The sequence below is a fragment of the Pseudomonas sp. M47T1 genome (genome assembly GCF_000263855.1).
GTDB lineage: Bacteria > Pseudomonadota > Gammaproteobacteria > Pseudomonadales > Pseudomonadaceae > Aquipseudomonas.
Window position 1 is genome coordinate 1 of the sequence record NZ_AJWX01000008.1, and the last position, 183,335, is coordinate 183,335.

A 183,335-nucleotide genomic window follows, 5' to 3' on the forward strand; every position below is an offset into this window, starting at 1 on the left:
AAAGCCCGCAGCGATGCGGGCTTTTTTGTGTGCGGTTACAGGCAATTCCCCCCCCGAGCTGCCGCAGGTTGCGACGGCCCGCAAAGCGGGCCCGCGATCAACATGACACCGCCGAAGGTCCTGCAGACCTTTTCGCAGCCTTGCGGCAGCTCCGGCAGTAACCGTCAGGGCCTTACACGCGGGTTTCGTGCATGCGCGCCAGCTGGCGCTCCAGCAGCGACGGGTAGGGCTCCAGCAGGCGCTCCACACAGCAGGCACCCTCGGGGCTGGCAATGGGGCGAATGCGGGCGCGCTGACGAATCAAGGCGTCGTCGCTGATACGGCGTTCCACCAGCAACAGGTTGCGGCTGTGCTGCGACAGGGCCAGGGCGTCCTGAGCCGGTTCGGTCAGCAACAGGTCGATCTGGCTCATGCCGGCCAAGTCATCGCCCAGCACCAAGCCCAGCTGCAATTGCAGGGTGATGCCGCTGTCGGCTACTTCGATCTGCAACTGATGCCCCAGGGCACGCAGCAGCTCGCCGCAGCAAATGGCGTTGGTCAGGTAGTCTTCGCCACTGCTGTCGCTGTTGAACAGCATGAGCGTGCTGCCGTCATTGAGCGTGTGCAGCTCGCTTTCGTACAGCGAAGCGGCCTGGTCCAGGCAGTCACGGTAGCGTTGCAGCAGCTCCATCAGGCGCGCACGGGGCAGGCGACGCAGTTGCTCCTGGCCGCCCATCTGCACCGCCAGCACGGCGCTGTGCTGTGGCTGGGCAGGGGCCATCGGGGCAGGGGCGGCAGGTTTCACCGCCACGGGCGCCGTGTCGCGCAGGTCGGCGAACGGGTCTTCGCCATCCTCCTCTTCGTCTTCTTCGGCGTGGATCACGCGCTTGGGCGCCGGCTTGGCTACCACCGGCGCGCTTTCGTCGAAGCGTGGGTCGCGCAGGTTGCGGACTTCGAAGGAGGGGCCTTCGTCGTCCTCTTCTTCGTCCTCGAACTCTGGCTCCTCGACCTCAGGCACCGGTGCCGGCTCGGGGGCGAAGCGCTGATGCAGGTCGCGAGCCAGGTCGCCAATCTCGTCCTGGCGCTGAGTGGCCGGGGTGTGTTCGTCGATTTCACGCAGCCACACCCGCAACTGCAGCAGCGGGGTGGAGATGTTGCGGCCCAGGCGCAGGCTCAGTGCCAGCGTCAGCAGTACCAGGATACCCGCCAGAATGCCCATGCTTTCCAGGCTGATGGTCAGGGGCTGCTGGAACTGGCTCATGTCCAGGCTGATGCGCAGGTGGCCGGCGGTCACGTCCTGGAAGGTGATCGTGGTCTCGTACAGGCCGCCGGCTTCACCCAGCAAGCCGGCCTTGGGCCGCGTGCCCGATTCGGCAAGGATGCGGTTGTCCACGCTGTAAATGGCGGCGTGGGCCACCAGCGGGTTCTTGGCCAGGTTGTTGAGCAGCACGTTGAGGCTGAGGATGTCGTTGGACACCAGCAGTTCAGTGGCCGACGTCGCCGTCTGGGTAGTGAGGCTCTGCCCGAGGGCATCGGCCTGCTCGTGCATGGCCTGCTTGAACTGCAAACCCATCACGCAGGCGTAGATCACCAGCGCCAGGGCGACCAGCAACACATTGAGGCTGGCGATGCGCAATGCAATCGGTGCACGGCGGTGGCGCAGTGCACGGAAGATCAGCAGGAAGAAGTTGTCGGTTTTTACTGGCGTGGGCCGGTTCACTGAGCGCGGCTCTTTATGTCCGTGAAGTTGCTGCGCAGTATAGCGACAGGCCCCAGAGCGGCAAAGCGCTGCCTGTGCCCGATGGTCACTGAAAGTAGGTAGAATGCGATTTTTTACACGAACGGGGTGCCCTTTGCGCGAAATCGTCCTGATCAACATCATCGGTTCCGACCGTCCTGGCCTGTTGGCGGCCATCACCGGTGCCCTGGCCGAGGATGGCGTGCGCATTCTGGACATTGCCCAGTCGCTGTTGCACGGCGCCCAGTCCCTGGCCGTGGTCGCCAGTGCCGACGACAGCGCCCGCCTGGCGGTGCTTCGCGAGCGCATCCAGGCAGTGGCCGGGCCACAGGCGCGCTTTACCGCGCTGTCGGAAAAGGACTACCTGGCCTGGGCTCAGGGCGGCATTGATGACCGCTATGTGCTGACGCTGATGAGCCGTGAAATTACCGCTGCGCAGGTGCAGTCGGTGACCGAAATTGCCGTCCGTCATGGCCTGGCGATTGAAGCCATGGACCGTCTGTCGGGTCGCCCGCGCCTTCACGCGGCCGCAGCCCAAGCGAAGGCGTGCGTGGAGTTCACCGCTCGCGGCGTGCCAGCGGATATCGCCGCCCTGCGCCGCGATTTCCTGGCTGCCGCCATGCTGCTGGACGCCGACATCGCCATTCAGCACGACGACCTTTACCGCCGTAACCGCCGCCTGGCGGTGTTCGACATGGACTCCACACTGATCCAGGCCGAAGTGATCGACGAACTGGCCAAGGCCCACGGCGTTGGTCACCTGGTGTCGGAGATCACCGAGCGTGCCATGCGCGGCGAATTGGATTTCCGCGCCAGCTTCAAGGAGCGCATGGCGCTGCTGCAGGGCCTGGATGTCAGCGTGCTGGACGCCATCGGTGCTTCGTTGCGCCTGACCGAGGGTGCCGAGGTGCTGTTTGCCGAGCTCAAGCGGCTAGGCTACAAGACCGCAATCCTCTCGGGCGGCTTCACCTACTTTGCCAAGCAGGTACAGGCCAAGCTGGGCATCGACTATGTGTTCGCCAACGAACTGCAGGTGGTAGACGGCAAGTGTACCGGCGTTGCCGTGGAGCCGATCGTCGACGCCCAGCGCAAGGCCGACCTGCTGGTTGAACTGGCCGAGAAGGAAGGCCTGACCCTGGAGCAGACCATTGCCGTGGGCGACGGTGCCAACGACCTGCCGATGCTGGCGAAGGCCGGCCTGGGCGTGGCCTTCCGCGCCAAGCCGCTGGTCAAGCAGTCGGCGCGCCACAACATCACCACCCTGGGCCTGGATGGGGTGCTGTACCTGCTCGGCGTGCGCGACGGCCAGGCTTGATGGTTTTGCGTTGAGCTGACGCAGCCTTCGGCACCTACATCGGCGTTGGTTGGACAGAGTGTGGGACCTGGCAAGCCAGCTCCCACAAAAGCCCGTTGCGGCTACACGGGTTGGGCGGCAAGCATCATCAAAGATCCTTCCACAACGAATCGAACTCGCTGCCCGGCTGCGTCGCGGCATGGGCGGCTTCCAGTACACGGTATTCAAACTGGTTGAAGCTGCCGGTGGAGCTGACCTTGCGGCCCAGGTGGGCGCGGTTTTCTTCGCCGTGGGTGTTGATCATCACCTTTTGGCCTTCCTGGAAGGGCAGGCGTGGGGCAATCAGCGAGGCCTGGATGTCGATGGCGCGGATTTCCGGCAGTTGCAGGCCGCGTACGTACTGGCTGCTCTGTTCATTGCTGCGCAGCAATTGCAGGCCGCAGGGGTGGGCGTGGGGAGCGATCAGTTCGATGCCCATCTGCGTGCCACCGCCGCGCACTTGGCGAATCCAGCGCACCACGGCCACGCTCCAGCCCTGTTGAGGGGCGTCCTGAATACCCACCAGCTCGCCCGCCTGCAACTGCGCAGGTACTTCTTTGAGCCACGCCAGGCAGTAACCGCCAGGGCTGTGGTTGACGATCTGCAGTTCGTGCACCGGGTACTCGCGCGTTTGCGCAGCCCCGCCATCAAGGTCCATGGCCGGGTACTCGATTTCCTCGTAAGGCAGCAGGTCATGATTGTCGCCGGTCTTGGCCGCGTCGAAGGCCAGGGTCCAGCTGTCGCTCGCGGTATCGCGCTTGCCGGCGCTGAAGCTTGCGCTGGCACCGACTTCCGGGCGCTTGAGCAGCTCGCTGAAGCTGCGCTCGCCGCCCAGGTAGTAATGCAGCGTGCTCATGCCGATGCACAGGCTCATGCTGCCTTGGCCCGGCGTGCGCTGGAAGGTTCGCTCCGCCACGTCGCCCCAGGCGGCGGCCAGGTGCTGGAGCATGTCGATGGTCATTCCTGGCGGTACTGCCAGGCCGGAGCGTTGGCGCTGTTCGGGCGGTAGCTGCAGCCATTCGGTAATGGCCTTCACCAGCGGGCGGGGGTCGAGCCCCACCATTTGTGGCAGCTGGGCGGCCGGGAACAGGCTTTTGTAGCGGGGAGCGGCATCGGCATCGGGCGCTACGGCAAATTGTGCCCCGGCCTGGCTGGCGGGCACCACGCTGGTCAGCGCGCTCCAGGGCTCCAGCACGTTGGACAGTTGCAGAATGGCTTGCTGGCGCATCTGGTTGCAACGCGAACTGCCCATCAGCAGGGCGGTGGCGTACGTCTGCTCGATGCTTTGGTGGTGGGCCTGGCTCACCAGGTCGTCGGTGACGAAGGTGCGATGCAGCTGATGCTTGAGCGCAACCTGATACAGCTGGTGCACTTCCAGCCACAGGCCTTCGGGCACCGGGCAATAGAGCAGGCTGGCGCGCACCAGGGGGCCCTTGAGTGCATGCATCGCCCGCTGTATGGCCGTGGCCAACAACAGGTTGCGGTCTTTCAGGCGTGCTGACACCCGTAGCACCACCTGCTTGTAGCCCACGGCCAGCAGGTTCTGCAGGGCCTGGCACAGGTTGGCGATCTTGCGGGCGCGGTCGTCCAGCACCACAGACTGGTTGAGGAAGTGCCGTTCCAGGTGGTTGCAAACGAAATACACTTCCGGGCGCAGCAGTTCCAGCAGTTGCAGGCGGTTTTCGCTGGCAGTGACCAACTGGTTCAGTTCTATCAGGCCCTGATAGAGCTGGCGAGCGGTTTCCCCCAGGTTGGCCTTGGGCAGCGTGGCAATCCAGCGCTTGAGATCGCGAGGCGTGGCATCGCAGAACGACAGGCTGGCTTGCGTTGGCGTTGGGGCGCGCAAAAGAGGTGGCGGGGTGGCGGCGGACATCTGGCGGTTCCCGTTGAGTCAGTCGAGCTTGGGCGGCCTATTGTCACCCTTTGCGGCAAAGACTGCACGGCCTTGGCGTCGCAGGCAACCAGTAACCTGTCGCCGCTGTCGCCCATCTGTGGGAGCCGGCAAGCCAACTCCCACAAAAACAGGACACTAGAGGGGTCAGGCGTCGGCGCCTTGGCCGATACGCTGGCCCATGCTGACCGGGGAGCCTGCGCCCAGTTCGTGGGCCCATTTCACTTGTCCAGGGCCAAACAGTACGACTGCAGTGGAACCCAGCTTGAAGCGGCCCAGTTCGGCGCCTTTTTCCAAGTGAATGGGCGCGCGCGCGGCTTCATCATAGCGAACGGTCTTGAGTTCACGCTTGGGTGGTGTGACCAGCCCGGCCCATACGGTTTCCACCGAGGCCACGATCATCGCGCCCACCAGTACCACGGCCATCGGGCCGCGTTCGGTGTCGAACAGGCATACCACACGCTCGTTGCGGGCAAACAGCTCCGGCACGTTTTCGGCGGTGGTCTGGTTGACTGAGAACAGGCGGCCAGGCACATAGACCATTTCGCGCAGGGTGCCGGCCAGCGGCATGTGCACGCGGTGGTAGTCCTTGGGCGACAGGTAAATGGTGGCGAATTCGCCGCCCATGAACGGCGCCGCGTTGGCCGGGTCACCACCCAGCAGTTCAAGGGCGCTGAAGCTGTGGCCCTTGGCCTGGAATATACGGCCGTGCTCAATGGCGCCCAACTGGCTGACGGCGCCGTCGGCCGGGCTCAGGATTGCGCCGGGCGTTGTGTCCAGGGGACGGGCGCCGGGCTTCAGTGCGCGGGTGAAGAAGTCGTTGAAATGCTCGTAGGCGGTCAGGTCTTCGACCAGGGCCTGGGACATGTCCACCTGGTAGCGCTTGGCGAACCAGGCGGTGAAGGCATTCTTGAACCAGCGCACGCGGCATTCGGCCACGCAGCCCGCCAGGCGGGACAGCAGGTGGTGTGGCAGCAGATACTGGCTGAGGATAAACAAACGGGATTTCATCGAGTGTCCTTAAACTTCAACGGGCGTGTCGGGGTGATTGCCCCATTCGCCCCATGAACCGGCGTAGCCTTTGACGCGTGGATAACCGAGCGCCTTGGCCACCAGATAGGTAAAGCCGGAACGGTGGTGGGTCTGGCAGTGGGTAATGATTTCCTTGTCGCGGGTGATGCCCAGGTCGTCAAGGATGAGTTGCATGTCGGTGCGGATGCGCAGGTCGCGCGCCTTGTCCATGCCGGCGGTCCATTCGAAATTGATGGCGCCGGGCACGTGCCCGCCCTTGGCCGCCAGCACCTTCTCGCCGCTGAACTCCAGCGGGCCGCGTGCGTCCCACACCGCCAGGTCGGCAGCGCCCAGGCGGCTTTGCAGGTATTCGCGGGTGGCGGTGGGTTCGTCGTGCAGGGTCAGGGCCAGCGAGCCTTGATGGGGCGCCGGTACGTCGCTGTCCAGCGGCAGCTGCGCCGCTTCCCAGGCCAGTGCGCCGCCGTCCAGGTAATGGTATTTATCGTGGCCGATGACATCCAGCAGCCAGATGAAGCGGCCAGCCCAGCCACCACCTTCGTCGTCGTAGACCACGTACACCGCGTCGCGGTGGTGCCCCAGTTCGGCGAACAGTGTTTCCAGTGCTGCCTGGGTTGGCAGCAGGCCGGGCGCCGGCGGCTGGCCCAGTTGCGTGCGCTTGGGGTCCACGAAGCGGGCGCCGGGAATGTGCCCGGTGGCGTAGCGCGCTGCGCTGGTCAGGTCGACAAGAATCAGCTCTGGAGCGTCGAGGCGTTGTTGCAGCTGGACGGCTTCGATCACCAGCGGCAGACCCGAGAAATCAGCCATGTGAGGTCTCCAGATTGAAAATAGGGGACAGATTGTAGCGCATGCTTCAGGCGCCGCGCTTACTGAAGGTGGTGAGGGCGCGCTCAATGCATTGCGCGGTTTTACCGAACGCCTGCACCGAGATTTCCGAGAACGGACCACCGCCCTGGTCAGCGGCCACCAGCATCACCACCCGGTCGTTGCTGGCCAGCGAGCGCAACAGCAGGTTATCGCCCTTGAACAGCCCGCGCAGACTGGAGGGGATCAGGGCCGAGAACTGGGCGTTGTTCTGGGGGGTCAGGCGAATGTGCGCGGCCTTGCCCAGCAGGCGCTGCAGGACCGTGCTCTGGCTGATCAGCAGGTTCAGGTTGGCGGCATCGGCGGGCAGGCCGGCGACCTGATGAACGCGCAGGCTGGTCTGCTCCTTGTCGATCATCAACAGCATCACCCGCTTCATGCCGCATGCCACCAGCGCGTCGCGGGCGTAGGTGGTGAGGTGCATGGCGTTGGTGAACCGGCTGGGTTCTATCAGCAATTCGGCGCAGTACTTGCGCCACGTGGCCAGGTCGTCGGCGGTGGGCGGCGGCGCAGGCAGCATGCCGCGGTGCACGCGGCGGATGTTCCAGGGCCATACCAGCGCTTCGGCTGGGTGCCACAGGCCGGGCGCTGCATAGTGGCGAGCGTTCTGCACGGCCTGCTGGTGTACCTGTTGCTGCAGTTCGTCCAGGGGCATTTGCAGGTACAGGCAAGTCAGGTATTGCCAGCGTAGGGCATGGGGGGTGTCCCAGGCTTCGTGGGACGCCAGGGCCAGGCCGTTGGCCAGCACCACGGTATTGGCGGGCTGGTTGAGCCAGCGGCGCAGGCCAGGGTCATCGTCCAGGCGCTGTTGCTGGCGCAGCCGGTGTTCGTCGTCACGGGCGATGTGCAGCACCTTGACGAATTCGCGCTGCTCATCGAGCAGCAGGTTGTAGCCGTGGTGAATCCAGGCGGGCAGGCGCCATAGCTGGGCCAGGCTCTGGCACAGGTTGAGCAGGCGTACGCCAAACAATTCCAGTTCGACCTTGGCCGCGGCCTCGCCTTTGTGCACCACCCGCAGTTCCCATTCCTCCAGCAGGCCTGCGTGGGTCACCGCCAGTGGCCACAGCGGCGACAGGAACAGCAGGCTGCCCCAGTGGATTTCCTGCCACAGGCGCGCCAGGCGTGCCGCGAACAGGCCGTTGGCCTGCTGGGCCGCGTGCTGGCTGATTAGCAGCAGTTGGCGCAGGCCGCGGGGCATGTCCTCGGGCAGCGACGTGGGCAGTCGTTCCAGCAGTTCTTCGGTGCGTTTGAGGCCCAGGCGGTTCAGGGCTATTTCCAGGCTTTCCACCGGTTCGGCCAGGCTCTGGTGCACGTGATGGTTGGCTTCGCGGATAACGCTGAGCACCAATGCCGGGCTATCCTGCATCAGTTCGGCTATTTCGCGCAGTGAGCTGCGGCTGTCGCCCAGGGCTGCGAGCACGCGTTCATGGCTTGCCACCGGGACCGGCAAACGCACGCTGTCGAGCAGCTTGAGCCAGTCTGGGAGGGTACGAGGAGTCTTGGTCGTCACGTTGGGCTCAATGGGCATGCTGGGAGGACCGAACTGGCTTTTCACCTTTTCAGGCTATAGTCTGGCGCAGAACTGCCGATAAGTAGAACAAGAGATTTAGAATCTTGCGCCCACACCCCTGACCACGACATGTAAGTGCTTCCAATCTATGGCTAAAATTATCGGCATCATCGTCGTATTCGCGAGTGTGCTCGGCGGATATGTTCTGTCCCACGGTAAGATCGCAGCGTTGATTCAGCCTTTCGAAGTGCTGATCATCGGTGGCGCCGCCTTTGGTGCTTTCCTGCAGGCCAACCCGGGATACATGACCATGAAGGTCATCAAGAAGTCCCTGGGCATGTTCAAGTCTCGGTTCTCGCACAGCTTCTATATGGAAGTGCTGGGCCTGGTCTACGAGATCCTCAACAAGAGCCGGCGCGAAGGCATGATGGCAATCGAGAGCGATATCGAAGACGCTTCCGCCAGCCCCATTTTCGCCAAATACCCCACCGTGCTCAAAGACGAGCGCATGACCGCCTACATCTGCGATTACCTGCGCATCATGTCCTCCGGCAACATGGCCCCCCATGAGCTGGAAGGCCTGTTCGACATGGAACTGCAGAGCATGAAGGAAGAGCTCGAGCACACCTCGCACGCCGTGACCGGCATCGCCGACGGCATGCCTGGCTTCGGCATCGTCGCGGCGGTACTGGGTATTGTGGTGACCATGGCCTCGCTGGGTGACGGCGACAAGGCGGTGATCGGTGCCCACGTGGGTGGCGCACTGGTAGGTACCTTCTTCGGTATTCTTGCCGCATATGGTTTCATGGGCCCGCTGGCTACTTCCCTGGGCCACGATGCCAAGGAAGAGGTCAACCTGTACGAGGCCATCAAGGCGTCGCTGGTGGCTTCCGCTTCGGGCATGCCGCCGTCGCTGGCCGTGGAGTTCGGCCGCAAGGTGCTGTTCCCCGCCCACCGCCCAAGCTTTGCCGAGCTGGAACAAGCGGTTCGCGGTCGCTGAGTCATGGAAAATAACCAGCCGATAATCATCAAGCGCGTCAAGCGCTTCGCCGGCGGCCACCACGGCGGTGCCTGGAAAATCGCCTTCGCCGACTTTGCCACGGCCATGATGGCGTTCTTCCTGGTGCTGTGGTTGCTGTCCACGGCCACCCCGGAGCAGAAACTGGCCATCGCCGGCTATTTCCAAGACCCGGTGGGCTTCTCTGAAAGTGGCTCGCCCTACATCATCGACATGGGCGGCACGCCCAAGCTGGCCCCCGACAAAACCCTGAATCCGGACATCGAGACCTCGCCGCCGACGCCACAGACGCCGGACAAGATCAACGAGAACGACGCCGAGGCCGCTGCCGAGAAGATCGACCAGGAACGCCTGAACCTGCTGTTGCAGGAACTGCAGAACAAGGTTGACCAGAACCCGCAGTTGCAGAAGTTCAAGGACCAGATCCTCTTCGAGATCACCCAGGAAGGCCTGCGTATCCAGATCATGGACGCCGAGAACCGGCCGATGTTCGATAGCGGCAGTGCGCGCCTCAAGCCGTATTTCGAGGACATCCTGCTGGCCATGGCCGACACCATCAAGGCGGTGCCGAACAAGATCAGCGTCAGTGGCCACACCGATGCCCAGCCGTATGCCGGCCAGGGTGACTTCGGCAACTGGGAGCTGTCGGCCAACCGTGCCAACGCCGCACGCCGTGCGCTGGAGGGGGGTGGTTATCCGGATGACCAGGTGGCGCGCGTGGTGGGTTACGCCTCGTCGTCGCTGTTCGACCGCAAGAACCCGCTGAACCCGGTCAACCGCCGCATCGATATCGTGGTCCTGACCAAAAAGGCCCAGCGCGAGATCGAGGGTGAGGGTGCGGACAAGCCAGCGCCGGGTGCTCCGGCCGCCACGCCAGGTGCTCCCGGCGTCCCGGCCACACCTGGCGCGCCAGGTGCAGCGCCGGGTGCGGCCGGCAAGCCGAGCCCATCGGCGGTCGACCCGACGGCGCCCATGCAACCCCATGAGCTGCGGCAGAAGCTGAACCTGTTCGAAGATGGCACTTTGAAGCTCGACGAGCCCGGCAAGTAATCAGCCGGACTTCACCCACAACGCCCGCCCCGACCCTGTCGCGGCGGGCGTTGTGCATTCAGGCGTGCAGGGTGATGGCGCCGATGATGTGGCGGGTGCTCCAGGCACATTCGGCATTGGCGGCGTTGCGCACCGTGGGCGAAATGCGCTCGGCGCCAAAGGGTTTGATGGCGATGATCGCCTTGCCCAGCCGCCGCGCAACCTCGATTTCCTTATCTATCCACCTTCCATAAGTGGGGTACACGCCCGCCATGATCACCAGCGCCGAGCAGGGTTGCAGGTGCTCTACAATCGCTTGTTCCAGTTCCAGGGCGCTGGCCTCGACAATCGGATGTGGCGCGGGCAGGGCATGGCTCTTGAAGTTGAACGTGGTATCACGCCCAAGCAGGTCGAGCAGGCGTTCATAGGCATCCGAATAGTCCCAGGAATGGCTGATGAACAGGTGGTAGGTCGACATGGCAGTCCCTTTCAGTCGGTAATCGATGACAGGGCTGAAGATCGTTCAGAAGTGTTTTAACAGGCAAGGGATGACGTGTGAAAGAGACCGTTCCTACGGCAGAAGGTAAAATTTCCTACAAATTTTTCCCTAAGAATACCCCTGTGGCCGCTGCCGTCAGGCTGCGTTGGCCTGGTGGACGCTGAAGATCTGCGGCGTACTCGCGGCCCAGCGCAGCTTGGCGGCAGCGGCTGCAAGGCCGCTGGCAAGCGCAAATATGTAGCCGCTGCCGAAGGCTGCAGCTGCAAGTGGTCAGTAGGAATCTTCTGGCAGGCTGGCGATGATCGAGCGGTAGCTGTTCATTCGCTGCTGCTGCACGCGGCCGTCTTCCAGTGCCTTGAGCAGTGCGCAGCCCGGTTCGCGGTCATGCTTGCAATCGCGGAAACGGCAACGGCCGATCAGGTCGTCGAACTCGATGAAGCCCGCTTCCACGTCTGCGCGGCTGACGTGGCCCAGGCCGAATTCACGGATACCTGGGGAGTCAATCAGCTCACCGCCACCGGGGAAGTGGAACAGGCGAGCCGTGGTGGTGGTGTGGGTGCCCTGCCCGGACAGCTCAGACAGCGGGCCGACTCGGGTCTGCACTTCCGGCAGCAGGCTGTTGACCAGCGATGACTTGCCCACGCCCGACTGGCCTACGAACACGCTGATATGGCCATCCAGGCGCGCCTGGAGCTGTTGCATGCCGTCGCCATGGTGGGCCGACACTTCCAGCAGCGGGTAGCCCAACTGCCGGTACACGGCCAGCAACGCGTTGAGCGCGGGGGCGTTTTGCTCGTCGATCAGGTCGGCCTTGTTCAGCAGCAATAACGGGTGGATGCCCGCGTGCTCGGCGGCCACCAGGTAGCGGTCGATCAGGTTGGCGTGAGGTTCGGGCATGGGCGCGAACACAATCACGATAAGGTCGACGTTGGCGGCTACCGGCTTGAGCTGGCCACGGCTGTCGGGGCGGCACAGCTCGGTGCTGCGCGGCAGTTGCGCGACGATGACGCCAATGCCCTGGTTGCCGGCACGCCACACCACGGTGTCGCCGGTGACCAGCGCTGGCAGGTTGGCGCGCAAGTGGCAGCGGAACACCTGGCCGGCCAGTTCGCCTTCCTGGGCCTCCACTTCAACCTGAACGCCGAAGTGCGCGATGACCAGGCCCGTCTGCTCGGGCCCCAGGTCGCCGCCTTCCAGCGTTTCCAGGGTATGGGACTCGCGTTTGGCGGCGCGAGCGGCGCGCTCACCCTGGATTTTTTCGATGCGCCAGTTCTGGCGACGGTTGAGCTGGCGTTTGGCCATGAGTGTTCCGTGCGGGGGTAATTGAAACGGCGACGAGTTTAGCATGCCCGGCTGAGCTAAACTGCCCAGTCAAGCCGAGGAGCCCCTACATGCAAAACGCCAACAACCTGATCTGGATCGACCTGGAAATGACCGGCCTGGATCCCGACAGCGATGTGATCATCGAAATGGCCACCATCGTCACCGACAGCGACCTTAACACCCTGGCCGAAGGCCCGGTAATCGCCATCCATCACAGTGACGAAGTCCTTGCCCGCATGGACGAGTGGAACACCCGCACCCACGGCAACTCGGGCCTGACCCAGCGCGTGCGCGACAGCAAAGTCAGCATGGCCGAGGCCGAGGCCCAGACCATCGCCTTCCTGGAACAGTGGGTACCCAAGGGCAAGTCGCCTATCTGCGGCAACAGCATCTGCCAGGACCGCCGCTTCCTGTACCGACACATGCGCGGCCTGGAAACCTACTTCCACTACCGCAACCTCGACGTCTCCACCCTCAAGGAGCTGGCTGCGCGCTGGGCGCCAGAGGTCAAGGACGGCTTCAAGAAGGGCAGCACCCACCTGGCGCTGGACGACATTCGCGAGTCGATTGCCGAGCTGCAGCATTACCGCAAGCATTTCATCAAGTTTTGATTGCCCCGCGCAGCTGCCGTCTGTGGGAGCGGGGGGGGGGGGGCGGGCCATCCGGTTCTACCCGCGAAAAGGGCGCCGCGCAATCTCTGATACCCCGCAGTGCCTGCTTCGCGGGCAGAGCCCGCTCCCACAAGGGTAATATTCAGCAGGCTTCAGCCCGCTGCGCATGTTGACGCAACGCCCACTCCACATGCTCGCGCACCAGTTCGGAGGGGTGTTGGCGCCGCGCCTCCAGCGCTTCCAGTACCACAATGGTCGACGGCGCATTGCCCAGCCCCACCGCCAGGTTGCGCAGCCAGCGTTCATAGCCGGCGCGGCGCAGCGGTGAGCCCTCGGTGCTGCTGAGAAATTTGTCCTCATCCCACATGAACAGCTCTGCCAGCCCCGCGTTGTCAAGGTTGTGCCGCGGCTTGAAATCGCCTTCGCCACTGGGCCGGGCAAAGCGGTTCCAGGGGCAGACTATCTGGCAATCGTCGCAGCCGAACACGCGGTTGCCGATCAGCGGGCGCAGGTCCTCGGGAATGGCGGTCTTGAGTTCGATGGTCAGGTAAGAGATGCAGCGGCGCGCGTCCAGTACATAGGGGCCGACAAAGGCGTTGGTCGGGCAGATGTCCAGGCAGGCGCTGCAGCGGCCGCAGTGCTCGGTGGCGTGCGGCTCGTCCACCGGCAGCGGCAGGTCGACGAACAGCTCGCTGAGGAAGAAATAGCTGCCGGCCTTGCGGTTCAGCACCAGGGTGTTCTTGCCTATCCAGCCCAGGCCGGCCTGTTCGGCGATGGCTTTTTCCAGCACCGGCGCGCTGTCGACGAAGGCGCGGAAGCCGAAAGGGCCGATTTCCTGCTGGATACGGTCGGCCAGTTGCTGCACGCGCTTGCGGATCAGCTTGTGGTAGTCGCGGCCCAGGGCGTAGCGCGAGATGTAGGCCTTTTCCGGCTGGGCCAGCCGTTGCGCCATGCCGGTGTCGCCAGGCAGGTAGTCCATGCGCAGCGACACCACGCGCAAGGTGCCCGGTACCAATTGCTCGGGGTGCGAGCGTTTGCTGCCATGGGCGCCCATGTAGTCCATGTCGCCGTGGTAGCCAGCTGCCAGCCAGCGCTCCAGGTGCTGTTCGTGCTCGCCAAGGTCCAGGCCGGCGATGCCGACTTGCTGGAAGCCCAGTTCTCGGCCCCATTCTTTGATGGAGTGGGCCAGGGCGGGTAAATCGGCGATGACGGCAGACATGCGAAGAGGGAAACCGGAGCTGAGGTAGGTATAATTCTGCCAGACATTGCGAGTGAACGTTCAATCATGCCACTGCCAGACGACGACTTACCCGACCTGCTGTACACCGCAGCCCAGGTGCGGGCGCTGGACGCTGCCCTGATTGCGGCCGGCACCGATGGTTTCGAATTGATGCAACGCGCCGCCCGGGCGGCCTGGCGCGCCCTGCGCCGGCAGTGGCCGGAGGCTGACCAGATGACGGTACTTGCCGGCCATGGCAACAACGCCGGCGATGGCTATCTGATCGCCGCGCTGGCGCAGCGAGCGGGTTGGGCCGTCAGCGTGCTGGCGGTGGGCGACGTTGACCGGTTGAACGGTGATGCCGCCACGGCACTGGCGCAGGCGCGTGCCGGCCAGGTCGATATCCAGCCGTGGGCGGCAGATGCATTCTTGCAGGGCGTGGTGGTGGATGCGTTGCTGGGCACGGGCCTCAAGGGGCCGGTGAAAGCGCCTTACGCCCAGGCTATCGAGGTGATCAACGGCAGCGGCCTGCCGGTGCTGGCGGTGGATATCCCGTCGGGCTTGTGCGCCGACACCGGCCAGGTGCTGGGCTGTGCCGTGCAGGCAGAGCTGACCGTGACGTTCATTGGCCTCAAGTTGGGCCTGTTCTGCGGCCAGGCGCCGGATCATGTGGGCCGGTTGGTGTTCGATGATCTGCTGGCCGATGGCGCCATCGTTGCTGCACAACCGCTCACCGCCCGGCGGCTGCACGCGGCGTCCCTGCCAAGGCCGGCCGCGCGGCCGATGACTGCCCACAAGGGCCAGTTTGGCCGCGTGCTGGTGATCGGCGGCGACCATGGCACCGGCGGCGCCACGCTGATGAGCGCCGAGTCGGCACTGCGCAGTGGTGCCGGCATGGTGACCCTGGCCACCCGCCAGGAGCACGTCGCTGCGGCCCTGACGCGCCTGCCCGAGGTGATGGCCCTGGGCGTGCAGTCGTCCAACCAATTGCTCGACCCGCTGGGCAAGGCCGATATCGTCGTCATCGGTCCCGGCCTTGGCCAGGGCAGTTGGGGCCGCAGCCTGCTATCAATGGCCGCCACCGGCACTCAAGCGCAGGTGTGGGATGCCGATGCCCTGAATCAGTTGGCCGAGGGCCGCGCCACGCTGCCCGCTGGTTCCATCATTACTCCGCATCCGGGGGAGGCTGCGCGCCTGCTGGGGGTGACCACCGTGCAAATCCAGGCCGACCGCGGCCATGCAGCGCTTGCCCTGGCGAAAAAGTTTTCGACAATTTGTGTACTGAAAGGCAGCGGCAGCCTGATCGCCGCTGCCGATGGTCGCCTGGCCCTGTGTGATCGCGGCCACCCGGCCATGGCCACGGCAGGGCTGGGGGACGTGTTGGCCGGTTTGCTGGGGGCACTTCTGGCCCAGCACATGGCGCCGTATGATGCCGCCTGTCTGGGCGTGTGGCTGCATGCGCGGGCCGGTGAGCAACAAGGTAGCAAGGGCCGCGGGCTGGCGGCCACCGATTTGATTCCAGCCATACGTCAGGTGTTCGAGGAGCTGTGCCCTTGTCTGAAATAACGCTGTTTCTGGCCGATGAAAACGCCATGGTCGAGTTTGGCGGCCGTCTGGCACGGGTCACCCAGGCCGTCGGGGTGATTTTCCTCGAAGGTGACTTGGGGGCTGGTAAAACCACGCTCTCCCGGGGGCTGATCCGCGGCCTGGGGCATGAGGGTGCGGTGAAAAGCCCGACCTTTACACTGGTGGAACCTTACGAGTCTGCGAGCTTTCGCGCCTATCATTTTGATCTGTATCGCCTTGTCGATCCTGAAGAACTGGAATTTCTTGGCATTCGGGATTACTTTGAAGGTGACGCTCTCTGTCTGATTGAGTGGCCTCAGCGTGGCGCGGGCTTTTTGCCAAAGCCTGACCTGACCATTACCATACGCCCCCACGCGGGCGGCCGTTCGCTGACTCTGACGCCACAAGGCGCGCGTGGCGAGTCGTGGTGTGCCGTCCTGGCACAGGAAATCAAATAATTTTGGGTGGGTGTTTGTATGCGCATTCGCGCGCTGGTCGCGTTCGTGGGGTTGCTGTTGGTGGCGTTTGTCACCGACGCGTTTGCGGCTTCGCAGGTCAAGAGTGTTCGCCTGTGGCGAGCGCCGGATAACACGCGGCTGGTATTCGACCTGTCGGGCCCGGTCGAACACAGCCTGTTTACCCTGCAATCGCCAGATCGCCTGGTCATCGACATCAACGGTGCGACCCTGGCCGCGCCGTTGAACCTGCCCATTGCCAACACGCCGATTACCTCGGTGCGTTCGGCGCAGCGCACGCCCACCGACTTGCGCGTGGTGATAGACCTGAAGAAGGCCGTCACCCCGAAAAGCTTCGCGCTGGCGCCTAACCAGCAGTACGGCAACCGCCTGGTAGTGGACCTGTACGACAACGCCGCCGATGCCGCGCCGCAACCGCCCGAGCCTGCCGTGGCCACCACACCGGCCGTGCCGGTGACCCCGGTGCAGCCGGCCATCAAGCTGGCGCCGGTGCCTAACGGCAAGCGTGACATTATCGTCGCCATCGACGCCGGCCACGGCGGCGAAGACCCGGGCGCCTCGGGTTCGCGCGGTCAGCATGAAAAAGACATCACCCTGTCCATCGCCCGTGAACTGCAGCGTCAGATCAATGGTGAAAAAGGCTTCCGCGCCGAGCTGACGCGTACCGGCGACTACTTCATCCCACTGCGCCAGCGCACCGAGATCGCCCGCAAGAAAGGCGCCGACCTGTTCGTGTCCATCCACGCCGACGCCGCACCGTCCTCGGCCGCCGTGGGCGCCTCGGTATTCGCTTTGTCCGAGCGTGGCGCCACCTCGGAAACCGCCCGTTGGCTGGCCGACAGCGAAAACCGCTCCGACCTGATCGGCGGCGCCGGGGCAGTGAGCCTGGACGACAAGGACAAGATGCTGGCCGGCGTGTTGCTGGACCTGTCCATGACCGCCTCGCTCAGTTCCAGCCTCAACGTGGGCCAGAAAGTGCTGAGCAACATCGGCCGGGTAACCCCCTTGCACAAGGCGCGCGTCGAGCAGGCGGGCTTCATGGTGCTGAAGTCTCCGGATATCCCGTCGATCCTGGTGGAAACCGGCTTCATTTCCAACGCCGGCGAGGCCGCGAAGCTGCAAAGCTCCAGCCATCAGCAGGCACTGGCCCGCTCCATTACCAGTGGCGTGCGCCAGTTCTTCCAGCAGAATCCGCCGCCGGGCACCTACATTGCCTGGCTGCGTGACAGCGGCAAGCTGGCCCAGGGGCCTACTGAGCACGTGGTGCGGCCGGGCGAAACCCTGCCTATGCTGGCCGTACGCTACAACCAGTCGGTGGCAACATTGCGCAGCACCAACAACCTGACCACCGATGAGCTGAAGATCGGCCAGACCCTGGAAATTCCTGCCACCGTGCTGGCGGCGCAGCAATGACCTCGTCCGCTCGCATCGAGCTGCTCAGCCCGCGCCTTGCCAACCAGATTGCCGCCGGTGAGGTGGTTGAGCGCCCGGCGTCGGTGACTAAGGAACTGCTGGAAAACAGCCTGGACTCCGGCGCCCGTCGTATCGACGTGGAAGTGGAACAGGGCGGCGTCAAGCTGCTACGGGTGCGTGATGACGGCAGCGGCATTGCCTCCGATGACCTGCCGCTGGCCCTGGCGCGTCACGCCACCAGCAAGATTCGCGACCTGGAAGACCTGGAGCGGGTGATGAGCCTGGGTTTCCGTGGTGAGGCACTGGCGTCGATCAGCTCCGTGGCGCGCCTGACCCTGACCTCCCGTACCCGCGATGCCGACCAGGCCTGGCAGGTGGAAACCGAAGGGCGTGACATGGCCCCGCGGGTGCAGCCAGCGGCGCACCCGGTGGGCACCTCGGTGGAGGTGCGCGACCTGTTTTTCAACACGCCCGCGCGGCGCAAGTTCCTCAAAACCGAAAAAACCGAATTCGACCACCTTCAAGAGGTGATCAAGCGCCTGGCCCTGGCCCGCTTCGACGTGGCGTTCCACCTGCGGCACAACGGCAAGACCATCCTCAGCCTGCACGAGGCCAACGACGAAATTGCGCGCGCCCGCCGCGTGGCGGCCATTTGCGGTCCAGGCTTCCTGGAACAGGCGATGCCCATCGAGATCGAGCGCAACGGCCTGCACCTGTGGGGCTGGGTGGGCTTGCCGACGTTCTCGCGCAGCCAGGCCGACCTGCAGTATTTCTTCGTCAATGGCCGCGCGGTGCGCGACAAGCTGGTGGCCCACGCGGTACGCCAGGCCTACCGCGACGTGCTGTTCAATGGTCGCCACCCCACCTTCGTGCTGTTTTTCGAGGTCGACCCGACTGTGGTCGACGTCAACGTGCACCCCACCAAGCACGAAGTGCGTTTCCGTGACGGGCGCATGGTGCACGACTTCCTGTACGGCACCCTGCACCGTGCACTGGCCGATGTGCGCCCCGAAGACCAGCTGCCTTCGGCGTCTACCGCCGAGACGTTGGCGCGCCCCACCGGGCTGGAAGCGGGCGAGTTCGGGCCCCAGGGCGAAATGCGCCTGGCCGCCAACCTGCTTGAACAACAGCAGCAGGAGCCCGCCAGCCGCGGCTACAGCAGCAGTTCGGGTGCCGGTTATCAGTACGTGCCACGCTCGGCGCAGCCTGCGCCCACCGCCGAAACCCAGGCGGCCTATCGCGAGTTCTACGCGCCGCTGCCACAGGCGGCCGGTGCGCCTGCGCCAGGCCTGCCGGAAGGCCAGGGCGATATTCCGCCGCTGGGCTATGCGCTGGCGCAGCTCAAGGGCATCTACATCCTGGCCGAGAACGCCCAGGGCCTGGTGCTGGTGGACATGCACGCCGCCCATGAGCGAATCATGTACGAGCGCCTCAAGATCGCCATGGCCAGCGAAGGCCTCAGTGGCCAGCCGCTGCTGGTGCCCGAGTCCATCGCGGTCAGCCAGCGCGAGGCCGATTGCGCCGAGGAGCACGCAGTGTGGTTCCAGCGCCTGGGCTTCGAGTTGCAGCGCCTGGGCCCGGAAAGCCTGGCCATCCGCCAGATTCCGGCCCTGCTCAAGCAGGCCGAGGCCAACCGCCTGGTGCACGACGTGTTGGCGGACCTGATGGAATACGGCACCAGTGACCGTATCCAGGCCCACCTCAACGAATTGCTGGGCACCATGGCCTGCCACGGCGCCATCCGCGCCAACCGGCGCCTGGCCATCCCGGAAATGAACGGCCTGCTGCGCGACATGGAAAACACCGAGCGCAGCGGTCAATGCAACCATGGCCGACCGACCTGGACCCAGATGGGCCTGGATGATCTGGACAAATTATTCCTGCGTGGCCGTTGATTGCGATGAGTGCGTTACCCCCCGCTATATTCCTGATGGGCCCCACGGCCGCCGGCAAGACGGACCTGGCCATCGAACTGAGCAAGGTGTTGCCCTGCGAGCTGATCAGCGTCGATTCGGCGCTGGTCTACCGGGGCATGGACATTGGCACTGCCAAGCCCTCCAAAGAGCTGCTGGCGGCCCATCCCCACGCCCTGATCGACATTCTCGACCCGGCCCAGGCCTATTCCGCTGCCGAGTTCCGCGCCGACGCCTTGCAGGCCATGGCTGAAATCACTGCTCGTGGAAACATTCCGTTGCTGGTTGGCGGAACCATGTTGTATTTCAAGGCGTTACTGGAAGGGCTGGCCGACATGCCGGCCGCCGACGCCGCCGTGCGCGAAGAGCTCGAAGCCATGGCCAAGGCCGGTGGGCTGCAGGCCCTGCATGACGAATTGGCACGTGTTGACCCGGTTTCGGCTGCCCGCATCCACCCCAATGACCCCCAGCGCCTGATCCGTGCACTGGAGGTTTACCGGGTAAGCGGTTCCAGCATGACCGAGCATCGCGCTCGACAATCTGCGCAAAGTACCTACGCAGGCGCTCCGGGCGGCGGTCAATTGCCCTATACTGTTGCCAGCCTGGCGATTGCGCCGACGGATCGCCAGGTGCTGCATGAACGTATCGCCCTGCGTTTTCGGCAAATGCTGGAACAGGGGTTCGTCGACGAGGTCAGAGCCTTGCGTGCCAGAAGTGACTTGCATGCCGGCCTGCCGTCTATACGTGCAGTGGGTTATCGCCAAGTCTGGGATCATCTGGATGGCAAGCTGAGCTCGGTGGAAATGCAGGAGCGGGGCATTATTGCGACACGTCAACTGGCCAAGCGACAGTTCACCTGGTTAAGAAGTTTCGGTGATCTTCACTGGTTGGACAGCCTGGCTTGTGACAATCTGCCACGTACCTTGAAATACCTTGGAACGGTCTCCATATTGAGCTGAGTCCTTGTAATTGCCGTCTATCCTTGGGGTGGGGCGGCTTAAGCCATCATTTTCTGTTTTTTCTTACTATTGATCCTTAAAGGAGTGCGGCACATGTCAAAAGGGCATTCGCTACAAGACCCTTACTTGAATACATTGCGTAAAGAGAAGGTCGGCGTTTCGATCTATCTCGTTAACGGTATCAAGTTGCAAGGTACAATCGAATCGTTCGACCAGTTCGTGATTTTGCTGAAGAACACTGTCAGCCAGATGGTCTACAAGCACGCTGTCTCCACCGTCGTACCGGTACGCCCGATCCGTCTGCCTAGCGCAACCGAATCCGAGCATGGCGACGTCGAACCAGGTAACGCCTGATAGGAGTCTGCTTTGTTCTTTGAGCGCCACGGTGGTGGTGAGCGGGCAATCCTCGTTCACTTGGATGGTCAGGACCCTGAGGCGCGCGAAGATCCGCAGGAGTTTCAGGAGCTGGCCGTTTCGGCTGGCGCCGAAACGGTCGCGTTCGTCAACGTGGCGCGTCACCAGCCCACGGCTAAATACCTGATTGGCAGCGGCAAGGTCGAGGAATTGCGCGACCGAGTCAAAGCCGAGCAGGTAGATCTGGTTATCTTCAACCACACCCTCACCCCCAGCCAGGAACGTAACCTCGAACGAGCCTTCGAGTGTCGCGTGCTGGACCGCACCGGTCTGATCCTGGATATCTTCGCCCAGCGGGCGCGTACCCATGAAGGCAAGCTGCAGGTGGAACTCGCCCAGCTTGAGCACATGAGCACGCGACTGGTTCGCGGCTGGACCCACCTTGAGCGCCAGAAAGGCGGTATCGGCCTGCGCGGCCCGGGTGAAACCCAGCTGGAAACCGACCGCCGCCTGCTGCGGGTACGCCTGCGTCAGATCAAGGCGCGCCTGGAAAAAGTTCGCAGCCAGCGTGAACAGGCCCGTCGTGGCCGCCGCCGCGCGGATATTCCGTCGGTGTCGCTGGTGGGCTACACCAACGCCGGCAAGTCCACGCTGTTCAACGCGGTGACCTCGTCCGAGGTGTACGCCGCCGACCAGTTGTTCGCCACCCTGGACCCTACCTTGCGCCGTCTGCAACTGGACGACCTGGGGCCGGTGATCCTCGCCGATACCGTGGGCTTCATTCGTCACCTGCCGCACAAGCTTGTGGAGGCTTTCCGGGCTACGCTCGAAGAGTCGAGCAACTCCGACCTGCTGCTGCACGTGATCGATGCTCATGAGCCGGAGCGCCTGCAGCAGATCGAGCAGGTCATGGCGGTGCTCACCGAGATCGGCGCCCATGGGTTGCCGATACTCGAGGTGTATAACAAAATCGATCTGCTTGAGGGGGTCGAACCACAGATCCAGCGCGATGCCGAGGGCAAGCCGCAACGGGTCTGGGTGTCGGCGCGCGATGGGCGCGGCCTGGAGCTGGTGAAGCAGGCCGTGGCCGAGTTGCTGGGCGAGGATCTGTTTGTCGGCACCTTGCGCCTGCCGCAGCAGTTGGGGCGCCTGCGAGCGCAGTTTTTCGAGATGGGGGTGGTGCAGAGCGAGGCACACGACGAGGATGGGTCCAGTCTGCTGGCCGTCCGCGTACCGCGTACCGAACTCAACCGTCTGGTCAGCCGGGCAGGGATGGAACCGCTGGAATTCATTGAGCAACACACTTTGCAATAAAAGCCCTGCAATGCGGCGATGCCGCGAGCTCGGGCATTCTGTAGCATTGGTTGGCGCGCCGTGGGTGCGTCTTTGCTTTATCAGATGGAGAGCGCTATGGCTTGGAATGAGCCGGGTGGCAACTCGAACAATCAGGATCCTTGGGGTGGTAAGCGCCGTGGGGGCGACCGCAAGGGGCCACCGGATCTCGACGAAGCCTTCCGAAAGCTGCAGGAAAGCCTGAACGGTTTGTTCGGTGGTGGAAAAAAACGCACGGGTGATGGCGGCGGTTCGTCCCGGGGTGGTGGCTTCGGCCTGCTCGGGATCGGGCTGGTCGTGCTGGCGGCCATCTGGCTGTACAGCGCCATCTACGTGGTCGATGAACAGGAACAGGCCGTGGTGCTGCGCTTCGGCAAGTACTATGAAACGGTCGGTTCGGGCCTGAATATCTATTTCCCGCCCATCGACAAGAAGTACCTGGAGAACGTGACGCGTGAGCGTACGTACACCAAGCAGGGCCAGATGCTCACCGAGGACGAAAACATCGTCGAAGTGCCGCTGACCGTGCAATACCGCATCAGCAACCTGCAGGACTTCGTGCTCAACGTCGACCAGCCGGAAGTCAGCCTGCAGCATGCCACCGACAGCGCCCTGCGCCACGTGGTGGGGTCCACCACCATGGACCAGGTGCTGACCGAAGGCCGCGAACTGATGGCCAGCGAAATCAAGAAGCGCCTGCAGGGCTTCATGGACACGTACAAGACCGGTATCACCATTACCCAGGTCAACGTGCAGAGCGCGGCCGCCCCGCGTGAGGTCCAGGAAGCCTTCGATGACGTGATCCGTGCCCGTGAAGACGAGCAGCGTTCGCGCAACCAGGCCGAGACCTACGCCAACGGCGTTATCCCGGAAGCCCGCGGCCAGGCCCAGCGCATCATCGAGGACGCCAATGGCTACCGCGATGAAGTGGTGTCCCGTGCCAAGGGTGAAGCCGATCGTTTCACCAAGCTGGTGACCGAGTACCGCAAGGCACCGGAAGTGACGCGTCAGCGCCTGTACCTGGAAACCATGCAGGACGTCTACAGCAACACCAGCAAGGTGCTGGTGAGCAGCGAGAAAGGGGGTAACAACCTGATCTACCTGCCGCTGGACAAGATGGTCAATGGCAACCACAACCCTGCTGCCGCGGCAGCAGGCAGCGTGACGCCGCAGGTCACCGATGCTGCCGGCGCCCGCGCTGCAGCCGATCTGCAACAGCAACAACGTGAACTGCGTTCCAGGGAGAGTCGCTGATGGGCAATAAATCACTGATCGCCCTGATCGTTGGCGTGGTATTGGCCATCGTGGCGTGGAACAGCTTCTACATCGTGTCCCAGACCGAGCGCGCCGTGCTGCTGCGCTTCGGCCGCGTGGTGCAGGCCGATGTGCAGCCAGGCTTGCACGTGAAAGTGCCGTACGTGAACCAGGTGCGCAAGTTCGACGCCCGCCTGATGACCCTCGACGCCCCTACCCAGCGGTTCCTGACCCTGGAGAAGAAGGCGGTGATGGTCGATGCGTACGCCAAGTGGCGGGTCAAGGACGCAGAGCGTTACTACACCGCTACCTCGGGCCTGAAGCAGATCGCCGACGACCGCCTTTCCCGGCGCCTGGAGTCGGGCCTGCGTGACCAGTTCGGCAAGCGCACCCTGCACGAAGTCGTGTCGGGCCAGCGAGACGAGTTGATGGCCGGCATTACCGAGTCGCTGAACAAGATGGCCAACGACGAGTTGGGCATTGAAGTCATCGACGTGCGGGTAAAAGCCATCGACCTGCCCAAGGAAGTCAACAAAAGCGTGTTCGACCGCATGAGCACCGAGCGTGAGCGTGAAGCCCGCGAGCATCGCGCCAAGGGTAACGAGCTGGCCGAGGGCATCCGTGCCGATGCCGATCGTCAGCGCCGGGTGTTGCTGGCCGAGGCCTATCGCGAGTCTGAAGAGGCCCGTGGTGATGGTGACGCCCAGGCAGCTGCCATCTACGCCAAGGCCTACGGCCAGGATCAGGAGTTCTACTCCTTCTACCGTAGCCTGCAGGCCTACCGCCAGAGTTTCTCCAACAAGAGCGACGTGCTGGTGCTGGACCCAAGCAGCGACTTCTTCCGCTACATGGAGAAGTACAAGCCGTGACACGGGTCTCCGCCGGGCGGTGAAATCGCCCGGCGGGGTGACCATTTCAGAAAACGTGTTATGATGCGGCAGCCGGGAAATTCCCGGCTTTTTTGCGTCTGCAAGATCGATTGGCCCATCGTGCCAGTCTTTTGCACAGGGTTTCGAAGTGTTTTCCATGTAATCGAGGGCAATGGCTCAAGCAGGCAGGGCGGTATAGAAACCGCTGCACGTTGCCTCGTCATTGCCTGCTTCACTCACGGCTCGCATCGAAGCGTGCCGCCCGGATCATAGGGGAAAGGCGTAATGGCAACGGTAGACCGCTGGCTGCTGCCAGATGGCATCGAAGAAGTACTGCCGCCGGAAGCGGCGCGCATTGAAGTAGCGCGTCGCCAGGTGTTGGATCTGTTCCAGAGCTGGGGCTACGAGTTCGTCGTCACCCCGCATATCGAGTACCTGGAGTCGCTGCTGACCGGCGCGGGCCAGGACCTGGATCTGCGCACCTTCAAGGTTGTCGACCCGCAATCCGGGCGCCAGATGGGCTTCCGTGCCGACATCACCCCGCAGGTGGCGCGCATCGATGCGCATACCTTGCGTCGTGAAGGCCCAAGCCGCCTGTGCTACGCCGGCAGCGTGCTGCACGCCCAGCCGCGGGCCCTGTCGTCGTCGCGCAGCCCGATCCAGCTGGGTGCCGAGTTGTACGGCGATGCCAGCCCGAGCAGCGATGTTGAAGTGATCAGCCTGATGCTGGCTATGCTTCAGTTGGCGGATGTGCCGGATGTGCACATGGACCTTGGCCATGTAGGTATCTATCGTGGCCTGGCGCGCGCGGCCGGTTTGTCCGGCAGCGTCGAGCAGCAATTGTTCGATGCCTTGCAGCGCAAGGCCATCGATGAAGTCATTGCCCTGACCGAAGGCCTGCCGGCCGACCTCGCCGCCATGCTGCGGGCGCTGGTTGAGCTGTGCGGTGGGTCGGAAGTGTTCGCCGAAGCGCGCGTGCGCCTGGCCAACGCCCCGGCGCCGGTCATCGCTGCCCTGGACGACCTGCAAGCCATCGCCGAGCGCCTGGCTGCACGTTTCCCCGAGCTGCCGCTGTATTTCGACCTGGGCGAGCTGCGCGGCTACCACTACCACACCGGTGTGGTGTTCGCCGTGTTCGTCCCGGGTGTCGGCCAGTCGATCGCCCAGGGCGGTCGCTACGACGACATCGGCGCCGATTTTGGTCGTGCGCGTCCGGCAACGGGCTTCTCCACCGACCTCAAGACCCTGGTTACCCTGGGTCGTGCGGAAGTGGAACTGCCCAGCGGTGGCATCTGGATGCCAGACAGCACCGATGCGGCATTGTGGCAGCAGGTCTGCCAACTGCGTCGTGAAGGCCAGCGTGTGGTTCAGGCCCTGCCTGGCCAGTCGCTGAACGCGGCCGTGGAGGCCGATTGCGACCGCCAATTGATTCAGCAGAACGGGCTGTGGCAAGTACTGCCGCTGGCTTCTTGAGTTTTCCCGCCGGCCCGATGCCGGCACCAAGTTTGCGCGAATGAGGACAAGTGTCATGGGTAAGAATGTCGTAGTCCTGGGCACCCAATGGGGTGATGAGGGCAAAGGCAAGATCGTTGATCTGCTGACCGAACATGCAGCCGCCGTAGTGCGCTACCAAGGTGGCCACAACGCTGGCCACACCCTGGTGATCGACGGTGAGAAAACCGTCCTGCACCTGATTCCGTCGGGCGTGCTGCGCGAAGGCGTACAGTGCCTGATCGGCAACGGCGTGGTGGTTGCACCCGACGCCCTGCTGCGTGAAATCATCAAGCTGGAAGAGAAGGGCGTACCGGTGCGCGAGCGCCTGCGCATCAGCCCTTCCTGCCCGCTGATCCTGTCGTATCACGTGGCCCTGGACCAGGCTCGCGAGAAGGCCCGTGGCGAGCACAAGATCGGCACCACCGGTCGTGGCATCGGCCCGGCCTACGAAGACAAGGTTGCACGTCGCGGCCTGCGCATCGGTGACCTGTTCCACCGCGAGCGTTTCGCCGCCAAGCTGGGCGAGTTGCTGGACTACCACAACTTCGTACTGGTCAATTACTACAAAGAGCCGGCCATCGACTTCCAGAAGACTCTGGACGAGTGCATGGAATACGCCGAGCTGCTGAAGCCGATGATGGTTGACGTCACTGCCGAGCTGCACGCCCTGCGTCGCGCTGGCAAGGACATCATGTTCGAAGGCGCCCAGGGTTCGCTGCTGGACATCGACCACGGTACCTACCCGTACGTCACCAGCTCCAACACCACCGCCGGCGGCATCGCCACCGGTTCGGGCGTGGGCCCTATGTACCTGGACTATATCCTGGGTATCACCAAGGCCTACACCACTCGCGTGGGTTCGGGCCCTTTCCCTACCGAGCTGTTCGACGACGTCGGCGCGTATCTGGCCAAAAAAGGTCACGAGTTCGGTGCCACCACCGGTCGTGCCCGTCGTTGCGGCTGGTTCGATGCCGTCATCCTGCGTCGCGCCATCGACGTCAACAGCATCTCGGGCCTGTGCCTGACCAAGCTGGACGTGCTGGACGGCCTGGAAACCATCAACATCTGCGTGGGCTACAAGAACGCCGACGGCGCTGTCATCGACGCACCGACTGACGCCGACAGCTACATCGGCCTGGAGCCGGTGTACGAGCAGATGCCAGGTTGGAGCGAGTCGACCGTGGGCGCCAAGTCCCTGGAAGAGCTGCCAGCTGCTGCCCGTGCCTACATCAAGCGCGTGGAAGAGCTGGTGGGCGCGCCGATCGACATCGTGTCGACCGGCCCGGACCGCAACGAGACCATCGTGCTGCGTCACCCGTTCGCGTAACAAGCGTTGATGTAAATCACAAAGGGCCCGAATAAGGGCCCTTTGTCGTTTTTGCCTGCTGTGCGGCATGGCGTTTGCTGTGATTATTTCTTGTCGGTGCCATCATTTTGATGGCCGTTAAAAAACAAGAGGAATCACCCGTGTCGGCCGTACTTTCTCTTTTGCGCAGTCGTTTGCTGCGGCCCGTGTTCATCGCCCTTGGCATGGCCCTTTTGGTGCAGGTGCTGGTTGCCCTTGCGCTGACCCGGAGCACCGTGGGCGCGTTGGAGGCTGACTTGGGGGTGCGCCTGCAGGCAGACACCAAAGCGCTCACTGGCCAGCTGGATCAGGCGGGGCGCGACGTCACGTCGGGGCTCGACGGCCTGTCGGCCAGCACCCGGCAGCGCCTCAGTGCAGGCTTGTCGTCGCGCTTGGAAGAAGAGCAGGGGCATATTCGTAACACGCTGGAGCAGGACCTCAAGGACTCGGCCAACGCCATGGCGCAACTCCTGGCCTCGGTAGCGCCGCGTGCCATCTGGGACAATGACGTGCCCACCCTGTCGGAGTTCGCCCGCCAGGCCCAGCGTAACCCCAATGTATTGTTCGTGATTTACGACGATGCCCAGGGTCAGCACCTGACGCGCTACCTCAACCGAGAAAACGCCATCAACCAGGCCCTTTTGGAAAAGGGCACCGGTGAGCGGCCGCTGGACAAGGTGCTGGATGCAGCGAAGAACGATCCATCGGTGTATTACGTCGAGGCCTCCATCAGCCCCAATGGTGTGGAGATCGGCAAGGTGCGCATGGGCGTGTCCACTGCTAACGTCGACACTGAGTTGAGTGCGCTGGATAAACGCTATGCCGCCTTGATTGCCAGCGGCGATCAATTGGTGGGCGACAGCCTGATGGGTGCGTCGGCAGACAGCTCCAAGGCGCTCAGGGCGCGTCTGGAGGTGGCGCAGGGCAGTGCCGCGGCCTTGCAGGGCAATGCCGTGCACAGCGTCCAGGAAGCGGCGGCGACGCTGCGCTGGCATATGGGTCTGGCCTTGGCGCTGGTGGGTTTTGGCGTGTTGCTGTTGGTGGGAGTGGTGTTGGGGCGTAGGGTGGTGAGCAAGTTGCGCCTGTTGAGCGCTGCGCTCAATGACCTGGCAGCGGGCGAGGGCGACCTGACCAAGCGCGTGCAGGTGAGCAGTGACGACGAAATCGGCGACATGGCGGCAGCGGTGAATCGCTTTGTCGACAAACTGCAGCCCATCGTGCGCGAGGCGGGCGATGTGGCTCACCGTACCGGTCAGGAAATCGGCGCCATGGCGCAGCGCAATGCCGGGGCCGACACGGCGGCGCAATTGCAGAGTGATGAGGTGGCGGCCAGCCTGGAAGTGCTGTCGACCATGGCCGATGAAGCGCAGGCGGAAAGCCGTGCCATGCAGTCGGCGTTGCAGCAGGTGGTGGAAATTCGCCAGGCCACCGATGCCAATACCCAGGCCTCTGCCCAGGTGGGCAGCCTGATCGAGGCGCTGGCTGGCCAGGTACACAATGGCGCCAAGGTCATCGAGCGGCTGGCCGAACAGAGCCAGCAGATCGAAGTGGTGCTCAGCGTGATTCAGAGCATTGCCGAACAAACCAACCTGTTGGCACTCAATGCCGCCATCGAGGCGGCGCGGGCAGGCGAAAGCGGGCGGGGATTCGCGGTGGTGGCTGACGAGGTACGGGCCCTGGCCAGCAAGACCCAAAGCTCTACCGGTGACATTCAAGCGCATATCGGTGCCTTGCAGGCCGGGGCGCGTGAAGCGGTGGCTGCCATTGGTCAGGCGGGGCGTCAGGCCAGCGAAGGGTTGCTGGTGTTACGTGACAGTGCCCGCTTGCAGCAAAGCGTGCAGGCGTCGGTTGAGCAGGTGCACACGGCTATTGGCCTGGCGACCCGCGCGGCAGAGCAGCAGGCCGATGGTGCGCAGGCGGTGAAGGGCAGGGTAGAGAATATTCACGCCCAGGCACGGCGGGCGGCCAAAGTAGTGGCCGATACCACGGCCAGCAGCAAGGTGCTCGATGACCTGGCCGCGCAGTTGCGCGACAGCATTGGGCAATTCCGCGCCTGATCCCCGAACCTGTAGCTGCCGCTGAGGCCCAAGGCCAGCGAACCCTGGCGGCAGCGGCTACAAGATAGGGGGGAGTTTTCGGCGGGCAGAAACGCAAAAACCCGCTTTCGCGGGTTTTTGAGATGATTTGCAGACCGTGATCTGTAAATCTGAATTGGTGCCCAGAAGAAGACTCGAACTTCCACGACCGTAAGGTCACCAGCACCTGAAGCTGGCGTGTCTACCAATTTCACCATCTGGGCAGCTACTTCGACGTTGTCCGTCGTTGTGGGGCGCACTATACGGAGCAAGTGTGGGGCTGTAAACCCCTGGAGCAACATTTTTTCAAAAAGTTTTTCCAGGCCCTTGAAACGCAAAAACCCGCTTTCGCGGGTTTTTGTGGGAGGCCTAAGATTGTTGTAATCTCAAGCCTGAAATTGGTGCCCAGAAGAAGACTCGAACTTCCACGACCGTAAGGTCACCAGCACCTGAAGCTGGCGTGTCTACCAATTTCACCATCTGGGCATCATCTTCAGCGCAGTTGCGTTGTCGATGGCGCGCACTATACGGGCAGTGTTTTCACCTGTAAACCCCTGTTGTGAAAAAAGTTTAGGTTTTTCCAGGTTTCTTCCGAGCGGTGCTTTTTTTGCGGGAAGATGCGGCAATGCGGGGCTGTCAAACCGTGAAATTTCCCGTTTCAATACGCGTATGCCAAACTAACCCTTATATAGACAAGGTGAAATTTCTCTAATGGCCGATTGGCAGTCCCTCGATCCCGAGGCCGCTCGTGAAGCGGAAAAATACGAAAACCCTATTCCCAGCCGTGAGCTGATCCTCCAGCACCTCGACGAGCGCGGCTCTCCCGCCAGCCGCGAGCAGCTGGTGGAGGAGTTCGGGCTTACCACCGAGGAGCAGTTGGAGGCCTTGCGCCGCCGCCTGCGTGCCATGGAGCGCGACGCCCAACTGATCTACACCCGCCGCGGCACCTATGCCCCTGTGGATAAACTGGACTTGATCGCCGGTCGCATCAGCGGCCACCGCGACGGTTTCGGTTTCCTGATCCCTGATGACGGCTCCGACGACCTGTTCATGAGCCCGGCGCAAATGCGCCTGGTGTTCGACGGTGACCGCGCGCTGGCTCGTGTTTCCGGCCTGGACCGTCGTGGTCGCCGTGAAGGCGTCATCGTCGAAGTGGTGTCCCGTGGTCACGAGACCATCGTGGGTCGCTATTTTGAAGAGGGCGGCATCGGCTTCGTCACCCCGGACAACCCCAAGGTCAATCAGGAAGTGTTGATTACCCCGGGCCGCAATGCAGGCGCCAAGGTCGGTCAGTTCGTGGAGGTGAAAATCACCCACTGGCCTACGCCGCGCTTCCAGCCTCAGGGTGACGTGGTCGAAGTGGTCGGCAATTACATGGCGCCGGGCATGGAAATCGACGTCGCGCTGCGCACCTACGACATTCCTCACGTATGGCCTCAGGCCGTGCTCAAGGAAGCCGCCAAGCTCAAGCCCGAGGTCGAAGAGAAGGACAAGCAGAACCGCGTTGACCTGCGCCACCTGCCGTTCGTCACCATCGACGGCGAAGACGCCCGCGACTTCGACGATGCCGTGTACTGCGAGGCCAAGAGCAAGCTGCGCCTGTTCAATGGCGGATGGAAGCTCTACGTGGCCATTGCCGACGTATCCAGCTATGTGAAGCTGGGTTCGGCCCTGGACGAAGAGGCCCAGGTGCGTGGCAACTCGGTGTACTTCCCCGAGCGCGTGATTCCGATGCTGCCCGAGGAGCTGTCCAACGGCCTGTGCTCGCTGAACCCGCACGTCGACCGCCTGGCCATGGTCTGCGAGATGACCATCTCCAAGACCGGCGAGATGACCGACTATCAGTTCTACGAAGCGGTCATCCACTCCCACGCGCGCCTGACCTACAACAAGGTCAGCACTATGCTTGAGCATTCGCGTACCGCCGAGGCCAAGACCCTGCGTGGCGAGTTTGGCAATGTGCTGCCGGACTTGAAGCAGCTGTATGCGCTGTACAAGGTGCTGTTGGGCGCCCGCCATGCCCGTGGTGCCATCGACTTCGAAACCCAGGAAACCCGGATCATCTTCGGCTCCGAGCGCAAGATCGCCGAAATCCGGCCGACCGTGCGCAACGACGCCCACAAGCTGATCGAAGAGTGCATGCTGGCCGCCAACGTAGCCACCGCCGCATTCCTGCAAAAGCATGAAATTCCGGCCCTGTACCGCGTGCACGATGGTCCGCCGCCAGAGCGCCTGGAAAAATTGCGTGCCTTCCTGGGTGAGCTTGGCCTGTCGATCAACAAGGGCAAGGATGGTCCGTCGCCCAAGGATTACCGCGCGTTGCTGGAGAAAATCCAGGACCGTCCGGACTTCCACGTGATCCAGACCGTGATGCTGCGCTCCCTGAGCCAGGCGGTGTACAGCGCCGAGAACAACGGCCACTTCGGCCTGAACTACGAAGCCTACACCCACTTCACTTCGCCGATCCGTCGCTACCCTGACCTGCTGACCCACCGCGCCATTCGCAGTGTGATCCGCTCGAAGATGGACACCCCGCACGTCAAGCGTGCCGGCGCCCTGACCATTCCGAAAGCGCGCATCTACCCGTACGACGAGCCGGCACTGGAGGAGTTGGGCGAGCAGTGCTCCATGAGCGAGCGTCGCGCCGACGAAGCCACCCGTGACGTGACCAACTGGCTCAAGTGCGAGTTCATGAAGGACCGCGTGGGTGAGACCTTCCCAGGCGTGATCACCGCCGTGACCGGTTTCGGCCTGTTCGTGGAACTCACCGATATCTTCGTCGAAGGCCTGGTGCACGTCACCGCGCTGCCGGGCGACTACTACCACTTCGACCCTGTGCATCACCGCCTGGCGGGCGAGCGCACTGGCCGCAGCTTCCGCCTGGGCGACACCGTGGAAGTGCAGGTCATGCGGGTTGACCTGGACGAGCGCAAGATCGATTTCGGCATGTCGGACAAGGCCGCCAGCGCACCGGTGGGCCGCAAGCATCGCCAGGCCGACAAGCCTGAGGCGAAGAAGGCGCCAGAGCGCAAGTCAGCTGACAAGAAGCCGGCGGCCAAGTCCTACGACAAGCCTGTGTACGAAAAACCTGCGCCGGCCGCGCCGCTGTCCAAGCCGTCCAAGCGCCCGGCCAAGTCTTCGGAGTCGGCCAGCGCCTACCGCGCGTCGGACGCGGTGGCCAACAACGCCGACGTGCGCAAGAGCCGGGAAGTGAAAAAAGCCCTGCTGGCTGAAGCCAAGGGCGGCGCCGGCAAGCCTGCGCGTTCGGACAAGTCCGGCGCGGCAAAGCCCACCACGCACCGCAAGGGCCCGTCCAAGACCGGGTCACGTAAACCGAAGGCGAAGTCATGAGTCAGTTGGAAAAGATCTACGGCGTTCACGCCGTGGAAGCCCTGTTGCGCCACCACCCCAAGCGGGTCAAGCAAATCTGGCTGGCGGAAAGCCGCAACGATCCGCGCGTGCAGCCTCTGCTCGCGCTGGCTGCCGAGAACCGCGTGTCGGTCGGCCAGGCCGAGCGCCGCGAGATGGATGCCTGGGTGGACGGCGTTCACCAGGGCGTGGTCGCCGAAGTCAGCCCTAGCCAGGTCTGGGGTGAGGCGATGCTCGACGAACTGCTCGATCGTACCGAAGGTGCACCGTTGCTGCTGGTGCTGGACGGCGTAACCGACCCGCACAACCTCGGCGCCTGCCTGCGCACCGCTGATGCGGCGGGCGTGCTGGCAGTGATCGTACCCAAGGACAAATCGGCAACCCTGACTCCTGCGGTACGAAAAGTCGCCTGCGGCGCTGCCGAGGTGATCCCGCTGGTGGCCGTGACCAACCTGGCGCGCACCCTGGAAAAACTACAGCAGCGCGGCCTGTGGGTGGTCGGCACGGCCGGGGAGGCCGAGCAGGAGTTGTACCAGCACGACATGACCGGTCCGACCATCCTGGTGATGGGCGCCGAAGGCAAGGGCATGCGCCGCCTGACCCGCGAGCATTGCGATTACCTGGTGAAACTGCCGATGCACGGCAGCGTCAGCAGCCTGAACGTATCGGTTGCCACGGGCGTGTGCCTGTTCGAAGTCGTTCGTCAGCGCGGCGCAAAGGCCTCGGCGAAAAAATGATGTAGCCTTTGTGGGTGCTGGCTTGCCAGCGAGCTTTTGACGCCCCCCGAAAAGCTCGCTGGCAAGCCAGCTCCCACGGCTGTTCAAATATTCACCAATTTCCTTGCTTGTCCCCCCTCCCTTCTCTACAATTGCGCCCCTTGCCTCGACGGCAGGTGGCTGGCAGTTCATCGCCACCCCCTTTTCCGCGAGCAAGACATACAGTGTCATTCACTCCTTGTCTGACCGCCCTGGCGGCAGGCTACAACCCGTAAGGAGCATTCATGCGTCATTACGAAATCATCTTTCTGGTCCACCCTGACCAGAGCGAGCAAGTCGGCGGCATGGTTGAGCGTTACACCAAGCTGATCGAAGAAGACGGCGGCAAAATCCACCGTCTGGAAGACTGGGGCCGTCGTCAACTGGCCTATGCAATCAACAATGTTCACAAGGCTCACTACGTGATGCTGAACGTTGAATGCACCGGCAAGGCCCTGGCCGAGCTGGAAGACAACTTCCGCTACAACGATGCCGTGATCCGTAACCTGGTCATCCGTCGCGACGAAGCCGTAATTGGTCAGTCCGAGATGCTCAAGGCCGAAGAAAACCGCAGCGAGCGCCGTGAGCGTCGTGACCGTCCTGAGCATGCTGACAGCGCCGATGGCGATGACAGCGACAACAGCGACGCCAGCGATAACGCTGACGAGTAATCCACGGACCTTTTGAGGAGCCAATTACATGGCACGTTTCTTCCGTCGTCGTAAATTCTGCCGCTTCACCGCTGAAGACGTGAAAGAGATCGATTACAAAGATCTCAACACCCTGAAAGCCTACGTATCCGAAACCGGCAAAATTGTTCCAAGCCGTATCACCGGTACCAAAGCTCGTTATCAGCGTCAGCTGGCCGTCGCTATCAAGCGCGCCCGCTTCCTGGCCCTGCTGGCCTACACCGACAGCCACGGCCGCTGAGACCGGGTCGTCGACAAGTAGCAAGGGATTTAACGCATGCGCCCCATAGCTGATTTCATCATGCGCGGACGCATGCAGGCCACCCTGGTGGTGGTGGGATGTGCGGCATTGCCGCTGTTGTTCTGGTTGAGTGCCGCCGCAGGTTGTCTTGTACTGCTGCGGCGCGGTTCGGACGCTTCAAGCGTCCTTGGTCTGGGGTTGTTGTCAGGGCTGGTTGGCTGGCACTTCTCTCAAGACCCGGCGGGCCTTCTGGTGCTGCTCGGGGCTTGGAGCCTGGCGCTGATTCTTCGCGCAGGCCATTCCTGGAATCGCGTGCTGCTAAGCAGCGTGGCCGTGGGGCTGTTGTGTGCCGTGTGCGTGGGGACTGTTTTCAGTTCCGTCATCGACCCGCTGGCCAAGGCGTTTGAGGACGTCTTGCCGCAGGCGATGGGTGAGGTCTACCAGAGTTTCTCTGCAGACCAGAAAGCGACACTTGGCGCATTGATGGCACCGCTGACAATCATTTCAATTGCGTTTTCGTCGCAGGTCCTTAGCGTGCTGTGCCTGATACTTGGGCGTTACTGGCAAGCGATGTTGTATAACCCCGGAGGGTTCGGGCGCGAGTTTCGCGCAATCCGCATCCCCAGGAACGTGGCACTGTTACTGCTGGCCATCATGTTTGCAGCACCTTTCTTCGGTATGCAGACACTGATTTTGTTGCCGTTGTGCAGTGTCCCGCTCTTCTTCGCCGGGCTGGCCCTGATTCACGGGCTGGTGAAGCGCAAGAAACTGGCAGGCTTCTGGCTTGTGGGGATTTATGTGACGTTGCTGCCGTTCATGCAGCTGCTCGGTCCTTTGCTCGTGGTGTTGGCCATTGTCGACAGCCTGATTGATTTTCGCGGACGTTTGGCACCGGAAGGTGCTGACAATGCGAACGGTGAAGGTTAAAAGTTAGAGGATTTCCACATGCAACTGATCCTTCTGGAAAAAGTCGCCAACCTGGGCAACCTGGGCGACAAAGTAAACGTTAAGGCCGGTTACGGTCGTAACTACCTGCTGCCTTACGGTAAAGCTACCGCTGCGACCGCTGCCAACCTGGCTGCGTTCGAAGAGCGTCGTGCTGAGCTGGAAAAACTGGCTGCAGACAAGAAAGCTTCGGCTGAAACTCGCGCTGCCCAACTGGCTGAGCTGGAAGTGACCATCACTGCCACCGCCGGTGACGAAGGCAAGCTGTTCGGTTCGATCGGCACCCACGACATCGCTGATGCACTGACCGCCTCGGGCGTTGAAGTTGCCAAGGCTGAAGTTCGTCTGCCGAACGGCACCATCCGTAACGTTGGCGAATACGACGTTGCCGTGCACCTGCACAGCGACGTAGAAGCTACCGTACGCGTTGTTGTTGTAGCTGCTTAAGTAGCACCGATCGGCTGGCACCCTCGGGTGGCAGCCGGTAACATCGGGCACGATCCTGTTTACAGGTCGTGCCCTTTGTCTTTCTGCATCCCCTGATTTCAAGTGGCCATGAACGAGATATCCGCACCCGAGCAATACGATCTGCAAACCGCTGCCCTCAAGGTGCCGCCGCATTCCATCGAGGCCGAACAGGCCGTGCTCGGTGGTCTGATGCTGGACAACGACGCCTGGGAGCGCGTGCTGGATCAAGTCTCGGACGGCGACTTCTACCGTCATGACCACCGCCTGATCTTCCGTGCCATTGCCAAGCTGGCTGACCAGAACACGCCGTTCGACGTGGTCACCCTGTATGAGCAACTGGATAAGGAAGGGCAGAGCTCCCAGGTTGGTGGCTTGGGTTACCTGGGTGAGCTGGCGAAGAACACGCCGTCGGTCGCCAACATCAAGGCTTACGCCCAGATCGTGCGCGAGCGAGCCACCCTGCGGCAGTTGATCAGCATCAGCAGCGAAATCGCCGACAGCGCGTTCAACCCCCAGGGCCGCAACGCCGCCGAGATCCTCGACGAAGCCGAACGGCAAATCTTCCAGATCGCCGAGGCGCGGCCGAAAACCGGCGGCCCGGTCAGCGTCAACGACCTGTTGACCAAGGCCATTGACCGCATCGACACGCTGTTCAATACCGATGAGGCCATCACCGGCCTGTCCACCGGCTACACCGACCTGGACGAAAAGACCAGCGGCCTGCAGCCGGCCGACTTGATCATCGTGGCCGGCCGTCCGTCCATGGGCAAGACCACCTTTGCCATGAACCTGGTGGAAAACGCCGTGCTACGCAGCGACAAGGCCGTATTGGTCTACTCGCTGGAGATGCCAGGTGACTCGCTGATCATGCGTATGCTGTCTTCCCTGGGCCGTATCGACCAGACCAAGGTGCGTTCCGGCCGCCTGGATGACGACGATTGGCCGCGCCTGACGTCGGCGGTCAACCTGCTCAACGACCGCAAGCTGTTCATCGATGACACCGCCGGCATCAGCCCGTCGGAAATGCGCGCGCGTACTCGCCGCCTGGTGCGTGAGCATGGCGATATCGGCCTGATCATGATCGACTACCTGCAACTGATGCAGATCCCGGGTTCCAGCGGTGACAACCGTACCAACGAAATTTCCGAAATCTCCCGCTCGTTGAAAGCCCTGGCCAAGGAATTCAACTGCCCGGTGGTGGCGCTGTCGCAGCTCAACCGTTCCCTGGAACAGCGCCCTAACAAGCGCCCGGTGAACTCCGACTTGCGTGAGTCGGGTGCAATCGAGCAGGACGCCGACGTGATCATGTTCGTGTACCGGGACGAGGTGTACCACCCCGAGACCGAGCACAAGGGCATTGCCGAGATCATCATCGGCAAGCAGCGTAACGGCCCCATCGGCTTCATTCGCCTGGCGTTCATCGGCAAATACACGCGGTTCGAAAACCTGGCCCCAGGTAGCTACAATTTCGACGACGACGAATAAAGAATATCGCGTCGAACCTTTCGCGGGCACGGCCCGCTCCTGCAGGTCTGCGTAATTCTGTAGGAGCGGGCCGTGCCCGCGAAGCATTCCCCACCGATTTCCGACAGTGGTCGTCGGAATTGGTCAAAATTTGTGCTATATTCCGCGCCCGCGTTTTTCCAACACGTAGCCACACGGTCATCGACATGCAAGCAGCCAAGCCGTTATTCGACTATCCAAAGTACTGGGCCGAGTGTTTCGGGCCAGCGCCATTCCTGCCCATGAGCAGGGAGGAGATGGATCAACTCGGCTGGGATTCCTGCGACATCATCATCGTCACCGGTGATGCCTACGTCGACCATCCGTCCTTCGGCATGGCCATCATCGGCCGCCTGCTGGAAGCCCAGGGTTTCCGCGTGGGCATCATTGCCCAGCCCGACTGGACGTCGAAAGACGACTTCATGAAGCTGGGCGAGCCGAACCTGTTCTTCGGCGTTGCGGCCGGCAACATGGACTCGATGATCAACCGCTACACCGCAGACAAGAAAATCCGTTCGGACGATGCCTACACCCCGGGTGGCATGGCGGGCAAACGCCCCGACCGCGCCAGCCTGGTGTATAGCCAGCGCTGCAAGGAAGCCTACAAGCACGTGCCTATCGTGCTAGGTGGCATCGAGGCCTCGCTGCGCCGCATCGCTCACTACGACTACTGGCAGGATCGCGTGCGCCACTCGATCCTGATCGACGCCTGCGCCGACATCCTGCTGTACGGCAACGCCGAACGCGCGATCGTCGAAGTGGCCCAGCGCCTGTCCTATGGCCAGAAGATCGAAGACATCACTGACATCCGCGGCACCGCATTCGTGCGCCGTGACACGCCGCAGGGCTGGTACGAGGTGGACTCCACCCGTATCGACCGTCCGGGCAAGATCGACAAGATCATCAACCCGTACGTGAACACCCAGGACACCCAGGCCTGCGCCATCGAGCAGGAAAAGGGCCCGGTCGACGACCCGGAAGAAGCCAAGGTCGTGCAGATCCTGGCCAGCCCGCGCATGACCCGTGACAAGACGGTCATCCGCCTGCCATCGTTCGAAAAAGTACGCGGCGACGCCGTGCTCTACGCCCACGCCAACCGCGTGTTGCACCTGGAAACCAACCCGGGCAACGCCCGCGCGCTGGTGCAGAAGCATGGCGAAGTGGACGTGTGGTTCAACCCGCCGCCCATTCCCATGACCACCGAAGAGATGGACTACGTGTTCGGCATGCCCTATGCGCGCATTCCGCACCCGGCGTATGGCAAGGAGAAAATCCCGGCCTACGACATGATCCGTTTCTCGGTGAACATCATGCGTGGCTGCTTCGGCGGCTGCACCTTCTGCTCGATCACCGAGCACGAAGGCCGCATCATCCAGAACCGCTCGGAAGAGTCGATCATTCGCGAAATCGAAGAGATCCGCGACAAGGTGCCAGGCTTTACCGGCGTCATCTCCGACTTGGGCGGCCCCACCGCGAACATGTACCGCATTGCCTGCAAGAGCCCGGAAATCGAATCCGCGTGCCGCAAGCCCTCGTGCGTGTTCCCGGGCATCTGCCCGAACCTGAATACCGATCACTCGTCGCTGATTCAGCTGTACCGCAGCGCTCGCGCCCTGCCAGGCGTGAAGAAGATCCTGATCGCCTCGGGCCTGCGCTACGACCTGGCGGTGGAATCGCCGGAGTACGTGAAGGAGCTGGTGACCCACCACGTGGGCGGCTACCTGAAGATTGCCCCGGAGCACACCGAAGAAGGCCCGCTGAACCAGATGATGAAGCCGGGTATCGGCTCGTACGACAAGTTCAAGCGCATGTTCGAGAAGTACTCGAAAGAGGCGGGCAAGGAACAGTACCTGATCCCGTACTTCATCGCCGCGCACCCGGGCACCACCGACGAAGACATGATGAACCTGGCCCTGTGGCTCAAGGGCAACGGTTTCCGTGCCGACCAGGTGCAGGCCTTCTACCCGTCGCCCATGGCGTCGGCCACGGCCATGTACCACTCGGGCAAGAACCCGCTGCGCAAGGTCACCTACAAGAGCGACCCGGTCACCATCGTCAAGAGCGAAGAGCAGCGCCGTCTGCACAAAGCCTTCCTGCGCTACCACGACCCGAAGGGCTGGCCAATGCTGCGTGAAGCGCTGGAACGCATGGGCCGTGCCGACCTGATCGGCCCGGGCAAGCACCAGTTGATTCCGCTGCACCAGCCGGCGACCGACACGTACCAGAGTGCCCGTCGCAAGAACTCGACGCCGGCCGGCAGCCACAAGGTGGCCAAGGAAACCCGCATCCTGACCCAGCACACCGGTCTGCCGCCGCGTGGCAGCGACGGCTCCAAGCCGTGGGACAAGCGCGAACAGGCCAAGGCTGCCGCCGAAGCCCGCGCCAAGGAAGCCGCCAAGGCCCGCCACGACGCGGCCAAGGGTGGCAAGGGCAAGAAGCCAACGCGCCAGCCGGTGTTGCCGCGCTGATGTGAACCCGGGTGTGACCCACGTTTCGGGCACACCCGGTTATCCTTGAAATTTGCGGCCCCGAGCCTCGCCGCTCATCACCCCTTCGAATTCGTGTAGCCGCTGCCGCCAGGCTGCGCTGGCCCGCATTCCAACGCTGGAATCCCCTGTGGGCCGCTCGACCAGCGCAGCCTGACGGCAGCGGCTATGTTGTATCGCGCAGCCTGCTGCACGCGGATAAGGGGAGGGTGACAGCGCTTATCAAGGCAGCGCACCTTCCACTACCTGAAACTTGCCAGGCGCCACCTTCCCGCGCAGGTCGCTCAGCCCCACGGTGCATGACTGGCAGGTGGGTTTCATGGAAAATACCAGGATGCTGTTCACGCTGCTGAAGTCCGTAATGTCCTTGTTCAGGCGGGCCAGGATCATGCGTTCGGAGTCGAACATGCGACGCTGCTCCGATAGCTCTTCGAGCCTGTTCATGTTGTTCAGGTCGGGCAGGAACAGCAGTTCCTGATCAGGAGGGTTGCGCTGGCCGGTGCGCTGCGGGCGGAATTGAGCATTGATGAAGCGCGTGCCATCAGGTGCGGTTGCGCTATCGGCAGTCAGGCGCCAGCCGGGCTCCAGCCCTTCACGGTCGGCCATGGCCATGCGGCGGCTGAGGGTCAGGTCGAACTCTGGTTTCTGGAAACCGGACAGACTGTAGTAGATAGCGTCGGGGCGGCCCGGATCTTTGTAGGCAAGGCGTACATAGGCCAGATTCTTGGGCGCGGTCGCCATTTGCCGGGTGGTACCGGCCAGCAGCAGATTTGCCGCCGTGAAGCGGTCGTGGCTGCCATGGATGGCGTTGAGGTCAGCGGCGATGCGCGCCCGCAAGGCCTCAGGGGTGTGCTCAGTGATGCTGTGCCACTGATCGCGGTCGCCCCTGGCCCTGAGCACGAGCTTTCGTTGGGTGTAGTGGCAATACAGGGCTGCTTGCTCAGGGGTTGTGTCCAGCACAAAAGGCCCACTGATATAGCGCTTCAGCCATTTGCGGTGATCGGCTGTCAGCCTGCTCGCCAACACGCTGATGTTCTGATCTATGACCGCGGGCACCACGCTTCTCAGCAGATGATTGGCGTCGTACGCACCGTTGTAGATGTAGTGCAGGGCATCGTCCTCGGTCAGTGGCCCTGGTCGAGCGGTGGCTTGGGGGGGCGAGGAAGCAATGCGTGTGAGGGTCAAGTCCTGCTGCCCAAGCCTGTAGTCGGCGCGATAGTAGGCGAGATCATCGGCACGGGTTATCAGCACCAGGGTTTCGTCTGACCTTCGCGGCACTACCACGGCGCTGATGCGCCGAGTGTCATCAATGGCCTGCACCAAACAGTCGATCTCGATCTGCTTGAAGCGATCGTTGCCACCCAGGATCCTGCACGTAACCTGGGGGCTGTACTCATTGGGGCTCAGGTGACGAACATGCTTGAGCGTGTTTTCCTCGATGCGCCAAACCTGCTGCCCGTGCACCAGTCGTTCGCGGCTGCCGGCGGTGATGCGTCGGTCAGTAAACCAGGGGGCGAAGTCGCTGCCCTCGGTTTGCCCGGGCGATGTATTGGTGTGGCTTGTGTTCCGGACGCTGCGGGCAGAGGGGCCGCATATCATCTGCATGGGGTCACCCCGCTTGACCCGGCAGGGCGTCACCTGAATGTCGTCGAGGGCGCGGCTCAGCGAACGTGAGTGCACGCGCCGTAGCACTGTCGTGCCGCTGGCAAGGGTTGTTTTGCGATAAATCACACTGCCTGCCGAAAGGTACAGGTCGTCGCCCCAGGCCATCCAGTGTTGAGTCAGCTGCGGGGTGGTGTCACGCAGAATCCAGCTTTGGCTTGCTTCATCGAACTCCAGCGGGATTTGCCCCGGTGGCCGCCGCAGCAGGCCGCCGTTGTCCGCGGTCCTGGTCAAGGCGCGCCCGCACGGTCCACCTGTATCCGGGGCGATCATGAACAGCCGTGCGCGCTCCCCTTTGCGTTGGCTGCGGTACAGAATCAGTGATTGCCCATCGTCCAGGCGGCGCAGGCGATAGTCCGAGGACTGTCGCCGATAGTCGACGCCGGGTGTCGGTCGCAGGGGGCGTGTGCTGGCCGGCCGCAGCACGGGCAGGCTACGCTTGCGCTTCAGCCAGCGCAGGGCACTGCGTCCGGTTTTCCCGATGCGTGACAACGCTTTGGGCAGCATCAATGCCAGGCCGGCGGGGTTGAACTGATCGGCGATGCTCAGGCTGGTCTGCGCCACCAGATTGCGCAGTGCCGGCAGGCTGGCTTGCAGCCCCAACCGGGCGCCAATCCTGGCAGTGCGAACGCTGAGGGCAGTGATCCTGGCGGCCGGCACTGCCAGCCCCGCGGTCTCCAGGCCCAGCCCTAGCGCGGCCCAGCGCAACTGGCCGCGGTCTCCGGTGGCCAACCCCTCGTTCCAATCCTCGGCGGCCCCCCAGAACGGGATAAATACCTGAGTAACTTTTTTCGCGGGATGAGCCTGGTCAAAGGCAGTTTGGCCGCGCAACTTCAGATGCAGTCGTTGCGCGTGCTTGAACATGAACTGTTCACCGACGCGCTCGGCCAGGGTGCTGGTCAGGTCGTCGAAATAGGTTTCGGCCTGCTTGGCGGTGAGGGTGTCGGTCGCAATCGCTTCAAGGGTAAGCAAGCGCTCAAGGGCGACGTCAACGCTGCTGGTGGTGCGTGGAGCGCTACCGGTCAGATAGGCGTTTGCATCAATGGGCAGTTCCCACTTGTCATTGCGGTCCACACGCAGGCTCGGGTCGTAAATGGGCAGGGGTTGCAGTTCTGGGCGCAAGCGGATCAACCCCGCGTAGGGGAGCACTTCGTAATAGTACAACCTGCCCTGGTGGCGCGCCTGAAGCATGAAACCGTATTGCCCGTGATCAGTGGACACTCGGTCCACCAGTTCTCGATAAAGCAGACCCACCAGCCCTGCCAGCAGCTCGAATGCTGAATACTCGAACTTGCGCACCACCAGTACCGTCACTTCCCCGAACAGCGGCGCACGCTGCTCTTTGGGCAAGTCGCTCAACAACAGGCGGATCATGGCGCCACAGGCCTTGCGGCTTTGTGCCAGCCAGGGGGCGAATTCACGTTCGAAGCGAGCAGCCACGTCGGGTAGCCCATGCATATTCATGAAGGCTGGATAGAACGTGCCATCGTGACCTTGGACATGGGCGGGTACGAAATCAGCGGGTGTGCCCAGCGCTTTGCTGGCGGCCACGACATCCAGGGCGTTGATGTGGCGAAAGCTGGGGTTGCGGTAGAAAGCCCGCCAAAGCTCGTCGCCCCATGGCTTTTCGGGGCGGCGCAGGAAGCGCGAGTCCGGATCGATGGCGCGTTGCTTGAGCACTTGGCGTGCCATGGCCAGGCGGTCGGGGGGTGGTTGTTGCAAGTGCTCCACTGTCAGCGCCAGTTCCTCCTCCCGTTGGCTGAACTCGCTCATCACTCGCTGCAGGGCCGCTGGCGAGTCTTTCTCCAATGGAGTGAGCAAACCGTTGGCAATGCCCCATTCGCGCAACGACCTTACCAGGGTGATCGCCAGCAACGGCTGTGCGGCTTCGTCATCTTGGCTCGCCAACTGCGAGGCGTAGCGGCACAGCCCCTGGAAGCCGATGCGCACCGCGCTGCCTGGTTCGATCAATTCGGCCAGCTGCGTCCCCTGATTCAGGTGTACCCACAGGTTGCTGCGCCGCCAGGCCAGGTGCGCGGGTACATCCGGCACTTGCAGTTCCACAGGCAGGTGCGCAGTGAGAAGCCAGGCGACGAGGGGGCGATAGTGCGCGGCCAGGCCCTTCATGTGATGGTCGGTGATGCGATCGCGCAGTCCGCTGACGGCCATGCCCTGCAAGGCGGGCTGCTCGAAGTCGAAGTCGCGCAGCGTGCCTTTCGGGTCCAGGTCCAGTGTCAGGGCCTTGAGCAGCAACTTGTAGGTCATCAGCGCCGAAGGTGTTTCGTCGCTGTATTGGCCGTACCAGTCCAGCGCCCCCAGCAATTGCGTGCCCAGTGCCTGCGCCGCTTCGCCTTCCAGCAGGTGCGCCAGCGTCAGCAAAGCAGGGCGGTCGGCCACGGGGTCGGGAGCCAAGGCTTCCAGCAGGCAGGTAGCAGGCGCCGCATACGCCGTGCGTGTCACCTCTCGTATCACCGGCGTGTCGCTGTCATCCAGCAACTCGTCCAGGGCCATCGTGTCGCGCAGCACTACGCCGGCCAGTACGTGCTGGGCTTGCTGCAATTGCGTCAGGCAGTTCTGCAGGCCCTTCTTGCTGGCATCAGGTACCAGGTTCAGGTCTTTCAGGGCTCTGGTCAGCACGGCGTCCAGGGTGTAGCGCTGATCCTGAAGATACTGGGTGACTCTGGTTTGCAGACCAGCCAGTTTCAGCAAGTCGTTATTGCCCCAATGGCGCCAGCGGGGGAGTCCGTTCATTGGTCATGCTCCTGTGATGTAATGAGCCATCAGTGGAACAAACCCCGATTGCCCCGGCGGGGTAGATAACTAGCTCAGCCCCACGCGCCGTTTCTGTGCGACGCTGCGCACACACATCAGGCATGGCACGATCTTGGTGCTGTGCTTGAATGAGCAAGCGCTCTAACGCTTGGCTTTGCCACGTGGCATAAGTCTTGCGCGGTTCGCTTACCGTCCAGGCTCGCAGGAGGCACGCCGTGTCGATCCATGTCGCATTGCACCATGTCACGCATTACCGCTACGACCGTGCGGTTGAACTTGGCCCGCAGATCGTCCGCCTTCGTCCCGCGCCCCACAGCCGCACGCGCGTGCTGTCCTATGCGCTGAAGGTTTTGCCTGAGCAGCATTTCATCAATTGGCAACAGGACCCCCAGGGCAATTACCTGGCGCGGCTGGTATTCCCCGAAAAAACCAAAGAGTTCCGCGTGGAGGTTGACCTGGTCGCCGAGATGGCGGTGTTCAACCCATTCGACTTCTTCCTGGAGCCCTACGCGGAAAAGATCCCTTTCGCCTACGCCAAGGACGAAAAGCACGAACTGGCGCCGTATCTGGAAAAGTTGCCGCTGTCGCCCAAGTTCGAGGCGTACCTGAAAGGCATCGACCGTACGCCGATCCCGGCGGTGGACTTCCTGGTAGGTCTCAATCAGCGCTTGAGCCAGGATATCGGCTACCTGATCCGCATGGAACCGGGTGTGCAAACCCCGGAACAAACCCTGGAAAATGCCTCCGGCTCGTGCCGCGACTCGGCGTGGCTGCTGGTGCAATTGATGCGCCACCTGGGCCTGGCCGCGCGATTTGTGTCCGGCTACCTGATTCAGCTGACCGCTGATGTGAAGGCGCTGGATGGCCCGTCCGGCACCGAGGTGGATTTCACTGACCTGCACGCCTGGTGCGAGGTGTACCTGCCCGGTGCCGGCTGGATCGGCCTTGATGCTACCTCCGGGCTGTTTGCCGGTGAAGGGCATATCCCATTGGCCTGTAGCCCGGATCCGTCGTCTGCGGCGCCGATCAGTGGCCTGGTAGAGCCCTGCGAGTGCGAGTTCAGCCACGAAATGTCGGTGGAGCGCCTGTGGGAAGCACCGCGGGTCACCCGGCCCTACAGCGAACAGCAATGGCAGGAAATTCAGGCGCTGGGACGGCACATCGATGCCGACCTGGTGGAAGGCGATGTACGCCTGACCATGGGCGGCGAGCCTACTTTCGTATCGATTGACGACCCGGACGGCGCCGAGTGGAACACCGCCGCCCTGGGCGAGGACAAGCGCACGCTGTCCGCCGAGCTCTACCAGCGCATGCGCGCCCGTTACGCCCCCAAGGGGCTGGTGCATTTCGGCCAGGGCAAGTGGTACCCGGGCGAGCAGTTGCCGCGCTGGTCACTCAACGCCTATTGGCGCGTGGATGGCCAGCCGATCTGGCACAACGACGCGTTGATTGCCGATGAAGGCAAGGACTACGGCGCCACTGGCGAACTGGCGGGGCGCTTCCTGGCCAGCGTAGCCGAGCGCCTGAAGTTGCCGCCGCGCTTTGTGTTTCCCGCCTACGAGGACAACTTCTACTACCTGTGGCGCGAAGGTGCGTTGCCGGTGAACGTCAGCGCCGAGGACTCGCGCCTGGACGAGGAAATGGAGCGCAAGCGCCTGCGCAAGGTGTTCAGCCAGGGCCTGGACAAGGTAATCGGGCAAGTACTGCCGTTGGCCCGTACTGCTGCCGGTGACCAATGGCAAAGCGGCCGCTGGTACCTGCGCGACAGTCATTGCCGGCTGGTGCCGGGCGATTCGCCGCTGGGCTACCGCCTGCCGCTGGCCTCGCAGCCCTGGGTGACGGCCGCCGAATACCCCTTCGTGCACCCTCGCGACCCCAACCAGGACTTCGCGGCCCTGCCCACGCCGGCGCAATTGCAGGTGGTGAGCACGGCCCAGGTCGAAGAGCAGGACCGCGCGCCCAAGCTCGACGAGTCGGCCAGTTGGCTGACCCGTACCGCCCTGTGCGCCGAAGCACGCGACGGACGCCTGTACCTGTTCATGCCACCTTTGGCTGAGGTGCAAGACTACCTGGAACTGGTGGCCGTGATCGAGGCCACTGCCGAGGAGTTGAAGTGCCCGGTATTGCTGGAAGGCTATGAGCCGCCCTACGACCCGCGGCTGGCCAATTTCCGCATTACCCCGGACCCGGGCGTCATCGAAGTCAACGTACAGCCTTCGGCCAGCTGGGACGAACTGGTGGAGCGCACCGAGTTTCTCTACGAACAGGCGCGCGAAACCCGCCTGAGCACAGAGAAATTCATGATCGATGGTCGCCACACCGGTACCGGTGGTGGCAACCATTTCGTGCTCGGTGGCGCCACGCCTGCAGATTCGCCCTTCCTGCGCCGCCCCGACCTGTTGCGCAGCCTGATCAGTTACTGGCACAACCATCCGTCGCTGTCGTACCTGTTCAGCGGGCTGTTTATCGGGCCCACGTCCCAGGCACCGCGGGTGGACGAGGCGCGCAACGATTCACTGTACGAGCTGGAGATAGCCTTCCAGCAGATGCCGGCACCCGGCGAGGCGTGCGCGCCGTGGCTGGTGGACCGCCTGTTGCGCAACCTGCTGATCGACGTCACGGGCAACACCCACCGCGCCGAGTTCTGCATCGACAAGCTTTACTCGCCCGACGGTGCCACGGGCCGCCTGGGCTTGCTGGAGCTGCGCGGTTTCGAGATGCCGCCCCATGCACGCATGAGCCTGGTGCAACAATTGCTGCTGCGGGCGCTGGTGGCGCGCTTCTGGCGCGAACCCTATGCCCCGCTCAAGCTGGCGCGTTGGGGCACCGAGTTGCACGACCGCTTCATGCTTGCGCACTTTATCGAGCAGGACTTCGCCGACGTCATCGCCGAGCTCAACGCCGCCGGCTACGGGCTGCGTGCCGAGTGGTTCGCCGCGCACCTGGAGTTTCGCTTCCCCAAAATCGGCGACTACGCCGTGGCGGGCATCGAGCTGGAATTGCGCCAGGCGCTGGAGCCGTGGCACGTGCTGGGCGAGGAGGGCGGGGCCGGCGGCACGGTCCGCTATGTGGACTCCTCGCTGGAGCGCCTGCAGGTCAAGCTCAATGGCCTGTCGCCGCAGCGCTACGTGCTGACCTGCAACGGCCGTACGGTGCCGTTGCACAGCACCGGCAAGGTGGGCGAGTACGTGGCCGGCGTGCGATTCCGCGCCTGGCAGCCGTTCAATTGTCTGCAACCGACCATCCCGGTGCACGCACCGCTGGTGTTCGACATCCATGACACCTGGATGCAGCGCTCGCTGGGCGGTTGCCAATACCACGTGGCCCACCCGGGCGGGCGCAACTACGAAACCCTGCCGGTGAATGCCAACGAGGCCGAAAGCCGGCGGCTGTCGCGTTTCTTCCGCCTGGGCCATAGCCCTGGTGCATTGCCTGCGCCTACACTCACGATCAATGACGAGCTGCCGATGACATTGGATATGCGTCGCACCTGAAAGGGCGGCCGGGACACCGGCCACCCGCATTATTCTGATGTTCTACTGCCTGCGCCGAGCGTTCCATGCCAGACCTGCTTGACCGATACCCGCTGACGGCGGGAAGTTTTGACGAGATGCTCGAGGCCGATGGTTCGGTGCGCCCGCACTGGCGCAAGCTGTTCGACCAGTTGCAGCGCAGCAGCCCGGTGCAACTGGCCCAGCGCCAGGCGCTGCTGACCCGGCAAATCCAGGAAAACGGCGTGACCTACAACGTCTACGCTGACCCCAAGGGGGCCGATCGGCCGTGGGAACTGGACCTGCTGCCCCACGTCATTCCTGACAACGAGTGGCAGCACCTGCGCGCCGGTATTGCCCAGCGCGGCAAGCTGCTCAACGCCGTGCTGGCCGATATCTATGGCCCGCAGGAGCTGATTCGCCAAGGCCTGCTGCCGGCCGAACTGGTGTATGGCCACAACAATTTCCTGTGGCCGTGCCAAGGCCTCAAGCCGCCGGGGGATATCTTCCTGCACCTGTACGCCGTTGACCTGGCGCGCACCCCGGACGGGCGCTGGTGGGTCACGGCCGACCGCACCCAGGCGCCTTCGGGCGCCGGCTATGCGCTGGAAAACCGCATGAGCGTGTCGCGGGCCTTCCCGGAGCTGTACCGCGACCTCAAGGTCGAACACCTGTCCGGTTATTTCCGCACGCTGCAGGACACCTTGCGGCGCCTGGCGGCCGATAAGCACGAAACACCGTTGATTGTGCTACTGACCCCGGGGCGCTTCAACGAAAGCTATTTCGAACATTTGTACCTGGCGCGGCAGTTGGGTTACCCGCTGGTGGAAGGCAGCGACTTGACCGTGCGCGACGCCACGGTGTACCTCAAGACCCTCAGCGGCCTGCGCCGCGTGCACGCGATCATGCGCCGCCTGGACGACGACTTCTGCGACCCGCTGGAACTGCGTACCGACTCGGCGCTGGGCGTGCCCGGTTTGCTGGAAGCGGTGCGCCAGGGCCGCGTGCTGGTGGCCAACGCCCTGGGCAGCGGTGTGCTGGAGTCACCTGGGCTGCTGGGTTTCCTGCCCACCATCAACGAGCACCTGTTCGGTGAAAAGCTGATCCTGCCGTCGGTGGCCACGTGGTGGTGCGGTGAGCCGCCGGTCATGGCGCAGGCCTTGGAGAAACTGCCACAACTGCTGATCAAGCCGGCGTTTCCCTCGCAAAGTTTTACCCCGGTGTTTGGTCGCGACCTGGATGCCAAGCAGCGCAAGGCCATGGCCGAGCGCATTCAGGCCAGGCCCTACGCCTACGTCGCCCAGGAACTGGCGCAACTGTCCCAGGCCCCGGTATGGCAGGACAGCGGCCAGTTGGCGCCTCGGGCCATTGGCATGCGCGTCTACGCGGTGGCCGGCTACGACGGTTACCGGGTGTTGCCTGGCGCGTTGACCCGGGTGGCCGCCGAAGCCGATGCCGAAGTGGTGTCGATGCAGCGTGGCGGGGCTAGCAAGGACACTTGGGTGCTGGGTGAACGCGCGCCCATCGGCGAGCAATGGAAGGCTCAGCGCAGCATTGGCGTGCACGATGTAGTGCGCGTCGACCCCTACCTGCCGTCGCGGGTGGTGGAAAACCTGTTCTGGTTCGGCCGCTATTGCGAGCGCTGCGACGACAGTGCGCGCTTGCTGCGCATTATCCTCGGGCGCTACATCGACGGTGACGACCCGCTGGCCCTGGACGCCGCCGTGGAACTGGCCGAGCGCCTGTCACTGCTGCCCGAAGAGGGCAACCTGGAAGAACGCCTGCTGGCGGCGCTGCTGGGCGATGAGTGGCCGTTCAGCCTGCGTGCCAACTTGCAACGGTTGCAGTGGGCCGCCTCGCAAGTGCGCGGCAAGCTTTCGCGGGAGAACTGGCAGGCACTGGTGGAGTTGCAGCGCGAAGCCCAGAGCCTGGACGTGGAAGAGCCCGATTTCGGCGAGCTACTGGACTTCCTCAACCGCCTGGTGATGTCCCTGGCCGCGCTGTCAGGCTTTGCCCTGGACGACATGACTCGCGACGAGGGCTGGCGCTTCCTGATGATTGGCCGGCGCCTCGAGCGCTTGCAGTTCCTCAGTACCAGCCTGGCCGCGTTCCTGCGTGGCGTGGCCGTGGCCGACCAGGCCGGGCTTGAATGGCTGCTGGAACTGGGCAACAGCAGCATTACCTACCGCTCCCGCTACCTGGCCGTGCCACAGTTGATCCCGGTGCTGGACCTGTTGTTGCTCGATGAGCAGAACCCCCATGCGGTGCTGTTCCAGCTCAAGCTGGTGAACCGCTCGCTGCGTCGCCTCAACGAAGAGTTTGGTGCGCCCCGTGAACGCGGGCTGGCTATGCTGATCGAGCGGCTGGCCGGGTTTGACCTGGGCAGCCTGGAAAATTCGCTGTTCGGCGCCCCCAGCGTACAAGCGGTGCTCGATGGCCTGGCCGACCTGCTGCAAACCATCTCGGAAGCCGGCGGCCAGGTCTCCGACCGCCTGGCCCTGCGCCATTTTGCCCACGTCGATGACGTCAGCCAACGGACGATATCGGTATGAGTGCCCACTACGAGATCATCCACGACACCCATTACCACTACGACAGCCCGGTGTCTCTGGCTCAGCAGTTGGCGCACCTGTGGCCGCGGCCCTGTGCCTGGCAGATCTGCCGCGAACAGCAGTTGCAGATCAGCCCCGAGCCGACCTGGCGGGTGGACGACTACGATGTGTTCGGCAACCCGCTGACGCGTTTGACCTTCGAGCGCCCCCACCACGAACTGAAAGTCAGCGCGCGGCTGAAAGTAGAGGTGCTGGCGCGCAAGACGCCGGACTTCGCGACGTCGCAAAGCTGGGAAGCGGTGCGCAGCGCGCTGTGCTACAGCAGTGCGCCGATTGCCGAAGACCTGATGAAGGCCTGCCGTTACCGTTTCGAGTCGCCCTATGTGCGCTTGAAACAGAGCTTCGTGGCATTCTCCGCCGATTGCTTCCCGGCCGGCCGGCCCCTGCTGCAGGGCGCGCGGGCCTTGATGGAAAAGATCTTCGAGGAGTTCACCTTCGATGCCGAGGCCACCCAGGTGGCCACGCCGCTGGTCGAGGTGCTGGAGCGCCGCCGCGGCGTGTGCCAGGACTTTGCCCACTTGATGCTCGCCTGCCTGCGTTCGCGCGGCCTGGCGGCCCGCTATGTCAGCGGCTACCTGTTGACCCAACCACCGCCCGGGCAACCGCGGCTGATTGGCGCCGATGCGTCCCATGCCTGGGTATCGGTGTATTGCCCGCCGTTGGGCTGGATCGATTTCGACCCCACCAACAACGTGCAACCGGCCTTGGAACACGTCACCCTGGCCTGGGGCCGGGACTTCTCCGATGTGTCGCCGTTGCGCGGGGTGATCCTGGGCGGCGGCAGCCATGACCCGGAAGTGCAGGTCACGGTCATGCCGCAGGGCGAAATGCCGGGCTGATCAGTCCGGCTTCTTGTCCACCCACTTGGGCAGCACGGTGGGGCGCCAGGCATCCAGGGTGTCCAGCAGGTCGGTGGCCGACTCGTTCACCTGCAGCATCGAGCGGTGCTGCTCGCGCACGAAGTTCTCTTGCACCAGGTGGTCGAGGAAGCCGGTGAGCTTGCTGTAGAAGCCATTCACTTCCAGCAGCCCCAGGGGCTTGCCGTGGTAGCCCAGTTGGCCCCAGGTCCACACTTCGAACAGCTCTTCCAGGGTGCCCAGCCCGCCTGGCAAGGCAATGAACGCGTCGGCCAGTTCGGCCATGCGCGCCTTGCGAGCGTGCATGCCGTCCACCACTTCCAGGCGGGTGAGGCCCTTATGACCGATTTCCAGGTCGTTGAGGCTATGGGGAATGATGCCGACCACTTCGCCGCCGGCTGCCAGCACCGCATCGGCCACGATACCCATCAGGCCCACTGCGCCACCGCCATACACCAGTGTCAATTTGCGCTCGGCCAGCGCGCGGCCCAGGGTGATGGCCGCTTCGCGGTACACCGGGTTGCTACCGCTGCTGGCGCCGCAGAAAACACAGACTGAAGTCAGTGACATGGGGTTACTCCTGGCGTTTGTGGAGCCACAGGGTAAATCCGCGACGGCTCTGGCTCCAGTCTTTCGTTCAGTCATCCAGATAGTCGGTGCCAGTATTGCCGCAGGCGTAGGCGGCGAGAAGGCTGCGCAGGAAATTGTTCATGTAAACGCTCCGTGATTGATATTGTATACAATATTAGGTGCGTGTTAGGTTTGTCTCGTAGATTGCATTGATAGGGCTCATAGAAGAAGCCTTGCTCAAAAAACTGTCCTGGAGATTCACCATGTTCGCGAAAGTAGTCGCTGTATCCCTGCTCGCCCTGGCTGCCGGCCAGGTGTTCGCCGCTGATTGCAAGGTTGACGTCGATTCCACCGACAGCATGACCTTCGACAAGAAGGCCATCGAAATCAGCAAGACCTGCAAGACTTTCACCGTCAACCTGGGCCACTCCGGCTCGCTGGCCAAGAACGTGATGGGTCACAACTGGGTGCTGAGCAAGGCCGCCGACGCCCAAGGCGTGGCCAGCGACGGCATGGCCGCAGGCATCGACAAGAACTACCTGAAAGATGGCGACGAGCGCATCCTGGCCCACACCAAAATCATCGGTGCCGGCGAGAAGGATTCGGTGACTTTCGACGTGTCCAAACTGCAGGCCGGAACCGACTACGCCTTCTTCTGCTCGTTCCCGGGCCACATCTCGATGATGAAAGGCGCCGTTACCCTGGTTAACTGATCGTCATAGTCGCTCCTTGCCCCCGTGGGGGCGGGCTCTGCCCGCGAAGCAAGCACCGCGCAGTATCAGACATTGCGCGGCGTTCTTTTCGCGGGTAGAACCCGCTCCCACGGACGACAGGAGCTCCTACGTCATGGCTTCACTTTGAATACATGCCGCAGGTAGGCAACGAAATTCTCATCCCGGCACTGGGTCTTCGCCGCTTCGTCGGAGATCTTCGCCACCGGCTGACCGTTGCAGTCAGTCATCTTCAGCACGATGCTCATCGGCTCCACCCCCGGAATGTCGCAGGTGAGGTTGGTGCCAATGCCAAAGCTGACATTGATGCGCCCGCGCAGTGCGCGGAAGATTTCCAGCGACTTGGGCAGGTTCAGCCCGTCCGAGAACACCAGGGTCTTGCTCATGGGGTCGATGCCCAGTTTCTGGTAGTGGGCGATGGCCTTTTCGGCCCAGACCACAGGGTCGCCCGAATCGTGGCGCAACCCGTCGAACAGCTTGGCAAAGTACAGGTCGAAATCGCTCAGGAACGCATCCATGGTGATGCAGTCGGTCAGGGCAATGCCCAACAGGCCGCGGTATTCGCGCACCCAGCAGTCCAGCGCCGCGCTTTGGCTGTCGATCAGCCGCGGGCCCAGTTGCTGGTGGGCCATGATCCACTCATGGGCCATGGTGCCCAGGGGCTTGATGTCCAGCTCGCGCGCCAGGTGCACGTTGCTGGTGCCCACGAACCGCCCGGGGAAGTCGTGCTTGAGCACGCTCACCACTTCTTCCTGCACCTTATAGGAGAAGCGCCGGCGGGTGCCGAAGTCGGCTACCTGCAGTTCGGCCAATTCGTCGGCCGAGGCGTTGGCCGTCAGCCAGTCGAACTTGCGGTAGAGCTGCTCGCGGGCCTGGCCCAGGGTCACTTCGCGGTAGCGCACGCGGTTGCGTACCTCGCTGACGATGGCCAGCAACGGTACTTCGAACAGAATCACGTGCAGCCAGGGGCCGCGCAGGCGAATGCTCAACTGATCGTTTTCGATACTGGTCTGCAGGTAGCGCAGGTTGAAGCGGAACAGCCCCAGGAAGCGCAGGAAGTCTGGCGTCATGAAGTTGATGCGTTCCAGGAACCCCAGCTGGTCACTGCTCAGGCTCAGCTCGCACAGGCGCTCGATCTGGTAGCGAATTTCGGCCAAGTACGGGCGCAGGTCCTCCCCATTGCGGCAGCGGAATTCCCATTCCACTTCGACGTTGGGGTAGTTGTGCAGGACGGCCTGCATCATGGTCAGCTTGTACAAATCGGTGTCGAGCAGGTTCTGCACGATGCGATCAGCGAATACGCTCTCGCTCATTGAGGGCTCCAACTGGGCCTGGCGGCATGACGGTATGCATAGTGGCGCACAGTAAAGGCACATTCTGCCAGTCTTTTGTGCCGGCCGCCGAATGCTTGAGCCTGGCGCAAAAGCCTCTGGCACCGCTATTTCGCCCTGTTTATAAGTAGTTTCCTACCGAACTCGGTGTTTTTTCAGGCACCGACTAGCCTGTAATGGTGCGTGCCGTAGCAATTGCGCACCGCTGATGTGCACTTCGGTTACGCACTCTGTTACAGGTCGGTTGCACGCCTTGGCGCTGGAAGGTTGCAATGGTGGCACTTTAGGGTTGCTCCTTTTTCTCCGGTGGGTGCTACCACCTGCGATCTAGAGGGTTGCACGAGCTGCAAAGGGGCGGGCGCAGGGCCTTTGCAAGCAAAAGTGCCGACGCTTTTCAGCATTTGAAAAACGGCTGGCACGGCGCTTGCTCAGAGCAATTGCTGAAGTTGTGAAGTTGTAGTGCCAACCAAAAAAACTCAGGAGCACCACCTCATGTCGCAGACGTTTTACAGGAAAGGTTTTCTGGCTCTCGCAGTGGCTACTGCGTTGGGTGTTTCTTCGTTTGTACAGGCAGCCGACATCAAGATCGGCGTGGCAGGGCCAATGACCGGTGCCAACGCATCGTTCGGTCTGCAATACATGAAAGGTGCCCAGGCGGCCGCTGACGAAATCAACGCCCATGGCGGCGTGAACGGCGGCAAGATCATCCTGGTGCAGGGCGACGACGCCTGCGAGCCGAAACAGGCCGTGGCGGTGGCCAACAAGTTGTCTGACCAGGACAAGGTCGCCGGCGTGGTAGGCCACTTCTGCTCGTCGTCCACCATTCCAGCTTCTGAGGTATACGGGGACGCTGGTGTCATCGCCATCACCCCAGGCTCCACCAACCCGCAAGTGACCGAGCGCGGCCTGACCGCCATGTTCCGCATGTGCGGCCGTGACGACCAGCAAGGTATCGTCGCCGGTGACTACATCGTCGACGTGCTCAAGGGCAAGAAAGTCGCGGTCATCAACGACAAGGACACCTACGGCAAGGGCCTGGCCGACGCTACCGCCAAGCAGCTGACTGCCCGCGGCGTCAAGCCGGTGCTGGAAGAAGGCCTGACCCGTGGCGAGAAGGACTTCAGCGCCCTGGTCACCAAGATCCGCGCCTCGGGTGCCGACGTGGTGTACTTCGGCGGCCTGCACCCGGAAGCCGGCCCGCTGGTTCACCAAATGCGCGAACAGGGCCTGAAGGACGTGAAATTCATGTCCGACGACGGCATCGTCACCGACGAACTGGTGACCACCGCCGGTGGCGCGCAATACGTCGATGGCGTGTACATGACCTTCGGCGCCGACCCGCGCCTGCTGCCAGACAGCAAGGCCGTGGTGGACCAGTTCCGCAAGTCCGGCTACGAGCCTGAAGGCTACACCCTGTACGCCTACGCTTCGATCCAGGCCCTGGCCGCTGGGTTCAACGGCGCCAAGTCCGACAAGGGCGAAGACGCCGCCAAATGGCTGAAAGCCAACCCTGTCCACACCGTGATGGGCACCAAGACCTGGGACAGCAAGGGCGACCTGAAAGTCTCGGACTACGTGGTGTACCAGTGGGACAAGGACGGCAAATACCACCAGCTCGACAAGCAGAAATGACATGAGGTCAGACCGGCTGGCAGCGTAGGCCGCCAGCCAGGTCAAACAGGGCCCGGCCTGCTGTGGGTTGGGCCTGTCAGTTCTCTTATTTACCGCTCGTGTTCAGAGTGGGCAGGCCCGGCTTGCCCGCGCGAACACGTGCGGCCCAGAAGTTCGTGAGCGTGCATGATGGATGGTATTTTCCTGCAACAAATGGTCAACGGCCTTACCCTCGGTTCGGTCTATGGTTTGATCGCCATCGGTTACACCATGGTCTACGGCATCATCGGCATGATCAACTTCGCCCACGGCGATGTGTACATGATCTCCGCCTACCTGGCTGCCATCGGCCTGGCGGTATTATCGTTCTTCGGCGTTGAATCCTTCCCTTTCCTGATTCTCGGTACGCTGGCGTTCACCATCGTCGTCACCGGGGTCTACGGTTTTGTCATCGAGCGGGTGGCGTACAAACCCCTGCGCAACTCTACGCGCCTGGCGCCGCTGATCAGTGCCATCGGCATCTCGCTGATCCTGCAGAACTACGCGCAGATCGCCCAGGGGCCTAACCAGCAAGGCGTGCCCACGCTCCTCAGTGGCGGCTGGCGCTTCGACATCGGCACTGGCTTCGTGCAGATCACTTACACCAAGATGTTCATCCTGGTGGCCGCTTTCGCCGGCATGGCGGTACTGACCTACATCATCAAGTACACCAAGCTGGGCCGCATGTGCCGCGCCACCCAGCAGGATCGCAAGATGGCGTCCATCCTGGGCATCAATACCGATCGCGTGATCTCCTACGTGTTCATCATCGGCGCGGCCATGGCGGCCCTGGCCGGGGTGTTGATTACCGTGAACTACGGCACCTTCGACTTCTACGCCGGCTTCATCATCGGCATCAAGGCGTTCACCGCCGCGGTGCTGGGTGGCATCGGCTCGCTGCCGGGGGCCATGCTAGGCGGGTTGATCCTGGGGGTTGCCGAATCGCAGTTCTCCGGCCTGATCAACTCTGACTACAAAGACGTGTTCAGCTTCGCCCTGCTGGTGCTGATCCTGATCTTCCGACCCCAAGGCTTGCTGGGTCGCCCACTCGTGGCGAAGGTATAATTATGTCTGCTGCCCCTATCAAACCCATCGATATCAAGCAAAGCCTGATCGACGCGGTCATTGCCGGCCTGCTGGCGCTGATCGTCTTCGGCCCCATTGTCGGCGTCGTACTGCAAGGCTACAGCTTCAACCTGCAACCCACGCGCGTCGCCTGGCTGGTGCTGGCAGTGGTGATCGGTCGTTTCCTGATCAGCCTGTTCCTGCAAACGCCAAAAGGCGTTGCTATCTCCCAGGGCATGGAGCGCGGCGGCTCGGGCGTGCACGTGCTGGCGCCGGGGCATAAATCGGTGCTGCGCTGGGTGATTCCCCTGGTGATCGTGCTGGCTCTGGTGTTTCCGGTGTTCGCCAACAAATACGTGCTCACCATCGTCATTCTCGGCCTGATCTACGTGCTGCTGGGGCTGGGCCTGAACATCGTGGTGGGCCTTGCCGGCCTGCTCGACCTGGGGTACGTGGCCTTCTATGCCATCGGCGCCTATGGCCTGGCCCTGGGCTACCAGTACCTGGGCCTGGGCTTCTGGTCGGCGTTGCCACTGGCGGCCATTGCCGCGGCGTTTGCCGGGTGCATATTGGGCTTCCCGGTACTTCGAATGCACGGTGACTACCTGGCCATCGTGACTCTGGGCTTTGGCGAGATCATTCGCCTGATCCTCAACAACTGGTTGTCGTTCACCGGTGGCCCCAACGGCGTGCCGGTACCGTCGCCAACCTTTTTTGGCCTGGAGTTCGGGCGCAAGGCGAAGGAGGGTGGCATCCCGATTCATGAGTTCCTGCACATCGACTACAACCCCGACCTGAAATTCGTGTTCATCTACGCCGTGCTGTTCCTGGTGGTGATTGGCGTGCTGTACATCAAGCACCGCCTCACCCGCATGCCAATCGGCCGCGCCTGGGAAGCCCTGCGCGAAGACGAAATCGCCTGCCGGGCCATGGGCCTGAACCATGTGTTGGTCAAGCTTTCGGCGTTCACCCTGGGCGCATCTACGGCCGGCCTGGCGGGGGTGTTCTTTGCCAGCTACCAAGGCTTCGTCAACCCTACCTCGTTCACCTTCTTCGAGTCGGCGCTGATCCTGGCCATCGTGGTGCTGGGTGGCATGGGCTCCACGGTGGGCGTGGTCATTGCCGCCTTCGTGCTGACCGTAGCCCCCGAGTTGCTGCGCTCGTTCGCCGAATACCGCGTGCTGCTGTTCGGCGTGCTGATGGTGCTGATGATGATCTGGAAACCACGCGGCCTGATTCGCATCAGCCGTACCGGTGTGGTCCCGCGTAAAGGAGTGGCGCCATGAGTGAATACGTACTCACGGTCGAAAAACTGATGATGCACTTCGGTGGCATCAAGGCTCTCAGCGATGTCAGCCTGAAGGTCAAGCGCAATTCGATCTTCGCCCTGATCGGCCCCAACGGCGCCGGCAAGACCACGGTATTCAACTGCCTGACCGGCTTCTACAAGGCCACGGGTGGGCGCATCGAGTTGCAAACCCGCGGCATGAAAACCAACGTCATCAAGCTGCTGGGCGAACCCTTCCAGCCCACCGACTTCGTCTCGCCGCGCAGCTTCGCCAGCCGCCTGTATTACAAGATGTTCGGCGGCACCCACCTGGTCAACCGCGCAGGCCTGGCCCGTACCTTCCAGAACATTCGCCTGTTCAAGGAAATGTCGGTGGTGGAAAACCTGCTGGTGGCCCAGCACATGTGGGTGAACAGGAACATGGTCGCCGGCATTCTCAACACTCGCGGCTATCGCAAGGCTGAAGACGACGCCCTCAACACGGCGTTCTACTGGCTGGAGGTGGTGGACCTGGTGGACTGTGCCAACCGCCTGGCTGGTGAGCTGTCGTACGGCCAACAGCGCCGCCTGGAAATTGCCCGGGCCATGTGCACCCGCCCACAGGTGATCTGCCTGGACGAACCGGCGGCAGGCCTCAACCCACAGGAAACCGAAGCGCTGAGCGGCATGATCCGCCTGCTGCGCGACGAACACGACATGACCATCGTGCTGATCGAACACGACATGGGCATGGTCATGGGCATTTCCGACCATATCGTGGTGCTGGACCACGGCAACGTGATTGCCGAGGGCGGCCCGGAACAGATCCGCAACGACCCGAAAGTGATTGCCGCCTACCTGGGCGCGGATGAAGAGGAACTGGTATGAGTACCCCGATCCTCGAACTGAAAGAGCTCGACGTGTTTTACGGGCCCATCCAGGCCCTGAAAAAAGTGTCCATGCACATCAACGAAGGCGAGACGGTGAGCCTGATCGGCTCCAACGGCGCGGGCAAGTCGACGCTGCTGATGTCGATCTTCGGCCAGCCGCGCGCTGCGGGCGGGCAGATCATTTACCAGGGCACCGACATCACCAAGAAGTCTTCCCACTACATTGCCTCAAACGGCATAGCCCAGTCTCCGGAAGGGCGGCGGGTGTTCCCGGACATGTCGGTGGAAGAGAACCTGATGATGGGCACCATCCCCATCGGCGACAAGTTTGCCGGTGAGGACATGCAGCGCATGTTCGAACTGTTCCCACGCCTCAAGGAACGCCGCAATCAGCGCGCCATGACCATGTCGGGGGGCGAGCAGCAGATGCTGGCCATCGCCCGCGCCCTGATGAGCCGGCCCAAGCTGTTGCTGCTCGACGAGCCGTCGCTGGGCCTGGCGCCCATTGTGGTGAAGCAGATCTTCAGCACCTTGCGTGAGCTGGCCAAGTCTGGCATGACCATCTTTCTGGTGGAGCAGAACGCCAACCATGCGCTCAAGCTCTCGGACCGGGCCTATGTGATGGTCAACGGCGAGATCCGCCTGACCGGTACCGGGCAGGAGCTGTTGAGCAATGACGAGGTGCGCAACGCTTATTTGGGCGGCCACTGAGTGCAGCCGCTGCCGCAGGCTGCGCTGGCCCGTAACCACCCAGGAGATTCTCAGCAAGGCATAGGGCCAGCGTAGCCTGTCGGCAGCGGCCACAAAGCACCGAAAAAGGGTTTTCCACCGGATTGTGGAAAACCCTTTTCTGCATCTCGCGCACTGCGACATAAAACCACCCTAATTAATTGTTTTGTCATGCTTTGCAGTTGTCCCCGTTTATTGTGGGCCTGGCTGTGGGTAACTTGGGTGTAGGTCGCTGAAAGCCTTTATCCGCGTGCCTTTCAGCTTGCTGTTCAATTTTTGATCAGTGACGTGCAGGTCGCCGGCATGGCTGTTTGTCAAGTCCTTATCCACTGCTGAATACCGTTCATCATGGCTCGAAAAAGCTGTGGATAAGTCTGTGGGCAAGCATTGGAAAGAGTGCCATGGGCGGCGCAATTACTGGCCTGGCGCCATGCCTGCGGTTTCCCTGTCAACGCGCTGGCGCGTGGGCTGCATGTTTTTGACCTTTGGGTCAAGGCCAAAACGCTCTACAACTTGCTACACGCACCGTATCCTGCGGGTTTATGCACAGCACAGTTGCCCACGGATACTGTGCAAGGCCCTGTGGATAAGGTGCGTAAAAGTAGCGCCAGCCCCTCTACTGCAAGGGTTTGCGATGAGTGGTTGTTTTTTGATCAGTGCTGCCTTTTACTTGCCGTGCCGCCTTTGCGCGGGCATGCTTTGAAACAATCTTTTCCCACAGCTTTCCAGGAGCATGAAATGACTTCCACAGTGTTTATCACCGGCGCCACTTCCGGGTTTGGCGAAGCCTGCGCGCGCCGTTTTGCCGAGGCCGGCTGGTCGCTGGTATTGACCGGTCGTCGTGAGGAGCGTTTGAACGCCCTGTGCGAAGAGCTTTCCAAACAGACCAAGGTTCACGGCCTGGTGCTGGACGTGCGTGACCGCAAGGCCATGGAAGATGCCATTGGCAACCTGCCGCCCGAGTTCGCCAAACTGACCGGCCTGATCAACAACGCCGGCCTGGCATTAGGCGTGGACCCCGCACCCAAGTGCGACCTGGACGACTGGGACACCATGGTGGACACCAACGTCAAGGGCCTGATGTACAGCACCCGCCTGTTGCTGCCACGCCTGATTGCCCAAGGCCGCGGCGCCAGCATCGTCAACCTCGGTTCGGTGGCCGGCAACTACCCCTACCCAGGCAGCCACGTGTACGGTGCCACCAAGGCGTTCGTGAAGCAGTTTTCCCTGAACCTGCGCTGCGACCTGCAGGGCACGGGCGTGCGTGTTACCAACCTGGAGCCGGGCCTGTGTGAAAGCGAGTTCTCGCTGGTGCGCTTCAACGGTGACCAGGCGCGTTACGACGCCACCTACGCCGGCGCCGAGCCTATCCAGCCCCAGGACATCGCCGACACCATCTTCTGGATCATGAACACCCCGGCCCACGTCAACATCAACAGCCTGGAACTGATGCCCGTCACTCAGAGCTGGGCCGGTTTCGCCATCGAACGCCCGCACAAGGCCTGATATCGCACGCAAGGAAGGTGCACACATGAACAACCGGCATGAACAACTGCTGCTCAAGCAATCGACGTTGCTGATGCTGGTGGTGGCTATTGCCGGCATGGTGGTGGGCTTTGTTTCCGGGTCGCAGTCGATTCTGTTCGACGGCTTCTTTTCGTTGGTGGCAACGTTCATCAAGGTGTTGATGCTGATTACCGCCCGCCTGATTGCCCGGCGCCAGGGCAGCGAGCGCTTCCAGTTCGGTTTCTGGCACCTGGAGCCCATGGTGCTGTTGATCGAAGGCAGCTTCCTGCTGCTGATCGCTGTGTATGCGTTTCTCAACGGTCTGTTCGGCCTGCTCAAGGGCGGGCGGGACATTGAGTTGGGGTTGGTGATCGGTTATGCGGCGGTGTTTACCGTCGTGGACTTTGCTTATTACTTCTATGTAAAGCGGCGTAACCGCACGTTGAAGTCGTCGCTGATCGGCTTCGACAACGTCAGCTGGCTGGTGGACGCCATGCTTTCGGTGGGGCTGTTGATCAGCTTCCTGATTGCCTGGAGCCTGAAGCACAACGGTCATGATGACTGGGCGCTGTTCGTCGACCCGTTGATCCTTATCGCGCTGGCGCTGTGCATGCTGCCACCGGCCGCGCGGATCATCGGGCCGTCACTGCGCGACGTGTTGGGCATTGCTCCGGACACCCTGGATGACACAGTGCGCCTGGTGATGGAGGCGGCCCAGGAGCGCCATGGCTTCGAGAGCTTCGTCACCTATGTGCAGAAGCACGGGCGTGGGCGTTTCATCGAGATTCACGTGGTGCTGCCGGCGGGTTATCCACTGCAGGGCATCGGCACCCTGGATGAGCTGCGTGAAGAAATCTCCGCGCAGTTGGGCAAGCCAGAGCCGGACCGCTGGCTGACCGTCAGCTTCACCGGCGACCGCAAGTGGACTACCTGAGGGCGGCGGCCAGGCTTTCGTAACAGGTTGCCAGGTGGTAGGGGGTGGTGGAGGGCATGTCCTTGCGGCTAACCTCGCCACCGGCGTCCCGGCACTCGTACCAGCCATCGCCATGCAGGAAGCGCTCGCGCAGCACCTGCAACTGCTTGGCCACCGGGCCATCGCTGCGCAGGGTCAATGCACGGAGGTATTCAGCCTGCGCCCAGATGCGCTGGGTGGCGTCGCGTACACCGCCGTCAACGTCCAGCATCGACAGCACGCCGCCGTCCTTCACGCCCATGCGCTCGGAAGGGGCGAACGCCTGGTCCAGCGAGGCATGCAACGGGCTGCCCTGCAGCAGTGGCGAGGACTCCAGCAGATAGAACCATTCGAACTGGTGACCCGGCTCCCACCAGTTATCCACAGCACCGCAGGGTTTTTCCATCAGCAAACCCGATTCGGCATCCACAAAGCGCGCCTGCATGGCTGTGCATAAGTCCAGCAGCGCAGCCTTCACAACCTGATCGTCGCGCACCGCCAAGGTGGCCAGGAAGGCTTCGGCCAAATGCATCAGTGGGTTTTGCAGGGGGCCGGCGCCTTGCGGCGACCAGTCTTCGCCCAGCGCAGCCTCGTACAGCCCATCGTCTGTGGAAAACTGCGTAGCCACCACGCTCAGTGCGGCATTGAGCACCGACTCGGCCAGCGAGTCGTGCGAACGTTGCCAGTAATGGGCGCAGGCAAAGATGATGAAGGCGTGGGTGTACAGGTCTTTGGTGCGGTCCAGCGGCCGTGCCTGGGCATCGATGCTGTAGAACCAGCCGCCGTGCTCGGCGTCATGGAAATGCTTTTGCAGCGAGCGGAACAGCGCGGCGGCATGTTCACGAGCGCCTGGCTGCTCGATCAGGCCGGAAAACAGGTACAGCTGGCGGGCGCACGCCATGGCCCGGTAGCGCAGCACGGGCATGGGCCGGTGCTGTGGGTCCAAGGCTTCATAGGGCAGCGCCAGCTCGGCGTTCCAGCCGGGCCCTTGCCATAGCGGCACGATGGTCTTCAGGAAGTGCTCATGCACGGCGGTGAAGGCGGCTTTTGGGGAGTGATCGAGCATGAAAGGTGTCGTCAAAGGGGCGATTTGGGCGACATGGTAACAGGGATGAAGCCAGTGGGAGTGGGCTCTGCCCGCGAAAAGGGCACTGCAGACTATCTGCTGCTGCGCGGTGTTCTTTTCGCGGGTAGAACCCGCTCCCACAGGGGAGTTGAATCAGCCGGCGAGCAGCCAGGCGCCAGTCAGGGCAGACAGGGCGCCAGCGATGCGGACCAGCGGGCTGGCCGCTTGCGGCAGCAGGCGCACCGCGGCGTAGCCAACGGCATGCAGGGCGGCAGTGGCGGCAACGAAACCGGCGGCATAGGCCCATGGGCTCGACATCTCCGGCAGCTCAAGGCCGTGAGCCACGCCATGGAACAGGGCGAACACCGCAGTGGCGCATACGGCCAGCGCGACAGGCGGGCGAATGGCCAACGCCACGGCCAGGCCCAGGGCCAGCACCGAGGCGGCGATGCCGCTTTCCAGGCCCGGCAGTTCAAGGCCTTCAAAGCCCAGCAGGCCGCCGATCAGCATGGTGCCGACAAAGGTGCACGGCAACGCCCAGCGCGCCTTGCCGGTCTGCTGGGCGGCCCACAGGCCCACGGCCAGCATGGCCAGCAGGTGGTCGATACCGGTCAATGGGTGCAATACGCCGGCGACGATGCCGTGCTCGCCGTGGCCGGGGTGGGCGAAGGCCAGGGCGGGGGTGAGCAGCAGGGCGGCAGCGCCGAGGAGTTTTTTCAGGGTCATCTCTAAGCTTCCTTGTTGAACGTACGTGTAGGAGCGGACTGCGTCCGCGAACCAAGCGATGCGGTGCGTCAGCGAGTGCGCGGTGTAGCCTTCGCGGGCACGGCCCTACAGGGGATGGTGGTGGATGCACAGATCCGGGTCAGGCTGCGGTCAGCAGCCCCTGGCGTTCGATGAAGGCGATGATGGCCTCCAGGCCCTGGCCGGTTTTCTGGTTGCTGAACACGAAAGGCTTATCGCCGCGCATGCGCCGGGTGTCGCCATCCATCATTTCCAGCGAGGCGCCCACCAGCGGGGCCAGGTCGATCTTGTTGATCACCAGCAGGTCAGACTTGCAGATGCCCGGGCCGCCCTTGCGCGGCAGCTTGTCGCCGGCCGACACGTCGATCACGTAGATAGTCAGGTCCGACAGCTCGGGGCTGAAGGTGGCCGACAGGTTGTCGCCGCCCGATTCCACCAGGATCAGGTCCAGGCCGGGGAAGCGACGGTTGAGCTGATCCACCGCCTCCAGGTTGATGGAGGCGTCTTCACGAATGGCCGTGTGCGGGCAACCGCCGGTTTCCACGCCGATGATGCGCTCGGGCGCCAGGGCCTCGTTGCGCACCAGGAAGTCGGCGTCTTCGCGGGTGTAGATATCGTTGGTGACCACGGCCAGGTTGTAGCGCTCGCGCAGGGCCAGGCACAGGGCCAGGGTCAGGGCGGTCTTGCCGGAGCCGACCGGGCCGCCGATGCCGACGCGCAGGGGCTGGGTATTCATTGTTGTCATCTCCTAGGAACGGAACAGGCGGCTGTACTGGCGCTCGTGGGCCATGCTCGCCAAAGACAGGCCAAAAGCGGCGCTGCCGTAGTGGTGGGGGTCGAGTTCGGTGGCATTACGTTGTGCTTGCTGCAGCTGCGGCAGCAGTTCACTGGTCAGGCGCTGGGCTGCTTGCTGGCCCAGGGGCAGGGTTTTCATCAGTACCGCCAGCTGGTTTTCCAGCCAGCTCCAAAGCCAGGCGGCCAGCGCGTCGTCGGCGCTGATCTGCCAGGCGCGCGCGGCCAGCGCCCAGCCCAGGGCCAGGTGCGGCTCGGCGGTGGCGGCGAGGAAGTCACGCGCGAGCGGGTCCAGCTCCGGCAAACCGTTCAGCAGTTGCTTGAGGGAATAGCCCATTTGCCGGCTTTCCTGGGCCAGCTCGCGGGTTTCGCGGCTGGCGCGGTGTTCATCGCTCAGCGCTCGCAGCGCTTGCCAGTCATCGCGGCCGGCCGCCTTGCAGTGCGCCAGCAACAGTGGCGCTTCGAACCTGGCCAAATTGAGCAGTAGTTGGTCGCTGATCCAGCGCCGGGCGTCAACGGCCTGTTTTACCGTACCTTGCTCCACGGCCATTTCCAGGCCCTGGGAATAGCTGTAGCCGCCAATTGGCAGTTGTGGGCTGGCCAGGCGCAGCAGGGCCCACGCCGGATTCATGTGCGCACGCCGAACTGGTGGAGTTTGGGGGCGTAGTTGAAGTTTTCATCACCGTGGCGCGAATGGTGGTGCCCGCCGCCGTAAGCGCCGTGCTCGGGCTGGAAGGGCGCCTCGATGGCCTCGGTGGTGGCGCCCAGCTGTTCGAGCATGGCCTTGAGCACATAGTCGTCCAGCAGGCGCAACCAGCCGTCACCCACTTGCAGGGCCACGTGGCGGTTGCCCAGGTGATAGGCGGCGCGGGTCAGTTCGAAGGCATTGGCACAGGTGACGTGCAGCAAAGCCTCGGGGCGGGCGACGACTTTGACGATGCGTCCATCCTGGGCTTCCAGGCATTCGCCATCGTGCAGCGGAGGCTGGCCGCGTTCGAGAAACAGGCCGACGTCTTCGCCGTCGGCACTAAAACAGCGCAGGCGGCTTTTGCTGCGCGCTTCGAAATTGAGGTGTAATTCGGCCGACCAGTCAGGTTTTGGCTCGGTTCTGCGGTGGATCACCAGCATTTTCAGGCATCCGGCTGTGTGCGTTATTCACCTGACAGCAAGTGTCTTGCCAACATGCTAGCGCTGCGAATGCCGGCCTTGTGCCAGAAGATTGGGCAATAAAATGTTACATATTGGTGCGCTTCGGCCTGTATGGCACCAACCTGGGTCAGTCGTCAATACTGCTCAGGCCTTGCCAGTGTTTGGCGCCCATGAAAATGAAGCGCAACTGCTGGGTAATTTTCGCTTGGGGCGAGATGTGTCGGGGGGAGGTATCGGCAGGCGGGTCGATCAGCTCGGGCAGGGTGGCGAACACGGTCTTCACCACCAGGTCAGCCATCACCGCCAGCGCGGCGCTGTCCAGGTGCTGCCACTTGGGCATCAGCCCAAGATCGGCGGCAAGGTCGGAGCTGATGCCGTCGCGCAGGCAGGTCAATGCCTGGCGCACGGGGCGTGAGTCACCGTACTGCTCGCGTGCCAGAAACAGAAACTGCGAGCGGTTGGCCGCCACGCTGTCGAGGAAGATGCGCACCGAAGCGTCCGTGAGGCCACGAAATTCGAACTCGTTGCGGCGTACGCGGCGGATGGTGTCGCGGAAGGTTTCGCCCACTTCGTTGACCAGCGCCAGGCCCAGTTGGTCCATGTCATCGAAATGCCGATAGAAGCCGGTAGGGACTATGCCCGCGGCCTTGGCCACTTCACGCAGGCTAATGCTGCCGAAACCACGGCCGGCATCGATCAACTGCCTTGCGGCATCGAGAAGGGCGTGACGGGTCTGCTGTTTCTGTTCGGCGCGGGGCAACATGGTGCGGGATTCTGTGAAGGGCAGCGCAGCACTCTAGCAAATCAGGGGAAAAATCAAAGCCCGGTGCAGGGACCGGGCTTTGTTCAGGGCAACCAAGGCTCAGCTCGCACGGTTCAGGGTGCGATCGGAACCGTCCTGGGCAACCAGTACCGAGGTACGGTCCGAAGCATTCAGGCTGACGCGGTTCAGGGTGCGGTCGGAGCCGTCTTGAGCAACGCGGTTCAGGGTGCGGTCGGAGCCGTCTTGGGCAACGCGGTTCAGGGTGCGGTCGGAGCCGTCTTGGGCAACGCGGTTCAGGGTGCGGTCGGAGCCGTCTTGGGCAACGCGGTTCAGGGTGCGGTCGGAGCCGTCTTGAGCAACGCGGTTCAGGGTGCGGTCAGAACCGTCCTGGGCAACGATGACGCTGGCGCTGTGTTGGGCAACGGGTTGTTGAACGTTGCCGGCAGCGAAGACGTTGGCGGCCAGTACAGAGAGGGTCAGGGTCAGCAACAATTGGCGTTTCATGATTTGGCGCTCCTTTGGAGGGCTGAAAAGTGGGTACGGAGCCAATGCTACTCTTGAGAATTAGATATAAAAGTTCATATAGGTAATGGTAACAATCAACGGAATTGATTGTTTGTCCTGAGGCCGTCAAATCAACGCCTTACAGCGCTTTTCCGTGCACCGCCGCAGGGAGCCGCGGGAAAAAATGCGCCACCATGGAACGCTTGCCGAGCAAAGTGTTCGCCGATTTCATCAATCCGGTTAAACCCCAAGGCGGTTTGCCAGTCCTAACGTAAATGCTGCAACCGAGCGTGCCGCCCGTTTTACGGCCCGCTGTCACTTGGAGAATCGTGCATGACGCGCCCCCGCAAGATCCTGGCCTGGATAGTTGGCACCTTCGTGGTACTGATTGCTGTATTGGTGGTGGTTATCGCCACCTTTGACTGGAATCGCGTGAAGCCCACGCTCAATGCCAAGGTGTCCGAGGCTTTGCACCGGCCGTTCGCCATCAATGGCAACCTTGATGTGCAGTGGGCCCGCGAGCCCGCGCAGGGTGGCTGGCGCGCCTGGGTGCCGTGGCCGCGCTTCGTGGCCGAGGACCTGACGCTGGGTAACCCCGACTGGTCGAAACAGCCGCAAATGGTCAGCCTCAAACGGGTAGAGTTCCGCCTGTCGCCCCTGCCGTTGCTGGCCGAGCACATTGTGATCCCCCGCATCGACCTGACCGAACCGGATGCCAACCTGCAACGGCTGGCGGACGGCCGGGCCAACTGGACGTTCGATTTCGGCCCGAAAGACCCCAATGCCGAACCCTCGAAATGGGTCATGGACATCGGCTCCATTGGCTTCGACAAAGGTCATGTGGTGTACGACGACGTGACGCTCAAGGCTCACGCCGATGTACTGATCGATCTGCTGGGCAAGCCCATTCCCTTCAGCGATATCGTGGGCAGCGGTGCGGCCAAGAAGGTCAGTGACCAGGGCGCTACCGCCCAGGATTACGCATTCGGTTTCAAGGTGACGGGTCGTTACAAGGACCAACCGTTGAGCGGCAACGGCAAGATCGGCGGGCTACTGGCCCTGCAGGACGCCGCCAGCCCCTTCCCGGTGCAAGCGGATGTACGCATTGCCGATACCCATGTAGTGGTGGCCGGTACCCTCACTGACCCGCGCAACCTGGGGGCGTTGGACCTGCGCCTGAAGCTTGAAGGCGTCAGCCTGAGCAAGTTGTACCCGCTGACGGGGGTGACGCTGCCCGATTCACCGCCTTATTCCACCGACGGGCACCTGCAAGCGAAGTTACATGACGCCAACGGCGCCAGGTTCGACTATCAGGACTTCAACGGCAAGATCGGTGACAGCGATATTCATGGCGACCTGGGCTTCGTGGCCAGCCAGCCGCGGCCCAAGCTGACCGGCAAGCTGGTGTCCAACCAACTGCTGTTCACCGACCTGGCGCCGCTGATCGGGGCCGACTCCAATGCCAAGCAGGCCGCGCGCGGCAGCGAAAGCAAGCAACCGAGCGGCAAGGTGCTGCCTGTGGAAGAGTTTCGCACCGAGCGCTGGCGCACCATGGACGCCGACGTCGAGTTCACTGGCAAGAAGATCGTACAGAGCAAGGAATTGCCCTTCACCGACCTCTACACCCACGTGGTGCTGGACGACGGTCAGTTGAACCTGGAACCGCTGCGATTCGGTGTGGCAGGGGGTAACCTTGACGCACAGATCCGCCTGAACGGCCGCACCACGCCCTTGCAGGGCCATGCCAAGCTGACGGCGCGGGGTTTCAAGCTCAAGCAGCTGTTCCCTACGTTCGAACCGATGAAAACCAGCTTTGGCCAGCTTAACGGCGACGCCGATATCAGCGGCACGGGCAATTCGGTGGCGGCCTTGCTGGGCACCTCCAATGGTGACCTCAAGCTGTTGATCAACGATGGCGCCATCAGCCGCAGCCTGATGGAGATTGCCGGCCTGAACGTGGGCAACTATGTGGTGGGCAAGATCTTTGGCGACAACGAGGTGAAGATCAATTGCGCGGCGGCCGACCTGGGCATCAAGGATGGCCTGGCGGCGCCTCGGCTGTTCGTGTTCGATACCGAGAACGCCATCATCTACATCGACGGCACCGCCAACTTCAAGACCGAGCAGTTGGACCTGAAGATCAACCCCGAATCCAAGGGCTTCCGCCTGCTGTCGCTGCGCTCGCCGTTGTACGTGCGTGGCCCGTTCGCCAAGCCCAGCGCTGGCGTACAGGCGGTGCCGCTGTTGCTGCGCGGCGCCGGCATGATTGCCCTTGGCGTGGTGGCGGCACCGGCCGCAGGCTTGCTTGCCCTGGTGGCGCCCAGCGGTGGTGAACCCAACCAATGCACGCCGTTGCTGGAGCAGATGAAAGCCGGCAAGACCCCGAAAACCGTGCAAAGCAGCCACTGAGTTGCAGTAGGCAGGAGCGGGCTCTGCCCGCAAAAAAACACCGCGGAGTACCTGATACTCCGCGGTGCGGCTTTCGCGGGCAGAGCCCGCTCCCACATGGAAAGATCCAAAGCAACTTACAGGCCTTCGAGAATGTCCGCCATGTCGTCGGCGTGCTCTTCTTCCTGGGCCAGGATGTCTTCGAACACGCGGCGGCTGGTGGGGTCCTTGTCGCCGATGTATTGGATGATCTCGCGGTAGCTGTCGATGGCAATCCGCTCGGCCACCAGGTCTTCGTAGACCATTTCCTTAAGCGTGCTGCCGGGCTTGTACTCGGCGTGGGAGCGGCTGCTGAGGCTGTCGGGGTTGAAGTCCGGCTCACCACCCAGTTGCACGATGCGCTCGGCCAGTTTGTCGGCGTGTTCGGCTTCCTGGGTAGCGTGCTCCAGGAATTCGGCGGCGGCGACCTGGGCCTTGACGCCCTTGGCCATGTAGTAATGGCGCTTGTAGCGCAGCACGCACACCAGTTCGGTGGCCAGCGAGTCGTTGAGCAGGCGAATGACTTCCTCGCGGTCGCCTTCATAGCCTTCGGTCACCGCGCCCTGGTCGACGTTCTTGCGAGCGCGGTCACGCAGGGTGTTCTTGTCAATCAATGCAATAGTCATGGCAATCTCCAGGCGATACGGTTGGGGCCGTCACGCTCTATCGCGCCCGTGGTCCACGGGCGCCCGGCCTGATCGGTTACAGAGGTTGTGAGTACGGGACGCGGCGGAAAGTTTTATCGGTGTTGGCACGCGCCGACATCAGGGCATGGCCTTGACGTTGCCTTTGTGCTGCGCGCAGGTCATGAAGCCCTTGCTGTCCACATGGCCGCTGGCATCGAACGTCACGTAATAGGCCTGCTGCTTGCCGTCGGTGTTGAGCACGTAGTTGTTACAGGTGCCGGCGCTGGTCTTGCCGTTACCGTCGACCACCGAGGAAGGCGTGCCGCCGATGGCGATGACCTGTTGCATGGTCATGCCGTTATCCACTTGCTTGACCAGTGGTTCGTCGCGGAAGGTCACAAAGTCCACGGGGTTTTCGACCTTGGTGCCGGCGCAGCCCGCCAGCGAAGCCAGTACACACACTGTAGCCAGGGTTTGCTTGTACATGGTGTCGCTCCTTCGAATGAGCCAATGGTGGCCCCTTAATACTGGGGCAACGGCGATTCACAGGAGTTCGATGTCAGTACGCTAGTATTCAGGCTTGCCCTTCAAGGATGCTCTTGCCATGCCTCAGTCCGGCGCCACTCGCTACCCCATCATGCTGGTCCCCGGCATGCTCGGTTTTGTCCGCCTGCTGCTGTACCCCTACTGGTTCGGCATTGTGCGAGCCCTGCGCCGTGGCGGCGCCAAGGTGTTTGCGGTGCAGGTGTCACCCCTCAACGCCACCGAGGTACGCGGCGAGCAGTTGTTGCTGATCATTCAACGCATCCGCCACGAAACCGGTGCGCAAAAGGTCAACCTCATCGGCCACAGCCAAGGCGCGCTCACGGCCCGCTACGCCGCCGCCAAGCGTCCCGAATGGGTGGCGTCGGTCACGTCGGTGGCCGGGCCCAACCACGGCTCGGAGTTGGCAGACTATCTGCAGCGGCGCTACCCGCACAACTCGATGGGCGGGCGTGTGCTGCATGTGGTCCTGTACTTGCTGGGGGTGTTGATGGGCGCGCTGGAGACCGGTTGGCGCGGCCCGATCCTGCCCATCGACGTGCACGGCTCCCATGCTTCGCTGACCTGCGCTGGCGTTGCGCAATTCAATCAGCGTTACCCACAGGGCATTCCGCTGACCTGGGGCGGGCAGGGAGAGCCGGTGGTCAATGGGGTGCGTTACTACTCATGGTCGGGGGTGCTGCAAGACCCGCGCGCGAGCGGCGGAGGTAACCGCCTGGATGGCTCGCACCGCAGTTGCAAGCTGTTCGCCCGTACTTTCGTGCGCGAGGCGGGGCAGTGCGACGGCATGGTGGGGCGCTACAGCTCCCACCTGGGCCAGGTGATTGGTGATGACTACCCCATGGACCACTTGGATATCGTCAACCAGTCTCTGGGCCTGGTGGGCAAGGGTGTGGAACCAGTGCGCCTGTTCACCGAGCACGCTGCCCGGCTCACGGCGGCGGGGCTTTAGTCGCGGGCCACGGCGCGCCCCAGCGGCGTGGTCCAGCGTTCGGCCAGGATCACGCCGCCCAGCGTCAGCAGGCCGCCCAGCAGGTGATAGAGCGCCAATTGCTCATGCAGCACCAGCGCGGCAATCAGAGCGGTAACCAGCGGCAACAGGTTGAAGAACAGCGTGGTGCGGCTGGGCCCCAGGCGGCTGACGGCGTGCATCCACGCCAGTGGTGCGACCATTGAGGCCAGCAGGCAGGCATACAGCACCAGGCCGATATTGCCCGCGTCCAGGCCCATCTTCGGCGACAACACAAACAGCGGCGCCAGCACGATAATGGCTACCCCCACCTGCAGATAAAGCAATTGCAGCGCCGGGATGCGCAGCTGCCATTTTTTCAACAGGGTGCTGTACACCGCGTAGGCCAGGGTGGCCAGCAGCATCATGGCGTCGCCCCGGTTCAGCCCGTGGGCCAGCAGGTTGCCCAACTGCCCGGCCGAGACCACCACCAGCACGCCGGCCAGCGACAGGACAGCGCCGAACAGGGCGCCGACGGTGAGGCGCTGGCCCAGGCTGATGATGGCCAGGGTCAGCGACATCAACGGCATCAACGAGAGGATGATGCCCATGTTGGTGGCGCTGGTGAGCGCGGCGGCGAAATAGGCCAGGCTCTGGTACACGGCCATGCCCAGCAGCCCCAGCACGAATATCTTGCCCAGGTGGGGGCGGATCTGCGCGCGGTTGGCCCATACCTTGGGCAGCAGGAACGGGGTGAACAGCAGGCCGGCCAGCAGCCAGCGGTAAAAGCCGATCTCGGCGGGAAAAATGGCGCCTACCGCCATTTTGTTGATCACGGTGTTGCCGGCCCAGATCAGAATGGCCAGCAACGGAAACGCGTATTGCATGGGGAACGCCTGTCAGTCGATAAGGCGCGATTATCCCTGTTTGCGCTGGGCATCACCTACTGATAACCGGCCAAGGGATCGTTGAAAACCGACAACCCGTGTGGCGCAGGCGTGTGACAAAGTTTGTCTACACTTCAGGACGAGGCTGCGCGGCTCAGCGCGGCAACCAGGAGAAAACTCCATGAAGATGCTCCACGCGCCCCTGCTGGTGCTCGGCCTGCTGCTGTGCTCGCAAGGCTTCGCTGCCACCGCGCAACAGAACAAGATGACCACGTGCAATGCCGACGCCACCGCCAAGAGCCTCAAGGGCGACGAGCGCAAGACCTACATGAGCACCTGCCTCAAGGCCACGCCAGCGGCGACCACCAAGAGCCTGACGCCGCAGCAGCAGAAAATGACCACCTGCAATGCATCGGCCAAAACCCAGAACCTGGCTGGCGATGCGCGCAAGACCTTCATGAGCACCTGCCTGAAGAAATAACCCCGCTGATCGCGGTCTTGTAGCCGCCGCTGCCAGGCTGCGCGGGCCCTGTCATGCACTGAAGATCTTCAGTGTACCCACGGGCCAGCGCAGCCTGGTGGCAGCGGCTACAATCGGCGGCGAGTCGGCGGCGGATCAAACGGTCTGGCCCTGCCGGGCGAAGGCTGGCAGACTGCCCAGTCCTTCCATGTCGTACGTGTTCGAGGCTGTATGCCAACGTTTTCCCAGCGTCACGTGTTATGGGCCAGTCTGATCATCGTCTTCGGTGGCCTGCTTGCGGTAATGCCCCTGCGCCTGCTGCCCAGCCTGCTGGCGGGGCTTCTGGTGTATGAACTGGTCAACATGCTGACCCCCAAGCTTGAGCACCTGATTTCCGGCCCCCGGGCCCGCTGGGTGGCGGTTGCCCTGCTGGGTACCCTGATTGTCAGCCTGCTGGCGGTGATCTTCGCCCTGGCCATCAGTTTCCTCATGCATGAAGCCGAAAATCCCGGGGCCTTCCTGGACAAGTTCATGGGCGTGCTCAACCGCGCGCGTGGCCAGTTGCCGCCGTCCATCGATGCCTACCTGCCTGCCAATGTCGGCGAGTTCCGCTCGGCCATCAGTGACTGGGTCAGCAAGCATTTGGCTGAGTTGCAACTGGTGGGCAAGGACGCGGTACGAACCTTCGTGACCTTGCTGATCGGCATGGTGCTGGGTGCGATTGTTGCGCTTAACCGAGTGCCGGCGGATGCCCCGCACAAGCCGCTGGCCGGGGAGTTGCTGCAACGCTTGACCTTGCTGGTACAGGCCTTCCGCAACATTGTTTTTGCGCAGATCAAGATCGCGGCGCTTAACACCCTATTTACCTCGGTGTTTCTGCTGGTGATCTTGCCGTTATGCGGGATCAAGTTGCCGCTGCACAAGACCATGGTGGTGCTGACCTTCATCCTTGGCCTGCTGCCGGTGATCGGCAACCTGATCTCCAACGCGCTGATCACGGTGATCGCGCTATCGGTGTCCATCTGGGTGGCGGGGGCGGCGCTGGGCTGGCTGATACTTATCCACAAGCTGGAATACTTCCTCAATGCGCGCATCGTGGGCGGGCAGATCAGGGCCAAGTCGTGGGAATTACTGTTGGCGATGCTGATATTCGAGGCAGCCTTCGGCCTGCCCGGCGTGGTGGCCGGGCCGATCTACTATGCGTACTTGAAAAGCGAGCTGCGCCGCGCCGAACTGGTGTAACAACTCGGCGCCTGATGTTGATTGTGCAGCAGTTGCCGCGGGCTGCGAAAAGATCCGCACGGCCTTCGCAGCCTGCGGCAGCTCCGGGAGGGGCGTATGCAGGGTTAGCCGTAACGCTTGCGCGCTTCAATGGCCAGGCCGCTGCCGATGCTGCCGAAGATGTTGCCTTCCACGTGCCGCGCATTTGGCAGCATCGCCGCCACGCTGTTGCGCAGCGCCGGGATGCCGCTGGAACCGCCGGTGAAGAACACCGTGTCGACCTGCTCCACGCCCACACCGGCATCGCCCAGCAGTTGGGTGACGCTGCCACGCACGCGCTCAAGCAGGTTGTCGATGGCGCTTTCGAACAGCACACGCGTCATGTCCACGCTCAGGCCGGGCTCAATGCGGTCCAGTGGCACCAGGCGATTCTCGGCCTGGGTCAGCTGAATCTTGGTCTCTTCCACTTCCATGGCCAGCCAGTGGCCGGCGCGTTGGTCGATCAGCTTGAACAGGCGGTCGATGCCGCCGGTGTCTTCGATGTCGTAGCGCATGCTGCCCAAGGCCAGCTGGGATTTCTGCGAGTACACCGAATTGATGGTGTGCCAGGTGGCCAGGTTCATGTGGTGGCTGGTGGGCATGAACGCACCACTTTTCATGCGGCTGCCGTAGCCGAACAGCGGCATCACGCCTTGCAGGCTCAACTGCTTGTCGAAGTCGGTACCGCCAATGTGCACGCCGCCGGTCGCCAAGATGTCGCTGTGGCGGTCGTCGATGTTGTGGCGCTCGGGCGCCAGGCGAATCAGCGAGAAGTCGGAGGTACCACCGCCGATGTCGACAATCAGCACCAGCTCTTCGCGTTGGATGGTGGACTCATAGTCGAAGGCCGCGGCGATGGGCTCGAACTGGAACGACACGTCTTTGAAGCCGATTTTCCTCGCCACTTCTTCCAGGGTGTCCTGAGCTTCCTGGTCGGCGGCCTTGTCGTCGTCGACGAAATGCACCGGACGGCCCAGCACCACCTCGTCGAACGGGCGGCCGGCGTTGGTTTCAGCGCGCTTCTTCAGCTCGCCGATGAACATGCCCAGCAGGTCTTTGAACGGCAGGGCAGTGCCCAGCACACTGGTGTCGTGCTTGATCAGCTTGGAACCCAGCAGGCTCTTGAGCGAGCGCATCAGGCGGCCTTCGTAGCCTTCCAGGTACTCGTGCAGTGCCAGGCGGCCGTACACAGGGCGGCGTTCCTCGATGTTGAAGAACACCACCGACGGCAGGGTGATCTTGCCGTCTTCCAGCGCAATCAGGGTTTCGGCATCCGGTCGGTGCCAGCCAACGGTGGAGTTGGAGGTGCCGAAGTCGATGCCGCAGGCGCGGGCCGGGTTTTGGTTGTTCATGTCGTTGCCGGATTCTGTGCAAAAAACGGCCGCGCAGTGTATGCCAGTGGTGGCCAGAATCAAGGCCAAGCAGCGTTTAATTGCCGCACGGTCGTACCTTGAAACCTGCGCCTTGCCCCCCAATCTTGTAGCCATTGCCTACGACTGCGCCGCGGTACTTCAACAAAGCCTGCCGACAGTCGATAAACTTCCAGCGCATCGCCGAGTCTCTACACTGAGTGGGGCAGACCGCGCGATCCCGATAAACGGATGGTGATCCTTCGATGGACTTCAAAGACTACTACAAGATATTGGGCGTTGAGCCAACGGCGGATGAGAAGGCGATCAAGACTGCCTACCGCAAGCTGGCGCGCAAATATCACCCCGACGTGAGCAAGGAAAAGGACGCCGAGGACAAATTCAAAGAGGCCTCCGAGGCCTATGAAGCACTGAGCAACGCGGAAAAACGCGCCGAGTACGACGAGATTCGCAAATACGGCCAGCACGGTCGTCCGTTCCAAGGCCCGCCAGGCTGGCAGGGCCGCGGTGGTGGTGGTTTCGAGGAAAGTGGTGGCGATTTCTCCGATTTTTTCAGCTCCATCTTCGGCTCGGCCGGGCGTGGCGGCGACGGCAACCCTTTTGGCCGCGGCCAGCAACGCAGCGCCGGGAGGCGAGGACAAGACGTGGAAATGGAACTGGCAATTTTCCTTGAGGAAACCCTGGCTACCGAGTCGAAGCAGATCAGCTTTCAGGTACCGCAGTACAACGCTGCGGGCCAGCAGACCGGCACTACCACCAAGACCCTCAACGTCAAGATCCCGGCCGGCGTCACCGATGGCGAGCGCATTCGCCTCAAGGGCCAGGGTGCGCCGGGCGTGGGCGGCGGCGCGAATGGCGACCTGTACCTGATTGTGCGGTTCGCACCGCACCCGATGTTCGATGTAGAAGACCATGACCTGATCATCACCGTGCCGCTGGCCCCGTGGGAAGCGGCGCTGGGTACCAAGGTGGCGGTGCCGACCCTGACCGGGCGCATCAACCTCACCATTCGCCCCGACAGCCAAAGCGGCCAACGCCTGCGAGTCAAGGGTAACGGCCTTTCGGACAAGCAGGGCCAGCGTGGTGATCTCTACGCACAATTGAAAGTGGTGATGCCTGCGCACGCCGACGAAGCCACGCAAGCGCTGTGGAAAACCCTGTCGGAGAAGGCGGCATTCGACCCCCGAGCCAACTGGAGTCGCTGATCATGGAAACGTCCCGGTACGTTCAACTGGACATGCAAGCGTTCTGTCAGGCCACCGAGATGTCGGTGGCCTATGTGATTGAAATCGTCGAGCACGGCATAGTGGAACCCACGGGACGGTCCCCGGAGGAATGGTTGTTCGACGACTTTTCCCCGCTGATTGCACGCAGGGCGGCCAAGCTGCACCGCGACCTGGAACTGGAGTGGGAGGGCGTGGCCCTGGCGCTGGAGTTGCTGGAGGAGGTGCAGGACCTGCGCGCCGAAAACGCGCGCCTGCGCCAGCGCCTGGGGCGCTACGTGCAGGGCTGATGCTGTGGACAACTGTGGGAGCAGGCTTGCCAGCGCGCTCTGACGCCCTAAAGACTCGCTGTTAAGCCAGCTCCCACAGGGACGGTGCCTAGAACAGGAAATACCGCTGCGCCATCGGCAGCGTTTCCGCCGGTTCGCACCACAACAGCACGCCGTCGGCCTTGACCTGGTAGGTCTGCGGGTCGACGTCGATGTCGGGCAGGTAGCCGTTGTGGATCAGGTCGGTCTTCTGCACCGTGCGGCAGCCCTTGACCACGCCAATCTGCTTTTTCAACCCCAACTGCTCGGGCACGCCCGCGTCCAGCGCTGCCTGGCTGATGAAGGTGATGCTGGTGGCGTGGCGCGAGCCGCCGTAGCTGGCGAACATCGGGCGGTAGTGCACCGGCTGCGGGGTGGGAATCGAAGCGTTGGCGTCGCCCATCAAGCTGGCCGCGATGGCGCCGCCCTTGAGAATCAGCGTCGGCTTGACGCCGAAGAACGCCGGGCGCCACAGCACCAGGTCGGCCCACTTGCCAACCTCGATGGAGCCTACTTCATGGCTGATGCCATGGGTGATGGCCGGGTTGATGGTGTACTTGGCGATGTAGCGCTTGGCGCGAAAGTTGTCGTTGCCGGCAACGTCTTCTGTCAGCGGCCCACGCTGTTTCTTCATCTTGTCGGCGGTTTGCCAGGTGCGCGTGATCACTTCCCCCACGCGGCCCATGGCCTGGCTGTCGGAGCTGATCATCGAGAAGGCGCCCAAGTCATGCAGGATGTCTTCGGCGGCGATGGTCTCGCGGCGAATGCGGCTTTCGGCGAAAGCCACGTCCTCGGCGATGCTGGGGTCCAGGTGATGGCAGACCATCAGCATGTCCAGGTGTTCGTCGATGGTGTTGCGGGTGAACGGCCGGGTCGGGTTGGTGGAGCTGGGCAGTACGTTGGGGAAACCGCAGGCCTTGATGATGTCCGGGGCGTGGCCGCCGCCGGCGCCTTCGGTGTGGTAGGTGTGGATGGTGCGGCCCTTGAACGCCGCCAGGGTGGTTTCCACGAAGCCCGACTCGTTGAGGGTGTCGGAGTGGATGGCCACCTGCACGTCGTATTGGTCGGCCACGCTCAGGCAGTTGTCGATGGCGGCCGGGGTGGTGCCCCAGTCCTCGTGCAGCTTGAGCCCGATAGCACCGGCCTTGACCTGTTCGATCAGCGGCTCAGGCAGGCTGGCATTGCCCTTGCCGGTGAAGCCGATGTTCATCGGGAACGAGTCGGCCGCCTGCAGCATGCGCGCCATGTGCCACGGCCCGGAGGTACAGGTGGTGGCATTGGTACCGGTGGCCGGCCCCGTGCCGCCGCCGATCATGGTAGTGACGCCGCTCATCAATGCTTCTTCGATCTGCTGCGGGCAGATGAAGTGGATGTGGGTGTCGATACCGCCAGCGGTGAGGATCATGCCTTCACCGGCGATCACCTCGGTGCTGGCGCCGATGGCGATGGTCACGTCCGGCTGGATGTCCGGGTTGCCGGCTTTGCCGATAGCGGCGATACGGCCGTCCTTCAGGCCCACGTCGGCCTTGACGATGCCCCAGTGGTCGATGATGAGGGCGTTGGTGATCAGGGTGTCGACCACGTCGGCGGCCAGCAACTGGCCCTGGCCCATGCCGTCGCGGATCACTTTGCCGCCGCCGAATTTCACTTCTTCGCCGTAGGTGGTGAAGTCTTTTTCCACTTCGATCCACAGGTCGGTGTCGGCCAGGCGCACCTTGTCGCCCACGGTTGGGCCGAACATGTCCGCGTAAGCTTGACGACTGATTTTCATCCAGAATCCTCATGCGGAAGCTGCAAGCTTTAAGCTGCAAGCTTCAAGTAGCAGTGCTACATAATGGTTCGATACGCCGCAGTTTTTCTCTTGCGGCTTATAGCTAAAAGCTTGCAGCTGGGCCTCAAAGGTCGCCCATGATGCGGCCGGCGAAGCCGAACACGCGGCGCTTGCCGGCCAGGTCCACCAGCTCGACTTCGCGGCTCTGGCCCGGTTCGAAGCGCACCGCGGTGCCGGCCGGAATGTTCAGGCGCATGCCCCGGCTGGCGGCGCGGTCGAAGGTGAGCGCGTCATTGGTTTCGAAAAAGTGATAGTGCGAACCCACCTGGATGGGCCGGTCGCCGCTGTTGGCCACTGTCAGGCTGAGGGTGCGGCGGCCTACGTTGAGTTCGATGTCGCCGGGTTGGATCTGGTACTGGCCAGGAATCATTCAGGCCTCCTCAAAGAGTCTTGTAGAAAAACGCCGTGGCGGTGTATTCGCCGTCCGGACGGCAGGCAAAGCCGGGGATCTGCCCCGCGCGCTTGTACCCCTGGGACAGGTAGAACGCCTCGGCGGGCGAGCCGGCCTCGGTGTCCAGGTGCAGCAGGCCGCGGTGGTACTGGCGGGCCGCGATTTCCACGGCCTGCATCAGTTGCTGGCCCATGCCGCGGCGCTGGGCGTCAGAGCGCACCATCAGCTTTTGCACCTCGGCGCGGTTCAGGCCGTTGACGCGCTTGCAGAACACCAATTGCGCGCTGGCCATGACCTGTTCGTCACGTACCACCACCCAGAGCACCAGATCGTTGATGGCGATGCGGTTTTTCACTTCATCGAAATAGCTGTTGGCGTCATGGGCGTCCAGGTCGGCGAGAAAACCGATCGAGGCGCCCTGCTTGACCGAGTCCACTAGCAACTCGACCAGGCCCTGGCGGTAGTGAGCAAAGCTTTCAACGGTGACGCGACGCAACTGGGCGGCATTCATGGCGGCTTACTCCACGGGAGTCGGGGAAGGTTCGGCGCCCGGGTTCAGGATCAGTTGCATGAAGGTCAGGTCCAGCCAGCGACCGAACTTGCTGCCCACTTGCGGCATCTGCCCCGTGATCGTGAAACCGAGTCGCTCGTGCAGACGGATCGAGGCCGCGTTGCCACTCTCGATGGCGGCCACCATCACGTGTTTGTTGCAGCCGCGTGCGCGTTCGATCAAGGCGTTCATCAGTGCGGGCCCCAGGCCCTTGCCTTGTTGATCGTTGCGTACGTAGACCGAATGTTCGACGGTCTGGCGGAAGCCTTGGAAAGGACGCCAGTCACCAAATGAAGCGTAGCCCAGCACAGCCTCGTTGGCGTCCACGGCCACCAGAATCGGGTAGCGCTGGGACTGGCGCGCGCTGTACCAGGCCTGGCGGTTGCCCAGGTCTACCGGTTGCTCGTTCCAGATAGCCGTGGTGTTGAGCACGGCGTCGTTGTAGATATCGCGGATGGCCGGCAGGTCGGCATGCACGGCGTCGCGAACGCGAAAAGTCATGGCAGGCCTCAGGCGATGGGTTGATGGACAGTGACCAGTTTGGTCCCATCCGGGAAGGTGGCTTCCACTTGGATCTCGGGGATCATTTCCGGGATGCCTTCCATCACCTGTTCACGGTTGAGCAAGGTGGTGCCGTAGTGCATCAACTGGGCCACGGTCTGGCCGTCACGGGCACCTTCCAACAAGGCCGCCGAGATGTAGGCCATGGCTTCCGGGTAGTTCAGCTTCACGCCTCGCGCCAGGCGGCGCTCGGCCACGAGGCCTGCGGTGAAGATGAGCATTTTGTCTTTTTCGCGGGGTGTCAGGTCCATGGTGTGTCCATTCGTGGGCAGTAACAAAAAATCAGGCGTGTTCGATCTGTAGCCGTTGCCGAAGGCTGTGGCTACAAGGCACTCAGGTGCTCCAGATTCTAGGGGGCAGCGCTTCTTTGCCCAGCGCTTCGGGGCGCAATAGTTTCCACAGGCCGATCAGCCAGTCCCGGGCATGCAGGCCTTCATGGGCCAGGCAGCGGGCCACCAGCAGGCCTGGAAGTTGGCTCAGGTCGCCCCGTACCTTGCCTTTGAACCCTCGGCATTGCTCCAGCAGTTCGGGGCTGATATCCGCCGTCACCAGCAAAGTGGCAAACACCGTGTGGCCATCCAGGCCCATGGGCGAGTCCAGCAGTCCATCATCACCGACCACGCGCTGGCGCTCATGCCACAGCAGTTCGCCATCGCGGCGGATGTCCAGATGACTCTGGAAATATCCGCGGGCGAAGCGCTCGTCGGCAGCCGGGCGTCCCAGGGCTACCATGTCCCAGTACACCAGGCGGGCGTCGCCTTGCAGCTCGATATGGGTCTGTAATTCAGCCTGGGCCGCGCTGTAGACGATGGTTTCCTGCGGCATCCACTCCAAGGTCGCGCCCGGGGCCACACTCAAGTTCAAGGTCTGATAGGCGGGGCCGGCAGCGCGGTACCACTTAGCCGCGCCGGGGCTGGTCAGCTGCGCCCAGGCATCGGCGCCCACGTTCACATTGATGTCCAGGCGGTCGCCGCCGGCGATGCCGCCTGGCGGGTGCACGATGATGTGCTGGCACACTTCGGGGCCTTCGGCGTACAGGTGCTTCTGCACCCGCAGCGGCCCCAGGTGGCGGCGCAGGGTGGGGCGTGTGGTGTCGCCGAAACGGCCATACCCCAGCTCAAGCTCGGCGTGCCAGCTGGGCGCGTACAGCGCGTTGGAAACGGGCAGGTTCATAGGCGTGTTCGTTATTGGTTTGCGTGCAGATTAAATGGTTACCAGGCCGCGTACACCCTCGGCCTCCATATTTTCACCTCGGCCCTGCTGCACGATTTCACCGCGCGACATCACCAGGTACTGGTCGGCCAGCTCCGCGGCAAAGTCGTAGAACTGCTCCACCAGCAGGATCGCCATGTCGCCACGGGCCGCGAGCTTCTTGATCACCGCGCCGATTTCCTTGATCACCGACGGCTGGATGCCTTCGGTAGGTTCATCGAGAATCAGCAGGCGCGGGCGGCTGGCCAATGCCCGGCCGATGGCCAGCTGTTGTTGTTGACCGCCGGACAAGTCGCCGCCGCGCCGGTGTTTCATTTGCAGCAGCACCGGAAACAGCTCGTAGATGAATGCCGGTACTTCCTTTGCCTCGCTGGCGCCGAACCGTGACAGGCCCATCAGCAGGTTTTCTTCCACGCTCAGACGGCCAAATATCTCGCGGCCCTGGGGCACGTAGGCGATGCCGGCGTGCACGCGCTGGTGCGGCTTGAAGGTGGTGATGGGCTTGCCTTCCCATTGCACGTTGCCTTCCTTGGAGGGGATCAGGCCCATCAGGCATTTGAGCAAGGTGGTTTTGCCCACGCCATTGCGGCCTAGCAGGCAGGTGACTTCGCCCACTTTCACATCAAAGGACAGGCCGCGCAGGATGTGGCTGCCGCCGTAGTACTGGTGAAGCTTTTCGACCTGGAGCATGGTTTATTATTCCTGTCTGTGGCGGCCGCTTCGCGGGCAGAGCCCGCTCCCACAAAGGTTGGGCTGGCCATGAACCTTGTGGGAGCGGGCTCTGCCCGCGAAGCGGCCCTAGAGGCTAGCGCCCCAGATAAACCTCGATCACGCGCTCGTCCGCCTGCACCTGCTGCAGCGACCCTTCGGCCAGCACGCTGCCCTGGTGCAGCACGGTCACGTAGTCGGCGATGGTGTCGACAAAGCCCATGTCATGCTCCACCACCATCAGCGAGTGCTTGCCGGCCAGGCTCTTGAACAGCTCGGCAGTGAACTCGGTCTCGGCATCGGTCATGCCCGCCACCGGTTCGTCCAGCAGCAACAGCTGCGGGTCCTGCACCAGCAGCATGCCGATCTCCAGGAACTGCTTCTGGCCGTGGGACAGCAATCCCGCCGGGCGGTGCACCGAGGTGGTCAGGCGAATGGTGTTCAGTACCTCGTCGATACGGTCTTTCTGTTCACCGTTGAGCCGCGCGCGCAGGCTGGCCCACACCGACTTGTCGGTCTTTTGCGCCAGCTCCAGGTTCTCGAACACGCTCAGTGCCTCGAATACCGTGGGCTTCTGGAACTTGCGGCCGATGCCGGCCTGGGCGATATCCACCTCGCTCATGCGGGTCAGGTCCAGGGTTTCGCCGAACCAGGCCTTGCCGTGGCTGGGACGGGTCTTGCCGGTGATCACGTCCATCAGCGTGGTCTTGCCCGCGCCGTTGGGGCCGATGATGCAACGCAACTCGCCGACGCCGATGTACAAGTTGAGGTTGTTCAGCGCCTTGAAGCCATCGAAGCTGACGCTGATGTCTTCCAGGGTCAGGATGGTGCCGTGGCGCGCGCTCAGCGCACCGTCCACCCGTTGGCCCAGGCCGATGGCGTCACGGCTGGTGCCAGCGTCGCGGTTGGGTTCAAGGATGGGTTGGAGCATGAATTCGGGAGTAGGCGTGGTCTTCATTGTTCGCCCCTTTTTTTGATCAGGCCAATGACGCCCTTGGGCAGGTACAGGGTGACGATGATGAACAGCGCGCCCAGGAAGAACAGCCAGTATTCAGGGAAGGCCACGGTGAACCAGCTCTTCATGCCGTTGACCAGGCCTGCGCCCAGCAGCGGGCCGATCAGCGTGCCGCGGCCGCCCAAGGCCACCCACACGGCGGCTTCGATGGAGTTGGTAGGCGACATTTCGCTTGGGTTGATGATGCCTACCTGTGGCACGTACAGGGCTCCTGCCAGGCCGCACAGCACGGCGCTCAACACCCAGATGAACAGCTTGAAACCGCGAGGGTCGTAGCCACAGAACATCAGGCGGTTTTCCGCATCACGCAGCGCGGTCAGCACCCGGCCGAACTTGCTTTGCGCCAGGCGCCAGCCCAGCAGCAGGCTGCCCACCAGCAAGGCCACGGTCAGCAGGAACAACACTGCGCGGGTGCCCTGGGAAGTGATGTTGAAACCCAGGATGCTGCGGAAGTTGGTGAAGCCGTTGTTGCCGCCAAAGCCGGTCTCGTTGCGGAAGAACAGCAGCATGCCGGCGAAGGTCAGGGCCTGGGTCATGATCGAGAAGTACACGCCCTTGATCCGCGAGCGGAAGGCGAAGAAGCCGAATACCAGCGCCAGCAGCCCCGGCGCCAGCACCACCAGGCACATGGCCCACAGGAAGTGCTGGGTGCCGGCCCAGTACCACGGCAGCTCGGTCCACGACAGGAAGGTCATGAACGCCGGCAGGCCATCGCCGGCCGACTCACGCATCAGGTACATGCCCATGGCGTAGCCACCCAGGGCGAAGAACAGGCCGTGGCCCAGGGACAGCAGGCCGGCGTAGCCCCACACAAGGTCCAGGGCCAGGGCAACAATGGCGTAGCAAAGGATTTTGCCCACCAGCGTCAGGGTATAGGCCGACACTTGCAGGCTGTTGCTTTCGGGCAGCAGCGACATCAGCGCCAGGGCCACCAGTACCAGCACCACCAGCGCACCGATGGCGATGGTGGCCTTGGGGCCGGCTTTCTGCGCGGCGGTTACCATCAGGGGTTGGTTCATCAGTCGATCACCCGTCCTTTCAATGCAAAGAGGCCCTGCGGACGTTTCTGGATAAACAGAATGATCAGCGCCAGGATGAGGATCTTGCCCAGCACCGCGCCAATCTGTGGTTCAAGGATCTTGTTGGCGATGCCCAGCCCAAAGGCCGCCGAGACGCTGCCGGCCAGTTGGCCCACACCGCCCAGTACCACCACCAGGAACGAGTCGATGATGTAGCCCTGGCCCAGCTCGGGGCCCACGTTGCCGATCTGGCTCAGGGCCACGCCGCCCAGGCCGGCGATGCCCGAACCCAGGCCGAAGGCGAGCATGTCGATGCGCCCGGTGGGCACGCCGCAGCAGGCGGCCATGTTGCGGTTCTGGGTAACGGCGCGCACGTTCAGGCCCAGGCGGGTCTTGTTCAGCAGCAGCCAGGTCAGCACCACCACGAACAAGGCGAAGGCAATGATGACAATGCGGTTGTACGGCAGCACCAGGTTGGGCAGCACCTGAATGCCGCCGCTCAGCCATTCGGGGTTGGCCACCTCGACGTTCTGCGCGCCGAACATCAGGCGCACGGCCTGGATCAGCATCAGGCTGATGCCCCAGGTGGCCAGCAGGGTTTCCAGCGGGCGGCCATACAGGTGGCGGATGATCGTGCGCTCAAGCGCCATGCCGATGCAGGCGGTGACGAAGAACGCCACTGGCAGCGCCACCAGCGGGTAGAACTCAATGGCGCCGGGGGCCAGGCGCTGGAACAGGAGCTGCACCACATAGGTGGAGTAGGCGCCGATCATCAGCATCTCGCCGTGGGCCATGTTGATCACCCCGAGCAGGCCGAAGGTGATGGCCAGGCCCAGGGCCGCCAGCAGCAGGATCGAGCCCAGGGACATGCCGCTGAAGGCCTGGCCCAGCAGGTCGCCAATCATCAGCTTGCGTTTCACCTGCACCAGGCTGGTCTCGGCGGCGGTGCGCACGCCGGGGTCTTTTTCCACATCCGGTTGCAGCAGGTTTTCCAGGCGGGTGCGGGCTAGGGGCTCGCCGGTTTCACCCAGCAGGCGCACGGCAGCCAGGCGCACGGCCGGGTCGGGGTCCACCAGTTGCAGGTTGGCCAGGGCCAGGCCCAGGGCCGTCTTGACGGCGCTGTCCTGTTCGCCGGCCGCCACGTGGTCCAGCAGTTTCAGCTGGTTGGGCTGGGCGCTTTTCTGCAGTTGCTGGGCGGCGGCCAGGCGCAAGGCCTTATCGTTGTTCAGCAGTTGCTGGCTGGCCATGGCGTTGTCCACCAGGCCACGCAGGCGGTTGTTCAGGCGCACTTTGCGCAGGGTGGCGTCGCTGGGGGCGTTGGGCTTTTCGATGACGGCGTGCTTGTCGGCGTCCATGGATACCCGGCCGTCCTGCAGCGCCACCAGCAGCTCAAGGCGCTCGGGCACGGGCTCGGCAGCCCAGGTTTCCAGCAATTGGGCCTGCTGCGCGGAACTGGCGGCGACAAAGTCGTCGGCATCACTGGCGTGGGCGGCCAGGGGCAGCAGCAGGAAGAAGGCGAAGAGGTAGCGATAAAGGGACATGGCAACGTCCTGAGTTACGTCGAAAGCGTGAGCGATCACCCGGTAGCAGCGGACTGTGTCCGCGAAGCAGGCACCGCAGTGTGCCTGGCACTGCGCGGTGTTTGGTTCGCGGACACGGTTTGCTCCTACAAGGGCTTTGCGTAAAGGCGGTACTTAATTGCTCTTCACTGCGTAGTCAGGCTTCTTGTCGTTACCCGGGATGTACGGGCTCCAGGGTTGGGCGCGGATTGGTTCCTTGGTTTGCCACACTACGTTGAACTGACCGTCGTCCTGAATCTCGCCGATCATCACCGGCTTGTGCAGGTGGTGGTTGGTCTTGTCCATGGTCAGGGTGAAGCCCGACGGCGCGGCGAAGGTCTGGCCGGCCATGGCTTCGCGCACTTTATCCACATCGGTGGACTTGGCTTTCTCGGCGGCCTGGGCCCACATGTGGATGCCCACGTAGGTGGCTTCCATCGGGTCGTTGGTTACCGCCTTGTCGGCGTTCGGCAGGTTGTGGGCCTTGGCGTAGGCCTTCCAGTCGGCGACAAACTTGGTGTTGACCGGGTTATCCACAGACTGGAAGTAGTTCCAGGCGGCCAGGTTGCCTACCAGAGGCTTGGTGTCGATGCCCAGCAGTTCCTGCTCGCCTACCGAGAAGGCCACTACCGGTACGTCGGTGGCTTTCAGGCCCTGGTTGGCCAGTTCCTTGTAGAAGGGCACGTTGGAGTCGCCGTTGACGGTGGAGATCACCGCGGTCTTGCCGCCGGCCGAGAATTTCTTGATGTTGGCGACAATGGTCTGGTAATCGGCGTGGCCGAACGGGGTGTAGACCTCTTCGATGTCGCTGTCCTTCACGCCTTTGGAGTGCAGGAAGGAACGCAGAATCTTGTTGGTGGTGCGTGGGTACACGTAGTCGGTGCCCAGCAGGAAGAAGCGCTTGGCGCTGCCGCCGTCTTCGCTCATCAGGTATTCCACCGCCGGGATGGCCTGCTGGTTAGGCGCCGCACCCGTGTAGAACACGTTAGGCGACATTTCCTCGCCTTCATATTGCACAGGGTAGAACAGCAAGCCGTTGAGTTCTTCGAACACCGGCAGCACCGACTTGCGCGACACCGAGGTCCAGCAGCCGAACACCACGGCGACCTTGTCCTGGGTCAGCAACTGGCGGGCCTTTTCAGCGAACAGCGGCCAGTTGGACGCCGGGTCCACGACCACGGGCTCAAGTTTTTTGCCATTGACGCCGCCCTTGGCGTTGATCTCGTCGATGGTCATCAGTGCCACGTCTTTCAACGAGGTTTCGGAAATTGCCATGGTGCCCGACAGCGAATGCAGAATACCGACCTTGATGGTCTCGGCGGCCTGGATGGTCCAGCTCATGCCCATGGCGGCGATGGACGCCGTGAGGGTAAACGCCTTGATCAAGCTACGACGCTTCATGGTGCAATCTCCATTACTTGAGTTTTTTTAGTGGGGCAGATGGCGACGCCTGTGGGGATGGTTGCAAGGGGTGTGCCGAAGTGGTGCGGCGCCGTGGGATGGCGCTTTGAGGGCGGTGGAGGTCGCACGGCTGCACCGGGCTGGTGCGCGTTTGGCGGGGTGGTGCGAGTGGGTGGGCGTTGCTGGTGCATTGCTAGCGGTGTTGCTGGCAATCGCCTCCCGCTACGTTGAGCTGAGGCAAGCACTGTGGGAGATTTTATGGTGTTGAGCAACCTGTGGGAGCGGGTTCTACCCGCGAAAAGAACGCCGCGAAGTATCTGAAACACCACGGCGCTCTCTTCGCGGGCAGAGCCCGCTCCCACAGTGTTCGTCTTGCTGACAAAGTTGCTGCTACAAATCCCGCGGCAGCAACTGTCATTGTGGGAGCTGCCCTCAGGCCGGGGGGCAGGCGTCTACCAGCGCTTTGGCGCTTTCAATCAGCGGCATGATTGCGCGGGCCAGCAGCTTGTCGCCGGTGGCATCGCTGTCGGCCACCTCATAGGCGATGGCGCCGGCGTAACCGAGCAGCAGGGAGGCGTGGAGCAGGGCGTCGTCGGGGTGCAGGCCTTGGCGGACGGTGAAGAGGGGGAGGTTGTCGCGGTCGCGGGGGCCGAACGGTTGGGTGTGGGTGCTGGGGATATCAAAACTCATGGAAGCATTCTCAAATGATGTGGACATGGCCCACTCTCCGCTTGCACACGGTTGGGTGGCAGCTGTTCGCAGGTGTGCAAGACCGGACCACATCACCTCCGGCAGGGTTGACCCCTCCCGCGAACAGCCGCCATGAGCATCATCGTGGCGTACGCCAGCGACGATTCTAACAGTTGCTGTTGATGTGGTTCAGGCTTGCACGCCCGGCCGCTGATTTCAGCGACCCGGGGAGGCTATCCCTGGTACGGAGTGAGCTCAAGTCAGACATTTCTGAAAATGACGTTACCTTGTAGGACGTTTTCGCAGCAACGCATTCTGATGCCGTGCAAACAAGGCCGACAACGCGAATCCCATAGGCCATGGCCTGTGAGACCCGCGCTGCCAGCCTTGTTCGCAGGTCTCCAGATTGGGTTGCTACGAGTGCACCGCGCTCGAGCTTGGAATACGCGCCAACGCCCACTCGATTGCCCACACCACCGCCAACGACACGCCCACCAGCGGAAACATCACCCCCAGCGCAATCATGATGCCGATCGCCACTTTCCATTTCGGCAGATCATGCCGCAACGGCGGCACCCCCAGTTGCCCCACGGGCCGGCGTTTCCACCACATGATCAGGCCGCTCGCCGAGCCCAGCAGGATCATCAGGCACACCAGCAGAATCGCGATCTGGTTGAACGGCCCGAACATCTTCCCTTCGTGCAGCATCACCCCAGCTTCGGTGGCGCGCGCGACGGGGCCGTAGTCTTTCCAGCCGACGTTGGCGAGCACTTCGCCGGTGTATTGGTCGACATGCAGGGTCGCGTCGTTGCGCGGGTCGTCGGCGAACACCGAGACGGTGAACACGCCGGTGTCGGTGGTTGGCAGGGTGATGCTGTAGCCCGGCTCAATCCGCTGCGTTGTGGCCAGATCGACCACCTGCTGCAGGCTGATCAATGGATCGGCCGGCATCTGCATGTGGCCGCCGTGGGCCATGTGCTCGGCATGGGCGCCGCCCGACATGGGCATCGGCGTGTTTTCCAGCGCCCACGGCACGGTCTGGCGGTTGGCTTTGTTCAACTCGCCCGCCTGCACGTCGGACTTGGGTACGTTGTCCCACATGGCGGCGGGGAAGGTATTCCACACCTGGGCGAATTGCTTGCCCCACAGGCCGGTCCAGGTCATGCCGCTGAGCAGCATCAACAGCAGAAAGGCCGAGCCCCAGAAGCCCAGCACGCCGTGCAGGTCGCGCCAGAACAGCCGGCCCCGCGCATTCAGGCGCGGCCACAGCACGCCTGCGCCGGCCTTGCCCCGCGGCCACCACAGGTACAGGCCCGACACCACCAGCACGATGCCCCAGCCTGCGGCCAGTTCCACCAGGCGGTCGCCGACTGTGCCGATCATCAGCTCGCCGTGCAGCGCGCGGGCGATGGCCTGCAGGTTGAGTTTGGCGTCCTGGTCGCCCAGCACCTCGCCGGTGTAGGGGTTGATGAACACGTTGAGTTCACGCCCCTTGGCGCTCAGCACGAACTGCGCGCTGCGGTCGGCGGCGGTGGCGGGCAGGTATTGGGTGATGCCGTCGTGGGGATAACGGCTGTGCACGCGCTGCATCAGTTCGTCGGCACTGAGGGTGTGCTCGGCGGGGGTGACGACCATCAGCGAGCGATACATCAGCGGGTCAAGCTGCGGCTTGAACAGGTAGATGATCCCGGTGATCGCCAGCAGGATCATGAAAGGGGCGACGAACAGCCCGGCGTAGAAGTGCCAGCGCCAGGCCAGGTTGTAGAAATTTGTAGTTGGCTTGCTCATCAGGGAGCGCTCCACGGTAGCAAAAGGCGGCGCGATCCAGGCGCGCCGCCGAAAGGGTTCAGAAGCTCAAATCAACCTTGGTCCACAAGGTGCGACCGGTTTCGTTCACGGCCTGCGGGTCGCTGGCCGGGTAGCCGAAACCGGCGTTGCCCGCCAGGTTCAGGTGTTCCGCATAGTTCTTGTTCAACAGGTTGTCGACGCCGGCGCTGACCTTCAGGTGCTGGTTGATGCGGTAGGCGCCATTGAGCGAGAACACGCCGAAGCCGGGGCTTTTCTCGTAGTCCTTGCCGACGACGTTGCCAGCGCCGATGTCCACGCGCTTCTGCGCGGCCACCAGGCGCCACAGCGCCCCGGCGCTCCAGTTGTCCTGGGCGTAGGTCAGGCCCAGGCGTGATTCCAGCGGCGGCATTTGCGGCAGGGCGCGGCCGTCGCTGCTGTTCTTGCCCCAGGCGTAGGCCAGGGTGGCGTCGGCTTTCCAGCGCTCGCTCAGCGTGTAGGCGGCGCCCAGTTCGCCGCCCATGATGCGGGCGTCGATGTTGCGGGCCTGGGAGCTGCCGCCGCTGTAGTCGAACAGGATGAAGTCGCGCACCTGGCCGACGTAGCCGGAGGCCCAGGCTTCCAGTTGTTCGGTCTTGTACTGCAGTCCGAAGTCCAGTTGCGTGGTTTTCTCCGGTTTCAGGTCGTGGAAGGCGTTGACCGCGCCGGGCCCGGAGGTGGGCGAGAACAGCTCCCAGTAATCCGGGAAGCGCTGCACATGGCCCAGGCCGATGTAGGTGGTGGCGGGGACTGCGGCCAGATCGTGCTCGTAACGCAGGAAGCCGCTGGGCAGCGTTTGTTCGCGAGTCTCATCGGCGGTGGGGTTGGCCACGGCGCTCATCCCGGAGCCCGTGGTCTGCCGATAGTCGCGCGCCTGGGCGCGGTCCATACGGGCGCCGCCGATGACACGGTCATTGCCGCTGGCGTACCAGGTCAGCTCACTGAAAACGCCCACATCCTGCATGTTCGCGTCTTTGCTGCGCGGCACGTCCTTGTAGGCGTCCACACCCATGGCGCTGCGCTTGCGGTGCTCGCTGGTCTGCGCGTCGATGCCGCTGAGCAGTTGCCAGTCGGCCCACTTCCAAGTGGCCTTGATGCGCGCGCCCAGGGTGCGGCGGTCGGGGTTGCTGGCCATGGGGCTGGCCATCATGCCAGTGCCGGACGGGGTGCGCAGGGTGTAGTTGTCCATCACGTGGTCGGCGTAGTTGTAGTAGACCTGGGCCTCGACCTTGTCCAGCACCTCGCCGATGTTGCTCTTCTCGAAACGCAGGCCCAGGCTTTCGCGCTTGAACTGGGTGCCGTCCATGCCGCGCCCGGCGTAGCGTGATTCACCATCGCCCTTGCCAGCTGTCAGTTCCAGCAAGGTGTCGGCGTCGGGCGTCCAGCCCAGGGCGACGTCGCCGTTCCATTTGTCCCAGCGCGACGGCACGGTATTGCCGTTGCCGTCCTTGTAGTCGTCGGACTGCGAGGTATTGCCGACGAAGCGTGCGTAACCGTCGGCGTTGCCCACGGCGGTATCCACCACCTTGTCGAATCGGCCGTTGGAGCCCGCCAGCAGGCTGGCATTGAAACGGCTGCCCAGCTCGCCGAAGTGCTCCGGCTCGCGCTCGAACAGGATGGTGCCGGCCGAGGCGCCCGGGCCCCACTGCACGGTTTGCGGCCCCTTGATCACGGTCAGGCGGTCGAAGGTTTCCGGCGAGATATAGGACGTTGGGGCGTCCATGCGGTTGGGGCAGGCGCCCAGCACGTTGCCGCCGTTGGTGAGGATGTTCAGGCGCGAGCCGAACATGCCGCGCAGCACTGGGTCGCCGTTGGTGCCGCCGCTGCGGATGGCGGAAAAGCCGGGGATGGTTTTCAGGTAATCGGCGCCGTCGCTGGCCGGTACCGGCTGGCGCGGGTCCTTGGGGTTGGTGACGATGGTGAGCGGCGAACTGGGGGCCACGGCGGTGATCACCGTGGGGCTCAGTTCCGTCGCGTCGAGGGCAGTGGCGGCGAATGTGGCCGGTGACAAAAGGGTGCCGCACAGGGCAGCGGCGGTCCGCTTGGGGGACCGCAAAAAGGCAGGGGTAGACCTGGACATGAATATTCCAACTTCGATTAGTCACAAAGGCACGGGCAAGCGCCCACCGCTGTCTTGTGGCAGCGTGACGGGGCCTGGCGTGATGTTTGGGCTAGATGAAGCGGCTGGCGGGCGGGGCGCGCGTCAGGGCGCCAGGGAATATCGCCTGGCGGGCGTGGCCTTGCAGGGTAGGGGGCACCAGCCCGGCCACGGTGAGCGGTGTGCCCAGGGGCAGGTAGTCCGGCGTGCCGGGCAGCGCGGGGGTGTGGAAGAACAGGCTGCAATAGCCGCATTTTTCCCAGATAGGGTGCAGCGAGGGGTCGCCATGATGGCTGCCCATGTCCATGCCGGGCATGTCCATGGACATTTCCATGGGCATGGCGCGGTCGTGGTCCATCGGCATCGACTGAGAGATCAGCGGGCCGATGAACATCATCAGCATGGCGAACAGGCTCAGCCAGGTCGCCCGTTGGGCGGCCGGGGTGCGGGACCTGTGGCGCACATGCAGTTTCATGGTTTAGGGCGCGGCAACCGGGGCTTGCTTGAGCACGTCCACCTGTACGGTGATGTCCCCGGCCTTCTGGAAGTGCAGGGTTAGCGCAAAGTGGCCACCCTCGGTCAGCTGGCTGCGGTCGCTGGGGTTGATCAGCATCACGTGATAACCCATGGGCTGAAAGGTGGCCTGCTCGCCGGCGCCGATGTTCACGGCTTCCACGGGGGCCATCTTCATCATGCCGTCGCTGTCCATGTGTTGATGGATCTCGGCGGTATCGGCAATGGGGCTTTTGGCGCTCAACAGCCGGTCGGCAGCGTTGCCGTCGTTGCGAATGGTGAAGTAGGCGGCAACGGTGGGGGCATTGGGCGGCAGTTCCTGCGACCAGGCTTGCAGCACCTGAATGTCCCGGGCCTGGGCCATGAAGGCGGGCAGCAGCAGGGTCAACGCTAACAGCACTTTCTTGAGCATGGTGGATATCCATGAGCAGCGTGTGGGGTGACGGCGGAGGGATTATCCACGATAGTCCCGCCTCGCGCAGCCCCTGTAGCCGCTGCCGCCAGGCTTCGCTGGCCGGGGTGTGCGCTGGGGATTTTCAGTGAGCTAAAGGGCCAGCGCAGCCTTCGGCAGCGGCTACAGGTTTGTTCACAGGGATTGCAGCAACGTGGGGACACAATTGAATTCCCGATCGGCAAGCGGTAGAAGCGGGCGGGCCAGAATCAATACGGGGGTGCCCCTCTCGCGTGCCACCTCAAGCTTGGGCTCAGTGGCTGAACTGCCGCTGTTCTTGCTGATCAGCACGTCGATCTGCCGTCGCTGAAACAGTGCCCGCTCATCCTCGATGTGGAATGGCCCTCGGGCGCCGATCACCTCGCAGCGTTCATTGCCTGCGCAGCTGTCCAGGGCACGCAGTGTCCAGAACTGCTCGTCGGGAATCTCGTGCAAATGCTGCAATGGCTCGCGCCCCAGGGTGAACAACGGTCGCTTGAACGGCCGCAGCGCCTCGATCAACGCCGGCCAGCCATCGAATTCACGCCAGTCATCACCCGCCTGCGCTTGCCACGCCGGCCTGCGCAGGGCCCAGCAGGGAATGCCGGCCAGCGAAGCCGCCAGCACGGCATTGGCGCTGATTTGCGCAGCATAGGGATGAGTGGCGTCGATCAGCAGGGTAATGCCTTCGGCGCGCATGAACGCGGCCAGCAGCTCGGCACCGCCGTAGCCACCAACGCGCACCTGGCAGCGCAGGTCGGTCGGCACGCGACCCACACCGGCCAGGCTGTAGATGTGTTCGGGGCCCAGCGTGCGGGCAATCGCCAGCGCCTCGGTGACGCCGCCCAGCAACAAAATGCGTTTCATCGCGCTTCCCCGACAATACCGCCGACCCGGTCGATGGCGAACACTTCCACCTGCACCTGGGCAGGCACCACGCTGCGGGCAAAGACCAGGGCGTGACGGCATACCTCATCACCCAGCGCGATACCCACCGCACTGGCCATGGCCAGTGCCTGCTGGCTAGTGTTGGCGCAGCGAATGGCGGTTTGCAGGGACTCATCGGCGCCGATGTCAGCGGCCCACTGCGCCAGTTGTTCAAGGTTGATGCTGGAATGGCGGCTGTGCAGGTCCATGTGCCCGGCAGCCAGCTTGCTGATTTTGCCGAAGCCGCCGCACAGGCTGAGTTTATCCACAGGCACCTTGCGCAAATGCTTGAGCACGGCGCCGACGAAATCGCCCATCTCGATCAGGGCGATTTCCGGCAGGTCGTACACCCGGCGCATGGTGTCTTCGCTGGCGTTGCCGGTGCAGGCGGCGATGTGCATGAAGCCGTTGGTGGTGGCCACGTCGATGCCCTGGTGGATCGAGGCGATGTAGGCCGCGCAGGAAAACGGCCGCACGATGCCGCTGGTGCCCAGAATCGACAGCCCGCCGAGGATGCCCAGGCGTGGGTTCATGGTTTTCAGCGCGAGGGCGGCGCCGTCCTGCACGTTGACGGTTACTTCGAAACCGCCGACATAGGCGCACTCAACCGCCAGCGCCGTGAGGTGCTCGGTGATCATGCGCCGCGGCACCGGGTTGATGGCCGGCTCGCCCACGCCCAGTACCAGGCCGGGGCGCGTCACGGTGCCTACGCCGCTGCCGGCCACGAAGCGAATGCCCGCCTGGGGTAGCAGTCGTACGCGGGAGTAGAGTAGGGCGCCATGGGTCACGTCCGGGTCATCGCCGGCATCCTTCAGGGTGCCAGCCTCGGCGCCGTCTTCGTGCAGGCGGCAGAACTCCAGGCGCATCTCAACCTGCTTGCCCTTGGGCAGGGTGATTTGCGCGGCGTCCAGCACCTGGCCGGTCAGCAGCAGGCGCGCAGCTGCCAGGCTGGTGGCGGTGGCGCAACTGCCGGTAGTCAGGCCGCTGCGCAGGGGCGCGGGTTGTTCGGCGGTTTCGTCACGCATCAAGGGGTTTGACCAGTTCCAGCAGGGTGATGGGCAGCGCCTGGCGCCAGGTGTCGAACTCGCCCAGCGGCTGCGCCTGGGCCACGTGGATGCGGGTCAGGTCGCCGCCGTGCAGTTCGCGCCAGTGGGCCAGGGCCAGCTCGCTTTGCAGGGTGACGGCGTTGGCTACCAGGCGGCCGCCGGGCTTGAGCTGCTGCCAGCAGGCCTGGAACACGCCTTCGCGGGTCACGCCGCCGCCGATGAAGATCGCGTCCGGGCGCTCCAGGCCTTCCAGTGCCTGGGGCGCGCGGCCGCGTATCAGTTGCAGGCCGGGCACGCCCAGGGTGTCGCGGTTGTGTTCGATCAATTGCTGACGGCCGTCATCGCTTTCGATGGCCAGGGTGCGGCAACTGGGGTGTGTGCGCATCCATTCGATGCCGATCGAACCGCTGCCAGCGCCCACGTCCCACAGCAACTCGCCGGGCTGCGGGGCCAGGCGGGCGAGGGTGATGGCGCGCACGTCACGTTTGGTGATCTGGCCGTCGTGGCGGAAGGCACTGTCGGGCAAGCCGGCCAGGCGCGACAGGCGCGGGGTGTCGACCGCGGCGCGGCAGTCAATGGCCACTACGTTGAGGTCGGCTACTGGCGCTTCGGGGCAATCGGCGGCGGTAAAGCACAGGCGCCGCTCGGCAGGGCCGCCCAGATGCTCCAGCACGGTCATCGGGCTGTCACCATAGCCTTGCTCGCGCAGCAGTCGTGCGATGGCGGCGGGGCTGTGGCCGTCGTTGCTCAGCACCAGCAGGCGCACGCCGTTGGCCAGTTGCGCATTCAGCGCGGCCACCGGGCGCGCCACCACCGACAGGCTGGTTACGTCCTGCAGCGGCCAGCCCAGGCGGGCCGCTGCCAGCGACAGGGAAGACGGTGCCGGGTGAATCAGCAACTCTTCCTCGGGTACCTGGCGCGCCAGGCTGGCGCCCACGCCGAACAGCATCGGGTCGCCGCTGGCCAGCACGCACACCGCAGTGCCACGCAATGCCAGTACCGGTGCCAGGGAAAACGGGCTGGGCCATTGCAGCCGCTCGGCACCGATGCAGTGGGGCAACAGCTCGAGCTGGCGCGGGCTGCCGACAATACGTGCGGCGTTGAGCAGGGCGTGGCGCGCGGACTTGCCGAGGCCGGGGTAACCGTCCTCGCCAATCCCCACGATAGTCAGCCAGGGTGACATGAATCTTCCTCATAACCAGCTAATCCGACCGGCAGGCTTTTCATGCGCTCGGACAAAGCAGGCATAATACCGCGCCTTCTACACTCACAACGCCTTTTCACGATTGCCGGACGCCGCATTGACCGCACCTCAGCCCCCCCGCTCCATGAAGGAGCCGATCCGCCCCTCGGCCTGCCCGGGGTTGTTGCGCATCGTCCAGGCGCTGGACGGCGGCATTTGCCGCATCAAGCTGGCCGGTGGTGAGCTGAGCGCCGAGCAGGCGCGGGCCGTAGCCCATGCGGCCGAGCACTTTGCCGGCGGCGTGATCGAGGCCACCAACCGCGCCAACCTCCAGATCCGCGGCATCACCGGCTCGCACCCGGCCATGCTGGAAGGTCTGCTGGCCGCAGGGCTTGGCCCGCGCAGCAGCGGCGGCGACGATGTGCGCAACCTGATGCTCAGCCCCAGCGCCGGCATCGACCCGCACATGCAGTTCGACACCCGGCCCCTGGCCGAGCAGATTCTGCACAGTTTGCAACACCGTGAGCGCCTGCATGAGTTGTCGGCCAAGTTCGCGGTGTTGCTGGACGGCGGCGAAGCCCTGGCCATGCACGAACATGCTCACGACCTGTGGCTGGCGCCGCTACTGCTCGATGGCGAGACCTGGCTGGGCTTCGGCCTGGCCGGTTGCCCGGGCACGGCATTGGCGGCGGTACCGTTGCAGCAGGGGCATGCCTTGGCAATCGCGGTGCTGGAGCGCTTCCTCGACCTGGCCAGCCCGGAGCAGACGCGCATGCGCCATGTGCTGGGGACGGTCAGCGCCGAGGATTTCATTGCGCCGCTGGCGGTAACCCTGCGCTTGGGGCCGTTTGCAATCAACAAGGCGGGCACGGACCGCCTGGGTACTTATCCGCAGCGCCAGGCGGGCAAGGTGTTCGTCGGTGCCGCCCCGCCCTTGGGGCGCTTGGGTCCGCCGATGCTGCGTGACCTGGCCCGACTGGCCGAGCAGCACGGCGACGGCACGTTGAGGCTGACGCCCTGGCAAAGCGTGATAGTGCCCAACGTCGACACCCAGTGCGCCCCCCGGCTGACGGCCGCGCTTGATGCCTTGGGGCTGCTGTGCAGCGCCGCCGAACCCTTGGCGCACCTGGTTGCCTGCACCGGCAGCGACGGCTGCAAGAAAGGCCTGGCCGACACCAAGGCCGACGCGCGCCTGCTGGCCACCTTGTTGCCCCACCCGCAAGCCGTGCACCTGAGCGGCTGCCCCCGATCCTGCGCCGCCGCCCATGTGGCGCCGGCGACCCTGCTGGCCACCTCGGCCGGCCATTACGACCTGTATCTGCGTGACGCCGGGCAACCGGGCTTCGGTGCCCTGCGCGCGCGCAACCTAGACTTGCACGCCGCCAGTGACTTGCTGGCCCGCCTGCCCACGGAGCAACACCGATGATTGATTACATCCGCGACGGTCAGGAGATCTATCGCAACTCCTTCGCCATCATTCGCGCGGAGGCCGACCTGAGCGGCATTCCCGCCGACCTGGAAAAACTCGCGGTGCGAGTCATCCACGCCTGCGGCCTGGTGGACGTGGTGCAGTACCTGCGTTTCTCCCCCGGTGCCGGCAAGGCCGGCCGCGAGGCCCTGGCCAAGGGCGCGCCGATCCTGTGCGACGCGCGCATGGTGGCCGAGGGCATCACCCGCGCCCGCCTGCCGGCCAACAACGAAGTGATCTGCACCCTGCGCGATGAAAGCGTGCCGGCGCTGGCCCAGGAACTGGGCAATACCCGTTCGGCCGTGGCCCTGGAACTGTGGCGCCCGCACCTGGAAGGCGCGGTGGTGGTCATCGGCAACGCGCCGACGGCGCTGTTCTACCTGCTGGAAATGATCGACGCCGGCGCACCCAAGCCCGCGCTGATCCTGGGCTTCCCGGTAGGCTTCGTCGGTGCGGCGGAGTCCAAGGCCATGCTGGCCGCCGACAGCCGCGGCATCCCCTTCGTGATCGTCGAAGGTCGCCGCGGCGGCAGCGCCATGGCGTCGGCGGCGGTCAACGCGCTGGCCACGGAGGTCGAATGATGCAGGCTCGCGGACGTTTGCTGGGGCTGGGCGTAGGCCCGGGCGATCCGGAACTGATCACGGTCAAGGCCCTGCGCCTGCTGCGTGAGTCGCCCGTGGTGGCGTACTTCGTGGCCAAGGGCAAGAAGGGCAACGCTTTCGGCATCATCGAAGGCCACCTCCAACAGGCCCAGACCCTGTTGCCGCTGGTGTACCCGGTGACCACCGAGGCGCTGCCTGCGCCGTTGTCCTATGAACAGGTCATCAGCGACTTCTACGACACCGCCGCTGTCGATGTGGCTGCGCACCTGGACGCCGGCCGCGACGTGGCGGTGATCTGTGAAGGTGACCCGATGTTCTACGGCTCCTACATGTACCTGCACGACCGCCTGGCCGAGCGCTACGAGGCCCAGGTGATCCCGGGCGTGTGCTCAATGCTCGGTGGCGCCTCGGTGCTGGGCGCGCCACTGGTGTATCGCAACCAGAGCCTGTCGGTGCTGTCGGGCGTACTGCCTCATGAAGAACTCAAGCGCCGCCTGGCGGACGCCGACGCAGCAGTGATCATGAAGCTGGGCCGCAACTTTCCCAAGGTACGTGACGTGCTGGCCGAGCTGGGCCTGGCCGAGCGCGCGCTGTACGTGGAGCGCGCGACCATGGCTAACCAGAAGATCGTGCCCATCGACCAGGTGGACCCGACTTCGTCGCCGTACTTCTCGCTGATCATTGTGCCGGGCGAAAGGTGGCAGGGTTGATGAATTCCAACGCTTGCGCCATTGTCATCCTCGGCAATGGCAGCCTGGCCACGGCCAGACGCATTCAGCACATCTACCCCGATGCAGTGATCCACGGCCTGGCCGGACGGGTAGAAGGCGCCGATCGCGTTTATTCCGACTTCGGCGCCCTGATGCGCCAGCTGTATCAGCAGGACACACCTCTCATTGCCCTATGCGCCGCCGGCATCGTGATTCGTTGCCTGGCCAGCGTGCTGTTGGACAAGGGTGCCGAGCCGCCAGTGCTGGCCGTGGCCGAAGACGGTAGCGCGGTAGTGCCGTTGCTGGGCGGCCTGGGCGGGGTGAACGTCATGGCCCGGCAGTTGGGCGCCGGCCTGGGTGTGGCTGCGGCCATCACCACCAGCGGTGAACTGCGTTTCGGCACTTGCCTGCTCAACCCGCCCAGCGGCTATGCCCTGGGCGACCTGGAACTGGGCAAGCGCTTCGTCAGCGACTTGCTGGCCGGTGAGCCCGTGCGCATCGAAGGCGCCGCGCCCTGGCTGGCCGAGGCCAGGCTGCCGGAAGATGAACACGCGCAGTTAGCCATTCACGTGGGTTGCACGGCTCGTGAGCCGTCGGCCAATGAGTTGCTGATCTACCCGAAAAATGTGCTGGTGGCGGTGGATGCCGGGCTGGCGGACATTGCTGGCAGCGTGCGTGCGGCCTTGCATGACGCGCGCATTGCCTTGCCATCGCTGGCCTGCCTGTTGGCCTGCGATACGCAAATGGCCAACCCTGCGCTGCGCGACGCTGCCCGGGAGCTGGGCGTGGCCATGCGCTTCGCAGCGCCGGCTGGCAGCGTCCGAGAACTGGCGGAGCGTGCCGTGCCGCAACTGCTGCCAGCGCTTGGCGTAAGCCCGCAATTGGCGATCGTGGTGGCCAAGCAGCCGCTGGACGTCGCGCACATTGGCCGCGAGCGCGGCCGCCTGGCCGTGATCGGCCTGGGCCCGGGCGCTGCCGAGCTGATGGTGCCGGCGGTGAAGGCCGAACTGGCGCGCGCCAACGATATCCTCGGCTACGAAACCTACGTGCGCATGGCCGGGCCGTTCCGCCCCGACCAGGTGATGCACTGCACCGACAACCGCGAAGAGATGCAGCGCGCCCGTCACGCTTTCGAACTGGCCGCCCAAGGCCGTTCGGTGGTGGTGGTTTCATCCGGTGATCCTGGCGTGTTCGCCATGGCCGCTGCGGTGCTGGAGGCGTTGCACGAGTCCAGCGATGCGGCGTGGCACAACGTCGAGCTTGAGATACTGCCGGGTGTCTCGGCGTCCCTGGCCACGGCTGCCCAGGCCGGGGCTCCGCTGGGGCACGACTTCTGCGTGATGTCCCTGTCGGACAACCTCAAGCCCTGGGATATCATCGAAAAACGCCTGGACCTGGCCTGCCAGGCCGACCTGGCCTTGGCGTTCTACAACCCCATCTCGCGCTCGCGTCCCTGGCAGCTGGGCCGTGCCCTGGAGATCGTGCGCCAGCACCGCAGCCCCAAAACCCCCGTGGTGCTGGGCCGCGATATCGGCCGCCCTGGCCAGACCCTGCGCACCATCACCTTGGGTGAACTGACGCCTGAGCAGGTGGACATGCGCACCATGGTGCTGGTGGGTTCGTCCACCACCTGCGCGTTCCCGCGCGCCGAAGGCGGCAGCTGGGTGTACACCCCGCGCTGGTACGGCCAAAAACCCTGAACCTCGGCCCGGCAACCTGCCCAGGCAGGTCGCCGGAGCTTGCCGGTAGGACGTTTCCCCGTTCCCTGAAAAGCCCCACGTCATTAACGTGTCGTGCATCAAGTTCACGCCGAACTTGCTTCATGAAAAGGGAATTGTCATGGATAAAATCACCATTGTTTCCAAGCCGCAACGGTTGGCCATGCTGCGCGCGTTCCACAGCGAAGACGATGCCCTGCCGCGGGCCGTTACCAGCCAGGATGAGTCCGCTGCCGTGGTGGCAAACGGGTTGCTGGCGTTTACCAAGGGCGTCAGCCGCGCCTACCGGCAGGACATCAAGAACGCCTACCTTTACGCAACCATGGCTGCCGACAACAAGTACGGTTCCTACGCTGCTGGTGAGGACTGGTACAAGGCGTTTTGCCAGGTGATGGCGCTGGCGGGTTGGGTTGCCAAAGACATGTCCTATCGCGCTTATACCTCAAGGGAAAAGCACCTGAGCATGGAGAAGGTTGCCGTCGAAATACTCAAGGGCGCAATCATCAGTGCGGCAATGGGCCCGGCAGGCACGCTTGAAGCCCTGGAGTCGGCGCGCAAGGCGGTGGCTGTGGTGGCCAGTGAAGATTCCGCACTCAAGTTGTTTGACAGCAGTGCCAAGACCGACAGTGGCGCCAACTTCGGCATCGGCAGCGTGGTGGAAGAAGACGGTGACGTTTGCATGGCGCTGGCCATGGTCCAGTACACCGGCCATGAGAACGCAACCAGCGTTTTGTTCACCAACTGGGACAGCTCCAGCCTGAAAATCTATCAGGCCAAGACGGTGTTCTGGATGGATGAAATCGGCGTGGAGGACTCCCGCGATCTGATCAGGGAAAAACTTGGCGAAGCCCGCAAGCGCAAAATGGCCGAATTCGCCATTTGACGGACGTATGCGCAGGCGTCCGGAGGGTGCCTGCCCATTCAGTGTGCTGGCCTGTACAAGGAGTACGGTATGCCACCTGTTACCTACGAAACCTGGCTGGATGCAGGGCACCTGCTTTTTCTTGATGCGGACCTTTCGGCCACCGACAAGCAGGACACTCTGCAATCAACGCTTTACTTCCAACTGGCAGCGTCGAAGAAAGTCGATAGGCTTCAGCACATCGAAGGCTGGTTTGACGTGTACCAGAATTGCCTGCGCAGCCTGGGCTGGAGTGTGCTGAAAGAGGGGCACATGAATGAGCGTTACCCCGGCTCGCTCGCGTTCACGTTGAGCGATGTGCTCGGTGCCTTGGCACGCCGAGGCCTGCCCTTCGACGTGAATGGCATTGCCCAGGCAGTCCGCGCTGGGGATTCGCGGCTCAGCAGGCAGGGCCTGGATCAGTTCAGCCGCCAGTCCGTTGGTGTGCTGGGCGATGGCGAAGAGCCGTTGCGTCAAGTTGCCGCTTTATTGGGTACGGCGCATTCAGGCGCGCGAATGAACGTGCTGTTGGTCCATTTCAAGACGCGTCAGGTGGTGAGTGACGATATCACCCAGGCAACGTTCAAAAGTTGCCACATCCAGGGGAAAGTGACGGCGTCGTGGCTGAGTGCCCGCCCGGACCCCTGGCAGTTTCCGGACTATAGAGGCGAGATGATCGAACGGCTGAGTGCGCGCGTTACCAGCGAACTTCTGCGCATCGACAAGCCGGACACCCGCGCAGGCAAGGGAGGCCATTGATATGGAAACCGCTGATCATGTGGTTTCTTTCGATCCGGGCATCCGCGACGTTGATCGCTCGGATATCTGTGCATTGCTTCAGGAAAGCGACCGCGTTGCGACCAGGATGCACAACCGCGAGGTTTACTGGGATGCTTGGAGGCTTTACTACGTCAACTGCCTGGAGCGCCATGGCTGCCAGTGGCAGGCCACGGTCACGACCCAGCCACTGTTCATCTCCGATAATGCAGACCTTGATTCACTTGAGCTGAATATCAAGGGCTATAGCGACCCGCAAGCGCTGTTTGACCTGGCCCAACGAGTGTTGGGGAGCCTGGGGGTTCGCCAATTCGTGGCGAACTGGTTGACCGGTGATGGCAGGGGGGATGCGCGTTTGCTCTCTTGGGTGATCGTCCCTTGCGAGCTTGATAGGCATGGGGAAATCACGCTCACCACCTTCGGCGTGCAGATCAAGGGCCGGGCGAAGACCACCCAACAAACGCCGGAAGTGCTGATGCGCATGAGCGGCGGCATCTATGTATTCGATCCGGCGGCGCATGCGCCGCACCGAGAGGGCATCCGCGAAAGACTCAGGGGCATTGCCTTGCGCACGCTTGCTCAAGTCCAGCTTTAGCGTCGCGTCATGACACCAGGTAGCCCTTGATGCCGGTAAAGATGATCTGCGCCGCCAAGGCGCAGACGAACAGGCCCATCAGCCGGCTGACGATCTGCAAGCCCTGTTCGCCCAGCAGCCGTTCGATGCGGTTGGACAGGTAAAGCACCAGCCCGACCGTGAAACTGGCCAGGGCAATGCTGACAATGGCCATGAGCTTGTCGTCCCAGTGCGGCTGGCTGACCCCCATCACCAGCAGGGCGCCGATGGTGCCGGGGCCGACGGTGATGGGGATGGTCAGCGGCACGATGGTCACGTCCTGCTGCACGTTGTCGGTCTGCACACCAGACTTGCCCTGGGCCATGCCCAGCGCGGAAATGAACAGCACGCTGCCGGCGCCGATGCGGAAGGCGTCGGCGGTGATGCCGAACACGGTGAAGATCACCCGCCCGAACAGATACAGCAGCACGCTGGCAATCAGCACCCCAAGGGCCACTTTCCAGGCCAGGCGCTTGCGCTCCTTGAGCGAATAACCGCGCGACAAGCCAATGAAGCACGAGAGCACGAAGAAGGGGCTGTAAAGCACCAGCATCTTCAGGTAAACGCTGAACAACGTTTGCAGCATGGTCAAGGCTCGGACGGGGTGGGTCGAGGGCAAAGTCTATAGTGGGAGCTGGCTTGCCAGCGAGCTTTTAATCACACACACCGTGCCGCCGCCATATCCTGTAGATCCCGCTGCCGCCAGGCTACAGTTTTGTGGTTATGGCGCGGGGCAGGTTCAGGAATTACTGGCCTGGCTCTGGCCGAGGTCGCGCTGCGCTACCCAGTGTTCGATCAGCTCGCGCAGTTGTGACAGCTCGATGGGCTTGGCCATGTGCCCGTCCATGCCGGCCTGGCGGGCGCGTTCCTTGTGTTCGGTAAGGATGTGCGCGGTCAACGCCACCACCGGGGTGCGCTCGCGCTGGGTGCCCACTTCCCAGTCGCGCAGCTGCTGGGTGGCGGAGAAACCGTCGAGGATCGGCATTTCGCAGTCCATCAGCACCAGGTCGTAGCGTTGCGCTTTCATGGCGCGCAAGGCTTCCTCACCATTGCTGGCGGTGTCCGGTTGCAGGTTGAGCTTGCCCAGCATGCCGCGGATCACCTTGGTGGAGATACTGTTGTCCTCGGCCACCAGGATGCGGAAGTCGGAGGGCACGATGGTGCTGGTGGTGGCGATCGATGCGGGTACGGGGGCGTGCTGCTGGCCCTGGCTGCGTTGGGCAAGCTCGTCGGCCAGGGTGGTGCGCAGGGTATAGCCGGCCACCGGTTTGGCCAGGATGCGCTTGATGCCGGCGTTGCGGGCGATGATCTTGCTTGGCGCGTTGCTGATGCCCGTGAGCATGATGATCAGGATGTCGTGGTTGAGGCTGGGGTCTTCCTTGATCTTGGCGGCCAGTTGCATGCCGGTCATGCCAGGCATGTTCTGGTCCAGCAGTACCACGTCGAAATAGTCACGCAGGTGCGCCTTGGTGCGCAGCAGTGCCAGGGCTTCCTTGCCCGACGGCACCGAACTGACGTTCAGGCCCCAGGCGCCGCATTGCTGCACCAGCACCTTGCGGCAGGTGTCGTTGTCGTCCACCACCAATACCCGGGCGCCGCGCAGGGGGCTGTCCAGGTCCACGGTGGGGTGCTCCAGGCGCTCCGGGTCCAGCGGCAAGGTCAGCCACAGGGTGCTGCCCTGCTGGCTGCCGCTCTTGATGCCGAACTCGCCCTTCATCAGCAGGATCAACTGCCGGGCAATAACCAGGCCCAGGTGGCCGCCCACCTCGTTGCCCGACAGCAGGTTCTTGCTGTGCAGCTCGCTGTGCAACAGGGCTTCGCGCTCATCACGGGGTATAGGCACGCCGCTGTCCTGAACGGCAATGCGCAGGCGTGGTTCGCCGCTGCGCTGGTCCAGCGCCACCACCAGCAGGATCTCGCCTTCGTCGGTCTTCTTCAGGGCGTGGTCCAGCAAGGCCAGCAGGGTCTGGCGCAGGCGCGTGGGGTCGCCGCTGATCACCTGGGGCACTTGCGGCTGGGTAAAGCTGATGAGCTCGACGTTCTGCTGCTCGGCTTTGGCACGGAAGATGTTCAGGCAGTCTTCGATCAGCGCGCTGAGGTCGAACTGCACGTCGTCCAGTTCGATCTGGCCGGACTCGATCTTGGAGATGTCGAGAATCTCGTTGATCAGGGTCAGCAGTTCGTTGCCGGCGCTGTGGATGGTCTGCACATAGTCGCGCTGCTTAACCGACAGCGGCGTGCCCAGCAGCAGTTCGGTCATGCCCAGCACGCCGTTCATGGGCGTGCGGATCTCGTGGCTGATGCGCGCCAGGAACTCGGCCTTGGCATTCACCTCGGCGTTGCTGGCCGCCAGCTCGCGGCTGGCGCTGAAGCGGTCTTCGCTGATGTTGCGCAGGCGCTCGCTGAGGGCGGTGTTGAGCATCAGCCCGGTCAGCGCGCCCACTCCCATCAGGCCCAGCACCAGCCACTGTGGCGGCGTGCGGGTGAGCACCAGCAGGGCCGGCAGCACGATCAGCACGCCCAGGTTGAGCAGCAGCATGGCGCCAGTGAACAGGCGTGCCGGGCGGTAACCCTGTTGCCAGTGGTAGCCCGAGGTCAGCAACATGCCCAGGCCGCCCACCACCATCATGGCGTAGGTGATGGAGTTGATCGGCAAGCCATCAAGCATCAGCACCAGCAGGCCGCTCAGGCCGATCAGCAGCTTGGCGGCAGTGAGCAGGCGGTCGATCAGCGGCGTGGAGCGTGGGGCGAAGAAACGCTGGGTGAACATCAGGCAGCAGATGGCGGCCAGCATCAATGCCAGGTAGCTGCCGGTGGTGCGCAGCGAGTGCCAGGTGTCGAACCACGGGCCGCTGAGGTTAAGCAGGATGGCGGCACTGAGGGTCAGCAGGGTTTGCGAGGCGGCCAGCCACAGGCTGCTGCTGGAGCGGCTGTAGGTGTAGCGGGCAAGGTTATGGATGACCAGCATGGCCAGGCAGCCAAACAACAGGCCCATGATCAGCGTCTGGCGTTGGTCGGCGGCCGCGTTGACCGCAGGCATCAGGCTGATGCTGGGGCGAAGCTGGTGCTCGGAGGCCAGGCGCAGGTAGAGGTCCAGCGGGCGCTGGCTGACCGGCACGGGCAAAAGGATATCGGTGTTGGCGAAGGACGGCTCGCCGCCGGGCATCCCGTTATCGTTGCGTTGCTGTCGGATCAGGGTATCGCCGTCCAGGACATAGAAATCCAGGTCGGCCAGGTCGGGCGCGTAGATGCGCAGGATTTGTTCGTGGGCCCCGGGAGGCAGGTGGTAATGCAGCCATTGGGCGGCATTGGCGTCGCTGGGCACCAGTTGGGTCAGTTCGATGGGGCTGAACTGGTTCTGATAGCGGTCCGAGCGCACATCGCTCAGTTGCAGGCGCGCGTGTTCATCGAGCAATACCGACCAGCCGCTGCTCGACTCGGCGTAGGCCGGGTACACGCACAGCAGCGTCAGTACACTGACTATCGATGAAATGGCGATCCTGAGCCAGCGCACAGCGAAATCCCTTCGAAGGTTTAATGACTGAGTATAGCTATGCACGGAGGATAAAGCGTAGGGCAAGTGGCTGAACGGCCTTGCGCATCGGGCATTCCCCGATGCGCAAGGCCTTGGGCCTTACTCGGCGCTGTCGCCGCGCTCGCGGGCAATGGCGCGATAGCCGATGTCCGAGCGGTAGAAGCAGCCTTCCCAGTCGATCTTGCTGGCCAGTGCGTAGGCTTGCTGCTGGGCAGCGCCCACGGTGTCACCCAGTGCGGTGGCGCACAGCACGCGGCCGCCGGCGGTCACGACCTGGCCGTCCTTGAGGGCGGTGCCGGCGTGGAACACCTTGCCAGGCAATTGCGCAGCGGCGTCCAGGCCCTGAATGGCCGCGCCCTTGGCATAGTCACCCGGGTAGCCACCGGCAGCCAGTACTACGCCCATGCTCGGGCGCGGGTCCCACTGGGCTTCGACCTTGTTCAGGGCTTGGGCCAGTGCGGCCTCGACCAGCAGCACCAGGCTCGATTGCAGGCGCAGCATGATCGGCTGGGTTTCCGGATCACCAAAGCGGCAGTTGAATTCGATGACCTTGGGGTTGCCGGCCTTGTCGATCATCAGGCCGGCGTACAGGAAGCCGGTGTAGACATTGCCTTCCTCGGCCATGCCGCGCACGGTCGGCCAGATCACCAGGTCCATGACTTTCTGGTGCACGTCGGCAGTCACTACCGGGGCGGGGGAGTAGGCACCCATGCCGCCGGTGTTCGGGCCGCTGTCGCCGTCGCCCACGCGTTTGTGGTCCTGGCTGGTGGCCATCGGCAGAACGTTCTTGCCGTCGACCATGACGATGAAGCTGGCTTCCTCGCCGTCCAGGAACTCTTCGATCACCACGCGCGAACCGGCTTCGCCGAAGGCGTTGCCCGCCAGCATGTCGCGTACCGCGTCCTCGGCTTCGGCCAGGGTCAGGGCCACGATCACGCCCTTGCCAGCGGCCAGGCCGTCGGCCTTGATCACGATAGGCGCGCCTTTTTCACGCAGATAGGCCAGGGCAGGCTCGATCTCGGTGAAGTTCTGGTATTGGGCGGTAGGAATCTTGTGGCGGGCCAGGAAGTCCTTGGCGAACGCCTTCGAACCTTCCAGCTGGGCCGCGCCTTTGGTTGGGCCGAAGCAGTCCAGGCCGCGGGAGCGGAACAGGTCGACCACGCCGGCTACCAGCGGTACTTCCGGACCGACGATGGTCAGGGATACGTTTTTCTCGGCGAAGTCGGCCAGTTGCTCGATGGCCTGCACGTCAATGGCGACGTTCTCGCACTTGGCTTCAATGGCGGTACCGGCGTTGCCGGGGGCGACGAAGACTTTTTCGACGCGTGGGTCTTGGGCTACTTTCCAGGCCAGGGCGTGCTCACGGCCGCCGCTGCCGATGATCAATACGTTCACAAGAAGACTCCTTCGGAGAAGCTGCAAGCTACAGGCTGCAAGTAAGGGCGAATCAGGGATGCCTTACTTGCAGCCTATTGCTTTGAAGTAGGGGGTGAAGCTGCCAATGAGAGCGACCTGGGTCTGCCTTCACTTGCAGCTTGCAGCTTGAAACTTACCGCTCCACGATCAGTGGCGGAAGTGGCGCATGCCGGTGAACACCATTGCGATGCCGGCTTCGTCGGCAGCAGCGATCACTTCAGCATCGCGCATCGAACCGCCTGGCTGGATCACCGCAGTGATACCCACTTTAGCCGCGTTGTCGATGCCGTCACGGAACGGGAAGAACGCGTCCGAGGCCATGACCGCGCCCTGTACCTGCAGGCCGGCGTGCTCGGCCTTGATGGCGGCGATGCGCGCGGAGTTGACGCGGCTCATCTGGCCGGCGCCGACACCGATGGTCTGGCGGTTCTTGGCGTAGACGATGGCGTTGGACTTAACGTACTTGGCCACTTTCCAGGCGAAGATCAAGTCGTGGATCTCTTGCTCGGTAGGGGCGCGCTTGGTCACCACTTTCAGGTCGTCGGCGCTGATCATGCCGATGTCACGGCTCTGTACCAGCAGGCCGCCGTTGACGCGCTTGTAGTCCCAGGCAGCGGCGCGGTCGGCTGACCACTGGCCGCAGGCCAGCAGGCGCACATTGGCCTTGGCGGCAACAATGGCGCGGGCTTCGTCGCTGACCGACGGGGCAATGATCACTTCCACGAACTGACGGTCGACGATGGCCTTGGCGGTCTCGGCGTCCAGTTCACGGTTGAAGGCGATGATGCCGCCGAATGCCGACTCGGTGTCGGTGGCGTAGGCCAGCTCGTAGGCCTGGCGAATGCCGCCTTCGGCGTCAGGGCTTACCGCCACGCCGCACGGGTTGGCGTGCTTGACGATCACGCAGGCTGGCTTGACGAAACTCTTCACGCACTCCAGAGCCGCGTCGGTATCAGCGACGTTGTTGTAGGACAGTTCCTTGCCCTGCAACTGGGTAGCGGTGGCGATGCCCACTTCGGCAGGCTTGGCTTCAACGTAGAACGCCGCGCTCTGGTGCGGGTTCTCGCCGTAGCGCATTTCCTGGGCCTTGACGAACTGGCTGTTGAAGGTGCGCGGGAATTCGCTGCGGCCTTCTGTGCTCAGGGTCTCGGCGGCCTGGTTAACAGTGCCCATGTAGTTGGCGATCATGCCGTCGTAGGCGGCGGTGTGTTCGAACGCCTTGAGCATCAGGTCGAAGCGCTGGGCGTAGGTCAGGCCGCCGTCTTTCAGGCTGGCCAGTACCTGGCCGTAGTCGCTGGCGTTGACCACGATGGCCACGTCTTTGTGGTTCTTGGCCGCGGAGCGGACCATGGTCGGGCCGCCGATGTCGATGTTCTCGATCGCGGTCGGCAGGTCGCAGCCTGGCTTGGAAATGGTGGCTTCAAACGGGTAGAGGTTGACCGCGACCAGGTCGATCGGCTTGATGCCGTGCTCGCTCATGATGGCGTCGTCAATGCCGCGACGGCCCAGGATGCCGCCGTGGATTTTCGGGTGCAGGGTTTTCACCCGGCCGTCCATCATTTCGGCAAAGCCGGTGTAGTCGGCGACTTCCACGGCGGCGACGCCGTTGTCCTGCAGCAGCTTGAAGGTACCACCGGTGGACAGAATCTCGACGCCCAGGGCTTCGAGTTCACGGGCGAATTCAAGGATACCGGTCTTGTCGGAAACGCTGATCAAAGCGCGGCGGATCGGCAGGCGGGTAGTCTGGTCGGTCATTTCAATTTCCGTCTAAAGCAGAGGAGTCAGCAAAAAAGGCGACCCTGGACAGGTCGCCTTTTCTGGTTTGAATGCATGCTTACAGCAGATCGTATTGCTTGAGCTTCTTGCGCAAGGTGCCGCGATTCAGGCCCAGCATCTCGCTGGCCTTGGTCTGGTTGCCCTTGACGTAGTTCATCACGCTTTCGAGCAAGGGGGCCTCGACTTCGGAAAGCACCAGGTTGTACACGTCAGTGACGGCAGCGCCCTCAAGATGGGCGAAATAATTGTGCAGCGCCTTTTCGACACTGCCGCGAAGGGTCTGACCCTCTTCGCTGGGCGTGTTGAGGTGCTGTTTCAAATTGACGTTGTCGCTCACGGGCGTTGTTCCACTCACTAAAGTCTCGGTCATCATCGTCATGCGGCCACCCCCTGTCCGTCCCCTGTCACAGGGCTCTCGTTACATTCGCTGAGGAACCGGCGAACGTTGGCGCACTGCGCTTCCGTATCTTCCAAACGATTGAACTGGGCGCGAAACTCCTTGGCGCCCGGCAAGGTGGCCAGGTACCAGCCGACATGCTTGCGGGCGATTCGAACGCCCATCACATCGCCATAGAAGGCGTGCAGCGCAGCCAGGTGCTCCAGCAGAATCTGTTCCACTTCACTCAATTGCAGTGCCGGCAGCATTTCGCCGGTACGCAGGTAATGCTCGGTCTCGCGGAATATCCAGGGCCGCCCCTGGGCCGCCCGGCCAATCAGCAGGCCGTCGGCGCCGGTGGCGTCAAGGACGTGCCGGGCCTTTTGCGGTGAATCGATGTCGCCATTGGCAAAGACCGGGATCGACACCGCCTGCTTGATGGCGGCAATGGTGTCGTATTCGGCTTCGCCGGTGTACAGGTCGGCGCGTGTGCGGCCGTGGACGGCCAGGGCAGCGATACCCGCCTGCTCGGCAATCTGCGCAACGGTGATGCCATTCTTGTTCGAACGGTCCCAGCCGGTGCGAATCTTCAAGGTGACGGGCACCTGGACGGCCGCGACCACGGCGTGCAGGATTTCCTGCACCAGTGCTTCGTCTTTCAGTAAAGCGGAACCTGCCGCCTTGTTGCAGACTTTCTTCGCCGGGCAACCCATGTTGATATCGATGATCTGGGCGCCCATCTCGACGTTGGCCCTTGCGGCGGCTGCCAGCATCTGCGCGTCACCACCGGCGATCTGTACCGAGCGTGGCTCGGGATCACCTTCGTGAATCATGCGCAGGCGCGACTTGCGGCTGTTCCACAGGCTCATGTCGCTGGTGACCATTTCCGAGACCACCAGGCCTGCACCCATCCGTCGGCAAAGCTGACGAAAGGGCTGGTCCGTAACCCCCGCCATCGGGGCGAGGATCAAACCGTTGTTCAATGTATATGGGCCGATGCGTACCGCCGACATAGGTGTTCCCTGTTGTGGGGCCGGATCATTAGAGTTCGAAAAAGGGTGGGCATAATACCCGCTCTCGGTGACCGGATAAAGGTCGTTTTGGATAAAATCTGAACAACTATTTGCTTATGCCCGGTGGTTTGGATGTACGGGCATGGCAAATTGGCGGGGGCTGGCTTGCCAGCGAGCTTTTCGCAGCGGCCAGAAAACTCGCGGGCAGGCCAGCTCGCACCGTAGTTCGAAGTGACCGCCCGAGGCGCTACTCCGGGGAGCGGAAGCTGAGGCTGTAGTTGACCGCTTTCGGCCCCGGGTCAAGGATATCCAGGGAGATATGGATTGGCGTTTGCGGTGGCATCTCCGCGCCCCCGGCCAGCTCGCCCGACAGGTATTCGCCCGGCTTGAACCGACGACTGGCAATCAGGTGGCCATTGAGGTCGGCGAAGCGCAGCTCCAGCAGCGGGAACGGCTGGGAGAACGCCGCACGGTTGTAGATGATGGCATCCACCACCAGCGCGCCGTTGAAGTCCGGGTGGCTGCGCACCACCAGGTTGCTGCTCTTGATCTTGTCGATGTCGACCTTGGACGGCACGTTGCAGCCAAGGCTCGGGCACACCTGCTGGAACAACGGCCGGTACTGGTCCTGGCGGGCCAGTTCGTCGAAGTGGTACCACACGTACTGCCCGGCCAGGGCCAAGGCGGCCACCAGGGTCAGCAGCATCCACAGAAGGCGCTTGCCCCATGGGGTGCGGCGTTTCTGCCAATCCAGTTGCAGCGGGTCGTCCATCAGGTCCAGCAGCGGTGCGTCGCGCAGGTTGGGTTCGCTGCGTTCGTGCTTGTGCTTGCCAGGGCGCGGGGCGGGTTCGTCCGCTTCTTCGTCGTCATCGTCGGCGTCGATGGCCGACAGACGGTCGCCACGGGCGGGCAGGTCGTCGTCGGCGCGCAGCGTGCCGATGGTTGGCTCGTGGTGCTGGGGGGGTGCCAGCGACAGCGACGGTTCGGTGCGCGGGTCGGCGGCCCGCGGCGCTTCATCCAGCGGTGGGTCGCGCTCGATGATGGGCGGCACCGGGTCGTCTTGGTGCAGTTCTTCATCGTCGGCGTGGGTGCCGAAGGGTTTCTCGTTCCACGCCTCCAGCGGCTCGTCGCGGCTGGCACTGAAGGACTCGTCGCGGCCCGGTTGGTCTCTGAAGGCCTTGGCCGGCTGGATCTCGCGTTGTTCCAGGCGAGCCAGCTCGCCGTCCAGGTCCAGTTTGTCCAGGTCCAGTTCGTTGGCCGACCACTCGCGCAGGCTGATGGGCGCGGCGCGGCGCTCCTGGGCAGGCGTTACCGGTGGCGGTGCCACAGGTTCCTGGCGGCCGGCGCTCTGCTCCAGCAATTGCCGGGCAGCGTTGAACACTTGCAGGCAGGCGCCGCAACGCACCACCCCGCGGGCCACACTCAGTTGAGTGTGGCTGACGCGAAAGCTGGTCTGGCAATGGGGGCACTGGGTGACGAAACTGTCGGTCATGCGCGGGTCCGGGTTAGGCAGACGGCCATTCTAGGCGCTCTCAGCGACGACGACCACTGATCCGTACCCAGCCATCGCGGTTGGCGATAGGGTCCAGGTCGAAGTCCGCGGCGTAGGCTGCTGCCACGTCCTCACCCTGCTCGGCAAGAATGCCCGACAGCGCCAGGCGGCCGCCGCTCTTGACCAGGGTGCTGAGCTGCGGTGCCAGGGAAACCAGCGGGCCGGCCAGGATGTTGGCCACCAGCACGTCGGCCTGCACCTGCGGCAGGTCTTGGGGCAGGTACAGGGGGAATTGCTCGTCGGCAACGCCGTTGCGCTGGGCGTTGTCGCGCGAGGCTTCCAGCGCCTGCACGTCAATGTCGGTGCCCACGGCTTCTTTTGCGCCCAGCAGCAACGCAGCGATGGCGAGGATGCCCGAGCCGCAGCCGAAGTCCAGCACGTTGCTGCCGTTCAGGTCCTGGCCGTCCAGCCACTCAAGGCACAGCGCGGTAGTGGGGTGGGTACCGGTACCGAACGCCAGGCCCGGGTCCAGCAGCAGGTTCACCGCGCCAGGTTCGGGGGCGGCGTGCCAGCTTGGCACGATCCACAGCCGCTGGCCGAAGCGCATGGGGTGGAAGTTGTCCATCCAACTGCGCTCCCAGTCCTGGTCTTCAATGACTTCGGCGTGGTGCTCGGGCAATGCGGCGCCGGTCAGCAGCTCCAGGTGCGCGAACACGCTGGCAGGCTCTGCATCGGCTTCGAACAGCGCCAGCAGGTGGGTGTGGGTCCACAGCGGCGTGGTGTTGAGCTCTGGCTCGAAGATAGGCTGGTCTTCGGCGTCCATGAAGGTGACCGAAACGGCGCCGACTTCCAGCAGGGCGTCTTCGTAGGTTTCGGCTTGTTCTGGGCTGATGGCCAGACGGACTTGTAGCCAGGGCATGGCGGGTACCTTTGGAATCGGGAGCTAAAGGGCGGCAGTTTACTAGAGCGCGCCGCTAAAAGCTTCTGACCAAGACGGTTACACGCTACCACTGTAGGCGCGGGCTGTGTCCGCGAAGGCCGCACCGCATCGCTTCAGGTATTGCGCGGCGCCTGGTTCGTAAACACGGTCCGCTCCTGCAGGGGCGCTTTGCGGGCATAAAAAAACCGGCCGCGGGGGCCGGTTTCTGGTGCAGCTATCTACAGCCGTGAATCACTTCTGGGCAGCCAGCTTGTGTTCCAGGTAGTGGATGTTGACGCCACCCTTGCAGAAGCCTTCGTCGCGAGTGAGGTCGCGGTGCAGCGGGATGTTGGTCTTGATCCCGTCCACCACGATTTCGTCCAGGGCGTTGCGCATGCGCGCCATGGCTTCGTCGCGGTCCTTGCCGTAGGTGATCAACTTGCCGATCAGCGAATCGTAGTTCGGCGGAACGGCATAACCACTGTACAGGTGCGAATCGACGCGAACGCCGTTGCCGCCTGGGGCGTGGAAGTGCTTGACCGTGCCTGGGCTCGGAATGAAGTTCTTTGGGTCTTCGGCGTTGATGCGGCATTCCAGCGAGTGACCGCGGATGACCACGTCGTCCTGGGTGAAGGACAGCGGGTTGCCGGCGGCAATGCTGAGCATTTCCTTGACGATGTCGATACCGGTGACCATTTCCGAAACCGGGTGCTCGACCTGTACGCGGGTGTTCATTTCGATGAAATAGAACGCACCATTCTCATACAGGAACTCGAAGGTGCCGGCGCCACGGTAGCCGATGTCGATGCACGCCTTGACGCAGCGGGCGAACACCAGTTGGCGAGCTTCTTCGTCGATGCCCGGTGCAGGCGCTTCTTCCAGCACCTTTTGGTGACGACGTTGCAGCGAACAGTCGCGGTCACCCAGGTGAATGGCATGGCCCTGTCCGTCGGACAGTACCTGAACTTCCACGTGGCGTGGGTTGGTCAGGAACTTCTCCAGGTACACCATCGGGTTGCCGAACGCAGCACCGGCTTCGGTGCGGGTCAGCTTGGCCGAGGAGATCAGGTCCTCTTCCTTGTGCACCACGCGCATGCCGCGACCACCGCCGCCGCCAGCGGCCTTGATGATCACCGGGTAGCCCACTTCACGGCCAATGCGCAGGGCTTCTGCTTCGTCTTCCGGCAGCGGGCCGTCGGAACCGGGAACGGTCGGTACGCCGGCTTCGATCATGGCGTGCTTGGCCGAAACCTTGTCGCCCATCAGGCGAATGGTGTCGGCTTTCGGGCCGATGAAGGCGAAACCGGATTTCTCGACCTGTTCGGCAAAGTCGGCGTTTTCAGCCAGGAAGCCGTAGCCAGGGTGAATGGCGGTGGCGCCAGTCACTTCGGCAGCCGCGATGATTGCCGGGATGTGCAGGTAGGATTGCGCAGCCGGTGCCGGACCGATGCAAACGGATTCGTCTGCCAGGCCCAGGTGCATCAGCTCCTTGTCGGCCTTGGAGTAGACGGCAACAGTCTTGATACCCATTTCCTTGCAAGCGCGCAGGATCCGCAGGGCGATTTCGCCGCGGTTGGCAATCAGGACTTTTTCCAATTTCGCAGGTTGGGACATCGTTGGCTCTCCGCGATTCAAACGATGGTGAACAGCGGCTGGTCGAACTCAACCGGCTGGCCGTCTTCCACGAGGATCGATTCGATCACACCGCTGGTTTCAGCTTCGATGTGGTTCATCATCTTCATCGCTTCGACGATGCACAGGGTGTCGCCTTTCTTCACGGTCTGGCCGACTTCAACGAAGGCTGGCGAGGCTGGCGAAGCTTTGCGGTAGAAGGTACCGACCATTGGCGAGCGGGCCACGGTGCCGTTCAGTTTTGGTGCGGCAGGTGCTTCGGCGGCGGCCGGAGCGGCAGCAACCGGGGCGGCGACTGGCGCGGCCATTGGAGCCGGTGCGTAGTACTGCTGGGCCGGGGTCTTGCTGTGGCGGCTGATCCGTACGGATTCTTCGCCTTCACGAATTTCCAGCTCGTCGATGCCGGACTCTTCCAGCAGCTCGATCAGTTTCTTGACTTTACGAATATCCATTAATCATCAACTCCCAAGGGTCGGTCAGGGGCGTTCAGGTAGTGTGTACAAGCAGTTCCAGGGCGACCTCCCAGCCAGTCGGCATGCGCTGGCGCCAAGGTCGCTGACCACCCGGGCGGCCATGTGGCCTGCCCAGGTAGCGGCGGAATTTTCTGCGAATGGCCTGTCGGACAATCGCACGTCGAAGAGTGGGATGCTCACTCTTGGCGGCGCGTCACGTTTTGCGTTGATACCAAGGGCAACTCAAGCGAAAACCAGTGGATCATCTTCATTCGCGGGCTCCCTGCGTGGGCCAGTTGGTGCTGGCGGGGTGACTATGCCGCAATGGGGCGGCGACTGTCCAGTCAAGCACAATAGCCAGCACGTTGCCCGATGTTCGCGCAAAATTTATGACTTGTTTAATGAAAAGGGTCACTAAGGCCGATTTTGTACCGGCCTGGCGGCTTATCGCGACATTTGAGCGTCGGCGAGGCTGATCTTGCCGATGAAATCGGCGGTGTTTATCTCGCCGATCACCCTGGCTGCGTGAATTTCCTCGCCGTTGCCGGCAAAGAACATCAGCGCAGGCGGGCCGAACAGCTTGTAGCGGTCCAGCAGGGCGCGTTGTTCGGCGTTGCTGTCGGTGACGTCGACGCGGATCTGCTGGTAACCCGCCAGGCGTGATCTCACCTCGGGGTCGGTGAGCACGTCGTGCTCGATGACCTTGCAACTGATGCACCAGTCGGCGTACCAGTCCAGTGTCAGCGGCGTGCCGGCCTGTTTGGCTGCGGCAAGCGCCTGGTCCAGTTGCGCAGGGGTGGTGACCGTCGACCAGGTGTTGCCGGGCGCCACGGCACTGGCGACGGCCGGTGAAGGGAGTGGGTGCAGCGGATCGCTCTGGCCACTGAGTGCGCCATACCAGCAGGCCACGGCGTACACCATCAACAGCAGGCCAAGCAGTTGGGCCAGGCGCTGACGCGGGGCCTTGTAGACGAACTCGAGGGCGCCCATGAACAGGCCGACACCGGCGGCCAGCAAACCGGCCAGCAGCAGCGTCAGCGGGCCGGGCAGAACGCGGCTGAGCAGGCCGACGGCCAGGCCCAGCAGCAGCACGCCAATGGCGTTCTTGACCACCACAAGCCACGGGCCGCTCTTGGGCAGCCACGTGGCGCCGCCCACGGCAATGACCATCAACGGCACGCCCATGCCCAGGCCCAGGGCGAACAGTTTCAAGGCGCCGCCCACGGCATCGCCGGTGGTGCTGATATACAGCAGCGCGCCTGCCAGCGGGGCGGATACACACGGCGACACCAACAGGCTGGACAGCACGCCCATTACCGCAGCCCCCCACAGTGAGCCGCCCTGGGCGTTACCGGCAATGCGGTCCAGGCGATGGCTGACGGCAGCCGGTAGCTTGAGTTCGAACACGCCGAACATGGAAATGGCAAACACCACGAAGAACGCCGAAAACGGTGCCAGCACCCAGGCCGACTGCAGCCGGGCTTGCAGGTTCAGCCCGGCGCCGAACAGCCCCATCAGGGCGCCCAGGATGGCAAAGCACAGGGCCATGGGCAGCACGTAGGCCAGCGACAGGGCGTAGCGGCGCAACTTGCTGCTTTGCCCGCGCATCACCACCGCCGACAGGATCGGCAGCATGGGCAGCACGCAGGGAGTGAAGGTCAGGCCCACGCCGGCCAGTACGTAGAGCAGCAATTCACTCCACGACCAGCCTCGCGTTGGCGTTGCCTCGGCGGCTGAGACAACGGTTGCTGCCCCGCCATCGATTGCCAGCTTCTCGGTTTCCGGTGGGTAGCACAGCCCCTTGTCGGCGCAGCCCTGGTAGGTCACTGCCAGGGTGAAAGGGCGCTTGTCGGCCGGGTCGCGGGGCAGGGTGATCTCGACGATGCCGTGGTACACCTCCACATCGCCAAAGTAGTCGTCGTGCTTCTTCTCGCCATTGGGAATCTGCGGCGCGCCCAGCTTGATGTCCGCCGGCGTGGGCTTGAACTGGAAGCGATGGCGATACAGGTAGTAGCCGTCGGTGGCTACGAACTGCAAAACGATGGCCTCAGGCGTGGTCTTGCTGACGTTGAGCTGGAAAGCCTGGTGCACTGGCAAAAAGTCGCTGTTGTTCAGGGCACTGCCGAGGGTGGCGCTGGGGCGGTTGTCCAGCAGGCTCGCGCCCATGGCAGGCAGGGTCAGCACCAGTAACAGAAGGCAAAGCAGGCGGCGCATGGCAATCTCGCGAAGCAAAAGTCTGCGCATCATAGCCCAGCGGGATTCCCTGTGCAGGTGACAGGGTTGTTACTTGATCCTTCAGTCGCCCGAGGCGCCCAAATCCCGTCCGCACTGCCGCAGGCTGCGAAGGCCCGTACCGTGGGCCCGCAGTTGGCATGACACCGCTGAAGGCCCTGCGAACCTTTTCGCCGCCTGGCGGCAGCTCTACGGGTGATCGCTTGTCTGGATACGGTTTCGCCCTGCGCCCTTGGCGAGGTACAGCGCCTCGTCGGCCTGGGCGGCCATGCTCAGGCTGTCACTGCTTTCGCTCATCTGCACCACGCCGGCGCTGAAGGTGCAGCGCAGGTCGTGGGGCTGGGCGGGGTAGTGGATCTCGGCGAAGCGCTGGCGAATTTCGTCCAGCACGTCATGGGCCGCGTGGATATCGGTGTCGGGCATGACAATGGCGAATTCTTCGCCGCCATAGCGGCCAATGAAGTCGGTCTTGCGCAGGCGCTGCTTGAGGAACAGCGCCAGGCTCTTGATCACGCGGTCGCCCATGGGGTGGCCGTGGCTGTCGTTGACCTTCTTGAAGTGGTCGATGTCGAGCATGGCGAAGCTTAGCGGCTTGCCTTCGCGGCGGGCGCGAAAGGCGCAGTCTTCCAGCAGTTGCAGGATGTGCGTGTGGTTGTACAGCCCGGTGAGGCTGTCGCGCACCATGCGTGACTTGAGGTTGCGCGCCCGAGAGGCGCGGTTGCGCACCGTGGTGATCAGGTGCCGCGAGCGGATGGGCTTGGTCAGGAAGTCGTCACCGCCCTCGCTCATAGCGTCCAGCTGCTTGTCCAGGTCGTCTTCGGCCGACAGGTAAATGATCGGCACGCTCACGTAGCGGTCGTTGTGGCGAATGACCTTGGCCAGTTCCGTGCCCGTGCACGCTGGCATATACATATCCAGGATGATCAGGTCGGGCTGAAAGTCGGCCAGTTCGGCCATGGTGCCAATCGGGTCGATCAGGGTGCGGGTGACGATACCGGCGCCGTTTAGCAGGCGCTCGGTGTGCATCGCCTGGGCCCGCGAGTCGTCGATGATCAGTACCTTGAACGGTTCGTACTGGGCCACGCAGGTCAGCGCTTCGATCTTCTCCAACAGGCTGGAGGCTTCCAGCGCACCGGTCAGGAACTCCTGCCCGCCGGCGCGCACGGCCGCCAGGCGGGTGGGAGTGTCGGTTTCGTGCAGGCTGAAAAACAGCAGCGGCAAGCGCGGGTCCTGGCCTTCCTGGGCCGCGGCGGCCAGTTGCAGGCCAACGCCGCAGCCGCCGAAATCAACGTCCATGACGATGGCGGCGGGCTGGCGTTCCAGCAAAGACGCCTGAAAAGCCGCCACGCTGTCCAGCGCCTGGGCGTACAGCCCGAAAAACTCCAGCTGCATGGCCAGGCGCTCGCCGCGCTCGGCGTCCTGTAACAACACGTAGACGGGTTTGCGCAACGGGGGCAGGGGCGTCTGGTCGAGCTCGTCGCCGTGGCGCAGGCCGGTGCGCGACAAGCGCTGCATCAGGCGGTTGAGCTCATTGATCAGCTCACTGCTCAGGCGCCCGCGGTTGTCTTCCACCGCCAGCAGTACCTGGTTCAGGTTGCGGGCGATCACCGTGTGTTCAGGCTGCTCGAACCGTTCGGCGAAGCGCAGCAGCCGCAAGTTGGCCTCGTTGAGTTCGCACAGGTCTTCGGCAGACCACTCACTGCGCTGCAGCCGCTGCCATGTCTCCAGGATGTGGCGGGCCTGGTAAATGACGCGCTGGGCGAAGTGGTGCTTGAGGCGCTCTCGGCTGGGATCGTCTGGTTCGGTCATATCCTGACTACTTGTTAGGTGATGCTGCGACTCGATAGTGGCTCTATGCTAGCACCACTTTGCTTTCACGCGACTGTCATGGAACAAATAACCCTGTAACGTGTGTATTCATTTCATGACCTATTGGTCGCTTATGCCTGCGGCGCCGCTTGATTTATAGTGCAGGCCAGGATCGACAACCCCGCAGCGCCTCGGACCCCGGTTTGAGGCGCGCTGGCACGATGCGCGGGGCTTGCGGTCGAACCCTTGAATTCAGTGATTGAAAGGATATAGCCATGCTGGACTGGAAGAACCGCACAGGCAAAGGCGCACCCCGCGAGCCCGCCGACAGCAAGGGCCCTGCCAAGGACCGGCCGCGCAGCTACCTGGGTGGCTTGCTGGTCAGCCGGGCATTGCTGTCGGTGGTAGGCCTGTACCTGGTGGTCACCGGCCTGCTGGGCTGGTACTGGAGCGAAGAGCCGGCGTTGTTCCCGGTGCAGCAGCACGCCCAGGAAGCGGCAGCGCGCGAGGGCCACAAGATGGTGGTCGGCTACACCACCGTCGAAACCCTCAAGACCGTGGCCGGCACGCTGCTTAACAAGCCCGGTGGCTATATTTCCAACGACCGTTTTCCGCCAGGCCTGTGGATGGACAACATGCCCAGCTGGGAATACGGCGTGCTGGTGCAGGTGCGTGACCTGACCCGCGCCATGCGCAAGGACTTTGCCCGCTCCCAGTCCCAGTCGGCTGAAGATGCGGACCTGGTGCGTGCCGAGCCGAAGTTCAACTTCGACAACAAGAGCTGGATCTGGCCGTCCAGCGAGTCCGAGTTCCAGGACGGCATCAATTCCCTGAGCCGCTACCAGGCACGCCTGTCCGACCCGAACCAGACGGGTGCGCTGTTCTACCCGCGCGCCGACAACCTCAACAACTGGCTGGGTGACGTGGCCACGCGCCTGGGCTCGCTGTCCCAGCGCCTGTCCGCCAGCGTTGGCCGGGTGAAGCTCAACACCACGTCGAAAACCGAGACCGTGGTGCCAGGCCAGGCGCCGCAGCTTGAGGAAGAGATTGTCGAAACCCCGTGGATGCAGATCGATAACGTGTTCTATGAAGCACGTGGCCAGGCGTGGGCGTTGTCGCACATGCTGCGGGCCATCGAGGTCGACTTCGCCGACGTGCTGGCCAAGAAGAACGCCACCGTCAGCGTGCGCCAGATCATCCGTGAGCTGGAGGCTTCCCAGGAGCCGGTATGGAGCCCCATGATCCTCAATGGCAGCGGCTTCGGCATCCTGGCCAACCACTCGCTGGTCATGGCCAACTACATTTCGCGCGCCAACGCGGCGGTTATCGACCTTCGTCAACTGCTGTCCCAGGGGTGACGGATGTCGTACTCCGATAAAGAAGCGGCGCACCGCGCCGCCTCTGACGCCGAAGCCATTGCCTGGGTGGACGAGCAGGATCACGTGCTGGGCGCCTTGCCGCGCCAGCAGTTGCGCGACCGTGGCCTGATTGGCCGAGCCACCTTCATCCTGTTGTTCAACTCGGCGGGCGAGCTGTGCGTGCACCGCCGAACCCTGAGCAAGGCCGTGTACCCCGGTTATTGGGACGTGGCGGCGGGCGGCATGGTCAGCGCCGGTGAAAGCTACGAAGACTCGGCGGCCCGCGAGCTGGCCGAAGAGCTGGGTGTGTCGGGCGTAGTCCTGGCCGCCCATGGTCATTTCTTTTTCGACGAACCCTGCAACCGCGCTTGGTGCTCGGTGTTTTCCGCCGTGTGGGACGGGCTATTGAACGTGCAGCCCGAAGAGGTGATGGAAGCAGTGTTCATGCCGGTGGCGCAGGCGCTGGCCGAAAGTGAAACCCGGCCCTATTGCCCCGATTCGCTGATGGCACTTCAGTTGTACTTGAGCCCATAGCTCCGTGGGAGCGGGCTTGCGCGTCAGGCGGCGAAAAGCACGCCGCGTGAATCCTGGCACTGCGCGGTGGCCTTTTCCCAAGTAGAACCCGCCCCCACGGAACATTGCGATTGGTACAAAATGAAACGTCGCGAATCCTGTGCAAAATGCCGCTTTTTTGCACTTAGCAATCCTTGCATTTGCCGTTACACTGCGCGACCTTTTCAAGCTTCGGCCATCCCCATGGCCGCAGTAGCGCTGCCCCTGCCTGAGTGGGGCTTCGCGGTCGGAACCGCCCCGTGCGCCGGCCAGTTTTTTCGTCCTCACAAGAGGATTGCCAGTGGCCAAAAAAGCCGCATCATTCGCCGCACTCGGCGGCCTGGTGTTCTCCACCGATGCAGGTCGGCATTGCCCGGACTGTCGTCAACCCGTAGATGCCTGCACCTGCAAGCAGAACGTCATCCCCGAAGGTGACGGCATTGCCCGTGTGCGTCGTGAAAGCAAGGGCCGGGGCGGCAAGACGGTGACCACCATCACCGGCGTCCCGCTGGCGCCAGACGACCTCAAGGAACTGGCCACCACCCTTAAGCGCCGCTGCGGTACGGGCGGTGCGCTGAAGGACGGTGTCATTGAAATCCAGGGCGACCACGTCGAGCTGCTGCTTGCCGAACTGGTCAAACAGGGTTTCAAGGCCAGGAAGTCCGGCGGCTGAACAGCTCCACGCCTAGCCATTTCTAAACTTGATGGTGCCAGTAGGGTCTACCCTGCACTGGCAGGTAACCGTCATCTTCGCTTATTACACTGCACCGGCCGAATGACCGGTGGATTCTGACTTTTTATAGGGGACTTCAATGTCCGTACGACGCACACGCAAAGACGATGGCAGCCAATGGACAGTTGCGGACAGCCGCAGCGTTTATGGCATTCGCCATTGGGGGGCCGGTTATTTCGCGATCAACGAGGCCGGGCGCGTGGAAGTGCGTCCCAATGGGCCGAAAAGCGCGCCTATCGACTTGTTCGAACAGGTGGATGAACTGCGCAAAAGCGGCCTGTCGCTGCCTTTGCTGGTCCGCTTCCCGGACATCCTGCAAGACCGCGTGCGCCAGCTGACCGGTGCTTTCGATGCCAACATCGAGCGCCTGGAATACCAGAGCAAGTACACCGCGCTGTACCCCATCAAAGTGAACCAGCAGGAAGCGGTGGTGGAAAACATCATCGCCACCCAGGACGTCTCCATCGGCCTTGAAGCCGGCTCCAAGCCCGAGCTGCTGGCCGTGCTGGCCCTGGCGCCGAAAGGCGGCACCATCGTCTGCAACGGCTACAAGGACCGCGAGTTCATCCGCCTGGCGCTGATGGGCCAGAAGCTGGGCCACAACGTCTTCATCGTCATCGAGAAAGAGTCGGAAGTGGCGCTGGTGATCGAAGAGGCCGCCGAGCTCAAGGTCACGCCGCAGGTAGGCCTGCGCGTGCGCCTGTCGTCCCTGGCGTCCAGCAAATGGGCCGACACGGGGGGCGAGAAATCCAAGTTCGGCCTGTCGGCTGCCCAGTTGATCTCGGTGGTGGAGCGCTTCCGCGCCGCCGGCCTGGACGACGGCATTCGCCTGCTGCACTTCCACATGGGCTCGCAGATCGCCAACCTGGCCGACTACCAGCACGGCTTCAAGGAAGCCATCCGCTATTACGGCGAGCTGCGCGCACTGGGCCTGCCGGTGGATCACATCGACGTGGGCGGCGGCCTGGGCGTGGACTACGACGGTACCCACTCGCGCAACGCCAGCTCCATCAACTACGACATGGATGACTACGCCGGTGTAGTAGTGGGCATGCTCAAGGAGTTCTGTGACGCCCAGGGGCTGCCGCACCCGCACATTTTCTCCGAGAGCGGTCGCTCGCTGACCGCCCACCACGCCATGCTGGTGGTGCAGGTGACGGACGTCGAGAAGCACAACGACGAAGTGCCGGAGATCCAGGACAAGGAAAACCTGCCTGAAACCGTTCAGTGGCTGGTGGACCTGCTGGGCCCGACCGACATCGAGATGGTCACCGAGACCTACTGGCGCGCCACTCACTACATGAGCGATGTGGCCACCCAGTACGCCGACGGCAAAATCACCCTGGCCCAGAAGGCCCTGGCTGAGCAGTGCTACTTTGCCGTGTGCCGTCGCCTGCACAACTCGCTGAAGGCGCGTCAGCGTTCGCACCGCATGGTACTGGACGAACTGAACGACAAGTTGGCCGACAAGTACATCTGCAACTTCTCGGTGTTCCAGAGCCTGCCCGACACCTGGGCCATCGGCCAGGTACTGCCGATCCTGCCGCTGCATCGCCTGGACGAAGAACCCATGCGCCGCGCGGTGCTGCAAGACCTGACCTGCGACAGCGACGGCAAGATCAAGCAGTACGTGGACGAGCAGAGCATCGAGACCAGCTTGCCCGTGCACTCGGTGAATGAAGGCGAGGACTATTTGCTGGGTATCTTCCTGGTGGGCGCCTACCAGGAAATCCTGGGTGACATGCACAACCTGTTCGGTGACACCGACTCGGTGAACATCTACCAGAACGCCGACGGCAGCTGCTACAGCGCCGGCATTGAAACCCATGACACCATCGAGGACATGCTGCGCTATGTGCACTTGTCGCCCGAAGAGCTGATGAACCACTACCGTGACAAAGTGGCCAGCGCCAAGATCAGCCCGCGTGAACGTACTCAGTACCTGGACGCGCTGCGCCTGGGCCTGACCCGTTCCTCGTACCTGTCGTCGTGATCTAGATGAAGGGACTGCTGGCAGTCCTGGGTGGGGTAGTGCTGGCCGCGCTTGCGGCCTGCTCGCCCCTCAAGGTGGTCGATCGCCTCACGCCCACCGACAGCTACCGGCTGACCGCGGGGGTGGCCTACGGCAACGACCCGCGCCAGCAGCTGGATATCTACCAGCCCTTGAAACCACTGCCGGATCATCCGGTGGTGGTTTTTTTCTATGGGGGCACCTGGAACAGTGGCTCGCGCCAGCAATACCGCTTTGTCGGCGAGGCGCTGGCCTCGCGGGGCATTCTGGCGGTGGTGGCCGACTACCGACTTTATCCACAGGTGCGCTACCCGGATTTCCTCAAGGACAACGCTTCGGCGCTGGCCTGGACCTACCGGCATATCGAGCCTTATGGCGGCAACCTCAAGCGGCTGTTCGTGATGGGGCACAGTTCGGGGGCCTACAACGCGGCGATGATGGCGCTGGACCCGCGCTGGCTGGCGACCGAAGGCCTTACCCCGGCCATTCTGCATGGCTGGATAGGGCTGGCCGGGCCGTATGACTTCCTGCCCATCGAAAACCCCGAGGCCAAGCCGGTGTTCTTCTCGCCCCATGAACCACCCGACTCGCAACCCATCAACCACCTGAGCGCCGGGGCTCCGCCCGCGCTGCTGATCGCGGCCAACAGCGACAGCCTCGTCAACCCCACCCGCAACACCCGGCACTTGGCGTTGCGCTTGCGCGAGCTGGGCGTGCCGGTGCAGGACTTCTACTACGACCGCATCAACCACGTTACCTTGGTGGGTAGCCTGGCAAAGCCCTTGCGCTGGATGGCGCCAGTGCTGCCCGATATCGTCGGTTTTGTCAGCCAACCCTGAAACTCCCTGCCCACCTGCGGGAGCGGGCTCTGCCCGCGAAATTCGCACTGCGGATTGCCTTGGACACCGCGATGCATTCTTCGTGGGCAGAGCCCACTCCCACATCGAGACCATTGCCTACGAGGTGGTGTTAAACCACCCATCGCGCTTTTGCAGGCGCCAGCCCACCACACCCAGCGTCACCGCCCGCAGTGCCATGAACAGCAGAAAACTTATCCACAGCCCATGGTTGCCCAGCGCCATGGTCAATACCCCCACCGGCACCATCAATACCACGCTCAGCAACATCGCATTGCGCATTTCCCGCGCCCGCGTGGCGCCGATGAACAGCCCGTCCAGCAGGTAGCTCCACACCGCAATCAGCGGCAACACCGCCAGATACGGCAGGTACTGATCGGCCGTTGCACGTACGCTGGGGATGTTGGTCTGGGCGGCAATGAACAGGTGCCCGGCAAACAGAAATAGCAACGCAAAGGCCACGCTGGCCAACAATGACCAGCCACAGGCCACCGTCATGGAACGGCGTAACTCGTCACGCTTGCCGGCACCAATGGCATGCCCACACAGGGCCTCCACGGCATGTGCCAAGCCGTCCAGGGCATAGGCGGTCACCATCAGGCCGTTGAGCAACAGCGCGTTGGCCGCCACCGTGGCATCGCCCAGCCGCGCGCCCTGCACGGTGATCAGGAAGAACACCAGTTGCAGGGCCAGGCTGCGCAGGAAGATGTCGCGGTTCACCACCAGCATCGGCTTCCAGTTTTGCCACACCTTCAACGCCGCCCAGGCCACGTGGCCTGGGTAGGCCCGCAAGGAAGGGCGGGTCAGGGCCAGGCCGATCAGCACCGACAGCCACTCCGACAGCACCGAAGCCCAGGCCGAGCCGATCACGCCGCCATTCAGGCCAATCACGAACCACAGGTTGAGGATGATGTTGGTGATGTTGGTCACCAGCAGTATCACCAGCGGCGCGCGGGCGTTCTGGGTGCCCAGGAACCAGCCCACCAGCGCATAGCTGGCCAGCGCCCCGGGCAGCCCCAACAGGCGTACCTGGAAGAAATCCCGGGTGCTTTGTTCCAGGGCCGCCGAGGGTTGCATCAGGCTCAGGGCCAAGTGGCTGAAGGGCAGGGCAATGGCCCACAGCAACAGCGAGAACAGCATGGCCAGGATCAAGCCCTGGGCCAGCACCTGGCGCAACCCGGCGCCGTCGTTGCGCCCGGCCGCCTGGGCGGCAAAGCCCGTGGCGCCCATGCGCAGGAAACCCATGGCCCAGGCCAGAAACCCATACAGGCTGGCGCCCACCGCCACGGCGCCCAACTGGTGGGCATGGGGCAGGTGGCCGATAACGGTGCTGTCCACCAGCGCCACCAGCGGCACGGAAATATTGGAAAGTATCATCGGCGCGGCCAGTGCCCATACCCGACGATGGGTGGGGCGGTCGCGCCAGTCGTTCAGCAGTGTGCTCATGCAGGCTCCTTGCGAGCCCGCCATGCTACCTGATTGCCGTCAGTGAATGATCCAGCTGAGCAGCCACAGGCCCAGTATCAGCCAGATCACGCCCAGGAAAATCGAAGCGCGCATGAACGCGCGCAGCGCCGAATACAGAAACATCAGGCCGATGACCAAGGCGATGATGCTGATCAGTGACGCATTCATCCCCAACGTACGGGACAGCCCATCGACGAAATTGCCACCGGCGTGGGCCAGCAGGTTGAACAGCCAGCTGAGGCTGTCCACCACAAACCGAATGATCGCCCCTAGCGCCTGGCCGAGCCATTCGAAAAAACCATCTGCGTGCATGTGTGCTTCCCGATCGAATACCGGCCATGTGCCGGCTGAGCCTTGGGCACGGCCATTGGCGCCGAGTTCCCTGCTACATCGTACCTGCTGGCGCAATGTGTATCACGGGGATTTGATTGGAGATGATTTTGTGGGAACAACTGTCTTTATGTGGGAGCGAGCTCTGCCCGCGAAAGGGCCAATGCGACGCGTCAGGGACCTCTCGGTGTGGCCTTCGCGGGCAGAGCCCGCTCCCACGTACCCTCAATGACCGACCAGGTGGATTTTCGGTTCGGGGAACAGGTTGTTCAGGGTTTCCAGCAGCCGCACGTGGTAGATGGGCTTGCGGAACAGGTCCAGCACCTGCAGGCGCAGCATGTCGCTGACGTCCTCCATGTCGGCGTGGCCCGAGGTGACGATCACCGGCAAGTGCTGGCGCGAGGTGTGTTCGCGCAGGCGCTTGATCAGCGACATGCCGCTTTCCTCCGGCATGCGCAGGTCGGTGATGACAAGGGCGATGTCGGGGTGGCGGGTAAGGTGGTGCAGAGCGAGCTTGACTGAGGTGGCCGTGAAGCATGAGAAGCCCTCGCCCTCCAGCAGCTCGGCGAGCTCCAGGAGTGCATCCTCTTCGTCGTCCACCAGAAGCAGTTGTTGGCGTGGGGGAGGAGAAGGGCTCATAGGAAATACCTGATACCGGGTAAAATCATGGAATAACGGCCGCTCAATCCGCTGGGTAAAAATCAGTGTAGAGCATCAGGAACTGGCTGCCGGCAGTGCAGCCTGAATTTTGGTAAAGATCGCGGATATCCCGTTCTGGATCGAACTGCTGAATCCAATGATGATCACGGCCACCATCGCGGCGATGATCGCGTATTCGATACCCGATGCACCCTCGGTCTCTTTTATGAACTGCTCGACCTTGAGTTGTGCCAGAACGAAGAACTTGATAAGGGACATGCGAACCTCTCCTTAAGCGCAGGGTAAGCGCTGCTACCCCAGAATTTGCGACGTAGTTCCCTTCTACCTCAGCATCGACAACAACCTGACGCCCCACAACTGTAAGAAAGCATTATCACTAAAGTGATAGTCAGCCTGCGCGCGTCAACAAGTCGTTGTTTTTTCAACCCGCCATCGTTTGCGCGCATTTTGTTCAGGCCAGTAATGGCGTTTCGTCCTAGCTCTACTACCTTGAAATAGCAAAATAGTTTCACGCACTTAACACCTGCACATGGCCAGGCTTCGGATAGCTGACGGTAAACAAGGCATAGGGAGGCGCCCCGATGAGCAGTCGATTGACCATGATCCTGGCGGGCCTGTTTCTGCTCGGGGCCTTGGTAGCCGGGTATTGGGGCATAGTCCTGAGCAAGCCCGCAGCCCCGGCTCCGGTGCCCGTGGTTGTAGAGCCAGCAGCACCCGTGGAACAGAAAACCGCCGCCGCCCCCGTGCCTGACCTGATGCAGACCGTGGTGGTGCTGGCCCACGACATCAGCCCCAACACTGCGCTGGTGGCCTCCGACCTGACCCTGGAAAAGGTGCGCATCGCGCCGCCTGGCAGTTTCTCAACAGCCGACAAGGCCCTGGGCCGCAGCACCTGGCGTGCGCTGCCGGCGGGCACTTGGTTGAGCGAGGACGCCTTCAGCATCGGCGGCCCCTTGGCGCGCATGATCCACCCTGACGAACGGGCCTTGGCCGTGGCGGTGGATGAGGTGATCGGTGCCGCCGGTCAATTCACCCCGGGCGACTACGTGGATGTGATGCTGTACTTGCGTCAGGACCAGAGCAATCCGCTGGCTTCCGCCCAGGTGGTGGTGCCGGCCGTGCGAGTGCTGAGCATTGGCGATCAGGTAGGCCTGGCCAACGACGGCCATCCGGCGGTGCCGGGCAGTGTCGATGACAAGAATCGCCGTTCCGCCCGTACCGTGGTGTTGGCCGTGCCTCAGGGCCTGGTCAGCCGGCTGATGCTGGCAGCCACGTCCGGCACCCTGCGCCTGGCCGTGCGCAGCGCCGAGGAAAATCGCCTGGCGCATTATTGGGCCGGGCAGGAGGGCGCCGGGCAGGCGGTGGAAAATACCAATCGCCAGTTGTTGCAGTTCAACCAACTGGCCATGAGCAACGGTGCCCCGCAGCATGCCGAACCGGGTGCCGCCCCGGCACGGCGCGGCATGGAAGTGATCCGCGGCAACCAGGTTAACAACCAAGCCAACGCGCAAACGCCCTGAATACAGCAAGGATGCCTTGAATGAGCTGTCGTACCGTGCCGGTTTTCCAGCGATTGATCTACAGCGTGCTGCTGGCGGGGGTATGTGCGCCGGCCGTGCAGGCGGCGTCGGCCGGCTGTGCGCAATTGAGCGCGTTGCCTGGCGTTTTTGAAGTCACCCAAGGCCTGCAGAACGAACTGCACAGCCCGGTGGCCATTACCCGCGTGGCCATCGGCGACCCGAAAATCGCCGACGTGCACCCCACGGGTGACAGCGGCTTCCTGCTGACCGGCGTGGCCCAGGGCACCACCAGCCTGATGGTGTGGACTGCGTGTTCCACGTCGCCGCGCCAGAGCATGGTCTTTGTGCGCGGCGCTGCCACGGCTGGGCTTGATGCCCACGGCGGGCCGCCCTCGACCGACCCGGACCTGCCCAGCCAGGTGCAGACCGACATCCGCTTCGTCGAGGTCAGCCGCACCAAGCTCAAGGAAGCCAGCACCTCGATCATCGGCAGGAACGGCAATTTCCTCTTCGGTTCGCCCAATACCGTCAGCGGCACCGTAGGGCCCGGCGGTATCGGTTCCGCCGCCGCTGCCGCAACCTTGGGCAGCAGCACCTTCAACATCGCCTTTGGCGGCGGCAAGGTACTGGGCCTGATCAATGCGCTGGAAAGCAGCGGCTTCGCCTACACCCTGGCGCGCCCCAGCCTGGTGGCGTTGAGCGGCCAGAGCGCCAGTTTCCTCGCCGGTGGCGAGGTGCCGATTCCGGTGCCCAGCAGTGGCAGCGACAACATTTCCATCGAGTACAAGCAGTTCGGTATTCGCCTGACGCTGACGCCCACGGTGGTCAGCGGCGATCGCATTTCCCTCAAGGTGGCCCCCGAGGTCAGCGAACTGGACTACAGCGGCGGCATCACCATTGCCGGTACCACGGTGCCGGCGCTCAACGTGCGGCGCACCGACACCAGCGTGTCCCTGGCCGATGGCGAGAGCTTCGTCATCAGCGGCCTGATCAGCAACAAGACGATCTCCGACGTCAGCAAGTTTCCCGGCCTGGGCGATATCCCGATTCTCGGGGCGTTTTTCCGCAGCTCCTCAGTGAGCCGCGAAGAGAAGGAATTGCTCATGGTGGTTACCCCGCACCTGGTCAAACCGCTGGCCGCCGATGCGCGCCTGCCGAACCTGCCGGGTGAAAACCTGCGCAATTACGATCCCAACTGGTACAGGATGTACTTCCTCGAAAATGGCAATTTCGACCGCATGAGTGGGCTGTCCAAATGAGCCAGAGCCTGAGCCAGACCTTTCTCGCCATCACCCGCAACGACGGCGACCTGGAATGGTTGCAGGGCGCGCTGGCGCCCCTCGGGCAGGTAGTGGGCGCTGCCAGCGGCAGCCTGGATGAATTGCTGGCGCTGGTTGACGTGACCTTCGCCAGCCTGGTGTTCATTGGCCTGGACCGCGACCAGGTGGGCAACCAGTGTGCGCTGATCGAGGGCGCCCTGGAGGCCAAGCCGATGCTGGCGGTGGTGGCCTTGGGCGACGGCATGGACAACCAGCTGGTGCTCAATGCCATGCGCGCCGGTGCCCGCGACTTCGTCGCCTATGGTTCGCGGTCCAGCGAGGTGGCCGGCCTGGTGCGGCGCTTGAGCAAACGCCTGCCGCCGGTGGCCAGCAACCCCAACCTGGGTGGCCTGACCGTGCTGTACGGGGCGCAGTCGGACGGCGATGGTGCCTTGCTGGCGGCACATCTGGGGCTGGTGGTGCACCGCAGCAAACAGCACACCCTGCTGCTGGACCTGGGCTTGCCCCATGGCGCCAGCCTGGCGATGCTCAACCTGGAGGCCACCTTTCACTTCGGTGATGCGCTGCGCAACCTGCGGCGCCTGGACGCCACCATGATCGACAGCGCCTTCCCGCGCTCGCCGTCGGGCATGAGCATCCTGGCCTACGGCGAAAAAGACGACGCCCTGGGAAACACCAGCGCCGCCGAGTTGTACATGCTGCTCAGCGCCTTGCGCCAACACTTCCAGCACATCGTCGTGAACCTCATGGGCCAGCCCGACAGCGAGGCCCTGCGTACGTTCGTCAGCCACTGCGACAAGCTGCTGTGGTACACCGACCAGAGCGTGGTGGAGTGCCGGCGCAACCTGGCGGTGCTGAACCTGTGGCGGGAAAAAGGCATGAAACTGCAGCACGCGCGGCTGCTGGTGGACCGCTACCTGCGCTCGGTGGCGCCGGACTCCGACGCCCTGGGCAAAAGCTACGGGCTGCCGGTGCTGTCGGTGCTGCCGTTCAGCCCCGAGATCCGCATGAATGCCAAGAACCAGGGCATCAGCCTGTTCGAGCTTGCGCCTCGGGAAACCCTGACCAACGGCCTCAAGGCCCTGGGCGAACGGCTGGCCAAGCGCTCTGAAAGCGTCAAGCCGCCGGGCCCCGGCTGGTTCAACCGGCTATGGAGCAAGGAATGAGCGAGAAACTGTTCGGCGGCCCGCGCGGCCAGGGCGCCAGTGGTGATCCCCAAGGCCTGAAACTGGTGCTGCACCGCTTCATAATCGATGCCATCGAAGAGTCCGGCAAGAACTTGCTGGAAGGCTCGCGCGCCTCGCTGGCGCAGTTCGTCATGGACAAGGTGGGCGACTACATTGCCCGCCGCCACCTGGCGGTATCGCGCTACGAAATGGAGCGTCTGGCCGAAGAATTGGTGGACGAACTCACCGGCTTCGGCCCGCTGGAAGTGTTGCTGCGCGACCCCAGCGTGACAGAGATCCTGGTCAACGGCCCACACCGGGTGTTCGTCGAGCGTCAGGGCGTGCTGCACCACACCGACTTGCGTTTTATCGATGCGCACCACGTGGAGCGGGTCATGCAACGCATCCTCGCGCCTTTGGGCCGGCGGCTGGACGAGTCGTCGCCGATGGTGGATGCGCGCCTGCCCGACGGCAGTCGGGTCAACGCCATCATCCCGCCCATCGCGCTGGACGGGCCGTGCCTGTCGATTCGTAAATTTCGCAAGGACATGCTCAAAAGCGCCGACCTGATGGCCACCCAGACCATCGACCAGGCCATCTACGACTTCATCCAGGAAGCAGTGGGCAAGCGCTGCAACATCCTGGTCAGCGGTGGTACCGGCACCGGCAAGACCACGTTGCTGAATATTCTCAGCCAGTTGATCAGCCCCCAAGAGCGCCTGGTTACCATCGAAGACGTGGCCGAATTGCAACTGGACCACCCCCACGTGGTACGCCTGGAAACCCGCCCGCCCAACGCCGAAGGCCATGGCGAAGTGAAGGCCGCCGACCTGATTCGCAACGCCCTGCGGATGCGCCCCGACCGCATCATCCTGGGCGAGATTCGCGGTGTGGAAGTGGTGGATGTGCTGACTGCCATGAACACCGGCCACGACGGCTCCATGAGCACCGTGCACGCCAACAACGCCCAGGACGCCCTGTTGCGCCTCGAAACTCTGGTGGGCCTGACCGGCCGTACCGTGGCCGAGAAAACCCTGCGGCAAATGATCTGCGCAGCGTTGGACGTGGTGATCCAGCTCACCCGCCGCCCCGACGGCCGCCGCTGTGTCAGCGAAGTGGTAGAGGTGGTGGGCGTGCGTGAGGACGTGTACGTGACCAACACCTTATTCCGCCTGGACCGTCAGACCGGCTATGGCTTCGTGCGCGAAGCCGTCAACCCGGCGGGCGAGAAACTGCGCCGCGACATTCACAGCCACGTGTATTGAGCAGGGGCGCAGCATGGTCGGGGCAATTGTGATGGGCCTGCTCAGCCTTGGCATGCTGGGGCTGTCGGTGCGCTTTTTCTTCACCGGGTTGCGGCGTACCGGCGACAAGCGCGTGCTTGAACGCCTGGGCCAGGGCCAGGCAACGGTGGCCAGTGATAAACCGTTGATGCGCTGGCTGGAACGGCGATTTCTGCGTGCCGGGCTGGGGCGGCCCAATGACCACATCGGTATATTCATCGCGATATGGGCGGTGCTGGCCGTGGTCGGTGCGTTTGCCGGCGACTGGTTTGGCGTTCTGCTGATGCTGGTGGTACCGCCGCTGGCGCTGCGCTTTTACGTCAGCTGGCGCTACCGGCGGCGCGTGCAGCGCATGATTGCGCAACTGCCGTCATTGCTGGACTACACCGTGCGCAGCCTGAAGTCCGGACGCACCCTGGCCGACGCGGTGTTGGGAGCCATGCAAGCCAGCAATGACCCCCTGCGTGAAGCCATGGCCAGGGTTGAACGCAATGTACGCTTGGGCGTCAGCCTGGACCAGGCGGTGGAGGACTTCGCCGAACTGTACGAACGTGACGAATTTCGCCTGTTTGCCCTGGGGCTGCGCATCAACCAGCGCTTTGGCGGCAATGCCAGCGAACTGCTGGAAAACCTGATCAAGCTGATCCGCGAGCGCGAGCAGGGCGCGCGGCAGCTGGCGGCCATGACCGGGGAGACGCGCATGACCGCCATGGTACTGGCCGGCCTGCCGGCGGCGCTGGCCGGGTATTTTTTGATCACCAACCCCAACTACCTGACCAAGATGTGGCATGACCCCAGCGGGCAGCACCTGCTGATTGCCGCCATTGTCTTGCAGGCTTGCGGTTGCCTGGCGCTGTGGCGCATGTTGAGGAGTATCTGATGGCCATGTTGCTCAGTGCACTGCTGTTACTGCTGGCCGCTGGCATGTTAGGCAACCAGTACCTGGTGCAGCGTCGTCGCGGGCGCCTGGTAGACCGGCGTCTGCGCGGCGAAGCCGATGTCGACCCGCGAATCGGCGGTTGGTGGCAGCGCGTAGGCGATAGCCGCCTTGGCCAGCGTGCGGTCAGCCTGGACAGCGAGACCCAGGCGCTGCTGGACCGTATCGGCTGGCGCAAGGCCAGTCAGCGCTCGCAGTTTGCCGCGTGGCAAGTGGGCACTCCGCTGGTGGTGCTGGTGCTGGCGTGGAGCCTTCAGACAATGTTTTTTCTGCCGCTGCAGCATGAAGTGGTCGCGCCTTTGTGCGCCATGGGGCTGGGCTACATCCTGCCCAAGCGGGTACTGGCCTGGGCTGCCGAGCGGCGCAAGCAGCAAGTGGCGCGAGAGGTGTCGACCTTTATCCCGCTGCTGCGCATTCTTTTCGAGTCCGGCTTGGCGGTGGAACAGGCGCTACGGGTGCTGACTACCCAATCCCAGAGCCTGTTGCCGGTGCTCACGGCTGAACTGCGCACCGTGCTTGGCCGCGTCGACTCGGGGCTCGAACTGGGCGAGCAGCTCGACTACGCCTCGCGCTTGCTGGCCGTCGACGAGTTCACCGACACCTGCGTGATCCTACGCCAATTGATCAACCAGGGCGGCGGTGCCATGAAGTCGCTGCTGTCGCTGAAACAACTGCTGGATGACCGTCGCCTGACCACCTTGCAGGAATACATTTCCAAGCTGTCGGGGAAAATGTCCGCGGTGATGATGGTATTCCTGTTCCCGGCATTGTTGATCGTACTCGCCGGTCCCGGGCTGATGGCAATCTCGCGGGCCTTTGGCAAATGACCCCGTTATCGGAGCCTCACGGATGAAAACACTGCTTCTGGCAACCCTGCTGCTGGCCCTCAGCGGTTGCGCCGCCGATGGCCGTCTCGACTGGCAGGCGCTGAACCCCGCGCCCGGCCAGTGCCCCAAACCCACGCCGGAACAGGAACTGTCCCTGAGCCTGGCCGATGACATGGCCAACGACGGCCGCCTGCACGCCAGCCTGGCCAACCTGGAAGGCTTGCCGGACAATCTGGTGCAAGTGCGCCTGCGCAAGGCGCGGGTGCTGCGCCAACTGGGGCGTAACGAAGCCGAGCCGCTGTACCGCGGCCTGCTGGGCACCTGCATGGCCGCCGAAGGCGAACATGGCCTGGGCCAGCTGGCGGCTGCGCGGGGCGACAACGGCCTGGCCATGAGCCATTTGCAGCGCGCCGCGCGGCTGGCGCCCACCGACGACAAGATCCGCAACGACCTGGGCGTGGTTTATCTCAATCAGCTGCGCATGGACGATGCCCGCTTCGAATTCCTCACCGCCATGGAGCTCAAGCAGTCCGACAACCTGGCGGCGGCGAACATGGTCACCCTGCTGATCTACCAGGACAACTGGAAGCAGGCAGCCGACCTGGTCACTCGCGCCAACCTGACCCCCGAGCAGGTCAGCGATGCACAGGCGCGTGCCGACAAACTCAAGAACGGCGGCAAGGTGGTGGCCACCATCGACACGCCGGCAATGCCGGTGAAATAGGCAGGAGGCAGTATGCACATCAAGGCATGGACGTTATTGCTGGCGCTGGGCGCAAGCCCGGCCTGGGCCATCGACCCGGGGCCTTCGTCGGCGCCGCAGAAGGGCACCGAGCAGTGGCTGCAATTGCAGAGCAGCGGCCAGGCGGCATCGCGCAACTCGCAGGCGACCACGGCGGTGGAGCACGAGGCGGCGATGCAGCGTTGGCTGGACAGCTACAAGCTGAAGATTCCCCAGTGGTACAAGGACGACGACTCCGGGCAAATCAGCAAATAAGCCCTATTGGGCGCTGGCTCGCTGGCGCTGGCCACCCTGGTTGGGTGCCAGGGCCAGGGCCAGTTGGGTACGGTTGTGCATGTGGGTAAGGCGCAGCACCTGGCTCACATACAACTTCACGGTGTTTTCGGTAATGCCCAGTTCGCAGGCGATCTGGTAGTTGGTCTGGCCCTTGCCCACCAGTTGCGCCACGGCCATCTGCCGCGGTGACAGGTTGTTGAAGGCGGCGGGCAGGGTCTGGCTGTCGCTCTCGGCCGCAGGGGCTGGCTGGGCAGGCTCGCGGGCGGGGCGGCGCACCAGATCGAGGTCGTGGTACAGGTTGTCGATGGAGTCGGCCAGGTACTGCAGCTTCTCGTTCAAATGGCCCAGCGGGTCGTGGGTTTTCAAGCGTTCGAGCAAGGTGGCCTCGTGGCGCTGAAGGCCTTCGAGCAGCTCGGTCAGGTCCACCGGCTTCTGGTAGTAGTCTACAAAGCCTTCGCGCAGGGCCTTGATCACGTCCTGCTTGTCGGCGCGGCCGGTCATCATGATCGGTTCGAACGGACGGTGCTTGCCGGCCACGCGCTTGAGTTCCTGAACCAGTTCGATACCGTCCAGGCCGGGCATGTGCAAATCGCACAGCACCAAACCGATGTCCAGGTCCTGTTTGAACTGTTCCAGCGCCTGTCGGCTGGTGAACGCCGGCACGCAGCCGAAGCCATTGCCTTGCAGGAACTCACAGAGTTCTTCGACAATCGCCGGCTGATCGTCGACGACCAGCACTTTGACCGATGAGACGGGCTTGTTCACGCGCAACTCCCTGCTGGCAACCTGATGGATCGGTCGTGTCCCTGAGCGGCAGATGGCACATGATGGCCATCTGCGCATTTGATTGAAGGTAGCTGTACTTTGTAACTAAGTACATAGAGGGAGTGATCTGTCTGATCAATGGATCCAAACTAGCGATGCCAGAAAGCCCGCCAGCAGGAACGGCACGAACGGTGGTTTCACGGCAGGGTCGGGTTGCAGGTTTTGCAGGCGCTTGCGCAGCTTGGGGCTCAGTTGCTTCCAGACCCGGGGGCCCAGCAGCATCCAGGCGATCATGCTAACGCCTGCACCGATGAAGGTGCCCAGCACGTGCATGCGGTCGGTGGCCAGGGCAAGCGCCCACAACAACTTGACGTCACCGCCCCCCAGTCGCCCGGTCACGTAGCCGGGCAGTGTCAATACCATGGCGATGGCCAGTGCCAGGCCAGCTTCCTCAACGCTGCCGCCCAGCCACGTATGGCCACTGTAAAACAGGAAAAACAGCGCAAACAGGGCTCCGCCCAAAGTCAGTCCGTTGGCAATCTGCCGCTGGCGGATGTCCTGTTCGGCGCATAGGGTGAACCAGATCAGGAGTACTAGGCTTGGCATCCGGTAAAAAACGTCCCTTTTCGTCGAATGATTCTATGCTCTAACACAGGTGTACTGTCAGGGTAGACGCGATCATGCAAGCAGGCCTCCCCCATAAGCAAAAAGGTGCAGCGGCGATAGAGTTCGCGCTGGTGTTCATCATCTTTTTCGCAGTGTTCTATGGGGTGGTTGCCTACAGCCTGCCGCTGCTGATGGTGCAGTCGTTCAATGAAGCCAGTGCCGAAGGGGTGCGTCAGGCGGTGGCCGTGGACCCCACGACGTCGGGCACTGGCTACACAGCCCTGGTGAAATCAACTGCCATCGGGGCGGCAAGCAAGGCGCTGGCCTGGTTGCCGACCTCGCTCAATTTTTCTTCCGCCTACATCACGGCTGACTATCTCGGTGCCGGTAAGCAACTGACCGTCACGATCACTTACCCCACCAGCAACATCAACAATGTCCTGCCGTTTCTGGTATTGCCGGGTGTCGGCCAGGTACCCAATTTGCCGGCCAACCTCACCGTCTCGTCGAGCCTGCTACTTTGAGCGCCGGCGAAAAGCTGTTCGGCCGCTGGCGCTCACAACCAGCCAATCCGCTGCCGGTGGCCCTGGAAGTGGCGCCGCAAGTGAGCAGCGGCCTGCAACTGTTACTCGACCCCACCGGCCAGGTGCTGCGGCTCAGCGGCCCATTACGCCATCAGTTGGCAACCCCGGCCACCGCTGATCGCCGCCTGGCGGGCTACCTGACGCCCAACAGCCGGGTGGTGGTGGAAGGCGAACCGGCCGATTGGCAGGGGCAGACCCTGGACTTGGACTTCGTCGGCATCGATGGCACTGTGCACACCCGTGGCTGGGCGCAGCACCAGGCCGAGGGCTGGGTGCTTCAAGTATTCGACGTGGGCGACCTGCTGGTGGAGCGTGGCCAACAGCACGACCGCAGCCAGTTCCAGCGGCTGCTGGCCGACATGGCCGAGCGCTTGCGCCTGACCAGCCTGCAACGCCTGGACGAGGTGGTGGCCGAGCAACTGCATGGCATCGCCAGCCAATGCCAGTTGCCCGGTGTGGCCATGCTGCTGCGCGATGTGGAAGGGGGCCAATGGCGGGTGTTCGCCGATTGGCTGCGCCCCGGCGACCTGACGCTATGGCCGGGCGAAACCCGTGTGAACCGCAACCTGGCCGGCCTGGACAGCCACGGGTTGCTCGACACCGACCTGCTGGCCCCTGCGGTTGGCTGCCTGGTGCCCTACCGCGAAAACCAGGGGGTGGCCGCCTGGCTGTTATGCGCGCTGCCGCCCGGTGGCGTGCCGCCGGCGCTGCGCGAGCAGGGCACCTCCCTGTTCGCCGCGCTGATGGGCCCTGTGTTGGCGCGGCTGGCCGAGCGTGACCATCGCCATCAGCTTGAACGCCTGGAAACCCTGCAAGGGTTGATGGGCACCGGCTGGTGGGAGTTCTTTCCCGAGCGTGACAGCCTGCAACTGGCACCGGGCCTGGCCGAGGCGCTGGGCACCGAGCAGCAATTAGCGCTGCAGGATTGGCTGGCCTTGATTCACCCCGCCGACCGTGTCGAATTGCAAAGCCGCCTGCGGGACGTGCAGCGCGGTCACGAATTGATGCTCAGCGTGCGCCTGCATAACCTCGACACGCCGGTGTGGTACCGCATTCAGGGCAAGGTGCTGGACGGCGACCGCATCCGCCGCGTGGTGGGCATGATGCTCGACATCAGCGACATCAAGAACCAGCAACAACAGGCCGCCGCCGCCCACAAGCGCCTGGACAACGTGATTGCCAGCTCGCCAGCGGTGATCTACGTGCAGCGCTACGCCGAAGGCGCGCTGCAACCGTCATTCTTCAGCGACAGCCTGCGACCCCTGCTGGGCTGGACCCTGGAAGACTGCCAGGACGGCGAGCTGGCCCAATGGGTGCACCCCGACGACCGCGACGGCTACTTCCAGCGCACCCGCCAGTTGCTGCGCGAAGGCGCGGTGCGCAGCCGCTACCGCCTGCGTGACAAGCAGGGCAATTACCACTGGCTGCTGGACGAGGCGCGCCTGCTGCGTGATGACCTGGGCATGCCGGTGGAAGCCGTGGGCCTGTGGCTGGACGTGACCGAAGCCACCGCCGCCTCGGAGCTGGTGCGCCAGAGCGAAGAGCGCTATCGCATCCTGGTGGAAGACTCGCCCGCCATGATCTGCCGCTACCGCCCCGACTTGACCCTGACCTTTGGCAATCAGCCGCTGGCCCGCTACCTGGAGTGCACCACCGAGCAACTGCCGGGTATCAACCTTGGTAACTGGCTGTCTGGCGAGCAGCGGGAGGCATTCCTGCTGCGCCTGGCCACACTTACTCCGCAACAGCCGGTCAGCGCTGCCGAAATCAATCTGCAACTGCCCGGGCGCGAGCATGCCTGGTGGGTGTGGTCGGACCGCGGCGTGTTTGACGAGCGCGGCCAGCTTATCGAGATCCAGGCCGTGGGCCGCGACAACACCGAAGTGCGGCGCACCCAGCAACAGCTGACCCAAAGCGCGAAAATGGCCACCCTGGGCGAAATGGCCACCGGCCTTGCCCACGAGATCAACCAGCCGCTGAACGTGATGCGCATGGCCATCGTCAACGTGCTCAAGCGCCTGGGCAACGGCGACGTGCAGATCGACTATTTGCAGGACAAGCTCAACCGCATCGACGCCCAAGTGCAGCGTGCCGCGCGGGTGGTGGACCACATGCGGGTGTTCGGCCGCCGCTCGGAAATCGAGATGCAATTGTTCAACCCCAAGGTGGCGGTGGAGGGCACCTTGTCACTGTTGTCCGAGGGCATGAAAGGCAAGGGCGTGGAATTGCGCGTGCCGGCAATGACCCTGGATGTGCAGGTGCGCGGGCATGTGGACCAGCTTGAGCAGGTGCTGATCAACCTGATGGTCAATGCCCGGGATGCGCTGTTGTCCAAGCGTGAAGGCAATCGTGAGCTGGAACCGTGGATCGAGACCACGGGCGAATCGGATGACGAGAAGGTTCGCTTGTATGTGCAGGACAACGGCGGCGGCATTCCTCCCAGGTTGCTGGAGAAAATCTTCGAGCCGTTCTTCACCACCAAACCGGTGGGAGTGGGTACCGGGCTGGGGTTGTCGGTGAGCTACGGCATCATCGAAAACATGGGTGGGCGCTTGAGCGTGGTCAACACCGAGGAAGGTGCGCGCTTCTGCATTGAACTGCCCATTGCCCATCCCGAATTGGAAGCCTCGACCCCGTAGTCGCTGCGCCCAGGCTAAAGGACCAATTGCGCGCGGCCAGTCTGGCAGCTCAGGTTGGCGCCGACATCTATATTGGCCACATCAACGCCTAGCAATCCAAGCAGGCCGTTGATTACTGGGTCCAATAGTGGCCCCAGTATCGAGGTGAGCGCTGACGTCACGCTAGCCAGCAGGGTGTTCACGATCGTACTGACGAGACTGAGCAAACCAACTGAATTGGTGTTGAGCGATACCAGGTTTTGGCTGGACAGGCTGCTACCCAGGTTGGTTACGATGTTGGTGGACGAGAAAGCCTTGTATAGCGGCGTCAGCCCGAGGTTGGGCGTTGGTGAGTAAATTGAGGTGCTGTTCCCGGCACCCACCTGGAATTTCCCGCCAAGCGTTACGGAGCCTATTGTCGAGGCGGTACGAGCTCCGCATACCAACGGGCCAAGAAGGCCGGCGCGACTGCAGGTCTTGGTTCCGATATCCACCAGGGTAAGAGGCGGGGTAGACGAGGGAGGGGTGGTGGATGAAAAGAAGCTGGCCGAATCTACGGTGCCCAACATGATTGTTGCTGCTGACTGCTCCGACTTGACGGTAAGCGCTTTATTGGTGCCAGTGCAGTCAGCTTTGACCACAAAGGCGTCGCCCGTAGCGGCGGATACACCCACGTCAATCGAAAGGTTGGAAGCCAGGTCAGGGAGCGTGCAGGTTCCAATGAGGCAGAGGGTGTCTGCCAAAAAGTTAACCGAGCTCGTTGCAAGCGAGACGGCACCGTTCACCAGACCCGATTGAAAAGAAATCAATATCCTCGCCTGTGCGGTCGAGACATAAATTCGGTTGGCTCCCGCCGGGTTCAGTGCGGCAAGGTTTGGGTTACCGATAGCTGAAAACTGCGGTGGCTGGATCAGCCCCACTTTCACGCTGAGATTCGCCAGGGCACCAAGATTTACCCCGGTGCTGATATCAACGGCCTTGCCTTTGCCCGCCACCTGAACAATCCCCTGCACCAGTTGCAGCAACTGCACGCTGGCATCCAGCCCTGCGGTGCTGGTGCCTGTAGCGGCCTGGATCAAATCTCCAAGCTTTATCGTGGAGCCGCTGCCCAACGCCGAGATTTGCCCAAGTGTAGAGGTTACCGCGACCGCTGAGCCACCTTGTTGAACGACAGTCGCGGCCGCTTGCACCAGGGTTGCGACGCTTACATTGGTGTTCAGCAGTGTGTTGTAGTCCCCGGCGGTCACACCCACCGATATGGCCGCCTGGTTCAGAAAACTCAGCAGGTTGACGTTGGTGTTTACCAGCCCCTGGTATTGGACCGCGGTGAGGTTGAGGCTGCCGCCTAACACGCCGACGATGACGGCATTCAGCAGGGCGGATTGGCTGCTGCTGACGCTCGCCAGTCCGCTGCGAATCGTCAGTTGCGCCAGCGGGTCTCCCACATACCCCGCCGTCGCCTGCGCCCGTAGCGTCGTAGTAGTATTGAAACTGCCCCCCGACACCATCGTCCAAACCCCCGCCGCCACACTGGTGGCCACCGGTTCGGTGGCAACTATTTGAATGGCCTGGGTGGCGGTAGTGCTGGCGGAAAACACCCGCAGGTTATCGCTGCCGGTGGTCAGCGTCCCGCAGGTGGCCGTCAGGGTACTGCCGTTGATTAGGGTAAAGCCATTGCGCGCGGCACTGGCGGTGGCCTGGGTTAGCGCGTTGACGCCCGTGCCGCTGCACACAGCATTGAGGTTGGAGGCTTCCAAGGCGGCGGTATCGACCACCCGTTGCAGCATGCGCTTTTCCATGTACAACCGGCCGCTGTCGATTACCAGGAGCATAAACAGCAGCGCCATCCCCAGGGTAATCGCCGCCATCAACCCGATAGCACCGCGTTGCCGGTGCGCAGAAGCAAAGCGCGGGACCATCGAGCACTCCTTGCTGACACTGTCACGTCCAGTGGGTGTGGTTCAGCGTAGCAGCCAGGTGAGCGCTTGCCTGTGGGAGATGGCTTGCCAGCGAGCTTTTCAGGGCCGAACAACTCGCTGGCAAGCCAGCTCCCACAGGTTTGCGGGTTATTTCGGCGGGTAGTTCGACAACACCTTGGTCACGGTCTTCTGGATGGCCGCGGTGCGCTCGGATGGGCTAGGCGGGTAGTTGTTCATCACCTGTTCCGAACTGCCACGCCACACCAGCTTGCCGTCATGGCCGTCCAGCAAGTCCACCTGGATGGTCGCTACTTTGTAGTCCACGCTGCGGGTTTCGTTGTAGGCCGGGCCCCCCCAGTAACCGCCCCAATAACCACCCCAGGCGCCGCCATAGTTGGTAGTGATCTGCTGCTGGCGATTTTCCACGATCAGATAGGTCTGCACGCTCAGGTCACCCTGGACGCCGGCCTTGGCGGGGCGCAGGCCGCGCTGGTCCAGCTCGCTGGCCACGGCTTCGCGGATGCGTTGTTCGGTGAGGTCGCTTTTGATGCGTGGATCATCGGGGCGGTACTGCAAGGCCGGATTCTTCCAGCTCCAACTGCGGTAGGCGCCGAAGTCACGGCTGGCATCGAAGTCGTGATTGACCTGGTTGCTCTCGCAGGCGCTGAGCAGCAGCGCCACCAGTGACAGTAATGCAAGACGGCGGAACATGATGACGTTCTCCCATTGCCTAGCGTGGCGGATAGGCCGCCAGGGCCTTGTTGACGGCGCCGCGCAGGGCATCGCCGCGTTGACTGATACTGCCTTGACCGTCGGTCTCGGCGCTGGTGCTCCACACCGGTTGGCCGCTGGCACCGTCGAACAGGGTTAGGCGCACCACCATCACCTGCACTTCATAGGTGCGTACTACTGGAGGGTAGCCGCCGTACGGGCCGTAGGGGCCATAACCTGGGCCTGGGCCGTAATCTTCCTGCACCTGGCGCAGGCGTTTCTCCATGCGCACGTCGGTGCTCACCAGCAGGTCGGCCGCGCCGTTGCGCGCGGGGCGCAGGCCGCGTTGGTCAAGGCCTTCACTGACGGCCTCGGCAATCTGGTCGGAGTCGGCCAGCGGGCTGCCGGGCGGCAGTTGGTGGTTAAACCAGGTCCAGCTGCGATAGCTGGCAAAGTCCCGCGGCGCAGCAGGGTAGGCGCTGGCGTCGAAGGTTTGCGCCGCTTGCGGGGGCGCAGGTGGCAGCGGGTTGGAGCTGGCGGTGTAGGGGTTGGGGCTGGCGCAGGCCGCCAGGGTCAGGCAGATCAGGCTCAGGGCAAGTGGGCGGTACATAGTGATCTCCACAGCGTCAGACGGGACGGCAGATCCAGTGCAGATAGCGGCCAAGGCCCGCGTACGCTGGGTGGCGACGGTAGGCCAGTTCCATTTCCAGCAAATCTTCCAGCGCGGCCTTCTTCTGGAAGTCGACCGGCATGTAGTCGTGAAACACCCTGACGCCGCTTCTACTTTCGACCAGCCAGTGGCCATCAAGTTGCGCCTGCAGCTCGCGTGGGTCCAGGGGCATCTGCGGGGTCAGGCTCTGCTTTTCGCCGGCCATGTCATTGCTGCGCAATTTGCGGAAATGGCCCTTAAGCAGGTTGCGATACACCAGCGCGTCGCGATTGTAGAACGCCAGCGACAGCCAACCGCCGGGGGCTACCAGGCTGTGCAGTACCGGCAGGATGGTGTGCGGTTCGGCCAGCCATTCCAGCACGGCGTGGCAGATCACCAGGTCGTATTGCTCGCTGAGCAGGCCGGGCAGGTCCTGCCAGGGCGCCTGGATGAAGGTGGCGGTGTGGCCTGCGTCGGCGAAGCGCTGGCGGGCGCCGTCGAGCATGGGTTCGGCGGGCTCGGCCAGGGTCGCTTGGTGGCCTTGCTGGGCCAGCCACAGCGACATGTGGCCCAGGCCGGCGCCAATATCCAGCACGCGCAGGGGGCGCCGGGGCAGGGCCTCGGCAAGGTCGGCCTGCAGCACGGCCAGGCGGATCGCGCCTTTGGCGCCACCGTAGATTTTCTCGGCGAAACGGGTGGCCAACTGGTCGAAATGACGGTCGCTCATTTGGCGAACCGCGCTTCGCTGTGGGCCAGCTTGCTGCGCACAACTTGTTCCATGTCCAGCCCCAGTTCGCTGCACAGCAGCAACAGATAGAGGACGATGTCGCCCACTTCCTGGCCTGCGTGTTCAAGCTGGTCGGTGGGCAACTGGCGCGACTGGTCTTCGGTCAGCCATTGGAAAATTTCCACCAGCTCGGCCATCTCGACACTGGCGGCCATGGCCAGGTTCTTGGGGCTGTGGAAGCCACGCCAGTCATTATTGTCGCGGATGCGATGCAGGCGTTGGGTCAGTTCTTCGAGGTTCATGGGGCTCTCCTGTGCCTGAAGCTTGGGGCGCAGGCGCGCGGCGCGCAAGAGCAACGCGAATGAAAATCTGTATAGAAGCTGTAGGCGCTGCAGAAAGGCAGCGAAGGCCCGCACTGCGGCATGACATCGCCGAAGGTCCGCAGGACCTTCAAAGCGCGCCCAGTCACAACCACATGGCGTCCCACAGTGGATAATCCCCAACGCGTGCAACCAGACCCGCACGCAAGGGGTTGGCAATCACATACCTCGCCACCTCCCTGATATTGTCTTCCCGCCGCAAGGCACGATCGTGATAGCCACGTTGCCAGAGCCGCCCTCTTCCTCCCAGCGCCTGGTTGACTCGCAAACTGCTGCGAGATTTAACCCTGCACATCAACTCGGCCAGGGTCCCCTCACGCAACGCCACTAACCAATGAAGATGATCAGGCATGACGACCCACGCCACCGATTGGGCGTGTTGCTCCGCAGCCCTCAACTCGGTAACCAATAACCGGCCGATTCGCCAATCAGCGAACACCTTGTCTCGTTCGTGGGTAACCACCGTCAGCAGATAGAACCCGCCTGGTTCGCTTAGCCGCGCTTTGCGCAAACAGTGACTTCGTTGATCCAGCAACATGTGAATACCCTCCCTGGCATAGAACCAATAGGGTAGTTGCCCCACGCTAAGGGTTGCGCGCAAATCAGTACCCGGGTATGTCAGGCCTGGCCGTTGCAAGCGGCAGCGGCACGGGTTGCGCACATGGCGGGTTAGCGAAACAACTCACCGGGGGTGATGCCGAACAGGCCTTTGAACGCGGCGATGAAGGCCGAGGTGGAGTCGTAGCCGCACGACAGCGCTGCCGTGGTTACGCTTTGCCCCTGCTCCAGGTTGTCCAGCGATGACAACAGGCGCATGCGCTGGCGCCAGCCTCGGAAGCTCAGGCCGGTTTCACGCTGGAACAGGCGCATCAGGGTTTTCTCCGAGGTGCCCATACGGTTGGCCCAGTCACTGAGGGTAACGGCTTGCTCGGGGTTTTCGATCAGTTCGTTGCATAAGCCCAACAGCCGCGCGTGGCGTGGCAAGGGCAAGGAAAACCCCACTTCCGGCAACCCCGCCAACTGGTCCAGCAACACTTGCACCAGCCGCGCCGGTGCGGTATCGCCTTCGGGGTAGTCCACCGGCAATTGGCAGAAGCCCTTGATCAACTCCCGCGCCAGCGGCGTGACTTCCAGCACCCGGCAGCGCGGCGCGGCCCAGGCCGCATCTTCGCGGCGAACGTACAGGCTGCGCATTTCGGCGCGCATGGAGGTCACCACCTGGTGCTCCAGCCCGGCCGGAATCCATACGCCCCACTGGGGCGGCGCGAAAAAGCTGCCTTCGGCGGTGTGCACCCCCAACACGCCACTGATGGCATAGGAAAACTGCACCCAGTCATGCTGATGGGGCGGCGTCCACGAGCCGGCGTTCAAACTTTCGGCGCGGGCGTACAAGGGCCGCGGCAGGCGGCTGAGTTCGGGAATCAGGCGTGGCAGGCCTGTTTGTCCGTTAGTCGGCATCAGTTGGCCTTATGTCGCAAGACGGCAGAAGATTGCTCACGGTAATCTTTGCGACCAATGATTACAAATCCGTCCGCAGGATCCTGTTATGCAAGCGCTCAAACACCTTAAACGCGTAGTGACCGACTGGTTCCTGCTCGGCATGTTCATGGCCACGCTGCTGGCCTACTTCTTCCCGCGCTTCGGTGCCAGTGGCGGCTCGATGCACGCCGAATACGTGATCAACGCCGGGGTGTTCGTGGTGTTTTTCATGCACGGCATCAACCTGTCCGGCGAGCAGATCCGCCATGGCCTCAAAAACACCCGGCTGCATCTGATGGTGCAAGTGTTCACCTTCGTGGTGTTCCCGCTGATCTGGCTGGCGTGCGACAAGCTGTTCGGCGCATTCGTGTCGCCCACATTGATGTTGGGGTTCTTCTATCTGTGCGCGCTGCCGTCGACCATTTCCTCGTCGGTGGCCCTTACCGGCAGCGCGTTCGGCAACGTACCGGCAGCCATCCTCAATGCCAGCCTGTCCAGCGTGCTGGGCATTTTCATCACGCCATGGCTGGTAAGCCTGGTGGTGGGCACCGGCAGCGGCGGTATCGACCTGGGCAAGACCCTGCTCGACCTGTGCGCCATGCTGTTGCTGCCACTGGTGCTGGGCCAATTGATGCGCCCGCTGCTGGGCAAATTCTTCGCCCGCTACAAGAAATACACCAACGTGATCGACAAGCTGGTGATTCTGCTACTGGTCTACGCCGCCTTCTGCAACTCCATGGTCTCGGGCATGTGGCAGCAACAGGGCGATACCGTGCTGATCACCGCCTTCGTGGGCACGGCGATTCTGCTGGCGGTGATTCTGGTGCTGACCACCCGTACCGCCAAGGCCCTGCACTTCAACCACGCCGATGAAGTGGCGGCGGTGTTCTGCGCCACCAAAAAATCCTTGGCGGCCGGTGCGCCCATGGCTGCGCTGATCTTCGGTGCCAACCCGGGCCTGGGCCTGATCTTGCTGCCGATCATGATCTATCACCCGCTGCAGTTGATCGTCTGCTCGGTGATTGCCGAGGGCTACTCGCACCGCAAAAAAACCCAGACCCTGGCCGAAATCGACGCCCAGGCGCCGGTCAGCGCTCGATAATCGCGGTCACCCCCTGGCCACCGGCGGCGCATATTGAAATCAGCCCGCGACCGCTACCAGCCTGGGCAAGCAATTTGCTCAGGTTGGCCAGGATACGCCCGCCCGTGGCGGCAAACGGATGGCCGGCAGCCAGCGAGCTACCCTTCACGTTCAGCTTGCTGCGATCAATAACCCCCAGCGGCGCCTCCAGGCCCAGGCGGGTGCGGCAGTAGTCAGCGTCTTCCCAGGCTTTCAGGGTACACAGCACTTGAGCGGCGAAGGCTTCATGGATCTCGTAGTAATCGAAGTCCTGCAGGCTCAGGCCATTGCGCGCCAGCAGGCGAGGCACCGCGTAGGCCGGTGCCATCAACAGCCCTTCCTGACCATTGACGAAATCCACCGCCGCCGTTTCGCCGTCGCGCAGGTACGCCAGCACCGGCAGCCGGCGCGCACGCGCCCATTCTTCACTGCCCAGCAGCACCACCGAGGCGCCATCGGTCAGCGGCGTGGAGTTGCCGGCGGTAAGCGTGCCCTTGGTACTGCGCTCGAACACCGGTTTGAGCGCCGCCAGCTTTTCCAGGGTCAGGTCGGGGCGCAGGTTGTTGTCGCGGGTCAGGCCCAGGAAGGGGGTGACCAGGTCATCGTGCCAGCCATCGGTATAGGCGCGGGCCATGTTCTGGTGGCTGTGCAGGGCCAGCAGGTCTTGGTCTTCGCGGCTGATGTGCCAGGTTTGTGCCATCAGCTCGCAGTGCTCGCCCATGGACAGGCCAGTGCGCGGTTCGCCGTTGCGCGGCAACTCGGGCTTGAAATGATGCGGACGCAATTGCAGCAGGGCCTTGGCCTTGGCGGCCGTGCCCTTGGCGCGGTTGGCCTGCAGCAGAATCTGGCGCATGCCCTCGCTGACGGCAATAGGCGCATCGGACGCAGTGTCTACGCCACCCGCAATGCCACACTCAATCTGCCCCAGGGCAATCTTGTTGGCCACCAGCAGCGCCGCTTCAAGGCCCGTACCGCACGCCTGGCTGACGTCATAGGCCGGGGTTTGCGGGGACAAGCGTGAGCCCAGCACGCATTCGCGGGTCAGGTTGAAGTCTCGCGACAGCTTCAGCACCGCACCCGCGGCCACCTCGCCCATGCGCTCGCCATGCAGGCCGAAACGTTCAATCAGGCCTTCCAGCGCCGCGGTGAGCATGGCCTGGTTGCTGGCCAGGGCATAAGGGCCGTTGGCACGGGAGAAGGGGATGCGATTGCCGCCGATGATGGCGACCCGACGCACTGCATTCATGTGAGGCTCCCTGTGGGTATAGGCAAGTCATGCGTGTACAGCCTAGGCGTAAATTCCGTGGTCGCCTTCTGACGCCACCGGCTAACCTCATCAAGCGAACGACTGACGCGCTAACGTGGTCCACACTTTGAACTCAATCTGCCGGAGAGCGTTCCATGTCCGACCGTTATATCGACTTCGCCAATTCCGACATCGGCCGCCGCCTGGTCGGCGCCGTCGGGCTGCCCACTCCAGCCCGGCTGGAGCGTTGGCAGGCCGGACGCTTGCGCCCCATCGACGGCACGCTGCTGGTAGGCGGTGGGCCGCTGGCGGCAACAGTGGCCGAACTGGCGCCGAAACTGACCGACAACGCCGTGGCCTTTGCCAGCGAGGCCACCATCTTGCCCGCCTGGACACCAGGGCTGGGGCCGAAGATCAAGGCGGTGGTGTTCGACGCCACGCACATCGCCGACATCGCAGAGCTCAAGCAACTGCGCGAATTCTTCCAGCCGCTGGTCAAGAGCCTCGACGGCAGCGCCCACCTGCTGGTGCTGGGGCGCGTGCCCGACGGCCTGGTACCTGCGGCGCACATCGCGCAGAAGGCCATTGAGGGCTTTACCCGCTCGCTGGCCAAGGAGTTGCGCAGTGGCGGTGTGTTGCAACTGCTGCAACTGGAAGACGGTGCCGAGACCGAATTGGAAGGCGCACTGCGCTTCTTTCTGTCGCCCAAGAGCGCCTACGTGGACGGTCAGGTACTGCGCCTGGCGCCCTGCGCCATTAAGGTGGCCGACTGGACCCGCCCCCTGGCCGGCAAGAAAGCCCTGGTGACCGGTGCGGCGCGCGGCATTGGCGCCGCCATTGCCGAAACCCTGGCGCGCGATGGCGCCGAGGTGATCCTGCTGGACGTGCCACAGGCCAAGGCCGACCTCGACGCTCTGGCCGCGCGCCTGGGTGGGCGCACCGTGGACCTGGACATCTGCGCCGCCGACGCCGCGCAGCAACTGATAGAGGCGCTGCCCGACGGCATCGACGTGGTGGTGCACAATGCCGGCATTACCCGCGACAAAACCCTGGTCAACATGACCCCCGAATACTGGGATTCGGTGCTGGCGGTGAATCTCAATGCCCCGCAACTGCTGACTCAGGCGCTATTCGACAGCGGTACCCTGCGCGACAACGGCCGCGTGGTGCTGCTGGCGTCCACCAGCGGCATTGCCGGCAATCGGGGGCAAACCAATTATGCCGCCAGCAAGGCCGGGCTCATCGGCCTGGCGCAGGCTTACGGGCCGACGCTGGCCGAGCGCGGCGCCAGTATCAACGCCGTGGCCCCAGGCTTTATCGAAACTCACATGACCGCGCAAATGCCCTTCGCCCTGCGCGAAGCCGGGCGGCGCATGAACGCCTTGGGCCAGGGCGGCCTGCCGCAGGATGTGGCCGAGGCCGTAGCGTGGCTGGCCCAGCCGGGCAGTGGCGCGGTCAATGGCCAGGTGCTGCGGGTGTGCGGGCAAAGCGTGGTAGGGGCCTGAACATGAGCGTTCACTGGCAAGACCTCGACCGCGTGGCCTCCCTTTCCGGCCTTTACACCCGTGCCGCACTGCGGCGCAAAGTCAGTGGCCAGCAATTGCCCGACACTGGGCTGCGGGCCTGGCTGACGGTGGATAACCAGAACCTGGCCGCGTACCGCCAAGTGTGCGGTTTTGGCGAGAGCGGCCTGCTGCCCCCCACCTATCCACACGTCATGGCCTTCGCGCTGCAAATGCAGCTGCTCACCGGCCACGATTTTCCGTTCCCCTTGCTGGGCCTGGTGCACCTGAGCAATCGCCTGCGCGTGCTGCGCCCCCTTGGCGGGCTGAGCCGCGTGCGCGCCAGCGTGCATGTGGAAAACCTCCAGCCCCACGAAAAAGGCGCCACCTTCAATCTGGTCACTCAGGTCGAGGATGCACTGGGGCCGCTGTGGGAAGAACACAGCGTGATGCTGTGCAAGGGCGTGAAGCTGGAAGGCTCGCCACCCGGCGAATTGCAAAGCGCCACCGCGCCCATGATCGAGCAGGCACGCTGGTACGCCGGCAACGACTGCGGGCGTAAATACGCCAAGGTGTCCGGCGACTACAACCCCATTCACCTGAGCGCGGCCAGTGCCAAGCTGTTCGGCTTTCCCACGGCCATCGCCCATGGCATGTGGAGCAAGGCGCGCTCGCTGGCGGCACTGCGCGAACAACTGCCCGCGGCCAATTTCGAGGTGCAGGCACAGTTCCGCAAGCCCGTGCGGCTGCCCAGCGAACTGGTGCTGTGGGCCAGTACCGGCGGTTCCAGCGGCCAGTTCGAGCTCAAGGGCAAGTCCGACCTGCTGCACATGGAGGGCCACTGGTCACCGGTCGCCTGACTGCACAAAGCTTCTAGACAGCCCCCGGCGCGCGCGCGATAAGCTTGAGCCATGAACCCTTCCAATTGGATCGACCTGGCCCAGGACCGCGAAACCGGTATCGAGACCTTGCGCGCGCACTTCTACAAAGGTCATGCCTACGACCCGCACTGGCACGACAGCTACCTGGTAGGCGTCACCGAGCAGGGTGTGCAGCGCTTCAACTGCCGGCGTGCCCGGCACGACAGCACCCCGGGCAAGATTTTCCTCATCGAGCCGGGCGAGATCCACGACGGCGAGGCACCCGACGACGCCGGCTTCACCTACCGCATGCTGTACCTGGACCCGCAGTGGCTAGAGCGCGAACTCGCCAGCCTGTTCGAGGAAGCACCCGCCAACCACGCCCTCAGCTTTGCCGAAACGCTGACCCAGGACCCGCGCCTGGCCCAGGCCGCACTGTTCGCCTTTGGCGCGCTGCATGGCCAGGAACTGCGCATCGTACGCCAGAGCGCGCTGGACGGCCTGCTGGGGCGGTTGACCCAGCACACCCAATGGCGCCAGCGCCAGAGCACGGACCCACGCCTGCCGCTGGTGGCCCAGCGTGCCCGCGACTACCTGCACGCCCATTGCTACCGCGACCTGGGCATGGATGAGCTGGCGGCCGCCTGCGGCATTGACCGCTTCCGCCTGACCCGCGCGTTCAAGGCCGCGTTCGGCCTGCCGCCCCACGCCTACCTGGTGCAATTGCGCCTGGCTCGCGCGCGTCGCCTGTTGGCCGGGGGGGCCTGGCCGGCAGACGTTGCCAATGACCTGGGCTTCGCCGACCAGAGCCACCTGGGGCGCTGGTTCCTGCGCGCCTACGGCATGACCCCGGCGGCCTATCGCAAGCGTTGCTCAAACCTTCCAGACTGACCGCCGGGTAACCCCGATCATGACGGCTCTCTGCTTTTGGAGCCTGCCATGCTCGCTTTTCTGCTGTTCGCCTTTGTTGCCTCCATTACCCCCGGCCCCACCAACATCCTGGTGCTGAGCAACAGCGCCCGTTTCGGCCTGCGCGCCACCGTGCCGATCATCCTGGGCGGTTGCGCGGCCGCGGCGCTGATTGTGCTGGCCGTGGGTACCGGCGTGGGACGCACGCTGATGACCCTGCCCTATGTGCAGCCGACCATGACCGCCGTCGGCCTGCTGTGGCTGACCTCCCTGGCCTGGAAAATCTGGGCGGCACCGGCCGAAGCTGTCAGCGCCGACGACCAGCGCCGCCTGGGCCTGGGCGGCGCCGCCAGCCTGCAACTGGTCAACCCCAAGACCTGGATGATGGCCCTGGCCGTGGTCAGCGTATTCAGCGCCCATGGCCTGGCGGTGCACTGGCTGTCGCTGGGGTTTTTCCTCGTGTCGTTGCCATGCATGACCTGCTGGGCCTTGCTGGGCGCAGGCTCCGCACGCTGGATAAGCTCGCCGCGGGCGATGCAGCGCATGAACCGGGTGTTGGCCGTGCTGTTGCTGGTCTCGGCGTGGACAGCAGTGCTGCTCTGACCCACCGTTCAGCGCCATTCCTGTGAGCTGCCGCCAGGCTGCGAAGGCACGCAACGCGTGCCCAGGCTTTTAATCGCGCTGTCAGGTACGGAAACGTCGCACCAGCGCATCCAGTTCGTTGGACAACCCCGCCAGGCTCTGGGAATCGCTGCGCGCGGTATTGGCCAGCTCCGCCACCAGTTGCGCATCGCCATGGATCTGGCTGATATGCCGGTTGATGTCCTCGGCCACCTGATGCTGCTCCTCGGCCGCGGTGGCGATCTGGGTGTTCATGTCGCGGATGACGTCCACCGACTCACGGATCTGCCCGAAGCTGGCGCGGGCCTGGCCGATGCGCTCAACCGATTGCTGCGACACTTCCAGGCTGGCATGCATCTGCTGGGCGACCTGGCTGGTGCGTTTCGCCAGGTTGCCCAGCAGCCCGTCGATTTCGGCGGTGGAGTCGGCGGTGCGCTTGGCCAGTGCCCGCACTTCATCGGCCACTACCGCAAAGCCACGGCCTTGCTCACCCGCACGGGCCGCTTCGATGGCGGCATTGAGGGCCAGCAGGTTGGTCTGTTCGGCAATGGAGCGGATGGTGCCCAGAATTGACTGGATGTCATTGCTGTCGCGCTCAAGCTGGGCGATGGACTGCGCCGACTGTTCGATTTCCTGGCTCAGGCGGTCGACGCTGGTCACCGCTGCATCGATCTGTTGCTGGCCTTCGCGCGCCTGGCGCTGGCCGCTGTCGGCAGAGTCGGCGGCCTGGCTGCATGAGCGCGCCACTTCGTTGGCCGTGGCCACCATTTCGTGGAAGGCGGTGGAAACCATGTCCACCGCTTCACGCTGGCGCCCGGCGGCGTCGGCCATGTTGGACGATACCTGGGTGGATTGGCTGGAGCTGGCGAGAATCTTGGTTGCTGCGCCGCCAATGTGTTGAATCAGGCTGCGGATGGCCCCCAGGAACTGGTTGAACCAGTTGGCCAGCTGCGCGGTTTCATCATTGCCGCGAATGGCCAGGTTCTGAGTCAGGTCGCCTTCGCCCTGGGCAATGCCTTCCAGGCCGTTGGCCACGCTGCGGATCGGCTTGACGATCACACTGGCGAAGCTGGCGCCCACTACGGCGAAAATCAGTGCCAGCACGGCGGCAATGCCGCCGATTACCCACGTCAGCGAGGTGGCGGCGCTCATCACTTCGCTTTGCTTGATCAGGCCGATGAATGTCCAGCCCAACTGGTCCGACGGCCAGACGTTGGCCATGTAGCGTTCGCCATTGATCTCCACCTCCACCAGGCCCTTGCCGGCCTTGGCGAGTTGCGCGTAGCCCTCGCCCAGGTCGCCCAGGGGCTTGAAGTTGTGTTCCGGCTGCTTGGGGTCGACCAGCACGGTGCCGTCGCGCTCCATCAGCATCAGGTAGCCGCTTTCGCCCAGCTTGATCTGCTTGACGATCTCGGTCAGGCCCTTGAGCGACACGTCGATATTGACCACGCCGCCCTGGCTGCCCAACTGGTTGGCCACCGCGCGCACGGTGCTCACCAGTACTGCGTCGTCGCCGGCCCAGTAATAGGCCGAAGTGCGCAGGGTCTTGCCGGGGTTGGCCATAGCCGTCTTGTACCAGGGGCGCTGCCGCGGGTCATAGTTGGCCATTTTCGGGTCGCCCGGCCAAAAGGCGTAGCCACCGGCGCTGGTGCCGTACGACACATAGGAATAATTGGGGTGGCTGGCGGCCAGGCTAGCGAAGAAGTCGAACAGTTGCTTGTCCTTCTCGCCCATGGGCACGCTGGCGGCGTCGGCGCCCATGTAGCTCTTGATGCTGGCGTCGGCGCCCTTGACCAGCGGGTGCGAGGCCAGGAAGTCGACGTTCTGGCTGATACCGTCGAAGAACAGCTGCATGGCATTGGCCACCTGGCGGATCTCTCGGCTGCTGCCATCGACGAAGTTGGATCTGGCATCGCTGCGCAGATTGAGGATGACCAGGGTGGCGACGACGATGATCGGCACGCAGGCGATCACGGCGAAGGCCCAGGTCAGTTTCTGTTTGATGTTCATCCGCGCTCCAGAATCTTTTTTATATAAAAGGGGCAGTTCATCGAAAACAAAAGGTGCTGCGCAGGCGATGTTTTTTTTGGCCTGCGCTGACATTGTCGGCTGGTATACCAAGAAATTGAGGTGAATTTTTCAACTCGCGCGAGTCAAACGGTGCACAGGTCAAACCTGCTTACAGTGCTTGGCATTGCCTTTGCTCCGGAAAAGTCGGCATTGTGGCGCCACTGTGAGAGGATGGCCGCCGAACCAGTGCATTCCCGCGTGTTTGGTTACAAAGGACCCCCAATAAAAGCTGATGAAGACTCCAAAACGCATTGAACCCCTGATCGAAGACGGTCTGGTCGACGAGGTGCTGCGCCCACTGATGAGTGGCAAAGAGGCAGCGGTCTATGTGGTGCGCTGCGGCAATGAGCTGCGCTGCGCCAAGGTCTACAAGGAGGCGAACAAACGAAGCTTTCGCCAGGCGGCCGAGTACCAGGAAGGCCGCAAGGTGCGTAACAGCCGTCAGGCCCGGGCGATGGCCAAGGGGTCCAAGTTCGGTCGCAAGGAAGCCGAGGAGGCCTGGCAGAACGCCGAGGTCGCGGCACTGTTTCGCCTGGCCGGCGCCGGCGTGCGGGTGCCCAAGCCGTTCGACTTCCTTGAAGGCGTGTTGTTGATGGAGCTGGTGGCCGACGAGTACGGCGACGCGGCGCCGCGCCTCAATGACGTAGAGCTTGACGCCGACCAGGCGCGCGAATATCACGAATTCCTGATTCGGCAGATCGTGCTGATGCTGTGCACCGGCCTGGTGCATGGCGACCTTTCGGAGTTCAACGTGCTGCTGGGTCCGGACGGGCCGGTGATCATCGACTTGCCCCAGGCGGTGGATGCGGCCGGCAACAACCATGCGTTCAGCATGCTGGAGCGTGACGTGGGCAACATGGCCAGCTACTTCGGCCAGTTCGCCCCCGAGCTGCGCGACACCCGCTATGCGCGGGAAATGTGGGCGCTGTACGAGGAGGGCAAGCTGCACCCGGCCAGCGTGCTGACCGGCCAGTTCGCTGATGACGAGTCGGTAGCCGATGTGGGCAGCGTGATGCGTGAAATCGAATCGGCACGCCTCGACGAACAGCGTCGTCAGGCCGCCCGCGCCGCCGACGACGCCCCGCCGTCCAAGGCCGAAGAGCCGCCACCGCCGTGGTTGCAGTAACACCCTGGCGCAACCCTACGGCCGCTGCTACCCGGCTCCTACGGGCCTACGCCCGGCAGCAACTGCGGCCGGACGCCAGGTCCGCCAGTATCGGGCAGTCCGGGCGGTCATTGCCTTGGCAATGCGACGCCAGGTTCTGCAGGGTGTCGCGCAGCCCGGTCAGTTCGCCGATGCGCCGGTTGAGGTCGTCGATGTGCCGATGGGCCAGGGCCTTGACGTCGGCGCTGGCGCGGCCGCGGTCTTGCCACAGGGTCAGCAGTTGCGCCACTTCCTCCAGGGAAAACCCCAGGTCCCGCGAGCGCTTGATGAACGCCAGCGTATGCAGGTCATCGTCCTGATAAAGGCGGTAGCCACTGTCGGTGCGCAGCGCCGGCTTGAGCAGGCCGGTAGACTCGTAATAACGGATCATCTTGGCGCTCAAGCCACTGTGGCGGGCCGCCTGGCCGATGTTCATGTTCATGGCGTCACTCCTTGTCTTCCAGGCTGTCGGGCTTCCACGTTTTCAGCAACAGCGCATTGCTGACTACGCTGACACTGGACAGCGCCATGGCGGCACCGGCCAGCACCGGGTTGAGCAGGCCGAAGGCGGCCAGCGGTATGCCGATCAGGTTATACACAAAGGCCCAGAACAGGTTCTGGCGAATTTTCGCGTAGGTCTTGCGGCTGATGTCCAGCGCCGCAGGTACCAGGCGCGGGTCGCCGCGCATCAGGGTGATGCCCGCCGCCTGCATGGCCACGTCGGTGCCACCGCCCATCGCGATGCCAATGTCGGCGGCGGCCAGGGCCGGGGCGTCGTTGATGCCGTCACCCACCATTGCCACCACGCCGTCAGCTTTCAACCGCGACACTGCGGCTGCCTTGTCGGCGGGCAGCACCTGGGCATGCACATCGTTTATGCCCAGCGCCTGCGCCACCACTCGGGCGCTGCCTTGGTTGTCACCGGTCAGCAAATGGCTGCTGATGTGGCGCTGGGCCAATTGGGCCACGGCCTCCCGTGCACCGGGCTTGAGGCTGTCGCCAAACGCCAGCAGGCCAAGCAGCTGCGGGGCGGGGCCTTGTTCGATCAACCATGACAGGGTTCGCCCTTCGCTTTCCCAGGCGTTTGCCTGGGCCTGAAGTGCGTCGCCGGACAGCCCCAGGTCGGCGAGCAAGCGGCCATTGCCCAGGGCCAGGGCGCGGCCCTGCACGGTGCCGCTGACACCGCGCCCGGTCAGCGCGCGGGCGTCGGCCGGGGCTTGAACGGCCAGTTGGCGGTCGCCGCAGGCTTGCAGCACAGCCTTGGCCAACGGGTGCTCGCTGGCCTGTTGCAGGCTGCCGGCCCATTGCAGCAGGGTATCGTCGTCGATGCCCAGGGCCTGCCTGTGCACCAAGGTCGGGGTGCCGGACGTCAATGTGCCGGTCTTGTCGAACACCACGCGGTTTACCTGGTGGGCACGCTCCAGGGCTTCGGCGTCCTTGATCAGAATGCCGTGGCGGGCCGCCACGCCGGTGCCGGCCATGATCGCGGCCGGTGTGGCCAGGCCCAGCGCGCAGGGGCAGGCGATGACCAGCACGGCCACCGCATTGATGATGGCCTGCTCCAGCGGTGCGCCGTGCAGCCACCAGCCCACCAGGGTCAACAGCGCCAGTACCAGAACGGTCGGCACAAACACCTGGCTTACGCGGTCCACCAGTTTCTGGATCGGAGCCTTGGCGGCCTGAGCGTCTTCCACCAGGCGAATGATTTTCGCCAGGGTGCCTTCACTGCCCAACGCTCGGGCCTCTACCAGCAGGCGACCTTCACCGTTGATGGCCCCACCGATCACCGAGTCGCCCGGTTGCTTGGCCACCGGCAGGCTTTCCCCGCTGATCAGCGATTCGTCGGCATGGCTGCGGCCTTCAAGCACCTGGCCGTCGACGGCGAAGCGTTCGCCAGGGCGCACCACTACCTGGTCACCCAGGCGCAGTTGCTCAATGGCCACTTCCTGCTCCACGCCTTCACGCAGCCGTACCGCCCGCGCCGGGCGCAGTTGCTCCAGGGCGCGAATGGCACTGGCGGTCTGGCGTTTGGCGCGGCTTTCCAGGTACTTGCCCAGCAGTACCAGTGCGACCACCACCGCCGAGGCTTCGAAATAAAGGTGGGGCATGCCGCCGCTGGGCGTATTTGCCCATTCATACAGGCTCAGGCCATACCCGGCGCTGGTGCCCAGGGCCACCAACAGGTCCATGTTGCCAGCACCGGCGCGCACTGCCTTGAATGCGGCGACGTAGAAGCGTGCGCCCAGAATGAACTGCACCGGCGTGGCAAGCGCCCACTGCAGCCACGCGGGCAGCATCCAGTCCAGCCCGAATGGCTGAGCCAGCATGGGCGCGACCAAGGGCAGGGCCAGCAACAGCGCCGCGGCCAGCGCCAGGCGTTCGCGGCGCAGTGCCGGGGCAGGGTCGGCTGGCGGGGTATCGGGCAGGCTGGCGCTGTAGCCGGCTTTTTCCACGGCCGCAATCAGCTGCACCGGGTCCATGGCCTGGGTCAGCTCCACATGGGCACGTTCGCTGGCCAGGTTGACGCTGGCCAGTTTCACGCCGTCGAGTTTGTTCAGGGCACGTTCGACCCGGCCCGCGCAGCTGGCGCAGGTCATGCCGCTGATCGGCAGTTCGAGGGTGAGGGCGTTGGACATGAAAGGTCCTCCTTGGCAGAGGACCTTAGGATCAACCTTGCCACCTTGGCAAGGTCAAGCGTCGTCAGGCAGTCAATACTGGTCGGGCGGCGCCAGCTTCAGGTACATGCCGTTGGGGCCGTTGGCGATGCGGTATTTCTGCACCTGGCCGGCATGCAGGTCGATGGCCGTGGCGTTGGCTGCAGGCAGGCCGGGCGCACAGCCAGGGGCCTGGCCGGGCTCCTGCATCAGCCGTACCACCACCCTGCCGGGCGGCAGGTTGAACGACACTTCCTGTTCCTGGAACAGCCGGCCCACCTTGTTATCACCAATGTAGATACCCAGTTCGCACGGAGTGCCCACTTCCAGGCGCTCACGGGAAACGATCAGGACGCTGTAGTCCTGGATGCTTTCGGCATTGGCCCAAAGCGACAGGGTCATCAGACCCAGGACGCCCATCAGGCGGGAAACGGACCTGCGCATGGCGCCTTTCTCCTACACAATAGATCTTCGATGCCTCAGCTTGGCGGAGCCGGACGTTTATTTCCAGCCCGGCAGGCAAGCGCAGAACTTGACCTTGTCATGATGGCAAGGTTGAAACTATCCCTTCATCTCGTTTCAGGAGGCATCAGCATGCAAGAGTTCAACGTGCAAGGCATGACCTGCGGGCACTGCGTACGGGCGGTCACCCAGGCCGTACAGGCACTGGACCCGGCCGCGGTAGTGGAGGTCGACCTGGCCAGCGCCACCGTGCGTGTGCAGAGCCAGCAGCCGGCGGCCGCCATCGCCGACGCCATCAAGGAAGAAGGCTACAGCGTGGCCTGAGCGGCAAAGGGTCGCGTGCTTGGCCTTTGGGGATCCACTGCGGTTAAACTGTTGCGTTGCCCTGTTTGCAGCACTGCACTGGATCCTTGATGAACCTCAGAACCATCCTCATTCTCGGCGCGCTCAGCGCGTTCGGGCCGCTGGCCATCGACTTCTACCTGCCGGGCTTCCCGGCCATGGCCCAGGCGTTCGGCACCGACGAGCAACACATTCAGCTGACCCTGGCGGCCTATTTCCTCGGCCTGTCCATTGGCCAGTTGGCCTACGGCCCGATCGCCGACCGTTTCGGCCGGCGGGTACCGCTGTTGGTGGGCGTCGCCCTGTTTACCCTGTCTTCGTTGGCCTGCGCGTTCGCGCCGAGCCTGGAGTGGCTGATTGCGGCGCGCTTTATTCAGGCACTGGGCGGCTGCGCGGGCATGGTGCTGTCGCGGGCCATTGTCAGCGACAAATGCGATGCGGTGGGTTCGGCTAAAGTTTTTTCGCAATTGATGCTGGTGATGGGCCTGGCGCCTATCCTGGCGCCGATGCTGGGTGGCCTGTTGGTCAACACCCTGGGCTGGCAATGGATTTTCTTACTGCTGACCGGTTTCAGTGCCCTGGCGGGAGTGGCCGTGGCCCTCGGCTTGCCCGAAAGCATGCCAGCCCATCATCCGCGCCACCCACTCAGCGGTGCACTGGGCCGCTACGTGGCGCTGATCAAGGACCCGCTGTTCATGGGCAACGCCCTGACCGGCGGCGTAGCCATGGCCGGCATGTTTGCCTACGTGGCCGGGTCGCCGTTCGTGTTCATCAAGCTCTATGGCGTGCCGGCCGAGCATTATGGCTGGCTGTTCGGCAGCAATGCCGCAGGCTTCATCCTGGTGGCGCAAATCAATGCGCGAATGCTGGCCAAGCGTGGCCCGGCGTTGCTGCTGGCCCGCGCGGTATGGGTCTACCTGGCCGCCGCCTTGATGCTGTTGGCGGTGTGCTCGCTGCACACCACGCAATTGTGGCCGCTGCTGATTCCGTTGTTCGTCTGCATTGCCAGCCTGGGCTGCATCATTCCCAATGCCTCGGCATGCGCCATGAACGGCCAGGGCGCGCGCGCCGGCAGTGCTTCCGCGCTGCTGGGCTGCCTGCAGTTCAGCGTAGCCGCCGGTTCTGCGTCGCTGGTGGGCGCGCTATACGACGGCAGCGCCATTCCCATGGCACTGGTGATCAGCGGCTGTGGCCTGTTGGCCGTGGTGCTGGCGGTACTGACCCAGTGGGTGCGACGCTCGCGCGGCGCTTAACTGGCAGCGCTCTGCTGGCGATAAGGTAGCCGGTGGGGCGCGGCCAGCCGTGATTGCAGGGTTTCGATGAAAGCCCGAGCCTCGGGCTCGCTGCGGAAGGTGACCACATGTTGGTCAAGGCGTACCTGCCAGTGGCTGCCGCTTTCCCTCGTCAGTTCGGTAAGCACTATTTTCATGGCTGATTCCTCCGGGGGTCAGAGGCCTCAAGTGTAGCGCTGGTAAGTGAAGATGAATTGATTCGGGGCAACCTTTGGACTGACGGTAGGTAACGTTCGCGTAACCGCCGCGTCGCGGCAGCGGCTACGGATTGGATTACGGGGTCAAAACCCTTCCAGCACAATCTTGCCGCGTGCCGTGCCACTTTCCAGCAGGGCGTGGGCGCGCTTCAGGTTGGCGGCATCGATGCGGCCGAAATGCTCGCCGACGGTGGTGCGCAAGGTGCCCGCGTCTATCAACTGGGCCACGCGGTTGAGCAGGTGGTGTTGCTCGATCATGTCTGGCGTCTCGAACAGCGAGCGGGTGTACATGAACTCCCAGTGCAACGACAGGCTCTTGCGCTTGAGCAGGCCGATGTCCAGCGCTTTGGGGTCGTCGATCAGCGCCAGGCGGCCTTGTGGCGCCAGTGCCTCCACCAGTTCAGCTAAATGCTGGTCGGTCTGGGTCAGGCTGGCCACGTGGGTGACCGGGCCCAGGCCCAGGCGCTTGAGTTCGGCGCTCAGTGGCTGGCTGTGGTCGATGACGTGGTCGGCGCCCAGCTCGCGTACCCATTGGCGGGTTTCGGGGCGGGAGGCGGTGCCGATCACGGTCAGGCCGGTGAGCTGGCTGGCCAGCTGAGTCAGGATCGAGCCCACGCCACCGGCGGCGCCGACGATCAACAGGCTCTGGCCTTCGTTGGCCTTGCCTTGGTTGATTTGCAGGCGCTCGAACAGCAGCTCCCAGGCCGTGATGGCCGTGAGCGGCAACGCGGCGGCATCGGCAAAGCCCAGGGTGGCCGGCATGCGCCCGACAATCCGCTCGTCCACCACGTGCAGCTCGCTGTTGCCGCCCGCCCGGGCAATTGAACCGGCGTAATACACTCTATCACCAGGCTTGAACAGGCTGACGTCAGCGCCCACCGCCTGCACCACGCCAGCCACGTCCCAGCCCAGTACCTTGGCGGCGCCTGCTTCGGGGGCCACGTTCTGGCGAACCTTGGTGTCCACCGGGTTCACCGAGATGGCCTTGACCTCTACCAGCAGGTCACGCGGCCCTGGCTGGGGTGCGGGTAATTCCACATCCTGCAGGGCGGCAGGGTCGCTAATGGGCAGTGACGCGTAATAGGCAATGGCTTTCATGAACAGGCTCCAGAGTGGCTGTCGCTGCCAGCGGCAGGGCGACGAAAAAGGTGTGCCCATCATTGGCTATTTTCATCAGGGGTAAAACCGGCTAAAAGCACAGTCTCTTTCAATATTATTTTGATAATGGCCATGCTGCGATTTGACGACCTGCAACTGTTTGTACGTGCCGCCGACCTTGGCAGCCTGTCCGCCGCCGCTCGGGTCATGGACCTTTCGCCGGCCGTGGCCAGCGCTGCGCTCAAACGCATCGAGGCGCAGTTGGGCGCACGCCTGCTGGCGCGTTCCACCCGTAGCTTGCGCCTGACGGCCGAGGGCGAGGGCTTTCTGGAATACGCACGGGCGGCATTGAGCAGCCTGGATGAAGGGCGCCAGTTACTCTCGCGTGGGCAGGAGCAGGTCAACGGGATGATCCAGCTGTCGGCGCCTTCGGATTTCGGCCGCAATGCGTTGCTGCCCTGGTTGGACGAGTTCCAGCAAACTCACCCGGGGCTGTCGGTACGCCTGCTGCTGGGCGATCGCATAGCCGATCTGTTTCGCCAGCCGGTGGACCTGGCATTGCGCTACGGTGAACCGGAAGACTCCAGCCTGGTGGCGCTGCCCATCGCCCCGCATAACCGTCGCGTGCTGTGCGCATCGCCCGCGTACCTGGCGGCCCATGGCCGGCCGCGCCAGGTGGAGCAACTGGCCCAGCATAATTGCCTGTTGTTCATGCTGGGCGGGCGCGTTCATGACCATTGGCGCTTCGCCGACGGCAAGCGTGAAATCGGCCTGACAGTGCGTGGCGACCGTTTCAGCGACGACGCCGACGTGGTGCGGCGTTGGGCGCTGGCGGGTGTGGGGGTTGCCTACAAATCCTGGCTGGACGTTGCCGCAGATGTTCGTGAAGGTCGCCTGGAAGTGCTGATGCCTCACTTGGCGGGTGAGCGCACGCCTCTCAACCTGCTGTGTGCCCACCGCGCGCAGTTGAGCAAACCGATCAATTTATTACGAGATCGCCTGCGAAAAGGATGTGCCGAACTGTCCGGAAGTTATCCGGGCTTGTAGTAAGTGGCGGACAGGTATTGCCTCTTTTTTTTACTTTGGCTGTAGGTAAATACTTCCGCTATTGGAAATAAGAACCCGTTTCCATTCCGGCAAAGCATTGAGTTAACGCGCTCGCCCACCTTTTGCCGGTGCAGCAAGTGGGGTTTTTACAAGGCGGTCACCTGGCCGTGGTTTGCCAACACACCGCCTGCGCGGGTCTTTCGTGGCGTCTTATATCAACTAGTACAAATTCGTACGCTTATAATGTCCGGGCAGCCATTGCCAGCGAGAGAGGCCAGCCTGCCCGGTCTGAGATAGTTTGCCTCTTTCATCCATGGGGCTGTTTCCACGGGCAATAGAATACGAGATTTTTTGGAGCCAATGGTGTGCCAAACCCAGTTGCCAAAGATCAGTTGACCGAAGCCGGTAAATGCTGTTTCCGGGAACTAGACATGCAGCCTGTCCTGAAGTTTCGATTGCCCTGGTACTTTCAACCTCTTTCGTTGGAGCTGTTTAACTGACCCTTGATTGCAAGGGTCAAACAGAGTGTTTCGACAGGGAGTTAATACATGGAATACGCACCGAGCATCAGCCAGATCGCCATACTGTTGGCCGATCCCAAGCGCAGTGCAATGATCTGGGCGTTGATTGACGGTTCTGCCCGGGCTTCCGAAGAGCTGGCAACGCTTGCGGGACTGACACCTTCCTCGGCCAGCGCGCACTTGGCCAGGCTAGCGGCAGGGGGGCTGTTGAAGCTTGAAGCCAGGGGCCGAAAGCGTTTCTTCAAGCTGGCCACGCCCCAGGTCGGCACGGCGGTGGAAGCCCTGGCCAGTGTCTGGGCGGGGCGCCCCGACATCCCTCAGGGCCTGGCATTGGCCAACTTGCCACCGGCACCGCCGTCGATGCGCAAGGCGCGCTTGTGCCATGACCACCTGGGGGGCGAACTGTCGGCCGATCTGTTCCAGCGGTTGCTGGACGCCGGTTGGCTGGAGCAACACGACCAGCGGCTGGAGGCCACGCAGAAGGGGGTGGAGCGCCTCGCCAGCCTGGGCATCTATTTGCAGGCGCTGGCCAGCCATCAGGACCAGGCCATATGCGCCTGTTGCGACTGGAGCAACAGCAGGCCCCACCTGGGCGGCGCACTGGGCGCCAGCCTGCTGCGGCTGTTCTTGCAGTCGGGGTGGCTGCGCATGAGTGACGAGTCGCGGGTGCTGCATGTGACCCAGGCCGGCGTGCGGGAAATCGCCAACATGGCCCGTGAGGTGGCCGCGCCCGCTCCGGTTTAGCCAGCCATGTTGTGCGGCGCCCCCGGTTCAGAGCTGGCGGCGTCGCTTACGGGGGCTGCGGGGTCGCTGTCAGGCATAGGCTGGCGTGTCGTTCACGCACACTCCAGGCAGGACAACTGCATCGAGGACCTGCCTATGCCCCTCCAAGGATTCAGCGCGGCGGAACGCCTGGAGCGCTTGCCCGTCAGCGGCTATCACCGCTTGATCTTCATCGTCATTGCCCTGGCGTTTCTGTTCGACTCCATGGACCTGGCAATGATGACCTTCCTGCTGGGCTCGATCAAAGCCGAGTTCGGCCTGAGCACTGCCCAGGCCGGGCTGCTGGCCAGTTCCAGCTTTTTCGGCATGGTGGTCGGTGCCTCGCTGTCGGGCATGCTGGCCGACCGTTTTGGCCGCAAGCCGGTATTCCAGTGGAGCATTGTGCTGTGGGGCGTGGCCAGTTACCTGTGCTCCACCGCCCAGCAGTTGGAAACCCTGACGCTGTTCCGGGTGTTGCTGGGCTTCGGCATGGGCATGGAGTTTCCCATTGCCCAGTCGATGCTGTCGGAGTTGATTCCGGCGCGTCAGCGTGGGCGCTACATTGCCTTGATGGACGGATTCTGGCCGCTGGGGTTTGTCGCGGCGGGGGTGCTGTCGTATTGGCTGTTGCCGGTGATTGGCTGGCGGGCGATTTTCCTGGTACTGGCCATTCCGGCGGTGTTCGTGCTGGCCGTGCGCTTTTTCATTCCCGAGTCGCCGCGCTGGCTGGAGCATTCGGGCCAGCATGAGGTGGCGCACCGGGTGCTGTCGCACATCGAGGCCAAGGTACGTCGTTCACTGGGCGGCGCGCCGTTGCCGGAGCCTGTGCTCATGGCGCGCCAGGCGCCCGTGCCGGGTGGTTTTTTCGCGGCGTTCGCGGCACTGTGGTCGCCGGTGTATCGCCAGCGCACGTTGATGCTGTGGAGCCTGTGGTTCTTTGCGTTGCTGGGTTTCTATGGCCTCACGTCGTGGCTGGGGGCTCTGTTGCAGCAGTCGGGGTTCGCCGTCACGCAGTCGGTGTACTACACGGTGCTGATTTCCCTGGGTGGCATTCCCGGCTTCCTGATGGCCGCCTGGCTGGTGGAGCGCTGGGGGCGCAAGCCCACGTGCGTGCTGACGCTGCTGGGGGGCGGGGCCATGGCGTTTGTCTACGGCCAGAGTGCGGTGTTTGGCGGCAACCTGGGGCTGCTGATCGGCTCCGGGTTGTTGATGCAGTTCTTTCTGTTCGGCATGTGGGCGGTGCTGTACACCTACACGCCAGAGCTGTACCCAACGTCGGCACGGGCAACCGGTTCGGGCTTTGCGTCAGCCATTGGCAGGGTGGGTTCGTTGCTGGGGCCGATGGTTACCGGGCTGGTGTTCCCTCTGACGGGGCAGGGCGGGGTGTTTGCCCTGGGGGCCTTATGTTTCGTGCTGGCGGCGCTGGTGGTGTGGTGGTTCGGCATCGAGACACGGGGGCGTACCCTCGAAGAATTGACGCAAAACCTGTAACCGCCTCGTAGGAGCTGACGCAGGCTGCGAAGGCCCGCACCGCGGGCCTGCGATCGACCTGACAACGCCGAAGGTCCTGCGAAACTTTTCGCAGCCTGGCGACGGATGGCCGCCCCGCAGCTCCTGCAGGGTGGCGGGCGCGGCCGTCAGATCAGGGCTTGACCAGGCGTGCATCCAGGCTGTTCTGCGCCAGGCGTCTGGCCTGGTCCTGGGTCATGCCCAGGTCTTTGTACAGCGCATGGAAGTTCTCGGTCACGTAGCCGCCGAAGTAGGCCGGGTCGTCGGAGTTGACGGTAACCTTCACGCCGCGTTCCAGCATGTCGAGGATGTTGTGCTGGCTCATGTGGTCGAACACGCACAGCTTGGTGTTGGACAGCGGGCACACGGTCAGCGCGATCTGCTCGTCGATGATGCGCTGCATCAGGCGTTCGTCCTCGATGGCGCGCACGCCGTGGTCGATACGCTGGATCTTGAGCAGGTCCAGGGCTTCCCAGATGTACTCGGGCGGACCTTCTTCGCCGGCGTGGGCCACGGTCAGGAAGCCTTCGCCACGGGCACGGTCGAACACGCGCTTGAACTTGCTGGGCGGGTGGCCCATTTCCGAGCTGTCCAGGCCCACGGCCACGAACGCATCACGGAACGGCAGGGCCTGGTCCAGGGTTTTCTGCGCTTGTTCTTCGCTCAGGTGGCGCAGGAAGCTGAGGATCAGGCCACTGCCGATACCCAGTTGCTCGCGGCCGTCCTTGAGCGCCTGGTTGATGCCGTTGAGCACCACTTCGAAAGGAATGCCACGGTCGGTATGGGTCTGTGGGTCGAAGAACGGTTCGGTGTGAATCACGTTCTGCGCCTTGCAGCGTTGCAGGTAGGCCCAGGTCAGGTCGTAGAAGTCCTGCTCGGTGCGCAACACGTCCGCGCCCTGGTAGTACAGGTCCAGGAATTCCTGCAGGTTATTGAAGGCGTAGGCCGCCCGCAGGGTCTCCACGTCGTTCCAAGGCAGGGCAATCTTGTTGCGCTCGGCCAGGGCGAACAGCAGCTCGGGTTCCAGCGAACCTTCCAGGTGAAGGTGCAGTTCTGCCTTGGGCAGGGCGTTCAGCCAATCGTACATAACGGTGTCTCTTAAGGTGCAATGGGCCGCATTCTACAGAGGTTATCGCCCGTATGAGCGATAACCTGACCAGCCGGTTCAGATCGCCTCGGCCTGCTCGCGTCGATAGGCGTAGGTATCGGCGAATCGCGACAGCAGAAATTCTGCACAGGTGGTGAGCGGGTATTTGGCCGGATGGCCAATGTCCTGGCAGCCTGGCAGGCATTCGATGCGGGTGTCGGGGTGGGGTTCTGCAAAGAACGGCATGGAGTAGCGGTCGATGCCCAGCGGGCTGATCACCCGGTGCGGCGTGGACACGTACTGGTCGTTGCTCCAGCGCGCCATCATGTCACCGAGGTTGACCACGAAGGTGCCGTCCAGGGGCGGCGCGTCTATCCACTGGCCATCCACGTTACGCACCTGCAGGCCGCCAGCACTGTCCTGGTACAGCAAGGTGATGCAGCCGTAATCGGTGTGGGCTCCGGCACCCTGCTGGTCGGGCGAGCTGGCGGTCTGGCGCGGCGGGTAGTGAATCATGCGCAGCACGCTGACCGGCTGCTCGAAGCGTTGGTCGAAGAAGTCTTCTTCAATGTCCAGCGCCAGGGCGATGGCGCGCAGCAGCGTCTGGGCCAGGGCCTGCATGTCCTGATAGTGGGTTTCCATCAGTGTTTGCCAGCCCGGCAACTGCGGGTGGCGATTGGGGCCGCGCAAGGGCTTTTCGGCCAGCACGTCTGGATGGTCGCCTGGCAGGTGCAGGCCCATGTCGAAGGTTTCCTTCAGGTCACTGGGCAGGCTGGGGTCCAGTTGCTCGGTGGCGATGGCGCCATAGCCGCGGTGATGGCGGGTTTGGGTAATGTCGATACTCAGCTTGTCGGCCAGCGGCTGGGCGAAGAAGGTTTTTGCCGCCTCCTGCAGCTCGGCTATTCGCCCGGCGCTGATCGGGTGGCCGGTGATGTAGAAGAAACCCCAGTGCCGGCAGGCATGGTCGATGGCCTTGGCCACGGCCAGCAAGCCCTGGCGGTCGCTGTCATACAGCGGGGCAATGTCGATGATCGGAAGTGATTCCATCAGCTATATCCTGTGGGGCCGGCCCGGAAGACGGCCCGTCTCATTGTTATTGAGGCAGCTTGGCGGTGATGCCTTCGACGTAGTAGTTCATGCCGGCCAGGTCGGCGAGGGTGGCGGAACTGCCAGCCGGAATTTTCACCTCGCCGGCCTGGTCCTTGATCGGGCCGGTGAAGGGCTGGAATTCGCCGCTCTTGATGCTGGCGATCAGTTGCTCGGCCTGGGCCTTGATGTCAGCCGGCACGATGTCGCTGATCGGCAGTTCGACGGTGCCGTCTTTCAGGCCGCCCCAGTAGTCTTCAGACTTCCAGGTGTGGTCGATGACGTTCTGAGTGGTCTGGGTGTAGTACGGCGTCCAGTTGTTGACGATGGAGGTCAGCACGGCCTTGGGCCCGAAGTGGGCCATGTCCGAGGCGTAACCCACGGCGTACACGCCACGGCGTTCAGCGGTCTGGATGGGGGCCGGGCTGTCGGTGTGCTGGAAGATCACGTCGGCGCCCTGGTCGATCAGGGCGTTGGCGGCGTCAGCCTCTTTGCCCGGGTCGAACCAGGAGTTGACCCACACCACTTTCATTTCGGTGCCCGGGTTGTACTTGTTCAGGGCCAGTTGGATGGCGTTGATGTCGCGGATCACTTCCGGAATCGGGAACGAGGCCACGTAGCCGACCTTCTTGGTCTTGGTCATCTTGGCCGCCAGGAAGCCACCCACGTAGCGGCCCTCATAGGTACGCGCCAGGTAGGTGCCCAGGTTCTTGCCCTGCTTGTAGCCGGTGGCGTGCTCGAAAATAACCTTGGGGAACTGCTGGGCGACCTTGGCAGTAGGGTTCATGTAGCCGAACGAGGTGCTGAAGATCAGGTCGTACTTGTCCTTGGCCATGTTGCGGATCACCCGCTCGGCGTCCGCACCTTCAGGCACGTTCTCGACGTAGCTGGTGCTGATCTTGTCGCCCATCTTTTCCATCAGTTGTTTGCGGGCCAGCTCGTGCTGGTAGGTCCAGCCGTGGTCGCCGATGGGGCCTACGTAGACAAAACCGATTTTCAGCGGGTCGGCGGCGCTGACCGCAAGGCTGGTGGCCAGGCCGATAGCCGCAGCGATAGTCCCTAACAGCGTCTTCAACGGGCGTTTTTGCATGAGTGTTCGAAGCTCCATGTTGTTGTGTGTGCAGCAGGCCAATGCAAAAAATTGACCAACAGGACAACAAACAGAAACGGCACGCCTGGATTTCTGTAGCCGCTGCCGCCAGGCTGCGCTGGCCCTATACTTCACTGGAGAACGCGCGCGTACCAGTGGGCCAGCGCAGCCTGACGGCAGCGGCTACGGTGGTGCGCGGCCTGCGGGAATTGCTTTGTGCTGGTGCGTGGGAAACCATCTGCCACCGGCTACAGTCACTAGCTCAACGACCGTTCGCTGGGCACCTTGATGCTGACTTTATTCAAGCAAGAGAAATACCTGCTGCTGGCGTTGATCGTCACCTGCGTGGCCTTCCCGCTGGAGCCTTGGCTAATGGGGCATGGTCATGGCATTGCCTTGCTGGCCGGCGTGGTGCTGGTAGGGGCTATCGTCTGCGCGTCGGTGCAGGTGGCCCAGCACGCGGAGCTGCTGGCGGAGAAAGTGGGCGACCCCTACGGCACCATGATCCTGACCCTGTCAGCGGTGCTGGTGGAGGTGGTGATACTGGCCATCATGATGAGCAACGAGGCATCGCCGACGCTGGTGCGTGACACCATCTATTCGGCGGTGATGCTCGACATCAACGGCATCCTTGGCCTGTGCGCGCTGATGGGCGGCATCAAGCACGGCGAGCAGGTGTACAACGATGACTCCGCGCGCTCCTATGGGGTGATGATCATGACGGCCATGGGTATTTCCATGGTGGTGCCCGAGTTCATTCCCCAGGCAGACTGGAAGCTGTATTCGGCGTTCACCATTGGCGCCACAGTGATTCTGTACACGGTGTTCCTGCGCATGCAGGTGGGGCCGCACAGTTATTTCTTCAGTTACAGTTACCCGAAGAAAAAACGTCGCCAGGCTGGGGGTGTGCAGCCCACGCCGATCAACCTGCCGCTGTCGATCGGCACGCTGGTATTCGGGGTGCTCGTGATTGGTGCGTTGGCCGAGGTGATGTCCAAGACCCTGGACTACGGCCTGGAGGGCAGCGGTGCGCCGCCCGTGCTGATGGCGATAATCGTTGCGGCCATTTCGGCGGCCCCGGAAATTCTCACGGCGCTGCGGGCAGCGTTGGCCAACCGCATGCAGTCCACGGTGAATGTGGCGCTGGGGGCTTCGTTGTCGACGGTGATTCTGACCGTGCCGGTGATGGAGGCCATGGCCCTGTACACCGGCCAGCCGTTCCAGATGGCGATGACGCCGGTGCAGACAGTGATGATCGCCATCACTCTGATTGTCAGCGCCATCAACCTCAACGACGGCGAGACCAACGCCATCGAAGGCATGACCCACTTCGTGCTGTTCGCCACCTTCATCATGCTGGCCTTTCTGGGGCTTTGACACGACTGTGGGAGCTGGCGTGCCAGCGAGCTTTTGCGGCCTCTGAAGCTCGCTGGCAAGCCAGCTCCCACAGGGTCAAATGGCGTTGATCAGGGCATGCGCCGCTTGGCGGTGATCGGCAATCAGGCCCTGCACATCCAGCCCTTCCACCTGCCCATCAACCACGCGCCATTCGCCGCCAACCATCACCCGATCCGCGCGATCGGCGCCGCACAGCAACAATGCGCTCAACGGGTCATGGCTGCCCGAAAAGCGCAGTTCATCCAGCTTGAACAGGGCCAGGTCGGCCTGCTTGCCCACTGCCAGCTCGCCAATGTCATCGCGCCCCAGCAGTTGCGCCGAACCGCGGGTGGCCCAGCCCAGCACGCGCTCGGGGGTGATGGCCTGGGCACCGTAGCGCAGGCGTTGCAGGTACAGCGCCTGGCGCGCTTCGAGGATCATGTTCGACGCGTCGTTGGAGGCCGAGCCGTCCACGCCCAGGCCGATGGGCGCGCCGGCGGCCAGCAGGTCCATGGTGGGGCAGATGCCCGACGCCAGGCGCATGTTCGACACCGGGCAATGGCAAATGCCGGTACCTGCGGCGCCCAGGCGGGCGATCTCATCGGGGTTGAAGTGGATGCCATGGGCCAGCCAGGTACGCGGGCCCAGCCAGCCGACGCTGTCCAGGTAGTCCACGGTGCGCAGGCCGAAGCGTTGCAGGCAGAAGTCTTCCTCGTCCAGGGTTTCGGCCAGGTGGGTGTGCAAGCGTACGTCCAGCGTTTCAGCCATGTCGGCACTGGCGCGCATGATCTCGGGGGTGACCGAGAACGGCGAGCAGGGCGCCAGGGCGATCTGGATTCGCGCGCCGGCGCCGCGCTGATGGTAGCGCTGAATCAGGCGCTGGCTGTCGGCCAGGATTACCTCGCCCTGCTGCACGGTCTGTTGCGGCGGCAGGCCGCCATCGGCTTCGCCCAGGCTCATGGAACCGCGGGTAAGCATGGCGCGCATGCCCAGTTCATTCACCACCCCCACCTGCACGTCGATGGCCTGTTCCAGGCCGTCGGGGAACAGGTAGTGATGGTCGGCGGCGGTGGTGCAACCGGACAACAACAATTCGGCCAGCGCGACTTTGGTGGCCAGCGCCAGTTTTTCCGGGGTGAGCCGCGCCCATACCGGGTACAGGGTTTTCAGCCAAGGGAACAGCGGCTCGTTGACCACCGGCGCCCAGGCGCGGGTCAGGGTCTGGTAGAAGTGATGATGGGTGTTGATCAGGCCCGGCAGCACCACGTGCTCGCGAGCATCGAATACCTGCTGGCAGGGTTGCGAGGGGCTTTGGCCTTGCGCCAGTACTTGTGTGATGACGCCGTCTTGCACCACCACACCGCCGCGACCGTCCAGGTCGTTGCCGGTAAACAGGGCGAGAGGGTTTTTGATCCATATACGGGGTGCGGGCATGAGCCGGCTCCTCTGACAGTTGCGTTCAGGTTAGCCAGCTCAGTGATTGCCCTGTCTGCTGATCCAGGGGCGCGCCGTTCATGCAGAGCCGGGGCGCGGGCAGATATTAGCGTATTACCAGGGAATCGTCTCGCCCCGGTAATTGACGAAATGATGGCCGCCCTTGCCCGCGTGAGCATTGACCTGATCGATCAGGCCGCGGGTGCTGGTTTCCACGTCCAGGTCGGCGCCTTCGCCGCCCATGTCGGTCTTCACCCAGCCCGGGTGCAGGCTCAGCACCGTCAGCGAGGTGTCGCCCAGGGTGCCGAGGAAGGTGTTGGTCATGGAATTCAACGCGGCCTTGCTGGCCTTGTACAGCGCCAACTCCGGCGCATCGGGCATGGTCACGCTGCCCAGCACCGAGCTCATGAAGGCGATGACGCCACCCTGGCTGCTCACCTGGCCGCTGAAGTGGCGTGCCAGGCGGATCGGCGCCACGGCGTTGGTGTAGAACAGTGCGCCGATGTCTTCCGGGCTGACCTTGTCGACGCTCTGGTCGTTGGGGCCCTTGACCCCGGCGTTGACGAACAGCAGGTCATAGACCTGGCCCTTCAGTGCATCGCCCAGCGCGGCGAGTTGGCCGGCGTCGTCCATGTCGAGTTTTTCGATGCGCACGCCGGGCACGGCATGCAGGGCATCAGCAGTGTTGAGGTTGCGCACCGTGGCGGTGATGTTCCAGCCGTCTTCGCGCAGGCGCTGCACCAGGCCCAGGCCCAGGCCACGGGAAGCGCCGATGATCAAGGCGTTCTTGCTCATGATGAGAGTCCATTGTCAGGCAAAGAGCACCAGCATACCCCCGATCGTGCTTTGTGGGATCGAGAGCCGGCCATCCGCTCCCACGGAAGACAGGTGATCCCACAGGCCCGGATGTCACAATCAATGCCCGGGCTGCCAAGGCTGTCCCAGCGACACCGGCGCATACAGCCGCGTGCGCAGCGCATCACGCGACAACATCACCAGCACCACAATGGTCGCTACATACGGCAACATCGCCAGCAAACTCGACGGGATCGACAACCCAACCCCCTGCGCCACCAGGTGCAGGATGCTGGCCAGGCCGAACAGGTAAGCCCCCAGCAGTACTCGCCACACCCGCCAGCTGGCGAATACCACCAGGGCCAGGGCGATCCAGCCACGGCCGGCGCTCATGTTTTCTGCCCACATGGGCGTGTAGGCCAGCGACAGGTAAGCGCCCGCCAGCCCGGCCATGGCGCCGCCGAACAGCACCGCCAGGGTACGCACCCGCAATACGGGCAGGCCCATGGCGCTGGCCGCGTCGGGGTTTTCGCCCACCGCCTGGACGATCAGGCCCACGCGGCTCTTGAGCACCACCCAAGCCACCAGGGCGAACAGGGCAAACGACAGGTACACCAGCAGATCCTGGGCAAACAGCATGCGCCCGATCAGCGGGATACTGCTCAACAGAGGAATGGCCACCGGCTCGAATCCAGTCAACGGCTTGCCCACCCAGGCCGCGCCGACGAAGCTGGAAAGGCCCACGCCGAAGATGGTCAGCGCCAGGCCGGTAGCGACCTGGTTGGCGTTGAACACCAATGCTACCAGGGCAAACAGCGACGACAGCAGCATGCCCGCCGCCATGGCCAGCAGCACGCCCAGCCACAGGTTGCCGCTGTTGAACGCGACGATGAAACCCACCACCGCGCCGAACAGCATCATGCCTTCCTGGCCCAGGTTGAGTACGCCACTCTTTTCACAGATGAGTTCGCCCAGCGCTACCAGCAGCAATGGCGTGCCGCATCGCACCATGGCATAGAGAATGTTGCTCAGCAGATCGATATCCATCACAGCGCTCCTGCGGTCGCGACCGAGGTGGTTCGGCGGGCCCAGCGCACGTTGAGGCGCGGGCGGTAGAGAATCAGCACGTCACAAGCCAGCAGGAAGAACAGCATCATGCCCTGGAACAGTTGGGTGATAGCCTGGGGCAGGTTCATGGCCATCTGGGCGTTTTCACCGCCCAGGTAGAGCAACGCCATCAGCAGGCTTGAGAACACGATGCCAATGGGGTTCAGGCGGCCGAGAAAGGCCACAGTAATGGCCGCGTAGCCATAACCGGGGGACACCTGTGGCACCAACTGGCCGATGGGCCCGGTCACTTCGCACACGCCGGCCAGCCCGGCCAGGGCGCCGCTGATCAACAGGGCGAACCACACCAGGCGTTTCTCGCGAAAGCCGACGAAACCGGCGGCTCGCTGGTCCAGGCCCAGCACCTTGATCTGAAAACCGACGAAGCTTTTCTGCAACAACACCCACACCGCCACCAATGCCAGCAGGGCGAAATACAGCCCCACATGCAGGCGTCCGCCTTCAAACACCAATGGCAAGCGGCTGGCATCGCCGAACATGGCCGATTCGGGGAAGTTGAACCCGGCCGGGTCCTTCAACGGGCCGTGCACGAAATACAGCAACAGGTTCAAGGCAATGTAATTGAGCATGATGCTGGTGAGGATTTCGTTGGCATTGAAATGCGTGCGCAGCCAGGCGGTCAGCCCGGCCCAGGCGGCGCCGGCGGCTATGCCGGCCAGCAGCACCATCACCAGCGCCCAGCGGCTGTCCATGCCGATGATGTGCACCGCCACCGCGCTGCCACCCAGGGCGCCCATCAGCAGTTGGCCCTCGGCGCCGATGTTCCAGATGCGGGCCTGGTAGGCCACGGCCAGGCCCAGGGCACACATCAGGATGGGCAACGCTTTCACCAGCAGTTCGCTGATGCCGTAGAGGTCGCTGACCGGTTCTATCAGCAAGGTATGTAAGGTGTGCAGCGGGTCATGGCCCAGGGCGATGAACAGCAGCGAACCGCAGCCCAGGGTCAGCAGCGCCGCCAGCAGCGGCGAGCACCAGAGCATCAGGCGCGACTGCTGGCCGCGAGGTTCAAGGGAAAGCAACATGAAAGGCTCCGTTATTCGGCCATGGCCGCGCTAGGGCTGGCGGTGTCGGTGAAGCGGCCGGCCATCCAGCCGCCCAATTGCACCTGTGTGGTATGTGCGGTGGCCTGCAACGCGCTCAGGCGGCCAGCGCTGAGGGCGCCAAGGCGGTCGCTGATCTGGAACAGTTCGTCCAGGTCCTCGGAAATGACCAAGATGGCGGCGCCGGCATCGCGCAAGGCAATCAGGGCGCGGTGGATGGTGGCCGCCGCGCCTACGTCGACGCCCCAGGTGGGGTGAGCGGCCACCAGCAAGCGTGGTTGTTGCAGGATCTCGCGGCCCAGGATGAATTTCTGCAGGTTGCCGCCCGAGAGGCTGCGGGCTGGTGCCTGGGCACTGGGCGTTTTCACTGCGAAGCGGCGGATGATCTCGTCGGCCAGGGCCAGCACCTTGGACGTGCGCACCATGCCGTTGTGTACCAAGCCTTGCTGAAAGGCGGTAAGCAGGGCGTTTTCGGCCAGGCTCATTTCCGGCACGGCGCCATGCCCCAGGCGCTCGGCGGGCACGAAGGCCAGGCCGCGAGAGCGGCGTTGGTCTGGGCGCAAGGTGCCGACCGGTTCGCCGGCAAAGCGGATGGTTGCGGCGTGTTGGGTGCGCTGTTCGCCGCTCAACAGGGCCAGCAGTTCGTCCTGGCCATTACCCGCCACGCCGGCGATGCCGACGATTTCGCCGCTGCGCACTTGCAGGTCCACGCCGCGCAGCGAACAGCCGAATGGGTCGGGGTTGTTCCAGTCCAGCTGTTCTACCTGCAAGAACGGCGCACCGCCTTCGGCTTTCGGGTACTGGGCCACTAGCCCTTCGGCGTCACCTACCATCAGGCGCGCCAGTTCCAGGTCCGTGCAGGCGGCCGGCACGCAGTGCCCTGACACCCGGCCGCCACGCAATACCGTGGCGCTGTGGCACAAGGCCCGGACTTCACCCAGCTTGTGGCTGATAAACAGGATGCTGCAGCCTTCGCTGGCCAGGCGCCGCAAGGTCACGAACAGCTCATCGGCTTCCTGTGGTGTAAGCACCGAGGTGGGTTCGTCGAGAATCAGCAGGCGGATATCCTGCATCAGGCAGCGCACGATCTCCACGCGCTGACGTTCGCCGATCGATAGGCTGTGCACCAGCCGGTCCGGCTCCAGGGGCATGCCATAGCGCGTGGACACTTCGCGAATTTTCGGTTCCAGTTGCGCCGGTGTCTGCCCCGGGCCCATGGCCAAGGCAATGTTCTGCGCCACGGTCAGCGTCTCGAACAGCGAGAAGTGCTGGAACACCATGCCGATGCCCAATTGCCGTGCCTGGGCCGGGTTGCGCATCTGCACCTCGCGGCCTTGCCACAGCACGCTGCCGCCATCGGCCTGGGTCACGCCGTAGATGATCTTCATCAAGGTGCTTTTACCGGCGCCGTTCTCGCCTAGCAGGGCGCGAATCTCGCCGGGCGCAATGCTCAGGTCAATGCTGTCGTTGGCCAGGCAGCCGGGGTAACGCTTGCTGATCGCGCGCAGTTGCAGGCGCGGGGTGTTCGCAGGGTTGGACATGACAGGCTCGGTTGAAATGGGACGCTGGTGCTTAAGCAATTTCCTGGCCAGTGGGTCAGGAAATGGCTGGCCGGGGCCTGTGGCGCTCTCTCGGCAGGGGGAGTGGCACCAAGCCAGGGCATAGTTGCCCAGGCGCGCATCAGAAATGGGCTGATCAAAAAGTGATCAATGCCCTGTGCGAGCGCTGCAGTCAGCGGATAACGCAGGCTTGCACGGCTTATCCACAGGTTGGTCCACAGTTTTTGTGCGCAAGGCGCAGCGCGGGGTATAAGCCGTTGGCGGCTATCTCCGAATGGCGATAACTGTGTATAAGTGATTGATCAATGGTGCTTTTTGGCTGCGCACAAGATAATTGATCAATTAATGATCAAGTGCCTGAGAGCCTTGATCCACAAGGCCTGGCGCGGGTTGCGCAGAGCTTATCCACAACCGGGTGCACAGTAGATGTGGGCAAGTTTGACCGGTCTGCGCTTATCCTCCGCAGCTGCCGCCAGGCTGCGGAAAGGTCTGCAGGACCTTGGGCGGTGTCATGTTGATCGCGGGCCCGCTTTGCGGACCTTCGCAGCCTGCGGCAGCTCCAGGGTTGCGGTTTCCAGCAGGATGCGGCCGCGGCTCAGGTCGGCCAGTTGTTGCTGCAGGCGCGGTACATGCTCGCGGCCCAGCGCCAGTTGCAGGTCAACGCCATTGGCGGTGAAATCCTCTTGCACCAACAACCCGTCCAGCTCGCTCACGCGCAGTTTCACCAGCGCCAGTTCGCTGAAACTGCACGAGCAGGTCACGGCAATGCGGCTCACCAGCACGCGCTTTTCTGCCTGTTGCAGGCACTTGTTGGCGCCGCCGCCGTAGGCGCGTGCCAGGCCACCGGTGCCCAACTGGATACCGCCATACCAGCGAATCACCAGCACCACCACCTGATCACAGTCCTGCGCCTCGATGGCGGCCAGGATAGGCCGCCCGGCGGTGCCACCGGGTTCGCCGTCATCGTTGCTGCGGTACTGCTCGCCCAGTTTCCACGCCCAGCAATTGTGGGTGGCATCGGCCACGCTGTGCTGGTCGATGAACGCCTGGGCGTGCGCAACGCTGTCGATGGGCGCGGCGAGGGTGATGAAGCGGCTCTTGCGAATATCTTCGCGAAATTCGCAAGGGCCGAGCAGGGTCGAGGGCATTCAGAACAGATCCGCGCAAACAATCATTGGACAGGGGTGAGGCCACAGCCTTTGAGGATTATACGGGTCAATTGCTCGCCGGCCTCATCGAAGTCCTGGCGGGTCAGGCGCGTGCGCCCGGTGACGCGGCAGATCTGACTGGCGAAGTCGGCGTAATGCTGGGTGCTGCCCCACAGCAGGAAGATCAGGTGCACGGGGTCTACCGGGTCCATCTTGCCTGCGTCGATCCAGGCCTGGAACACACCGGCACGGCCCTGGAACCAGGCGCGGTAGTCCTGGCTAAAGTAGTTGTTCAGGCATTGGCCGCCGCTGATGATCTCCATGGCGAAGATGCGCGAGGCCTGGGGCTGGCGGCGGGAAAACTCCATCTTGGCGCGAATGTAGCGGGTCAGCGCCTGGGTAGGGTCATCGTCGACAGTCAGGGTGTTGAAGGTGCTGTCCCACAGTTCGAGGATGTTGCTCAACACCGCGATGTACAGGCCCAGCTTGTTGGTGAAGTAGTAATGCAGGTTGGCCTTGGGCAGCCCGGCGTTGAGGGCGATGGTGTTCATGCTGGTGCCCTTGAAACCGTGGCGGGCGAACTCGTCCTCGGCCGCCTTGATGATGGTCTCTTCGTTCTTCTGGCGGATACGGCTGGCAGGCTTGCCGGCGGGATTGGCGCTGTGCGCAGGGACTTCGAGGGTCATGGACGGTTCCGAACAGATCGTGTGGGTGCATCGTAATGCGTTGATAACGCACCCACAGGATCTAGACAAGGCCTGGGCCGGAAAACCTTCAAACGCGAGTTTCAAGTGCCTCGCTGTCCAGCGCCCCGGTGTTGCCCTCAGGCTTGCCTTCGGGCAGTAGCAGGCACATGACCAGCGCGGTCACACCACCGCTGGTGATGGCCGAATCGAACAGGTTCTGCACCAGCTTGGGCAGCAGGTGCAGCAAGGCTGGTTGCGCCGCCACGCCCAGGCCCACGCCGAACGAGGTAGCGATGATCAGCATGTTGCGACGGTCCAGCGGCCCTTGGGCCAGGATGCGCACACCGGCGGCCGCGACGCTGCCGAACATCACCAGGGTGGCACCGCCCAGTACCGGTTTGGGAATTTGCTGCAGCACCGCGCCAATCACCGGCACCAGGCCCAGCAGGAACAGGATGGCACCGATGTACAGGCCCACGTAGCGACTGGCCACGCCGGTCAGTTGGATCACGCCGTTGTTCTGGGCAAAGGTGGTGTTGGGGAAAGCACTGAAGGTGGCGGCCAGCAGGCAGCTGACGCCGTCGCCCAGCACACCGCCCTTGAGCCGGCCAATGTAGCTGGGGCCGGTGATGGGCTGGCGCGACAGCATGCAGTTGGCGGTCAGGTCGCCAACGGTTTCGATGGTGCTGATCAGGTAGATCAGTGCCACCGGAAAGAAGGCTGCCCAGTCAAAGCTGAAACCGAACTTGAAGGGGATGGGCAGGCTTACCAATGGCAGGGCAGGCAGGGCCTGGGGCACCAGTTTGCCGCTGAACCAGGCGGCAATGCACCCCACCGCCAGGCCAATGATGATGGCCGATAGCCGCACCCATGGGGTGCTCGAGCGGTTGAGCAAAATGATCACCAGCAGCACGAACGCGCCCAGGGCCAGGTTGCCGGGGGCGCCGTAGTCCGGGGCGTTGAAGCCGCCGCCCAGGTCGGTCATGCCCACTTTGATCAGGCTGATGCCGATCAGCGTAATGACAATACCAGTCACCAGCGGAGTGATCACCCGGCGCAGTTGGCCAATGAACCGGCTGAGCACGATCTGCACCGCGGCACCGAAAAAGCACACGCCGAAAATCATCGCCATGATGTCTTCCGGGCTGCCACCGCGCTGCTTGACCATGAAGCCGGCGGACAGCACCGCGCCCAGGAACGCAAAGCTGGTGCCCTGCAGGCAGATCATGCCGGCACCAATGCCGAACGGGCGGCGTGCCTGGATAAAGGTGCCGATGCCCGACACCATCAGCGCCATGCTGAGCAGGTAGGGCAGGTGGTCGGTCAGGCCCAGCGCCGAGCCGATGATCAGCGGCGGGGTGATGATGCCGACGAAACTGGCCAGTACGTGCTGCAACGCAGCGAGCATAGCGGCCATGGGGCTGGGGCGATCATTGAGACCGTAGATCAGTTCGTTGGGCGACGATGATTCTGGTGGCATGGGAGGCTCTCGGCACGGGGTCGTGTATCGGTTACACGTCCTGTTGCAAAAAGCTGTCCAACTGCTCAGGTTTGATATGCGCGTTTCGCTTACAGCCCTTGTAAATAAAGGCTGTAATTATTTTGTGGGCCATTTTGGATGGCCGCTGGTCAGCAACCGTTGCTAGCAAAGTGCACTAGCGTGTGGCTGCCAGGCTCTCCAAAAAGCTTTCCAGCACCAAATGCGGGCGTCGCCCCTTGCGGGTAACCCAAGACAGGCTCAAGTCATAAAACCGCTCGCTGGGCTTGAGCGCCCGCAAGCGACCTTGCTGCACCCAGAAACTGGCGTAATGGTCGGGCAAATAGCCGATGAAGCGCCCGGTCAGGATCAGGAAGGCCATGCCCTCGCGGTCCGACGCACTGGCGGTGCAATTCAACGCCTGGTAGCGGGCCTGAATCTCGACGGGCAGGCGGAACGTGGGAGCAATGGCATCCTGGCCATTCAGGCGTTCATCATCCAGCTCGCTGTCGGCGGCGTAGAACAACGGGTGGCCCACCGCGCAGTAGAGCAGTGAGCGTTCGCTGTACAGCGGTTCGTACTCCAGGCCCGACAGGGGACTTGCCTGGGGCACCACGCCTACGTGCAGGCTGCCATCGAGCACGCCCTGCTCAACCTGGCTGGGGGCAATCATGCGGATCTGAATGCGCACGTCTGGCCCGCGGTCCTTGAGCTGTGCCAGCGCATGGGTGATGCGCATGTGCGGCAGGGTCACCAGGTTGTCGGTCAGGCCAATGTTCAGCTCGCCGCGCAGGTGCTGGTGCAGGCCGTTGACCTCGGTGCGGAAACTTTCAATGGCGCTCAGCAGTTGCAATGCCGAGTGGTACACCTCCCGGCCTTCCTCGGTCAGGGAGAAACCGGCGCGCCCGCGCTGGCACAGGCGCAGCCCCAGGCGTTGTTCCAGGTCGCTCATCTGCTGGCTGATGGCCGAACGGCCAATGCCCAGCACGTTCTCGGCAGCGGAAAACCCGCCGCACTCCACCACGCTGCGGTAAATCTTCAACAGGCGGATATCGAAATCGCTGACCTGGGCCAGTGGATCGGGGCGTCGGCTCATAGTTTAGTCGTCGGCTAACCAAAGATTAGAAAAGTCGTGTTTTCTAGACTTTATCGTCGTGACAACGTAGGTGCAACAACGGTCGTCACTCCTGATTCGAGGTCTTGCACAGATGAACATGCCCGAAACTGCTCCGAACGGAATTGCCAGCCAGCTGAAGCTGGATGCTCACTGGATGCCCTACACCGCCAACCGCAGCTTCCAGCGCGACCCACGCATCATCGTCGCGGCCGAAGGCAGCTACCTGACGGACGACAAGGGCCGCAAGATCTACGACAGCCTGTCGGGCCTGTGGACCTGCGGCGCCGGCCACACCCGCAAGGAAATCCAGGAAGCGGTGTCACGCCAACTGGGTGTGCTCGACTACTCGCCGGCGTTCCAGTACGGCCACCCGCTGTCGTTCCAGCTGGCCGAGAAGATCACCGAGCTGACTCCCGGCGACCTGAACCACGTGTTCTACACCAACTCCGGCTCCGAGTGCTGCGACACCGCGGTGAAGATCGTGCGGGCCTACTGGCGCCTGAAAGGCCAGGCCACCAAGACCAAGCTGATCGGCCGTGCCCGTGGCTACCACGGCGTTAACGTCGCTGGCACCAGCCTGGGTGGCGTGAATGGCAACCGCAAGATGTTCGGCCAGTTGATGGATGTCGACCACCTGCCGCACACCCTGCTGGCCAGCAACGCCTTCTCCAAGGGCGCGCCGGAAGAGGGCGGCATTGCCCTGGCCGACGAGATGCTCAAGCTGATTGAGCTGCATGATGCGTCGAACATCGGCGCGGTCATCGTCGAACCCATGGCCGGCTCCGCTGGCGTGCTGCCACCGCCGAAGGGTTACCTCAAGCGCCTGCGCGAGATCTGCAGCCAGCACAACATCCTGCTGATCTTCGACGAAGTGATCACCGGTTTCGGCCGTACCGGCAACATGTTCGGCGCCGACACCTTTGGCGTTACCCCGGACCTGATGTGCATTGCCAAGCAGGTCACCAACGGCGCCATCCCCATGGGCGCGGTGATTGCCAGCACCGAGATCTACCAGACATTCATGAACCAGGCCACGCCTGAGTACGCCGTGGAATTCCCGCACGGCTACACCTACTCGGCGCACCCGGTAGCCTGCGCCGCCGGCCTGGCCGCGCTGGACCTGCTGCAAAAGGAAAGCCTGGTGCAACAGGCTGCCGAGCTGGCGCCGCACTTCGAGAAAGCGCTGCACGGTATCAAGGGCAGCAAGAACGTCGTCGACATCCGCAACTTCGGCCTGGCTGGCGCGATCCAGATCGCCCCGCGTGACGGCGACGCCATCGTGCGCCCGTACGAAGCCTCGATGAAGCTGTGGCAAGCCGGTTTCTATGTGCGCTTTGGCGGCGACACCCTGCAGTTCGGGCCAACCTTCAACGCCAAGGCCCAGGACATGGACCGCCTGTTCGATGCCGTTGGCCAGGCGCTGAACGCGATCGACTGATCCCTCTATATAGAAGGAGCGGTATCGACCGCTCCTTGGCACCTTTTCCAGGAGTTTCACATGAGCAGCATCCAACACCTGATCAACGGCGATCTGGTTTCCGGCGGCGACCGCACCGCCGACGTCTACAACCCGTCCACCGGTCAGGTTATCCACAAGCTTCAACTCGCTGACCTGCAAACCGTGCAGCGGGCCATCGATTCGGCCAAGGCCGCCTTCCCGGCCTGGCGCAACACCCCGCCGGCCAAGCGTGCCCAGGTGATGTTCCGCTTCAAGCAACTGCTGGAGCAGAACGAAGCCAAGATCTCGCAGATGATCAGCGAAGAGCACGGCAAAACCTTGGAAGACGCTGCGGGCGAACTGAAGCGCGGTATCGAGAACGTCGAGTACGCCTGCGCCGCGCCGGAAATCCTCAAGGGCGAGTACAGCCGCAACGTTGGCCCGAACATTGATGCCTGGTCCGACTTCCAGCCGCTGGGCGTGGTGGCCGGTATTACCCCGTTCAACTTCCCGGCCATGGTGCCGCTGTGGATGTACCCGCTGGCCATCGCCTGCGGCAACTGCTTCATCCTCAAGCCATCGGAACGCGACCCAAGCTCCACGCTGTTCATTGCCCAGTTGCTGCTGCAGGCCGGCTTGCCCAGCGGCGTGTTGAACGTGGTGCACGGCGACAAGGTTGCGGTGGACGCTTTGATCCAGGCGCCGGAAGTGAAAGCCTTGAGCTTCGTGGGCTCCACCCCGATCGCCGAGTACATCTATAGCGAAGGCACCAAGCGCGGCAAGCGTGTGCAGGCACTGGGCGGCGCCAAGAACCACGCGGTGCTGATGCCCGACGCAGATCTGGACAATGCCGTCAGCGCCCTGATGGGCGCGGCCTACGGTTCGTGCGGCGAGCGCTGCATGGCCATTTCCGTAGCCGTGTGCGTGGGCGACCAGGTAGCTGACGCCCTGGTGGCCAAGCTGACGCCACAGATCAAGGCGTTGAAAATCGGTGCCGGCACCTCCTGCGGCCTGGACATGGGCCCACTGGTCACCGGCCAGGCTCGCGACAAGGTGGCCGGTTATGTCGAAGACGGCCTGCAGGCTGGCGCCAAACTGGTGGTGGATGGCCGCGGCCTGGTAGTGCCGGGTAATGAAGATGGCTTCTTCCTGGGTGGCTGCCTGTTCGACAACGTCACCCCCGAGATGCGTATTTATAAAGAAGAGATCTTCGGCCCGGTGCTGTGCATCGTGCGGGTGAACAGCCTGGAAGCTGCAATGCAGCTGATCAACGACCACGAATACGGCAACGGCACCTGCATCTTCACCCGTGACGGTGAAGCGGCGCGCCTGTTCTGTGATGAGATCGAAGTGGGGATGGTCGGCGTCAACGTACCGTTGCCGGTGCCGGTGGCTTACCACAGCTTTGGTGGCTGGAAGCGGTCGCTGTTTGGTGACCTGCATGCGTATGGGCCGGACGGTGTGCGCTTCTACACGCGGCGCAAGGCGATTACCCAGCGCTGGCCGCAGCGGGCGAGCCATGAGGCTTCGCAGTTTGCGTTTCCTAGCCTTTGAGGTTTTAGGGTGAGAGAGGGCGGGCCGTTAGGCCCGCCTTTTTTTGGTTTTTTGGGGGGGCATGGTTGAAGGTTGCGTCAGGGTCGCCAGGTGTGCGCAACACCCATCTCCAGCGTGGGAGCGGCCTCTGGCCGCGAAGCGCCGCGCGGGCGGCGCTCGATGTTGTGAGGCTTGAAGATCCAGAGGCATGCACCTGGTGGCCTTTATAGGGTCCCCTTTGGGATGCTTTTGATCTTTATGACAATTTGTTGAAATCAAAGCTTGACGCCCCCTCAAATCTATCTATAATTCGCCCCACTTCCGGCGCAACCGAAACGGAAAACTCCTTGAGTTTCAAAGAGTTAACCGAAGTAAGCAGTTCTGGAGGGTTTCGATCTTAACGTCGAAAGCGGTGAAAAAGGCAGTTGACAGCGAATCAAAAC

The 183,335-nt window shown here is 63.3% G+C and carries 162 protein-coding genes, 2 tRNA genes and 2 pseudogenes; 78 read left to right on the forward strand and 88 right to left on the reverse strand.

Annotation, left to right across the window (positions count from 1 at the left end; genetic code table 11):
• Nucleotides 1–172 precede the first annotated feature (172 nt).
• Nucleotides 173–1,699: an AhpA/YtjB family protein gene (locus PMM47T1_RS10840; protein WP_008368520.1), complete on the reverse strand. Its 1,527-nt coding sequence runs from the start codon at nucleotides 1,697–1,699 to the stop codon at nucleotides 173–175.
• Between the two features lie 133 nt (nucleotides 1,700–1,832).
• On the opposite strand from PMM47T1_RS10840, the gene serB reads away from it, so the two are divergent.
• The gene (gene serB, locus PMM47T1_RS10845; RefSeq protein ID WP_008368523.1) at nucleotides 1,833–3,032 is read left to right on the forward strand and encodes a phosphoserine phosphatase SerB; all 1,200 of its coding nucleotides are present in this window, start codon (nucleotides 1,833–1,835) and stop codon (nucleotides 3,030–3,032) included.
• Between the two features lie 127 nt (nucleotides 3,033–3,159).
• On the opposite strand, the gene PMM47T1_RS10850 is transcribed toward serB, so the two are convergent.
• The 4 genes from PMM47T1_RS10850 to PMM47T1_RS10865 all read right to left on the reverse strand — a co-directional run bounded on the left by PMM47T1_RS10850 (nucleotide 3,160) and on the right by PMM47T1_RS10865 (nucleotide 8,362).
• Nucleotides 3,160–4,923 carry a hypothetical protein gene (locus tag PMM47T1_RS10850; RefSeq protein WP_008368525.1) on the reverse strand — a complete coding sequence of 588 codons (1,764 nt, stop codon included), beginning with the start codon at nucleotides 4,921–4,923 and terminating at the stop codon, nucleotides 3,160–3,162.
• Between the two features lie 165 nt (nucleotides 4,924–5,088).
• Nucleotides 5,089–5,952, reverse strand: a complete 864-nt coding sequence (asd, locus tag PMM47T1_RS10855; RefSeq protein ID WP_008368527.1) for an archaetidylserine decarboxylase — start codon at nucleotides 5,950–5,952, stop codon at nucleotides 5,089–5,091.
• Between the two features lie 9 nt (nucleotides 5,953–5,961).
• Nucleotides 5,962–6,777, reverse strand: coding sequence for a thiosulfate sulfurtransferase (gene rhdA / locus PMM47T1_RS10860; protein ID WP_008368529.1), 816 nt, complete (start codon nucleotides 6,775–6,777; stop codon nucleotides 5,962–5,964).
• Nucleotides 6,778–6,823: 46 nt separating this feature from the next.
• Nucleotides 6,824–8,362 (reverse strand): HDOD domain-containing protein, encoded by a 1,539-nt coding sequence (locus PMM47T1_RS10865; protein ID WP_008368531.1) that lies wholly within the window; start codon nucleotides 8,360–8,362, stop codon nucleotides 6,824–6,826.
• Between the two features lie 130 nt (nucleotides 8,363–8,492).
• Between PMM47T1_RS10865 and motA the strand changes: the two genes are divergently transcribed.
• Together motA and motB are read left to right on the forward strand one after the other, a co-directional pair.
• Nucleotides 8,493–9,344, forward strand: coding sequence for a flagellar motor stator protein MotA (gene motA / locus PMM47T1_RS10870; RefSeq protein ID WP_008368532.1), 852 nt, complete (start codon nucleotides 8,493–8,495; stop codon nucleotides 9,342–9,344).
• 3 nt (nucleotides 9,345–9,347) lie between these two features.
• A complete protein-coding gene (gene motB, locus PMM47T1_RS10875) occupies nucleotides 9,348–10,412 on the forward strand; it encodes a flagellar motor protein MotB (protein WP_008368535.1) in 1,065 nt (354 codons plus the stop codon).
• Nucleotides 10,413–10,470: 58 nt separating this feature from the next.
• Here motB and PMM47T1_RS10880 read toward each other — a convergent pair whose 3' ends face one another.
• Both PMM47T1_RS10880 and rsgA read right to left on the reverse strand, forming a co-directional pair.
• A complete protein-coding gene (locus PMM47T1_RS10880) occupies nucleotides 10,471–10,869 on the reverse strand; it encodes a TIR domain-containing protein (protein WP_008368537.1) in 399 nt (132 codons plus the stop codon).
• Between the two features lie 291 nt (nucleotides 10,870–11,160).
• The gene (gene rsgA, locus PMM47T1_RS10885) at nucleotides 11,161–12,192 is read right to left on the reverse strand and encodes a small ribosomal subunit biogenesis GTPase RsgA (protein WP_008368539.1); all 1,032 of its coding nucleotides are present in this window, start codon (nucleotides 12,190–12,192) and stop codon (nucleotides 11,161–11,163) included.
• 89 nt (nucleotides 12,193–12,281) lie between these two features.
• On the opposite strand from rsgA, the gene orn reads away from it, so the two are divergent.
• The gene (gene orn / locus PMM47T1_RS10890) at nucleotides 12,282–12,824 is read left to right on the forward strand and encodes an oligoribonuclease (RefSeq protein ID WP_008368541.1); all 543 of its coding nucleotides are present in this window, start codon (nucleotides 12,282–12,284) and stop codon (nucleotides 12,822–12,824) included.
• A 142-nt stretch (nucleotides 12,825–12,966) separates the two neighbouring features.
• Here orn and queG read toward each other — a convergent pair whose 3' ends face one another.
• Nucleotides 12,967–14,043 (reverse strand): tRNA epoxyqueuosine(34) reductase QueG, encoded by a 1,077-nt coding sequence (gene queG / locus PMM47T1_RS10895; RefSeq protein WP_008368543.1) that lies wholly within the window; start codon nucleotides 14,041–14,043, stop codon nucleotides 12,967–12,969.
• 66 nt (nucleotides 14,044–14,109) lie between these two features.
• Between queG and PMM47T1_RS10900 the strand changes: the two genes are divergently transcribed.
• The 13 genes and pseudogenes from PMM47T1_RS10900 (at nucleotide 14,110) to PMM47T1_RS30835 (ending at nucleotide 29,075) form a co-directional block, all read left to right on the forward strand.
• Nucleotides 14,110–15,609 (forward strand): bifunctional ADP-dependent NAD(P)H-hydrate dehydratase/NAD(P)H-hydrate epimerase, encoded by a 1,500-nt coding sequence (locus PMM47T1_RS10900; protein WP_008368545.1) that lies wholly within the window; start codon nucleotides 14,110–14,112, stop codon nucleotides 15,607–15,609.
• The gene (gene tsaE, locus PMM47T1_RS10905) at nucleotides 15,597–16,067 is read left to right on the forward strand and encodes a tRNA (adenosine(37)-N6)-threonylcarbamoyltransferase complex ATPase subunit type 1 TsaE (protein ID WP_008368547.1); all 471 of its coding nucleotides are present in this window, start codon (nucleotides 15,597–15,599) and stop codon (nucleotides 16,065–16,067) included. Before PMM47T1_RS10900 ends, tsaE begins: the two co-directional genes overlap by 13 nt.
• A 6-nt stretch (nucleotides 16,068–16,073) precedes the next feature.
• Nucleotides 16,074–17,498: an N-acetylmuramoyl-L-alanine amidase gene (locus PMM47T1_RS10910; RefSeq protein ID WP_202947820.1), complete on the forward strand. Its 1,425-nt coding sequence runs from the start codon at nucleotides 16,074–16,076 to the stop codon at nucleotides 17,496–17,498.
• Entirely contained in the window at nucleotides 17,495–19,393 is a 1,899-nt protein-coding gene (gene mutL / locus PMM47T1_RS10915; RefSeq protein WP_008368551.1) for a DNA mismatch repair endonuclease MutL, read from the forward strand. The genes PMM47T1_RS10910 and mutL overlap by 4 nt, the downstream gene beginning before the upstream one ends.
• Before the next feature lie 5 nt (nucleotides 19,394–19,398).
• Nucleotides 19,399–20,370, forward strand: a complete 972-nt coding sequence (gene miaA, locus PMM47T1_RS10920) for a tRNA (adenosine(37)-N6)-dimethylallyltransferase MiaA (RefSeq protein ID WP_008368553.1) — start codon at nucleotides 19,399–19,401, stop codon at nucleotides 20,368–20,370.
• Between the two features lie 93 nt (nucleotides 20,371–20,463).
• Nucleotides 20,464–20,724, forward strand: a complete 261-nt coding sequence (gene hfq / locus PMM47T1_RS10925) for an RNA chaperone Hfq (RefSeq protein WP_008368554.1) — start codon at nucleotides 20,464–20,466, stop codon at nucleotides 20,722–20,724.
• Between the two features lie 12 nt (nucleotides 20,725–20,736).
• Nucleotides 20,737–22,038, forward strand: a complete 1,302-nt coding sequence (gene hflX / locus PMM47T1_RS10930) for a ribosome rescue GTPase HflX (protein ID WP_008368556.1) — start codon at nucleotides 20,737–20,739, stop codon at nucleotides 22,036–22,038.
• Between the two features lie 96 nt (nucleotides 22,039–22,134).
• Nucleotides 22,135–23,310, forward strand: coding sequence for an FtsH protease activity modulator HflK (hflK, locus tag PMM47T1_RS10935; protein WP_008368557.1), 1,176 nt, complete (start codon nucleotides 22,135–22,137; stop codon nucleotides 23,308–23,310).
• The gene (hflC, locus tag PMM47T1_RS10940; RefSeq protein WP_008368559.1) at nucleotides 23,310–24,179 is read left to right on the forward strand and encodes a protease modulator HflC; all 870 of its coding nucleotides are present in this window, start codon (nucleotides 23,310–23,312) and stop codon (nucleotides 24,177–24,179) included. The genes hflK and hflC overlap by 1 nt, the downstream gene beginning before the upstream one ends.
• A 285-nt stretch (nucleotides 24,180–24,464) precedes the next feature.
• Nucleotides 24,465–25,652, forward strand: coding sequence for an ATP phosphoribosyltransferase regulatory subunit (locus PMM47T1_RS10945; RefSeq protein WP_008368561.1), 1,188 nt, complete (start codon nucleotides 24,465–24,467; stop codon nucleotides 25,650–25,652).
• Between the two features lie 55 nt (nucleotides 25,653–25,707).
• Nucleotides 25,708–27,000, forward strand: a complete 1,293-nt coding sequence (locus PMM47T1_RS10950; RefSeq protein ID WP_008368563.1) for an adenylosuccinate synthase — start codon at nucleotides 25,708–25,710, stop codon at nucleotides 26,998–27,000.
• Between the two features lie 1,013 nt (nucleotides 27,001–28,013).
• A pseudogene (locus PMM47T1_RS30830) lies at nucleotides 28,014–28,169 on the forward strand (hypothetical protein); the annotation flags it as partial.
• A 201-nt stretch (nucleotides 28,170–28,370) separates the two neighbouring features.
• Nucleotides 28,371–29,075: a methyl-accepting chemotaxis protein gene (locus PMM47T1_RS30835; protein WP_443216091.1), complete on the forward strand. Its 705-nt coding sequence runs from the start codon at nucleotides 28,371–28,373 to the stop codon at nucleotides 29,073–29,075.
• Between the two features lie 155 nt (nucleotides 29,076–29,230).
• Here the strand turns inward: PMM47T1_RS30835 and PMM47T1_RS10960 are convergent.
• Together PMM47T1_RS10960 and PMM47T1_RS10965 are read right to left on the reverse strand one after the other, a co-directional pair.
• Nucleotides 29,231–29,317, reverse strand: a tRNA-Leu gene (locus tag PMM47T1_RS10960).
• Nucleotides 29,318–29,492: 175 nt separating this feature from the next.
• Nucleotides 29,493–29,579 (reverse strand) — tRNA-Leu (locus PMM47T1_RS10965).
• A gap of 225 nt (nucleotides 29,580–29,804) precedes the next feature.
• Here PMM47T1_RS10965 and rnr point away from each other — a divergent pair.
• The 8 genes from rnr to PMM47T1_RS11005 all read left to right on the forward strand — a co-directional run bounded on the left by rnr (nucleotide 29,805) and on the right by PMM47T1_RS11005 (nucleotide 39,531).
• Complete coding sequence (gene rnr, locus PMM47T1_RS10970; protein WP_008368567.1) at nucleotides 29,805–32,444, forward strand: ribonuclease R; 2,640 nt, start codon at nucleotides 29,805–29,807, stop codon at nucleotides 32,442–32,444.
• Nucleotides 32,441–33,199 carry a 23S rRNA (guanosine(2251)-2'-O)-methyltransferase RlmB gene (gene rlmB / locus PMM47T1_RS10975; RefSeq protein ID WP_008368569.1) on the forward strand — a complete coding sequence of 253 codons (759 nt, stop codon included), beginning with the start codon at nucleotides 32,441–32,443 and terminating at the stop codon, nucleotides 33,197–33,199. The genes rnr and rlmB overlap by 4 nt, the downstream gene beginning before the upstream one ends.
• 263 nt (nucleotides 33,200–33,462) lie before the next feature.
• Nucleotides 33,463–33,888, forward strand: a complete 426-nt coding sequence (gene rpsF / locus PMM47T1_RS10980) for a 30S ribosomal protein S6 (RefSeq protein WP_008368571.1) — start codon at nucleotides 33,463–33,465, stop codon at nucleotides 33,886–33,888.
• 28 nt (nucleotides 33,889–33,916) lie between these two features.
• A complete protein-coding gene (gene rpsR, locus PMM47T1_RS10985; protein ID WP_008368574.1) occupies nucleotides 33,917–34,147 on the forward strand; it encodes a 30S ribosomal protein S18 in 231 nt (76 codons plus the stop codon).
• A 36-nt stretch (nucleotides 34,148–34,183) separates the two neighbouring features.
• Entirely contained in the window at nucleotides 34,184–35,074 is an 891-nt protein-coding gene (locus tag PMM47T1_RS10990) for a membrane protein (protein ID WP_008368576.1), read from the forward strand.
• Nucleotides 35,075–35,092: 18 nt separating this feature from the next.
• On the forward strand, nucleotides 35,093–35,539 hold the full coding sequence (gene rplI / locus PMM47T1_RS10995) for a 50S ribosomal protein L9 (RefSeq protein WP_008368578.1): 447 nt from the start codon (nucleotides 35,093–35,095) through the stop codon (nucleotides 35,537–35,539).
• Nucleotides 35,540–35,647: 108 nt separating this feature from the next.
• The gene (gene dnaB, locus PMM47T1_RS11000) at nucleotides 35,648–37,045 is read left to right on the forward strand and encodes a replicative DNA helicase (protein WP_008368580.1); all 1,398 of its coding nucleotides are present in this window, start codon (nucleotides 35,648–35,650) and stop codon (nucleotides 37,043–37,045) included.
• 185 nt (nucleotides 37,046–37,230) lie between these two features.
• On the forward strand, nucleotides 37,231–39,531 hold the full coding sequence (locus tag PMM47T1_RS11005) for a YgiQ family radical SAM protein (RefSeq protein ID WP_008368582.1): 2,301 nt from the start codon (nucleotides 37,231–37,233) through the stop codon (nucleotides 39,529–39,531).
• Nucleotides 39,532–39,771: 240 nt separating this feature from the next.
• On the opposite strand, the gene PMM47T1_RS11010 is transcribed toward PMM47T1_RS11005, so the two are convergent.
• Nucleotides 39,772–43,962, reverse strand: coding sequence for a hypothetical protein (locus tag PMM47T1_RS11010; RefSeq protein ID WP_008368583.1), 4,191 nt, complete (start codon nucleotides 43,960–43,962; stop codon nucleotides 39,772–39,774).
• Between the two features lie 236 nt (nucleotides 43,963–44,198).
• On the opposite strand from PMM47T1_RS11010, the gene PMM47T1_RS11015 reads away from it, so the two are divergent.
• From PMM47T1_RS11015 to PMM47T1_RS11025, 3 genes are all read left to right on the forward strand, one after another.
• Complete coding sequence (locus PMM47T1_RS11015; protein ID WP_008368586.1) at nucleotides 44,199–47,477, forward strand: transglutaminase family protein; 3,279 nt, start codon at nucleotides 44,199–44,201, stop codon at nucleotides 47,475–47,477.
• A 65-nt stretch (nucleotides 47,478–47,542) separates the two neighbouring features.
• On the forward strand, nucleotides 47,543–50,026 hold the full coding sequence (locus tag PMM47T1_RS11020; protein WP_008368587.1) for a circularly permuted type 2 ATP-grasp protein: 2,484 nt from the start codon (nucleotides 47,543–47,545) through the stop codon (nucleotides 50,024–50,026).
• Nucleotides 50,023–50,925 (forward strand): transglutaminase family protein, encoded by a 903-nt coding sequence (locus PMM47T1_RS11025; RefSeq protein ID WP_008368589.1) that lies wholly within the window; start codon nucleotides 50,023–50,025, stop codon nucleotides 50,923–50,925. The genes PMM47T1_RS11020 and PMM47T1_RS11025 overlap by 4 nt, the downstream gene beginning before the upstream one ends.
• Here the strand turns inward: PMM47T1_RS11025 and PMM47T1_RS11030 are convergent, their stop codons facing one another.
• A complete protein-coding gene (locus PMM47T1_RS11030) occupies nucleotides 50,926–51,513 on the reverse strand; it encodes a TIGR00730 family Rossman fold protein (RefSeq protein ID WP_008368591.1) in 588 nt (195 codons plus the stop codon).
• A gap of 263 nt (nucleotides 51,514–51,776) precedes the next feature.
• On the opposite strand from PMM47T1_RS11030, the gene azu reads away from it, so the two are divergent.
• Nucleotides 51,777–52,226 carry an azurin gene (azu, locus tag PMM47T1_RS11035; protein ID WP_008368593.1) on the forward strand — a complete coding sequence of 150 codons (450 nt, stop codon included), beginning with the start codon at nucleotides 51,777–51,779 and terminating at the stop codon, nucleotides 52,224–52,226.
• 131 nt (nucleotides 52,227–52,357) lie between these two features.
• On the opposite strand, the gene pncB is transcribed toward azu, so the two are convergent.
• Nucleotides 52,358–53,557 carry a nicotinate phosphoribosyltransferase gene (pncB, locus tag PMM47T1_RS11040; RefSeq protein ID WP_008368595.1) on the reverse strand — a complete coding sequence of 400 codons (1,200 nt, stop codon included), beginning with the start codon at nucleotides 53,555–53,557 and terminating at the stop codon, nucleotides 52,358–52,360.
• A 510-nt stretch (nucleotides 53,558–54,067) separates the two neighbouring features.
• Here pncB and PMM47T1_RS11045 point away from each other — a divergent pair.
• From PMM47T1_RS11045 to PMM47T1_RS11075, 7 genes are all read left to right on the forward strand, one after another.
• A complete protein-coding gene (locus tag PMM47T1_RS11045; protein ID WP_008368597.1) occupies nucleotides 54,068–55,207 on the forward strand; it encodes a branched-chain amino acid ABC transporter substrate-binding protein in 1,140 nt (379 codons plus the stop codon).
• Between the two features lie 168 nt (nucleotides 55,208–55,375).
• The gene (locus PMM47T1_RS11050; protein ID WP_008368599.1) at nucleotides 55,376–56,290 is read left to right on the forward strand and encodes an ABC transporter permease subunit; all 915 of its coding nucleotides are present in this window, start codon (nucleotides 55,376–55,378) and stop codon (nucleotides 56,288–56,290) included.
• Between the two features lie 2 nt (nucleotides 56,291–56,292).
• Entirely contained in the window at nucleotides 56,293–57,576 is a 1,284-nt protein-coding gene (gene livM, locus PMM47T1_RS11055; protein ID WP_008368601.1) for a high-affinity branched-chain amino acid ABC transporter permease LivM, read from the forward strand.
• Complete coding sequence (locus tag PMM47T1_RS11060) at nucleotides 57,573–58,445, forward strand: ABC transporter ATP-binding protein (RefSeq protein WP_008368602.1); 873 nt, start codon at nucleotides 57,573–57,575, stop codon at nucleotides 58,443–58,445. Before livM ends, PMM47T1_RS11060 begins: the two co-directional genes overlap by 4 nt.
• A complete protein-coding gene (locus PMM47T1_RS11065) occupies nucleotides 58,442–59,158 on the forward strand; it encodes an ABC transporter ATP-binding protein (protein ID WP_008368604.1) in 717 nt (238 codons plus the stop codon). The genes PMM47T1_RS11060 and PMM47T1_RS11065 overlap by 4 nt, the downstream gene beginning before the upstream one ends.
• Nucleotides 59,159–59,914: 756 nt before the next feature.
• Nucleotides 59,915–60,682, forward strand: a complete 768-nt coding sequence (locus PMM47T1_RS11070) for an SDR family oxidoreductase (protein WP_008368606.1) — start codon at nucleotides 59,915–59,917, stop codon at nucleotides 60,680–60,682.
• Between the two features lie 25 nt (nucleotides 60,683–60,707).
• Nucleotides 60,708–61,616 (forward strand): cation diffusion facilitator family transporter, encoded by a 909-nt coding sequence (locus PMM47T1_RS11075; RefSeq protein ID WP_008368608.1) that lies wholly within the window; start codon nucleotides 60,708–60,710, stop codon nucleotides 61,614–61,616.
• On the opposite strand, the gene PMM47T1_RS11080 is transcribed toward PMM47T1_RS11075, so the two are convergent.
• The 7 genes from PMM47T1_RS11080 to PMM47T1_RS11110 form a co-directional block, all read right to left on the reverse strand.
• Nucleotides 61,609–62,700 (reverse strand): AGE family epimerase/isomerase, encoded by a 1,092-nt coding sequence (locus PMM47T1_RS11080; RefSeq protein ID WP_008368610.1) that lies wholly within the window; start codon nucleotides 62,698–62,700, stop codon nucleotides 61,609–61,611. The two genes, PMM47T1_RS11075 and PMM47T1_RS11080, sit on opposite strands and share 8 nt — an antisense overlap.
• Nucleotides 62,701–62,853: 153 nt before the next feature.
• A complete protein-coding gene (locus PMM47T1_RS11085) occupies nucleotides 62,854–63,426 on the reverse strand; it encodes a HupE/UreJ family protein (protein ID WP_008368612.1) in 573 nt (190 codons plus the stop codon).
• Nucleotides 63,427–63,565: 139 nt separating this feature from the next.
• The gene (gene ureG / locus PMM47T1_RS11090; RefSeq protein WP_008368614.1) at nucleotides 63,566–64,180 is read right to left on the reverse strand and encodes an urease accessory protein UreG; all 615 of its coding nucleotides are present in this window, start codon (nucleotides 64,178–64,180) and stop codon (nucleotides 63,566–63,568) included.
• A gap of 12 nt (nucleotides 64,181–64,192) precedes the next feature.
• On the reverse strand, nucleotides 64,193–64,867 hold the full coding sequence (locus PMM47T1_RS11095; RefSeq protein WP_008368616.1) for an urease accessory protein UreF: 675 nt from the start codon (nucleotides 64,865–64,867) through the stop codon (nucleotides 64,193–64,195).
• Nucleotides 64,864–65,364, reverse strand: a complete 501-nt coding sequence (gene ureE / locus PMM47T1_RS11100; protein WP_008368618.1) for an urease accessory protein UreE — start codon at nucleotides 65,362–65,364, stop codon at nucleotides 64,864–64,866. Before ureE ends, PMM47T1_RS11095 begins: the two co-directional genes overlap by 4 nt.
• 148 nt (nucleotides 65,365–65,512) lie before the next feature.
• Nucleotides 65,513–66,148 (reverse strand): TetR family transcriptional regulator, encoded by a 636-nt coding sequence (locus PMM47T1_RS11105; protein WP_008368620.1) that lies wholly within the window; start codon nucleotides 66,146–66,148, stop codon nucleotides 65,513–65,515.
• Nucleotides 66,149–66,247: 99 nt separating this feature from the next.
• The gene (locus PMM47T1_RS11110) at nucleotides 66,248–66,652 is read right to left on the reverse strand and encodes a hypothetical protein (RefSeq protein WP_008368622.1); all 405 of its coding nucleotides are present in this window, start codon (nucleotides 66,650–66,652) and stop codon (nucleotides 66,248–66,250) included.
• 333 nt (nucleotides 66,653–66,985) lie between these two features.
• On the opposite strand from PMM47T1_RS11110, the gene PMM47T1_RS11115 reads away from it, so the two are divergent.
• On the forward strand, nucleotides 66,986–69,061 hold the full coding sequence (locus PMM47T1_RS11115) for an AsmA family protein (RefSeq protein ID WP_008368624.1): 2,076 nt from the start codon (nucleotides 66,986–66,988) through the stop codon (nucleotides 69,059–69,061).
• A 116-nt stretch (nucleotides 69,062–69,177) separates the two neighbouring features.
• On the opposite strand, the gene PMM47T1_RS11120 is transcribed toward PMM47T1_RS11115, so the two are convergent.
• Both PMM47T1_RS11120 and osmE read right to left on the reverse strand, forming a co-directional pair.
• The gene (locus PMM47T1_RS11120) at nucleotides 69,178–69,705 is read right to left on the reverse strand and encodes a ferritin-like domain-containing protein (RefSeq protein ID WP_008368626.1); all 528 of its coding nucleotides are present in this window, start codon (nucleotides 69,703–69,705) and stop codon (nucleotides 69,178–69,180) included.
• A gap of 138 nt (nucleotides 69,706–69,843) precedes the next feature.
• Nucleotides 69,844–70,191, reverse strand: a complete 348-nt coding sequence (gene osmE, locus PMM47T1_RS11125) for an osmotically-inducible lipoprotein OsmE (RefSeq protein ID WP_008368629.1) — start codon at nucleotides 70,189–70,191, stop codon at nucleotides 69,844–69,846.
• 118 nt (nucleotides 70,192–70,309) lie between these two features.
• Between osmE and PMM47T1_RS11130 the strand changes: the two genes are divergently transcribed.
• Complete coding sequence (locus PMM47T1_RS11130) at nucleotides 70,310–71,200, forward strand: esterase/lipase family protein (protein WP_008368631.1); 891 nt, start codon at nucleotides 70,310–70,312, stop codon at nucleotides 71,198–71,200.
• Here PMM47T1_RS11130 and PMM47T1_RS11135 read toward each other — a convergent pair.
• Nucleotides 71,197–72,084 carry a DMT family transporter gene (locus PMM47T1_RS11135; RefSeq protein WP_008368633.1) on the reverse strand — a complete coding sequence of 296 codons (888 nt, stop codon included), beginning with the start codon at nucleotides 72,082–72,084 and terminating at the stop codon, nucleotides 71,197–71,199. The genes PMM47T1_RS11130 and PMM47T1_RS11135 overlap by 4 nt on opposite strands.
• A 181-nt stretch (nucleotides 72,085–72,265) precedes the next feature.
• Between PMM47T1_RS11135 and PMM47T1_RS11140 the strand changes: the two genes are divergently transcribed.
• Both PMM47T1_RS11140 and PMM47T1_RS11145 read left to right on the forward strand, forming a co-directional pair.
• Nucleotides 72,266–72,565 carry a PsiF family protein gene (locus PMM47T1_RS11140; RefSeq protein WP_008368635.1) on the forward strand — a complete coding sequence of 100 codons (300 nt, stop codon included), beginning with the start codon at nucleotides 72,266–72,268 and terminating at the stop codon, nucleotides 72,563–72,565.
• Between the two features lie 210 nt (nucleotides 72,566–72,775).
• Entirely contained in the window at nucleotides 72,776–73,786 is a 1,011-nt protein-coding gene (locus tag PMM47T1_RS11145; protein WP_008368637.1) for an AI-2E family transporter, read from the forward strand.
• 104 nt (nucleotides 73,787–73,890) lie between these two features.
• Here the strand turns inward: PMM47T1_RS11145 and PMM47T1_RS11150 are convergent, their stop codons facing one another.
• Nucleotides 73,891–75,156, reverse strand: a complete 1,266-nt coding sequence (locus PMM47T1_RS11150) for an Hsp70 family protein (protein ID WP_008368639.1) — start codon at nucleotides 75,154–75,156, stop codon at nucleotides 73,891–73,893.
• Nucleotides 75,157–75,419: 263 nt separating this feature from the next.
• Here PMM47T1_RS11150 and cbpA point away from each other — a divergent pair, with 263 nt between their 5' ends.
• Together cbpA and PMM47T1_RS11160 are read left to right on the forward strand one after the other, a co-directional pair.
• Nucleotides 75,420–76,379, forward strand: a complete 960-nt coding sequence (gene cbpA, locus PMM47T1_RS11155; RefSeq protein ID WP_008368641.1) for a curved DNA-binding protein — start codon at nucleotides 75,420–75,422, stop codon at nucleotides 76,377–76,379.
• A gap of 2 nt (nucleotides 76,380–76,381) precedes the next feature.
• Complete coding sequence (locus PMM47T1_RS11160; protein WP_008368643.1) at nucleotides 76,382–76,687, forward strand: chaperone modulator CbpM; 306 nt, start codon at nucleotides 76,382–76,384, stop codon at nucleotides 76,685–76,687.
• A gap of 88 nt (nucleotides 76,688–76,775) precedes the next feature.
• Here PMM47T1_RS11160 and ureC read toward each other — a convergent pair whose 3' ends face one another.
• The 19 genes from ureC to PMM47T1_RS11255 form a co-directional block, all read right to left on the reverse strand.
• Nucleotides 76,776–78,476: an urease subunit alpha gene (gene ureC, locus PMM47T1_RS11165; protein WP_008368646.1), complete on the reverse strand. Its 1,701-nt coding sequence runs from the start codon at nucleotides 78,474–78,476 to the stop codon at nucleotides 76,776–76,778.
• A gap of 124 nt (nucleotides 78,477–78,600) precedes the next feature.
• A complete protein-coding gene (locus PMM47T1_RS11170; protein ID WP_008368648.1) occupies nucleotides 78,601–78,906 on the reverse strand; it encodes an urease subunit beta in 306 nt (101 codons plus the stop codon).
• A 10-nt stretch (nucleotides 78,907–78,916) separates the two neighbouring features.
• Nucleotides 78,917–79,438: a GNAT family N-acetyltransferase gene (locus tag PMM47T1_RS11175; protein WP_008368650.1), complete on the reverse strand. Its 522-nt coding sequence runs from the start codon at nucleotides 79,436–79,438 to the stop codon at nucleotides 78,917–78,919.
• A gap of 6 nt (nucleotides 79,439–79,444) precedes the next feature.
• Complete coding sequence (locus PMM47T1_RS11180; protein ID WP_008368652.1) at nucleotides 79,445–79,978, reverse strand: GNAT family N-acetyltransferase; 534 nt, start codon at nucleotides 79,976–79,978, stop codon at nucleotides 79,445–79,447.
• A gap of 8 nt (nucleotides 79,979–79,986) precedes the next feature.
• Entirely contained in the window at nucleotides 79,987–80,289 is a 303-nt protein-coding gene (locus tag PMM47T1_RS11185) for an urease subunit gamma (protein WP_008368654.1), read from the reverse strand.
• A gap of 82 nt (nucleotides 80,290–80,371) precedes the next feature.
• Nucleotides 80,372–81,211, reverse strand: coding sequence for an urease accessory protein UreD (locus PMM47T1_RS11190; protein WP_008368656.1), 840 nt, complete (start codon nucleotides 81,209–81,211; stop codon nucleotides 80,372–80,374).
• 30 nt (nucleotides 81,212–81,241) lie between these two features.
• Complete coding sequence (gene urtE, locus PMM47T1_RS11195; RefSeq protein ID WP_008368658.1) at nucleotides 81,242–81,940, reverse strand: urea ABC transporter ATP-binding subunit UrtE; 699 nt, start codon at nucleotides 81,938–81,940, stop codon at nucleotides 81,242–81,244.
• 115 nt (nucleotides 81,941–82,055) lie between these two features.
• Nucleotides 82,056–82,916, reverse strand: a complete 861-nt coding sequence (urtD, locus tag PMM47T1_RS11200) for an urea ABC transporter ATP-binding protein UrtD (RefSeq protein ID WP_008368660.1) — start codon at nucleotides 82,914–82,916, stop codon at nucleotides 82,056–82,058.
• The gene (gene urtC, locus PMM47T1_RS11205; protein WP_008368662.1) at nucleotides 82,913–83,992 is read right to left on the reverse strand and encodes an urea ABC transporter permease subunit UrtC; all 1,080 of its coding nucleotides are present in this window, start codon (nucleotides 83,990–83,992) and stop codon (nucleotides 82,913–82,915) included. The genes urtD and urtC overlap by 4 nt, the downstream gene beginning before the upstream one ends.
• Nucleotides 83,992–85,533, reverse strand: a complete 1,542-nt coding sequence (gene urtB, locus PMM47T1_RS11210; protein WP_008368665.1) for an urea ABC transporter permease subunit UrtB — start codon at nucleotides 85,531–85,533, stop codon at nucleotides 83,992–83,994. Before urtB ends, urtC begins: the two co-directional genes overlap by 1 nt.
• A gap of 153 nt (nucleotides 85,534–85,686) precedes the next feature.
• The gene (gene urtA / locus PMM47T1_RS11215) at nucleotides 85,687–86,952 is read right to left on the reverse strand and encodes an urea ABC transporter substrate-binding protein (RefSeq protein ID WP_008368667.1); all 1,266 of its coding nucleotides are present in this window, start codon (nucleotides 86,950–86,952) and stop codon (nucleotides 85,687–85,689) included.
• A gap of 432 nt (nucleotides 86,953–87,384) precedes the next feature.
• Nucleotides 87,385–87,669: a DUF3077 domain-containing protein gene (locus PMM47T1_RS11220; RefSeq protein WP_157212983.1), complete on the reverse strand. Its 285-nt coding sequence runs from the start codon at nucleotides 87,667–87,669 to the stop codon at nucleotides 87,385–87,387.
• Nucleotides 87,670–88,056: 387 nt separating this feature from the next.
• Nucleotides 88,057–89,430, reverse strand: a complete 1,374-nt coding sequence (locus PMM47T1_RS11225) for a PepSY-associated TM helix domain-containing protein (protein ID WP_008368671.1) — start codon at nucleotides 89,428–89,430, stop codon at nucleotides 88,057–88,059.
• Nucleotides 89,431–89,488: 58 nt separating this feature from the next.
• Nucleotides 89,489–91,546, reverse strand: a complete 2,058-nt coding sequence (locus PMM47T1_RS11230) for a TonB-dependent copper receptor (RefSeq protein ID WP_050990405.1) — start codon at nucleotides 91,544–91,546, stop codon at nucleotides 89,489–89,491.
• A gap of 91 nt (nucleotides 91,547–91,637) precedes the next feature.
• A complete protein-coding gene (locus tag PMM47T1_RS11235) occupies nucleotides 91,638–92,039 on the reverse strand; it encodes a DUF2946 domain-containing protein (RefSeq protein WP_008368675.1) in 402 nt (133 codons plus the stop codon).
• Between the two features lie 3 nt (nucleotides 92,040–92,042).
• Nucleotides 92,043–92,489, reverse strand: a complete 447-nt coding sequence (locus PMM47T1_RS11240; protein ID WP_008368676.1) for a copper chaperone PCu(A)C — start codon at nucleotides 92,487–92,489, stop codon at nucleotides 92,043–92,045.
• Between the two features lie 174 nt (nucleotides 92,490–92,663).
• Nucleotides 92,664–93,374, reverse strand: coding sequence for a cobalt-precorrin-6A reductase (locus tag PMM47T1_RS11245; RefSeq protein ID WP_008368678.1), 711 nt, complete (start codon nucleotides 93,372–93,374; stop codon nucleotides 92,664–92,666).
• A complete protein-coding gene (locus PMM47T1_RS11250; protein WP_008368680.1) occupies nucleotides 93,371–94,459 on the reverse strand; it encodes a cobalt-precorrin-5B (C(1))-methyltransferase in 1,089 nt (362 codons plus the stop codon). Before PMM47T1_RS11250 ends, PMM47T1_RS11245 begins: the two co-directional genes overlap by 4 nt.
• On the reverse strand, nucleotides 94,452–95,663 hold the full coding sequence (locus PMM47T1_RS11255) for a bifunctional cobalt-precorrin-7 (C(5))-methyltransferase/cobalt-precorrin-6B (C(15))-methyltransferase (RefSeq protein ID WP_008368682.1): 1,212 nt from the start codon (nucleotides 95,661–95,663) through the stop codon (nucleotides 94,452–94,454). Before PMM47T1_RS11255 ends, PMM47T1_RS11250 begins: the two co-directional genes overlap by 8 nt.
• A 145-nt stretch (nucleotides 95,664–95,808) precedes the next feature.
• Here PMM47T1_RS11255 and cobG point away from each other — a divergent pair, with 145 nt between their 5' ends.
• The 7 genes from cobG (at nucleotide 95,809) to PMM47T1_RS11290 (ending at nucleotide 102,434) form a co-directional block, all read left to right on the forward strand.
• Entirely contained in the window at nucleotides 95,809–97,089 is a 1,281-nt protein-coding gene (cobG, locus tag PMM47T1_RS11260; protein ID WP_008368684.1) for a precorrin-3B synthase, read from the forward strand.
• Nucleotides 97,086–97,712 carry a precorrin-8X methylmutase gene (locus tag PMM47T1_RS11265; RefSeq protein WP_008368686.1) on the forward strand — a complete coding sequence of 209 codons (627 nt, stop codon included), beginning with the start codon at nucleotides 97,086–97,088 and terminating at the stop codon, nucleotides 97,710–97,712. Before cobG ends, PMM47T1_RS11265 begins: the two co-directional genes overlap by 4 nt.
• On the forward strand, nucleotides 97,709–98,443 hold the full coding sequence (locus tag PMM47T1_RS11270) for a precorrin-2 C(20)-methyltransferase (protein WP_425224665.1): 735 nt from the start codon (nucleotides 97,709–97,711) through the stop codon (nucleotides 98,441–98,443). Before PMM47T1_RS11265 ends, PMM47T1_RS11270 begins: the two co-directional genes overlap by 4 nt.
• Nucleotides 98,443–100,143 carry a precorrin-3B C(17)-methyltransferase gene (cobJ, locus tag PMM47T1_RS11275; RefSeq protein ID WP_008368690.1) on the forward strand — a complete coding sequence of 567 codons (1,701 nt, stop codon included), beginning with the start codon at nucleotides 98,443–98,445 and terminating at the stop codon, nucleotides 100,141–100,143. The genes PMM47T1_RS11270 and cobJ overlap by 1 nt, the downstream gene beginning before the upstream one ends.
• Nucleotides 100,144–100,282: 139 nt before the next feature.
• Complete coding sequence (locus PMM47T1_RS11280) at nucleotides 100,283–101,044, forward strand: hypothetical protein (protein ID WP_008368692.1); 762 nt, start codon at nucleotides 100,283–100,285, stop codon at nucleotides 101,042–101,044.
• Nucleotides 101,045–101,113: 69 nt separating this feature from the next.
• Complete coding sequence (locus PMM47T1_RS11285; protein WP_008368694.1) at nucleotides 101,114–101,821, forward strand: hypothetical protein; 708 nt, start codon at nucleotides 101,114–101,116, stop codon at nucleotides 101,819–101,821.
• Nucleotide 101,822: 1 nt separating this feature from the next.
• Entirely contained in the window at nucleotides 101,823–102,434 is a 612-nt protein-coding gene (locus PMM47T1_RS11290; RefSeq protein WP_008368696.1) for a hypothetical protein, read from the forward strand.
• A gap of 7 nt (nucleotides 102,435–102,441) precedes the next feature.
• On the opposite strand, the gene PMM47T1_RS11295 is transcribed toward PMM47T1_RS11290, so the two are convergent.
• The 12 genes from PMM47T1_RS11295 to PMM47T1_RS11350 all read right to left on the reverse strand — a co-directional run bounded on the left by PMM47T1_RS11295 (nucleotide 102,442) and on the right by PMM47T1_RS11350 (nucleotide 119,104).
• The gene (locus PMM47T1_RS11295) at nucleotides 102,442–103,035 is read right to left on the reverse strand and encodes a MarC family protein (RefSeq protein WP_177323377.1); all 594 of its coding nucleotides are present in this window, start codon (nucleotides 103,033–103,035) and stop codon (nucleotides 102,442–102,444) included.
• 156 nt (nucleotides 103,036–103,191) lie between these two features.
• On the reverse strand, nucleotides 103,192–105,966 hold the full coding sequence (locus PMM47T1_RS11300) for a hybrid sensor histidine kinase/response regulator (protein ID WP_008368700.1): 2,775 nt from the start codon (nucleotides 105,964–105,966) through the stop codon (nucleotides 103,192–103,194).
• 120 nt (nucleotides 105,967–106,086) lie between these two features.
• Nucleotides 106,087–107,382: a phosphoribosylamine--glycine ligase gene (gene purD / locus PMM47T1_RS11305; RefSeq protein WP_008368702.1), complete on the reverse strand. Its 1,296-nt coding sequence runs from the start codon at nucleotides 107,380–107,382 to the stop codon at nucleotides 106,087–106,089.
• Between the two features lie 168 nt (nucleotides 107,383–107,550).
• A complete protein-coding gene (purH, locus tag PMM47T1_RS11310) occupies nucleotides 107,551–109,158 on the reverse strand; it encodes a bifunctional phosphoribosylaminoimidazolecarboxamide formyltransferase/IMP cyclohydrolase (protein WP_008368704.1) in 1,608 nt (535 codons plus the stop codon).
• Nucleotides 109,159–109,237: 79 nt separating this feature from the next.
• Nucleotides 109,238–109,558: a DNA-binding transcriptional regulator Fis gene (fis, locus tag PMM47T1_RS11315; RefSeq protein ID WP_008368706.1), complete on the reverse strand. Its 321-nt coding sequence runs from the start codon at nucleotides 109,556–109,558 to the stop codon at nucleotides 109,238–109,240.
• Entirely contained in the window at nucleotides 109,555–110,568 is a 1,014-nt protein-coding gene (dusB, locus tag PMM47T1_RS11320) for a tRNA dihydrouridine synthase DusB (RefSeq protein WP_008368708.1), read from the reverse strand. Before dusB ends, fis begins: the two co-directional genes overlap by 4 nt.
• Nucleotides 110,569–110,815: 247 nt before the next feature.
• On the reverse strand, nucleotides 110,816–112,060 hold the full coding sequence (locus PMM47T1_RS11325) for a DUF3426 domain-containing protein (RefSeq protein WP_008368710.1): 1,245 nt from the start codon (nucleotides 112,058–112,060) through the stop codon (nucleotides 110,816–110,818).
• 40 nt (nucleotides 112,061–112,100) lie between these two features.
• Nucleotides 112,101–112,979: a 50S ribosomal protein L11 methyltransferase gene (gene prmA / locus PMM47T1_RS11330; RefSeq protein WP_008368712.1), complete on the reverse strand. Its 879-nt coding sequence runs from the start codon at nucleotides 112,977–112,979 to the stop codon at nucleotides 112,101–112,103.
• 252 nt (nucleotides 112,980–113,231) lie between these two features.
• On the reverse strand, nucleotides 113,232–114,593 hold the full coding sequence (accC, locus tag PMM47T1_RS11335; RefSeq protein WP_008368714.1) for an acetyl-CoA carboxylase biotin carboxylase subunit: 1,362 nt from the start codon (nucleotides 114,591–114,593) through the stop codon (nucleotides 113,232–113,234).
• A 17-nt stretch (nucleotides 114,594–114,610) separates the two neighbouring features.
• The gene (gene accB / locus PMM47T1_RS11340; RefSeq protein ID WP_008368716.1) at nucleotides 114,611–115,063 is read right to left on the reverse strand and encodes an acetyl-CoA carboxylase biotin carboxyl carrier protein; all 453 of its coding nucleotides are present in this window, start codon (nucleotides 115,061–115,063) and stop codon (nucleotides 114,611–114,613) included.
• Between the two features lie 444 nt (nucleotides 115,064–115,507).
• Nucleotides 115,508–117,277 carry a protein-disulfide reductase DsbD gene (locus PMM47T1_RS11345; protein WP_274379856.1) on the reverse strand — a complete coding sequence of 590 codons (1,770 nt, stop codon included), beginning with the start codon at nucleotides 117,275–117,277 and terminating at the stop codon, nucleotides 115,508–115,510.
• 207 nt (nucleotides 117,278–117,484) lie between these two features.
• Nucleotides 117,485–119,104, reverse strand: a complete 1,620-nt coding sequence (locus PMM47T1_RS11350; protein WP_008368721.1) for a diguanylate cyclase — start codon at nucleotides 119,102–119,104, stop codon at nucleotides 117,485–117,487.
• Nucleotides 119,105–119,379: 275 nt separating this feature from the next.
• Here PMM47T1_RS11350 and PMM47T1_RS11355 point away from each other — a divergent pair, with 275 nt between their 5' ends.
• The 5 genes from PMM47T1_RS11355 to PMM47T1_RS11375 all read left to right on the forward strand — a co-directional run bounded on the left by PMM47T1_RS11355 (nucleotide 119,380) and on the right by PMM47T1_RS11375 (nucleotide 124,597).
• Nucleotides 119,380–120,462, forward strand: a complete 1,083-nt coding sequence (locus tag PMM47T1_RS11355) for a DUF2333 family protein (protein WP_008368723.1) — start codon at nucleotides 119,380–119,382, stop codon at nucleotides 120,460–120,462.
• A gap of 3 nt (nucleotides 120,463–120,465) precedes the next feature.
• Complete coding sequence (locus PMM47T1_RS11360) at nucleotides 120,466–120,996, forward strand: NUDIX hydrolase (protein WP_008368725.1); 531 nt, start codon at nucleotides 120,466–120,468, stop codon at nucleotides 120,994–120,996.
• Between the two features lie 319 nt (nucleotides 120,997–121,315).
• The gene (locus PMM47T1_RS11365) at nucleotides 121,316–121,687 is read left to right on the forward strand and encodes a translation initiation factor Sui1 (protein ID WP_008368727.1); all 372 of its coding nucleotides are present in this window, start codon (nucleotides 121,316–121,318) and stop codon (nucleotides 121,685–121,687) included.
• A 139-nt stretch (nucleotides 121,688–121,826) separates the two neighbouring features.
• Nucleotides 121,827–123,740 carry an arginine decarboxylase gene (gene speA, locus PMM47T1_RS11370; protein WP_008368729.1) on the forward strand — a complete coding sequence of 638 codons (1,914 nt, stop codon included), beginning with the start codon at nucleotides 121,827–121,829 and terminating at the stop codon, nucleotides 123,738–123,740.
• A 5-nt stretch (nucleotides 123,741–123,745) separates the two neighbouring features.
• Nucleotides 123,746–124,597: an alpha/beta hydrolase gene (locus PMM47T1_RS11375; protein ID WP_008368731.1), complete on the forward strand. Its 852-nt coding sequence runs from the start codon at nucleotides 123,746–123,748 to the stop codon at nucleotides 124,595–124,597.
• A gap of 117 nt (nucleotides 124,598–124,714) precedes the next feature.
• Here the strand turns inward: PMM47T1_RS11375 and PMM47T1_RS11380 are convergent, their stop codons facing one another.
• The 4 genes from PMM47T1_RS11380 to PMM47T1_RS11395 all read right to left on the reverse strand — a co-directional run bounded on the left by PMM47T1_RS11380 (nucleotide 124,715) and on the right by PMM47T1_RS11395 (nucleotide 127,330).
• Entirely contained in the window at nucleotides 124,715–126,061 is a 1,347-nt protein-coding gene (locus PMM47T1_RS11380; RefSeq protein ID WP_008368732.1) for an MATE family efflux transporter, read from the reverse strand.
• A 39-nt stretch (nucleotides 126,062–126,100) separates the two neighbouring features.
• Complete coding sequence (locus PMM47T1_RS11385; RefSeq protein WP_008368734.1) at nucleotides 126,101–126,394, reverse strand: hypothetical protein; 294 nt, start codon at nucleotides 126,392–126,394, stop codon at nucleotides 126,101–126,103.
• Nucleotides 126,395–126,637: 243 nt separating this feature from the next.
• Nucleotides 126,638–127,051, reverse strand: coding sequence for a response regulator (locus PMM47T1_RS11390; protein ID WP_043300927.1), 414 nt, complete (start codon nucleotides 127,049–127,051; stop codon nucleotides 126,638–126,640).
• A gap of 75 nt (nucleotides 127,052–127,126) precedes the next feature.
• Nucleotides 127,127–127,330, reverse strand: coding sequence for a Flp family type IVb pilin (locus PMM47T1_RS11395; protein WP_008368740.1), 204 nt, complete (start codon nucleotides 127,328–127,330; stop codon nucleotides 127,127–127,129).
• Between the two features lie 323 nt (nucleotides 127,331–127,653).
• On the opposite strand from PMM47T1_RS11395, the gene cpaB reads away from it, so the two are divergent.
• Genes cpaB through PMM47T1_RS11435 form a run of 8 tightly spaced genes read left to right on the forward strand, consistent with a single transcriptional unit; the run spans nucleotide 127,654 to nucleotide 135,082 of the window.
• On the forward strand, nucleotides 127,654–128,592 hold the full coding sequence (gene cpaB / locus PMM47T1_RS11400) for a Flp pilus assembly protein CpaB (protein ID WP_008368742.1): 939 nt from the start codon (nucleotides 127,654–127,656) through the stop codon (nucleotides 128,590–128,592).
• Nucleotides 128,593–128,612: 20 nt separating this feature from the next.
• Nucleotides 128,613–129,851: a type II and III secretion system protein family protein gene (locus tag PMM47T1_RS11405; RefSeq protein WP_008368745.1), complete on the forward strand. Its 1,239-nt coding sequence runs from the start codon at nucleotides 128,613–128,615 to the stop codon at nucleotides 129,849–129,851.
• Entirely contained in the window at nucleotides 129,848–131,038 is a 1,191-nt protein-coding gene (locus PMM47T1_RS11410; RefSeq protein ID WP_008368747.1) for an AAA family ATPase, read from the forward strand. Before PMM47T1_RS11405 ends, PMM47T1_RS11410 begins: the two co-directional genes overlap by 4 nt.
• Complete coding sequence (locus PMM47T1_RS11415) at nucleotides 131,035–132,303, forward strand: CpaF family protein (protein WP_008368749.1); 1,269 nt, start codon at nucleotides 131,035–131,037, stop codon at nucleotides 132,301–132,303. Before PMM47T1_RS11410 ends, PMM47T1_RS11415 begins: the two co-directional genes overlap by 4 nt.
• Nucleotides 132,304–132,316: 13 nt before the next feature.
• Nucleotides 132,317–133,201: a type II secretion system F family protein gene (locus PMM47T1_RS11420; protein ID WP_008368750.1), complete on the forward strand. Its 885-nt coding sequence runs from the start codon at nucleotides 132,317–132,319 to the stop codon at nucleotides 133,199–133,201.
• Nucleotides 133,201–134,085 (forward strand): type II secretion system F family protein, encoded by an 885-nt coding sequence (locus PMM47T1_RS11425; RefSeq protein WP_008368752.1) that lies wholly within the window; start codon nucleotides 133,201–133,203, stop codon nucleotides 134,083–134,085. Before PMM47T1_RS11420 ends, PMM47T1_RS11425 begins: the two co-directional genes overlap by 1 nt.
• 22 nt (nucleotides 134,086–134,107) lie before the next feature.
• Complete coding sequence (locus PMM47T1_RS11430; protein ID WP_008368754.1) at nucleotides 134,108–134,809, forward strand: tetratricopeptide repeat protein; 702 nt, start codon at nucleotides 134,108–134,110, stop codon at nucleotides 134,807–134,809.
• A gap of 12 nt (nucleotides 134,810–134,821) precedes the next feature.
• Complete coding sequence (locus PMM47T1_RS11435) at nucleotides 134,822–135,082, forward strand: DUF3613 domain-containing protein (RefSeq protein ID WP_008368756.1); 261 nt, start codon at nucleotides 134,822–134,824, stop codon at nucleotides 135,080–135,082.
• A gap of 3 nt (nucleotides 135,083–135,085) precedes the next feature.
• Here the strand turns inward: PMM47T1_RS11435 and PMM47T1_RS11440 are convergent, their stop codons facing one another.
• Nucleotides 135,086–135,868, reverse strand: a complete 783-nt coding sequence (locus tag PMM47T1_RS11440) for a response regulator transcription factor (RefSeq protein ID WP_008368758.1) — start codon at nucleotides 135,866–135,868, stop codon at nucleotides 135,086–135,088.
• Between the two features lie 135 nt (nucleotides 135,869–136,003).
• Nucleotides 136,004–136,474 (reverse strand): prepilin peptidase, encoded by a 471-nt coding sequence (locus PMM47T1_RS11445; protein WP_008368760.1) that lies wholly within the window; start codon nucleotides 136,472–136,474, stop codon nucleotides 136,004–136,006.
• 74 nt (nucleotides 136,475–136,548) lie between these two features.
• On the opposite strand from PMM47T1_RS11445, the gene PMM47T1_RS11450 reads away from it, so the two are divergent.
• Together PMM47T1_RS11450 and PMM47T1_RS11455 are read left to right on the forward strand one after the other, a co-directional pair.
• Nucleotides 136,549–136,998 (forward strand): TadE/TadG family type IV pilus assembly protein, encoded by a 450-nt coding sequence (locus PMM47T1_RS11450; protein WP_043300928.1) that lies wholly within the window; start codon nucleotides 136,549–136,551, stop codon nucleotides 136,996–136,998.
• Entirely contained in the window at nucleotides 136,995–139,697 is a 2,703-nt protein-coding gene (locus PMM47T1_RS11455) for a PAS domain-containing sensor histidine kinase (RefSeq protein WP_008368764.1), read from the forward strand. Before PMM47T1_RS11450 ends, PMM47T1_RS11455 begins: the two co-directional genes overlap by 4 nt.
• 14 nt (nucleotides 139,698–139,711) lie before the next feature.
• On the opposite strand, the gene PMM47T1_RS11460 is transcribed toward PMM47T1_RS11455, so the two are convergent.
• The 7 genes from PMM47T1_RS11460 to PMM47T1_RS11490 all read right to left on the reverse strand — a co-directional run bounded on the left by PMM47T1_RS11460 (nucleotide 139,712) and on the right by PMM47T1_RS11490 (nucleotide 145,520).
• Nucleotides 139,712–141,544 (reverse strand): pilus assembly protein TadG-related protein, encoded by a 1,833-nt coding sequence (locus PMM47T1_RS11460; RefSeq protein ID WP_443216092.1) that lies wholly within the window; start codon nucleotides 141,542–141,544, stop codon nucleotides 139,712–139,714.
• A gap of 198 nt (nucleotides 141,545–141,742) precedes the next feature.
• Entirely contained in the window at nucleotides 141,743–142,306 is a 564-nt protein-coding gene (locus PMM47T1_RS11465; RefSeq protein ID WP_008368768.1) for a DUF4136 domain-containing protein, read from the reverse strand.
• A gap of 19 nt (nucleotides 142,307–142,325) precedes the next feature.
• Nucleotides 142,326–142,916 (reverse strand): DUF4136 domain-containing protein, encoded by a 591-nt coding sequence (locus PMM47T1_RS11470; RefSeq protein WP_008368770.1) that lies wholly within the window; start codon nucleotides 142,914–142,916, stop codon nucleotides 142,326–142,328.
• 16 nt (nucleotides 142,917–142,932) lie between these two features.
• Nucleotides 142,933–143,682, reverse strand: a complete 750-nt coding sequence (locus PMM47T1_RS11475) for a methyltransferase domain-containing protein (RefSeq protein ID WP_008368772.1) — start codon at nucleotides 143,680–143,682, stop codon at nucleotides 142,933–142,935.
• The gene (locus tag PMM47T1_RS11480) at nucleotides 143,679–143,984 is read right to left on the reverse strand and encodes a MazG-like family protein (RefSeq protein WP_008368774.1); all 306 of its coding nucleotides are present in this window, start codon (nucleotides 143,982–143,984) and stop codon (nucleotides 143,679–143,681) included. The genes PMM47T1_RS11475 and PMM47T1_RS11480 overlap by 4 nt, the downstream gene beginning before the upstream one ends.
• Nucleotides 143,985–144,147: 163 nt before the next feature.
• On the reverse strand, nucleotides 144,148–144,600 hold the full coding sequence (locus PMM47T1_RS11485; protein WP_008368776.1) for an REP-associated tyrosine transposase: 453 nt from the start codon (nucleotides 144,598–144,600) through the stop codon (nucleotides 144,148–144,150).
• Between the two features lie 131 nt (nucleotides 144,601–144,731).
• On the reverse strand, nucleotides 144,732–145,520 hold the full coding sequence (locus PMM47T1_RS11490) for an AraC family transcriptional regulator (protein ID WP_008368778.1): 789 nt from the start codon (nucleotides 145,518–145,520) through the stop codon (nucleotides 144,732–144,734).
• 88 nt (nucleotides 145,521–145,608) lie between these two features.
• Between PMM47T1_RS11490 and PMM47T1_RS11495 the strand changes: the two genes are divergently transcribed.
• Nucleotides 145,609–146,643: a bile acid:sodium symporter family protein gene (locus PMM47T1_RS11495; RefSeq protein WP_008368779.1), complete on the forward strand. Its 1,035-nt coding sequence runs from the start codon at nucleotides 145,609–145,611 to the stop codon at nucleotides 146,641–146,643.
• Here the strand turns inward: PMM47T1_RS11495 and PMM47T1_RS11500 are convergent.
• Complete coding sequence (locus PMM47T1_RS11500) at nucleotides 146,630–147,907, reverse strand: acetyl-CoA C-acetyltransferase (protein WP_008368781.1); 1,278 nt, start codon at nucleotides 147,905–147,907, stop codon at nucleotides 146,630–146,632. The two genes, PMM47T1_RS11495 and PMM47T1_RS11500, sit on opposite strands and share 14 nt — an antisense overlap.
• Before the next feature lie 155 nt (nucleotides 147,908–148,062).
• On the opposite strand from PMM47T1_RS11500, the gene PMM47T1_RS11505 reads away from it, so the two are divergent.
• The 4 genes from PMM47T1_RS11505 to PMM47T1_RS11520 are packed head-to-tail and all read left to right on the forward strand — an operon-like array spanning nucleotide 148,063 to nucleotide 151,781.
• Nucleotides 148,063–149,412 carry a 3-oxoacyl-ACP reductase gene (locus tag PMM47T1_RS11505; protein WP_008368784.1) on the forward strand — a complete coding sequence of 450 codons (1,350 nt, stop codon included), beginning with the start codon at nucleotides 148,063–148,065 and terminating at the stop codon, nucleotides 149,410–149,412.
• A 2-nt stretch (nucleotides 149,413–149,414) separates the two neighbouring features.
• Nucleotides 149,415–150,269 carry a MaoC family dehydratase gene (locus PMM47T1_RS11510; RefSeq protein ID WP_008368786.1) on the forward strand — a complete coding sequence of 285 codons (855 nt, stop codon included), beginning with the start codon at nucleotides 149,415–149,417 and terminating at the stop codon, nucleotides 150,267–150,269.
• Between the two features lie 51 nt (nucleotides 150,270–150,320).
• A complete protein-coding gene (locus tag PMM47T1_RS11515; RefSeq protein WP_008368788.1) occupies nucleotides 150,321–151,160 on the forward strand; it encodes an AraC family transcriptional regulator in 840 nt (279 codons plus the stop codon).
• 48 nt (nucleotides 151,161–151,208) lie between these two features.
• Nucleotides 151,209–151,781 (forward strand): LysE family translocator, encoded by a 573-nt coding sequence (locus PMM47T1_RS11520; RefSeq protein ID WP_008368791.1) that lies wholly within the window; start codon nucleotides 151,209–151,211, stop codon nucleotides 151,779–151,781.
• 81 nt (nucleotides 151,782–151,862) lie between these two features.
• Here PMM47T1_RS11520 and PMM47T1_RS30840 read toward each other — a convergent pair whose 3' ends face one another.
• Nucleotides 151,863–152,630 carry a methyl-accepting chemotaxis protein gene (locus PMM47T1_RS30840; RefSeq protein ID WP_425225014.1) on the reverse strand — a complete coding sequence of 256 codons (768 nt, stop codon included), beginning with the start codon at nucleotides 152,628–152,630 and terminating at the stop codon, nucleotides 151,863–151,865.
• A gap of 90 nt (nucleotides 152,631–152,720) precedes the next feature.
• Nucleotides 152,721–153,902: pseudogene (locus PMM47T1_RS30845) on the reverse strand (cache domain-containing sensor histidine kinase); the annotation flags it as partial.
• A gap of 199 nt (nucleotides 153,903–154,101) precedes the next feature.
• Here PMM47T1_RS30845 and PMM47T1_RS11530 point away from each other — a divergent pair.
• The gene (locus PMM47T1_RS11530) at nucleotides 154,102–154,995 is read left to right on the forward strand and encodes a PA4780 family RIO1-like protein kinase (protein ID WP_008368796.1); all 894 of its coding nucleotides are present in this window, start codon (nucleotides 154,102–154,104) and stop codon (nucleotides 154,993–154,995) included.
• 46 nt (nucleotides 154,996–155,041) lie between these two features.
• On the opposite strand, the gene cueR is transcribed toward PMM47T1_RS11530, so the two are convergent.
• The 3 genes from cueR to PMM47T1_RS11545 all read right to left on the reverse strand — a co-directional run bounded on the left by cueR (nucleotide 155,042) and on the right by PMM47T1_RS11545 (nucleotide 158,111).
• Complete coding sequence (cueR, locus tag PMM47T1_RS11535; RefSeq protein ID WP_008368798.1) at nucleotides 155,042–155,449, reverse strand: Cu(I)-responsive transcriptional regulator; 408 nt, start codon at nucleotides 155,447–155,449, stop codon at nucleotides 155,042–155,044.
• A 10-nt stretch (nucleotides 155,450–155,459) separates the two neighbouring features.
• Nucleotides 155,460–157,649: a heavy metal translocating P-type ATPase gene (locus PMM47T1_RS11540; protein ID WP_008368800.1), complete on the reverse strand. Its 2,190-nt coding sequence runs from the start codon at nucleotides 157,647–157,649 to the stop codon at nucleotides 155,460–155,462.
• Nucleotides 157,650–157,721: 72 nt separating this feature from the next.
• The gene (locus PMM47T1_RS11545) at nucleotides 157,722–158,111 is read right to left on the reverse strand and encodes a hypothetical protein (protein WP_008368802.1); all 390 of its coding nucleotides are present in this window, start codon (nucleotides 158,109–158,111) and stop codon (nucleotides 157,722–157,724) included.
• Nucleotides 158,112–158,261: 150 nt separating this feature from the next.
• Between PMM47T1_RS11545 and PMM47T1_RS11550 the strand changes: the two genes are divergently transcribed.
• Together PMM47T1_RS11550 and PMM47T1_RS11555 are read left to right on the forward strand one after the other, a co-directional pair.
• Nucleotides 158,262–158,453, forward strand: a complete 192-nt coding sequence (locus PMM47T1_RS11550; protein WP_008368804.1) for a heavy-metal-associated domain-containing protein — start codon at nucleotides 158,262–158,264, stop codon at nucleotides 158,451–158,453.
• An 89-nt stretch (nucleotides 158,454–158,542) separates the two neighbouring features.
• Complete coding sequence (locus PMM47T1_RS11555; protein WP_008368806.1) at nucleotides 158,543–159,724, forward strand: multidrug effflux MFS transporter; 1,182 nt, start codon at nucleotides 158,543–158,545, stop codon at nucleotides 159,722–159,724.
• On the opposite strand, the gene PMM47T1_RS11560 is transcribed toward PMM47T1_RS11555, so the two are convergent.
• Both PMM47T1_RS11560 and PMM47T1_RS11565 read right to left on the reverse strand, forming a co-directional pair.
• The gene (locus tag PMM47T1_RS11560) at nucleotides 159,721–159,900 is read right to left on the reverse strand and encodes a hypothetical protein (RefSeq protein WP_008368808.1); all 180 of its coding nucleotides are present in this window, start codon (nucleotides 159,898–159,900) and stop codon (nucleotides 159,721–159,723) included. The genes PMM47T1_RS11555 and PMM47T1_RS11560 overlap by 4 nt on opposite strands.
• Nucleotides 159,901–160,044: 144 nt before the next feature.
• Nucleotides 160,045–161,058, reverse strand: coding sequence for a zinc-binding alcohol dehydrogenase family protein (locus tag PMM47T1_RS11565; RefSeq protein WP_008368809.1), 1,014 nt, complete (start codon nucleotides 161,056–161,058; stop codon nucleotides 160,045–160,047).
• A 132-nt stretch (nucleotides 161,059–161,190) separates the two neighbouring features.
• Here PMM47T1_RS11565 and PMM47T1_RS11570 point away from each other — a divergent pair, with 132 nt between their 5' ends.
• The 3 genes from PMM47T1_RS11570 (at nucleotide 161,191) to PMM47T1_RS11580 (ending at nucleotide 164,879) form a co-directional block, all read left to right on the forward strand.
• Nucleotides 161,191–162,105 carry a LysR family transcriptional regulator gene (locus PMM47T1_RS11570; RefSeq protein ID WP_008368811.1) on the forward strand — a complete coding sequence of 305 codons (915 nt, stop codon included), beginning with the start codon at nucleotides 161,191–161,193 and terminating at the stop codon, nucleotides 162,103–162,105.
• 548 nt (nucleotides 162,106–162,653) lie between these two features.
• A complete protein-coding gene (locus tag PMM47T1_RS11575; protein ID WP_008368814.1) occupies nucleotides 162,654–163,370 on the forward strand; it encodes an ArsR/SmtB family transcription factor in 717 nt (238 codons plus the stop codon).
• Between the two features lie 135 nt (nucleotides 163,371–163,505).
• Nucleotides 163,506–164,879 (forward strand): MFS transporter, encoded by a 1,374-nt coding sequence (locus PMM47T1_RS11580; protein ID WP_008368816.1) that lies wholly within the window; start codon nucleotides 163,506–163,508, stop codon nucleotides 164,877–164,879.
• Nucleotides 164,880–165,030: 151 nt separating this feature from the next.
• On the opposite strand, the gene PMM47T1_RS11585 is transcribed toward PMM47T1_RS11580, so the two are convergent.
• The 3 genes from PMM47T1_RS11585 to PMM47T1_RS11595 form a co-directional block, all read right to left on the reverse strand.
• A complete protein-coding gene (locus PMM47T1_RS11585) occupies nucleotides 165,031–165,984 on the reverse strand; it encodes an adenosine deaminase (protein ID WP_008368818.1) in 954 nt (317 codons plus the stop codon).
• Between the two features lie 78 nt (nucleotides 165,985–166,062).
• A complete protein-coding gene (locus PMM47T1_RS11590) occupies nucleotides 166,063–167,031 on the reverse strand; it encodes a 2-oxoglutarate and iron-dependent oxygenase domain-containing protein (protein WP_008368820.1) in 969 nt (322 codons plus the stop codon).
• Nucleotides 167,032–167,077: 46 nt separating this feature from the next.
• Nucleotides 167,078–168,160: a BMP family ABC transporter substrate-binding protein gene (locus PMM47T1_RS11595; protein WP_008368821.1), complete on the reverse strand. Its 1,083-nt coding sequence runs from the start codon at nucleotides 168,158–168,160 to the stop codon at nucleotides 167,078–167,080.
• A 288-nt stretch (nucleotides 168,161–168,448) separates the two neighbouring features.
• Here PMM47T1_RS11595 and PMM47T1_RS11600 point away from each other — a divergent pair, with 288 nt between their 5' ends.
• The gene (locus tag PMM47T1_RS11600; RefSeq protein ID WP_008368822.1) at nucleotides 168,449–169,537 is read left to right on the forward strand and encodes a calcium:proton antiporter; all 1,089 of its coding nucleotides are present in this window, start codon (nucleotides 168,449–168,451) and stop codon (nucleotides 169,535–169,537) included.
• 75 nt (nucleotides 169,538–169,612) lie between these two features.
• Here PMM47T1_RS11600 and PMM47T1_RS11605 read toward each other — a convergent pair whose 3' ends face one another.
• The 9 genes from PMM47T1_RS11605 to PMM47T1_RS11645 form a co-directional block, all read right to left on the reverse strand.
• Nucleotides 169,613–170,971 carry an 8-oxoguanine deaminase gene (locus PMM47T1_RS11605; RefSeq protein ID WP_008368823.1) on the reverse strand — a complete coding sequence of 453 codons (1,359 nt, stop codon included), beginning with the start codon at nucleotides 170,969–170,971 and terminating at the stop codon, nucleotides 169,613–169,615.
• Nucleotides 170,972–171,085: 114 nt separating this feature from the next.
• A complete protein-coding gene (locus PMM47T1_RS11610) occupies nucleotides 171,086–171,766 on the reverse strand; it encodes an SDR family oxidoreductase (RefSeq protein ID WP_008368824.1) in 681 nt (226 codons plus the stop codon).
• A 120-nt stretch (nucleotides 171,767–171,886) separates the two neighbouring features.
• The gene (locus PMM47T1_RS11615; RefSeq protein ID WP_008368825.1) at nucleotides 171,887–172,813 is read right to left on the reverse strand and encodes an ABC transporter permease; all 927 of its coding nucleotides are present in this window, start codon (nucleotides 172,811–172,813) and stop codon (nucleotides 171,887–171,889) included.
• Entirely contained in the window at nucleotides 172,813–173,916 is a 1,104-nt protein-coding gene (locus PMM47T1_RS11620) for an ABC transporter permease (RefSeq protein WP_008368826.1), read from the reverse strand. Before PMM47T1_RS11620 ends, PMM47T1_RS11615 begins: the two co-directional genes overlap by 1 nt.
• A gap of 11 nt (nucleotides 173,917–173,927) precedes the next feature.
• Complete coding sequence (locus PMM47T1_RS11625) at nucleotides 173,928–175,475, reverse strand: ABC transporter ATP-binding protein (RefSeq protein WP_008368827.1); 1,548 nt, start codon at nucleotides 175,473–175,475, stop codon at nucleotides 173,928–173,930.
• A gap of 527 nt (nucleotides 175,476–176,002) precedes the next feature.
• Nucleotides 176,003–176,641, reverse strand: a complete 639-nt coding sequence (locus PMM47T1_RS11630; RefSeq protein WP_008368828.1) for an IMPACT family protein — start codon at nucleotides 176,639–176,641, stop codon at nucleotides 176,003–176,005.
• A gap of 23 nt (nucleotides 176,642–176,664) precedes the next feature.
• Nucleotides 176,665–177,327, reverse strand: coding sequence for a TetR/AcrR family transcriptional regulator (locus PMM47T1_RS11635; RefSeq protein ID WP_008368829.1), 663 nt, complete (start codon nucleotides 177,325–177,327; stop codon nucleotides 176,665–176,667).
• A gap of 88 nt (nucleotides 177,328–177,415) precedes the next feature.
• Nucleotides 177,416–178,807, reverse strand: a complete 1,392-nt coding sequence (locus PMM47T1_RS11640; protein WP_043300929.1) for a uracil-xanthine permease family protein — start codon at nucleotides 178,805–178,807, stop codon at nucleotides 177,416–177,418.
• A 175-nt stretch (nucleotides 178,808–178,982) separates the two neighbouring features.
• Nucleotides 178,983–179,900, reverse strand: coding sequence for a LysR family transcriptional regulator (locus PMM47T1_RS11645; RefSeq protein WP_008368831.1), 918 nt, complete (start codon nucleotides 179,898–179,900; stop codon nucleotides 178,983–178,985).
• A 112-nt stretch (nucleotides 179,901–180,012) separates the two neighbouring features.
• Between PMM47T1_RS11645 and PMM47T1_RS11650 the strand changes: the two genes are divergently transcribed.
• Both PMM47T1_RS11650 and PMM47T1_RS11655 read left to right on the forward strand, forming a co-directional pair.
• Nucleotides 180,013–181,359, forward strand: a complete 1,347-nt coding sequence (locus PMM47T1_RS11650; protein WP_008368833.1) for an aspartate aminotransferase family protein — start codon at nucleotides 180,013–180,015, stop codon at nucleotides 181,357–181,359.
• Between the two features lie 60 nt (nucleotides 181,360–181,419).
• Complete coding sequence (locus tag PMM47T1_RS11655) at nucleotides 181,420–182,913, forward strand: CoA-acylating methylmalonate-semialdehyde dehydrogenase (RefSeq protein WP_008368835.1); 1,494 nt, start codon at nucleotides 181,420–181,422, stop codon at nucleotides 182,911–182,913.
• Nucleotides 182,914–183,335 lie beyond the last annotated feature (422 nt).

What these genes read in the sequence shown, in the direction of transcription:
- PMM47T1_RS10850 (WP_008368525.1), bottom strand. Translation starts at nt 4,923, where the DNA reads ATGTCCGCCGCCACCCCGCCACCTCTTTTGCGCGCCCCAACGCCAACG.
- asd (WP_008368527.1), bottom strand. Translation starts at nt 5,952, where the DNA reads ATGAAATCCCGTTTGTTTATCCTCAGCCAGTATCTGCTGCCACACCAC.
- rhdA (WP_008368529.1), bottom strand. Translation starts at nt 6,777, where the DNA reads ATGGCTGATTTCTCGGGTCTGCCGCTGGTGATCGAAGCCGTCCAGCTG.
- PMM47T1_RS10865 (WP_008368531.1), bottom strand. Translation starts at nt 8,362, where the DNA reads ATGCCCATTGAGCCCAACGTGACGACCAAGACTCCTCGTACCCTCCCA.
- motA (WP_008368532.1), top strand. Translation starts at nt 8,493, where the DNA reads ATGGCTAAAATTATCGGCATCATCGTCGTATTCGCGAGTGTGCTCGGC.
- motB (WP_008368535.1), top strand. Translation starts at nt 9,348, where the DNA reads ATGGAAAATAACCAGCCGATAATCATCAAGCGCGTCAAGCGCTTCGCC.
- PMM47T1_RS10880 (WP_008368537.1), bottom strand. Translation starts at nt 10,869, where the DNA reads ATGTCGACCTACCACCTGTTCATCAGCCATTCCTGGGACTATTCGGAT.
- rsgA (WP_008368539.1), bottom strand. Translation starts at nt 12,192, where the DNA reads ATGGCCAAACGCCAGCTCAACCGTCGCCAGAACTGGCGCATCGAAAAA.
- orn (WP_008368541.1), top strand. Translation starts at nt 12,282, where the DNA reads ATGCAAAACGCCAACAACCTGATCTGGATCGACCTGGAAATGACCGGC.
- queG (WP_008368543.1), bottom strand. Translation starts at nt 14,043, where the DNA reads ATGTCTGCCGTCATCGCCGATTTACCCGCCCTGGCCCACTCCATCAAA.
- PMM47T1_RS10900 (WP_008368545.1), top strand. Translation starts at nt 14,110, where the DNA reads ATGCCACTGCCAGACGACGACTTACCCGACCTGCTGTACACCGCAGCC.
- mutL (WP_008368551.1), top strand. Translation starts at nt 17,495, where the DNA reads ATGACCTCGTCCGCTCGCATCGAGCTGCTCAGCCCGCGCCTTGCCAAC.
- miaA (WP_008368553.1), top strand. Translation starts at nt 19,399, where the DNA reads ATGAGTGCGTTACCCCCCGCTATATTCCTGATGGGCCCCACGGCCGCC.
- hfq (WP_008368554.1), top strand. Translation starts at nt 20,464, where the DNA reads ATGTCAAAAGGGCATTCGCTACAAGACCCTTACTTGAATACATTGCGT.
- hflK (WP_008368557.1), top strand. Translation starts at nt 22,135, where the DNA reads ATGGCTTGGAATGAGCCGGGTGGCAACTCGAACAATCAGGATCCTTGG.
- hflC (WP_008368559.1), top strand. Translation starts at nt 23,310, where the DNA reads ATGGGCAATAAATCACTGATCGCCCTGATCGTTGGCGTGGTATTGGCC.
- PMM47T1_RS10945 (WP_008368561.1), top strand. Translation starts at nt 24,465, where the DNA reads ATGGCAACGGTAGACCGCTGGCTGCTGCCAGATGGCATCGAAGAAGTA.
- PMM47T1_RS10950 (WP_008368563.1), top strand. Translation starts at nt 25,708, where the DNA reads ATGGGTAAGAATGTCGTAGTCCTGGGCACCCAATGGGGTGATGAGGGC.
- PMM47T1_RS30835 (WP_443216091.1), top strand. Translation starts at nt 28,371, where the DNA reads ATGGCCGATGAAGCGCAGGCGGAAAGCCGTGCCATGCAGTCGGCGTTG.
- rnr (WP_008368567.1), top strand. Translation starts at nt 29,805, where the DNA reads ATGGCCGATTGGCAGTCCCTCGATCCCGAGGCCGCTCGTGAAGCGGAA.
- rlmB (WP_008368569.1), top strand. Translation starts at nt 32,441, where the DNA reads ATGAGTCAGTTGGAAAAGATCTACGGCGTTCACGCCGTGGAAGCCCTG.
- rpsF (WP_008368571.1), top strand. Translation starts at nt 33,463, where the DNA reads ATGCGTCATTACGAAATCATCTTTCTGGTCCACCCTGACCAGAGCGAG.
- rpsR (WP_008368574.1), top strand. Translation starts at nt 33,917, where the DNA reads ATGGCACGTTTCTTCCGTCGTCGTAAATTCTGCCGCTTCACCGCTGAA.
- PMM47T1_RS10990 (WP_008368576.1), top strand. Translation starts at nt 34,184, where the DNA reads ATGCGCCCCATAGCTGATTTCATCATGCGCGGACGCATGCAGGCCACC.
- rplI (WP_008368578.1), top strand. Translation starts at nt 35,093, where the DNA reads ATGCAACTGATCCTTCTGGAAAAAGTCGCCAACCTGGGCAACCTGGGC.
- dnaB (WP_008368580.1), top strand. Translation starts at nt 35,648, where the DNA reads ATGAACGAGATATCCGCACCCGAGCAATACGATCTGCAAACCGCTGCC.
- PMM47T1_RS11005 (WP_008368582.1), top strand. Translation starts at nt 37,231, where the DNA reads ATGCAAGCAGCCAAGCCGTTATTCGACTATCCAAAGTACTGGGCCGAG.
- PMM47T1_RS11010 (WP_008368583.1), bottom strand. Translation starts at nt 43,962, where the DNA reads ATGAACGGACTCCCCCGCTGGCGCCATTGGGGCAATAACGACTTGCTG.
- PMM47T1_RS11020 (WP_008368587.1), top strand. Translation starts at nt 47,543, where the DNA reads ATGCCAGACCTGCTTGACCGATACCCGCTGACGGCGGGAAGTTTTGAC.
- PMM47T1_RS11025 (WP_008368589.1), top strand. Translation starts at nt 50,023, where the DNA reads ATGAGTGCCCACTACGAGATCATCCACGACACCCATTACCACTACGAC.
- PMM47T1_RS11030 (WP_008368591.1), bottom strand. Translation starts at nt 51,513, where the DNA reads ATGTCACTGACTTCAGTCTGTGTTTTCTGCGGCGCCAGCAGCGGTAGC.
- azu (WP_008368593.1), top strand. Translation starts at nt 51,777, where the DNA reads ATGTTCGCGAAAGTAGTCGCTGTATCCCTGCTCGCCCTGGCTGCCGGC.
- pncB (WP_008368595.1), bottom strand. Translation starts at nt 53,557, where the DNA reads ATGAGCGAGAGCGTATTCGCTGATCGCATCGTGCAGAACCTGCTCGAC.
- PMM47T1_RS11045 (WP_008368597.1), top strand. Translation starts at nt 54,068, where the DNA reads ATGTCGCAGACGTTTTACAGGAAAGGTTTTCTGGCTCTCGCAGTGGCT.
- PMM47T1_RS11050 (WP_008368599.1), top strand. Translation starts at nt 55,376, where the DNA reads ATGGATGGTATTTTCCTGCAACAAATGGTCAACGGCCTTACCCTCGGT.
- livM (WP_008368601.1), top strand. Translation starts at nt 56,293, where the DNA reads ATGTCTGCTGCCCCTATCAAACCCATCGATATCAAGCAAAGCCTGATC.
- PMM47T1_RS11060 (WP_008368602.1), top strand. Translation starts at nt 57,573, where the DNA reads ATGAGTGAATACGTACTCACGGTCGAAAAACTGATGATGCACTTCGGT.
- PMM47T1_RS11065 (WP_008368604.1), top strand. Translation starts at nt 58,442, where the DNA reads ATGAGTACCCCGATCCTCGAACTGAAAGAGCTCGACGTGTTTTACGGG.
- PMM47T1_RS11070 (WP_008368606.1), top strand. Translation starts at nt 59,915, where the DNA reads ATGACTTCCACAGTGTTTATCACCGGCGCCACTTCCGGGTTTGGCGAA.
- PMM47T1_RS11075 (WP_008368608.1), top strand. Translation starts at nt 60,708, where the DNA reads ATGAACAACCGGCATGAACAACTGCTGCTCAAGCAATCGACGTTGCTG.
- PMM47T1_RS11080 (WP_008368610.1), bottom strand. Translation starts at nt 62,700, where the DNA reads ATGCTCGATCACTCCCCAAAAGCCGCCTTCACCGCCGTGCATGAGCAC.
- PMM47T1_RS11085 (WP_008368612.1), bottom strand. Translation starts at nt 63,426, where the DNA reads ATGACCCTGAAAAAACTCCTCGGCGCTGCCGCCCTGCTGCTCACCCCC.
- ureG (WP_008368614.1), bottom strand. Translation starts at nt 64,180, where the DNA reads ATGAATACCCAGCCCCTGCGCGTCGGCATCGGCGGCCCGGTCGGCTCC.
- PMM47T1_RS11095 (WP_008368616.1), bottom strand. Translation starts at nt 64,867, where the DNA reads ATGAATCCGGCGTGGGCCCTGCTGCGCCTGGCCAGCCCACAACTGCCA.
- ureE (WP_008368618.1), bottom strand. Translation starts at nt 65,364, where the DNA reads ATGCTGGTGATCCACCGCAGAACCGAGCCAAAACCTGACTGGTCGGCC.
- PMM47T1_RS11105 (WP_008368620.1), bottom strand. Translation starts at nt 66,148, where the DNA reads ATGTTGCCCCGCGCCGAACAGAAACAGCAGACCCGTCACGCCCTTCTC.
- PMM47T1_RS11110 (WP_008368622.1), bottom strand. Translation starts at nt 66,652, where the DNA reads ATGAAACGCCAATTGTTGCTGACCCTGACCCTCTCTGTACTGGCCGCC.
- PMM47T1_RS11115 (WP_008368624.1), top strand. Translation starts at nt 66,986, where the DNA reads ATGACGCGCCCCCGCAAGATCCTGGCCTGGATAGTTGGCACCTTCGTG.
- PMM47T1_RS11120 (WP_008368626.1), bottom strand. Translation starts at nt 69,705, where the DNA reads ATGACTATTGCATTGATTGACAAGAACACCCTGCGTGACCGCGCTCGC.
- osmE (WP_008368629.1), bottom strand. Translation starts at nt 70,191, where the DNA reads ATGTACAAGCAAACCCTGGCTACAGTGTGTGTACTGGCTTCGCTGGCG.
- PMM47T1_RS11130 (WP_008368631.1), top strand. Translation starts at nt 70,310, where the DNA reads ATGCCTCAGTCCGGCGCCACTCGCTACCCCATCATGCTGGTCCCCGGC.
- PMM47T1_RS11135 (WP_008368633.1), bottom strand. Translation starts at nt 72,084, where the DNA reads ATGCAATACGCGTTTCCGTTGCTGGCCATTCTGATCTGGGCCGGCAAC.
- PMM47T1_RS11140 (WP_008368635.1), top strand. Translation starts at nt 72,266, where the DNA reads ATGAAGATGCTCCACGCGCCCCTGCTGGTGCTCGGCCTGCTGCTGTGC.
- PMM47T1_RS11145 (WP_008368637.1), top strand. Translation starts at nt 72,776, where the DNA reads ATGCCAACGTTTTCCCAGCGTCACGTGTTATGGGCCAGTCTGATCATC.
- PMM47T1_RS11150 (WP_008368639.1), bottom strand. Translation starts at nt 75,156, where the DNA reads ATGAACAACCAAAACCCGGCCCGCGCCTGCGGCATCGACTTCGGCACC.
- cbpA (WP_008368641.1), top strand. Translation starts at nt 75,420, where the DNA reads ATGGACTTCAAAGACTACTACAAGATATTGGGCGTTGAGCCAACGGCG.
- PMM47T1_RS11160 (WP_008368643.1), top strand. Translation starts at nt 76,382, where the DNA reads ATGGAAACGTCCCGGTACGTTCAACTGGACATGCAAGCGTTCTGTCAG.
- ureC (WP_008368646.1), bottom strand. Translation starts at nt 78,476, where the DNA reads ATGAAAATCAGTCGTCAAGCTTACGCGGACATGTTCGGCCCAACCGTG.
- PMM47T1_RS11170 (WP_008368648.1), bottom strand. Translation starts at nt 78,906, where the DNA reads ATGATTCCTGGCCAGTACCAGATCCAACCCGGCGACATCGAACTCAAC.
- PMM47T1_RS11175 (WP_008368650.1), bottom strand. Translation starts at nt 79,438, where the DNA reads ATGAATGCCGCCCAGTTGCGTCGCGTCACCGTTGAAAGCTTTGCTCAC.
- PMM47T1_RS11180 (WP_008368652.1), bottom strand. Translation starts at nt 79,978, where the DNA reads ATGACTTTTCGCGTTCGCGACGCCGTGCATGCCGACCTGCCGGCCATC.
- PMM47T1_RS11185 (WP_008368654.1), bottom strand. Translation starts at nt 80,289, where the DNA reads ATGGACCTGACACCCCGCGAAAAAGACAAAATGCTCATCTTCACCGCA.
- PMM47T1_RS11190 (WP_008368656.1), bottom strand. Translation starts at nt 81,211, where the DNA reads ATGAACCTGCCCGTTTCCAACGCGCTGTACGCGCCCAGCTGGCACGCC.
- urtE (WP_008368658.1), bottom strand. Translation starts at nt 81,940, where the DNA reads ATGCTCCAGGTCGAAAAGCTTCACCAGTACTACGGCGGCAGCCACATC.
- urtD (WP_008368660.1), bottom strand. Translation starts at nt 82,916, where the DNA reads ATGAAGACCACGCCTACTCCCGAATTCATGCTCCAACCCATCCTTGAA.
- urtC (WP_008368662.1), bottom strand. Translation starts at nt 83,992, where the DNA reads ATGAACCAACCCCTGATGGTAACCGCCGCGCAGAAAGCCGGCCCCAAG.
- urtB (WP_008368665.1), bottom strand. Translation starts at nt 85,533, where the DNA reads ATGTCCCTTTATCGCTACCTCTTCGCCTTCTTCCTGCTGCTGCCCCTG.
- urtA (WP_008368667.1), bottom strand. Translation starts at nt 86,952, where the DNA reads ATGAAGCGTCGTAGCTTGATCAAGGCGTTTACCCTCACGGCGTCCATC.
- PMM47T1_RS11220 (WP_157212983.1), bottom strand. Translation starts at nt 87,669, where the DNA reads ATGTCCACATCATTTGAGAATGCTTCCATGAGTTTTGATATCCCCAGC.
- PMM47T1_RS11225 (WP_008368671.1), bottom strand. Translation starts at nt 89,430, where the DNA reads ATGAGCAAGCCAACTACAAATTTCTACAACCTGGCCTGGCGCTGGCAC.
- PMM47T1_RS11230 (WP_050990405.1), bottom strand. Translation starts at nt 91,546, where the DNA reads ATGTCCAGGTCTACCCCTGCCTTTTTGCGGTCCCCCAAGCGGACCGCC.
- PMM47T1_RS11235 (WP_008368675.1), bottom strand. Translation starts at nt 92,039, where the DNA reads ATGAAACTGCATGTGCGCCACAGGTCCCGCACCCCGGCCGCCCAACGG.
- PMM47T1_RS11240 (WP_008368676.1), bottom strand. Translation starts at nt 92,489, where the DNA reads ATGCTCAAGAAAGTGCTGTTAGCGTTGACCCTGCTGCTGCCCGCCTTC.
- PMM47T1_RS11245 (WP_008368678.1), bottom strand. Translation starts at nt 93,374, where the DNA reads ATGAAACGCATTTTGTTGCTGGGCGGCGTCACCGAGGCGCTGGCGATT.
- PMM47T1_RS11250 (WP_008368680.1), bottom strand. Translation starts at nt 94,459, where the DNA reads ATGCGTGACGAAACCGCCGAACAACCCGCGCCCCTGCGCAGCGGCCTG.
- PMM47T1_RS11255 (WP_008368682.1), bottom strand. Translation starts at nt 95,663, where the DNA reads ATGTCACCCTGGCTGACTATCGTGGGGATTGGCGAGGACGGTTACCCC.
- cobG (WP_008368684.1), top strand. Translation starts at nt 95,809, where the DNA reads ATGAAGGAGCCGATCCGCCCCTCGGCCTGCCCGGGGTTGTTGCGCATC.
- PMM47T1_RS11265 (WP_008368686.1), top strand. Translation starts at nt 97,086, where the DNA reads ATGATTGATTACATCCGCGACGGTCAGGAGATCTATCGCAACTCCTTC.
- PMM47T1_RS11270 (WP_425224665.1), top strand. Translation starts at nt 97,709, where the DNA reads ATGATGCAGGCTCGCGGACGTTTGCTGGGGCTGGGCGTAGGCCCGGGC.
- cobJ (WP_008368690.1), top strand. Translation starts at nt 98,443, where the DNA reads ATGAATTCCAACGCTTGCGCCATTGTCATCCTCGGCAATGGCAGCCTG.
- PMM47T1_RS11280 (WP_008368692.1), top strand. Translation starts at nt 100,283, where the DNA reads ATGGATAAAATCACCATTGTTTCCAAGCCGCAACGGTTGGCCATGCTG.
- PMM47T1_RS11285 (WP_008368694.1), top strand. Translation starts at nt 101,114, where the DNA reads ATGCCACCTGTTACCTACGAAACCTGGCTGGATGCAGGGCACCTGCTT.
- PMM47T1_RS11290 (WP_008368696.1), top strand. Translation starts at nt 101,823, where the DNA reads ATGGAAACCGCTGATCATGTGGTTTCTTTCGATCCGGGCATCCGCGAC.
- purH (WP_008368704.1), bottom strand. Translation starts at nt 109,158, where the DNA reads ATGACCGACCAGACTACCCGCCTGCCGATCCGCCGCGCTTTGATCAGC.
- fis (WP_008368706.1), bottom strand. Translation starts at nt 109,558, where the DNA reads ATGACGATGATGACCGAGACTTTAGTGAGTGGAACAACGCCCGTGAGC.
- dusB (WP_008368708.1), bottom strand. Translation starts at nt 110,568, where the DNA reads ATGTCGGCGGTACGCATCGGCCCATATACATTGAACAACGGTTTGATC.
- PMM47T1_RS11325 (WP_008368710.1), bottom strand. Translation starts at nt 112,060, where the DNA reads ATGACCGACAGTTTCGTCACCCAGTGCCCCCATTGCCAGACCAGCTTT.
- prmA (WP_008368712.1), bottom strand. Translation starts at nt 112,979, where the DNA reads ATGCCCTGGCTACAAGTCCGTCTGGCCATCAGCCCAGAACAAGCCGAA.
- accC (WP_008368714.1), bottom strand. Translation starts at nt 114,593, where the DNA reads ATGTCCCAACCTGCGAAATTGGAAAAAGTCCTGATTGCCAACCGCGGC.
- accB (WP_008368716.1), bottom strand. Translation starts at nt 115,063, where the DNA reads ATGGATATTCGTAAAGTCAAGAAACTGATCGAGCTGCTGGAAGAGTCC.
- PMM47T1_RS11345 (WP_274379856.1), bottom strand. Translation starts at nt 117,277, where the DNA reads ATGCGCCGCCTGCTTTGCCTTCTGTTACTGGTGCTGACCCTGCCTGCC.
- PMM47T1_RS11350 (WP_008368721.1), bottom strand. Translation starts at nt 119,104, where the DNA reads ATGACCGAACCAGACGATCCCAGCCGAGAGCGCCTCAAGCACCACTTC.
- PMM47T1_RS11355 (WP_008368723.1), top strand. Translation starts at nt 119,380, where the DNA reads ATGCTGGACTGGAAGAACCGCACAGGCAAAGGCGCACCCCGCGAGCCC.
- PMM47T1_RS11360 (WP_008368725.1), top strand. Translation starts at nt 120,466, where the DNA reads ATGTCGTACTCCGATAAAGAAGCGGCGCACCGCGCCGCCTCTGACGCC.
- speA (WP_008368729.1), top strand. Translation starts at nt 121,827, where the DNA reads ATGTCCGTACGACGCACACGCAAAGACGATGGCAGCCAATGGACAGTT.
- PMM47T1_RS11375 (WP_008368731.1), top strand. Translation starts at nt 123,746, where the DNA reads ATGAAGGGACTGCTGGCAGTCCTGGGTGGGGTAGTGCTGGCCGCGCTT.
- PMM47T1_RS11380 (WP_008368732.1), bottom strand. Translation starts at nt 126,061, where the DNA reads ATGAGCACACTGCTGAACGACTGGCGCGACCGCCCCACCCATCGTCGG.
- PMM47T1_RS11385 (WP_008368734.1), bottom strand. Translation starts at nt 126,394, where the DNA reads ATGCACGCAGATGGTTTTTTCGAATGGCTCGGCCAGGCGCTAGGGGCG.
- PMM47T1_RS11390 (WP_043300927.1), bottom strand. Translation starts at nt 127,051, where the DNA reads ATGAGCCCTTCTCCTCCCCCACGCCAACAACTGCTTCTGGTGGACGAC.
- PMM47T1_RS11395 (WP_008368740.1), bottom strand. Translation starts at nt 127,330, where the DNA reads ATGTCCCTTATCAAGTTCTTCGTTCTGGCACAACTCAAGGTCGAGCAG.
- cpaB (WP_008368742.1), top strand. Translation starts at nt 127,654, where the DNA reads ATGAGCAGTCGATTGACCATGATCCTGGCGGGCCTGTTTCTGCTCGGG.
- PMM47T1_RS11405 (WP_008368745.1), top strand. Translation starts at nt 128,613, where the DNA reads ATGAGCTGTCGTACCGTGCCGGTTTTCCAGCGATTGATCTACAGCGTG.
- PMM47T1_RS11410 (WP_008368747.1), top strand. Translation starts at nt 129,848, where the DNA reads ATGAGCCAGAGCCTGAGCCAGACCTTTCTCGCCATCACCCGCAACGAC.
- PMM47T1_RS11415 (WP_008368749.1), top strand. Translation starts at nt 131,035, where the DNA reads ATGAGCGAGAAACTGTTCGGCGGCCCGCGCGGCCAGGGCGCCAGTGGT.
- PMM47T1_RS11420 (WP_008368750.1), top strand. Translation starts at nt 132,317, where the DNA reads ATGGTCGGGGCAATTGTGATGGGCCTGCTCAGCCTTGGCATGCTGGGG.
- PMM47T1_RS11425 (WP_008368752.1), top strand. Translation starts at nt 133,201, where the DNA reads ATGGCCATGTTGCTCAGTGCACTGCTGTTACTGCTGGCCGCTGGCATG.
- PMM47T1_RS11430 (WP_008368754.1), top strand. Translation starts at nt 134,108, where the DNA reads ATGAAAACACTGCTTCTGGCAACCCTGCTGCTGGCCCTCAGCGGTTGC.
- PMM47T1_RS11435 (WP_008368756.1), top strand. Translation starts at nt 134,822, where the DNA reads ATGCACATCAAGGCATGGACGTTATTGCTGGCGCTGGGCGCAAGCCCG.
- PMM47T1_RS11445 (WP_008368760.1), bottom strand. Translation starts at nt 136,474, where the DNA reads ATGCCAAGCCTAGTACTCCTGATCTGGTTCACCCTATGCGCCGAACAG.
- PMM47T1_RS11450 (WP_043300928.1), top strand. Translation starts at nt 136,549, where the DNA reads ATGCAAGCAGGCCTCCCCCATAAGCAAAAAGGTGCAGCGGCGATAGAG.
- PMM47T1_RS11460 (WP_443216092.1), bottom strand. Translation starts at nt 141,544, where the DNA reads ATGGCGGCGATTACCCTGGGGATGGCGCTGCTGTTTATGCTCCTGGTA.
- PMM47T1_RS11465 (WP_008368768.1), bottom strand. Translation starts at nt 142,306, where the DNA reads ATGTTCCGCCGTCTTGCATTACTGTCACTGGTGGCGCTGCTGCTCAGC.
- PMM47T1_RS11470 (WP_008368770.1), bottom strand. Translation starts at nt 142,916, where the DNA reads ATGTACCGCCCACTTGCCCTGAGCCTGATCTGCCTGACCCTGGCGGCC.
- PMM47T1_RS11475 (WP_008368772.1), bottom strand. Translation starts at nt 143,682, where the DNA reads ATGAGCGACCGTCATTTCGACCAGTTGGCCACCCGTTTCGCCGAGAAA.
- PMM47T1_RS11480 (WP_008368774.1), bottom strand. Translation starts at nt 143,984, where the DNA reads ATGAACCTCGAAGAACTGACCCAACGCCTGCATCGCATCCGCGACAAT.
- PMM47T1_RS11485 (WP_008368776.1), bottom strand. Translation starts at nt 144,600, where the DNA reads ATGTTGCTGGATCAACGAAGTCACTGTTTGCGCAAAGCGCGGCTAAGC.
- PMM47T1_RS11490 (WP_008368778.1), bottom strand. Translation starts at nt 145,520, where the DNA reads ATGCCGACTAACGGACAAACAGGCCTGCCACGCCTGATTCCCGAACTC.
- PMM47T1_RS11495 (WP_008368779.1), top strand. Translation starts at nt 145,609, where the DNA reads ATGCAAGCGCTCAAACACCTTAAACGCGTAGTGACCGACTGGTTCCTG.
- PMM47T1_RS11500 (WP_008368781.1), bottom strand. Translation starts at nt 147,907, where the DNA reads ATGAATGCAGTGCGTCGGGTCGCCATCATCGGCGGCAATCGCATCCCC.
- PMM47T1_RS11505 (WP_008368784.1), top strand. Translation starts at nt 148,063, where the DNA reads ATGTCCGACCGTTATATCGACTTCGCCAATTCCGACATCGGCCGCCGC.
- PMM47T1_RS11510 (WP_008368786.1), top strand. Translation starts at nt 149,415, where the DNA reads ATGAGCGTTCACTGGCAAGACCTCGACCGCGTGGCCTCCCTTTCCGGC.
- PMM47T1_RS11515 (WP_008368788.1), top strand. Translation starts at nt 150,321, where the DNA reads ATGAACCCTTCCAATTGGATCGACCTGGCCCAGGACCGCGAAACCGGT.
- PMM47T1_RS11520 (WP_008368791.1), top strand. Translation starts at nt 151,209, where the DNA reads ATGCTCGCTTTTCTGCTGTTCGCCTTTGTTGCCTCCATTACCCCCGGC.
- PMM47T1_RS30840 (WP_425225014.1), bottom strand. Translation starts at nt 152,630, where the DNA reads ATGGCCGACGCCGCCGGGCGCCAGCGTGAAGCGGTGGACATGGTTTCC.
- PMM47T1_RS11530 (WP_008368796.1), top strand. Translation starts at nt 154,102, where the DNA reads ATGAAGACTCCAAAACGCATTGAACCCCTGATCGAAGACGGTCTGGTC.
- cueR (WP_008368798.1), bottom strand. Translation starts at nt 155,449, where the DNA reads ATGAACATCGGCCAGGCGGCCCGCCACAGTGGCTTGAGCGCCAAGATG.
- PMM47T1_RS11540 (WP_008368800.1), bottom strand. Translation starts at nt 157,649, where the DNA reads ATGTCCAACGCCCTCACCCTCGAACTGCCGATCAGCGGCATGACCTGC.
- PMM47T1_RS11545 (WP_008368802.1), bottom strand. Translation starts at nt 158,111, where the DNA reads ATGCGCAGGTCCGTTTCCCGCCTGATGGGCGTCCTGGGTCTGATGACC.
- PMM47T1_RS11550 (WP_008368804.1), top strand. Translation starts at nt 158,262, where the DNA reads ATGCAAGAGTTCAACGTGCAAGGCATGACCTGCGGGCACTGCGTACGG.
- PMM47T1_RS11555 (WP_008368806.1), top strand. Translation starts at nt 158,543, where the DNA reads ATGAACCTCAGAACCATCCTCATTCTCGGCGCGCTCAGCGCGTTCGGG.
- PMM47T1_RS11560 (WP_008368808.1), bottom strand. Translation starts at nt 159,900, where the DNA reads ATGAAAATAGTGCTTACCGAACTGACGAGGGAAAGCGGCAGCCACTGG.
- PMM47T1_RS11565 (WP_008368809.1), bottom strand. Translation starts at nt 161,058, where the DNA reads ATGAAAGCCATTGCCTATTACGCGTCACTGCCCATTAGCGACCCTGCC.
- PMM47T1_RS11570 (WP_008368811.1), top strand. Translation starts at nt 161,191, where the DNA reads ATGCTGCGATTTGACGACCTGCAACTGTTTGTACGTGCCGCCGACCTT.
- PMM47T1_RS11575 (WP_008368814.1), top strand. Translation starts at nt 162,654, where the DNA reads ATGGAATACGCACCGAGCATCAGCCAGATCGCCATACTGTTGGCCGAT.
- PMM47T1_RS11580 (WP_008368816.1), top strand. Translation starts at nt 163,506, where the DNA reads ATGCCCCTCCAAGGATTCAGCGCGGCGGAACGCCTGGAGCGCTTGCCC.
- PMM47T1_RS11585 (WP_008368818.1), bottom strand. Translation starts at nt 165,984, where the DNA reads ATGTACGATTGGCTGAACGCCCTGCCCAAGGCAGAACTGCACCTTCAC.
- PMM47T1_RS11590 (WP_008368820.1), bottom strand. Translation starts at nt 167,031, where the DNA reads ATGGAATCACTTCCGATCATCGACATTGCCCCGCTGTATGACAGCGAC.
- PMM47T1_RS11595 (WP_008368821.1), bottom strand. Translation starts at nt 168,160, where the DNA reads ATGCAAAAACGCCCGTTGAAGACGCTGTTAGGGACTATCGCTGCGGCT.
- PMM47T1_RS11600 (WP_008368822.1), top strand. Translation starts at nt 168,449, where the DNA reads ATGCTGACTTTATTCAAGCAAGAGAAATACCTGCTGCTGGCGTTGATC.
- PMM47T1_RS11605 (WP_008368823.1), bottom strand. Translation starts at nt 170,971, where the DNA reads ATGCCCGCACCCCGTATATGGATCAAAAACCCTCTCGCCCTGTTTACC.
- PMM47T1_RS11610 (WP_008368824.1), bottom strand. Translation starts at nt 171,766, where the DNA reads ATGAGCAAGAACGCCTTGATCATCGGCGCTTCCCGTGGCCTGGGCCTG.
- PMM47T1_RS11615 (WP_008368825.1), bottom strand. Translation starts at nt 172,813, where the DNA reads ATGGATATCGATCTGCTGAGCAACATTCTCTATGCCATGGTGCGATGC.
- PMM47T1_RS11620 (WP_008368826.1), bottom strand. Translation starts at nt 173,916, where the DNA reads ATGTTGCTTTCCCTTGAACCTCGCGGCCAGCAGTCGCGCCTGATGCTC.
- PMM47T1_RS11625 (WP_008368827.1), bottom strand. Translation starts at nt 175,475, where the DNA reads ATGTCCAACCCTGCGAACACCCCGCGCCTGCAACTGCGCGCGATCAGC.
- PMM47T1_RS11630 (WP_008368828.1), bottom strand. Translation starts at nt 176,641, where the DNA reads ATGCCCTCGACCCTGCTCGGCCCTTGCGAATTTCGCGAAGATATTCGC.
- PMM47T1_RS11635 (WP_008368829.1), bottom strand. Translation starts at nt 177,327, where the DNA reads ATGACCCTCGAAGTCCCTGCGCACAGCGCCAATCCCGCCGGCAAGCCT.
- PMM47T1_RS11640 (WP_043300929.1), bottom strand. Translation starts at nt 178,807, where the DNA reads ATGCCACCAGAATCATCGTCGCCCAACGAACTGATCTACGGTCTCAAT.
- PMM47T1_RS11645 (WP_008368831.1), bottom strand. Translation starts at nt 179,900, where the DNA reads ATGAGCCGACGCCCCGATCCACTGGCCCAGGTCAGCGATTTCGATATC.
- PMM47T1_RS11650 (WP_008368833.1), top strand. Translation starts at nt 180,013, where the DNA reads ATGAACATGCCCGAAACTGCTCCGAACGGAATTGCCAGCCAGCTGAAG.
- PMM47T1_RS11655 (WP_008368835.1), top strand. Translation starts at nt 181,420, where the DNA reads ATGAGCAGCATCCAACACCTGATCAACGGCGATCTGGTTTCCGGCGGC.